The 220538-nt window shown below is 45.1% G+C and carries 268 protein-coding genes, 1 tRNA gene, 10 pseudogenes and 5 riboswitches (1 of these 284 running past the window's edge); of the genes and pseudogenes, 208 read left to right on the top strand and 71 right to left on the bottom strand.

Annotation, left to right across the window (positions count from 1 at the left end):
• The 8 genes from tenI to cotO all read left to right on the top strand — a co-directional run.
• Nucleotides 1-415: the 3' portion of a thiazole tautomerase TenI gene (gene tenI, locus AU387_RS16445; RefSeq protein ID WP_044156370.1), read on the top strand. The gene continues 203 nt to the left of window position 1, outside the view; only the last 415 of its 618 coding nucleotides appear in the window; its start codon lies off the left edge, out of view; it ends in the stop codon at nucleotides 413-415.
• Nucleotides 399-1508, top strand: coding sequence for a glycine oxidase ThiO (thiO, locus tag AU387_RS16440; protein ID WP_059336259.1), 1110 nt, complete (start codon nucleotides 399-401; stop codon nucleotides 1506-1508). The genes tenI and thiO overlap by 17 nt, the downstream gene beginning before the upstream one ends.
• Nucleotides 1508-1708 carry a sulfur carrier protein ThiS gene (gene thiS / locus AU387_RS16435; RefSeq protein ID WP_081638285.1) on the top strand — a complete coding sequence of 67 codons (201 nt, stop codon included), beginning with the start codon at nucleotides 1508-1510 and terminating at the stop codon, nucleotides 1706-1708. The genes thiO and thiS overlap by 1 nt, the downstream gene beginning before the upstream one ends.
• A complete protein-coding gene (gene thiG, locus AU387_RS16430; RefSeq protein WP_082687940.1) occupies nucleotides 1705-2475 on the top strand; it encodes a thiazole synthase in 771 nt (256 codons plus the stop codon). Before thiS ends, thiG begins: the two co-directional genes overlap by 4 nt.
• Nucleotides 2472-3482, top strand: coding sequence for a thiazole biosynthesis adenylyltransferase ThiF (gene thiF / locus AU387_RS16425; RefSeq protein ID WP_059336256.1), 1011 nt, complete (start codon nucleotides 2472-2474; stop codon nucleotides 3480-3482). The genes thiG and thiF overlap by 4 nt, the downstream gene beginning before the upstream one ends.
• 18 nt (nucleotides 3483-3500) lie before the next feature.
• Entirely contained in the window at nucleotides 3501-4316 is an 816-nt protein-coding gene (thiD, locus tag AU387_RS16420; protein ID WP_059336254.1) for a bifunctional hydroxymethylpyrimidine kinase/phosphomethylpyrimidine kinase, read from the top strand.
• Between the two features lie 136 nt (nucleotides 4317-4452).
• Complete coding sequence (gene fabI, locus AU387_RS16415) at nucleotides 4453-5229, top strand: enoyl-ACP reductase FabI (protein ID WP_059336253.1); 777 nt, start codon at nucleotides 4453-4455, stop codon at nucleotides 5227-5229.
• A 100-nt stretch (nucleotides 5230-5329) separates the two neighbouring features.
• Nucleotides 5330-6055, top strand: a complete 726-nt coding sequence (gene cotO, locus AU387_RS16410; protein ID WP_082687939.1) for a spore coat protein CotO — start codon at nucleotides 5330-5332, stop codon at nucleotides 6053-6055.
• A gap of 86 nt (nucleotides 6056-6141) precedes the next feature.
• Here cotO and cotZ read toward each other — a convergent pair whose 3' ends face one another.
• The 5 genes from cotZ to cotV all read right to left on the bottom strand — a co-directional run bounded on the left by cotZ (nucleotide 6142) and on the right by cotV (nucleotide 8713).
• Nucleotides 6142-6591: a spore coat protein CotZ gene (cotZ, locus tag AU387_RS16405; RefSeq protein WP_024120943.1), complete on the bottom strand. Its 450-nt coding sequence runs from the start codon at nucleotides 6589-6591 to the stop codon at nucleotides 6142-6144.
• A 129-nt stretch (nucleotides 6592-6720) separates the two neighbouring features.
• A complete protein-coding gene (gene cotY / locus AU387_RS16400; RefSeq protein WP_003239243.1) occupies nucleotides 6721-7209 on the bottom strand; it encodes a spore coat protein CotY in 489 nt (162 codons plus the stop codon).
• A 149-nt stretch (nucleotides 7210-7358) separates the two neighbouring features.
• Nucleotides 7359-7868, bottom strand: coding sequence for a spore coat protein CotX (gene cotX, locus AU387_RS16395; RefSeq protein ID WP_059293024.1), 510 nt, complete (start codon nucleotides 7866-7868; stop codon nucleotides 7359-7361).
• Nucleotides 7869-7956: 88 nt separating this feature from the next.
• Entirely contained in the window at nucleotides 7957-8286 is a 330-nt protein-coding gene (gene cotW / locus AU387_RS16390) for a spore coat protein CotW (RefSeq protein ID WP_059293023.1), read from the bottom strand.
• A gap of 40 nt (nucleotides 8287-8326) precedes the next feature.
• Nucleotides 8327-8713: a spore coat protein CotV gene (cotV, locus tag AU387_RS16385; protein WP_059293022.1), complete on the bottom strand. Its 387-nt coding sequence runs from the start codon at nucleotides 8711-8713 to the stop codon at nucleotides 8327-8329.
• 155 nt (nucleotides 8714-8868) lie between these two features.
• Here cotV and AU387_RS16380 point away from each other — a divergent pair, with 155 nt between their 5' ends.
• The 4 genes from AU387_RS16380 (at nucleotide 8869) to spoVIF (ending at nucleotide 10357) form a co-directional block, all read left to right on the top strand.
• Nucleotides 8869-9225: a DUF1360 domain-containing protein gene (locus tag AU387_RS16380; protein ID WP_010333781.1), complete on the top strand. Its 357-nt coding sequence runs from the start codon at nucleotides 8869-8871 to the stop codon at nucleotides 9223-9225.
• Between the two features lie 284 nt (nucleotides 9226-9509).
• Nucleotides 9510-9716, top strand: coding sequence for a hypothetical protein (locus AU387_RS16375; protein WP_059336249.1), 207 nt, complete (start codon nucleotides 9510-9512; stop codon nucleotides 9714-9716).
• A gap of 81 nt (nucleotides 9717-9797) precedes the next feature.
• Nucleotides 9798-9938, top strand: a complete 141-nt coding sequence (locus AU387_RS21340) for a YjcZ family sporulation protein (RefSeq protein ID WP_010333783.1) — start codon at nucleotides 9798-9800, stop codon at nucleotides 9936-9938.
• A gap of 164 nt (nucleotides 9939-10102) precedes the next feature.
• Entirely contained in the window at nucleotides 10103-10357 is a 255-nt protein-coding gene (spoVIF, locus tag AU387_RS16370) for a sporulation-specific transcription regulator SpoVIF (RefSeq protein ID WP_010333784.1), read from the top strand.
• A 65-nt stretch (nucleotides 10358-10422) separates the two neighbouring features.
• Here the strand turns inward: spoVIF and AU387_RS22315 are convergent, their stop codons facing one another.
• The 3 genes and pseudogenes from AU387_RS22315 to AU387_RS22305 all read right to left on the bottom strand — a co-directional run.
• Nucleotides 10423-10557 carry a hypothetical protein gene (locus AU387_RS22315; protein ID WP_332455481.1) on the bottom strand — a complete coding sequence of 45 codons (135 nt, stop codon included), beginning with the start codon at nucleotides 10555-10557 and terminating at the stop codon, nucleotides 10423-10425.
• A 12-nt stretch (nucleotides 10558-10569) separates the two neighbouring features.
• A pseudogene (locus tag AU387_RS22310) lies at nucleotides 10570-10881 on the bottom strand (3'-5' exonuclease); the annotation flags it as partial.
• A 215-nt stretch (nucleotides 10882-11096) separates the two neighbouring features.
• A pseudogene (locus AU387_RS22305) lies at nucleotides 11097-12320 on the bottom strand (ATP-dependent helicase); the annotation flags it as partial.
• A 496-nt stretch (nucleotides 12321-12816) separates the two neighbouring features.
• Between AU387_RS22305 and AU387_RS16360 the strand changes: the two are divergent.
• Nucleotides 12817-13071 carry a hypothetical protein gene (locus AU387_RS16360; RefSeq protein ID WP_024120952.1) on the top strand — a complete coding sequence of 85 codons (255 nt, stop codon included), beginning with the start codon at nucleotides 12817-12819 and terminating at the stop codon, nucleotides 13069-13071.
• A gap of 71 nt (nucleotides 13072-13142) precedes the next feature.
• Here AU387_RS16360 and AU387_RS16355 read toward each other — a convergent pair whose 3' ends face one another.
• The 3 genes from AU387_RS16355 to AU387_RS16345 are packed head-to-tail and all read right to left on the bottom strand — an operon-like array spanning nucleotide 13143 to nucleotide 14836.
• A complete protein-coding gene (locus AU387_RS16355; RefSeq protein ID WP_059336248.1) occupies nucleotides 13143-13565 on the bottom strand; it encodes a GNAT family N-acetyltransferase in 423 nt (140 codons plus the stop codon).
• Between the two features lie 4 nt (nucleotides 13566-13569).
• Nucleotides 13570-14085, bottom strand: a complete 516-nt coding sequence (locus AU387_RS16350; RefSeq protein ID WP_059336246.1) for a YjcG family protein — start codon at nucleotides 14083-14085, stop codon at nucleotides 13570-13572.
• Nucleotides 14086-14113: 28 nt separating this feature from the next.
• Complete coding sequence (locus AU387_RS16345; RefSeq protein ID WP_024120954.1) at nucleotides 14114-14836, bottom strand: esterase family protein; 723 nt, start codon at nucleotides 14834-14836, stop codon at nucleotides 14114-14116.
• A gap of 166 nt (nucleotides 14837-15002) precedes the next feature.
• A riboswitch (SAM riboswitch) is annotated at nucleotides 15003-15123 on the top strand.
• A 68-nt stretch (nucleotides 15124-15191) separates the two neighbouring features.
• Between AU387_RS16345 and metI the strand changes: the two genes are divergently transcribed.
• Both metI and metC read left to right on the top strand, forming a co-directional pair.
• Entirely contained in the window at nucleotides 15192-16313 is a 1122-nt protein-coding gene (gene metI, locus AU387_RS16340; protein WP_059336501.1) for a cystathionine gamma-synthase/O-acetylhomoserine thiolyase, read from the top strand.
• A complete protein-coding gene (metC, locus tag AU387_RS16335) occupies nucleotides 16306-17478 on the top strand; it encodes a cystathionine beta-lyase (protein ID WP_059293016.1) in 1173 nt (390 codons plus the stop codon). The genes metI and metC overlap by 8 nt, the downstream gene beginning before the upstream one ends.
• A gap of 31 nt (nucleotides 17479-17509) precedes the next feature.
• Here metC and AU387_RS16330 read toward each other — a convergent pair whose 3' ends face one another.
• Nucleotides 17510-18055, bottom strand: coding sequence for a GNAT family N-acetyltransferase (locus tag AU387_RS16330; protein WP_059336244.1), 546 nt, complete (start codon nucleotides 18053-18055; stop codon nucleotides 17510-17512).
• A gap of 72 nt (nucleotides 18056-18127) precedes the next feature.
• A complete protein-coding gene (locus AU387_RS16325; RefSeq protein ID WP_059336243.1) occupies nucleotides 18128-19318 on the bottom strand; it encodes a DUF819 family protein in 1191 nt (396 codons plus the stop codon).
• 172 nt (nucleotides 19319-19490) lie between these two features.
• On the opposite strand from AU387_RS16325, the gene AU387_RS16320 reads away from it, so the two are divergent.
• The 15 genes from AU387_RS16320 (at nucleotide 19491) to AU387_RS16250 (ending at nucleotide 28987) form a co-directional block, all read left to right on the top strand.
• Nucleotides 19491-19563: transfer RNA gene (locus AU387_RS16320), tRNA-Val, on the top strand.
• A gap of 158 nt (nucleotides 19564-19721) precedes the next feature.
• A complete protein-coding gene (locus AU387_RS16315) occupies nucleotides 19722-20768 on the top strand; it encodes a tyrosine-type recombinase/integrase (protein ID WP_059336241.1) in 1047 nt (348 codons plus the stop codon).
• 139 nt (nucleotides 20769-20907) lie between these two features.
• Complete coding sequence (locus AU387_RS16310; RefSeq protein ID WP_059336239.1) at nucleotides 20908-21855, top strand: hypothetical protein; 948 nt, start codon at nucleotides 20908-20910, stop codon at nucleotides 21853-21855.
• The gene (locus tag AU387_RS16305; protein WP_059336237.1) at nucleotides 21852-22229 is read left to right on the top strand and encodes a helix-turn-helix domain-containing protein; all 378 of its coding nucleotides are present in this window, start codon (nucleotides 21852-21854) and stop codon (nucleotides 22227-22229) included. The genes AU387_RS16310 and AU387_RS16305 overlap by 4 nt, the downstream gene beginning before the upstream one ends.
• Nucleotides 22230-22430: 201 nt before the next feature.
• A complete protein-coding gene (locus tag AU387_RS16300) occupies nucleotides 22431-22754 on the top strand; it encodes a hypothetical protein (RefSeq protein WP_059336235.1) in 324 nt (107 codons plus the stop codon).
• A 34-nt stretch (nucleotides 22755-22788) separates the two neighbouring features.
• Nucleotides 22789-22947 carry a hypothetical protein gene (locus tag AU387_RS16295; RefSeq protein ID WP_157722695.1) on the top strand — a complete coding sequence of 53 codons (159 nt, stop codon included), beginning with the start codon at nucleotides 22789-22791 and terminating at the stop codon, nucleotides 22945-22947.
• A gap of 115 nt (nucleotides 22948-23062) precedes the next feature.
• The gene (locus AU387_RS16290; protein ID WP_059336232.1) at nucleotides 23063-23419 is read left to right on the top strand and encodes a hypothetical protein; all 357 of its coding nucleotides are present in this window, start codon (nucleotides 23063-23065) and stop codon (nucleotides 23417-23419) included.
• Nucleotides 23400-23750, top strand: coding sequence for a hypothetical protein (locus AU387_RS16285; RefSeq protein ID WP_232460797.1), 351 nt, complete (start codon nucleotides 23400-23402; stop codon nucleotides 23748-23750). The genes AU387_RS16290 and AU387_RS16285 overlap by 20 nt, the downstream gene beginning before the upstream one ends.
• Nucleotides 23751-23777: 27 nt before the next feature.
• The gene (locus AU387_RS16280; RefSeq protein WP_059336228.1) at nucleotides 23778-24605 is read left to right on the top strand and encodes a hypothetical protein; all 828 of its coding nucleotides are present in this window, start codon (nucleotides 23778-23780) and stop codon (nucleotides 24603-24605) included.
• Entirely contained in the window at nucleotides 24602-24808 is a 207-nt protein-coding gene (locus AU387_RS16275) for a hypothetical protein (RefSeq protein WP_059336227.1), read from the top strand. Before AU387_RS16280 ends, AU387_RS16275 begins: the two co-directional genes overlap by 4 nt.
• Nucleotides 24809-24825: 17 nt before the next feature.
• Complete coding sequence (locus tag AU387_RS16270) at nucleotides 24826-25161, top strand: hypothetical protein (RefSeq protein ID WP_059336225.1); 336 nt, start codon at nucleotides 24826-24828, stop codon at nucleotides 25159-25161.
• Between the two features lie 19 nt (nucleotides 25162-25180).
• Nucleotides 25181-25963: a P-loop NTPase family protein gene (locus AU387_RS16265; protein WP_059336223.1), complete on the top strand. Its 783-nt coding sequence runs from the start codon at nucleotides 25181-25183 to the stop codon at nucleotides 25961-25963.
• Nucleotides 25960-26472, top strand: coding sequence for a hypothetical protein (locus AU387_RS16260; protein WP_059336221.1), 513 nt, complete (start codon nucleotides 25960-25962; stop codon nucleotides 26470-26472). Before AU387_RS16265 ends, AU387_RS16260 begins: the two co-directional genes overlap by 4 nt.
• Nucleotides 26469-27863, top strand: coding sequence for a DnaB-like helicase C-terminal domain-containing protein (locus AU387_RS16255; RefSeq protein ID WP_059336219.1), 1395 nt, complete (start codon nucleotides 26469-26471; stop codon nucleotides 27861-27863). The genes AU387_RS16260 and AU387_RS16255 overlap by 4 nt, the downstream gene beginning before the upstream one ends.
• A gap of 110 nt (nucleotides 27864-27973) precedes the next feature.
• A complete protein-coding gene (locus AU387_RS16250; protein ID WP_059336217.1) occupies nucleotides 27974-28987 on the top strand; it encodes a toprim domain-containing protein in 1014 nt (337 codons plus the stop codon).
• On the opposite strand, the gene AU387_RS16245 is transcribed toward AU387_RS16250, so the two are convergent.
• On the bottom strand, nucleotides 28984-29250 hold the full coding sequence (locus AU387_RS16245; protein WP_082687938.1) for a helix-turn-helix transcriptional regulator: 267 nt from the start codon (nucleotides 29248-29250) through the stop codon (nucleotides 28984-28986). The two genes, AU387_RS16250 and AU387_RS16245, sit on opposite strands and share 4 nt — an antisense overlap.
• A 31-nt stretch (nucleotides 29251-29281) precedes the next feature.
• Nucleotides 29282-29491: a helix-turn-helix domain-containing protein gene (locus tag AU387_RS16240; protein ID WP_059336215.1), complete on the bottom strand. Its 210-nt coding sequence runs from the start codon at nucleotides 29489-29491 to the stop codon at nucleotides 29282-29284.
• A gap of 114 nt (nucleotides 29492-29605) precedes the next feature.
• Here AU387_RS16240 and AU387_RS16235 point away from each other — a divergent pair, with 114 nt between their 5' ends.
• The 27 genes from AU387_RS16235 (at nucleotide 29606) to AU387_RS16105 (ending at nucleotide 48872) form a co-directional block, all read left to right on the top strand.
• The gene (locus AU387_RS16235) at nucleotides 29606-30844 is read left to right on the top strand and encodes an AimR family lysis-lysogeny pheromone receptor (protein ID WP_059336214.1); all 1239 of its coding nucleotides are present in this window, start codon (nucleotides 29606-29608) and stop codon (nucleotides 30842-30844) included.
• Between the two features lie 262 nt (nucleotides 30845-31106).
• Nucleotides 31107-31322: a hypothetical protein gene (locus AU387_RS16230; RefSeq protein WP_059336212.1), complete on the top strand. Its 216-nt coding sequence runs from the start codon at nucleotides 31107-31109 to the stop codon at nucleotides 31320-31322.
• 95 nt (nucleotides 31323-31417) lie between these two features.
• On the top strand, nucleotides 31418-31741 hold the full coding sequence (locus AU387_RS16225) for a hypothetical protein (protein ID WP_059336211.1): 324 nt from the start codon (nucleotides 31418-31420) through the stop codon (nucleotides 31739-31741).
• Between the two features lie 142 nt (nucleotides 31742-31883).
• Nucleotides 31884-32039 (top strand): hypothetical protein, encoded by a 156-nt coding sequence (locus tag AU387_RS21800; protein WP_169793537.1) that lies wholly within the window; start codon nucleotides 31884-31886, stop codon nucleotides 32037-32039.
• Nucleotides 32036-32602 (top strand): hypothetical protein, encoded by a 567-nt coding sequence (locus AU387_RS16220; RefSeq protein ID WP_059336210.1) that lies wholly within the window; start codon nucleotides 32036-32038, stop codon nucleotides 32600-32602. The genes AU387_RS21800 and AU387_RS16220 overlap by 4 nt, the downstream gene beginning before the upstream one ends.
• Nucleotides 32603-32849: 247 nt before the next feature.
• On the top strand, nucleotides 32850-33632 hold the full coding sequence (locus AU387_RS16215; protein ID WP_059336209.1) for a hypothetical protein: 783 nt from the start codon (nucleotides 32850-32852) through the stop codon (nucleotides 33630-33632).
• Nucleotides 33633-33671: 39 nt separating this feature from the next.
• Nucleotides 33672-34106, top strand: a complete 435-nt coding sequence (locus AU387_RS16210; protein ID WP_059336208.1) for a PDDEXK-like family protein — start codon at nucleotides 33672-33674, stop codon at nucleotides 34104-34106.
• Nucleotides 34106-35149, top strand: a complete 1044-nt coding sequence (locus AU387_RS16205; RefSeq protein ID WP_059336207.1) for a hypothetical protein — start codon at nucleotides 34106-34108, stop codon at nucleotides 35147-35149. The genes AU387_RS16210 and AU387_RS16205 overlap by 1 nt, the downstream gene beginning before the upstream one ends.
• 320 nt (nucleotides 35150-35469) lie before the next feature.
• Complete coding sequence (locus AU387_RS16200) at nucleotides 35470-37635, top strand: DNA polymerase (protein ID WP_059336206.1); 2166 nt, start codon at nucleotides 35470-35472, stop codon at nucleotides 37633-37635.
• Nucleotides 37636-37932 carry a hypothetical protein gene (locus tag AU387_RS16195; RefSeq protein WP_059336205.1) on the top strand — a complete coding sequence of 99 codons (297 nt, stop codon included), beginning with the start codon at nucleotides 37636-37638 and terminating at the stop codon, nucleotides 37930-37932. It abuts the gene before it with no gap.
• On the top strand, nucleotides 37929-38987 hold the full coding sequence (locus AU387_RS16190) for a hypothetical protein (protein WP_059336204.1): 1059 nt from the start codon (nucleotides 37929-37931) through the stop codon (nucleotides 38985-38987). Before AU387_RS16195 ends, AU387_RS16190 begins: the two co-directional genes overlap by 4 nt.
• Complete coding sequence (locus AU387_RS16185; RefSeq protein WP_059336203.1) at nucleotides 38987-39184, top strand: hypothetical protein; 198 nt, start codon at nucleotides 38987-38989, stop codon at nucleotides 39182-39184. The genes AU387_RS16190 and AU387_RS16185 overlap by 1 nt, the downstream gene beginning before the upstream one ends.
• A 389-nt stretch (nucleotides 39185-39573) precedes the next feature.
• Nucleotides 39574-39738, top strand: coding sequence for a RuvC family protein (locus AU387_RS22130; protein ID WP_232460796.1), 165 nt, complete (start codon nucleotides 39574-39576; stop codon nucleotides 39736-39738).
• A gap of 5 nt (nucleotides 39739-39743) precedes the next feature.
• The gene (locus tag AU387_RS16175; RefSeq protein ID WP_059336201.1) at nucleotides 39744-40025 is read left to right on the top strand and encodes a hypothetical protein; all 282 of its coding nucleotides are present in this window, start codon (nucleotides 39744-39746) and stop codon (nucleotides 40023-40025) included.
• Entirely contained in the window at nucleotides 40022-40207 is a 186-nt protein-coding gene (locus tag AU387_RS16170) for a hypothetical protein (protein WP_059336200.1), read from the top strand. The genes AU387_RS16175 and AU387_RS16170 overlap by 4 nt, the downstream gene beginning before the upstream one ends.
• Before the next feature lie 5 nt (nucleotides 40208-40212).
• Nucleotides 40213-40407 (top strand): hypothetical protein, encoded by a 195-nt coding sequence (locus tag AU387_RS16165; RefSeq protein ID WP_059336199.1) that lies wholly within the window; start codon nucleotides 40213-40215, stop codon nucleotides 40405-40407.
• Nucleotides 40401-40769 carry a class Ib ribonucleoside-diphosphate reductase assembly flavoprotein NrdI gene (gene nrdI, locus AU387_RS16160; protein WP_059336198.1) on the top strand — a complete coding sequence of 123 codons (369 nt, stop codon included), beginning with the start codon at nucleotides 40401-40403 and terminating at the stop codon, nucleotides 40767-40769. The genes AU387_RS16165 and nrdI overlap by 7 nt, the downstream gene beginning before the upstream one ends.
• Nucleotides 40741-42834 carry a class 1b ribonucleoside-diphosphate reductase subunit alpha gene (gene nrdE / locus AU387_RS16155; RefSeq protein WP_082687937.1) on the top strand — a complete coding sequence of 698 codons (2094 nt, stop codon included), beginning with the start codon at nucleotides 40741-40743 and terminating at the stop codon, nucleotides 42832-42834. The genes nrdI and nrdE overlap by 29 nt, the downstream gene beginning before the upstream one ends.
• A gap of 19 nt (nucleotides 42835-42853) precedes the next feature.
• A complete protein-coding gene (locus AU387_RS16150) occupies nucleotides 42854-43060 on the top strand; it encodes a hypothetical protein (protein ID WP_059336197.1) in 207 nt (68 codons plus the stop codon).
• A gap of 18 nt (nucleotides 43061-43078) precedes the next feature.
• Nucleotides 43079-44044: a class 1b ribonucleoside-diphosphate reductase subunit beta gene (gene nrdF, locus AU387_RS16145; RefSeq protein ID WP_082687954.1), complete on the top strand. Its 966-nt coding sequence runs from the start codon at nucleotides 43079-43081 to the stop codon at nucleotides 44042-44044.
• A 106-nt stretch (nucleotides 44045-44150) separates the two neighbouring features.
• Complete coding sequence (locus tag AU387_RS16140) at nucleotides 44151-44729, top strand: dUTP diphosphatase (RefSeq protein WP_082687936.1); 579 nt, start codon at nucleotides 44151-44153, stop codon at nucleotides 44727-44729.
• Nucleotides 44730-44951: a hypothetical protein gene (locus AU387_RS16135; RefSeq protein WP_059336196.1), complete on the top strand. Its 222-nt coding sequence runs from the start codon at nucleotides 44730-44732 to the stop codon at nucleotides 44949-44951. It abuts the gene before it with no gap.
• A 204-nt stretch (nucleotides 44952-45155) separates the two neighbouring features.
• A complete protein-coding gene (gene thyX / locus AU387_RS16125) occupies nucleotides 45156-45980 on the top strand; it encodes an FAD-dependent thymidylate synthase (RefSeq protein ID WP_082687935.1) in 825 nt (274 codons plus the stop codon).
• A 26-nt stretch (nucleotides 45981-46006) separates the two neighbouring features.
• Entirely contained in the window at nucleotides 46007-46573 is a 567-nt protein-coding gene (locus tag AU387_RS16120) for a 3D domain-containing protein (RefSeq protein WP_232460795.1), read from the top strand.
• Nucleotides 46574-46588: 15 nt separating this feature from the next.
• Entirely contained in the window at nucleotides 46589-47365 is a 777-nt protein-coding gene (locus AU387_RS22390) for a hypothetical protein (protein ID WP_059336193.1), read from the top strand.
• Nucleotides 47362-47928, top strand: a complete 567-nt coding sequence (locus AU387_RS16110; RefSeq protein WP_059336192.1) for a nucleoside/nucleotide kinase family protein — start codon at nucleotides 47362-47364, stop codon at nucleotides 47926-47928. Before AU387_RS22390 ends, AU387_RS16110 begins: the two co-directional genes overlap by 4 nt.
• Nucleotides 47925-48872 (top strand): DNA cytosine methyltransferase, encoded by a 948-nt coding sequence (locus AU387_RS16105; RefSeq protein ID WP_059336191.1) that lies wholly within the window; start codon nucleotides 47925-47927, stop codon nucleotides 48870-48872. The genes AU387_RS16110 and AU387_RS16105 overlap by 4 nt, the downstream gene beginning before the upstream one ends.
• Here AU387_RS16105 and AU387_RS16100 read toward each other — a convergent pair.
• Nucleotides 48848-49243, bottom strand: a complete 396-nt coding sequence (locus AU387_RS16100) for a hypothetical protein (protein WP_059336190.1) — start codon at nucleotides 49241-49243, stop codon at nucleotides 48848-48850. The genes AU387_RS16105 and AU387_RS16100 overlap by 25 nt on opposite strands.
• A 157-nt stretch (nucleotides 49244-49400) precedes the next feature.
• Between AU387_RS16100 and AU387_RS16095 the strand changes: the two genes are divergently transcribed.
• From AU387_RS16095 to AU387_RS16085, 3 genes are all read left to right on the top strand, one after another.
• Nucleotides 49401-49712 (top strand): RNA polymerase sigma factor, encoded by a 312-nt coding sequence (locus AU387_RS16095; RefSeq protein ID WP_232460794.1) that lies wholly within the window; start codon nucleotides 49401-49403, stop codon nucleotides 49710-49712.
• Complete coding sequence (locus AU387_RS16090; RefSeq protein ID WP_059336188.1) at nucleotides 49705-50193, top strand: hypothetical protein; 489 nt, start codon at nucleotides 49705-49707, stop codon at nucleotides 50191-50193. The genes AU387_RS16095 and AU387_RS16090 overlap by 8 nt, the downstream gene beginning before the upstream one ends.
• Before the next feature lie 64 nt (nucleotides 50194-50257).
• Nucleotides 50258-51061 (top strand): hypothetical protein, encoded by an 804-nt coding sequence (locus AU387_RS16085; protein ID WP_059336187.1) that lies wholly within the window; start codon nucleotides 50258-50260, stop codon nucleotides 51059-51061.
• Between the two features lie 244 nt (nucleotides 51062-51305).
• Here the strand turns inward: AU387_RS16085 and AU387_RS16075 are convergent, their stop codons facing one another.
• The 5 genes from AU387_RS16075 to AU387_RS16055 form a co-directional block, all read right to left on the bottom strand.
• The gene (locus tag AU387_RS16075; RefSeq protein ID WP_059336185.1) at nucleotides 51306-51488 is read right to left on the bottom strand and encodes a DUF8096 family protein; all 183 of its coding nucleotides are present in this window, start codon (nucleotides 51486-51488) and stop codon (nucleotides 51306-51308) included.
• Between the two features lie 179 nt (nucleotides 51489-51667).
• Nucleotides 51668-52105 (bottom strand): hypothetical protein, encoded by a 438-nt coding sequence (locus AU387_RS16070; RefSeq protein ID WP_059336184.1) that lies wholly within the window; start codon nucleotides 52103-52105, stop codon nucleotides 51668-51670.
• A 105-nt stretch (nucleotides 52106-52210) separates the two neighbouring features.
• Entirely contained in the window at nucleotides 52211-52414 is a 204-nt protein-coding gene (locus AU387_RS16065; protein WP_059336183.1) for a hypothetical protein, read from the bottom strand.
• 362 nt (nucleotides 52415-52776) lie between these two features.
• Complete coding sequence (locus tag AU387_RS16060) at nucleotides 52777-54540, bottom strand: right-handed parallel beta-helix repeat-containing protein (RefSeq protein WP_059336182.1); 1764 nt, start codon at nucleotides 54538-54540, stop codon at nucleotides 52777-52779.
• On the bottom strand, nucleotides 54540-55346 hold the full coding sequence (locus AU387_RS16055; protein ID WP_063623066.1) for a poly-gamma-glutamate hydrolase family protein: 807 nt from the start codon (nucleotides 55344-55346) through the stop codon (nucleotides 54540-54542). Before AU387_RS16055 ends, AU387_RS16060 begins: the two co-directional genes overlap by 1 nt.
• Nucleotides 55347-55478: 132 nt before the next feature.
• Between AU387_RS16055 and AU387_RS16050 the strand changes: the two genes are divergently transcribed.
• From AU387_RS16050 to AU387_RS16030, 5 genes are all read left to right on the top strand, one after another.
• A complete protein-coding gene (locus AU387_RS16050) occupies nucleotides 55479-55700 on the top strand; it encodes a helix-turn-helix domain-containing protein (protein ID WP_010334017.1) in 222 nt (73 codons plus the stop codon).
• A 98-nt stretch (nucleotides 55701-55798) separates the two neighbouring features.
• Nucleotides 55799-56824 (top strand): glycosyltransferase family 2 protein, encoded by a 1026-nt coding sequence (locus AU387_RS16045; protein ID WP_059336181.1) that lies wholly within the window; start codon nucleotides 55799-55801, stop codon nucleotides 56822-56824.
• Between the two features lie 449 nt (nucleotides 56825-57273).
• A complete protein-coding gene (locus AU387_RS16040) occupies nucleotides 57274-57660 on the top strand; it encodes a phBC6A51 family helix-turn-helix protein (RefSeq protein WP_059336180.1) in 387 nt (128 codons plus the stop codon).
• Between the two features lie 443 nt (nucleotides 57661-58103).
• The gene (locus AU387_RS16035) at nucleotides 58104-58382 is read left to right on the top strand and encodes a hypothetical protein (protein ID WP_059336179.1); all 279 of its coding nucleotides are present in this window, start codon (nucleotides 58104-58106) and stop codon (nucleotides 58380-58382) included.
• Nucleotides 58383-58496: 114 nt separating this feature from the next.
• Nucleotides 58497-58688 carry a hypothetical protein gene (locus AU387_RS16030; RefSeq protein WP_059336178.1) on the top strand — a complete coding sequence of 64 codons (192 nt, stop codon included), beginning with the start codon at nucleotides 58497-58499 and terminating at the stop codon, nucleotides 58686-58688.
• 140 nt (nucleotides 58689-58828) lie between these two features.
• On the opposite strand, the gene AU387_RS16025 is transcribed toward AU387_RS16030, so the two are convergent.
• The gene (locus tag AU387_RS16025) at nucleotides 58829-59380 is read right to left on the bottom strand and encodes a tyrosine-type recombinase/integrase (protein ID WP_059336177.1); all 552 of its coding nucleotides are present in this window, start codon (nucleotides 59378-59380) and stop codon (nucleotides 58829-58831) included.
• A 415-nt stretch (nucleotides 59381-59795) separates the two neighbouring features.
• Here AU387_RS16025 and terL point away from each other — a divergent pair, with 415 nt between their 5' ends.
• The 25 genes from terL (at nucleotide 59796) to AU387_RS21330 (ending at nucleotide 81394) form a co-directional block, all read left to right on the top strand.
• Nucleotides 59796-61232 (top strand): phage terminase large subunit, encoded by a 1437-nt coding sequence (terL, locus tag AU387_RS16020; RefSeq protein ID WP_059336176.1) that lies wholly within the window; start codon nucleotides 59796-59798, stop codon nucleotides 61230-61232.
• A gap of 70 nt (nucleotides 61233-61302) precedes the next feature.
• Nucleotides 61303-62832 carry a phage portal protein gene (locus AU387_RS16015; RefSeq protein WP_082687953.1) on the top strand — a complete coding sequence of 510 codons (1530 nt, stop codon included), beginning with the start codon at nucleotides 61303-61305 and terminating at the stop codon, nucleotides 62830-62832.
• Between the two features lie 87 nt (nucleotides 62833-62919).
• Nucleotides 62920-63651, top strand: coding sequence for a phage scaffolding protein (locus AU387_RS16010; RefSeq protein WP_082687933.1), 732 nt, complete (start codon nucleotides 62920-62922; stop codon nucleotides 63649-63651).
• Between the two features lie 59 nt (nucleotides 63652-63710).
• Nucleotides 63711-64832, top strand: coding sequence for an SU10 major capsid protein (locus tag AU387_RS16005; RefSeq protein WP_059336175.1), 1122 nt, complete (start codon nucleotides 63711-63713; stop codon nucleotides 64830-64832).
• Nucleotides 64833-64886: 54 nt separating this feature from the next.
• Nucleotides 64887-65225, top strand: a complete 339-nt coding sequence (locus AU387_RS16000) for a head fiber protein (RefSeq protein WP_059336174.1) — start codon at nucleotides 64887-64889, stop codon at nucleotides 65223-65225.
• Nucleotides 65225-65497 carry a hypothetical protein gene (locus tag AU387_RS15995; protein WP_059336173.1) on the top strand — a complete coding sequence of 91 codons (273 nt, stop codon included), beginning with the start codon at nucleotides 65225-65227 and terminating at the stop codon, nucleotides 65495-65497. Before AU387_RS16000 ends, AU387_RS15995 begins: the two co-directional genes overlap by 1 nt.
• 14 nt (nucleotides 65498-65511) lie before the next feature.
• Nucleotides 65512-65850: a hypothetical protein gene (locus tag AU387_RS15990; protein ID WP_059336172.1), complete on the top strand. Its 339-nt coding sequence runs from the start codon at nucleotides 65512-65514 to the stop codon at nucleotides 65848-65850.
• Nucleotides 65851-66062: 212 nt separating this feature from the next.
• Entirely contained in the window at nucleotides 66063-66656 is a 594-nt protein-coding gene (locus tag AU387_RS15985) for a structural protein (RefSeq protein ID WP_157722694.1), read from the top strand.
• An 11-nt stretch (nucleotides 66657-66667) separates the two neighbouring features.
• Nucleotides 66668-67063, top strand: a complete 396-nt coding sequence (locus AU387_RS15980) for a hypothetical protein (protein ID WP_059336170.1) — start codon at nucleotides 66668-66670, stop codon at nucleotides 67061-67063.
• Nucleotides 67064-67116: 53 nt separating this feature from the next.
• Nucleotides 67117-67416 carry a hypothetical protein gene (locus AU387_RS15975; protein ID WP_157722693.1) on the top strand — a complete coding sequence of 100 codons (300 nt, stop codon included), beginning with the start codon at nucleotides 67117-67119 and terminating at the stop codon, nucleotides 67414-67416.
• Nucleotides 67413-67841 (top strand): hypothetical protein, encoded by a 429-nt coding sequence (locus AU387_RS15970; protein WP_059336168.1) that lies wholly within the window; start codon nucleotides 67413-67415, stop codon nucleotides 67839-67841. The genes AU387_RS15975 and AU387_RS15970 overlap by 4 nt, the downstream gene beginning before the upstream one ends.
• Nucleotides 67842-67858: 17 nt before the next feature.
• Nucleotides 67859-68338 carry a phage major tail protein, TP901-1 family gene (locus tag AU387_RS15965; protein WP_059336167.1) on the top strand — a complete coding sequence of 160 codons (480 nt, stop codon included), beginning with the start codon at nucleotides 67859-67861 and terminating at the stop codon, nucleotides 68336-68338.
• Between the two features lie 64 nt (nucleotides 68339-68402).
• Nucleotides 68403-68768: a tail assembly chaperone gene (locus tag AU387_RS15960; RefSeq protein ID WP_059336166.1), complete on the top strand. Its 366-nt coding sequence runs from the start codon at nucleotides 68403-68405 to the stop codon at nucleotides 68766-68768.
• Between the two features lie 143 nt (nucleotides 68769-68911).
• Nucleotides 68912-69070: a hypothetical protein gene (locus AU387_RS22120; protein ID WP_232460792.1), complete on the top strand. Its 159-nt coding sequence runs from the start codon at nucleotides 68912-68914 to the stop codon at nucleotides 69068-69070.
• Between the two features lie 15 nt (nucleotides 69071-69085).
• On the top strand, nucleotides 69086-72217 hold the full coding sequence (locus tag AU387_RS15955; RefSeq protein ID WP_059336165.1) for a phage tail tape measure protein: 3132 nt from the start codon (nucleotides 69086-69088) through the stop codon (nucleotides 72215-72217).
• Complete coding sequence (locus AU387_RS15950; protein WP_059336164.1) at nucleotides 72217-73041, top strand: phage tail family protein; 825 nt, start codon at nucleotides 72217-72219, stop codon at nucleotides 73039-73041. The genes AU387_RS15955 and AU387_RS15950 overlap by 1 nt, the downstream gene beginning before the upstream one ends.
• A gap of 12 nt (nucleotides 73042-73053) precedes the next feature.
• Nucleotides 73054-74931, top strand: coding sequence for a phage tail protein (locus AU387_RS15945; RefSeq protein WP_232460791.1), 1878 nt, complete (start codon nucleotides 73054-73056; stop codon nucleotides 74929-74931).
• 14 nt (nucleotides 74932-74945) lie between these two features.
• On the top strand, nucleotides 74946-77510 hold the full coding sequence (locus AU387_RS15940; RefSeq protein WP_059336163.1) for a peptidase G2 autoproteolytic cleavage domain-containing protein: 2565 nt from the start codon (nucleotides 74946-74948) through the stop codon (nucleotides 77508-77510).
• Nucleotides 77511-77521: 11 nt separating this feature from the next.
• On the top strand, nucleotides 77522-78889 hold the full coding sequence (locus AU387_RS15935; protein ID WP_063623065.1) for a phage baseplate upper protein: 1368 nt from the start codon (nucleotides 77522-77524) through the stop codon (nucleotides 78887-78889).
• Between the two features lie 14 nt (nucleotides 78890-78903).
• A complete protein-coding gene (locus AU387_RS15930; protein ID WP_041056737.1) occupies nucleotides 78904-79188 on the top strand; it encodes a hypothetical protein in 285 nt (94 codons plus the stop codon).
• Between the two features lies 1 nt (nucleotide 79189).
• Nucleotides 79190-79387 carry an XkdX family protein gene (locus AU387_RS15925; protein ID WP_082687932.1) on the top strand — a complete coding sequence of 66 codons (198 nt, stop codon included), beginning with the start codon at nucleotides 79190-79192 and terminating at the stop codon, nucleotides 79385-79387.
• A gap of 22 nt (nucleotides 79388-79409) precedes the next feature.
• On the top strand, nucleotides 79410-79676 hold the full coding sequence (locus AU387_RS15920; RefSeq protein WP_059336162.1) for a hemolysin XhlA family protein: 267 nt from the start codon (nucleotides 79410-79412) through the stop codon (nucleotides 79674-79676).
• Nucleotides 79677-79744: 68 nt separating this feature from the next.
• A complete protein-coding gene (locus tag AU387_RS15915) occupies nucleotides 79745-80683 on the top strand; it encodes an N-acetylmuramoyl-L-alanine amidase (protein ID WP_059336161.1) in 939 nt (312 codons plus the stop codon).
• Nucleotides 80684-80703: 20 nt separating this feature from the next.
• Complete coding sequence (locus tag AU387_RS15910) at nucleotides 80704-80961, top strand: holin (protein WP_017695214.1); 258 nt, start codon at nucleotides 80704-80706, stop codon at nucleotides 80959-80961.
• Between the two features lie 208 nt (nucleotides 80962-81169).
• Nucleotides 81170-81394: a hypothetical protein gene (locus AU387_RS21330; RefSeq protein ID WP_241495295.1), complete on the top strand. Its 225-nt coding sequence runs from the start codon at nucleotides 81170-81172 to the stop codon at nucleotides 81392-81394.
• 17 nt (nucleotides 81395-81411) lie between these two features.
• Here AU387_RS21330 and AU387_RS15905 read toward each other — a convergent pair whose 3' ends face one another.
• Complete coding sequence (locus tag AU387_RS15905) at nucleotides 81412-81747, bottom strand: YolD-like family protein (RefSeq protein ID WP_059336160.1); 336 nt, start codon at nucleotides 81745-81747, stop codon at nucleotides 81412-81414.
• A 45-nt stretch (nucleotides 81748-81792) separates the two neighbouring features.
• Nucleotides 81793-82017 carry a helix-turn-helix domain-containing protein gene (locus AU387_RS15900; RefSeq protein WP_059336159.1) on the bottom strand — a complete coding sequence of 75 codons (225 nt, stop codon included), beginning with the start codon at nucleotides 82015-82017 and terminating at the stop codon, nucleotides 81793-81795.
• A 373-nt stretch (nucleotides 82018-82390) separates the two neighbouring features.
• Between AU387_RS15900 and AU387_RS15895 the strand changes: the two genes are divergently transcribed.
• Genes AU387_RS15895 through AU387_RS15885 form a run of 3 tightly spaced genes read left to right on the top strand, consistent with a single transcriptional unit; the run spans nucleotide 82391 to nucleotide 84355 of the window.
• Entirely contained in the window at nucleotides 82391-82585 is a 195-nt protein-coding gene (locus AU387_RS15895; RefSeq protein WP_232460790.1) for a hypothetical protein, read from the top strand.
• Nucleotides 82582-83736, top strand: a complete 1155-nt coding sequence (locus tag AU387_RS15890) for an FtsK/SpoIIIE domain-containing protein (protein WP_059336157.1) — start codon at nucleotides 82582-82584, stop codon at nucleotides 83734-83736. The genes AU387_RS15895 and AU387_RS15890 overlap by 4 nt, the downstream gene beginning before the upstream one ends.
• Nucleotides 83723-84355, top strand: coding sequence for a replication-relaxation family protein (locus AU387_RS15885; protein WP_059336156.1), 633 nt, complete (start codon nucleotides 83723-83725; stop codon nucleotides 84353-84355). Before AU387_RS15890 ends, AU387_RS15885 begins: the two co-directional genes overlap by 14 nt.
• 8 nt (nucleotides 84356-84363) lie before the next feature.
• Here the strand turns inward: AU387_RS15885 and AU387_RS15880 are convergent, their stop codons facing one another.
• On the bottom strand, nucleotides 84364-84570 hold the full coding sequence (locus AU387_RS15880; protein ID WP_059336155.1) for a helix-turn-helix domain-containing protein: 207 nt from the start codon (nucleotides 84568-84570) through the stop codon (nucleotides 84364-84366).
• Nucleotides 84571-84700: 130 nt separating this feature from the next.
• On the opposite strand from AU387_RS15880, the gene AU387_RS15875 reads away from it, so the two are divergent.
• Nucleotides 84701-85528, top strand: coding sequence for a helix-turn-helix domain-containing protein (locus tag AU387_RS15875; RefSeq protein ID WP_059336154.1), 828 nt, complete (start codon nucleotides 84701-84703; stop codon nucleotides 85526-85528).
• Between the two features lie 355 nt (nucleotides 85529-85883).
• Here AU387_RS15875 and AU387_RS15870 read toward each other — a convergent pair whose 3' ends face one another.
• The 4 genes and pseudogenes from AU387_RS15870 to AU387_RS22260 all read right to left on the bottom strand — a co-directional run bounded on the left by AU387_RS15870 (nucleotide 85884) and on the right by AU387_RS22260 (nucleotide 88774).
• On the bottom strand, nucleotides 85884-86183 hold the full coding sequence (locus AU387_RS15870; protein ID WP_059293009.1) for a contact-dependent growth inhibition system immunity protein: 300 nt from the start codon (nucleotides 86181-86183) through the stop codon (nucleotides 85884-85886).
• Between the two features lie 53 nt (nucleotides 86184-86236).
• Nucleotides 86237-86546 (bottom strand): annotated as a pseudogene (locus AU387_RS15865) (hypothetical protein).
• A gap of 33 nt (nucleotides 86547-86579) precedes the next feature.
• Complete coding sequence (locus AU387_RS15860) at nucleotides 86580-86972, bottom strand: CDI toxin immunity protein (RefSeq protein ID WP_059336153.1); 393 nt, start codon at nucleotides 86970-86972, stop codon at nucleotides 86580-86582.
• A gap of 11 nt (nucleotides 86973-86983) precedes the next feature.
• Nucleotides 86984-88774, bottom strand: a pseudogene (locus AU387_RS22260) (T7SS effector LXG polymorphic toxin).
• Between the two features lie 210 nt (nucleotides 88775-88984).
• Between AU387_RS22260 and AU387_RS15850 the strand changes: the two are divergent.
• The 4 genes and pseudogenes from AU387_RS15850 to AU387_RS15840 all read left to right on the top strand — a co-directional run bounded on the left by AU387_RS15850 (nucleotide 88985) and on the right by AU387_RS15840 (nucleotide 91278).
• Nucleotides 88985-90115 (top strand): Rap family tetratricopeptide repeat protein, encoded by a 1131-nt coding sequence (locus AU387_RS15850; RefSeq protein ID WP_059336152.1) that lies wholly within the window; start codon nucleotides 88985-88987, stop codon nucleotides 90113-90115.
• Complete coding sequence (locus tag AU387_RS22255) at nucleotides 90115-90246, top strand: hypothetical protein (protein ID WP_255004112.1); 132 nt, start codon at nucleotides 90115-90117, stop codon at nucleotides 90244-90246. The genes AU387_RS15850 and AU387_RS22255 overlap by 1 nt, the downstream gene beginning before the upstream one ends.
• A 317-nt stretch (nucleotides 90247-90563) precedes the next feature.
• Nucleotides 90564-90785 (top strand): hypothetical protein, encoded by a 222-nt coding sequence (locus tag AU387_RS15845; protein ID WP_059336151.1) that lies wholly within the window; start codon nucleotides 90564-90566, stop codon nucleotides 90783-90785.
• 173 nt (nucleotides 90786-90958) lie between these two features.
• A pseudogene (locus AU387_RS15840) lies at nucleotides 90959-91278 on the top strand (putative quinol monooxygenase).
• A gap of 363 nt (nucleotides 91279-91641) precedes the next feature.
• Here the strand turns inward: AU387_RS15840 and cotU are convergent.
• Together cotU and AU387_RS15825 are read right to left on the bottom strand one after the other, a co-directional pair.
• A complete protein-coding gene (cotU, locus tag AU387_RS15835; RefSeq protein WP_059336149.1) occupies nucleotides 91642-91914 on the bottom strand; it encodes a spore coat protein CotU in 273 nt (90 codons plus the stop codon).
• Between the two features lie 412 nt (nucleotides 91915-92326).
• Nucleotides 92327-92722 (bottom strand): hypothetical protein, encoded by a 396-nt coding sequence (locus AU387_RS15825; RefSeq protein WP_044156330.1) that lies wholly within the window; start codon nucleotides 92720-92722, stop codon nucleotides 92327-92329.
• A gap of 276 nt (nucleotides 92723-92998) precedes the next feature.
• On the opposite strand from AU387_RS15825, the gene AU387_RS15820 reads away from it, so the two are divergent.
• The 7 genes and pseudogenes from AU387_RS15820 to AU387_RS15795 all read left to right on the top strand — a co-directional run bounded on the left by AU387_RS15820 (nucleotide 92999) and on the right by AU387_RS15795 (nucleotide 97548).
• On the top strand, nucleotides 92999-93439 hold the full coding sequence (locus AU387_RS15820) for a DUF805 domain-containing protein (RefSeq protein WP_044156329.1): 441 nt from the start codon (nucleotides 92999-93001) through the stop codon (nucleotides 93437-93439).
• 345 nt (nucleotides 93440-93784) lie between these two features.
• Nucleotides 93785-94051, top strand: a complete 267-nt coding sequence (locus AU387_RS15815) for a hypothetical protein (RefSeq protein ID WP_024120997.1) — start codon at nucleotides 93785-93787, stop codon at nucleotides 94049-94051.
• A gap of 212 nt (nucleotides 94052-94263) precedes the next feature.
• Nucleotides 94264-94470 (top strand): annotated as a pseudogene (locus tag AU387_RS22300) (NPP1 family protein); the annotation flags it as partial.
• Between the two features lie 341 nt (nucleotides 94471-94811).
• Nucleotides 94812-95648, top strand: coding sequence for a chitosanase (gene csn, locus AU387_RS15810; RefSeq protein ID WP_059336147.1), 837 nt, complete (start codon nucleotides 94812-94814; stop codon nucleotides 95646-95648).
• A gap of 525 nt (nucleotides 95649-96173) precedes the next feature.
• Nucleotides 96174-96296 (top strand): hypothetical protein, encoded by a 123-nt coding sequence (locus AU387_RS15805; RefSeq protein ID WP_044156328.1) that lies wholly within the window; start codon nucleotides 96174-96176, stop codon nucleotides 96294-96296.
• An 89-nt stretch (nucleotides 96297-96385) separates the two neighbouring features.
• Entirely contained in the window at nucleotides 96386-96673 is a 288-nt protein-coding gene (locus tag AU387_RS15800) for a YozQ family protein (RefSeq protein WP_044156326.1), read from the top strand.
• Between the two features lie 461 nt (nucleotides 96674-97134).
• A pseudogene (locus AU387_RS15795) lies at nucleotides 97135-97548 on the top strand (YjdF family protein).
• A 51-nt stretch (nucleotides 97549-97599) separates the two neighbouring features.
• On the opposite strand, the gene AU387_RS15790 reads toward AU387_RS15795, so the two are convergent.
• Nucleotides 97600-98106 (bottom strand): GNAT family N-acetyltransferase, encoded by a 507-nt coding sequence (locus tag AU387_RS15790; RefSeq protein WP_059292993.1) that lies wholly within the window; start codon nucleotides 98104-98106, stop codon nucleotides 97600-97602.
• A 235-nt stretch (nucleotides 98107-98341) separates the two neighbouring features.
• Here AU387_RS15790 and AU387_RS21655 point away from each other — a divergent pair, with 235 nt between their 5' ends.
• Together AU387_RS21655 and AU387_RS15785 are read left to right on the top strand one after the other, a co-directional pair.
• Nucleotides 98342-98506: a YrzO family protein gene (locus tag AU387_RS21655; protein ID WP_232460788.1), complete on the top strand. Its 165-nt coding sequence runs from the start codon at nucleotides 98342-98344 to the stop codon at nucleotides 98504-98506.
• 125 nt (nucleotides 98507-98631) lie between these two features.
• A pseudogene (locus AU387_RS15785) lies at nucleotides 98632-99400 on the top strand (MerR family transcriptional regulator).
• Between the two features lie 182 nt (nucleotides 99401-99582).
• On the opposite strand, the gene AU387_RS15780 reads toward AU387_RS15785, so the two are convergent.
• The 4 genes from AU387_RS15780 to AU387_RS15760 all read right to left on the bottom strand — a co-directional run bounded on the left by AU387_RS15780 (nucleotide 99583) and on the right by AU387_RS15760 (nucleotide 102224).
• Nucleotides 99583-99777: a DUF4177 domain-containing protein gene (locus AU387_RS15780; protein ID WP_024121010.1), complete on the bottom strand. Its 195-nt coding sequence runs from the start codon at nucleotides 99775-99777 to the stop codon at nucleotides 99583-99585.
• A gap of 327 nt (nucleotides 99778-100104) precedes the next feature.
• The gene (locus tag AU387_RS15775) at nucleotides 100105-100413 is read right to left on the bottom strand and encodes a YjdJ family protein (protein ID WP_059336146.1); all 309 of its coding nucleotides are present in this window, start codon (nucleotides 100411-100413) and stop codon (nucleotides 100105-100107) included.
• 462 nt (nucleotides 100414-100875) lie between these two features.
• On the bottom strand, nucleotides 100876-101862 hold the full coding sequence (cyoE, locus tag AU387_RS15765; RefSeq protein ID WP_082687930.1) for a heme o synthase: 987 nt from the start codon (nucleotides 101860-101862) through the stop codon (nucleotides 100876-100878).
• 125 nt (nucleotides 101863-101987) lie between these two features.
• Complete coding sequence (locus AU387_RS15760) at nucleotides 101988-102224, bottom strand: hypothetical protein (protein ID WP_024121014.1); 237 nt, start codon at nucleotides 102222-102224, stop codon at nucleotides 101988-101990.
• A gap of 275 nt (nucleotides 102225-102499) precedes the next feature.
• On the opposite strand from AU387_RS15760, the gene AU387_RS15755 reads away from it, so the two are divergent.
• A complete protein-coding gene (locus AU387_RS15755; protein ID WP_044156312.1) occupies nucleotides 102500-103900 on the top strand; it encodes a polysaccharide deacetylase family protein in 1401 nt (466 codons plus the stop codon).
• A gap of 50 nt (nucleotides 103901-103950) precedes the next feature.
• On the opposite strand, the gene AU387_RS15750 is transcribed toward AU387_RS15755, so the two are convergent.
• Both AU387_RS15750 and AU387_RS20780 read right to left on the bottom strand, forming a co-directional pair.
• Nucleotides 103951-104424, bottom strand: coding sequence for a YjfA family protein (locus AU387_RS15750; protein WP_059336143.1), 474 nt, complete (start codon nucleotides 104422-104424; stop codon nucleotides 103951-103953).
• A gap of 125 nt (nucleotides 104425-104549) precedes the next feature.
• Nucleotides 104550-104717, bottom strand: a complete 168-nt coding sequence (locus AU387_RS20780) for a YjfB family protein (RefSeq protein ID WP_010333849.1) — start codon at nucleotides 104715-104717, stop codon at nucleotides 104550-104552.
• A gap of 125 nt (nucleotides 104718-104842) precedes the next feature.
• Between AU387_RS20780 and AU387_RS15745 the strand changes: the two genes are divergently transcribed.
• Nucleotides 104843-105742 (top strand): DUF2268 domain-containing putative Zn-dependent protease, encoded by a 900-nt coding sequence (locus tag AU387_RS15745; protein WP_059336142.1) that lies wholly within the window; start codon nucleotides 104843-104845, stop codon nucleotides 105740-105742.
• A 14-nt stretch (nucleotides 105743-105756) separates the two neighbouring features.
• On the opposite strand, the gene AU387_RS15740 is transcribed toward AU387_RS15745, so the two are convergent.
• On the bottom strand, nucleotides 105757-106149 hold the full coding sequence (locus AU387_RS15740) for a ribosomal maturation YjgA family protein (RefSeq protein ID WP_059336141.1): 393 nt from the start codon (nucleotides 106147-106149) through the stop codon (nucleotides 105757-105759).
• A 101-nt stretch (nucleotides 106150-106250) separates the two neighbouring features.
• Complete coding sequence (locus AU387_RS15735; RefSeq protein ID WP_059336140.1) at nucleotides 106251-106817, bottom strand: YjgB family protein; 567 nt, start codon at nucleotides 106815-106817, stop codon at nucleotides 106251-106253.
• Nucleotides 106818-106963: 146 nt separating this feature from the next.
• Between AU387_RS15735 and fdhF the strand changes: the two genes are divergently transcribed.
• The 4 genes from fdhF to AU387_RS15715 all read left to right on the top strand — a co-directional run bounded on the left by fdhF (nucleotide 106964) and on the right by AU387_RS15715 (nucleotide 112061).
• The gene (gene fdhF / locus AU387_RS15730) at nucleotides 106964-109921 is read left to right on the top strand and encodes a formate dehydrogenase subunit alpha (RefSeq protein WP_059336139.1); all 2958 of its coding nucleotides are present in this window, start codon (nucleotides 106964-106966) and stop codon (nucleotides 109919-109921) included.
• Nucleotides 109914-110474, top strand: a complete 561-nt coding sequence (locus tag AU387_RS15725; protein ID WP_044156302.1) for a helical membrane plugin domain-containing protein — start codon at nucleotides 109914-109916, stop codon at nucleotides 110472-110474. The genes fdhF and AU387_RS15725 overlap by 8 nt, the downstream gene beginning before the upstream one ends.
• Nucleotides 110475-110763: 289 nt before the next feature.
• Nucleotides 110764-111351, top strand: coding sequence for a DUF4352 domain-containing protein (locus AU387_RS15720; RefSeq protein ID WP_059336138.1), 588 nt, complete (start codon nucleotides 110764-110766; stop codon nucleotides 111349-111351).
• 92 nt (nucleotides 111352-111443) lie between these two features.
• A complete protein-coding gene (locus tag AU387_RS15715) occupies nucleotides 111444-112061 on the top strand; it encodes an NUDIX hydrolase (RefSeq protein WP_059336137.1) in 618 nt (205 codons plus the stop codon).
• A 31-nt stretch (nucleotides 112062-112092) separates the two neighbouring features.
• Here the strand turns inward: AU387_RS15715 and AU387_RS15710 are convergent, their stop codons facing one another.
• Nucleotides 112093-112371 carry a hypothetical protein gene (locus AU387_RS15710; RefSeq protein WP_059336136.1) on the bottom strand — a complete coding sequence of 93 codons (279 nt, stop codon included), beginning with the start codon at nucleotides 112369-112371 and terminating at the stop codon, nucleotides 112093-112095.
• A 388-nt stretch (nucleotides 112372-112759) separates the two neighbouring features.
• On the opposite strand from AU387_RS15710, the gene yjiB reads away from it, so the two are divergent.
• The 3 genes from yjiB (at nucleotide 112760) to AU387_RS15695 (ending at nucleotide 115755) form a co-directional block, all read left to right on the top strand.
• Nucleotides 112760-113950: a monooxygenase YjiB gene (yjiB, locus tag AU387_RS15705; protein WP_044156299.1), complete on the top strand. Its 1191-nt coding sequence runs from the start codon at nucleotides 112760-112762 to the stop codon at nucleotides 113948-113950.
• 23 nt (nucleotides 113951-113973) lie between these two features.
• Entirely contained in the window at nucleotides 113974-115152 is a 1179-nt protein-coding gene (locus AU387_RS15700; protein WP_059292980.1) for a macrolide family glycosyltransferase, read from the top strand.
• Between the two features lie 63 nt (nucleotides 115153-115215).
• Nucleotides 115216-115755, top strand: a complete 540-nt coding sequence (locus AU387_RS15695; RefSeq protein WP_059336135.1) for an AAA family ATPase — start codon at nucleotides 115216-115218, stop codon at nucleotides 115753-115755.
• A 67-nt stretch (nucleotides 115756-115822) separates the two neighbouring features.
• Here the strand turns inward: AU387_RS15695 and AU387_RS15690 are convergent, their stop codons facing one another.
• The gene (locus AU387_RS15690; protein WP_010333860.1) at nucleotides 115823-116008 is read right to left on the bottom strand and encodes a DUF8096 family protein; all 186 of its coding nucleotides are present in this window, start codon (nucleotides 116006-116008) and stop codon (nucleotides 115823-115825) included.
• A gap of 177 nt (nucleotides 116009-116185) precedes the next feature.
• On the opposite strand from AU387_RS15690, the gene AU387_RS15685 reads away from it, so the two are divergent.
• Nucleotides 116186-117004 carry a uroporphyrinogen-III synthase gene (locus AU387_RS15685; RefSeq protein WP_059336134.1) on the top strand — a complete coding sequence of 273 codons (819 nt, stop codon included), beginning with the start codon at nucleotides 116186-116188 and terminating at the stop codon, nucleotides 117002-117004.
• A 78-nt stretch (nucleotides 117005-117082) separates the two neighbouring features.
• Here the strand turns inward: AU387_RS15685 and AU387_RS15680 are convergent, their stop codons facing one another.
• From AU387_RS15680 to AU387_RS15670, 3 genes are all read right to left on the bottom strand, one after another.
• The gene (locus tag AU387_RS15680; protein ID WP_059292977.1) at nucleotides 117083-117835 is read right to left on the bottom strand and encodes an ABC transporter permease; all 753 of its coding nucleotides are present in this window, start codon (nucleotides 117833-117835) and stop codon (nucleotides 117083-117085) included.
• On the bottom strand, nucleotides 117835-118587 hold the full coding sequence (locus AU387_RS15675; protein WP_059336133.1) for an ABC transporter ATP-binding protein: 753 nt from the start codon (nucleotides 118585-118587) through the stop codon (nucleotides 117835-117837). The genes AU387_RS15680 and AU387_RS15675 overlap by 1 nt, the downstream gene beginning before the upstream one ends.
• A gap of 121 nt (nucleotides 118588-118708) precedes the next feature.
• Nucleotides 118709-119680: a DMT family transporter gene (locus AU387_RS15670; protein ID WP_059336132.1), complete on the bottom strand. Its 972-nt coding sequence runs from the start codon at nucleotides 119678-119680 to the stop codon at nucleotides 118709-118711.
• A gap of 129 nt (nucleotides 119681-119809) precedes the next feature.
• Here AU387_RS15670 and AU387_RS15665 point away from each other — a divergent pair, with 129 nt between their 5' ends.
• From AU387_RS15665 to AU387_RS15605, 13 genes are all read left to right on the top strand, one after another.
• Nucleotides 119810-120322 carry a cupin domain-containing protein gene (locus AU387_RS15665; RefSeq protein WP_411764231.1) on the top strand — a complete coding sequence of 171 codons (513 nt, stop codon included), beginning with the start codon at nucleotides 119810-119812 and terminating at the stop codon, nucleotides 120320-120322.
• Nucleotides 120323-120696: 374 nt separating this feature from the next.
• On the top strand, nucleotides 120697-121113 hold the full coding sequence (locus AU387_RS15660; protein ID WP_010333866.1) for a helical membrane plugin domain-containing protein: 417 nt from the start codon (nucleotides 120697-120699) through the stop codon (nucleotides 121111-121113).
• Between the two features lie 39 nt (nucleotides 121114-121152).
• Entirely contained in the window at nucleotides 121153-122331 is a 1179-nt protein-coding gene (locus AU387_RS15655) for an NAD(P)/FAD-dependent oxidoreductase (protein WP_059336130.1), read from the top strand.
• A 200-nt stretch (nucleotides 122332-122531) separates the two neighbouring features.
• Complete coding sequence (gene uxaC, locus AU387_RS15650; protein ID WP_059336129.1) at nucleotides 122532-123953, top strand: glucuronate isomerase; 1422 nt, start codon at nucleotides 122532-122534, stop codon at nucleotides 123951-123953.
• 73 nt (nucleotides 123954-124026) lie between these two features.
• Nucleotides 124027-125406 (top strand): MFS transporter, encoded by a 1380-nt coding sequence (locus AU387_RS15645; RefSeq protein WP_059336128.1) that lies wholly within the window; start codon nucleotides 124027-124029, stop codon nucleotides 125404-125406.
• 105 nt (nucleotides 125407-125511) lie between these two features.
• A complete protein-coding gene (allD, locus tag AU387_RS15640) occupies nucleotides 125512-126525 on the top strand; it encodes an ureidoglycolate dehydrogenase (RefSeq protein WP_059336127.1) in 1014 nt (337 codons plus the stop codon).
• 4 nt (nucleotides 126526-126529) lie between these two features.
• Complete coding sequence (locus AU387_RS15635; protein WP_059336126.1) at nucleotides 126530-127549, top strand: zinc-binding alcohol dehydrogenase family protein; 1020 nt, start codon at nucleotides 126530-126532, stop codon at nucleotides 127547-127549.
• Nucleotides 127550-127572: 23 nt separating this feature from the next.
• Nucleotides 127573-128679, top strand: a complete 1107-nt coding sequence (gene uxuA, locus AU387_RS15630; protein WP_059336125.1) for a mannonate dehydratase — start codon at nucleotides 127573-127575, stop codon at nucleotides 128677-128679.
• Complete coding sequence (locus AU387_RS15625) at nucleotides 128648-129484, top strand: SDR family oxidoreductase (protein ID WP_059336124.1); 837 nt, start codon at nucleotides 128648-128650, stop codon at nucleotides 129482-129484. The genes uxuA and AU387_RS15625 overlap by 32 nt, the downstream gene beginning before the upstream one ends.
• A 45-nt stretch (nucleotides 129485-129529) precedes the next feature.
• Complete coding sequence (locus AU387_RS15620) at nucleotides 129530-130798, top strand: MFS transporter (RefSeq protein ID WP_059292967.1); 1269 nt, start codon at nucleotides 129530-129532, stop codon at nucleotides 130796-130798.
• Between the two features lie 87 nt (nucleotides 130799-130885).
• The gene (locus AU387_RS15615) at nucleotides 130886-131887 is read left to right on the top strand and encodes a LacI family DNA-binding transcriptional regulator (RefSeq protein WP_059336123.1); all 1002 of its coding nucleotides are present in this window, start codon (nucleotides 130886-130888) and stop codon (nucleotides 131885-131887) included.
• Nucleotides 131888-131965: 78 nt separating this feature from the next.
• Nucleotides 131966-133405, top strand: a complete 1440-nt coding sequence (locus AU387_RS15610) for a tagaturonate reductase (RefSeq protein WP_059336122.1) — start codon at nucleotides 131966-131968, stop codon at nucleotides 133403-133405.
• On the top strand, nucleotides 133402-134895 hold the full coding sequence (locus tag AU387_RS15605; protein ID WP_059336121.1) for a UxaA family hydrolase: 1494 nt from the start codon (nucleotides 133402-133404) through the stop codon (nucleotides 134893-134895). Before AU387_RS15610 ends, AU387_RS15605 begins: the two co-directional genes overlap by 4 nt.
• 38 nt (nucleotides 134896-134933) lie before the next feature.
• On the opposite strand, the gene AU387_RS15600 is transcribed toward AU387_RS15605, so the two are convergent.
• Both AU387_RS15600 and AU387_RS15595 read right to left on the bottom strand, forming a co-directional pair.
• Nucleotides 134934-135698 carry a sulfite exporter TauE/SafE family protein gene (locus tag AU387_RS15600; RefSeq protein ID WP_044156273.1) on the bottom strand — a complete coding sequence of 255 codons (765 nt, stop codon included), beginning with the start codon at nucleotides 135696-135698 and terminating at the stop codon, nucleotides 134934-134936.
• Between the two features lie 337 nt (nucleotides 135699-136035).
• Nucleotides 136036-136500: a DinB family protein gene (locus AU387_RS15595; protein ID WP_059292963.1), complete on the bottom strand. Its 465-nt coding sequence runs from the start codon at nucleotides 136498-136500 to the stop codon at nucleotides 136036-136038.
• A 203-nt stretch (nucleotides 136501-136703) separates the two neighbouring features.
• Between AU387_RS15595 and rapA the strand changes: the two genes are divergently transcribed.
• A complete protein-coding gene (rapA, locus tag AU387_RS15590) occupies nucleotides 136704-137840 on the top strand; it encodes a response regulator aspartate phosphatase RapA (RefSeq protein ID WP_082687929.1) in 1137 nt (378 codons plus the stop codon).
• Nucleotides 137830-137964 (top strand): phosphatase RapA inhibitor PhrA, encoded by a 135-nt coding sequence (phrA, locus tag AU387_RS15585; protein ID WP_044156269.1) that lies wholly within the window; start codon nucleotides 137830-137832, stop codon nucleotides 137962-137964. Before rapA ends, phrA begins: the two co-directional genes overlap by 11 nt.
• 41 nt (nucleotides 137965-138005) lie before the next feature.
• Here phrA and AU387_RS15580 read toward each other — a convergent pair whose 3' ends face one another.
• The gene (locus AU387_RS15580) at nucleotides 138006-138260 is read right to left on the bottom strand and encodes a YciI family protein (RefSeq protein ID WP_059336120.1); all 255 of its coding nucleotides are present in this window, start codon (nucleotides 138258-138260) and stop codon (nucleotides 138006-138008) included.
• 109 nt (nucleotides 138261-138369) lie between these two features.
• Here AU387_RS15580 and AU387_RS15575 point away from each other — a divergent pair, with 109 nt between their 5' ends.
• Nucleotides 138370-139317: an N-acetylmuramoyl-L-alanine amidase gene (locus AU387_RS15575; RefSeq protein WP_059336119.1), complete on the top strand. Its 948-nt coding sequence runs from the start codon at nucleotides 138370-138372 to the stop codon at nucleotides 139315-139317.
• 248 nt (nucleotides 139318-139565) lie between these two features.
• On the opposite strand, the gene AU387_RS15570 is transcribed toward AU387_RS15575, so the two are convergent.
• Nucleotides 139566-139793 carry a hypothetical protein gene (locus AU387_RS15570; protein WP_024121050.1) on the bottom strand — a complete coding sequence of 76 codons (228 nt, stop codon included), beginning with the start codon at nucleotides 139791-139793 and terminating at the stop codon, nucleotides 139566-139568.
• Between the two features lie 409 nt (nucleotides 139794-140202).
• Between AU387_RS15570 and AU387_RS15565 the strand changes: the two genes are divergently transcribed.
• Together AU387_RS15565 and AU387_RS15560 are read left to right on the top strand one after the other, a co-directional pair.
• Entirely contained in the window at nucleotides 140203-140814 is a 612-nt protein-coding gene (locus tag AU387_RS15565; RefSeq protein ID WP_044156266.1) for a poly-gamma-glutamate hydrolase family protein, read from the top strand.
• A gap of 66 nt (nucleotides 140815-140880) precedes the next feature.
• Nucleotides 140881-141717 carry a manganese catalase gene (locus tag AU387_RS15560; protein ID WP_059336118.1) on the top strand — a complete coding sequence of 279 codons (837 nt, stop codon included), beginning with the start codon at nucleotides 140881-140883 and terminating at the stop codon, nucleotides 141715-141717.
• A gap of 44 nt (nucleotides 141718-141761) precedes the next feature.
• Here the strand turns inward: AU387_RS15560 and AU387_RS15555 are convergent, their stop codons facing one another.
• Nucleotides 141762-142358, bottom strand: coding sequence for an ImmA/IrrE family metallo-endopeptidase (locus AU387_RS15555; RefSeq protein ID WP_044156263.1), 597 nt, complete (start codon nucleotides 142356-142358; stop codon nucleotides 141762-141764).
• Nucleotides 142359-142519: 161 nt separating this feature from the next.
• The gene (xre, locus tag AU387_RS15550; protein WP_024121054.1) at nucleotides 142520-142861 is read right to left on the bottom strand and encodes an HTH-type transcriptional regulator Xre; all 342 of its coding nucleotides are present in this window, start codon (nucleotides 142859-142861) and stop codon (nucleotides 142520-142522) included.
• A gap of 178 nt (nucleotides 142862-143039) precedes the next feature.
• On the opposite strand from xre, the gene AU387_RS15545 reads away from it, so the two are divergent.
• The 35 genes and pseudogenes from AU387_RS15545 (at nucleotide 143040) to AU387_RS15385 (ending at nucleotide 168543) form a co-directional block, all read left to right on the top strand.
• Nucleotides 143040-143219, top strand: coding sequence for a hypothetical protein (locus AU387_RS15545; protein ID WP_044156262.1), 180 nt, complete (start codon nucleotides 143040-143042; stop codon nucleotides 143217-143219).
• On the top strand, nucleotides 143206-144042 hold the full coding sequence (locus tag AU387_RS15540) for a hypothetical protein (RefSeq protein WP_059336117.1): 837 nt from the start codon (nucleotides 143206-143208) through the stop codon (nucleotides 144040-144042). Before AU387_RS15545 ends, AU387_RS15540 begins: the two co-directional genes overlap by 14 nt.
• Nucleotides 143942-144742 carry an ATP-binding protein gene (locus tag AU387_RS15535; protein ID WP_082687928.1) on the top strand — a complete coding sequence of 267 codons (801 nt, stop codon included), beginning with the start codon at nucleotides 143942-143944 and terminating at the stop codon, nucleotides 144740-144742. The genes AU387_RS15540 and AU387_RS15535 overlap by 101 nt, the downstream gene beginning before the upstream one ends.
• Complete coding sequence (locus tag AU387_RS20770; protein ID WP_024121058.1) at nucleotides 144742-144909, top strand: hypothetical protein; 168 nt, start codon at nucleotides 144742-144744, stop codon at nucleotides 144907-144909. The genes AU387_RS15535 and AU387_RS20770 overlap by 1 nt, the downstream gene beginning before the upstream one ends.
• Nucleotides 144910-145002: 93 nt before the next feature.
• Nucleotides 145003-145353 carry a phage portal protein gene (locus tag AU387_RS15530; protein WP_415868807.1) on the top strand — a complete coding sequence of 117 codons (351 nt, stop codon included), beginning with the start codon at nucleotides 145003-145005 and terminating at the stop codon, nucleotides 145351-145353.
• Nucleotides 145340-145546 (top strand): XtrA/YqaO family protein, encoded by a 207-nt coding sequence (locus tag AU387_RS15525; RefSeq protein WP_024121060.1) that lies wholly within the window; start codon nucleotides 145340-145342, stop codon nucleotides 145544-145546. Before AU387_RS15530 ends, AU387_RS15525 begins: the two co-directional genes overlap by 14 nt.
• A 116-nt stretch (nucleotides 145547-145662) precedes the next feature.
• Nucleotides 145663-146172, top strand: coding sequence for a sigma-70 family RNA polymerase sigma factor (locus AU387_RS15520; RefSeq protein ID WP_059336115.1), 510 nt, complete (start codon nucleotides 145663-145665; stop codon nucleotides 146170-146172).
• Nucleotides 146173-146289: 117 nt separating this feature from the next.
• Nucleotides 146290-147081 carry a terminase small subunit gene (locus tag AU387_RS15515; RefSeq protein ID WP_024121062.1) on the top strand — a complete coding sequence of 264 codons (792 nt, stop codon included), beginning with the start codon at nucleotides 146290-146292 and terminating at the stop codon, nucleotides 147079-147081.
• The gene (locus tag AU387_RS15510; RefSeq protein ID WP_059292952.1) at nucleotides 147078-148379 is read left to right on the top strand and encodes a PBSX family phage terminase large subunit; all 1302 of its coding nucleotides are present in this window, start codon (nucleotides 147078-147080) and stop codon (nucleotides 148377-148379) included. Before AU387_RS15515 ends, AU387_RS15510 begins: the two co-directional genes overlap by 4 nt.
• Entirely contained in the window at nucleotides 148380-149870 is a 1491-nt protein-coding gene (locus AU387_RS15505; protein ID WP_059336114.1) for a phage portal protein, read from the top strand. It begins immediately after the preceding gene.
• Nucleotides 149871-149889: 19 nt separating this feature from the next.
• On the top strand, nucleotides 149890-150717 hold the full coding sequence (locus tag AU387_RS15500) for an XkdF-like putative serine protease domain-containing protein (protein WP_024121065.1): 828 nt from the start codon (nucleotides 149890-149892) through the stop codon (nucleotides 150715-150717).
• 24 nt (nucleotides 150718-150741) lie between these two features.
• Nucleotides 150742-151677, top strand: a complete 936-nt coding sequence (locus AU387_RS15495) for a phage major capsid family protein (protein WP_059336113.1) — start codon at nucleotides 150742-150744, stop codon at nucleotides 151675-151677.
• A 23-nt stretch (nucleotides 151678-151700) separates the two neighbouring features.
• Nucleotides 151701-152084 (top strand): protein YqbG, encoded by a 384-nt coding sequence (gene yqbG, locus AU387_RS15490; protein WP_059336112.1) that lies wholly within the window; start codon nucleotides 151701-151703, stop codon nucleotides 152082-152084.
• Entirely contained in the window at nucleotides 152081-152437 is a 357-nt protein-coding gene (locus AU387_RS15485; RefSeq protein WP_059336111.1) for a YqbH/XkdH family protein, read from the top strand. Before yqbG ends, AU387_RS15485 begins: the two co-directional genes overlap by 4 nt.
• The gene (locus tag AU387_RS15480; protein ID WP_059336110.1) at nucleotides 152434-152922 is read left to right on the top strand and encodes an HK97 gp10 family phage protein; all 489 of its coding nucleotides are present in this window, start codon (nucleotides 152434-152436) and stop codon (nucleotides 152920-152922) included. The genes AU387_RS15485 and AU387_RS15480 overlap by 4 nt, the downstream gene beginning before the upstream one ends.
• 12 nt (nucleotides 152923-152934) lie before the next feature.
• A complete protein-coding gene (locus AU387_RS15475) occupies nucleotides 152935-153375 on the top strand; it encodes a phage tail terminator family protein (RefSeq protein ID WP_059292947.1) in 441 nt (146 codons plus the stop codon).
• 2 nt (nucleotides 153376-153377) lie between these two features.
• Nucleotides 153378-153590, top strand: a complete 213-nt coding sequence (locus tag AU387_RS15470) for a YqzN/YkzM domain-containing protein (protein WP_059336109.1) — start codon at nucleotides 153378-153380, stop codon at nucleotides 153588-153590.
• Nucleotides 153590-154990, top strand: a complete 1401-nt coding sequence (locus AU387_RS15465) for a phage tail sheath family protein (protein ID WP_059336108.1) — start codon at nucleotides 153590-153592, stop codon at nucleotides 154988-154990. Before AU387_RS15470 ends, AU387_RS15465 begins: the two co-directional genes overlap by 1 nt.
• A 1-nt stretch (nucleotide 154991) precedes the next feature.
• A complete protein-coding gene (locus tag AU387_RS15460; RefSeq protein ID WP_003220592.1) occupies nucleotides 154992-155435 on the top strand; it encodes a phage tail tube protein in 444 nt (147 codons plus the stop codon).
• Nucleotides 155436-155524: 89 nt separating this feature from the next.
• Entirely contained in the window at nucleotides 155525-155971 is a 447-nt protein-coding gene (locus AU387_RS15455) for a phage tail assembly chaperone (RefSeq protein WP_003232676.1), read from the top strand.
• 41 nt (nucleotides 155972-156012) lie between these two features.
• Nucleotides 156013-156150 carry a hypothetical protein gene (locus AU387_RS20760; RefSeq protein ID WP_010788343.1) on the top strand — a complete coding sequence of 46 codons (138 nt, stop codon included), beginning with the start codon at nucleotides 156013-156015 and terminating at the stop codon, nucleotides 156148-156150.
• Nucleotide 156151: 1 nt separating this feature from the next.
• Nucleotides 156152-160176: pseudogene (locus AU387_RS15450) on the top strand (transglycosylase SLT domain-containing protein).
• Nucleotides 160169-160828 carry a LysM peptidoglycan-binding domain-containing protein gene (locus AU387_RS15445; protein ID WP_059336107.1) on the top strand — a complete coding sequence of 220 codons (660 nt, stop codon included), beginning with the start codon at nucleotides 160169-160171 and terminating at the stop codon, nucleotides 160826-160828. The pseudogene AU387_RS15450 and the gene AU387_RS15445 overlap by 8 nt, the downstream one beginning before the upstream one ends.
• A 15-nt stretch (nucleotides 160829-160843) precedes the next feature.
• The gene (locus AU387_RS15440) at nucleotides 160844-161821 is read left to right on the top strand and encodes an XkdQ/YqbQ family protein (protein WP_059336106.1); all 978 of its coding nucleotides are present in this window, start codon (nucleotides 160844-160846) and stop codon (nucleotides 161819-161821) included.
• Nucleotides 161821-162087 (top strand): DUF2577 family protein, encoded by a 267-nt coding sequence (locus tag AU387_RS15435; protein WP_059336105.1) that lies wholly within the window; start codon nucleotides 161821-161823, stop codon nucleotides 162085-162087. The genes AU387_RS15440 and AU387_RS15435 overlap by 1 nt, the downstream gene beginning before the upstream one ends.
• A 58-nt stretch (nucleotides 162088-162145) precedes the next feature.
• Nucleotides 162146-162571, top strand: a complete 426-nt coding sequence (locus AU387_RS15430) for a DUF2634 domain-containing protein (protein ID WP_024121077.1) — start codon at nucleotides 162146-162148, stop codon at nucleotides 162569-162571.
• Nucleotides 162564-163610, top strand: a complete 1047-nt coding sequence (locus AU387_RS15425; RefSeq protein WP_044156236.1) for a baseplate J/gp47 family protein — start codon at nucleotides 162564-162566, stop codon at nucleotides 163608-163610. Before AU387_RS15430 ends, AU387_RS15425 begins: the two co-directional genes overlap by 8 nt.
• A complete protein-coding gene (locus tag AU387_RS15420; protein ID WP_059292942.1) occupies nucleotides 163594-164172 on the top strand; it encodes a YmfQ family protein in 579 nt (192 codons plus the stop codon). Before AU387_RS15425 ends, AU387_RS15420 begins: the two co-directional genes overlap by 17 nt.
• The gene (locus AU387_RS15415; protein ID WP_059292941.1) at nucleotides 164169-164441 is read left to right on the top strand and encodes a hypothetical protein; all 273 of its coding nucleotides are present in this window, start codon (nucleotides 164169-164171) and stop codon (nucleotides 164439-164441) included. Before AU387_RS15420 ends, AU387_RS15415 begins: the two co-directional genes overlap by 4 nt.
• Before the next feature lie 2 nt (nucleotides 164442-164443).
• The gene (locus tag AU387_RS20755) at nucleotides 164444-166411 is read left to right on the top strand and encodes a pyocin knob domain-containing protein (protein WP_063623063.1); all 1968 of its coding nucleotides are present in this window, start codon (nucleotides 164444-164446) and stop codon (nucleotides 166409-166411) included.
• Nucleotides 166412-166424: 13 nt separating this feature from the next.
• A complete protein-coding gene (locus tag AU387_RS15405; RefSeq protein ID WP_059336104.1) occupies nucleotides 166425-166814 on the top strand; it encodes a hypothetical protein in 390 nt (129 codons plus the stop codon).
• Complete coding sequence (locus AU387_RS15400) at nucleotides 166815-166955, top strand: XkdX family protein (RefSeq protein ID WP_059336103.1); 141 nt, start codon at nucleotides 166815-166817, stop codon at nucleotides 166953-166955.
• A gap of 128 nt (nucleotides 166956-167083) precedes the next feature.
• The gene (locus AU387_RS15395; protein ID WP_059336102.1) at nucleotides 167084-167362 is read left to right on the top strand and encodes a hemolysin XhlA family protein; all 279 of its coding nucleotides are present in this window, start codon (nucleotides 167084-167086) and stop codon (nucleotides 167360-167362) included.
• Between the two features lie 11 nt (nucleotides 167363-167373).
• Entirely contained in the window at nucleotides 167374-167637 is a 264-nt protein-coding gene (locus AU387_RS15390) for a phage holin (protein WP_024121086.1), read from the top strand.
• A 12-nt stretch (nucleotides 167638-167649) separates the two neighbouring features.
• Nucleotides 167650-168543, top strand: a complete 894-nt coding sequence (locus AU387_RS15385; protein ID WP_059336101.1) for an N-acetylmuramoyl-L-alanine amidase — start codon at nucleotides 167650-167652, stop codon at nucleotides 168541-168543.
• A 36-nt stretch (nucleotides 168544-168579) separates the two neighbouring features.
• On the opposite strand, the gene spoIISC is transcribed toward AU387_RS15385, so the two are convergent.
• The 6 genes from spoIISC to steT all read right to left on the bottom strand — a co-directional run bounded on the left by spoIISC (nucleotide 168580) and on the right by steT (nucleotide 173050).
• Complete coding sequence (gene spoIISC, locus AU387_RS21650) at nucleotides 168580-168717, bottom strand: three component toxin-antitoxin-antitoxin system antitoxin SpoIISC (RefSeq protein WP_125825426.1); 138 nt, start codon at nucleotides 168715-168717, stop codon at nucleotides 168580-168582.
• Nucleotides 168718-168800: 83 nt separating this feature from the next.
• A complete protein-coding gene (locus AU387_RS15380; protein ID WP_024121090.1) occupies nucleotides 168801-168971 on the bottom strand; it encodes a type II toxin-antitoxin system SpoIISB family antitoxin in 171 nt (56 codons plus the stop codon).
• Nucleotides 168971-169717, bottom strand: a complete 747-nt coding sequence (spoIISA, locus tag AU387_RS15375) for a toxin-antitoxin-antitoxin system toxin SpoIISA (protein ID WP_024121091.1) — start codon at nucleotides 169715-169717, stop codon at nucleotides 168971-168973. The genes AU387_RS15380 and spoIISA overlap by 1 nt, the downstream gene beginning before the upstream one ends.
• A gap of 107 nt (nucleotides 169718-169824) precedes the next feature.
• Nucleotides 169825-170826 carry an inorganic phosphate transporter gene (locus AU387_RS15370; protein WP_044156221.1) on the bottom strand — a complete coding sequence of 334 codons (1002 nt, stop codon included), beginning with the start codon at nucleotides 170824-170826 and terminating at the stop codon, nucleotides 169825-169827.
• Between the two features lie 12 nt (nucleotides 170827-170838).
• Nucleotides 170839-171456 carry a DUF47 domain-containing protein gene (locus AU387_RS15365; RefSeq protein ID WP_044156219.1) on the bottom strand — a complete coding sequence of 206 codons (618 nt, stop codon included), beginning with the start codon at nucleotides 171454-171456 and terminating at the stop codon, nucleotides 170839-170841.
• 277 nt (nucleotides 171457-171733) lie between these two features.
• Nucleotides 171734-173050, bottom strand: coding sequence for a serine/threonine exchanger (gene steT, locus AU387_RS15360; RefSeq protein ID WP_059336100.1), 1317 nt, complete (start codon nucleotides 173048-173050; stop codon nucleotides 171734-171736).
• A gap of 394 nt (nucleotides 173051-173444) precedes the next feature.
• Here steT and AU387_RS15355 point away from each other — a divergent pair, with 394 nt between their 5' ends.
• From AU387_RS15355 to AU387_RS15345, 3 genes are all read left to right on the top strand, one after another.
• A complete protein-coding gene (locus AU387_RS15355) occupies nucleotides 173445-174395 on the top strand; it encodes a ring-cleaving dioxygenase (RefSeq protein WP_059336099.1) in 951 nt (316 codons plus the stop codon).
• 254 nt (nucleotides 174396-174649) lie between these two features.
• Entirely contained in the window at nucleotides 174650-176824 is a 2175-nt protein-coding gene (locus AU387_RS15350; protein ID WP_059336098.1) for a glycosyltransferase family 39 protein, read from the top strand.
• Between the two features lie 12 nt (nucleotides 176825-176836).
• Nucleotides 176837-177808: a glycosyltransferase family 2 protein gene (locus AU387_RS15345; RefSeq protein ID WP_044156214.1), complete on the top strand. Its 972-nt coding sequence runs from the start codon at nucleotides 176837-176839 to the stop codon at nucleotides 177806-177808.
• A gap of 173 nt (nucleotides 177809-177981) precedes the next feature.
• Here the strand turns inward: AU387_RS15345 and AU387_RS21790 are convergent, their stop codons facing one another.
• Together AU387_RS21790 and htrA are read right to left on the bottom strand one after the other, a co-directional pair.
• Nucleotides 177982-178158, bottom strand: coding sequence for a hypothetical protein (locus AU387_RS21790; protein ID WP_044156213.1), 177 nt, complete (start codon nucleotides 178156-178158; stop codon nucleotides 177982-177984).
• Between the two features lie 157 nt (nucleotides 178159-178315).
• The gene (htrA, locus tag AU387_RS15340) at nucleotides 178316-179677 is read right to left on the bottom strand and encodes a serine protease HtrA (RefSeq protein ID WP_059336097.1); all 1362 of its coding nucleotides are present in this window, start codon (nucleotides 179675-179677) and stop codon (nucleotides 178316-178318) included.
• Nucleotides 179678-179858: 181 nt separating this feature from the next.
• On the opposite strand from htrA, the gene proG reads away from it, so the two are divergent.
• The 10 genes from proG to AU387_RS15290 all read left to right on the top strand — a co-directional run bounded on the left by proG (nucleotide 179859) and on the right by AU387_RS15290 (nucleotide 190231).
• Nucleotides 179859-180677 (top strand): pyrroline-5-carboxylate reductase ProG, encoded by an 819-nt coding sequence (gene proG, locus AU387_RS15335; RefSeq protein WP_059336096.1) that lies wholly within the window; start codon nucleotides 179859-179861, stop codon nucleotides 180675-180677.
• Nucleotides 180678-180804: 127 nt separating this feature from the next.
• The gene (gene dppA / locus AU387_RS15330; RefSeq protein WP_044156209.1) at nucleotides 180805-181629 is read left to right on the top strand and encodes a D-aminopeptidase DppA; all 825 of its coding nucleotides are present in this window, start codon (nucleotides 180805-180807) and stop codon (nucleotides 181627-181629) included.
• 15 nt (nucleotides 181630-181644) lie between these two features.
• Complete coding sequence (gene dppB, locus AU387_RS15325) at nucleotides 181645-182571, top strand: dipeptide ABC transporter permease DppB (protein WP_044156207.1); 927 nt, start codon at nucleotides 181645-181647, stop codon at nucleotides 182569-182571.
• Between the two features lie 5 nt (nucleotides 182572-182576).
• Nucleotides 182577-183539: a dipeptide ABC transporter permease DppC gene (gene dppC, locus AU387_RS15320; protein ID WP_044156206.1), complete on the top strand. Its 963-nt coding sequence runs from the start codon at nucleotides 182577-182579 to the stop codon at nucleotides 183537-183539.
• A 4-nt stretch (nucleotides 183540-183543) separates the two neighbouring features.
• On the top strand, nucleotides 183544-184551 hold the full coding sequence (locus tag AU387_RS15315; RefSeq protein WP_059336095.1) for an ABC transporter ATP-binding protein: 1008 nt from the start codon (nucleotides 183544-183546) through the stop codon (nucleotides 184549-184551).
• An 18-nt stretch (nucleotides 184552-184569) separates the two neighbouring features.
• Entirely contained in the window at nucleotides 184570-186201 is a 1632-nt protein-coding gene (gene dppE, locus AU387_RS15310) for a dipeptide ABC transporter substrate-binding protein DppE (protein ID WP_059336094.1), read from the top strand.
• 108 nt (nucleotides 186202-186309) lie between these two features.
• Nucleotides 186310-187251 (top strand): S66 peptidase family protein, encoded by a 942-nt coding sequence (locus tag AU387_RS15305; RefSeq protein WP_059336093.1) that lies wholly within the window; start codon nucleotides 186310-186312, stop codon nucleotides 187249-187251.
• On the top strand, nucleotides 187248-188348 hold the full coding sequence (gene ykfB / locus AU387_RS15300) for an L-Ala-D/L-Glu epimerase (protein WP_059336092.1): 1101 nt from the start codon (nucleotides 187248-187250) through the stop codon (nucleotides 188346-188348). Before AU387_RS15305 ends, ykfB begins: the two co-directional genes overlap by 4 nt.
• The gene (eepC, locus tag AU387_RS15295; protein WP_059336091.1) at nucleotides 188345-189235 is read left to right on the top strand and encodes a gamma-D-glutamyl-L-lysine dipeptidyl-peptidase; all 891 of its coding nucleotides are present in this window, start codon (nucleotides 188345-188347) and stop codon (nucleotides 189233-189235) included. Before ykfB ends, eepC begins: the two co-directional genes overlap by 4 nt.
• 12 nt (nucleotides 189236-189247) lie before the next feature.
• Entirely contained in the window at nucleotides 189248-190231 is a 984-nt protein-coding gene (locus AU387_RS15290; protein WP_059336090.1) for an ABC transporter ATP-binding protein, read from the top strand.
• Between the two features lie 38 nt (nucleotides 190232-190269).
• Here the strand turns inward: AU387_RS15290 and AU387_RS15285 are convergent, their stop codons facing one another.
• Nucleotides 190270-191319 carry a lactonase family protein gene (locus AU387_RS15285; RefSeq protein ID WP_059336089.1) on the bottom strand — a complete coding sequence of 350 codons (1050 nt, stop codon included), beginning with the start codon at nucleotides 191317-191319 and terminating at the stop codon, nucleotides 190270-190272.
• Nucleotides 191320-191408: 89 nt separating this feature from the next.
• A complete protein-coding gene (locus tag AU387_RS15280) occupies nucleotides 191409-192269 on the bottom strand; it encodes a dimethylarginine dimethylaminohydrolase family protein (protein WP_059336088.1) in 861 nt (286 codons plus the stop codon).
• A gap of 188 nt (nucleotides 192270-192457) precedes the next feature.
• Here AU387_RS15280 and AU387_RS15275 point away from each other — a divergent pair, with 188 nt between their 5' ends.
• The gene (locus tag AU387_RS15275; RefSeq protein WP_024121110.1) at nucleotides 192458-192976 is read left to right on the top strand and encodes an acyl-CoA thioesterase; all 519 of its coding nucleotides are present in this window, start codon (nucleotides 192458-192460) and stop codon (nucleotides 192974-192976) included.
• A gap of 251 nt (nucleotides 192977-193227) precedes the next feature.
• Entirely contained in the window at nucleotides 193228-194430 is a 1203-nt protein-coding gene (gene hmpA / locus AU387_RS15270; protein WP_059336087.1) for an NO-inducible flavohemoprotein, read from the top strand.
• A 71-nt stretch (nucleotides 194431-194501) separates the two neighbouring features.
• On the opposite strand, the gene AU387_RS15265 is transcribed toward hmpA, so the two are convergent.
• Nucleotides 194502-194726, bottom strand: coding sequence for a hypothetical protein (locus AU387_RS15265; protein WP_044156193.1), 225 nt, complete (start codon nucleotides 194724-194726; stop codon nucleotides 194502-194504).
• A gap of 157 nt (nucleotides 194727-194883) precedes the next feature.
• Between AU387_RS15265 and AU387_RS15260 the strand changes: the two genes are divergently transcribed.
• The 9 genes from AU387_RS15260 (at nucleotide 194884) to AU387_RS15220 (ending at nucleotide 201885) form a co-directional block, all read left to right on the top strand.
• Nucleotides 194884-195615, top strand: a complete 732-nt coding sequence (locus AU387_RS15260; protein WP_044156192.1) for a DUF421 domain-containing protein — start codon at nucleotides 194884-194886, stop codon at nucleotides 195613-195615.
• Between the two features lie 112 nt (nucleotides 195616-195727).
• On the top strand, nucleotides 195728-196255 hold the full coding sequence (locus tag AU387_RS15255) for a DinB family protein (RefSeq protein ID WP_044156190.1): 528 nt from the start codon (nucleotides 195728-195730) through the stop codon (nucleotides 196253-196255).
• Nucleotides 196245-196760, top strand: a complete 516-nt coding sequence (locus AU387_RS15250; RefSeq protein WP_044156189.1) for a GNAT family N-acetyltransferase — start codon at nucleotides 196245-196247, stop codon at nucleotides 196758-196760. Before AU387_RS15255 ends, AU387_RS15250 begins: the two co-directional genes overlap by 11 nt.
• Before the next feature lie 32 nt (nucleotides 196761-196792).
• A riboswitch (guanidine-I (ykkC/yxkD leader) is annotated at nucleotides 196793-196905 on the top strand.
• Nucleotides 196906-196987: 82 nt separating this feature from the next.
• A complete protein-coding gene (locus AU387_RS15245; protein ID WP_059336086.1) occupies nucleotides 196988-197326 on the top strand; it encodes a DMT family transporter in 339 nt (112 codons plus the stop codon).
• Nucleotides 197326-197643, top strand: coding sequence for a DMT family transporter (locus tag AU387_RS15240; protein ID WP_024121116.1), 318 nt, complete (start codon nucleotides 197326-197328; stop codon nucleotides 197641-197643). The genes AU387_RS15245 and AU387_RS15240 overlap by 1 nt, the downstream gene beginning before the upstream one ends.
• A 70-nt stretch (nucleotides 197644-197713) precedes the next feature.
• Nucleotides 197714-198616, top strand: a complete 903-nt coding sequence (purU, locus tag AU387_RS15235; RefSeq protein WP_059336085.1) for a formyltetrahydrofolate deformylase — start codon at nucleotides 197714-197716, stop codon at nucleotides 198614-198616.
• Nucleotides 198617-198976: 360 nt separating this feature from the next.
• On the top strand, nucleotides 198977-200074 hold the full coding sequence (gene proB, locus AU387_RS15230) for a glutamate 5-kinase (protein ID WP_059292919.1): 1098 nt from the start codon (nucleotides 198977-198979) through the stop codon (nucleotides 200072-200074).
• An 11-nt stretch (nucleotides 200075-200085) separates the two neighbouring features.
• Nucleotides 200086-201333: a glutamate-5-semialdehyde dehydrogenase gene (proA, locus tag AU387_RS15225; RefSeq protein ID WP_044156182.1), complete on the top strand. Its 1248-nt coding sequence runs from the start codon at nucleotides 200086-200088 to the stop codon at nucleotides 201331-201333.
• Between the two features lie 126 nt (nucleotides 201334-201459).
• Nucleotides 201460-201885, top strand: a complete 426-nt coding sequence (locus AU387_RS15220; protein ID WP_059336084.1) for an organic hydroperoxide resistance protein — start codon at nucleotides 201460-201462, stop codon at nucleotides 201883-201885.
• A 29-nt stretch (nucleotides 201886-201914) separates the two neighbouring features.
• On the opposite strand, the gene ohrR is transcribed toward AU387_RS15220, so the two are convergent.
• Nucleotides 201915-202358 carry an organic hydroperoxide resistance transcriptional regulator OhrR gene (gene ohrR / locus AU387_RS15215; RefSeq protein WP_059336083.1) on the bottom strand — a complete coding sequence of 148 codons (444 nt, stop codon included), beginning with the start codon at nucleotides 202356-202358 and terminating at the stop codon, nucleotides 201915-201917.
• 143 nt (nucleotides 202359-202501) lie between these two features.
• Here ohrR and ohrB point away from each other — a divergent pair, with 143 nt between their 5' ends.
• The 3 genes from ohrB to AU387_RS22250 all read left to right on the top strand — a co-directional run bounded on the left by ohrB (nucleotide 202502) and on the right by AU387_RS22250 (nucleotide 204072).
• Nucleotides 202502-202912, top strand: a complete 411-nt coding sequence (gene ohrB / locus AU387_RS15210) for an organic hydroperoxide resistance protein OhrB (RefSeq protein ID WP_024121122.1) — start codon at nucleotides 202502-202504, stop codon at nucleotides 202910-202912.
• Between the two features lie 119 nt (nucleotides 202913-203031).
• The gene (locus AU387_RS15205; protein ID WP_232460787.1) at nucleotides 203032-203868 is read left to right on the top strand and encodes a glycosyltransferase family 2 protein; all 837 of its coding nucleotides are present in this window, start codon (nucleotides 203032-203034) and stop codon (nucleotides 203866-203868) included.
• Nucleotides 203869-203958: 90 nt separating this feature from the next.
• Nucleotides 203959-204072: a hypothetical protein gene (locus AU387_RS22250; RefSeq protein WP_255204641.1), complete on the top strand. Its 114-nt coding sequence runs from the start codon at nucleotides 203959-203961 to the stop codon at nucleotides 204070-204072.
• Nucleotides 204073-204103: 31 nt separating this feature from the next.
• Here AU387_RS22250 and guaD read toward each other — a convergent pair whose 3' ends face one another.
• Nucleotides 204104-204574, bottom strand: coding sequence for a guanine deaminase (gene guaD, locus AU387_RS15200; protein ID WP_059292917.1), 471 nt, complete (start codon nucleotides 204572-204574; stop codon nucleotides 204104-204106).
• A 129-nt stretch (nucleotides 204575-204703) separates the two neighbouring features.
• Here guaD and AU387_RS15195 point away from each other — a divergent pair, with 129 nt between their 5' ends.
• Complete coding sequence (locus tag AU387_RS15195) at nucleotides 204704-205330, top strand: histidine phosphatase family protein (protein ID WP_059336492.1); 627 nt, start codon at nucleotides 204704-204706, stop codon at nucleotides 205328-205330.
• A 36-nt stretch (nucleotides 205331-205366) separates the two neighbouring features.
• Here AU387_RS15195 and metE read toward each other — a convergent pair whose 3' ends face one another.
• Together metE and isp are read right to left on the bottom strand one after the other, a co-directional pair.
• Nucleotides 205367-207655: a 5-methyltetrahydropteroyltriglutamate--homocysteine S-methyltransferase gene (metE, locus tag AU387_RS15190; protein ID WP_059336082.1), complete on the bottom strand. Its 2289-nt coding sequence runs from the start codon at nucleotides 207653-207655 to the stop codon at nucleotides 205367-205369.
• A gap of 128 nt (nucleotides 207656-207783) precedes the next feature.
• Nucleotides 207784-207939, bottom strand: a riboswitch (SAM riboswitch).
• A 131-nt stretch (nucleotides 207940-208070) separates the two neighbouring features.
• A complete protein-coding gene (gene isp / locus AU387_RS15185; protein WP_024121126.1) occupies nucleotides 208071-209030 on the bottom strand; it encodes a serine protease Isp in 960 nt (319 codons plus the stop codon).
• 222 nt (nucleotides 209031-209252) lie between these two features.
• Between isp and rsbRB the strand changes: the two genes are divergently transcribed.
• The gene (gene rsbRB / locus AU387_RS15180) at nucleotides 209253-210086 is read left to right on the top strand and encodes an RsbT co-antagonist RsbRB (protein ID WP_059336081.1); all 834 of its coding nucleotides are present in this window, start codon (nucleotides 209253-209255) and stop codon (nucleotides 210084-210086) included.
• Nucleotides 210087-210160: 74 nt separating this feature from the next.
• Here rsbRB and AU387_RS15175 read toward each other — a convergent pair whose 3' ends face one another.
• From AU387_RS15175 to AU387_RS15160, 4 genes are read right to left on the bottom strand one after another with little or no spacing between them, the layout of a single operon-like run.
• Complete coding sequence (locus AU387_RS15175; RefSeq protein WP_059336080.1) at nucleotides 210161-210925, bottom strand: energy-coupling factor transporter transmembrane component T family protein; 765 nt, start codon at nucleotides 210923-210925, stop codon at nucleotides 210161-210163.
• Nucleotides 210900-212543 (bottom strand): ABC transporter ATP-binding protein, encoded by a 1644-nt coding sequence (locus tag AU387_RS15170; protein WP_059336079.1) that lies wholly within the window; start codon nucleotides 212541-212543, stop codon nucleotides 210900-210902. The genes AU387_RS15175 and AU387_RS15170 overlap by 26 nt, the downstream gene beginning before the upstream one ends.
• A complete protein-coding gene (locus AU387_RS15165) occupies nucleotides 212530-213129 on the bottom strand; it encodes an ECF transporter S component (protein ID WP_044156172.1) in 600 nt (199 codons plus the stop codon). Before AU387_RS15165 ends, AU387_RS15170 begins: the two co-directional genes overlap by 14 nt.
• Nucleotides 213126-213731, bottom strand: a complete 606-nt coding sequence (locus tag AU387_RS15160) for a YkoF family thiamine/hydroxymethylpyrimidine-binding protein (RefSeq protein ID WP_059292912.1) — start codon at nucleotides 213729-213731, stop codon at nucleotides 213126-213128. The genes AU387_RS15165 and AU387_RS15160 overlap by 4 nt, the downstream gene beginning before the upstream one ends.
• Before the next feature lie 96 nt (nucleotides 213732-213827).
• Nucleotides 213828-213939, bottom strand: a riboswitch (TPP riboswitch).
• Nucleotides 213940-214040: 101 nt separating this feature from the next.
• On the opposite strand from AU387_RS15160, the gene ykoG reads away from it, so the two are divergent.
• The 7 genes from ykoG (at nucleotide 214041) to mgtE (ending at nucleotide 219456) form a co-directional block, all read left to right on the top strand.
• Nucleotides 214041-214727: a two-component system response regulator YkoG gene (gene ykoG, locus AU387_RS15155; RefSeq protein ID WP_024121132.1), complete on the top strand. Its 687-nt coding sequence runs from the start codon at nucleotides 214041-214043 to the stop codon at nucleotides 214725-214727.
• Nucleotides 214728-214730: 3 nt separating this feature from the next.
• The gene (locus AU387_RS15150; RefSeq protein WP_059336078.1) at nucleotides 214731-216095 is read left to right on the top strand and encodes a sensor histidine kinase; all 1365 of its coding nucleotides are present in this window, start codon (nucleotides 214731-214733) and stop codon (nucleotides 216093-216095) included.
• Nucleotides 216092-216772 carry a PepSY domain-containing protein gene (locus AU387_RS15145; RefSeq protein ID WP_059336077.1) on the top strand — a complete coding sequence of 227 codons (681 nt, stop codon included), beginning with the start codon at nucleotides 216092-216094 and terminating at the stop codon, nucleotides 216770-216772. Before AU387_RS15150 ends, AU387_RS15145 begins: the two co-directional genes overlap by 4 nt.
• 91 nt (nucleotides 216773-216863) lie before the next feature.
• A complete protein-coding gene (locus tag AU387_RS15140) occupies nucleotides 216864-217376 on the top strand; it encodes a PepSY domain-containing protein (RefSeq protein ID WP_059336076.1) in 513 nt (170 codons plus the stop codon).
• A 76-nt stretch (nucleotides 217377-217452) separates the two neighbouring features.
• The gene (locus AU387_RS20745; protein WP_003218541.1) at nucleotides 217453-217590 is read left to right on the top strand and encodes a transcriptional regulator SplA domain-containing protein; all 138 of its coding nucleotides are present in this window, start codon (nucleotides 217453-217455) and stop codon (nucleotides 217588-217590) included.
• A 108-nt stretch (nucleotides 217591-217698) separates the two neighbouring features.
• A riboswitch (M-box (ykoK) riboswitch) is annotated at nucleotides 217699-217865 on the top strand.
• A gap of 95 nt (nucleotides 217866-217960) precedes the next feature.
• A complete protein-coding gene (locus AU387_RS22245; protein ID WP_010330178.1) occupies nucleotides 217961-218083 on the top strand; it encodes a hypothetical protein in 123 nt (40 codons plus the stop codon).
• Between the two features lie 17 nt (nucleotides 218084-218100).
• The gene (mgtE, locus tag AU387_RS15135; protein WP_024121136.1) at nucleotides 218101-219456 is read left to right on the top strand and encodes a magnesium transporter; all 1356 of its coding nucleotides are present in this window, start codon (nucleotides 218101-218103) and stop codon (nucleotides 219454-219456) included.
• Between the two features lie 43 nt (nucleotides 219457-219499).
• Here the strand turns inward: mgtE and AU387_RS15130 are convergent.
• Nucleotides 219500-219831 (bottom strand): annotated as a pseudogene (locus AU387_RS15130) (MerR family transcriptional regulator).
• 193 nt (nucleotides 219832-220024) lie between these two features.
• On the opposite strand from AU387_RS15130, the gene AU387_RS20735 reads away from it, so the two are divergent.
• Both AU387_RS20735 and AU387_RS15125 read left to right on the top strand, forming a co-directional pair.
• On the top strand, nucleotides 220025-220180 hold the full coding sequence (locus AU387_RS20735) for a hypothetical protein (RefSeq protein ID WP_010333974.1): 156 nt from the start codon (nucleotides 220025-220027) through the stop codon (nucleotides 220178-220180).
• Nucleotides 220181-220267: 87 nt separating this feature from the next.
• Nucleotides 220268-220450, top strand: a complete 183-nt coding sequence (locus tag AU387_RS15125; RefSeq protein ID WP_044156163.1) for a hypothetical protein — start codon at nucleotides 220268-220270, stop codon at nucleotides 220448-220450.
• Nucleotides 220451-220538: the final 88 nt, after the last annotated feature.

Raw genomic sequence — 220538 nt, 5'->3', positions numbered from 1 at the left:
GCTTTTTTCAAATATTCACCGCGTTCAGCTGCCGAGCAGCAGCTTTTCGCCGAAACAAGTAAGAGCCAGATTTCCTCACCTGCACATTGGGCGATCGGTGCATTCACTGGAGGAAGCGCTTCAGGCAGAAAAGGAAGACGCTGATTATGTTTTGTTCGGCCATGTGTTTGAAACGGATTGCAAACAAGGACTTGAGGGCAGAGGCGTGTCTTTGCTTTCAGAAATCAAACAGAGGATCTCGATTCCGGTTATTGCAATTGGCGGAATGACACCTGCCAGATTAAGAGAAGTGAAACAAGCAGGTTCAGACGGTATCGCTGTCATGTCTGGAATTTTTTCTTCCGATGATCCTTTGGAAGCTGCCAGACGATATTCCCGCAAGCTAAAGGAGATTCAGTATGAAAAGGCATTATGATGCAGTTGTCATTGGAGGCGGAATCATTGGTTCCGCGATAGCTTATCAGTTGGCAAAAGAAAAGAAAAACACCGCATTGCTTGAAAGCGGAACAATCGGCGGCAGAACAACAAGCGCCGCGGCAGGGATGCTTGGCGCCCATGCTGAGTGCGAGGAGCGGGATGCGTTTTTTGATTTCGCCATGCACAGTCAGCGTTTGTATCAGGGTCTTGGAGAGGAGCTGTTTGCCTTATCCGGCATTGATATCAGAAGGCATGATGGCGGTATGTTTAAGCTTGCATTCTCAGAAGAAGACGTGTCACGCCTGAGACGTATGGACGATTTGGATTCTGTCAGCTGGCATACAAAAGAAGAAGTGCTGGAAAAAGAGCCGTATACGGCCGGTGAGATTTACGGGGCGAGCTTTATTCAGGACGATGTTCATGTTGATCCTTATTTTGTATGCAAGGCATACGCTAAATCGGCTAAAGCGCTTGGTACGGAAATTTTTGAGCATACTCCTGTTCTCGATGTGACACGTGGCGGTGAATCCATTTTGGTCAAAACAGCGTCCGGTGACGTGCATGCAGACCATGTCGTGGTTGCCAGCGGGGTCTGGAGCGGGATGTTTTTTAAACAGCTCGGGTTGAACCAGTCATTTTTTCCTGTAAAAGGAGAGTGCTTGTCTGTTTGGAATGATGATATTCCGCTGACAAAAACACTTTATCATGATCATTGCTATATCGTACCGAGAAAAAGCGGCAGACTGGTTGTCGGCGCGACGATGAAGCCTGGTGATTGGAGCGATAAGCCGGATCTTGGCGGACTTCAGTCGGTTATGGAAAAAGCGAAAACGATGCTGCCGGCGATTCAGAATATGAAGGTTGATCGTTTTTGGGCGGGACTGCGTCCAGGGACAAAGGACGGAAAACCATACATTGGCAGACACCCTGAGGACAGCCGCATTTTATTTGCGGCGGGCCATTTCAGAAACGGGATTCTGCTTGCTCCTGCAACGGGTGCTTTCATCGGTGATCTCATGATGAATAAAGAGGTCAAGGCAGACTGGCTGCACGCCTTTCGAATTGATCGCAAGGAGGCGGTTCAGATATGATGCTTCAGCTGAACGGTAAACAAGTTGAGTGGGATAGAGACACAGGTACGATTCAGGATCTGCTTGCGTCTTATCAGCTTGAAAATAAAATCGTGATCGTTGAAAGAAATAAAGAAATTATCGGCAAAGAACAATATCACGAGGTAGAGCTTTCTGATCGTGATGTCATCGAAATTGTCCATTTTGTAGGAGGCGGATGAGAATGTTAACAATTGGCGGGAAACAGTTTCAATCAAGGTTGCTGCTGGGCACGGGAAAATATCCATCGTTTGACATTCAAAAGGAAGCGGTGGCTGTTTCAGAGTCTGATATTTTAACTTTTGCTGTGCGGAGAATGAATATCTTTGAAGCGTCTCAGCCTAATTTTCTGGAGCAGCTTGATTTATCCAAATATACGCTTCTGCCAAATACAGCAGGCGCCAGCACGGCGGAAGAAGCAGTTCGAATTGCACGGCTTGCGAAAGCATCCGGGCTTTGTGACATGATTAAAGTCGAAGTCATCGGGTGCAGCCGTTCCTTGCTGCCCGATCCTGTGGAAACGTTAAAAGCGTCTGAACAGCTTCTTGAAGAAGGATTCATTGTACTGCCGTACACCTCGGATGATGTGGTGCTGGCGAGAAAGCTTGAAGACCTTGGTGTTCATGCCATTATGCCGGGGGCTTCTCCGATTGGATCGGGACAGGGGATTTTAAATCCTCTGAATCTGTCATTTATCATTGAACAGGCGAAAGTGCCGGTCATCGTGGATGCCGGAATCGGATCGCCAAAAGATGCGGCATATGCAATGGAGCTTGGAGCGGACGGCGTACTGCTGAATACAGCCGTATCAGGCGCGAACGATCCGGTGAAAATGGCACACGCCATGAAGCTCGCAGTAGAAGCAGGACGTCTATCTTATGAAGCAGGCCGCATTCCAGCCAAGTCATATGGGACGGCAAGCAGTCCGGGAGAAGGTCTTCCTGTATGACGGACAGGTATTCCAGACAGGAGCTATTTGCTCCAATCGGCCGCGAAGGCCAGAAGAAACTGAGAGAGGCGCGCGTTGTGATCATCGGCGCCGGCGCACTGGGAACAGCCAGCGCAGAGATGCTGGTGAGAGCGGGAGTCGGATCGGTGAAAATCGCCGATAGAGATTACGTCGAATGGAGCAATCTGCAGCGCCAGCAGCTTTACACAGAAAATGATGTCAAAAAGGAACTGCCGAAAGCAGCAGCTGCTGAGCAGCGTCTTCGTTCCATTAACAGTGATGTGGATGTGACCGGACTTGTCATGGATGTCACAGCAGAAAACGTATCGGAGCTGATTCGCGGCGCATCAATCATTGTAGATGCCGCCGATAATTTTGAAACCCGGCTCATTGTTAACGATGCTGCGGTGAAAGAAGGCATTCCGTTTCTTTACGGCGCTTGTGTGGGGAGCTACGGTCTCGCGTTTACTGTATTGCCGGGAGTAACACCCTGCCTTCATTGTTTACTCGATACTCTTCCGATTGGCGGTGCGACATGCGACACAGCCGGCATTATCAGCCCGGCTGTTCTGCAGGTTGCTGTCCTTCAGGTGACAGACGCCCTGAAACTGCTGACGGGAGAGGAAGGCGAGCCCGTGCTGCGCTCCTTTGATCTGTGGAAAAATGAGCGGTCAGAGGTAAGAGCAGCGGGACTTAAAAATGACTCGTGTCCAAGCTGCGGGACAAAGGATTTTCCGTTTTTATCATACGAAAACCAAACGAAAGCAGCAGTATTGTGCGGCAGAAACACGGTGCAAATCAGATCCTCTTTCACAAAAGAAGCAGATCTTGACGTGATGGCGGGACAGCTGAGGCAGGCGGGGCTAGAAGTAGCAGCGAATCCGTATTTAATATCCTGCCGCTCGGATGACATGAAAATGGTGCTGTTTAGGGACGGCAGAGCATTGATCCATGGAACAAATGATATTGTCAGGGCAAAATCCATCTATCATAAATGGATCGGGTAATAAAAGGAGTGTAGTTTGATGAGTATATATAAAGCTTTGACGATCGCCGGCTCTGACTCAGGCGGCGGCGCGGGGATACAGGCAGATATTAAAACCTTTCAGGAGCTTGGTGTATTCGGAATGTCTGCCATTACGGCGGTAACTGCTCAAAATACACTTGGCGTCCACGGCGTGTATCCGCTGACTGCAGAGGCATTGAGAGAGCAAATTGACGCTGTGGCGGAGGATTTGAGACCGGACGCGGTAAAAACAGGAATGCTTTGGAATGCAGAAATGATTGAAGAAGTGGCAAGGAAAATTGATCAATACGAATTAAGCCGGGTGATCGTTGATCCGGTTATGATCGCAAAGGGAGGGGCGTCCTTGCTGCGCGATGAATCAATCGTTACGCTGAAGGAGCTGCTGATTCCAAGAAGCTATGCGATCACGCCGAATGTGCCGGAAGCAGAAGCGCTGACGGGTATGGCGATCCGTTCGCTTGATGACCGGAAGAAAGCTGCGGAACAGCTGGTGAAGATGGGTGCGCAGCATGTGATTATCAAAGGCGGGCACCAGCCTGAGGACCATCACATTACTGACCTTCTTTTTGATGGAAACATGTTTATGCAAATCAGCCATCCTTATATCGATACGAAGCATACGCATGGCACAGGCTGCACCTTTGCTGCGGCTTTAACAGCCCAAACCGCTAAAGGAGACAGCATCCATCAGGCATTCGAGATTGCTGCCAACTTTGTCCGCGAAGCTGTGGAAAATACGCTCGGCATCGGATCGGGCCACGGGCCGACAAATCATTTCGCTTTTATGCGAAACAGCTTAAAAATAAACCGATGAGACCACCTGCTTATGGTGGTCTCTTTCATGTTTGACTTTGGTATGCGCTTTTCATCTGGACAAGGTTATGATATGATAGGTATTAAGATCAGGTACTAATACTATGTCTTTAACAAATATAGGAGGCTTTATACATATGAATTTTTCACTTGAAGGCCGCAACATTGTTGTTATGGGAGTAGCCAACAAACGCAGTATCGCTTGGGGGATTGCGCGCTCTTTACATGAAGCGGGCGCACGATTGATTTTCACATATGCAGGTGAACGCCTGGAGAAATCTGTTCATGAACTCGCTGGAACTTTAGAGCGAAACGATTCCATTATCCTTCCTTGCGACGTGACAAACGACGCGGAAATCGAAACTTGTTTCGCAAGCATAAAGGAGCAGGTCGGTGTGATCCACGGTATCGCCCATTGTATCGCGTTTGCCAACAAAGAAGAGCTTGTCGGCGAATACTTAAACACAAATCGTGAGGGCTTCCTTCTAGCTCACAACATCAGCTCATACTCACTGACCGCTGTCACAAAAGCGGCGCGTCCGATGATGACTGAAGGCGGAAGCATCGTAACGCTGACTTATCTTGGCGGAGAGCTCGTTATGCCGAACTACAACGTGATGGGTGTAGCGAAAGCTTCTCTTGACGCAAGTGTGAAGTACTTAGCTGCTGACTTAGGAAAAGAAAATATCCGCGTTAACAGCATTTCTGCCGGTCCGATCAGAACATTGTCTGCTAAAGGCATCAGTGACTTCAACTCCATCTTAAAAGACATCGAAGAGCGTGCGCCGCTACGCCGCACGACTACACCTGAAGAGGTGGGAGATACAGCAGCATTTTTATTTAGCGATATGTCCCGAGGCATCACAGGTGAAAATCTTCATGTTGATTCAGGTTTCCATATCACTGCCCGCTAAGCAGATTCACCATCAAGCAGTCCCATATAGGGATTGCTTTTTTATTTCTTCTGATTTTCAGCATTCTGTCATATAGATAGAATATGACAGAATCGGAGGGATGAAGATGTCTAATAAGAAAAGAAACGCGGATAAAAAACCGCTCATGTATATTGTTCAGCCGGATTATATGGAAACACGCTCGTCCATGCAGGAGATCGTCATTAAAAGAAAAGCCAAATCGGCTCCGACAAAAGCAGAGGAACAGCCGGTTTATCATGAAAAAGAGCGGGAAGACATTCAGGTAAAAGGTGCCATTGAAACTGAGGAAAAAGAGCGGGAAGACATTCAGGCAAAAGATGCTCAGCAAACAGAGAAAAAACAGGCAGAGGAACAAGTGAGTCAGCAAAAACAAGAGGCGAGAGAGTCGGAGAACCAGAAAAAGCAGCAGGAACCGTTAGAAGAGCCGCAGGCAATTGAAGACACCGCCAAACAGCATCCTCAGGAAGCGGAAAAAAAGGAAGAGCCTGCACCTGAAGCCCGTAAGCCTGAAAAGGAACCGGAGGCCGTTCATAATGCAGCTAAAGCTGAAGAAAAGACACCGCCGGCCAGAAAAGTGAAAAAACCGATGAGCAAGATGTCCATCCATGAAAAAATCGACTTTTTAACAAAACTGCCGCATAACATGCCGAGAGCGCTTTGTCTGATTGAAGCCAATGGGAAAACGTACAGAGGCGTGATTGTCGGAAGAAGAAATGATTCTGTTCTGCTTCGGACGACCGGAAACGGCGCTCCGACTGAGCTGGCGATCGATGATATCACATCTTTGCACCCGTTAGGTTTTTAATGAAAGCAAAAAGCTGCCCGGCAGATCGTTCCGGCAGCTTTTTTACATAGAGAAAAGCCTGCAAATCTGCAAGCTTTTCCGCCTTATCATGAATGATGATGTGTACGATTGATTAAACGGGGATTTAAGCAATTGATCGCGCAGAAGCAGTCTAAATCCACTTCAATGCAGTAGTGCGTTTTTTCAAGTCGGAACACTTCACAAATCGTGTCTTTATCGGTGAAGTCCAAAATGTGTTTATGTTCGTCAAAAGCGATTAATAAGGATAGCGTTGCGCAGCTGCCATGAACTTTTTCCACTCTAAAAAATACTGTATTAAAGCAAGGTCCGTTATCCAGCTCGCCGACATTACCGAAGGCGACTAAAGGCTTTGATTTTGATGTAAATATTGCAAAAGGCACTGTATCGCCTAATGAATGGCTTACAGACAAAAGCTTGGAGTGGCAGCCGGCCGGGCAATCCTCTTCAACCGCATTTTGCAGATCTTCAATTTGTTCTACCGCTTCACGCACGCAGCTTGATGTTTTCTGGCTCATATATTATCCCTCCTGCCTTGTAATTTTGAGACTGGCGAAATGATGGAGAGTCAGCTGCCTCACTTTCGAAGCAGCTGAATGATTTGCACTTGTAATAGAGCTTGGAAGGGGATTCCTCTTTACAAGTGTTTATCCATTGTGATGATGCTTTTTATCCTTATGAGGCGAAGTTCTGTCAACTAATTCTGGTGACAGGCATTGAATCGCACAGAAGCATCCGAGATCCACTTCGATGCAAAAATCTGTTTTTTCGAGCCCGAAGAAATCTGGGTCACAAGGGTGGCAAACACTTAAGGTATCGCCTTTGACATCGACCGGGCGTAAAATAGAGAGTGTTGCACAGCAATCGCATAATTTTTCAACGCGGAAGAAAATGGACTCAAAGCATTGCATATCATCCACAAATCCCCCCACGTTTCCGAATGTGGAGAACAATCCGCCTTTTTTATCAAAAACGAGAAACGGAATTGTGTCTTTTCCAGCAATCGTCGGGTTTAAAAGGTTGGTATAGCAGCCAGTCGGACACTGTTCTTCAACTGCCTCCTGCTCTGCTAAAATCTTTTCCACTGCATCGCATACACAGTTCTCATGCCGGCCATGGGTTTTTCCGCAGCTCATTGATTTCAGCTCCTTCTTATAGGGTATTTGACTTTAGTCCTTAACAACATATGTACTCGTGCCTCACTTGGTGTGGGTGAACGTCTATATATTCATCATATGCTGGGAAAATAAGAAAAAGCAGAGCGTTTTAGCTCTGCTTTTAGGTCCTAGAGGACGAGTGTGATAACTAGGATGGCTACGAGAGTGTTTGTTGCTGTAGAGATAAGTGTTGCGATATCGGCATCTACTGTTGAGACGTTTACGCCGCGGGAGCATTCGATGAGAAGTTTTTGGCGGTTTACTTGCTTGTTGGCTGTAAGCTGCAATAAATCTTGTGCGACTAATTCGGCGATTACTCCGTCAGCAATGGATGTGAGAGTAGCTGTAACTACAGCTGCATTAAGCGCTGTTACAACTGATGTTACGGCTTGAACGTCTGTAGATGTAACGTTGATGTCACAAGAATCTCTGATAATAATTGTCTCATCGGAGACTTGTTTGTTAAGATTTGCCTGAGCTAGATCTTGGTCGATGAAAGCATTGTCGTTGCCAAAAAACCCATTGCCGTTACAGCAAATATCGCAATTGCATTTTCTTTCTTCTTTTTTATCTTTTTCGTCTAACGGATGGTCACAGTCAGGATCAAGTGCAACCCAAGAGTATGGTCTGCTTTCCATATCTATTCCTCCTTTTCTTTTACTGTTATTAAATGAGCGAGCCTCTTACTTTGACTGAGGCATATATCCTGATGAAGAACCCTATTTTTTATGATTGGTTTGAATTGTTATTGTTTTGCCGTCTTTGTCTGAGCTGTTCAATTAATTGCTCTCTGCGGCTTAGCGGTTTTTCGTTCTTTTGCTCTTGCGCCGTTCCTTCTTCTTTTTTCTTCTTTTGGTTTTCAATTAATGCTTCTGATTTAGCCTGCAAGTCTTTTACCAGATTCAAGAGCATTTCTTTTTCTTCATCTGATACTTTTTTCATTTTGTCTTTCGTGACGCCGTGTTTAAGAAAGATATTGTGGACCAGCATTTTCGTCATCGGATCAACTTCCGGAAGCTTTGCAAGCTCTTCTTTAATTTTATCGTTATCTGACATTTGTTTTCACCTCGACTTTTAAGTTTGTGAAAAGAAAGGGTTAAAGGACGTCAAGTTCATTGAGAATGCTGTTTAGCACCTGAAGCAAAATTTGTACAAAGGTTATTATTTCGTCGGCAGATAAAGTAATTTTGATATTCCGGCTATTGATAATTTTAATGATGGTTCTTTTTTTGATTTGGGAATTATCGAGAATGAGTATTTCGCTTGCTACTGCGTCAGCTAAATCCTCGTCGGCGATGACGAGCTGTGTTGCCAGGATAATCATTGTTGTGACCAAGGATTGTATAGAAAGGGCAGATGTTATATGTGACGTATCTATTGTGATATTTTCGCAATCAATGACTTCGATCTGCTGCTCGAATTCGCTTGATAATTGCTCAAATATTTCAGGATGCAGGGATTCAACTTCTTCTTCAAATGACATAACCTTCACTCCTTTCTTATCCATACTGTATATAATGCAGAACAAGTGCAGAGCGGAATAAGAAAAATAACCAATTTTCAACAGGACAAGATACAAATTCATGAAAGCTAGGGTTTCTGCATATATGTGAAGGGGATGATGAAAGGAGTGAACCAGTGGTTATCAATTGGCTGTCTCTTTTCCTTCTTTCGCTTGCGGTCTTCCGGCTCGCGCGTCTTTTCGTGTTTGACACGATTATGGCGCCGCTTCGCAGCCTTTTTCATGAAGAGAAGGAGGAAAAGGATGCGGACGGGAACATTGAAACGTATATTGTCATAAAGGGAACGGGTGTGAGGGCGTTTATCGGTGAATTGCTGAGCTGCTATTGGTGCACAGGCGTGTGGTGCGCCGGCTTTTTGATTTTATGCCAGGCCTTTATTCCAGAGGCGGCCCAGTGGCTGGTTTTACTGCTGGCGATCGCAGGGCTGGCCGGTATTATTGAAACCCTTGTATCAAAATGGCTGCAGGAATGAGGCATTCCCACCAGCAACTTTCCGTCAGTATCCGCATAAAGTAGCATATATGACATAAGGAAAGGAAGGGATCAAAGTGAATCAATTTAACAAACCTTCCCAAAAAACTCCATATACAGATTCATCGTATCAAACAAAAAAGATCAAAAAGAAAGGCTGCGGGTGCGGCAGTAAAAAGAAAAAACCTCAATAGCCTGACACTGACAAGAGACCGGAGATGTCCGGTTTTTTGTTTTTTTAACAATGCTGATTCGCTCAGCATATGTCATGAGAGGGGGGATCTCATGAACGAGTTTGAAAAATTCATAGAGGGCAGGTATGGACTGCACGATCAAAAGCAAAACAAACATGACAAGACGATCAAACATATTGAAAAGGAACTGGCTTTATTTGATGAAGCCGGCCTGTCGTTTGAACAAGAAATTGAAGAATTGGCTGAAAAGACGGAAGACTTACTGAAAAAACGGCAGGCTCAGCATGATCCATCATAAATCCGCAAACGCCCTATGCGGATATCCAAGCCGATCATGATGTCTCACATAGTGTATAGAGAGTAAAGGAGGTGCTTAGTTATGGGATTTGGTTACGGAGGCGGCTGCTACGGCGGCGGTTATGCTGGAGGATATTCAGGCGGTTACGGTTCAACATTCGTTCTTGTGGTCGTACTGTTCATTCTTCTCATCATCGTAGGTGCATCTTTTTTTAACTACTAAGAAATGAATGAAGGAGGAAGTACGGATGATTTCCGTGCTTCTTCCTTACATTGTGTACCCTTTGCTGCTTTTTAAATCAGTAACTTATTTTTGATTGCAAATCATCACATTATGCGTAAAGCGTTCATACAATACTGTATTACTCCGCCAAAAGGAGGCGTATCATGGATAATCAATTTTTTAAGAACATTGAAAAGAAAACAGGCGTGAACATGCAGGATGTCATGAATCTTGCAGGATCACTTCAAAACGCCAATTTTAAAGATGAAAACACAGTCCGCAGTGTCATTAAACGCGTGGCGCAGCTGGCAAACAGACGCGTGCCGAAAGAAATGGAAGATAAGATTGTCCAGTCCATTACAAGCGGAAAAGAAAAGCTTGATTTTGGAACGATTTCTAAAATGTTGGATAATAAATAAGCGGATGGCCTGGGCAGCGGGCCTTTTTTACAGTGAAAAACCCGGCAGGATCACTGCCGGGCTGTTTATTTGGGCAAAGGCTGTTTCGTTTGCTGCAAAAGAGGATACAAAAACCTTGAACGGTGGGCGGTTTTGCCGCGCCTGTTTGCGGGACAAGACAAATATAAATGCTGTTTGGCCCGTGTCATTGCAACGTACAGAAGGCGTCTTTCTTCCTCAAGCGGAGCTTCGTCTCCCTTTCTCGCTGTTTCTAGTGAGAAATCATGCGGGATGGAGCCGTCTACCGTGCCTAATACATAGACGGTTTTGAATTCGAGACCCTTTGACCGGTGAATGGTCATCAGCTGCACGCCGTTTTCATCCGTTTTGTTTTTTTCAGCAGCCCGCATGTGATCGACATGGGCGAGAAAGTCAGGGATGGTTTTGAATTTTTTGGCGACAACCTTGACGTCACGCAGGTCATCAGAACCTTTTTCCAGCTTATTTCCTTCGTTGCCCCGTTTTTTAAGTATTCGGAGAAGCCCATTTTTCCTTCGGCAAAGGTAATGGCTTCCACCGGCTTCATGGTGCGGATGCTTGCGAAAAAGGGCACGATTTTTTTGATTTTATCCAGCTGGAACGGCTTCAGATCCGGCAATTTGGCCAGCGCTTTGATCATGGAGCAGTCCTCGGTAATCGAGAGCGCCTTCAGCGTGTTTAAAGCAGACTGTTTTAGAAATAAGGCAGGCAGCAAGTGCTTAATCGCTTCAGTATCATCCTCGTTTTGGCTTGCGTACAAGTATGCGAGTATCTGGCGGACGATCCTTCTGCTGTAAAAGGACTGGACGCCGCGATCTGCGGTATACGGAATGGATGATTGATGAAGCCTTTCATAAATGGCGCGGCCGGCGCTGTTTGTGCGGTAGAGAACCGCAAAATCTTCAGGTTTTGCGCCATTTTCAATTTTTTCTTTCATATCGGAAACCACCATTGTCGCTTCTTCTTCTTCGTCATAAGGATAAAACAGCACAGGGACCTGCGCGTCGTCACGAGCGGCTTCCAGCATCTTGGCATACCTGTTTTTGTTCTTTTTCACGACAATATCAGCACTGGAAACGATCGGATGTGTTGAACGGTAGTTCGCTGTTAAATAGATTGTTTTGGCACCGGGATAATCCTTTTGAAAATCCAGAATAAAAGAAGGGCTGCTGCCGCGAAACGCATAGATTGACTGATCGTCGTCACCGACACAGCACAGGTTTTGTTCCGGACTCGCCAGCATTTGCATGATTTTATATTGAACCGGATTAATGTCCTGAAACTCATCGATTAAAATATACGTAAACCTAGATTGATATTGCTCCAGAAGGTCAGGCCGTTCTATAAACAGTTCATAGCAGGCTGACGCCATATCATCAAAATCAAATTGGCGGTGTTCTTTTTTCTGGCGCTCATAATATTCGTATAGGCGGTAGACTTGTTTTTCCCACTCATCCTTTAAAGGAATACGTTCATTCGGCAAATAAGTGTTCTTCCAGAAGCCGATTTGCTGCAAAGCCTGATCCACAGGGAACTCTTTCTCATCTACGCCTTCTTCATAGAGTGCTTTTTTCATATATTGTTCCTTTTGCCACTCCATTTTCAGCAAATGTTCGCCATTCCATTTGGCAGAATCATAGTGATACAGGATTTTATAAAACAAGCTGTGGAATGTTCCGGTGACAAGTCTTCTGACTTTTGACGGCTGTAATCCGTACTGCTTCGCCATGCGATCTTTCATTTCCGCGACGGCTTTTGTTGTAAAGGTGACAAGCAGCATATGTTCCGGCGGTATGTCTAAGTGTTCGATCATGTGGGCAGCGCGCGCGGTCAGCACACGTGTTTTTCCGCTTCCTGCACCGGCAAGCACCAATAAAGGGCCTTCCGTTTCCGTGACAGCTTTCAGCTGATCGGTGTTTAAGCCGACAGTCGGAAAAAGGCTCATATCAGGTGTTTCCGGTCTTTTTATAAAAGGTGTACCGGGTTTAATATGTCTTGGAGTCTGCCAATCCGTGACACCGGGTGCCGGATCAGCTGATATTGCTTTTCCTTTAGGCAAACGAAAGACGCCGGATTCCTGAAAGTCTTCTTTTCTCTCTTCTTTCGCCGGTTTCGGTTCGCAGGCTTCCTCACACGCCGGGAAATCACCAGGCTGCCGATGAATAAATGCAGGCGGTTCAGCGATGTTGAGCCTTAACAAAACAGGCTTTCCGCAATGAGAACAAAATAAATTCCCTTTTATTCCTTCTTCATAGAGGAATTGATAATGTTCTCTCGAATATGTATGTAAATGTATGGTTCGATCATTCAGTCGGGCGCATTTCAAAAAGGGGTCCTCCCAATAAAAAGGTGTTCATTACAGACAAAGACTATCATATCAAAAGAAACGTGTTTCAAAAAGTAAGTTTAAGGGAAAAGAACAGCAGAAGGGTGGGTATCGTATGATATATGCAGGTCAGATTCAGAACCAGCAATACGCTCAATATGCCAATCGCACAATAGGCCATAAACAGGATTATGCCGGAACAGAGAAGATCAGCTATGTCCCGTTTCAGCGGGTATACAAGGAACTTGAAAAGCAGCAGGAGAATCTAACGGCTGCTGAAAGGAAAGTAAACGAGGCAAAACGTAAGCGCTCTCTTTATAAAAGATTGCGAGAAAAAGGGATAGGCACATCTATTAATCGATATGTATAAAAAACCGTTCACATGAGAGAGCGGTTTTTTATATGCGAAAAAATCCGGATCTCAGAAGACCCGGATGGTGTTTAATCCTTAATCATTTGCAAATGGGGAATGCCGGCATCGAGAAATTCCTCTTCAGACAGCACCCGATATCCATGTTTTTTGTAAAATGGCACCGCTTGTGTTTGCGCATTTAACATAAAACCTGAAGCACCGCCGTCTGATGCCGCTTTTTCCAGCGCTTTCATAATGATGCCGCCGACACCGGCTGAGCGGTGGCTTTTTAAGACACAAATTCGCTCTAATTTGCCGTATCCGTTCTTTAGCCGCCATCTTCCGGCGCCGACCGGCTGATCTCCGTCATATACCACAATATGCTCTGATTCGTTTTCGAGCTCATCAATTTCTTCTTCAACAGGTACGTTCTGTTCTTTGACAAAGACTTCTTTTCTTACATAAAATGCATCTTTCATTTGTTTTTCATTTTTTGCGATAACTGCTTCCAATCGTTTATTCTCCTCCGCCTAACAGGAACGTTTCATATACCGTCCACGAACCGTTTTCCAATTGATACAGCAGATGAAAACGGTCAACAATTTCTTCATGAGATACTTCCTGCATTTTTAACTGTCCTAATACATCCGAATGCTCATCGTCGGAAAGGTTTTGGCCGACCGTCACATGCGGAACAAAATTGTATTCCTGATTACCGGCTAATACACCGGTGTAAAGTTTTTCATTCAGTGTTTTTAATTCTTCCGTCGGTTCTGCTTTAATGTAAATGACATTATTGACAGGCGCAAAAGAACTGTATTTGGTCATTTTGAGAACAATCGGATGAGATTCTTTAGCGATTTCTCTCAATTGTGTTACCAATTCACCGGCTTCCTCTTCCGTAAATTCAAATGATGATCTCAGCGTCAAATGAGGCGGGATCAGGGAATAGCTCGGATCATAGCGCTTTCTGTAAGAGTTCGCGAGATCTTGCAGTTTTTTTGATGGAAACAAAACAATTCCGTATTTCATAGTATGTCCCTCCTGAAAATAAAGTATGTTAGAGCATTTTTTTCAGAGCCGGCGTAATGAGCGGCTGCCAGTATGTCCACTTGTGGTCTCCGTCAAATGGCTCAAAATAATAATCGGAAAGCTTCTCCTCCAAGAGCTTTTTCAGCTCCTGATTCGGTTCTGTGAAGTCCAAAATATTGCCGTCTGTCGTATGGACGTCTGTTTCTTTTGTTCCGATTTGGTGATAAAGAGAGAGGTGTTTGATGTCGTCTGACTGTTTCACGGCTTCTAATACATGTTGATCTACATAGGGAGACTGCATGATGATGTTACCAAACATATTCGGATAATCAAGCGCTGTCATAAGAGAAACTGTCGCTCCGAGAGAATCACCGATCAGTGTCCGCCCGTAGCCGACTTGGTACGTCGGAAATTCATGGTCCGCAAAAGGAACTAGCTCGTGGGCAATAAATCGTTTATATGCCGAAAACTTAGAACCTTCCGGATGATAGGTTTTTCTGCGTTCTTTTACATCCTTGTAAGGAACACCGATAATAATGCATCGGTCTATTTCTCTTTTGGACAGCAATTCCTCCACTTGTCTGCCGATTCTCCCCAGCCTGAAATAATCGTGGCCGTCCTGCGCGATAATAAGATGATATTTATAAAGAGGGGAGTAGTTTGACGGCAGATAAACGAGTACTGTCATTTCCTCGTTAAGCTCTTTTGAAAAGAGCTTCTTTTCTTGAACTGTGCCGTTTTTCGGTGCCATAATACATTCCTCCAGGACATCACTAGACTTTCTTGCGTTTGAAATTATTGTACCATGAATTATTAGAAATTTCTCTCTTTAAACAGTTCGGTGCCCGAAGAAAAAAGTGTTGAAATAAACTGCAAATTGCGCTAATATAAAACAATCAGAAAATTGAAATCGATATTTCTTATCGTGAGAGGTGGAGGGACTGGCCCTTAGAAACCTCAGCAACCGGCTTGTTTTGCATACGTGCAAAGCGCCAAGGTGCTAAATCCAGCAAGCGTACTATGCTTGGAAGATAAGAAGAAGCGTTAAACCCCTTCTTCTTATGAAGAAGGGGTTTTTTATTATGAAAAGGGAAGGTGTCAGCTATATGTCACAGCACGTTGAAACGAAATTAGCCCAAATCGGAAACCGAAGCGACGATGTAACGGGAACAGTGAGTCCTCCTATTTATTTATCAACAGCATACCGCCACAGAGGGATCGGCGAATCGACCGGATTTGATTATGTTCGGACAAAAAACCCGACACGCCAGCTTGTTGAGGACGCGATTGCCAGTTTAGAAAATGGAGCGAGAGGGCTTGCCTTCAGTTCGGGAATGGCAGCGATTCAAACGATTATGGCGCTGTTTAAAAGCGGGGATGAACTGATCGTTTCATCGGATTTGTATGGCGGCACGTACCGTCTGTTTGAAAATGAATGGAAAAAATACGGCTTGACCTTTTATTATGATGATTTCAGCGATGAGGACTGTTTACGCTCCAAGATTACACCAAATACAAAAGCGGTGTTTGTGGAAACACCGACAAATCCGCTGATGCAGGAGGCGGACATTGAAAAGATCGCCCGGATCTCAAAAGAGCACGGTCTTCTGGTGATTGTTGATAACACATTTTATACACCGGTTTTGCAGCGTCCGCTTGAGCTCGGAGCTGACATTGTCATTCACAGCGCAACCAAATATTTAGGCGGCCATAATGATTTGCTCGCAGGCCTTGTTGTTGTAAAGGATGAACAGCTTGGAGAAGAAATGTTTCAGCATCAAAACGCCATCGGCGCGGTCCTGCCTCCGTTTGACTCATGGCTTTTGATGAGAGGAATGAAGACGCTCAGTCTCAGAATGCGCCAGCATCAGGCGAACGCGCAAGAGCTTGCGGCCTTTTTAGATGAGCAAGAAGAAATCAAGGATGTGCTTTACCCGGGAAAAGGAGGCATGCTGTCCTTCCGTCTGCAAAAAGAAGAGTGGGTGAATCCATTTCTAAGAGCACTGAAAACCATTTGTTTTGCTGAAAGCCTCGGCGGGGTGGAGAGCTTTATTACATACCCTGCCACACAGACGCACATGGATATTCCTGAAGAAATCCGTATCGCAAACGGGGTCTGTAACCGTCTTCTGCGTTTTTCAGTCGGAATTGAACATGCGGAAGATTTAAAAGAGGACCTAAAACAGGCGTTAAGTCAGGTCAAAGAGGGAGCTGTTTCATTTGAGTAATCACAATTGGACGCTGGAAACCCAGCTCGTGCACAATCCATTTAAAACAGACGGTGCAACCGGGGCGGTCAGTGTACCGATCCAGCACGCATCGACCTTCCATCAATCTTCATTTGAAGAGTTTGGCGCATATGATTACAGCCGCTCAGGCACGCCGACAAGAACGGCTCTCGAAGAAACAATTGCCGCACTGGAAGGCGGAACGAGAGGTTTTGCTTTCAGTTCAGGCATGGCTGCGATCTCAACAGCATTTTTACTTCTCTCACAGGGCGATCACGTTCTTGTGACAGAAGATGTATATGGCGGAACCTTCCGCATGGTGACAGAGGTTTTGACCCGTTTTGGCATTGAGCACACGTTTGTTGATATGACGGATATCAACGAAGTGGCGCGGAATATCCAGCCAAACACAAAGGTCATTTATATGGAGACACCGTCAAATCCGACACTTGGAATTACTGATATTAAAGCGGTTGTCCAGCTTGCAAAAGAAAACAGCTGTCTGACCTTTCTGGATAATACATTCATGACACCGGCACTGCAGCGTCCGCTTGATCTCGGCGTGGATATTGTGCTTCACAGCGCAACAAAATTCCTGAGCGGACACAGCGATGTGCTGTCAGGCCTGGCTGCTGTCAAGGATGAAGAGCTTGGGAAGCAGCTGTATAAGCTGCAAAACTCGTTCGGCGCCGTCCTTGGCGTGCAAGATTGCTGGCTCGTGCTGCGCGGCTTAAAAACGTTGCAGGTCCGTTTAGAAAAAGCGAGCCAAACAGCGCAGCGGCTTGCGGAATTTTTCCAGAAGCATCCGGCGGTGAAACGCGTGTATTATCCGGGGCTGTCTGATCATCCGGGAGCCGAAACCCATAAAAGTCAGTCGATGGGAGCGGGAGCCGTGCTTTCCTTTGAGCTAGAAAGCAAGGAGGCCGTTAAGAAATTAGTAGAGAATGTATCACTGCCGGTCTTTGCTGTGAGCCTTGGCGCCGTGGAATCGATTTTGTCTTATCCGGCAACGATGTCTCACGCAGCAATGCCTAAGGAAGAACGTGAAAAACGCGGCATCACAGACGGCCTGCTCCGTCTTAGTGTGGGAGTCGAACATGCAGACGATTTAGAACACGATTTCGAACAAGCGCTGAAAGAAATTGCGCCTGTAGCTGCACGTTAAAAAAGAAGCCGGACGATATCCCGGCTTCTTTTTATTTTTCATCATCAGGATTCAGAATCGCCAGTACTTGATGATCCTCCCATTTCCCGTTGATTTTCACGTTTTTTCGGGCAATGCCCTCTTTATGAAATCCCGCTTTTTCTAATACGCGCATGGACCCCAGATTGCGAGGCATGACACCGGCTTCAATACGATGCAGCTTCAGATCGTAAAACGCATAGTCAACAATCAGTCTGACCGCCTCTGTCATAAGGCCCTTTCCGTTATGGGCTTTATCTAAAAAGTATCCAATAAACGCGCATTGCAGCGCTCCGCGGATGATTTGGAAAAGGGAAACCGTCCCGATTAATGTATGGTCTTTATTTGTGAAGATGCCGAAGTGATACTCTTGATCATTGTCCAGCCTTTGCTGATATTGTTCGATCCTTTTTCTCTGTCCTTCAGCCGTATAGTAATCGTCTGCGCGAATCATGGAGAACTGTTCAAAAAATGCCCGGTTTTCGCTTTGCAGCCGAAGATTCTCTTCAGCATCTTCTGTTTCTAAAAGTCTTATATAAATGGTATGTCCCTTTAACATACAGTGATCTCTCCGTTCTCGCATCAGCAATTTCTCTTACATAGTATTCTGAGGTAAGTGTGAAAATCCTTTTTATAAAAAGGAAGAAAACCAATTTCCCATAAAGGTGCCAACATAATTGCCGATCAAGTAGCCGAGTGTGCCGACCAGCATAATCGGTGCAACAAGCTCCCGCCACCCTTTGGCAATCGCCATCGCAGCTGCTGTCGTAGGGCCGCCGACTGTGGCGTTTACGGCAAGCAGAATTTCCTCAAGGCGCACGCGGAACAATTTACCGACAGCTAACGAAATCGCTAAATTGCTGATGGCGATGATAAAGACAAATAAGAGAATAAGAGGCGCATTGGTGATGATTAACCGGAGATCTGCAGGAATGCCAATCACCACAAAAAACAAATAAATCAAGTAGGTGCCAAGCTCCTGAGATCCATTGAGCCTTTCAAAAAAACGAGGGAACAGAAAGATGATAAGAACGGTTAAAGACGTAAGCACAAGGTACTGATCGCCAAGCGTCCCGGTCAAAAGGGGATGAGAAAACGTAATTTTGAAATAGCCGGAAATCTTACCGCTTACCGCAACAAGGGCAAAAGCAGCTCCAGCGTTAAAGGCAATATCCTTTAATGAAATGTCCTTCCGCTTCCAATAGCTTTCCGCGCTGTTACCACTGTTTCCTTCCGCTTTTGCCTGATCTTCAAACGGCATCGCATAATGCCGGCGAAACCATTTGAGTGCGGGAATACTGATTAAAATAAAAAACAACAGCGCCATCATGAAGTTATCTGCCACAACCGTTGCCGACACATATTCGCCCGGTGCCTCAAATTTCGCAGCCATCGCCGCAAAATTAATTCCGCCGCCAATATAGGAGGCACTGATCATCCCGCCGATCTTATCTAGATAGGGAATATACTGTTTTAATAGAAAAAAAGCGATGATGCTGCCAACCACTGTCCCTAAGGAGCTTATAAGGAAAATAAACAGCAAACGCCTGCTTTCCTTAAAAATCTGCCGCACATTGATCTGAAACAGCAAAAGAGGAATCGCAAGCGGCACCACATATGACCATACAGTATCATACACAGGAGATTCAACAGGTAGCACTCCAATATTCGTAAACACCATTGCACCGGCGAGCGCCAGAATAGCGCCTGACACAGCGGAAGCCCACTTAAACCGCTGCTCCAGCGCGATGCTCACTGCCGCCCACACCGCAATAAATCCCCATAATACCCATACATCATCAGAAGAAATCAAAGAATGCAAAACCCCATCACTCCTATTGTTAGAAAATTAAGACATATTATAATAGCCGATGGACATAACAGCAAGTCCGAAAAAAGTTTTTCTAAAAAAGCAGTTGACGAATAGAAGGGAAGGTTATATAATAGAACTTGTCAGAAAGACAATGACATACCCAGCAACACATACATATCATGATTCCGTAGCTCAGCTGGGAGAGCGCTACCTTGACAGGGTAGAGGTCGCTGGTTCGAGCCCAGTCGGAATCATCCACGGCGGTTAGAGGCGTTATATCAACGTTTCTAGCCGTTTTTTATTGCGTTGACTTAGTCGATGACTTAGGCGTATTAAGGCGCAGGGTAGCGGTCCTACCAGCGACAAGGTAGCGGTTTTTATTTCGGTGACTTAACCGAATGGAGGCGGTAATATGTCCGCAAATAGAACAGGAAAACGCGTTAAAAAGGAACGTACGTTACGAAAGACAACGAGCAATCTCGATGTGCTTTTCGTCCAGTTTCGCGCAATCAAGAAATCGGAGGGACGGGCGGAATCTACCCTCGGCCAATACGAAGACAACTACGGCTTTTTTCTCGAGTTTCTAGACCGCAAAGGAATCGCGCGATCCATTCACGAAATGAACCGGGATGTGATTCGGAAATATATCGTCTATATGCAAGACGAATGGGTTAAATTCGAGGATCATTACTTTAAGAAGGACGAGCATATGACGAAAGGACTTGCGCCTGGCACGATTAACACGCGACTGAAAACATTACGCGTTTTCTTTAAGACGCTTTATGACGAAGGACTTATCGAACATAATCCGATGCACGGCATAAAGAACGTCAGAGAGCCCGAAGAGGAAATCGTGATCTTAGACGAGGACGAGCTTCGGATGTTATTTGCTGCGCCAAATCAACGTGAGTATGCCGATTTTAGGGACTACGTTTTAATGAACGTTTTATTAGACGGTATGATGCGTATTTCGGAAGCGCTCGGACTTAAGCAGGAAAACTTCGACTTTGCAGCGCGTACTCTTTATATTCCGGCTACTATTGCGAAAAACAGACGAGCTCGTACGGTTCCTATCGAGTTTGGTACAGCGAAAATGCTAAACGAATTAATAGTAGAAAATCGTGCGGATTTTGAGAGTGAATATATTTTTCTAGCTAACTACGGTGAACGTTTAACGCGCGATCATTTCCGTAAACGGCTCGTTGAATATGCGAAAGAGGTCGGTATAAAGAAGCGGGTGCATCCGCATTTATTCCGACATACGGCGGCCACTATGTATTTGGAAAGCGGCGGAGATATGCGCCATTTACAAATGTTATTGGGGCATAGTGATTTACGGATGGTGCAAAGGTATACGCACCTATCCGGAAGTTCACTTACGGCCCAACACGAAAAATATTCCGCAATAAATAAGGTGCGTGGAAAACTAAATAAGCAGCGTAAAATAAAACGAAGATGACTCGGCTTAACGGCCGGGTTATTTTTTTTGTCCATTTTTCGAAGTGCCTACGCATCTATTAGTGACAGAATAAATTTCGGTGAAAAGATGTGCCATTCTGGAAGTTAAACTCGCAGTTATATATGAGAGGTGAAAAAAGATGGTTCTTACACAAACACAAGAAAACGCATTACTTCTTATAGATGACTTAATAGATGATGGTATTGATGTAACTAACTTAAGGAAGGAGTTGATGGACTCCACAAAATACAATTACAACACTGTGAGAAAGCGTCTGGAGAGGGCTTTCGGCAGTACGAAAGACTCTCTAATTGCATACGGTCTCTACGAGCAAGTCGCAGAACCTTCTCATCTGGAAATTGAAAGATGTTTCTACATCGACGACGAGTATACAGTATCCGAGAACAAATTTATTTCCGAAGAAGTAAAAGAATTGTACAACATTTCGGATACAAAGTTTCGCGAATACAGAAAAGGGGTTCTTGAAAATCTCGAAAAAGAGGCGCTGGATGCCTACGTTAGAGCTACGTTTCCGCATGGTTTGAGACGTGAGTATATTTACGGAAATAAACTGTGGCACATCGAAAATTACTTACGGAAATATTACGACCATAGTGTTAGGAAATTATGCGAAGAATGGGGATTGTCATACGAACTTATCAACGAATCTTACGCATCTTTCTATATAACGAAGGGACGCGAATTTGAGTTGCTTGTTGGTGAAGTTCTCAAGGCGCTACATCCCGGATCGGTCGAGGAACAAAAGCGAATTTATGACTGCATCCCGGATTTCATTGTTGACGGAACTAAATGGATCGATGCTAAGTTAAGCGAGAATACCGCATTTAATCGCGCTAGTAAAACGTTCGACAAGTATTTGCGCCATACGGATCATCTTACGATCATTTACGCCAAAGAGTCCGAAGGTAGTTTCGCACATCCTAACGTTACTCTTACACACATCAGCGAGTTCATCCCAAATCTTTTGAAGAACGGAAATAGCGAACTAGTTTCTCGATTAAACTCGTTTTTGGCGGAACTAAAATCCGAGGAAATAAAAATGAAGAGAGGAGTCGATGTGGCATGACAAACGCAAAGCGTCCGATCGACTTTCACGACCACAGATTCGTACGTGTTACGAAGTCGGTTATCGCAGACGAAACGTATTTAGATAAGCCGGTGCAAAAGCTCGTATACGCCGTTCTGTGCTTCCACGCAGACAATACGAGTAAGAAGTCTCATCCCAGCGTCCAGACTATCGCGGATAAATGCCGATGCTCAACTAATACGGTGCGGTCAGCGTTGCGTAGGCTCAAGGAACTCGAACTCATTGACGTCAAAGAACGCAAAAATGGTAACGGTCAGACTTCGAATGAATACACGCTGTGGGAGCCTCCGGATTGGTTCGTGGCGGGCGGCACTTCAAAAAACGATAATAGCCCCCTGCAAGATTTGAAGTAAGGTACTTCACAGTTTGAAGACGAACTAAACTCATTTAACTAGACTTATTTAACTAAACTAATAATAGCGCTCAATTAAAAACCTTTCGCGCAGATATTTATTGATTAATAGAATCTTATCGCGATAAAGAATATCTGCAAGAGTGAGCGAAAGCGGACGATTGCTATGTCTTATTAAATAACGAAAGGAGTAACGATAACTATGACGATTAATATTCCGGTATCACCCGATTACAAACTCACGTCAGACGAACGCAATATCATCGTAAAGGAGCGCTACTTCAGTGACCCGACGAAAGCGCCGAACTGGGCGAAGCGCCTGGCGGAGAACCCGGACGCCGACCCAACGCCGCAGGAAAAGTGGCGCGAGGTAGCGTTTCACTTGACGGTCGAACGTGCGCTTATGGACGTAATGAACCGGCGGTTGAGGTCTTCGGATGCGCAATCGCTGGCGGAATTAGCACGATTAATACGGGAATTTCGCGACGAATTAGCGTCGTTACTGACGGTCGAGGGTATTCGGTAGGGTAGACGATAAAATGCGGAGAGGCGGCGAAAACGTGGAACTTTGGAGATCGGAGTTACTAACGAATTCTTTTGCGGAAAATGTTAAAACGGTTGAAGATTTACGCTGCACTATCGCCGGATTGATTGGCGAGAATGAGCGGTTAAAGGCGGAAAACGAACTGCTTATCGGTATAAAGGAGGCGCTAAAATGAGCCGGAAAGACGAACTTATTGAGGACATTCGGCAGATTAACGTGGAGATCAATGATCTACGCGAAGAGCTCCACGATTTAGAACGCGAATTAAACTCGTTAGAGGAGGACGAATGATGGGCGGAAAGCTGACAAATACGGGGCTCGCAGAAATTCGTAAAAGGGTCGAACGAATTACTGATGCGGAATGGACGTGGGAGTGGGAAGGATATTACGCAACGTGCCTTTCCGGAGTAGAAGGAGTCGCCATAGATGTCGTGGAAGGCGGAAAGTATATCGAGATCAGCGAACACGATGCGGAGTTCATCGAAGAGGCTCCTCGTAATATTGCGGGTTTACTCGGTCACATCGAAGCACTGGAAAAAGAGGCGGAGGTCCTGCGGGATCACTTAGAAAAATCCGAAGCGCGACTCCGTATTATTGCGAAATTCGCGGAGAAAGGGAGCGATGTCTATGTCCGAAAAAGTAGATAAGCCGGCCGCCAAGTGGAACACGCGCGATTTTATCGGCTACCTACACGCCAAGCACAAAGAAACTTACGGAATTCCTTACGTAACGAACAATCGCGGCATGGAGGCGAAGAACTTAAAACTGATGATCGACGAGCAAGGCGCCGAGGTAACGCGGAGGTTCATCGATAAATGTTTCGCGGAGAAAAAGCCGACGCTGAAGTATCCGGGCTGTAACTTTGCGTTCATGTTCTCGTATATGCGCGAAAGTGTTTTATCGCGTGTGCTTACGGAAGTCCAGGCCGAACAGCAGAGAGCCGAGCGCAATGAAGGCGTAGATAATACGTGGTTTTGACGTAAATTAACGAGGAGGGGTTGCGGAATGGAAACGAAGAAGTATGTACGGATTAAGAAGGCGACGTGTAAATCGGCTTGGTATGCAGATAAAATCGGTCAGGTATTCGAAGTAGAACGCGAGGGCCCTAACTATTTTACCCGAACAGGTCCGCATCATTTATCGGCAATCCGTAAAGAAGACGCCGAAGTCATCGTCAATAGCGAAGTTAAAAACGAGGAGGATGACGAAATGAAAAACGGAAAAACACGGTACGACCTAGCGGTAGAGAACGCGAGAGAAGCGATCGAGGAATTACGGTTGGCAGCGTATGAACAAGGCTACGAAGATGCTAGACGGCAGTTAAACGCGAAGGCTCCGACTGTAAGCGCCCAAGCCCACCGGGATGAAATCGTTGAGATAGCGAGGGCGGACGTTGAGAAACTGACTAATTACGGTGATGGAGTGCGATATGAGACCGATATGTGGTCCTTTGCAATGTGCGACGTGGAGTTCGTAATTAATCGAGATAAACGAACGGTTGTTACGCTATTACGAGGCGTTCGTACTGGGTTTGTATACGCAAAAGGAATCGCCAAAGCCGCCCCGTCCGACTGCTTCAACGTTCACATCGGTAAAGCAATCGCGCTAAGACGTGCGCTAGGCTTGGCGGTGCCGGACGAATACTTGAACGCGCCGCAGCCGACTGAGGTTCGTGTGGGGGACGTTGTTGAAGGCCATGCAGTTAAGGACACTGCGCTAGTTATTTCAGACGATGCATGGCCGCCTATATCCGGCGTGTGGGTACCGCTGAAATATGCGCGTCAATACGAATTTAGAATCATCGACGACTCACGCGAAGAGGTGGGCGAATGAAAATCGGACAGCTAACGTTTGGAACACCGGAATACGTTGAGGTTACGAAGTTAGCCGAAAGAGAAGGTCAGACGGATGCAGTAATCGATAAAATCGAAAATTTAACGGAAGAACTCTTTAGAGGCGGGAGATACAACATTGGAACGACCGAACAGCGAGGAAGAGTTGCGCGGATAACGCAGTTACTATCGGATTTGTTATAACGAAAGGAGGTCCGCAAATGACAAAGGCAAAAGCTAGTGTCGGGGATTTGATTCGGTTGAATATTCACGGAGGCAAGAATTATCCGGAGGGAAGCGTTCTACGTGTTCATAAAATTATTGATATGTCTCCGATTAGAGAAAAGATTGCGAACGGCGAGTATGATCGGGAATATGTAGAAATCAACTATCCGGAAGGGACTGCGGCGGATGAAGTTACTGCTTTTCCGACATGGGTTCGGATGGATGTAAACATTCACGAAGAATGCTTCGGAACGATGTTTTTCCTTGAGAACGATGATTACGAAGTCTTAACCGAAGAAGAGAAAGAGGCGTATTTAAGAAACGAGAACTAACGAAAGGAGGTCCCCGAATATGACTAACGAAAATAATTGCGTACTTGCTAACGGATGCAAAGCGGCGGGCTCCAGCGCCTGTACGCAACACTGTCCGTATTTCATCGCAATGCACGGCGTAAGCGGCAACGGCGGACGGTCGGCAGCGGCAGGGCTTCCGCGTGAATACCGGCTCGTGACGCTAGGCAATTCGCCGGCGCGAGGTGACCAACCGGAGGCTTATAAAGCGGTCGATGCTTACGCGTCTACATTCGATCGTCAATTCGATCAGCAAGACGGCACAATAACGCCTGCTGAACGCATTAAAGACTTGTATCTAGTCGGAGAGGAACCGGGTACTGGTAAAACAACGACAGCGGCGGCGCTCCTTAACGAATGGATGCGCGTCCATTACAGCGGCTCATTACGGAGAGGTTTAGGGCCGTCTCAGCGTCCGGCGTACTTTCTCGACGTGAATGCGTGGCAGAACGACTACAACGAATTCAACCGTCCGCGAGTTCCGGATTCAGTCGCAGAGCCAGCGGCGGCCCGTTATTATCGCGCGTTAGAAGCGGCTAAAACGGCGCCATTTGCGGTGCTAGACGATATAGGGGTTCGGGATGCAACGGACGGCTTTCGCGGCGATTTGCACGCTGTAATCAACGCGAGAGTAACGAATCAATTACCGACGATCTATACGAGTAACGTTGCGCTTGGATCGCTGGCGACCGTGTTCGGAGAAAAGCGGCTGGCCGACCGTATTGGCGACTTGTGCCGCGAGATTGAATTCGTAGGTGAATCGAAAAGGGGGATGCGTAGATGAAGCCGAAATTCGCAATCGGAGATATTGTCGCAGTAGACGGATACAAAGATCGGATTTTCTACGTCGAGTCTTGGAGCGAAATAAAGAGAACCGAGGAGTGGGGCGTAAGTGAATACGTCGAGTTCGAGTTGACTGACGTAATTAACGGTGAATTCCTTGACGCGTTCGAAACAGATCTAAAGTTGATATGTCGGGAACAATTCGCGGAAGATTACCTACTGGACTACGACATGACGAACTATCCAGAGCCGACGAGCACTGAGATTAATATTGCGGACATTTTTCCGTCATTGCCCAGCGTAGAAAGCGTCGCGGAGATAGGAAAAGGACTCAAAAAGGTGGCGAGTAATATGGCGAAAAAGAAAGCGAAGGAAGAGGCGAAACAAATCGACGGACTGCTAGACGAATATAACGATTACATGCGTCTGTACGCAACGTTTGAAGATGCGGAATATAAAACGAAGGCTGACGGTGTGATGACGAAATTGAGACGGGAGGCTGACGAATGAACTACGGAACTTTACTAATATCGAAAGCCATCGAAGCGAACGACCCGAACGCTCTATTGCGCTTTAATATCGCTGAAAACGACCTGCCAACGCAAGGTGAACGCAAAGCCTTCCGGTATGTCATGCAATACGCCGAGCAGCACCGAGGTCAGGCGCCGACTGCCGAAATGGTTACGAATGAAGTGCCGGACTTCCAGCCGGACTTTAACATCGAGGCGAGCTACGACTATTTAGCGAAAAACCTTAAGGAACAGGCGGCTGAACGCGAATTTATCGAGCTTGTTAACGGACGAATCGATCCGGAAACTAACCGGCAAGTCAAGGCGCCACAGCTTGCGGAAAAATTCGAAGCAGCGCAAAAAAGCGGCGACATGGGAAGTTTCTTCGAGTGGTTGACGGAGCAGGCCGAAAGTCTTAAAATGAGAACAAACGTTCGAAATTCGGTTGGAACGGACATCAAGCGCGACATCGATAAATTCAAAGCCGAATACGAAAACCGCAAGGCTGGCGAGTCTTTTCGGATATGGCGCAGTAAGTTCGACTTTATTAATCGTGCTATGGGCGGCTATGTATCGTCGAACGTCTACGTTATTTACGGAAAGTCGGGGCGCGGTAAGTCGGCCATTGCGCTAGAGGAAGTCGTTAACTGTGCGATGCAAGGCGCGAACGTTCTGATATGGTCGATGGAAATGGGATGGTACGAAGTCCTAGTGCGCTTATACGTTTCAATCTCCGGAAGCCTTGGCGTTACGACTGCGACTCTTAACGGCGTCAATATGGAGGCCGGATTTAATTCGCGCGACGTCCGCCAGGGAAACCTAAACGATGAGTTCGAAGCGGGCTTTATGGAATTCCTCGGAAAGCTTAACGATATATTGCCGGGTAACATTACGGTACGCGGCGTAGATGACGAAGACTTTGGTTCTCGTACATTGCGCGATCTGAAATCGGACATCATCGAAACGAAAGCCGACGTTGTGCTCGTAGATCCATTTTATTATTTAGACTACGAAGCCAATACGTCTAAGACGGCGGGCGGTGACGCGGCCAATACATCGCAAAAGCTACGTCGTTTAGCGGGCCATACAAAGGCGACTATCTTTGCGCTTACCCAGGCGGACGAGGAAGACGAAAAGGCAGGCGAAGATGGCGAGCGAGAACTTAAATTACCGCAGCGTAAAGACGTTAAGAAAACGAAAGCCTTGCTCGAAGATGCTGCGTTATTAATCGCGGTTGATACGAACGCAAAGGAAGGGCGCGGCATGATCGGCTTAAATAAAGGGCGTGACGGCGGCGAAGGAGAGTCCGCGGAGATTATCTACCTACCGCAAATCGGCGTCGTGAAGCAGCCAGAAGCCGGAGAAGCAGCGGCCGCACAGTTCGATTTCTAGATTGGAAAGAATTTCATATAAAATTCTGAATAGTTTCGACAAAAACCGACTGTATAAAATGTAACATTCGTGTAATATGTTTTACAAATACATCTTTAGGAGGTGTTCGCATGCCGACTTTAATACTAAATGGGCGTCACGTCGACGTAGATATCCGATACGAACTCGAACAATTCGAATGGACGCGACCCACATGGACGGAAGATCGGTTACTCGCAGCCAGTCCGTTCCGTTACGATCGAACGCCGAGCTTCTACGTTTATCTTGAAGACACAGCGTCCGCAAAAGCCGGATATTGGGGAGATTCAGGCGCGTATGATGCCGAGTTTGCGCGCGGTGGGTTCGTTAAATTGCTCGCTTTCCTGCGCGCTGAAACCGAAGACGAGACCGTTGAGTACTTATTGGAAACGTATGCACCGACGGATAAAGACGGGCGCCTAACGCTTCGCCTTCCGAAACTTAAGGCTGTCTCAAAACCGGAACCTTTGCCGGAATCTATTTTAGCGGACGTTCAGACCGGACCTAACGATTATCTGACCGGACGCGGCATAGCGGCTGAAGTACAGCGCGAGGCCGGCGTGGGTCTTGTAGGCAATGCGGTCGCGATTCCGTGGCGGCTTCCGAACGGGCGCCTCGCTAACGTGAAATATCGTTCAACGCGTGGCAAAGCGTTCTGGTACGTAAAAGGCGGCTGGCCTATTCGCGATTTAGTCTACGGAATGGACCTCGTTTATGGACAGCGGATAAGGCGCGCGGTCATTTGCGAGGCGGAAATCGATGCTATGGCGTGGCGTTCGGTAGGTATCCCGGCGATCGGAACCGGCGGAAGCGCATTTAATTTGAAAAAGGCGGACATAATTACGCAGTCACCTATCGAATATTTAACGGTAGTTACAGATAACGACAAAGCTGGCGATAAATTACGTGCGGCGATTGAGCGTTATTTAAACGGAAAGGTGCGCCTTGCGCACGGTTATATAACGGAGGTGAAAGACGCTAATGAACTATTGGTAAAGCGCGGTGCAGAGGCGTTGAGAAACGTTTATGATCGTGCGGAGGGTGTACGAACAGTATTACGTGTCGGTTCGGGAATTTCCGAACTTCAGGTCGGCCGGAGGTTCTAGCCCTCCGTTTCGTCGCCGGATACCTCTACCCATTCGTATAAGTCTTCGAGTCTACAGCCGAGTGCACGAGCGATATTATAGGCGAGCTCGATATTCGGTATATTGCGAAGACTGGCGTAATCGGAAATACGCGATTTATCTAGTCCGACCTTGGCTGCGAGTTGTGCGTGTTCAATTCCGATATCTTTGCATAATTCGGGTATCCGGCATTTGCCGACCTTAAACGTAATAAACACCTCCATTCGTAAAGGTGTCCGTAACATTTTAACTTATAGAAAGAACATTTACCAATATTTATTCCTTGACAATCCTAATGACTCTTTCCACAGGAACGTCTAATAATAAACATATTTTCTCAATAGTTCCTAGACGCATTTTAGAGTCAGACACTTTATGATTTTTCTTTATTTTAGCTTGAGTAGCTGAACTCATAACCTGACGTAAATCACTCAGATTCATTTCTTTTTCTTTTAAAGTCTCCATCAAAGGGGAAAAATCGATCATTTTTAAAAATCCTCCTAATAATATGTTTACGTATATAAACATATGAGATATAATTCAATTATACTTAAACGTGGTGGAAATGTCATTCATTTACTTAAAACTGGGGTGAACAACATGGACAAAGTTAGAAACTTTCTATTTGATCGTATTTCGGATAGAGATGATTTAAACGACTCATTAATCGCGTCATATTTAAAACTGTCTACAAAACAAGTAGGAAACCTTAGAGCTGGAAAGCGGAAACTGACATTAAGAAGCCTTCTTGTCCTTTCGCAATTAGCAGATCCTGAAAATTATAGATCCTTTATGAGAGACGTATGCCCTCAATTAACCGAGAGCTCCGATTGTATAAGAAAGACTTTTGAGTATGCTGCTATAACTAGAGATATCGAGCTTCTGGATAAACATATCGAGACTTATAAATGCGAAAAGCGGAATATTATCGAGAAGTACGTCAAGGTGTATTCTTTTATCAGTAAGTACATGCACGGAAAAGTTAAGTTCGATTCAATGAACGAAGAACTAGACAAACTATCAAACCTCAACGACCCAATCCTTAAAATTCTTGTAGACATCTACGGTTGTATCACTTTACTTCATAAAAGACAGTTCTCATATGTAATAAACAAAGCTTCAGAACTCGAAGTTCAAATAAATGGATTGAATGATAAATCTCATCTGTTTTTAAAGGAGTGTTATTTGTACAGGCTATCTGAGATTTTAGCATATGCACACCTTTTTTCAAACAACTTAGAAGAAGCTAGACGCTACTCAAATATTCTCCTCAATGCTAATATTAACAAGAGAGTGAATTCAGACGCTTTGTACATCATTGGTATGACTTACTTGCAAACAGATGAATCAATTTGTTTGAGCTACTTAAAAGACAGTGTTGAAGTAGCTAAAGAATTAAAAGACGAGCGATTAGAAGGGTACGCGGTTTATAATTATAACTTTGCTAGAATCCTCTTATCAAAGAAAGTTGAAGAAAGCGCACCTGATGTTTTGAAAAAGGTTGAGGGGTTTAGAAAAGGAAAAGTCTCCTATGAAGATGCACTAGATTGCGTTGGGAAAATAGGCGACCCTGACCTTACCGGATATTTCGAGGCGATTTCAGGAGATCGGAAAAGCCTTTATAAAAAGTTTTGTGATTTCGTGTCCGATTCTAATTTGTATTACGCATCTATAATTGTAAGGGATTTGATGGAGGCAGGCGAATGTACTGATTTCATCAAAAACCTGACAATAAACTTGAGGGGAACCTCATCGAAAAAAGGAGATGTTGTTTTTGAAGAAGACTTTATTAGTTGTTTTAACATTGGTGAGTGTGTTAACTCTAGGGTTGCTGTATAGTAACCAGGTATCAGATCCAGGTAAAGAAGTAGCAATCAACGCGATCGGAGGATAAGTTTTAAAGCCCATCTCACGGTAGGTGGGCTTTTTATTTTGTTTACATACCTGAACAAGTTTGCTAAATCAAAATATTGTTCCTATTTAGATAATTATAATGTTAGACATGCTAATATATGGACATGAAAGAAAATATTATTTCTTTTATGAAATGGTGTCCAAAAAGGAAAGTTTATACGCATCAATAAATGAGGAGGGATTTTAGTTGAAGAAACACGAAAAGTTAATACAGCTAATCAACGCCTATCAAATAACTAGGCAGGATGAGGACTTCAACCTACTATTTGAAGAATCAAGAGACTTAATTTCTAAGGTTTTATCTGATTTTTCTAAAACTAGACAAGTTATTCGCGAAGACATACTTAGTGCCTTACACGAAAAACTTTGGAAGTGGTCTTCATCAGTCGATACAAAAAAATAAAAAACGCGGAAAACGCGATAATCTACGAACTAAAGAAATCATCTATAGATATTATTCGCGGGAAGAATGGAACATATGTTAAACGACATAAATTAATGGATTCAACCGCAGAAGAGAATGCTGCAACATTCGAATCTGGCGCTGTTATCCATATAGAAGATAAGGTGATTTCTCAATTAGACGGAGAAATAAAAACGGACCAAGATAAGCTGCAACTTATCAAGGCCCTAACAGTAAATTCCGATGCCATAACGACTGCAATCGTTAATGAGCATCTTTCGAGTGAGCGACCTACATACGCTTCGATCGGCAGTAAGGTAGGCGTTCACTACAAAAAAGTAGAACGTGTGATCAAAGGTTTAGCGAAAAATTACGACGCTTCTCAACACGGCGAACTTAACGCTTTTCTAGCTGTATAACACGCTATACGTAACTAGGTCCGAGGACGTTCGTTACTCCTCTATAATACAATCTGTTGGCAACAGATTCAAGCGAACGATATGCGAACACGCCCTCGCGACCTAGTACGATAATCTCAATTTAAACGGAGGCTAACGTACTATGACTACTTCAAATTTACCCAATCCTAACGAAATCCAAACGTTAATCGCGCTAGATGAGCGCAAACTTACCGAATTTATTTACCAAGGCGCATGGCCGCACGACGAAGATCCGGCCGACTACTATCCGGCCATTAAGGCGGTGCGCGTCGGATGAAACATTACGAGGTCACAAAGCACGCTGTTGACCGCGCTGTAGAACGATTAGGCATCAGTCGCCCACAGGCCGCTGGACATATTCGGCAGCTAATGCAAACGGCTTTCTATGTAGGCGATCTTACCAACGAATATGGGAAACGAGTAAAAGCTTTCGATCATATTAAATCAAGAACACGATTGATCGTCGATGGTATTCGCGTAGTGACCCTTTACAAAATGGCCGATCCTTTGGCGCCAGTCGAAGATACGCCGACCGCAAGTACGCCGCCAATTACCGATCTTCCTGACGAACTTAAGGCGGTACTTAAACGCAAGTCTGACGCTTTGATTGTCCGTCGTAATCGCGAATTACGAACTCTTACGATTCAGCTTGCGGAAAAGAATCTCGAACTCGCCCAACTCGAATTGAATCGCGCTAGAGCAAGAGCACACAAGATTATCGCTGTTATCGACGCGAAAATAGACATTGCGAAGAAAGAATACGCAGATATTAACGAAAAAGTTAACGCAATTAAATCCGAAATCAAGTCGATTGAAAAAGGAGTTGCGGCATATGTCTGACGCAGTATGGATCGTTCCTATTGTCGCGGTTATCAGCGCGGTCATTATCGGCGGTATGGCGTGGGAAACGTACAAAAACGACGCGAAGAAAACGCAGTAAGGGCGCCAGGCCCTCGGAGAATGTCGGGGTGTCCGTTAAGTAATTCGGGTCGCGTCGCTACTGCCAAGCGCTGGCGGCGTTTCGGGCGCAGATACCGGCATTTTGCGAGGGCTTAACGCTCAATATTAAAACGTAGGGGGAAAACGAATGACACAATTTCAAAAAGGCGCAGCGGCACTAGGAGCTTTACAGTCAGGTGGAAGCGAGGGCGGTAACTTAAATACGATCGACTTCGCAAAGTTTAGCGTAGGTTCTTCTTATAAGGTGCGCGTGCTCGGTACGGAAGACCTCATGCAGTATTTCGGTTATGGCGTTTACAAGAAAGTAAATACGTTTGTTGCGAAGAATCCTTCTACGCGTAACGAAAAGGGCTTCGTAGTTAGCGATCACACGCCGTGGGATTTAGCCGAAAAGTATCACCGCGAACTCCAATTCGCAGCCAAAGACGCAGGCAACGAGAAAGAAGAGAAAGCGCAAAGCCAGGAGGCCAGCAAGTATCGCGGCAAGGAACGATTCGCTATGGGCTTCGTTGATCTAGCTACCGGAAAAGAAATCGTTGTAGATTTAACGCGCAACCAAGCGCTGGACGTATACGCAACAATTACGAAATACGAAAAGAAGCTCGGCAAGCTTGCGTTTGAATTAACGAAAACGAACGCAACAGGACAGGCGAAAGATACTAAGGTCGCGCTGACACCTCTGATCGACTTTGACGAAGATCTTAACGAAAAGGAACGCGAGAACTTCGCCAAGTTTGATGGCAAGGAATTTAACTCGGCGCTGTTTGACGGGTTGTTGTTCGAAGCGGACGAAAAAACGCAGACCGAAAACCTAGTCGCGGCGGGCTTCGATATTAGCTTGATCGGATTGTCGCTCGGAGCGGGTACGGAATCTAACGAAGCACCTGCCGAAGATTCATTCGATTTTTAATCGCGATCAAACCTAACCAAACGAAAAGGAGGCGCTTAGATGGCGCACTTAACCGAAGTTGTTGGCAAGTATTCGGAGGTTGTCGCAGAACTGGCATTACTTGCGAACGGGTTTGCGGTTTCCCGTCCGCAACTTGCTCAGCCATACGACTTTAAGGCGGAAGATCCTATTACCGGTAAAGAATATAAAGTTCAGGTGAAAACGTTCCGGCGCAGGCACGATCGCAATAACGAGCTCGTTCTCTATACGACTAACGGAAAGGGGCAGTGCTACGATCGGTCCGACGTTGATTATTTTGTTGGCGTATTGGGCGATCCTGGCGAACCACCTCGTGTCTGGATGTTTGAGAACGAACCGAATCAGCGCGAATATTGGGCGAAGTCTACGATACAGGCGAGTAAACGGTGGGTTGAACTGCCGTTGTCACTCAACCGAAACATGTACGAAGAAAAAACGGAAGCGGAGGCGGTATGATGGCGAAGTTAGAAGGCGTTAAGACACTCGATATGGTGAACGGTGAAATTACGAAGGTTGCGTATGGCGGTGCGGCTTACGAGCGCGTGGAAGGCGGGGCGAGAAAGGGCGATATCGTACGCCTAGCAGATAAAGCGGAATTCCAGTCAACTCCTGGCGGATTCTATGACGTAATTGCGGGCGGACGTAGCGCAGTTTGTGTTTTAGACGATTACGGGGCGCATCATAATTGGACGGAGGAGTGGTACGATCTCTTCCGCAAAATCGCCGACGCAACCAACCCGTCCGTAGAAGAACGCGTAGCAAAGGCGGAAGGCGAAATCGAATCGTTAAAATCCGACGTGGCTGCGCTGAAGGGTGAGGCGGAATATACGCGGATCGGCAAAAGCGAAGCGCGAGCGGGCGATTACGTAAAGTTTATCGAAACTAACGACTCTTCTATTACTGTCGGCAAAATGTACGAGATTGTGAATATAGATTACGAAGGATATTTGGACTTTATCGACGATGATGGCGACAAAAATTGTGGAGTCTCGCTCGAAGTGTTCGAAGTCTATCGCAAAGTCAACGCCGCAAGTGTAGAGGCCGAGCCGAAGCCTTATCGTCTGAAGGTCGGTGATTATGCGAAGGTGGTTAAACGCATCCGCGATCATTCCGCAGAAATCGGAGAAATTGTAATCGTGAAAATGGACGATAAAATCGAAATTCCTTACAAATGCGATAAATTAAATGGGGAGCGCAGCGGTTGGTTCTATGAAGATGAACTAGTACGTGCCACTGACAAAGAAGTTGCCGAAGCTAAACGCGTAGCCGCCGAAGCCGCCGAGCACAAGAAGTGGGCGGAAATCGGACGCGAGGTTGGCGAGTATAAGAAAGGCGATATCGCGCGAGTAGTAGACAATCAGTGTGCTGGACATGTATCAAACGGGGATATTATCGAAGTCCTCAGACAAGACTCTAGCGGGTCCGTCTTGGATACAGTGCATGAATACTATCTTAGAGTCGAACTCATCACGCCAGTCGAGGCTCGCTTTGACCGCTAAGCCGGCCGCCGTCTGCGCCAATTGCAACGCTAACCTCTACGAAGGGCGATCCGCCACTTACGATTCGCTCTTCGAGGTCTATGCGTGCGGGGCGGCGTGTTGGTCGGAGTGGTATGCGGACAATGAAGCGGAATATAAACGAAGATGGACGGAGGCGGTCGATTTATGAAACGGGATAAATTTAACGTCGATCATTTTCTGACTACGGTGTTATGCGTCCTCATCGCAATTTTCACAAGCATATTAATTATTTTCGGATTAGACAAAGTATTCGGCGTATAAATTTAACGAAATTACTTCGCGAGGAAGGAGGACGACGGATGGAAGGCTTACGGTTAAACTTGGACGCGCTGAAGCCGGCAGCACCGAAAACTGACGCGGTCCAGGCGACGGCCAAGCGGAAGGCGAAAGCCAAGACCGCCGAGCCGATCGAGGAAAGCTGGCGCAAGATATTCGCGATGAAACTATCGGATGCCGATCGCAAACGGCTCACAGAAGTCAAGGCGGCTATGGATGCGGGCAAGTTGGCGCGTGATCCGGCTGACTGCGTAAACAAGGCCGGAAACCCTAAAGCGTTCAGCAAGGCGGAGGCGCTGCGGTTATGGAAGACGCTACAGGAAGCACAGCGCGAAGAAACCTTGCGGCAGATGGTCGAGAACACGCCGGACAATTACTGGCTGATAACGACTGAAGCGCGCTTAGACGAATTCCTGGCGTTGCTGGATAACGAAGAAGAAATCGTATTTGACGTAGAGACGACGGGTACAGATGTATGGAACGACTATATTGTCGGCCATGTAATTACGGCCATTAAAGCGGACGTACATGCGTATATACCAACGAAGCATAAAACGGATCATCCGCAATTAGACAACGAATATGTGCTCGAAAAGTTGTGTCCGTACTATGAAGACGAGTCGATCGGTAAGCTCGCCCATAACGCCAAGTTCGATATACACATGCTGGATCGCGAAGGTATTAAGTTGCGTGGACTGACGTGGGACACTCAGGAAGCTATGCGGTTGCTTAACGAAAACGAGCCGTCCTTTGCTCTAAAGAATCTCGTTACTAAGTACCTGCGGATTAAATCAGATACCTACGGGGACTTATTCGGAAAGATCGGCTTTGACGAAATCAGCGACTTGAATATTGCGCTTGCCTACGCTGCTAAAGACGGAGATGTAACGCGTAAACTACGAGATTTCCAACGCTATCAGCTTACGAAATTCCCGGAGATCCTTCGTTATTACGAAACGGTGGAAGTTCCGTTGATCAGCGTCGTGCAAAAACTGGAGTCTACCGGCTTCAATATCGACCTAGGTTTCGCGAAGGAATACGGTAAGGAAATCAAAGCGCAGATTGACCGTTTATATGCGGAGATCATCGATGAATTAGGCGATATTAACATTAACTCGCCGGCGCAGCTTAAGCCAGCGTTAGAAAAAGCGACAGGAGAAAAGCTAGCGTCAACAGATGCGAAGAAAGTATTGAAACCACTCGCGAAAAAATATCCGATTATCAAGAAGCTTCTCGAATATAAAGAACTATTCAAACTTTACTCAACGTATATCAACGCTTTGCCGGAATTGATTGACCGTAAGACCCGAAAGCTTTACACGAACTTTAATCAAAACGGCGCAAAAACTGGGCGCTTTTCATCCGGAGGTACCGGCGTCAATCTTCAGAATCAGCCGAAAGAAGCACGTAAGTTATTCGTTGCTCCTAAAGGTTACGCAATACTTGGCGGAGACTGGAGCCAGCAAGAATACCGGTGCCTGGCGTACTTCTCGCAAGATCCGAAGCTAGTCGATAATTACTTGCAAGGAAACGACCTATACGCGTCCATTGCTTCGGAGGTTTTTAACAAGCCGATAGAAGACTGCGGAGACGGCTCGGTATATCGTAAACAAGCGAAAGTTATCATGCTCGCGGTTGCTTACGGTGGTGGCGCTAACATGCTCAAAGACGCGATTGGAATTACGAAGCAGGAAGCGCAAAAGTTCCTCGATAACTTCTTCGAAAGGTTTCCGGTGGTTAAGAAGTGGGTCGAATCGAATCAAGCTTTCGTTAAAAAACACGGATACGTATGGATGGATCATAGCCAGCGAAAGAGACGGCTGCCGGACGCAAAGGATCGGAATGCAAAAGGGTACTATTCGGCTGTCTATACGCAATCAACAAACGCCAGGGTTCAAGGCTCCGCAGCGATTCAAACTAAGGCGACTATGATTGCGCTTCAAGAGTTATGCGATCGTAAAACGGCAGAAGGACGAGGAGAATGGCGAATATGGTGCGTAGTACACGACGAAGCATTGCTTTTAGTTCCGGAAACACTTACGAAAGAGGACGTAAAAGATTTCGAAGACGTAATGGTTAATACGTACGTTTTCGGTAATATCCCGAATAAAACCGACATCGAAATAATGCGTCGTTGGGGCGATGGTATGTCGGTGGACGAATGGTTTAAAAACAAGGAGGCGGTTTAATTGGTTAAATTGACGATTGAACAACTGGAAGATATGACGTTTGAAGGCGGAATTGATATCGGCGATGTGACCTATACAGTCGTAGAGGAAAGCGAATGGAAGCACGAACACAAGTACCAAAGTAAAACCGTTATTTTCACCGATGGAAATAAGCACTATAGGGGAGAAATCGGCAGGTCGGGATCGGACTGGACTTACTGGACGTATGATAGCGAAATGTACGGAGCCGACGATCCGGCCGAAATTACCGAAGTAGAAAAACGCGAGATCGCAGTAACGAAGTGGGTGGCAGTTTGACGAACGCAAACGCACGATCAGCCGCAAACTCACTGCGCGCCCAATTAGCGCCGGCGCCCGAGCTGACCACATATGCGCAGCAGATTGCGGATGAACTCATCGAATATCTAAACGAATGGCACTCGCTGCCTGAGACGTGGGATAACGCTTTAGACGCGCAGATACACCGATGGTACGCAGACGCTCCGAAAGTATTTCCGAAGAAGCCGTATTTTTCACCGTCATCTGCAAACGCCTGCCCGCGCGAGCTCTATCACAAAGCGATCGGATCACCGAAAGACGAAACGCGAAAGCCTCCGTATCAAGGCCGTTGGACGCGTATCGGAACGGCGATTGGCGATATGATCCAGCGCGATATTCTCTTTATGGAAAAACACTTCGAAAAGAAAACCGGCCGGCCCTGCCCGTTCAGCTTCGAACGCAACGAAGACGGCACGCCAATGTTCGAGGACTTCGCAAAACGGAGCCATAAGATCGAGCGCGGCGGCAAGACGTTTCATCTATACGGAACATGCGACGGTATTATGCGTTATGTAACGGAAGACGGCGAGATTTTACGCGTCGGCCTCGAAATCAAGTCGAAGCAAACGTCGGCGGCCCGTACGTCGTTCCATTCGCTGAAGAAGCCGGACGAAAAACACGTTAAACAATGCGTTGCCTATGCGGAAATGTACGGCGTTGACCTGTACGTAATTCTCTACGTAAACGCGGCGAAGAAAGCGTGGGAATATCCAGAAGGCGAATTCGAAAAGAGCCCGGACATCCGAGCGTTCGGCATCGAAATTAGCCAGGCGGACATTGACGCACTGCTCGATAGATTCGTAGAAATACAGACGTCGGTAGATGAACGCAAGCCGATGACACTGGATCTTAACGGCTGGACGTTTAACGGATACAAAACGGCTATTGCGCAAACATTGACGGATGCTGAATTGGCGGCCATACGCGATAAAGTTTCGCAGGTAAGGCGGTCGAATGTGTACGAATCTACTAAGCGGCAGTACGCCGGTGCGCTAGAGTTTATCGAAAAAGTACGCAAAGGGGAGGCGGTTTGATGACGAAAGAAGACGTTCTTAAAACAGTCGAAAGGATTAGGGAATCGGCAGGAGATAACGAAATTGCTCACTCGCTGGAAGATTCGTTATATCTAAACGTTTTAATGGCGATCGCTACCGGCGCCGAGAACGCGTCAGAATTAGCAGAGGCGGCGTTGAATACTCAGGATATCGACTTCCAGCGGTGGTGTTCGTGAGTAGCGCCAAGCCTATCCGGTGCCTCGCGTTCGATACGTCGATGACCTGCCCTGGCGTCGCGATAATCGAGGTACGCAACCGAAAGCCTACGATCAAAGCGCTATCGCACGTTAAGCCAAACAGAGACCGCGATCATGCGCACAGAGCGGAAGTCATCGAAGGATGGGCGAAGGTCTTTCTCGATAAAAACTGCCCGCGAGACGGTTTCGACTATGTGGTGCGGGAGGACTTCGCCGGCAAAACGTCGACCTCGAATTATCCGGTGCTGGCGGCATGGAACGCGTGTGAACGGGCAACATCGCGCTTCGGGTTGACGTTCGATAGATACCGGAAAACTCCGACTACAAAGCAACCACAGCTCGGAATATCAGCAACGCGGGTTAAGTCGTTGGTAGCCGGATCGGGCAGCGCAGAAAAGGACGTAGTAGAGGCGGCAGTGCGGCGTATGACCGGGTATACTGGCGAGTTCGCTAATTTCGATGAAAGCGATGCGGCTGCGATTGGGCTTGCGTGGCTGATTCACGAAGGCGTAATAGATAAACCGAAGGAGTGATACGAATGTTTAAAGAGAGATTTACGATGGCTGTTACGTATCTAAGCGCAGCGCTACTCGGCGCAGTGACCGGAGTATTAATCGTCAGTTCCGTGTTTAATATGTACGCGCTTCTTGGCTTTCCGGTTATCGGCGCGATAATCAAGGTTGGTATCGTCGGCGCTTTCTTAATCGTTATCTGTGCGGTGGTCATCGAATTCATTAACTGGCTGATCGTCGAGCCTTATCGCAATCATAAACGCCTAGAGGCGGACGTTAAACGCGAAACGGAGGGACCGGCCGAATGATCTATACAGCAACCGACGGAGAACTACATGACATGCGGCGATGGCTTAACGAAAAACTTACCGATAGTGATTCCGCAATTAGGTTTCATGACCGGAAGATTATCGAAGCGAGAATCGAACGTGATCGGACACAAGCGCAGCTGGACGAATTAGAGGCGGAAATCGAGAGACGGAAGGGGTAGATCGGATGCATAAACGCGAAGAACTAGAAAGCGCACTATTAGCGTTGCAATTCGAACTCGATGCGCAGGAAGACAAGCTAGAAGACTTACGCGATGAGATACAGGACGTTCAAAACGATATTGACGATATCGAAGATCAAATCGCTGACATCGAAGACGAACTTGATTCGTTAGAAGACGAAGATGATTCCGAATGCTAATCGCTTACTATTCGCGGACTGGCAACGTACGCCGATTCGTCGCAAAGACCGGTTTACGCGCCGTTGAACTAGCGCCAGACCTAACGCTAACCGAGCCGTTCGTTTGCGTGACTGGAACGTACGGCTTCGGTCAGGTGGCGCGGCCGGTGGATGATTTCCTTGCGGTTAATAGCGCGTACTTGACGGGTGTGGCTGCGTCGGGCAACCGTAACTGGGGCGGAAACTACGCAAAGGCGGCGGACATAATCGCGGCGCAATACAGCGTGCCGGTGATCGGGCGCTTTGAATTAGCGGGAACGGACGCAGATGTACGACAATTTATCGAAAGGGTGAATGCGCTTGACGAATTACATCGAACTTAATAACGAAATTATGCTACAGAAGGACGGCCGGTTCCAATTCGAAAAGGATCTTGAAGCCGTCCGCGCTTATTTTATTGACTACGTAAATCAAAACACCGTATTTTTCCACGACCTTCGCGAAAAGCTCGACTACCTACGCGATAACGAATACTACGAAACCGAATTCCTGGACGCCTATACGTTCGAGGAAATCAAGGCGGTCTATAAAGCGGCCTATGCGCACAAGTTCCGATTCCCTTCGTTCATGAGCGCGTTCAAATTTTATAACGACTATGCGCTGAAGACGAATGATGGCAAGAAGATTCTCGAACGCTACGAAGACCGGGTCGCTTGCTGTGCGTTGTTTTTCGCGGAGGGAGACGCAACCAAGGCGCTTGAGTACGTCGATTTAATGATGCGCCAGGAATATCAGCCGTCCACGCCGACGTTCTTGAACGCGGGTCGGAAGCGTCGCGGCGAATTAGTTTCGTGTTTCCTGCTCGAAGTTAACGATTCCCTTAACGATATTAGTCGCGCTATTGACATTTCGATGCAGCTCTCGAAGCTTGGCGGCGGCGTCTCGCTTAATCTATCGAAGCTTAGAGCGAAGGGCGAAGCGATTAAAGACGTAGAGAACGCGACGAAGGGCGTAGTCGGCGTTATGAAGCTGCTCGATAATGCGTTCCGTTATGCGGATCAGATGGGTCAGCGGCAGGGTTCCGGCGTAGCGTACCTTAACGTATTCCATGCTGACATTAACGATTTCTTGGATACGAAGAAAATCTCGGCAGATGAAGACGTACGCGTTAAAACGTTATCAATCGGCGTTGTCATTCCGGATAAATTCATCGAACTGGCGCGAGAAGATCGGCCGGCTTACGTTTTCTATCCGCACACCGTATACAAAGCGTACGGCCAGTACCTAGACGAAATGGATATCGGAGAGATGTACGATCAGCTCGTCGATAATCCGGCCGTGCGTAAGGAAAAGATTAATCCGCGGAAGCTACTCGAAAAGCTCGCCGTACTGCGATCCGAATCGGGCTATCCGTACATCATGTTCGAAGGTAACGTTAACGCAGACCACACGAACAATCACATTTCGAAGGTTAAGTTTTCGAACCTCTGTAGCGAAGTGCTTCAAGCATCGCAGGTTTCGGAGTACACCGACTATGGCGAACCGGACGAAATCGGCCTCGATATTTCGTGTAACCTCGGCTCGCTAAACATTGCAAACGTAATGAAAAACGGCGACTTCGAAACGATCGTTAAGTTATCCGTTGATGCTCTAACACGAGTCTCGGAAACTTCGAATATCAAGAATGCGCCGGCTGTTGCGCGAGCTAACCGTGAGATGCGTTCGATTGGACTTGGCGCGATGAATTTACACGGCTATTTAGCGCAAAACGGTATCGCTTATGAATCGGAAGAAGCGAGGGATTTCGCTAATGTATTCTTCGCGTTGGTGAATTATTGGTCGCTTGTACGTTCGAATGAATTAGCGCAGCAGACTGGAACCGCGTACGAAGGGTTCGAGGGTTCTACGTATGCAGGCGGTAGTTACTTCGACAAGTACGTCGCAGGAGATTTCCGTCCTAAAACAGAGAAGGTTGCGCAGCTATTTGAAGGCGTTACAATTCCGGCGCCGATTGAATGGGAAGCGTTGCGGGATAACGTTGTGATGTACGGTCTTTACCATTCGTACAGACTTGCGATTGCGCCGACGGGTTCAATATCGTATGTGCAGTCGGCTACGGCGTCTGTCATGCCGATTATGGAGCGTATCGAGGAGCGTACGTACGGAAATTCGAAGACGTATTATCCGATGCCGGGGTTGTCGCCGCAGAATTGGTTCTTCTATAAGGAAGCGTACGACATGGATATGTTTAAAGTTGTTGATATGATCGCAACGATTCAGCAGCACGTCGATCAGGGCATTTCGTTTACGCTGTTCTTGAAAGATACGATGACGACGCGCGATCTGAACCGGATTGACTTATACGCGCATCATCGAGGTATTAAAACGCTGTATTATGCGCGAACAAAGGATACCGGCCAGGATTCGTGCTTGAGTTGCGTTGTTTAAACGAAGAGGAGGCGGAAAGATGATTAAGTTTCAAGTTATTATAACTAGCGAGTATGTGGATCGAGATACAATAACGCAAATGAACGAGAAAGGCTGGACATTTGTAACTACGCTCCCGGCAAAATCGGTGCATCCTTACGCAACGGATACGGATAGAGCAACGATATTTAGTCGATATGAAACGGCAGAGCTACCTATAGAGAGTACGCAGAAGGAGGACGAATAATTGACGAACGCAAACGCAATCCACACGGCGGCCGATTGGTCGCGCCACGAAGACGACTTTACGCAAATGTTCTACGCGCAGAACGTTAAGCAATTCTGGCTTCCGGAAGAGATTTCGCTAAACGGCGATCTCTTGACGTGGAAGGCGCTGAGTCCGACCGAGCAACTCGTATATATGCGCGATCTTGCGGGCCTAACGCTACTGGATACGGAGCAGGGAAACACCGGCATGCCTATCATCGCGCAGCACATCGACGGACACCAACGCAAAGCCGTCCTTAATTTCATGGCGATGATGGAGAACGCTGTTCATGCGAAGTCGTATTCGAATATTTTTATGACGCTCGCGCCTACCGAAACAATTAACGAAGTTTTCGAATGGGTTAAGACCAACCCGTATTTGCAACGGAAGGCGGAACGGATCGTCGGCCTGTATAACGCGATTGAGGCGGACGATGATATTTCGCTGTATAAGGCGCTGGTCGCTTCGGTATACCTCGAAAGCTTTTTGTTCTATAGCGGCTTTTATTATCCGTTATATTTCGCGGGCCAAGGCAAGCTTACGAACTCCGGTGAAATTATATCGCTTATTATTCGCGATGAAGCGATCCACGGCGTTTATACCGGCTTGGTCGCGCAGGAAATCTATAACCGTCAAGCTCATAGCGTTCAGTTAGAATTACGCGACTTTGCCATTGATTTATTGACGGAGCTCTACGAAAACGAGGTCGCCTATGCCGAGGACCTTTACGATGCGGTCGGTCTGACGCACGATGTCAAACGGTTCATGCGTTATAACGCGAATAAAGCGCTGCAAAACCTTGCGTTCGATCCGTACTTTGAAGACGAAACGCCGAATTCGATCGTGATGAACGGACTAAGTACGAAGACGAAATCGCATGACTTCTTTTCGCAGAAGGGTAACGGCTATAAGAAAGCGACGGTCGAGGCGCTTAGGGATTCGGATTTTTATTTCGGAGACTAAGTGTCCGTTATCCGAACTTTATACGCATCTATTTATGAGGAAAACGTGCCAATCCGATACCTAACCTCGCAGTTATATATGAGGACGTTACGAAGGAGGAAACGAAATGAACGTAAATATAAAACGCTTATCACCGGACGCTCAAACGCCAACCTACGCACACGCAACGGACGCTGGCTTCGATCTAGTCGCGGCGGAGGACGTAATTATCGAGCCGGGCGCCACCGCATGTGTGCCGACGGGCTTGGCGTTCGAGATTCCGGAGGGCTACGAAATGCAGATCCGACCACGGTCCGGTATTACGCTGAAGACGCCTTTGCGTGTGCAGCTCGGTACTGTAGATTGCGGATATACGGGCGAGGTTGGCGTGATTGTCGATAATATTGCGCAAGTTAGATACGCATCACAACCACGAATCATGCGCGGGATACTAGCAGGGGACGACGACTTTAATGGCGTCAAACCTACGGATTATAACGTTATAAAAATCCGCAAAGGCGATCGTATCGCGCAAGCCGTTATCAAGCCGGTCGAGCAGGCGGTGTTTACGGAAGTTGATGCGCTCGGCGATAGCGATCGAGGTGCGGGCGGCTTCGGGAGTAGCGGGGTTATTGCGGAGTCTTACGAAAAAGCTAACGATAGAAACGGCGGCGCGCTAGAGAGACTGGCGAAGGAAGACGCTTAGATGACGCAAATATATGCGTGTTTTCTAAACGGTAAGCTGTACGGATGCGGCGACATCGAGTATATGAACGACCTATTTCGCGATTACGTTGTTAACTGCGAAATGTACGGGAGAGACGATTGTACATTCCGAATAACTACGAAGGAGAAAGCTCGCAGATTATTAATTAACGAAACTATTTACGAAAACGGCGGAGCGTTAAAACGATTGGAGGACGAATAAATGCGGTTTTGGATTATATACGGGGCATGTGTTTTCTTTTTCGCATATTTGATCACACAGCTTATTACGTTTGAGTCGGATTACCTCATAGGCTCGGCAGTATTTTTGATTCCCCTTATAATGTCGGCGCTTATAACAACCTTAATTGTTTCAATCGGATTATTCGGAAGTAGTTCTCATAGTGGATACGGAGGAGGAGAATAAATGGCGGAAACCAAAATGAACGTACATCTAATCGCACATACACTGGTTTCAGAGAAATTTGCGAAAATGTTCACGCTTAACGAAACTGAGGACGCATTGACTGACGTTGGCGAATTATTTCGTGAGGGCGTAACTGACGGCCAAGCGGTCGCCCTAACCGCAATCAGAACATGCTACAGCGCCAATAAGCCGTCCGAAATCGTCGCAAAGGAAGGCGCCAAGTATTTCGGCTCCAAAGCGTCAGACGGCGGCGCAGGCACGGATGCCGATCGGCTTTTCCGACATATCTTCGCGTCCAAACACACGTCGACCCTCGAACACCTAACGTTCACCTTTTCGATTGAGGGCGTCAGTCGGGCGTTACTAGCGCAGCTTACGAGACACCGAGTCGGCTTCAGCTTCAGCGTTCAGTCACAGCGTTATGTACGGATGGGAAGCGATGATAAGATCGGCGGGTTCGATTACGTAGTTCCGGATAAAGTTACGAGCGATAAAACGGCGGATATGTACGACTTTGTGTACGGAGCGCCAATTACTGATCGTCCTGCTACGGAAATATTCGCGGAGGCTATGGAAATAGCGCAGCAAGCCTACGATCTTTTGCGCAGAGCCGGAGTGCCCGCCGAAGACGCCCGCGCCGTCCTACCGAACGCATCTGCAACGAATCTCGTAATGACTGCGAATCTTACCGCGTTGTTGTCGTTCTATTCTAAACGTAAAAAGGGACGCGGCGCACAGGCGGAAATCACCGAATTAGCCGAAGCGTTAAGGCGCGAAGTGGTCGACGTGGAACCGTGGACGGACCAGTTTTTCGAGGAGGTGTAAGCATCGGTATACTAACGAATCTAGCGATGTCAACGCAATTACTTACGAATCCAACCGCCAAGCCGCCGGAGCCACCACCGCCAGATCCGCCGCGCATCACGGAAGAAGATGCGGCGTTGCAGAAAGCGGAAGCTGAGGCGGAAAAGAAAGACGCGCGTATCCAGGCGCTTGAGGACGAAGTGGCGACGTTGAGGGCGGAAGTCAAAGCGAAGCCAAAGGCGCGACCAAAACCGAAGGAAAATAACGAAAATACTAACGAAAATAAACCCGCGAATCCAAACGCGTGGCAAACGTTTCAAGCGTCTGCGTATACCGCGCGATGTCCCGAAGGTTGCAGCGGAATTACCGCAACGGGCATAGACGTAACCGGAACGATCTATCACGCAGGCAAGCGCATTATAGCGGTCGATCCGTCAGTGATTGCGTTGGGTTCGGCGGTTGAAGTAAAGCAGGCGGACGGCACGACGTTTGAAGCCGTGGCGCTCGATACTGGGGGCGCGATTAAAGGCGCCAAGATTGACGTATTGGTTGCGGACGAAGCCGACGCTGTGCAGTTCGGACGGCAGTCGGTGCAGGTTCGCGTAATAAATTAATGGGAGGCGGAATAAATGACGAAAATCCACGTACTGGCTGACGAAACACTTGGCGGCATCAAGCGAGAATACGTAGAGGTCGATCGGAAGGCGGAGGTCATCGAGAAGATCGTATCTATTTTCGGAAACTGTCCGTACTATTCAGAAAAGGAATACGGAAAGGTTATTGACGTTGATATTGACGATGCTGAAGTCGAATTCGAAAGTAAATACGAGGACGAATCGTGGTATATCCTCCACGGAGCATACCGCGTACTCGAACCGACCGACATCGTACACATTGACGGTGGGCGCTACGAATTAACCGAGCGCAAGGCGGAAGTGGGCGAGAAGATTCTTACTACTCAAACGCAATTAGGTCGATTGCCAGTCGGAAAAGTCCTAACCGTGACCGATGTCTTCGTTGACGATAGCGTTGGTGAATGGGGCGTTGGGATTGTCGTGAAAACTAATTATCGCGTACTCGTCCCGGTAGAATCAGCCGAAGCCGACGAACCACAGCCAGCCGACCTAATCGACGTCGTATCTAATCTGGCAGCGCGTGTTGCGGACTTAGAGCGCGAGAATAAAAAACTACATGCGGCTTTGGACGAGGACATGAAAATCCGATCCGAAAACACTCGCAGGTACTTAGCGCTAAAAGACGAAATCGACACGCTGCACAAAGACAATCGGACGCTCGGCGAGGAATTGGAACGGTTAAAGGAAAGTGCGACCGGAGTTAAAGGCGAAAAGTTATTTACCGCGGACGAATTGGCGGCAATTATCGAAAGGTTGTTGATGCGCCCATGAAGATCGCCCTAACCGCACCGTTACGCGCAGGCAAGTCGGAAGCCGCCGGGTACTTGGCGCTGCATTACGATTTCCATCCGTTCGCATTCGGCGACGAACTCAAAGCCGCCTTTCATCGGGCTTTCCCGTCCGTGCCCGAAAAGCCGAAGCCACGCGCGCATTATCAAAAGTTCGGACAGTGGGCGCGAGAAGCTTTCGGCGAAGACGTTTGGGTTAACGCCACCATGACGAAAGTCGACGCTTACCTGGCGCGATATGCCTGCGACTGTGATTGCGGCCTAGCGCCAATGCTCAAAAACCGCGTGTTGGTCGAAGATTGCCGACAGCCAAACGAATACGCTCGACTGCGCGCCGAAGGGTTTACGCTAATACGCATCATGGCGCCGGAGGAACTACGGATTGAACGCGCAAGAAAAGCCGGCGATGATTTCGACTTGGTCGCGTTGAAGCATCCGACCGAGCTTGCGCTGCTGGATTTCGAAGTTGATTACGAAATTACAAACGACGGTACGATCGATGAATTATACGCGAAACTGGATGCGTTGATGGAGGCGATACTATGACGGAGTTTAACTTAACGCCGCAACAGCCGGCAACCGGACTTACGGTACTGGAACTTTTTTGCGGAGGCGGACTTGGAGCAATCGGCTTTAAAGCGGCTGGATACGATATTGTAAAGGCGCTGGACTTCGATAAGAATGCCGTTAAAGCCTACCGCCATAATTTCGGCGATCACGTTGAACAGGCGGATATTAACGCAGTAGATATCGATAGTTTACCGAACACAGACGTTATATTCGGAGGCCCTCCGTGTCAGGACTTCTCGGTCGCAGGCAAAGGCGCCGGCGCTGACGGAGAACGCGGAAAATTAGTATGGCGCTACCTCGAAATCATTGCGGCAAAGCAGCCGAAAGCCTTCGTGTTTGAAAACGTAAAAGGGTTGATAACGAAGCGCCACCGTCCTACATTTGATGCGCTTATCGAGAAATTTAACGAAATAGGTTACGAGATTAGTTGGCAGGTTATAAATGCGTGGCATTACGGTGTAGCACAGAAGCGCGAGCGGGTGTTTATCGTCGGTGTACGGAAAGACCTCGGCTTTACTTTCGAGTTTCCGAAGCCGTTAGAAGGCGATTATCGGACGCGAGTATTGCGGGATGTTATCGGCGATTTACCGGAACCCGAACGTCAAGACTGCGGAAAATATTGGACGCCAAAAAGCGAATACACATACGATCAAGCCAATCGCGTGCAATCGCTAGATAAGCCGTCTAATACGATTCCAGCACACCACAACAGCGGACAGCCGATCCACCCAACGGAAGCGCCGCGCCGTTTCACCGTTCGCGAATGTCTCCGAATCCAATCTGCGCCAGATACTTACGTCCTGCCAGACGATATTTCTTTATCGGCGCAATATCGGATTGTCGGTAACGGAATTGCTTCGCGCGTTGCGTGGTATATCGGAAGGGCGCTTGCGGATCAATTGGCGTCGGCGTCTAACTGAAACGCGTATGTATGTGAAGGATACGCTAAATACGGTTGCTTGGACGCCTCGCCATCGCCGATCAAATAATAGCGCTGCGGTAGGCTATCAAAATCAATGCCGACCTTACGCAAGAACGGAATGGCCGACACGTTGCCGCGCTTATCGAACTTGAACGGCTTGACGTCCGGTTGGTTTATTAACTCGGGCTTGCCGACTACGATACGCTTTTCATCCGCGTCATAGGCGACCGTCAAATAAAACGGACCGTCCGTAGGTAATCCGATAATACGACGCGCTCCTGCCGAGATGAACAGGCGGCGCTGCTTTTCGATAGTTATGTACGCTTTGAGGTTGCGCTCAAAGTCGTTAGATATCCACGTAAGAACCATAAACGAAACTCCTTTCGGAAGCGTTTACGTTAATCATAAACGAAATTAACGAAGGAGTCAACGAAAGGGGACGGTTAACATCGGTTCAGTAAAAGTTGATCTACACCGAAAGGAACGCGAATTCGACGCAACTTATGCGCTCGATAACGCAGAAGGCGTGAAACTATTACTCGCCGATTATCAGAAGTTCGTCAGCCGCAAGCGATGCGGAGATTACGACGCGGCGACGATTCTTATCGATATTCACAAGGCGATCGAATTAGCGAATCTAACGGACCGCCAGCGTCAGGCGATCGAGCTCGTTTACTTCGGAGAACTAACGCAAGCAGAGGCGGGCGAACGGATGGGCATCGCTAAACAAAATGTAGAGGCTTATATATCGAGGTCTGCCGAAAAGGTTGCGGACATTTACTACTACTGGGCGAGTCATAACGAAGGGTATACGACGGGAGGGCGAATCAATGGATAAACCTTTGCTGCACGAAACAATTAAGGAAATGTACCAACGTACTAAGGCCGGAAAGCTGGCGCGCCAGGAACGTATCAAAGAAACTATGGCGTTAGTAAACGCTTATTATGACTCTACCGGAGAACAGCCGGACGTTACCGCGCTTGACCGATTGGCTAATCTCATAATTTACGAGGAGCTTTCCGATTCACACCCGGATAAAGTTACGCGAAATGAATACCCGATTATGAGCGAGACACAGTTGGAGGAGCGTTATAAACGAGAAGCCTCCGATAAGTTGGCGGAAGAGTACGACCAAAACGGTGCGTACAAAGGTCTACCAATCCGCAGAACACGATCCAATTACGAAAATAAACTACTCGATAAGCGTGCCAAGGCTCGAAATTTAGAGCGCAGGAAATGTTACTCCGCGTTTGTTAACGGAAAGACGCCAGGGCAATTCACCGTAAATATCGCTACAGGCGAAAAAACCTACCACTAGTTGTCTATACGTTATGAGAGCGCTTATACAGCGCTTTTTATTTTATCGAAAAGGGGACGTTTATATGAGTAGAAGATTACGAGTTGTGAACACAGAAACCGGCGAGGATCTATCAGAAAGCTATACGCTGCGTCACCGAAACCAAGACGAAGCCTTCCGCCAGCAACAAGAAAAGACGGCCGATCGACGCGACTTCTCTAACGCGAATATGTCTAATATTCACGAAGTCTATAACGCTCTTACAACGGCACAGTGCGGTTATTTAATGCTTCTTCAGTGTTACGTTGACTATAACGGTGTTCTCGTTAAATCGAGCCGAAATAAAACGCCTATGTCAACTACGGATATGATGGACGTATTACAGCTCGGCAAGAAACGAATGACCTTCTATGATTTCTTATCCGCATGCATTGAACGTGACATTATCCGAGAGACCAACGATGGTTACAGCGTAAACGAGCACTACCACTTTAAAGGCAACTTCGGTAGCCAATACGTTGTTAAGCTGTATACTGCGAAAATTAAACGCGTATATAGCGAAGTGAAGGCGACGGACATCGGTCTTATTTATCGCATGTTGCCGTTCATACATTTCGAGACGAATGCACTTTGCGAAAATCCTTTCGAAAAGAATCCGAAACGCATCCGGTGGTTTAATAAGAAAGAGCTTGCGGAAGCTATCGGAGTAACGTCGGACACACTAGGTCGCCGCCTTAAGCAGATGAAGTTTGACGGTGAGTACGTTGTCGCGCGCATTAAAGTTGGTACAGAGCCGGAGCGATTTACGTTTAACCCTAACGTTTTCTATCGACAATCTAAGACGCCGGACAAAACGTTGATCGCGCTGTTTAACGTCAAGGAGGTATAAAACGAAAAAGGACGCCCGCTAAGGCGTCTTTATTTTTCTTTAATTGGAATCAACATTTAGAACGCGAACAGTAAAGCATTTAGGACACATGCCTAAGTAAGATTCCATATCGATTTCGGTTAAAAAGCTATCAGGGCTTGCTAGACGTTCAACAGCTCCGCCATTAACTACTCTTCTGAATTTTTCCTTTTCGGTCTCCTCAAATCCGCAGGCCTTACATATACCTCCCATTAATATTTCCCCCTCATATATTCTTTTTCATGCCGCATCTTCTACATTCGCGCAAAAACTTTCCGTTCTTTACCGAGCTCTTAAATAACGTATAGTCGCAGTTATCGCAACGCCCTGCGCGAACATCCGGCATTTCCTTATATTCGTACGTTATCGTCGTATTGTATCCCTTTGTTTCGTAATCCTTTTCCTCCATCCGCTAAACCTCCGTGTCTATTCGCGTTGTATAGGTAAATTATAACACGTTAGTATGCGGAAAAACCGACGAAACTGTGCGCCAGCCTCAAATTTCCCACGAAATCAAAGCGAAAGAGTCGCCATAACGCCGATCAGGTACGCTAGGGTACCCCGCAGCTTAAAACGGCTCACACACGCTTATTTCACGTTAAAACGCGCTGACTCAAAAGTCCCGATATAATGGCGCTTGCCTGAATCCGTATAACAATCGATCTGGATTACGTAGCTTCCGGAGCCAGTTTTACCACGGATCGACTTTACGCTAAATGACTTCAGCGGCGTTGCGGTCTTAAAGCTTCCGCGCTGTACCAAGCCAGTGTCAGTCAGCCCGCCACCTGAACGCTTTTTATAAACGCCGGCCGTATAATAAAGCGTGGCCGCGCCTTTCTTTTCGGCTTTCCAATCGACCGTCTTCGCGCTGCTAGTATACGTAGTCGCATCCGTATATACACGCGCTTTATGTCCGAACTTTTCCGTCTGCCAGCCCGACCATGCTGCGTCTGCTTGCGGTGCTAAGGCGATTGTACTCGTTAAAAGAGCCGCGGTGATTACGATTGATTTAAATAAACGTTTCATACGATTTCCTCCTCGACCTGTAGGCGCGCTCCACACGTAGGGCGGCACGCGTCAGGCTCTATTTTTACGTCAAGTCTTGCGTAATTACATTCGTTACAAGCGTATTCAACCATCGTTAGCGTCTCCGATCTCATTTTCGATCCGATAGCCGAAGTATTGTAACATCGAATTGATGCCAATTTGGTAAGCGCGCCCACATCGACCGAATTCGGCGGCGGGGCGCTCGTATAGGTCGAGGATCTGCGCTTCCTGCTGCGGTGTAAGTGCCGGTGTATCCGACCATATTTTGCGAATCATAAGCTGCTGCATACCGTTATCGCCTCCGTTTGAATGCGACGACCAGGCCCGCGATTGCAACGATCAGGGCCGCCGCCGTAATTACGATAGATAAAGCCGTTAACATGGCGCGCTCGCCTCCTTGTGTTTTCGTTTTTGATACGGTACTATAGGAGACACGGGGAGGACTCTCACATCTATCCCCGTATCAACGTTTCTGGCGCTAGTCGTTTTTGCGATTAGCGTTTTTTGCGTTAACGCAGGCGGTTGCCAAATTCGTTACCGCAATGACGAAGTTTACTATCGCCGTTATAATTAGTACCGTTTCCGCGTTTAATTCGTTTTTCCCTCCTTTCTATAATTAAATTATACGCTAGCGTATAGGTAAAGTCAAGCTAAATTGGAATATTATTCGTCTCTATGTCCGTTTGATTAAGCGAAAGGTTGCCGGATATTTTGTTTCCGATAACTCGCGAATTAATAGACTCGGAGGTCTTTATCGGATTATACAACGCGAAAGAACTAACGGAATAAACAACGTTTTCCTTTACTAACGCGCCGTCTGTGTTCTTCGTTTGAATGCCGTAACCACCGGAAGACGTCCGGTTAAACGTTATATCATTTCCTGATATCTCGGGTTTTTTACCGCCTATAACGTAAATCGGTATCAAACACTTCGCGTCAGTTATATCGTTGTCTTTGATGCGCACCGTTCGACCTTCAGCGCTTTCTCCGTATATAGCCATGTTTGTTGGCGATGGGATGTGAGTGTTTTTAATAAATACGTCACTGCCTTTATCGAAAGCTACCGAGTATCCCGCAGCGTTAGGATACTCGGTAAGATCGACGTCATTATCGAATACTTTCGCTGAGGACCTCGTAATTACGACGCCTTGTTTGCTTCGCTTTATATCATTCGACTTTGCTTTAACGTTGGTAGAATCGATGATCTCCATCGCGGTGATATCCGAGTCATTTAATTCGTTACCTTCGAACGTTATATCTCTAGAATTGCGCGCGCAACACAGCTTTCCTGGACAGTGGTTTACGGTATTATCCGAGAATTTAACGTTCTTGGCTTCGAATGTGGCTAAGGCAATACCGTCCACGCTTAATTCTGAAATCGTATTGTCTGAAACGGTAACGTCACCGCCGCGAACATCTATACCACTGCTGAAGCCTTTTATTGTATTACCGGAAATGGTTGCGTTATTTCCTATGAAACCTGCCGAAACACCGAGCCCCGCAATTGCAGTGTATTTTTTATCCTTACGAACAAATATATTATTTTCGATGTTTGTATCGGTTCCATATCCGTAAGAGATCGTATTGTCCGAATGGTTTTCGGATATAACGACCTCATAACCGCTGAAGTTACACACCGACTGTGCCACGTTGCCTACGAAAGTATTATTCGTTATTTTGACGTTGCGTGGCTCTTCGTAATCAATGTCGCCTTCACCATATCCTTCGATGTCAATGCCCAACATTGGCATACAGCCATCGTTTATGCCCGCGTTGGTAATTTCGTTATCATGAATCTTAACGTCCTCGCCGCCTGTAACCGATATGTTATTACGGCGTGCTCCGTCTAACTTGCAGTTTTTAATCGTTATATTGCGAGCGGGGCGGTAAGTCGTCCAGGAAACGTTAAGCATTCCTTGCGCGTTAACCATAATACAGTCGCCAGTAAAGTCCGCAATATCAACGCCTTCAATTACGACGTTTTTCGAGCCATGTACGTTTATGCCGTAACCCCATTCGTGCGTTTTCCTCTTTTCGAGGTCGCCGTGACCGGTAAAATCGTGCTGATAACGCTCGCCTCGGATCTTGCCGCCTTTTATCGTTACATCCTTGACCTCTCCAATATAGATGCATGAATAACCGTAAGAACTATTTGACTCAACGATGAATTCTGCTTTTGGATGCAATATTAGAGTTATGCACGATGGCACACGTATCCCGGCTCCTTCTTCCGGCTTAACAGAAAGTCGATTTACTGCGTCTATAAGATATTTACCTTTCGGTATATAAACCTCAGAATAACCGGCCTCAGCGGCTTCGAAAATTGCGCGATTGATTCCTTGCGTAGTTGCGGCCGCCTCAGTTCCATCGCAGTAAATACCGTACTTTTCGACTTCCAACGTATATCGCATCATTATTCGTTACCTCCAACGTTATAATTTTCGTTAATAAAGGCCGACAGCAACCCGGTAAATTTATAGAACGTCTCGGTTTCGGTTCCAGCGCGTCCAGTAAGCGAGAACGTACCGAACATGCTTTTCCGCAAACCGGTACTAAGTTCCAGCTGCAGACTTTCGCCGGTTACGCACTTATTCGCTATATTCGCAGCACTGGCGCCCGCAAATCGATGTCCTTCGCCTACGAGTTCGGCGCTAAAGCCGGCAGCATTCAAGCGGTCCACTAACGCCTGACCGCGTATTGGATCGGTGCCACCTACGATAATGTGTTCGGCGCTGTCGCTATAACCATGGAGCGATATAACGCGTTGGTGGCGCGTAACCAGGTCAAGCGCGGTCGGTTCGTCGAAGTGAGTGCTCGTGATGTGGAGGTCGAAGCCATTCGGCGTCTTAAGCGATTCGAAAAGATACGTTGAATAGTCGTTGCTGAGTTCGCGGGCAAGTTCGCTAGTTCCGCCTTCAATACTGCCGCCGTGTGGCGCGAGTATCAAAACGGGTGTGGCGTGATCGGTCGCGAATATGTTGTAATTCGTCTCGGGTTCGTTTGCTTGGAGTTCGGCAAAGTTGCGGTAAACATCGGTGGCTTGCGCGGTGACTGCGGTGACTGCTGTGAATGCGGATAACATTGCGCATAGAATAAACGCTGTGATATACTGGAAGTGCTTCGCTCGATTCGGACGGTGCAGCTTTGCTTTGGTCGGTGGGGCTGCGCCTCCGTTTCGTTCTAAAATCGCCTTATTCAGTTTTTGTGTTTCGTTAATCATTTCGTTAACCCCTCTCGGATTTTATTAACGAGGGCCCTTCGTTACAATAAACTATACGCTAGCGTATAAGAGGCGTCAAGAGGAATTGCGAAAAAATATTCTCTGGCGTATAATTGTCGCGAGGTGATCGAAATGAAACTTACGGTAAAGCCTCGTCTTGGTGCGGTTCTTTCGCAGCTAGATTGGTCGCAATCCGAATTATCGCGGAGATCCGGCGTTCCACAGGCGTCGATATCTCGGTTTGATAATTCCGAAAGACACTACGATTGGCATGTCGCATCGATTATGAAAGCAACCGGAGCCAAATACGAAGAATTATTCGAAGTAAAAGAAACGGAAGAGGACGCTGAATAAATCGGCGTCTTTTTTTCGTCTTGAAATTCGGATTCGAGTTGGTATAATTATCCTATCGATACAAGTTCGGGAATTCCCGAACCGAAAGGGTGGACGAAATGACTCCGAAAATGAGCGTTATTATACCGGTATACAACGGCGAAAAGTACCTGCGCGAATGCTTAGACAGCGTGCTCGGCCAGACGCTGAAGAATATCGAAGTTTTGATCGTAGATGACGGCTCGACCGATTCAACGCGCAATATTTTACGATACTACGAAGCCATTGACGAACGTGTCAAGCCGATCTACCAAGCGAATCAGGGACCGGCCACGGCGCGAAATAATGCGCTGGAGCAGGCGCGCGGCGAATTCGTCGCATTTATCGACGCCGACGATTGGATCGAACGAGAGACATACGCGACCATGTACGAAGCCGCCGTCGCAAATAACGCCGATATTGTATTTACGGATATCTGCTGGGATTACGAAGACCCTACGAAAAACTATACGAAAAGTTATCGCACAAAAGCAAATACGCCGTTAGGTCGGGACGAAATTAAAGCGGAAATATTAACGGACTTTTTATATAACGGCTCATATGGCGGCGTATGGAAGTTAATCCGAAAAAGTTTAATAGATACGTATGGTTTAGCGTTTCCTGACGGTAAGTATCTCGGCGAAGATTGGCTGTTTAATATGGACGCGTTTACGTATTGTCAGACGGCTTATTATATCGATAAACCGTTGTACCATTACCGGCAAATAAACGACGCCAGTTTAATGCGCAAATATAATCCTGAGCTATTCGATTCGTACATAAACGGAAACACGCTAGAAACGTATGCGAAACGATGGAGGTTATACGACGAAAAGGTTGCGGTAGACTTAGCTCGGCGGAAGTGTTATATCGCGGTAAACGGGTGTATACAGAACGAATTTAAGCCGGGCTGCGATAAAGGGATGCGCGAAAAATTAGCGTTGATTGAGCGCATAGTCGAGCATCCGAACGTAGGGAAGGCGGTAGAGATAGCGTTGCAGCACGAGGAGAGTTTGGCGCGGCGGATTTACCTGGCGATGCTAAAACGGAAGGCGGTATTCGGGTTATTTCTAGCGGGGAAAATACTGTCGTTGAGGTGGCGTTGAGTTGGCGTCATCTTTTTTCGTATAGTTCGATTCTCAATTACGGAAAACTAATTGATAATGAACACGACTTTATTCGTACAAATCGGCGAAAAACACGACTTTATTCGTACACCTGAAAAGTGGGTTCGCGCTTAGAGCCGCAAGGGATACAGCGATTTTAGGCCGCCAATCACTTCTTAGTCTTGTGAATCACAAGCCTCTGGAACTCCGTTTCACTTCGTCCAGTATTATCGCGATCAAGTACTTATTAATTAATATCTGCGCGTATGTAGGGAGCGAAGCGACCGGAATTAGCGCTATGTTTAAATACATACGGAAAGAATTGCGCTAATCTATCGAAATTTATTACGTTAATTTAACGGTAATATAGTGACTTTTACTTCGTTAGCTGTCTATACGTAATAGAAGGACGTAAAGCTACGTAAAACTTAACGGAAAGGAGGGCGGAAATGGCTCGGAAACTTAGCGAAAAACAAATCGCTGCTATCGAATTTTTATCGCAGCCGAACAGAGGCGGACTGACTTACGATCAGATTGCCGATGCAGTAGGCGTTACAAGACAGACGTTGCATAACTGGCGAAACAACGATGACTTTTACGAAGAATTAAAACGCAGAATTAAGAAGCAATCAGCGGAAAGAATGCCGGATATCATAGCGTCAATACCCGATCATATTATTAACGATGGAAATGCCGCGATGCTACGGACATATATGCAGTGGCACGATATGCTGACGGAGAGAACGGAAGTAGACGTTAAGAATGACGGTAATAACATAGCGGATATCAAGGCGGAAATAGAGCGTCTGAGGGCGCAACGTAAAACGGAAGAATAGGCGGACAGTAATATATGAAGCGTTCTGATAGCGGTAGGTTACGCCGTTTGACGGGCGCTTTTATTTTATCAGCCGAGGCTCATTGGCGCGCGACCCCTCGATCACTTTCGGAATAGGCCCCGCAATTATACAGTATCTTATACATATCGCGTTATCACTGCCGTATATATAAACGTTGATATATCACGGTTCATACGATGCATAAATAAAACGTAATACATAACGCAATACAAACACGAATGAATGCCGTTATATCAACGACCGGACCACCCCTCCACTGTAACTTAATCCGATAATGTTACACTCGATATACAAAACGGTGCATACCGTATGAAAAACGAAAAGGGGGCGGGGGAGGAAAAACGAAAAGCCCGGACGCCAGGCACATTTTAAACGCGTATTTCAAAAATTCACTTTGACCTAACGGAAAGGAGGCGTCCACTATGCCACGAGGAATCGAAAGTATTATCGCTGATTTAACGGAATTCAAAGGCGAAGAAGTAACGGTAAGCGATCGCCTGACAACTGACGGCTATTTTATCGCGGTTAAGTTTTCCGAAAAGCTTCCGGAATCTGAAATCGCAGTAGTCGGCGGCACCAGCCCGCCAAAAGAAGCGCTAGATGCGCTAGGGATTTCGCTAACAGACGCACCTTATTTCGGAGTGACGAGCGATTTCTTAATGGGAGCGGAGTGGGTTATCGAACAATTACGTAATAGATAACGATTCTACCACGAAATTAAAGCGCCACAGCCGTTTTAATCCAGCCGGAGGGTATTCGGTAGGGTAAACGTTAGAAACGCTAATTTCGTGTAATTTCAAAGGGAGGGCGAGAAGGTGGAGCGTATTCTTCGATTTGTTTACTCGGCGGCAGAACGTCACAACATAACAACGGATATGATTATCGACGCCTTTTTACAGGTAAAACAAATTGGAATCGACTTGACGGATGAAGAGATTATAGTCGCGCTTGCTGAATTAGGCGATAACGGGATACATGGGCGCCCAGCTGTCGAGAGATTAATTTAGACTTGCGTTCGACATTCGAAAGGGTTTAGAACCCGACGGTCGACTTAGCCTACGTGAGTCTAACGCAATCAGAACGAGGCTTCCGCACCCTACGGCGGCGGTCTTTTTGTGCTTGCGTAAATAAAAAAAGCACCGCAGGCTTAAACCTCGATGCTTTCGTAAGCTTCCGATATTTCGTCGGCCGTTATTCCGATGTATCTCAACGTTTCGCGCTCGCTTGAGTGTCCGAGTATAGACATAATGCGCGTAATATCAACGCCGTTTTCGTGCAGCCGATAGCCGAACGTCTTACGGAGCGAATGCGTTCCTATCGCGCCGATTTTATCCGCAATGCCGGCCCGTTCGGCAGCGTCGTTGAGTATCCGGTACGCTTGAACGCGACTAATCGGCTTGCCGCCACCTTGACGGCTGGCAAATACGTAGTCTTTATCGTCAGCGTCACTTAAATACGTCTTGATTTCGCGCAGCACGGACGAACTAAACGTAATCTTACGTTTTTTCTTACGTTTTTGTTCCGTAATGACTAGCGAATCTTGGCCGCGAAGATCCCCGACCTTAAGCGTTAATAAGTCGCTGATACGCAGCCCAAAAGCGGTGCCGAGCGTCAATAACAGACGGTTGCGACCGTTCAGGGCGTTCTTCAGTTTATTAAAATCGCGCTTAGATTTAATCGGGAATACTTCGTTAGCCATTTCGTTCACTCTCCGTAACTTAATTTATATTTTGTTACACTCATAGTAACGAAAATGATAACGAAAGTCAAACGAAATTAACGAAAAGGAGGCGATCTTTATCGCATGGGTTGACGGACGCTGGCTCAAACCGGCTGAACGCGCTGAATTAATCAACGTTCTAACTGAATACTTAGACGCGTTAGATGAAACGTACGGCGACGACATTCCTGCGTCAGAGATCGCCGATTATTACGAAAAAGCGACCGAGCTTGAGCGGCTTAAACGGATTCATCGATGCGAAGGTAATCTGCTCGAGTTCTCAATCGAATATTTCTCGGACGCACGAAACCCGGATAATGACGGAAACTGGGACGGATTCGATGTTACGGATGTGAGCGAAGCGCCCGATTTCCACGTAGAGATATGCGACATTATGAACGTCGTGTCTTCCGAAAAGGTTAACGAAAAGATAGCGGCAGCGGCGCCTCGTTCGCACGCAAAGTCGACTTACTTATCGAAAGCCTTTCCGGTTCACGAAATCGTTTATCGGCGACGGAAATACACGATCATCATTTCGGAAACGCCTTCGGTATCGAAAGCGAATATGGAATGGATTCGGAATCAGCTCAAGTTTAACAAGAAGCTGCGCGCCGACTTCGGCCCGTTATTGTCGCCGCAAGACCAAGCGAATATTATCGATAACTCCGAATCATTTATCGCGTGGCATCCAGACGGAGACAGTCGAAAGCAGCTCGCGCTAGTCCAAGCGGCATCTACCGGTCAAGCGTTGCGTGGTCGTAACTGGAACGGTACGCGTCCGGACCTTATTATTTGCGACGACTTAGAGGATGCGCGCCCAGGAGGAAACGCCAGCACGCCGGAACAGCGAAATAGTCTCCGGAACTGGTTCTCTCAAACGGTCATGCCGTTAGGTGATCCGAAAGGAAAGCGGACGGCCTTCGTTTACATGGGAACGACGGTTCACATGGACGCTCTCTTAATGCACGTTCTATATAAGCGGTCGGACTTCGTCACGAAAGTCTATCGCGCCATTATCAAACAACCGGAACGACTCGATCTTTGGGAAAAGTGCCGCCTAATTTATATTGATCGCGAAAATCCGAACCGATTAGCCGACGCAGAACGGTTTTATAAAGAAAATGAAGCCGAATTATTGCGCGGCAGCCGAGTTTTATGGCCGGAAGTCCAGCCGTTGTTTAAATTAATGCGCTGGAAATGGGATAACGGATCAAAAGCGTTCAATACCGAGTACATGAACCATCCAATCGACGAGGAATCGATGATTTTTAATCCGGAAAAGTTCACGTACCACAACGGTAATATAGATTACATGAAATATGACGTTTCCCTTGCGGTGGATTTTGCGATGGGGAAAGAGCGTGGAGACTATTCCGCAATAACGACAGTCGCTATCGATAAGATTAGCGGCTCTATTTATGTTATTGACGCGTTCGGACAGCGTTTGAAGCCGGACGAGTTTATGAAAGTCATCGTCGAGAAGGTCGTTAAGTTTCAGCCGACCGTAATTGCGGCAGAAGCACAGGCGGCGCAAGAGTTTTTCGTAGATGAGCTCAAGAAACAATTAACGAAAGCTGGCTATCCGGCAGATACTCGCGTTAAGAAAATAAAACACCGTAGCCGTAAAGAGCTCCGTATCGAAGCGTTATTGCCTTCAATCGAGAACGGAACAATCCAGTTTGATCGGAGGCATGCGCTATTACTTGAGCAATTCGAACAGTACGGAACCGGAGCCCACGATGACGTTATCGATGCTTTAGAAATGGCGGTTTCTGCTGCGGCTAAATCGCGCAGACGCAAAGGCGGTAATGTCGGTAATTACCGTTACTAAACGAAAGGAGGCGTTTTAAATCGTAATTGTTGATCGTAATTTTATTAACCCGTTTCAATTCGTGATACCTATCGAAGAAGCAATCGGTTCACGCGAATTCCAGCGTATTTGCGACGAAATTAAGCTTTATCGGCGCTATGAAGGCAGCCTAAACGTTTGGTCCGACTATATTAAGCCGGACAACATCGCATATGAGCCGACTACACTTTCGATGAACTACCCGCGAAAGTTGATCGATACGATGGCGGCTTGGCAATTCGAGAAAGAGCCGAAAGTATCAGTACCGCCTGATGTAATCGACGATCCAGCGCAAATGATGCAACCAGGTTACGAACCAAGCGCGGAGCAGCAAGCGGAAAATAGTCGGGCAAAGGCGAAAGAGCGGCTACTGAAGTGGGTTTGGGATGATAACCGGATGCACGAAAAGCTTCTCGCGGCGGCTAAAGATCGTGCCATCAGTCGTACGGGCGTGTACGCAAGACTCCACTACGACACTCGACGCGGCGAAATTAAAATCCTGTGGCACCCTTCGACGGAAGTTATCGCTGTTCATAACGAATGGGACGCCGACCAATTAGACGCTGTTCATTTTGTAGCGTGGCTTGACGAAGAGCAGACGCGCCTTTGGAAGCTTTCGTATTATCTCGTATGGAAAGGGGACGAAGAAACCGGAGCCTATGATTGCGAGATCGAGGAAGCCGTTTATGACGACGGACTGTCCTTGCGCGATCAGAGAGTCGAAAGAAAATCGATGGGGCTCGATTTTATCCCGGTTGTTCATATCCCAACGGACAAACTTACTGGACATAGCGAAGGTTACAGCGAGATCGAGAAACTGATCGACACGGCCGACGAAATAGACCGTAAAATATCGGACTACTCCGATGCCCTTCGGTTTGAAATGTTTGCGATTACGTTACTAACTGACGTAGATTATGATCCGAAAAATCCGTTTCAAGTTTCGCCTAGTGCGATTTGGGACCTCGGAGAATCGGGCCAAGAAGGCGGAGGGACGCCAGACGCGAAGAAGCTTGAAAGTGGATTTAAATTTAAAGAAGCGATCGAAGCGTACCTTGACCGGATGCAGAAACGGCTCCACGAAATCAGCGAAGTTCCGATGGTCAATACGGCTGATATGAATACCGGCGGTATTAACGACATGGCGCTAAAGCTGCTATACGGCTCGATCATTTCGAAAACGCAGCGGGCTTGGATCGTTTGGCAGTCCCGTTTACAAACGTTGAACGAATATATCTTGCGTTATATGAAAGCGCGCCAAGAACATCCGCGATTCAAATACGACCATAAGCTTCTATCGCAAGTCGATGAGTATTACGATAACAAAATTATCTTCGGACTTCCTTTACCGGAAGACCAAGCGGCGTTAATTACGCAGCTAGGCGAAGAAATTTCTAACGAAATGGAATCCGTAAAGGGCGCGATCGCTCGAAGCGGAAAAGAAAATCCGGAAGCTAAATTTATGGAGATTTTACAGGAGCGCAATCTTAAAATGCAGTCGCAAGACCCTTACGGTGAGTCTACAAACGGCGGATCGCCGGAAGATGAAACGGAAGAAGACGACAAAGACCCTAACGCATAACAACGCTTGACCTACGATATGTCGTTAAACTATCGGTTGTTGTTTTGCGTAATCCATAGCCGACGGGCTTTAAACGGAGGTATACAAATGGATGTACAACGAAAGTTATTGCGTTTAAACCTACAATTTTTCGCGGAACAGGAACCGGAAGAAACAAACGCTCAAACTACGGCTGGGGAGCCGGAACCAACACCGACAGAGCAAACACAACAGCCGGAAAAGACGTTCACGCAGGCCGAACTTGACGAGATTTTAAATAAACGGCTTGAACGCGAGAAAAAGAAGCAGGCGGAAGTAGAGGACCAGCTTAAACGATTAAAAGCGTATGAGGAAGCGGAAGAAGAGCGCAAAAAGGCGGAAATGTCCGAAGCTGAACGTTTAAGAGTCGAAAAAGAAGAAGCGGCCAAGAAAGCGGAAGAGGCTACAGAAGCTGCGAAAAAGGCACAAGAAGCTGCGAACCAGAGGATCATTAACACGGAGCTTCGCGCTATCGCTCGGTCACTTAACGCAAACGATCCGAATCAAGTTCTCGCGCTACTCGACAAGTCAGCGGTACAGATTGACGAAGAAGGAAACGTAGTTGGAGCCGAAGAAGCGGTCGCAGAATTTAAAGCGTCAAGTCCGTGGATGTTTAAACAGCCGATCGGAGCAGACGCTTTGGGCGGAAGCAATCCTTCGACAAACAACACTCAAACGGAGATTGTCGCGAAAGAAAAAGAACTCGAAGAGGCTAAACAAAAAGCTCTCAAGGATAGCAGGTACTCCGGAACAGTGACCAAGATATTCAATGAGCTTTTGAGTTTAAAAACCAAACGGTAATTCAGTCGCCTTCTTGGCGGCTTTTTTTTAATTACAAAAACTATTAGGGGGATTAACACATGGTAGCAACTAGCTATGATTTCCAGCAACAGGTTCGCCAAATGCAAGCGAACGTAGATTTAATTCTAACGAAGGCTCCGGTTCTTTTCGGGCTTATCGGCACAGGGGAGGGTCTCACGCAAACTAAATTCGAATGGCAGAACGATTATTTGAATAGTGACACTGGCGTCGCTAAAGCAGCGGCTACAGCGGACGCAACTGAAATCGAGTTGGCCGAAGGGGACGCACGTAAATTTACTGAAAATGCTCTTGTGCAAAACGGCCTTGAAGTATTACGCGTAACAGCAGTCGATGAAGCTGCCGACAAGATCACTGTTCAACGTGGTTATGATGCGACTACTCCTGAAGCAGTCGAAGCTGACGGAGAATTGAAGGTAATTTCTCGTCCACGTCCAGAAGGTGAGGACGTATTTAGAAAGAACGAGATTAACGATCGTATTGTGTCGTTCAACTACTCGCAAATTTTCTCTCGTTACGCTTCCGTATCCCGTACACAGCAGCAAGTTAATACGTACGGAGTTTCTGACGAACTCGATTATCAGGTTAACCTTCGTCTTCAAGAGATGGTTCGGGAAATGAACAACTCACTTATTTATGGACGAAAATACCAAGGATCAGCGGCCCAGCCTCGATCTACTGGCGGATTATTCGCTTTTGCCCAAGAGCAAGGAGCGAATAATCAAGACTTCGGCGGAAACGAAATCAAAGCCAAAGGCTTAAACGATGCTATCGAAGAGACTTTCAAGCGTGGTGGACGAGTTAATACAATCCTTTGCGCTCCAAACGTTTCTCGCCAGATCACAAAGCTTGCAGGTGACACTATTCGTACTACTCGCGGAGAAGGTCAAGTCGGTTATCAAATCATGTCATTCATGAGTGATCTACCTGGCGGCGCAGTTTCTCAAGTCGTTGTGGACCAAAATATGCCGAAGGACCGCGCTGTTTTACTTGATCTTGATAACATCAAAGCTCGTTATCTAACTCCTGTATACGACCAAGATGCTACACCAAACGGTGCAGATTATTTCTCTCGTGTAATCCGTGGCGAACTCGGCTTCGAGATCAAGAACGCGAAAGAATCAGTTGCAATCCTTTCTGGTATCTCTAAATCTGTTTCCTAATATGACGGGGCCTCTTATGGCCCCTACTATAATTTGAAAGGAGTGAGGCCGTAAATGGCTTTAAGTAAAGAGGATGTACAACGCCTTAACATGTCGATGCCGGTTGCGAATGACCTCAAACTCGGCGACCTATTAGCGAAATTAGAAGCAAGTTCGGGCGCAACTGTAGAGATCAAATGGGCGGATGTCACCGGAAAACCTTCGACTTTCCCTCCATCTGCTCATACACATACAATCGCTAATGTCACAGGTCTACAAACGGCATTAGACAGTAAATTAACCGCGTCAAAAGCGGCAACGCAAGCGAACAGCGCAGCGACAGACGTTGCCGGTCTTGTAACGGACTTTAATGCGTTGCTTGCTAAATTAAAAGCGGCTGGGTTGATGGCGTAGTGGCAGAATATAAGACGTTACCTAACTACGAATTTATGAGAGACGGTTTGCATCTCGTTTTTAATGGATACGGCGTATATAAAACGAATGTCGAGAAGGAAATCAAAGCGCTTGATGCGGCTTCACCATTTATTCAGCGCGTAGATGTTGAACCTTTACCGATCAAGGAAAATAAAGAGGAGAAAATCTCGGCTGAAGAAGTTGCGGAAGATTCTCCGACTCCTGACGAAGGAAAGCAAAAGCCAAAAGGTCCTTCTAAGAAGAAAAAATAACGGAGGTGAGTCATGTGGCGGTATCAAGTCGACTAGCAACGCGATTAAGTAGAGTGGAAGGCGTCACAGCGGACGATATTGCCGCATGGATCGCCGAAGCCGAAGCTGAGTCCGGTTTAACTGCGGAAGAAAACGAAAATGCAGTCCTATTTTTGGCGATGGCAATCGCATATGAAACTATCGCGAGTGATGCGGCGAGGTTCTTTAGTTTTCAAGACGGAGAAGAATCGGTAGACAAAACGAACATTTTCGCTAATTATATGCAACTCGGAAAAGACGCCCGAAAAGATTATCGTAAAGCTTATCGGAGAAGCGGCGGCCAGATGCATCCGAAACGAGCTGATGATCGATGAGTAACCAAACGGAATTAGATCGCCAGCTTAAAAAGGTTTCGATGCAATACCGCAAGCTAAACGCGAGTCAACAAGAGTACGCGATAAAGGAAATCGGACGAATCCGACTTGAGATCGTTGACTTACTTACGGAGTACAGCGGCAGCGATGGAAAAATTAAAAGGCAGCGCTTGAACAAACTACTTCGCGAGTTAGATACGATTGAAAAGCTCGTGCGAACTACCGGTATGAACGCCTTCGAGAAAATATTCGACGATACAGCCTCTACGACTTCAGACGCAATAAAAACGGCGTTTGTGGATTCGGTAGGCACCGCAGCTATATCCGGAGTTGCTTTCGATAAGATCAATAAAAACGTTGTTCGTTACGTTGTAAATCGGGTAGGCGACGATGGTTTAGTATTGTCCGACCGCGTATGGAGATTTGCTGGCGATCAACGCGATGAGCTTTCGAAAGCTATTCGGACGGGAATTATAACAGGTCAGTCAGTTAGTGAAATTAGCGCTAATGTACGTAAAGTATACGAAAACGACGCATGGAAAATCAGGCGGTTGGTCGTAACGGAAGGGAATACGGCGCATAGAGTAGCGGCGTCTTACACCGGGCAGCAAAGCCGAGTCGTTAAAGCAATGCGTGTTCATCGCGGTAAGGCTAACCGTCCAGATCACCGATGCACACAGCTTGAACTCGAAGACCGTTACGGAATGGGCGCCGGACTGTATAAGCCGGTCGATCCGGAAATTTATATGATGCACATAAATTGTACCGGCTATTTAACGTATGAACTATACGACAAATACAAATAGGAGGTGACTGCGTGATAACACCGGAAGATATCGCGTTTATGAAGCATGCGCGAAAAGAAGTCATTCAAGGACGTACTCATGACGTTGTTTTATTTTACGAAGAGGAAGTCGTAAGAGATCCGATAACAAACGAGCCCTTACCGCAAACAGAACCGCCAAAACGGATTGTTCCCTCCGTAGTCACCGAAATTAGTTCGCAGGTTAAGATCGATAGGTATCTGGCGGATGGAATCGAAGTTCAATCCGGCGATATTTGGTTCTCGATTGCTGTCGAACTGATCGAAGATATTTACGGGTCTCTTAAAAGCGTAATCTATGACGAAAAGACTTACGAGATATTATCCGTAGATAAAAAAGGAATCGGAGCAAGAAACCGCGCCGAGATCGTTGGGAGGCTGAGAAGATGAGTCGATCCAATATGCGCATCTCGGTCGAAGGACTTAGTCGAGTTATTCGGGGATTGGATTCTACACAATTCGTACAAGAAGTCGACGAGGTAACGGAGGCGCAAACGTTGTTGATGGCGAATGAATCGGCTGAACGGGCGCCTGTAGATACGGGAAAGCTACGAAATAGTATCGTAGCAAGTCCAGAAAAGGTTGCGCCTGCAATGTGGGAATACGGATCTGACGTAGATTATGCGAAGATCCAGGAATATACGCATAAAACACAAAGCGGATTTATCCGGGATGTTGTATGGAGCAACGAACGTGTTTATCGCGGAAAAATACTTCGTTTGGTTCAAGGTTTAGGCCGATGAGACAAATCGATGTTCAATATTCGATCATCCAACATCTCGCTAAGAAAACCGGATTTGAGGTCGTATGGGCTTATGATGGCGTTATATTACCGGAGACTAAGCCGTTTATTACGGTCCAGCAGAGGCAGAACACTCCGACAGTTGTTTCGAAACAACGGGAATCTGTGCGAATGGTTTACCGATTTCAAATCGGACTTCACACAAACACCGCAACAGAACGAGGAACCGTACAGGAGCAACTTAAACGGATATTCTTATTCGATAAAATAGCGCTTATTAACGCAAATGAACCGAGCCAAACGCTCGGTCTTTTTTATGTCAACTTAACGGCGGAGGTTCCTTTGCCTGCGGAAGAATTGGCGGATAAGACGAACTATCATCGCGTTTATTTTGACATCGAGATAGATACGACATTGAGCGCATAACAAAAGGGGGATTTAATTTGGCGGTAGAATATCGCGGAGAAGAGATTTTATATGCAGCGGTAATCGAAACGGATGCGGGCGAAAAGATGATCCGTCCGTTTAACCAAACGAGCGGAACAACTAGTATCGAAGCTGACTCGATCGACTTGGATACGAAAGATAAAACCGGAAGTGACTACGGAAAGGTAACGCAATCAGTCTCGCTTGAGGGCGTTATTACAGAAGGCGATCCGTTTATTAAGGCTATGAAAAAGAAAATCAGAAATAAAGAATTCGTCAAAATCTACGAGATTGATACACGGACTAAAGAAGCGGAAAGCGGTATGTATATGATTTCTTCGTTTGAACGCGAATTCGGAAACGGAGATTTCGCAACGTATTCACTTGAAGGATCATTGAACGGAGACGTTACGGAGGAAACTCTCACGGAAATTCCGGCAGGGGCACCGTCTTCATCTGCGCCAGCTAGTGGAGATACAGGTACGATAGCACCTTAAGGCATCGCTTAATCGCGGTGTCTTTTTTTACTTAACGAATAAAAAACGAGAAGGAGACGATTATATGGCACGTTTTGAAATTGAAGGAGAAGAGTACGAATTAAAGCTAACGTTCAAGAGCGTTAAACACCTTGATGGTTTATACAAAGGCGGCTCATTCGAATTAATCGGTAAAGCACTTGTCGGGGATTTGGAGACGTTTGTACACGTTGTGCATGCGGGGCTTTTTCACACCGAAAAGAATATTTCGATTTCTAAGGTTCGGTCAGCTATCGAAGAAGGAGTCGAGAAAGAAGTACTCGACATGGATACGATTCTTAAAATCACGAACGAGGTCGTATCGAACAGTTTTTTCTACAAGAAAACAGCGGAAAAGCTTCTGAAGAAAGATCCGAAAGCGGCGGAAATGCTGGCGGGGATTTTGGAATAGATCAAGTACTTGGCGAGGCCTGGCGGTACTTATCGTTAAAGCCTGACGAAGTCTACGCTCTAACACCGCGGGAGTATCACATCTTAATCCAAGCGCAGCAAGACAAGAAGTTCGATCAATATGACGACTTGGCTTCACTCGCGATGATGATCGGAAAAGTTCGTTCAGCTAAGAAAAGCATTAAGCAATCTGATTTATTCAAGCGGCCCAAGACTGCGGATGATGAGGTCGATATCCCGCAAGAAGTTATTGCAAAGCAGCAGCAGGCCTCCGAATGGCTATCGCAATTTGACATCAAATAAGGAAGGAGGGGCTATATGGCGGATCAATCGATTATCGTCCGGATTGGCGCCGATATTTCCAACCTAACTACGGAATTGCAACGATCGCAGAGCTCGCTTAGAGACTTCGGTTCGCAGCTTCAGAATATGGGCCAATCTATTGCGCTAGGATTCGGGGCAGTCGCGGCAGGCGTAGGTGCTGGGTTAGGATCGGCAGTTAATAAAGCGATGGACTTCGAGGCGCAGATGTCTAACGTTAAGGCGGTATCTGGCGCAACCGGTGATACGATGGAAAAACTTACGGACTTAGCAATCGATATGGGCGCGAAGACGAAATTCAGCTCGTTAGAAGCCGGACAGGGGATCGAGGAACTTATTAAAGCCGGCGTTTCGTTAGAGGATATCATGGGTGGCGGTCTTGCAGGAGCGCTCGACTTAGCGGTTGCCGGCGAATTAGATCTCGGAGAAGCGGCGGAAATCGCATCGACAGCGCTGAATGCATTTAAGAAAGACGGCCTTTCAGTTACGCAGGCGGCGAATATGCTTGCGGGTGCGGCTAACGCATCAGCGACGGACGTTCACGAATTAAAGTACGGCCTATCTATGGTATCGGCGGTTGCTTCAGGCGTCGGGTTGTCGTTCAAAGATACGTCTACAGCGCTTGCTATATTCGCGCAAAACGGACTTAAAGGTTCGGATGCCGGTACGTCGCTCAAAACGATGCTGTTAAATTTAACACCAAGTTCTGAAGCCGCATATAACACGATGGCGGATTTGGGGCTCATTACTGAAGACGGATCAAACGCATTCTATGACGCAGAAGGTAACGTTAAGTCTTTCGCTGAAATGTCGGAAGTTCTGCGTGAAAAACTTAAAGGACTTACGTCGCAACAACAACAGGCGGCACTTAAGACAATGTTCGGGACTGACGCTATCCGGGCGGCAAACATCATGATGAAAGAAGGCTCTAAAGGCGCCAAAGAAATGTGGAAGGAAATGTCGAAAGTCACTGCGGCAGAAGTTGCGGCGGAGAAGATGAACAACCTCAAGGGCCAGATCGAGGAGCTTAGCGGTGCGTTTGAAACGGCACAAATCTCCGTCGGTAATGCGTTACTGCCAGCGCTGTCTAAACTCGTTAGTATTGCGCAGTCTCTAGTCGATGGGTTTAATAAACTCTCGCCAGGGATGCAGAAGTTTGTAGCGTATGCTGGAGCGGCGATAGCGGTTATCGCTCTCTTTGGCACAGGGTTGGGCGTTGTTTTAATATTTATAGGTGCAGTAGTGTCCGCAGTCGGTACATTGGTAGCTGCCTTTGGCGGGGTTGCAGCGGCGTTGGGTGTTACAAGTTCGACGCTTCTTCTTATCATCGCGCATATCGGTCTAGTAGTAGGAGCCATCGTCGCGGCAGTCGCAGCCATCGCGTTGTTAATCAAAAACAACGAAGCCATCCGGACTAAGCTAGAAGCCTTGGCGAACACAATCGGTGCAAAGCTCGCTCCGGCTCTTGCGACACTGAAGACACTATTTAGCGGACTAGCAACGGTTCTGACGGGCGACTTCGCAAGCGGTGCCGATAAGTTGCGTCAGATTCTTCCGGAATCAGTCGTCCAGTTAATCATCGCAGGCGCAACGGCCGTGCAGAACGCGATTACGAATTTGATAAGCGCCGTCAATAAAGCGTTTCAGGGCGACTTCAGCTCCATCGCGCAATACATTCCGACAATCATCGGATTGTTAGTCGGCGGCATACCGGGCTTGATCATAACGGGCGCTAAATTTCTGCCGGCAATCGAACAGGGCTTACAGACGTACTTGCCGACGTTTCTAAACGGATTTGTTAACCTCGTAACTTCTGTCGTAAACGCGATAACTACGAATCTACCGATACTAGCGCAGGCTGGCGTTCAGATCATAACGGGCCTTCTAACGGGATTTACGCAGGCGCTTCCGAATATTCTAACGGCAATTACGCAAGTCATAACGACTTTGATCCAATCGATCACAACGTTGTTACCGATGCTTCTTGGCGCGGGAATTTTAATCATTACGTCGCTGATCCAGGGAATTGTTACGGCGCTTCCGGCAATCATTACGGCGGCAACGCAATTATTAACGATGTTGATTACGACAATCGTGACGTTACTACCGATGATCATTGAGGCCGGAATCCAGATTCTAAACGCATTGATTAACGGAATCATTCAGGTTCTTCCGCAACTAATCGAGGCAGCGCTCCAGCTTATTATGGCGCTCATTAACGCAATTGTGACGAATCTACCGTTAATACTCGAAGCGGGCATTCAGATACTGACGGCTTTGGTCGACGGAATTATTACGATGCTTCCGCAATTAATTGAAATGGCGCTTTTCTTAATCGTCAGCTTGGTCCAAGCGCTGATCGATAATTTACCGAAAATCATTGATGCGGGCGTCCGTTTAATCATTGCGCTAGTTAACGGTTTGATCCAGGCACTTCCGCAATTAGTTTCGGCAGCAATTACGTTACTTACGCGATTAGTTGATACGATCATCCGATTTATGCCGCAATTAATCGATCTCGGAATTAAGTTACTAGTTGCGCTTGTGAACGGATTGATCCAAGCTGCGCCTAAGCTCCTGCAAATGGGCGTAAAAATCGTTACTGATTTGGCAGGCGCGATCGGCGATAACGTAAGCAAAGTATTCGACGCCGGGGTCGATTTGATCAAGGGTCTCTGGAACGGAATCAACTCCGTAAAGGACTGGATTCTCGGAAAAATCGGTGACTTTGCCGGCAGCATTACGGACGGAATCAAAAGCTTCTTCGGCATTCATTCGCCTTCTCGCGTATTCCGTGACGAAGTCGGTAAGTTCTTACCGTTAGGCTTAGCGGTAGGTATTGAACGTAATATCGGAGCGGTTCAGTCGGCGGCGGATGCAATGGCAAGTGCGGCCATGATTGACGCACAGGATTATGCGTACAATCCGTCGATGGCGTTGACAGGCGGCAAAATGGCGAAGGTTAAGCACGCATTCGAAGCTTCGGTTGCGGAGCCGAACGTTGGGCAGCCGATGCACATCGAGCTTGTGACGGTAATGGATAGCGAAGAGATCGGTCGTAGGACAGAGCGCGTTGTAAGTGCGGAACAAGGACGGAAAATTTCGATTAAAAATCTGATGCAGGGGTGATGGAGCGGTTGTTAAATCTGACAATAACGAAATTAAACGGCACTACTTACGATCTGGAATCGTTGGGTATAACGCTTAAAGAATTTAAACCAAGGTCTCCATCGCCTATCCACTCATCGGAAAGTATAGAGGGCGCGCAAGGCGAAGTAGATTTAGGAACAGTTTATGGTCCTCGTATCATCGACTGTTCCTTTTATATGAAAGCGGCGGATCTCACCGATTATCATCTAATGCGAGATGAAGTGTTTGCGTTATTCGATTCGAGACAAGCGTTTTATATTACTGATGGTTACAATCCGGGCAAGCGCTGGTTTGTAAAAACGAACCAAGAATACTCCATCGATCAGAATCGAATATACGGATTTTTCGATGTATCATTCATATCGTTTAAACCGTTTTCTGAATCGATAGGGACTACGCAAAGCCCTTTTATCTTCGATTCCGATCTCTGGCAAATAGGCGAAGGATTAACCGATGAAGATTACAAGTACTCGTTCAAAACTAATACTTTCCGAATCTTTAATGCGGGTACTGAAGAAATAGACCCGAGGGAGCTGCCGTTGATTATTACGTATAAAGGAGCGTCTAGCAAACTAACGATTACAAACAGTACGATGGGAGACGTTTTTCAGTACAGCGGAACGACTGGCGCCAAGGACGTTCTATCATTAAATAGAGTCCAAGTTAAAAAGAATAACGTAAGTGTTTTCGGACAGACGAATCGAAAAGTAATTCGACTAGCTCCCGGATGGAACGATTTTAAGATGACAGGAACAAGCGGAAGCTTCGAAATAAAATTCGACTTCCGTTTTTATTATTTATAAAGGAGGTCCGATATGAGTAGCGTCAGCTTTATTAAGGAAATCGCCCCGGACGCGCAGAAGATTTTCGTTAAATATAAAATACTTGCGAGCCTCATTATTGCGCAGGGATGCCTTGAAAGTGCCTACGGAACTAGCGGCCTCGCAGTTAACGGGAAAAACCTTTTCGGCGTAAAAGGAGAATATAACGGTCAGTACGTAATTATGAAGACGTGGGAAGTTATCGACGGCAGAAACGTGCAAGTGGACGCAAAGTTTCGGAAGTACCCTTCGTGGTATGAATCGATGCAGGACCTCGCCAAGCTTTACGTTAACGGAACGAGCTGGGACCCGAATCATTACAAAGCCGTCGTTGGTGAGACCGACTATAAAAAAGCCACATCCGCATTAGTAAAAGCCGGTTACGCAACCGATCCATCATACGCGACTAAGCTAAACAGCATTATATCAACGTATAAACTAACGCAGTATGATACGGCATCTAGTGATACTAGTCCGGTAATTCCTGCGACCCCGACAACGTTACCGTATGAGGAAGAAGCGAGCACGGATCTGTTCGTACACTCTCTTACAGGTGCGGTTGAATTGCTCGCTGGATTTAGCGTAACTCGAAACAGCGGTATAAACAACGAAAAAACGATAAGCGTTTCGGGTGTAAGGACTAACGTAAACGAACATGCAGTTGCTTTAGTTAAGACCGACAATATATTCGAATACAAGTCGGAACTTTACGTTATAAAGAAGCTTAATACTAAGCCCATCGGCGAATCTATTAAAATCGAAGCTACTGCGGTTCATAAGATGTTTATAGATTTGCGCGATAACTATATCTACGATACACAAAAAGGCGAAAAGGCATATCGTCCAGAGGCTGCGTTAGAGATCGCATTATCCGGTACCGCTTACGCCTATAGCGTTGATACGACCGGGCTTCCGACGTCGGTAACTATCGAGAATTTCGGCGATGATAATTCGCTCTCACTGCTGGAAGATATCGTCGAGAAATTCGGAGCAGAATTCGAATGCGTACAAAACGTGATATTTGTCGCGAAAGAAATCGCACGCGTTACCGATAATCAAATTCGGTATAAATTTAACGTTCAAGATCCGCAACAGGAAATCGATACGAGCGACATAAAAACCTATATCCGGGGTTTCGGTAAGGGAATAGAAGCGGAGTATACAAGTCCACTAGCGTCTGTTCTCGGTATAAGGCACGCTGATCCGGTGCGGGATGATCGTTACACTATTAAAGCGGATCTACTTGAGCGAATAAAAAGCGAATTATACGATCGTATAGATATCTCTATTACGTTAACTTACGTTGAGCTCCTCGAAATGGGTATTCAGGACATCCGCAAAGGAGACTACGTTTGGTGTATTCTCGATCCTTTCGGTATAGACGTTCAGCTTCGCGTGACCGAAAAAGAGGATTATTCGGACCCTAGTAAGTCTCCGAAATATACACTCGGAACGCTCACGAAAAGCTCAACCGACATCGTTTCCGAGTTTAACCGAACTAAAAAGGTAATCGGAAAGGTTATCGATGGTACCACCGGAAAGATAAAAAGCAGCGCTGTAACGATTGGTCAATATACGCAATTCGAGACCGGATATGATCCGTCTCAGATACCGCGATATTCGCTTGCGAGCGCAACGACTGACGGATTAATGAGTTCGGCGGACTTTACGAAACTAGCCAGCATCGTTTTAGGTCCAGACGGCCAGGTATCTATTGCGCTGGCTTCTGAAACAAATAATGGCCTCATGAGCGCAGCGGACTTTACGAAATTAAAACACATAAATGTCGGTACCGAAACCGTTGATATCTCCACATTACCGCAACAACTGGAATCCATAAACCAACGGCTAACAGCGCTAGAAAATAAATAACGAGGAGGAATAGAATGCCGAAATATCCGTACAGAAAAGCGGGATCGGGATGGGATCGTGTTTTTCGTAATAACCACAACCAAAACCTCGATGATATTGCGGATGATATTAAAGGCTCATACAACGAGATTACCGCACATAAGAACGCAGAAACCGCCCACACGTCGGATCAAATCGACCATGGCGGTTTTTCTTTGCGCACATACGTAGATAGTCTTTATAACCGCATGAAAAATTTGATTCTTAACGCGGATGGAACTAACGTAAAAGAAGTCGTAGATTCGCGCGTAGGAACTGACGGTGAAGTATTTCCGTTATTAAAAGAACGACTTGACCGGGAGTACCTTAAGCTTCTGCAGAAAATCAAACGGACGGTTAACGTTGATGACTTCGGAGCAGATCCGACTGGCGTTAACGATAGTACAGAAGCGTTTCAGAGGGCGATCGGTACTGGTAAAGTCCGTGTTAATTTATCTGCGGGCACGTATATCGTAAAGGGCGTTAAATTGCCGTCGTGGACTTATATGGTCGGCCAAGGAATCGGAGTTACAACGTTGAAGCTCCACGAAGACACGCCGGCTAGCGAATGGGTGGTCACTAACGCGGACCATGCCGGCGGCAACCGAAATATTACCGTTGAAGGCATGACGTTGGACTGGAACCCGAATCGTCAAGGTGGCGTCGGGGCAACGGGTGGCTTACACTCGAGCGGTTTAACACTCGCACAGGTTAAGTTCGGCATCGTGCGCGAAGTGGAAAGTATTAATCCGGGGCTTCATAGTTTCGATGCTTCAGCGCCAACTTACGATATCAGCGCAACGGATTATACGCAACAAGGCTGCCGATACATTTGGTTCGATCGTTGCGTTGGCTCTGGATACGGAGATGACGGGATCTCTACGCATTATAGCGAGTACATTTTTATTTCGAATTGTATTATGACGAATCCTAGCGGTAAGGCGCACGCGACAGGGAAATCAAACTCTAACGGCATCGAAATAGATGACGGATCTAAAAACGTATGGGTTGTCGATTGTTATACCGAAGGAAACGTAAGGGGCGTCGAGGTGAAAGCACACGCAGCTTGGCCGGCTTCTCAAAACGTCCATATTCGCGGACACGAATCTTACCACGACATTCGGGCGTTCGACTTGCGGCACATCGGCCACCACTTAGCGGCAGAACCGTGGAGTGAGACGGCGAGAGACGTTACTCTAGTTGATTGCACAGCGCGCGAACCGATTTACAACAATTTGTATGCCGGTCTAGCGCCGAAAGCCCTTGTAATCTCAGCCTACCAACGCGTTATGATTTCAAATTTCCGGGCAATTGGCGATCCGACATATGATTATAAAGGTACGGATATAATCGCGTTTCAGTATAAGAGCCGGAAGATAAATGTCAACGGCTTGCAGATGTACGGATTCGCGACAGCAGGGTCAGACGTTCATATTTACGGCGGGGATCAGCGAACAGACGATATATACATTTCGAACTTTACGATTCATGATTCTGCGCCTATAGGTATTGGAATCGGAGGCGGCGTCTATTACGTTACGTTGAGTAACGGTATTGTTCATACTAGAGGCGGAACAGCCGGGATCACTTCTCCGAACAACCAAGCCACTATTATTGCGGTTCGTGCGGTGGGTTATACAGACGCAGCAGTATTAGCCGGACAAAAGTACAAGGTGGTTCCGAACAACCTGAAAGGCGGATTTAGAGCGGCGGCTTCCTCCGGTTCTCCTCTAACGGACACAAGCGCTATCATCGCCGGATCAGGGACGATCATCGCAAAAGGTGAACGGAACTTTATCGCGGGTGTCGCAGGCGGCGCAACAACGGAAGGCTCACGGAACGGCGTTTTGTATTCGTGGAATTCACATACGAAAGGCGAGAGCGGTTCTTCGGCAGTGATCGCGTCTAAAAACGTAGTAAACACGAAAGAATACACTGTCGGTTTAGGTCACGGAGACGGAGATCCGTCGGAGGCGAACAAGAAAATCGAGCTTGACGCGATGGGCGGAAGAGTTCGAGCTACGGGCGCAATCGAAAGTGCTTCGAATCTACAAGACTTCGGAGAATATTTCGAATCAAACGACGGACAAAAAATCGATGCTTCGTATCTCGTAACGTTGGAAGGCGATAAGATTCGTAAAGCTAATACGGGCGATAAAATTCTCGGCGTCGTATCAAAAACGGCCGGGCTTGTTCTCGGTGGGGCTGCGTTTTATTGGAACGACCGTTATTTGCGAGATGAATTTGGCGAGCTTATTTATCGTGAAATTTACGAAGATGAACGTCTCGTTACGGTGCCGGCAGAAAATCCGGACTACGATCCGACGGTTGAGTATACGCCTCGCGAAGAAAGAGACGAATGGCACGTGATCGGACTAATCGGTCAGGTACTCGTTCGTATCGACTCTACGGTTTCGGTAGGCGATAGCGTGACTGCTATCGATGGAATCGCAACTAAAGCGGAATCAAACGGATATGGAACGGTCATGAAAATAAAAACGCCTTATGACGCAGAAAAAGGCTATGGCGTAGCGCAAATGATCGTTACGCCGCAGCACTAGGAGGTTCGATAATGATTTATAACGATGCGGAACAGTCGTTTGAAATTACCGCCTCAACCAAACGGAAAATAACTACTGGTATTCAATACAGCACACAGGATATCGGGACGGCAAAAATAACGTTTAAGCTGAAGAAGGACGGCGAACCTTTGCCGATCTCAAACGCAACACACGGTAAGCTATTCATGCGGATGGCGGACGGCAGCGAGTTTTACGTTAATACGGAAGTCGAGGACGCTTTTGAGGGCGTTCTTTTTTACGTCCTTACCGACGATCAAATTAAGCACGCCGGAACGGTAACGGCAGAGCTTTACGTTAATTATGACAACGGACAGAGTCTAAGCGTTCATAAATTTTCGTTCGAGATCGATAAGGCTCTCATCGATGCCAATATCGCTCCACTTGCGGAATACTATATTGAAGATTTCGAAGACCTGAAGACGGACATCCACAAAACTACGGATGAGATCAACCAGACTCTCAACGAAATAAAAACGAAGTTTGATGAATTCGAGAACATCGAAACAAAGACCGGTGCCCAAGAGAAGGCGTCCACCGCGGAAGCCAACGCGAAAGCTTATACGGACCTGCACGCAGTTAAAACGGACAATCCGCATAAGGTTACGAAAGCGCAAGTCGGCCTAGGTAACGTTGATAACGTAAAACAGGCGGCAAAGACGGATTTTGATACTCATGTTGGAGATAACGTGCGGCATATTACGGCTGATGAGCGAACAAAGTGGAACGGTAGTCAGTTACTTAAAATAACGAATGATGTCGGAAACGTTCTTGTCTCGGCGGGTGACACTGACGATTTTTATACGAAGATTACTCAGAGCGGGAGACGGTTCGGCACTTTTTATTCCACAGGTAAGGCAACAAACGCACCTTCTGCCAACTCTACACGAGGATTTTTTCATATGACTGCAACCGATAGTAATGGGTTAGGTACGTTTGGCTACGTTATAGCGGTTGATTGGCAAAATAACATGTTTACGAATTATTTAAATATGGACACAGGATGGCAAGGGTGGCGTCGCGTTTTAACTTCGTCTGACTTATCGCCGATATGGAATAACGTAACCCTTATAAACGGAGCGAAACAGGATTCGGTTTATCCGTTCAAATTCTCCGTCAGCAATAACGTTCTATGGTTACGGGGGTCATTTGGAACACTTCCTGCTGTCGGAACATCTGTCGCGAAATTCACGAATAAACCGACGCAGTTGGTCGACTTTGTTGTACCGACGATCGGATCTTACGGAACTGCTCGATTCTCCCTAACGACTGATGGCGATTTAAGATACGATGGTATGACGGCAAACGATAACTCAAGCGTGTCGCGAGTCTCATTTAACATCGGAATTCCACTATGGTAATGGAGGCGATGAATATGCACGTCCTTTTCTATGATGATAATTTCAAATATGACGGTGAAGCCGATATCGAAATAAATACGGAGGAAGGCGAGGAACTGCCGCCTAATTGTACAACAGCTTTAATTCCCGCTGGGCTTTACGATCCGAAGTATGATCCGAAAAAAGGCGTTTGGATTGAGTCGGCAACGCAAGAATATATCGACAGTGTGAAACCGCCTGCGCCGAAGCCGAGCGAAATAGAAGTCCTGTCTCAACAGGTCGCAGATCTATACTATCTAATTGCGATGGGAGGGGCGTAATGTGATAGATTGGTTCACGTACATCAAGGGGTTTTATGAAACAGGTCGTTGGACGAAAAAACAAGTTTATGATGTTGTTGCGGTCGGTCGCATCACACCGGAACAATACGAAGAAATTACCGGAGAACCGTATGATCCCAACACGCCTCCCAGCGAAGAGCCTTCTGAGGCTACTGACGGATCTGCTGGGGCTGAGTAAATAACGAAAAGGAGGCGGCCCGATGCCGGAGCCGAGTAACAACGAGCTCAACGATAGGATTGCGGACATTCGCGAATGGCTTGTACGCATAGATACGAAAGTCGATTTCTTTAACGAAGTCAAAACGAAAGCTGAGCGGGCTGACGAAAAATCTGACGAAGCTTTAGCGATGGCGAAAGAGAATCGCGCAGATATAGCGGATATGAAAGCAAATACGAAATGGGTATGGGGCGTGATGCTGACCGTAGTAGGGATGTTACTTACGGTAGGTATCGCGCTTTTTACGTAAATAAACGAAGTACGCCCGTCAGGTGAGAGTCCCGGCGGGCTTTTTTAATTTCGAAAGGAGACGATAAAATGGCGATTTCAGTACGTAAGAATTTGGTGGCGGAAAGTAAGGTCGAATTAAAATGTCCGTATTCCATGAACGCGAAGTACATTACGTTCCATAATACGTGGAATGACGCACCGGCAGCGAATGAGGTTTCGTATATGATCGGAAACACAAGTGCAACAAGCTTTCATTTCGCGGTGGACGATAAGGAAGTCGTACAAGGGATTCCGACGAACCGTAACGCATTCCATTGCGGAGACGGTAGCGGTGTAAATTCCGGAAACCGTACGTCCATCGGCGTAGAGGTTTGCTATTCGAAGTCCGGCGGTGCCAAGTATAAAGCGGCCGAAAAGCTTGCGATTAAATTTATCGCGCAATTACTAAAAGAGCGCGGCTGGGGCGTTGATCGCGTCCGTAAGCATCAGGATTGGTCCGGTAAGTATTGTCCGCACCGTGTCCTTGCTGAAGGACGTTGGGAATCGGTAAAAGCGGCCATCGCGGCGGAACTTAAAGCGCTCGGCGGTAAAACGTCTAAACCGTCATCTTCAGCGCCTAAGACTTCCGGCTCGACATATACCGTTAAGAAAGGCGACACACTGTCCGAAATCGCGCAAAAAACAGGCGTAAGTATGGAGAAGCTTCAATCGTATAACGGCATCAAAAACGCGAATAAAATCTCCGTCGGTCAGGTGCTGAAGCTTAAAGGCGGCTCTTCTAAGCGGTCATCCAGCGGTAAGAAATACGTATATCTTCCGGCTTCTGCCGATTCATGGCGCATCTATCCGACCAATAAAGCGCCGGTTAAAGGGAACGAATGCGGCTCATTGCGTCCTAAGAAGTTCGGCGGTCTGAAGTACGAAGTCCTTGCGAACCCACAAACTGATGTATATACGATCAAGACGGATCAGTTCGGAAAGGTAAACATCTATGCTGCGAAATCAACGGGTGCTACGGTAAAGTAAACGATAAAGGAGACGATACTATGCAAGACGTATTAATTTTCGCGACTGTACTGGCGCCAATCCTAACGGCGCTTGTTCAACTCGTAAAGAAAACGGTTAAGCTTCCGACTAATGTAATCCCGGCGTTAAGTTTCGTAATCGGCATCGGTCTGGGCGCGGTTGCCTATCCGTTTACCGACCTCGACTTGGTGTTGCGGTTATGGGCTGGCGGTTTTGCGGGATTAGCTGCGACAGGTCTTTTTGAACTCGGAGCAAAACGCGAAGGTACAACGAAATAATAACGAAACCTTTAGCGAGTGCTTACGTATGATAACGTAGGTGCTCGCGTACATAAAAACTCATTGCGGATAAGTTTGGCGCCGTAGTATAATTTTACTAACTCATTTAAAGGACGGGTGAATTAACGTGGAATATAAAACGGTGACTGTGGCGAAGAAAAAGTTCGGCTTTGGTAGGATTATCAGTTTGTGCGTTGGATCGTTTATAATGTTGATTTCGGTACTCTTATGTCTCACAATTATCGGTATCCTCCCGGGCTTAGGACTCGCCTTCTTCAGTCTTCCGTTTTTCGCAATCACGTTAGGAGGCGCACGGTATTCTTGCCCGAATTGCGGCCACGATAAAAACTTCGTAACGAGCGGAAAGATTAACGATAGCTGCCGACGCTGCAAACAGAATATAGCGGTCGACTGGGTAAAAAACGTCGGCTAACGAAACCAGCCCCGTCCTTAACCGGATGGGGCGTTTTTTACGTTTATGATATCCGCAAACCTCACGAAATTAGTATCGCCTCGTTCGTCCTTCACACGAAATTCCTTCCGTATGTGGTCCACGTAATGTACTGCGCCAATTACTTCTCGTATGTACCCATCGTCGTAAAGCTCGAATGCAAGCGGCGCACCGAACTCCATCGACTCAGCGACCGTTATTTCCATATCCTCAATCTGCTGCGCATCTATCTGCGGCTTCTCAACCTTCCGTTTCTCTTCGGCTTGGCGCGCTAGGTCGGCTCTGTGCTCCGGTAATATAATGCGCATCGCCCACCGTTTATCCTCGATCTCCATGGCGAACACCTCCGCATTTATTATATGCGAATGTTTGTTCGGTTATCAACAGTCAAAATAATCCTCTCGATCGACTTCGTAACCCAGCGACCTTAAAGCACGCTGTACTTTTACCCACGTTGAAATACGCGGCGCATAATCGCGATCATTACACATGTTCGTCATTGTGCCGTGACCTATGCCGGCCTTTTGGCGAACTTCTTCCTGCGCGATTCCTTCTCGATCTAAAAAACGGCCGAATCGGCTGCGTCGTTTACCTAGTCCAAACATCGGACAACACCTCCTAAAATCAGCGTGTCCAAAAAATCGGAAAGTTAAACGCGGGCAAAAAACTGTGATATTGGACGATCCGTATCGCGTAACGTTTATTAAACGGCAACTACACGGCAGCTAAACGGTAGGGTGCGGGTAGGTTCGGTAGAGTTGCAAAAAGGTTACCGCACTTAGCGACGACTTCCGTAACGGTTATTACCGTGTTAACCTACCGCACTTTATCGCGTTTAATGCCAGTAACGAATCCGTTTACGAAATTTGTTAAGGAGTGAGAGAGATGAGCGAAGCGAGACGAAGGAACGACAGGGAGGGACTCACGCGAGCATTTTCGTTCGTGCCCGGCGGATTCACAGCAGCAGGATTTTTCGATATGTCTCCGGAGGTAGTCGGCTTGTACGCGTTAGTAGGTGGCGCAGGCTTGGTCTGTATCGGAGCGGCTTGGCTAGAAGGACGCTTGTTCGGCGGCAAATTTGCGTATATAGGGGACGCAGTAAGCGGGCTCCTACGGTTCATTTTGCCTGCGGGGTATGCCGTGTTGCTACTGCGTTTTTTGAATGCGATATGAAACGGTTCTTACGTAACTTACACGCCAAAAACACGCTGAAGTACGCCTTTGATGCCGCCAGCTTGTACGTAGCCAAACGCTTGTCTAACGGAAAAGAAGCGCGCCGATATCCGAAAATTCATGACGTTGATATTAACGAAGAAAGAACGCGATATGTCTTTACGCTTTTAAACGGAATGGATCCGAAAGAAATCGCGAAAAAGGAATTTGTGTTCCGACAAGTATTCGGACGTAACGTTGAGCTAAGCGGCGACCTAAAGCGGTATGTGCTCACGGTTTACAGCGCTGAGATGCCGGCCGTATTGCGTTATGACTTTGCGGAGATCCAGCCGGTCATAGAACGCCACAAGCTCGGTATTATAGCGGGAAAAGATCGTCATGGCCGATACGTTAGCTTCGATTTATTGACGCAGCCGCATATTCTTATTGCGGGCGAAACGGGAAGCGGAAAGTCAACGCAACTACGGTCGATCCTTACAACGCTGATAAAACAGAACCGGCCCGACCGGCTACAGTTATACCTGGCGGACTGTAAAAAATCGGAGTTCCACGTATTCCGGAAAGTAGAACACGTACAGTGCGTTTTAACGAGCGCGGAAGACATACGAAGAATGTTACGAAGCATAAAACGCGAACTAGATGAGCGCAGTAATCTAACGGAGCAATTCGAAATAAGCCATATCGATGAGCTCCCGGATGACCAACGCCGACCGTATATAGTCGTTTGCATTGACGAGTTTCTTCTATTAAGAAAAGACGCCGAGATCATGGACGTATTAGCTGAGCTCGTTGCGATAGGCCGGACGCTTGGAGTATTTGCGATTCTTTCGATGCAGCGGCCGAATGCCAAAACGCTTGATACGACTATCCGCGCGAATCTAACAGTAAGCATGGGCTTTAAGCTGCGTGATATAACGGAGGCCCGAATCGTCAATACGCCGGGCGCCGAGAAGCTGGACGTAAGCGGGCGGTTCATAATGGCGGCCGACAAAACCTACGAACTACAGGCGCCGTATCTCGAAATGAACGAAGCGAAGGCGCTGCTTAATCCATATTGCGTAATGAAATCACCGATCAAAGACGTAACGCCACCGGCAGCCGAGCCGGAAACCTTAACGGAAAAGGACGTGTTTATCGATGGCCCTTACTAACCGAGATAAAGCGATAATTGCGGATCTTAATAAATTTCGCGTAATGGATCGCGATACGATTGCCGAATTACATTTCGGAAATTTGCGCAGACCAAAATACGCAGCCAATAACGTTCTGCTACGTTTACTTAGGGACGGACATATTCAGCGATCGACGGCGCGCCAGCCTTACGTTTACTTTGGCGGCGAAACGACGATGAAAAAGAACAGCGCCAAGATCGATCATTTTCTTGCGATAGGTAACGTTTATAAAGAGATGCGAGGCCAGTCGTTGGAGTCGTTCTTGGTGGAGCCGAAGTACGGCGAAAAGGGAACGGTCGAGCCGGACATATTTGCGCTATATCGGCGAACGCCTTTCTTTATCGAGGTGCAGCGGTCGGTCTATTCGGAAAAGCAGATGCGCGAAAAGCTAGAACGATACGAAGCGTTCTTCCAGTCGGGTATTATCGCGCTGGAACCGTGGCAGAATCCCGAGCGGATATTGTTTCCGCACGTACTGATCCTATCGGATACGCGATACGGGCTACCTTCGTTTCCGTTTAAGGTATTCCAGGCGCCGACCTTTACCGCGTTTATTCAGTCGATAACAAAGCCGAAAGAGAAAACGCCCGCGAATTAATCGTGGGCTTAATCGCGAAACTCAAACAATTCGTTCATATCCGTAATGCCGAGAACTTTCGCAATCCGTCCGATATGCTCACGATTATAGGTTGTGCGCTGGTGGTTGCAGATTTCGCTGATAACGTTCGGCCTAAGCTGCGTTTCTTCTGCGAGCTTCTTGCGGGTCCATCCGCAGGCTTCTAATATCTCGTCCAATTTAACGTAGAGTTCCAATCGAATCGCCTCCGTTTTCTGATACGTTAATTATAACGAAATATCGCTATCGTGTAAATAAAAATATTGACATACCGTTATAACAATATCTATAATCAAAATAACGACATAACGATATGGGGGTAGCGATATGCATTACTTAGCGGAACACCAAACGTTCGACTCGACGGCTCAACTTAACGAAGCTGTTTACGAACATATCAAGCGCAATACATACGAGCTTAACGATACGGAACGCCAGGCGCTTAAGATGATCGCAAGGTACGCGGTTAAGTTTAGCGGGGCAGCGCATCTTAAAGCGGAAACGTTGGCGGGGCTCATCGATAAATCCATTAAGACGGCGCGGCGGGCACTGAATAAATTAGCGGGGCTCGGCATCGTAAAGAAGGTCGCCACGACGCGGAAGATAAACGGAGGCAAAGGCGCGAACATAATCGTGATCCTGCCGGTTGGAAGCGGAGAAGAAAACCCGAAGGACGCGCTTTTGTCCGAGAATGACCAGTCGACAATGTCCAATCGCGGACAAGCCGAAAAGCCTACGGAATCAACGGTTGAGGCACCGAAAACGAAAAACGAACCATCGGATTTAATTAAGCGTTCTAAAAACCAAAATAACGTATTAGATACGGCGGCTGTACCGGCTGAAGCGTTAAAAGGCGCGTTGCCTAACGAAATCTACAACGCAATGTCTCGTTACTTTGACGCCGAAAAGATTTATAAATACTACGGAATTTTACTTCGCGCTAAGGCAAGCGTAGACAGAACGATACGACTCGAAGATCATGCGGCGCCTTTCGTTGAAGCGTGGCACGCAACGATTATGAAAGCGAAATCGCACGAAATTAAGCGTTTCGACGATTACCTATACGCTGGGTTTAGGAAGGCGGCTTGGACGGTTAAGGCGCGCTTAAATCGTGGCGGATCGCTTATGGAGCGTTTCAGAAAGGCGTTTGAATAATATTGCGGGTTACGGTGCGGATACTTGCGCGGTGGCGGTGCTATACGTTATAATTCGTAATATCGAAATAAAAACCGTTTGACTTACCGATGACTTAACGCTGATATACCAACGTTTGACTTACCGATTGACTTATCGGATCACTTGCGGATACCTTGACAGGGTAGAGGTCGCTGGTTCGAGCCCAGTCGGAATCATATCTTAAACCCTTGCGCAGCAAGGGTTTTTTACTTTGTATTTAGTTATATTTGTTAGCTTTGTTCCTACATGGGGACGAATTGAGGACGAAATTTCTTTGGGGCTGATTAAGAAGTGAAGTCAAAATCAGCCCTGTTTCTATGCTAGGTTTAATGGATTATAAGGTTTCAATATTCTTTTCGATTTTTTGAATAACTTGTTCGAGCCATATGATTGGAGATACGTCGTAACTAAGAATGTCCACTCCGTCAGCAGCTTCATCGATAAAATCATTCTTTTCTTCATCCGAGTAATCGCTGTTAATAAAATCTTTTAATGCTACTATATCAGTTTTTTGCTCTTCTTTTGGTATCTCTTCTAAGTATTCGGCCAGTGCTGATTCTGGAGTTTCTATATCTTGATGAAAAATACCTCCTAGAAATTGAAATACAGGTTCATAAATTTCGATTTCGATCATTACTTATCACCACCAAGAAATGTTAACTTCAAATCTGAGAAATGGTACGTATCTTATTCTAAATAACTTTCTGCTATATCAATATCATTTGTCATTTCTAAGTCAGGGTATTTTTCATCTAATTTTCTTAAACAATTAATAAGTTCTTTACTTTGGTAAACTTTCAGCTAAGTCTTCAAATACTTCACTGATCCAATATAAATCTTCTTTATTACAATTTTCTAGATAGCTAATTGTATTTTCCTCATTTTCTGAGAGTACTTCAATTATTTCATCCCAACTTTTTTGAATTCCATAGTCATCATTAGGATTAAGTTTTTTTCTTTTAATTAATATAGCTTCCATTTTTTTCTCTAAGTTCATATTGATCCTCTTTACTAAGAAGGGCTATTATTTTCAAATTGCCTTTCCTATTGTTACATCTCCATCATGGAAAAATTCAATAACATAACCAGATTCGCTGAACATGAAAGTATCTGAACCTACAGCAGTTACATCATCAATTACGTTTAAGGCGTTGTCTAAGCTGGTTTTTACAGCTGGATAATCACCGTAAGCCCAAAGGAGAATAACAGTTTTATCATCTATTTTATTCTCAATTAACCATTCGTCGATATCTTCAGCATAATCAATAGATCTGTGAGTAGTTACTTCATCCCATTTAATTCTACCCCATGATGTGAAGGGGAAACTTTCGCCAAGTTGTTCATGATATTTGCGTGTCTCAGAAATAGTGAGGACTTCTTTGTTATCTCCAAGAGCTTCTAGACATTCTTCGTATAAAGTCATATTAACACTTCCTATTTATTTAAATGTTTTAAAAGGGATTTATAAGTATCTTCGTTTCCGTTAAAAGGTATATATATTTCTTTGCTTTATCTCCTTTTCCATTTCTATAATCCTCAACATTTATATGAGGTCCCTTTTCGGGGTCATAATCTAATCTCCAAAGGACTTTATTATCTCCAGACATTCGGCCAGTAACTTTACCAAAGCCTGCGCTTTTAGATAAAGTACCTATAAAAGGCTTTGAATCTATTCCTAAATCACCAATTAGATTTAGCGCCTCATTTCTAGCTTGTTCATATGTATCTACCTTTGGAAGCGCAACTTCTCTTGATTTTTTGGAAAGGCCCTTTTTAACTGTCTTGTTTTTTGATGACTTACCATTGATTGATTTAAAGAGTACACTATCTTTAGTGGAATCGGCTATTCTTTTTAGGAGTGGCGTATTTTTCACGTTAATGGTTTTCTCAGCATCTTGAAGGATTCCTTCTAATGCTGGAGTATACCGATTTACAGGAGATTTGACAAACTGTTTTACAGACTTTCCGCCTTTCTTAATTGGGCCACTAGCTGCTTTCCCAACTTTAGCAAGATCTTTCGATCCTGTTGAGACAGAGGACTTTCCACCTTTCAACAACAGAAGACTTCCGCCCAAATAAGTAACATAGTGCAGCCGTGTGTATGCATCCCCGTGAATCATTTTTGTATCCCAATTATCCTTCAATGTGTCAACCATACTTTGAAAAGCAGCTTGATAGTCGTATTCCAGAACTGTATCCAGCACTTTTTGAGGATCCTTGTTTAAGTTGTCAATTGTCCAACCGATATTCCATCCGAATTGAATGGCTCCTTCACCGGTATCCTTGGCAAGATCGTATACACCAACAATCGCACCTTTGGCGCCATCACTTATGATTTGCAACACTTATTTTTCCGTTATCCATGAAAGCTTTACGCTGTTCAAGAAATGAAACAAATTCAAGCTGTTCAGGGGTAAGATTCTCATAGCCGACCTTCTTGGCAATTTCTAAGTATTCATCCGGATCCGTCACTCCGCCAGTTAGCTTCTTCTTTAAATCTATGATTTCTCGTTTTTTCGCTTCATCTTTCTTGATCTTCAAATAAGCTTCAGCCTGTTTCTCAATATCGCCTTTTTTCTTATGTATATCACTTTCTCGATAAGCTTTGGCATTGTAATTGATTGGCGTAGCGTTTTTGCCTTCGCCTGTTGATTCCTCAAGCTTTTGGAAGTCCTTCTTGATGAATTGCTCGTTTGGCTCTGACTGGGCATATTCAGTAACAAGTGCTTCGTCCACATTTCCTAATTTATCAACTGTTTTTTTACGTTTGTCCTCCGCATCAGCGAGTTCGTCTTTGAAGTTTTCTGTCGAGAACAAATCAAGCGGAAGAATATCATCGATATCATGTAAGATATCTTTCATCGCTTTCTTTTGTTCAGACATTATGGATTTTGATTTTGTGTAGGCGTTAGCCAGCTCATGTTCTAAGAAGGATTCTTCTATATATGCATCAGATAAGCTGGCGTCCTCTAAAGTGCCTGAAATGCTCGTCAAGAAAGCAATTTTCATATCAAGTAGGTCAATCCAATTGTCAGCTACACCGGCGTGGTCTTGATAAAATGCTTTAATGTTGTCGGCGCCTTTGCCGGAAAACTCACTGTCATCTAAATCAGCTACAGCTTTAAAAGCCTTTTTTAGATTGACCATCTGACTTCTTAATTCTTTGTATTCCTTTGCACGGTTTTCAGCTTCGGAAAGCAGTGATTTAGCTTCAAATACCTTCATGATCATATCCTTTCTTATTAAGCTTCGTGTTTCAACGATTAACAAAATTTCACCATATAATGATATTGAGTAATACAAAAAACCTTCTATCTGGAAAATGAATCCTCCACGAAACTAACCGAAGAAAAAGTTTGCGGTTTTTTTGCGGTATAAACACTTTTTGAAAATGTTACAATATTACAAAAATAGATATAAGAGGGAGGGGTATGTATGGACCAAGTTTTACCGTCATCCCGAGTGGGAGTCAAGATCAATGAATGGTATAAAATGATTCGTCAATTCAGTGTTCCAGATGCAGAAATCTTAAAGGCGGAAGTGGAGCAAGAAATAGAGGAAATGGAAGAGGATCAGGATTTACTTGTTTATTATTCATTGATGTGTTTCCGTCATCAATTGATGTTAGATTCATTGGAGCCAGAAGACAGATATCGGGATCGTCCCACAGTTGATGAACTACTTGAAAAAATAGAAAAACCACAAAAAAGACTTACAGGCCTTTTAAAATATTACTCATTATTTTTCCGAGGGATGTATGAATTTGATCATAAAGAATACGTGGAAGCGATAAGTTATTATCGTAAAGCTGAGGAAGAATTGACTGCAGTTTCAGATGAAATGGAACAAGCTGAATTTCATTATAAAATAGCAGATGCCTACTATCAAATTGATCAGCATTTTGTTTCCCTGAATCATTTAAAAAAAGCTAAGCATTTGTTTGAAAAAAATCAATTGTATAAGGTGAAAGTGATCGGATGCAATATGATGTTTGGAGCTAATATGTACGATATGTACCGGCTGACAGAGGCGGAATCATATTACCGAGAAGCTTTAAGTGTCGCTGAGGGAATGAGTGAGAAAAAGGCAAAAAGGATCATTGGGGTGATCTTTCATAATTTAGGCTTGGTTTATTTAAGGACCCAAAACCTAAGTGCAGCTGAAGAGCATTTCAAAAAAGCAATAGACATGAAAGAACATCTTGATACAGTGTATGGAGTAAGATCATTATATATGATGGCAAATGTACTTTACCAAAGCAACAAACCTAAGGAAGCGCGTTTCTTTTATGAAACAGCTTTAAAACGGGCTGAAGATTCTAATGAAGAAGAATACATGGCGAAATTAAAGATCATTAATTCAATATATGAAGAATATAATGAAACAGAAGTAAATCGAAGCTTAGACTATTTGGAAAAGAAACGCCTGTGGTCTGATTTTGCAGAATTAACAGAAAAATTGGGTGACTTTCATTATGAGCAAAGAAACTATGCAGAGGGAAGAAACTTCTTAAAGAGAACTATACATGCACAAACACAAATACTTAAGGTTACGGAGGCTATATAATGAAAAAATTTTTAATCAGCTCCGCTTTAATCGGTATTCTTTTTGCAGGTTTATTAAATGTGGAAAATGTATATGCTGCTATGAATGATTCTGGAACTTTCCATGTAGCCGAAAAAGCTATTAATATCTAAGCGATATTACCCTGTTAAACCCCATCTTTTAAGGTGGGGTTTTTAAACAATCCATTTATTCTTTTTCTTATCCCATTTTAACAAACGCTGCCTCATAAGATTCTTAACGGCTTCCCGTATAGCTCGTTCATTCTTCCCGGTTTTTATCTTCAACTGATCCAACGAAGGATTTTTCCTAAATGGGTCACACTTTTTGTTCAAAATCATTCAATTCAGTTGCCTCCTTGAGTAAATAATACCAGAACGAACATTCGTTTTTTTACTTGGAATAGAACTAATGTTCGTATAAAATAATGGTAGAGAAGGAGGAGGAAAGCATGGAATCGATTTTAAAACGTTCATTAATTGAGAAAACAGCATTAGATATGATTTATATGAGAAATGACGGTCTTATCACGAAGAGATCAATTATTGTTCGGCAAATTAATCAGAGCTATATAAGGGCATTTTGTTTTAATAGCCGTCAAACAGCTGTTTCTTCTTTACATATATTTAATATTATACCACTATGGACACCCTCTAATAGAATTATTTTTTGAAAAGTCCATCTATTTAGATTACAAAAAGGTCGGAATAAACATAAATAAGGACCATATCGTCTGATATCGACCCTTTAGCTTGCTTTAGAATTTATAGAAAATTGGTCTAAAAGGCTATCGATGTCGTTTAATGATGTTTAAATGACATCTGCATTTTTCAAGAAAATGTTATAATGAAAAGCCATGAAATAATGTAAAGAGGGGGATTACGATGCATTACATAACTGCATGCTTAAAAATCATCAGTGATAAAGACCTTAATGAAATAATGAAGGAATTTAAAAAACTTGAGGAAGAAACAAACAAAGAAGAAGGGTGTATTCAATTCCATGCTTATCCGCTTGAACCATCAGAACGCAAAATAATGCTTTGGGAGATTTGGGAAAACGAAGAAGCTGTTAAAGAACATTTCACGAAAAAACACACAAAAGACGTTCAAAAACAAGAATTAACGGAAGTAGAGTGGTTAATGAAAAGCAATGTGAATGAGTAATAGATTCCTTAAAAAAGAGACATTCAATGGCTAAGAATCAACCACCTGTAATTAAGTAGTAAAATGTTGGCGGATTGTTGTCCAACTCTGCCAACAATCATCAATTTTCATTCAGAAGTCATCAGATGTACAATTAATAGGCTTTGAAATAAAAGGGGAAACTTGATTTTTCAGCTTAGAAATTCAATGATCCTGTCTCTTTTTAGGGTCAAAATCATTGAAAAGTTCAGCGGTGTTTAATTTGGAACAAAAATCTCAATTTTCTAAGAAAAGCTCCCACATAATAGGGAGCTTTTCTATTTTCACATCACTTGATATAAAGCGTATTAAATATAAGAAACTTTTAAAGATGCTTAAGAGATTTTAGTGATGTTTTTTATACGATTCGACAAAATCATAATAATGATCATCGTCATCATAATACTTTTTATCGTAATGATAATCGTGATCATCATCATCATACTTCTTGTCATGATCACAATCATAATACTTTTTGTCGCAATCATAGTGCTTCTTATCGCAGTCATGATACTTTTTGTCACGATCATAATGCTTCTTATCGTGGTCATAATACTTTTTGTAATAAGTTTTTTTCCAAGTGTAATACTCTTCTTTATATTTTTTATAATAACCCAATTTAAGCCCTCCTATTATTTTAATCAATATTAATATATGAAGTTTATATGATATGGTATGGCCACATTTACTAATAATTTAGTAATAGGGCTGTTTCTGATAGCCAAATGATAAACTGTTTATGAAGATAGGTTAGGTGAAAGGATTCGATCACAGTGAATAGACGAAGTATGTTGTAATGCCATTTGGGAACAGATGGGGACGAATAGGGGGCAAACTTTTAGTCAAAACAAAAGGTTTTTTATCAGAAATTCTTGTCAGAAAACCCTATAAAATAAAACGTCAGTTCGTAATGGCATATAGTCCCTACCTTGACAAGGCAGAGGCCACTGGTTCGAACCCAGGCGGAATCACACACGAAAAAAACGGCAGGAAACGCTGATAAAGGCGTTCCTGCCGTTTTTGTTTTGTGTTATCTTTTCGCAATGAGATAAAGTGATATGGCTCTTTGGGTTTGAAGAGGATTATGAAGCGTAATTACCCACTGGTTTCTTCTCCTTGGAAAGCTGCCTATTGCATACATTGGAGCATAATCACGTGGAGTAAACCCGCCATTGATTACCTTTATATCTCTTCCTTCAAGATAACAAACAAGGTATTCACCGGGATCTATGACCTGTTGGTTAGTCCATGCGTAAGAATAAAAGCCGTCTCCGAGATCCTCGGTGGAAGATGGCGGTATAAAGCCATCTACATTCAATGTGATTTCTCTTCTTCGCTGTCTTTCTGAAAAGTCTTGATTTCTTTGCGTGTGATGAGCAGGTGGTAAGTGAGGAATTAACACAGGAACATAAAAGTAATGATACAAAGTAACCACTCCTTCGTTTACATTCATACAAAGTGTATGTTGGCGTATTTCGTTAATTCCTGTTTTATTGTCAGTTGACTAAGAATGGAACTAAAGGAGTGAGGACAATCAGCTTGTCCATATTTGTTTTACGACTGCCTTCATTTTTTGTATAGCAAGTTCTATGAGGTCTTTTTGCCATTGACTAGTTTTATAGCCCTCCTATTTTTAATCATATTTATGATATAATGGATATGTTTTGCAGTAATCTATAGTGTTGGTAATGGAGGAAACTATATGAAATGGTATTGGAATGGCTTAAAGAACTATGTCAATTTTGAAGGGAGAGCTCGGCGAAAGGAATATTGGATGTTTCATCTCTTTAATGGCATCATTTGTTTTATTTTATTACTGCTATCATTAATACTAGTTGGATTATTTACATCAGGCCCATTGGCGGCAGAAGGATATGCCAGTTCTCAAGTAGGATATGTAATTGGATATGGCGGGGGATTACTGGCATATATTCTGATCTTTCTTTATCAGTTAGCTGTTTTTCTTCCGTCTCTTGCTCTCAGTATCCGCAGATTGCATGATATCGGCAAAAGTGGCTGGTGGATATTTATAGGCTTTATTCCGGTGGTCGGTCCTATTATGATGCTGATCTTTAACTGCCAAGATAGTGAAACAATAGAGAATCAATATGGAGCAAATCCTAAGATTATAAATGAATCGTAAATTGCGCCCCAATTGTTAGACAATGAGTTTAGCGATTGGGGTGTTTTTTATAGCCTGAAGAACTCATAAGGTAACTACATATTCAAGATAGAGAACAACTTTTAAAGAATTTTGTGCTGCAGGATAATGGCATGAATAATCTTACATTATTTGGTTTAAAATGATTAACTGCATTTTGAATAGTTAATTCTTTTTCTTCTTAACCACTTTCTAAGCACCTTTGTTTATAGTTTTCGCAAAGGATTAAATTAATATGCTGATCAAGAAGTCATTTAGAATGGAACGAATCAAAGTGAACTTAATGGACAAACTTATATGGATTAAAAAGAAGAGAGGAGGGTGGAAATGAGTAAAAAATGGTTGCAAATAATAACTGCGTTATGTCTATCCACTTTTATATTAATGGGCTGTAATAATGATCAAAATAATAATGATCAAGATAACAATACTCCAGATGTTGAGGAGAACGATCAGGATAATAACGGTAACAATGCGCCGGGTGTTGATGAGGACGATACGATCAATAAAGATGATGAAAAAGATAATGAGACTGATCCCGAAGATCCGGTTGAGGATAATGAAGATGCCGATAAAGATAAAAAAGATGAGTAAGGAAACAGCACATCATCATTGTTTGCAGAAGAACCGACACTTCATGCAGAGAAGTTTTAGTATTCTTTTCTGATGCTTTCTGCTGGCGGTGCTACAGACGAAAAACGTGCTTGAAAGGCTCTAAAATGACAAAAAGCTCTGTCCTTAGTGGATGGGGCTTATTGTGTGTTTGTGACACGTTTTTGAAATGAATACTATATGCAGTTTTATCCATTGCATATGACAGCACTTGGCCGTGAACCATGAATTACTTATGAGCGATGATGTAGTAGGCGGAACTCAACCGTTAATCGGATGGGATGATTTAACTCCTGCCGCAAGGAATGCATTACATACAACAGATTTCGGTAAAGCAAATGTTCCTTTCTTTTAATGATAATAACTTTACCAGCAATTTAAAGAAAGCATGGTTTAAATAAAAACATCTTGGTATTGGGAAGATCCTTACAAAGAAGGATTCTTTTTTTGACTTACATGAATTTCCTATTAGTTACAGTTTCTACGATAGCTGATTGGCAATGATTACTTTTAAAAATGGAACGAATGATAATAAGAGAAGTCCTTGTCGGAAAGCTTTTCTCTCAAGAATCTCTCTGTGGTGTAAATGATGTCTGTCTTTTACATGAGACCGCAATCTATTACCATTAAGAGTAGTAATTAAGATTCAAAATATTGACAAATCAATGTATTTTCAACAAAAGGTCAGCCCCTTCATGTATACTGAGTCCGTAAATTACAATATGTAGAAAGGGGTAATAGAATGAAAATCAGTTTGGAGAAAAAAGCAGGTTTCTGGAAGAAGGCAGCGATTTCAACATTTATTTTCACCATGTTTTTTACCCTGATGATGAGTGATACGGTTTTTGCGGCCGGACTGAACAAGGATCAGAAGCGCCGGGCGGAACAGCTGACCAGTATCTTTGAAAACGGCACGACGGAAATCCAATACGGATATGTGGAACCCTTGGGTGATGGAAGAGGCTATACATGCGGACGGGCAGGCTTTACAACGGCTACCGGGGATGCATTGGAAGTAGTTGAAGTATACACAAAGGCAGTACCGAATAACAAACTGAAAAAGTATCTGCCTGAATTGCGCCGTCTGGCCGAAGAAGAAAGCGATGACATAAGCAACCTCAAGGGATTTGCTTCTGCCTGGCGTTCGCTTGGAAATGATAAAGATTTCCGTGCTGCCCAAGACAAGGTAAATGATCGCTTGTATTATCAGCCTGCCATGAAACGATCAGAGAATGCCGGCTTGAAAACGGCACTGGCAAAAGCTGTGATGTACGATACAGTTATTCAGCATGGCGATGGTGATGACCCTGACTCTTTTTATGCCTTGATCAAACGCACGAACAAAAAGGCAGGCGGCTCACCTAAAGACGGAATAGATGAGAAGAAATGGTTAAATAAATTTCTGGACGTGCGCTATGACGACCTGATGAATCCAGCAGATCCGGATACCCGTGATGAGTGGAGAGAATCGGTTGCCCGTGTGGACGTGCTTCGCTCTGTCGCCAAGTCGAACAACTACAATCTGAACGGACCGATCAATATCCATTCAGCAGAATACGGTGATTTCGTAATCAAATAAGCAGCAAGTGTAAAGAAACCGACTGCACCCTTTGCGAATACACCCGCTGCCCTCATTAATATGGCGCGGTTTAAGGTATGAACCGATTGTGTAAATGTCATTACGATTACTTAGACCTTCTCAGAGAGAAGGGCTTTTTTCAATCTAATCTGCTTTTCCGATTCAATGAAAAAAACCAGATTCACTAGCATGAATGTATCCGATCCAACGGCAGTCACTTCAGCAATTAGGCTTAATACATAACTACATAATTCTAGACTTGTTTTTATACTGGGTGATCCTCTAAATAAAGAGTGTTTTTCTTACAGTAAACGGAACAGTTTCTGTCATATGACATTCTTTAAACTTATTGTGTTTGCTGAAAGATAAATTATGCTTTGGCAGATACAGAACTAGTACTCATGACGAATGGCCCCTCTTAAGAGTTTTTTTGTTATTGGTCAAAAGGGGTGAATGAATGCCTGCACAAAAGACAGAATAAGGGTGAAGCTGATATTCCAATGTTTTCAGAAAAGAGGTGAAAGCATGGCTAAAAAAGGGATTCAAAATTCAAGTATTGAACAAATAAGAAATGATCATGAGACTGAAACAGCATTCAAAGCAGATGACCCTAAAAAACATGGCACAGGTTCAAAGAGGACCAAATAAGTTTTGTTTCAATGAAAGCCTAATATCAAGATCTGGGCCAATTGTTTTTGGCCTGTCATATTGATTGATAAGGAAAGGGAGTGGATGATGTGACTCAAAAAAATGGAGCAGACAGACCTGATGATTATAAAAGATTTTCTGAAATCGACAAGGACTTTGATTTTAATCAAAATGGCGATCCTAAGTCAGAGACATTAGGCAAGAACGAACAAACCAATAACAAAGAAGAAGCAAATGAAAATATGGATGTCGCAGGAAAATATTTTGAACCGTCAGATTACAAAGGAACCACTCAATTGGAACAGGGTTTGGCTGAAACGCATGAACAAGTCAGTGATGACTATTTTGAGGGAACCATCGACCAAAACTTGGACTAAATAATCAAGCGGAGCTGACTCGAATGAACTTGAGTTAGTTCCGTTTTTCGTACAAAGATGAAACTGGTTCGGCAGAGGCTGCTTTCATAAAGGGGCATGAAAATAATGGGATCCACGCTTTTGTGAACGCCTGACAGCTGCCGGCTTTTGCGAAACAAAAGGAAACCGTAGCTTGATATTCTATTGAAAGAAGAGAATGCAATTCTATTTAATTTTTTCAGTCTTCTTTGGATTCCTTGATTTTGAATAGAGAAAAAAAGGGTCAAGCTGATGCATGACTTATTCCTTGAAGTATGCTCTCAATATCTTTTCTCTAAAGAGAAAAATTGATAAAATTTAAGCAAAAGAATGAAAAAACACGATTCGGTTGGTAGTCCGAATGCATTTTTATTATGTCAGTAACCTTCCCCTCCTCGGGATGTCCATCATTCTTTCATCATTTAAAAGAGGGGGGAATCGTTATGAAATTAACGATTTACTACAATGGTCAGTTTTGGGTAGGAGTTATTGAGGTTGTGAAAAACGGAAAACTAAAGGCCTCTCAGCATTTGTTTGGAAAAGAGCCGAAGGATTCTGAAGTATTAGATTTTGTTAATAGACAACTCTTAAAGACTCTGTCCCAGTCTGAGCAGGAAGGAGTTAGTGTAAAAGCCCAAGATCAGAAAAAGATAAATCCGAAAAGATTGCAACGTCAGGTTTCGAAGGAATTGAAACGTGCCGGAGCATCCTTAAAGGGACAGGATGCGATGAAATAAGAGTTGGAAGCGAAGAAGCAAAAGAAAAAACAAATAACGAAAGAACAAAGAGAAAAAATAAAAGAACAAAAGTATCTCATCAGAAAGCAAAAAGCTAAAAAAAAGCATAGAGGAAAATAGCTTGAAAAAGCAGGCATAGAGCCTGCTTTCTTATAAGTGAAGAATATGTTTTTACACTTTAGCGTATCTCCAATGGATAAAGTCTTTTTCTTCACGGTCCAGTTTAAACCCTAACTTCTTCAAAATATGCTGTGAACCCATATTGCCATGTTCACATCTTGCCGCAATACAGTTAACATTCTCTTTGCTTAATGCCCAGTTTATTAACTTTTGAGCAGCCTCAAAACAATAACCTTTACGGCGGTGACTTTTATTTGTTGCAAAACCGATTTCAACCATGCCATCCGTATCAGGGTCGCCTAAAAACCCAGTTCCTCCGACAATTTCATAATCATTCTTCTTTAAAATGATCCATGAATCAAATCCTCTTGTTCCTTTATTTTTGATTAAAATCTCGCGGAAATAAGGAATTGCTTCAAAAAAATCTGAGTTTGGCCATTCCCCATTTGTTTTATAACCCAGGTCTATAATAGCCTGATGATCCAGTTTAGATGCAGCGTCTAGAAGATTAACATCAATCGTTTTTAATAGTAACCGATCCGTTTCAAGGAGAACCATCTCTTTAGCCCCTCTTCTATTTGATATCTATACATGTGATTCTTTTATGTTCATTTATCTCATGAATCGAGAATTAATTGTTTCCTCTATAACAAGTTTGTTACAATGCATATTCATTATTTTCTCTCTCTATAACGTATCCGTAATATGTAACGCACCAGAAAAATTCATGAATGGTAAGAATAACCATCTGGAGCAAAAGAAACGGATGATAAGGAGTAAAGGGGGAGCAGAGATGGTGCCTGCTCTTTATTATGAAAAGATATTTGCAGCTAACAGGAATATGCATCAGTCTGGCGGTGAGAACAAAGCAGTAGCAGACTCCCTTCGCAAAAGTATAAAACAGCAGGAGGAGTTCAATCAACTTTTAAAAGAACTTCTTAATAGAGACATCAAATAAGTTTCGGTATATGACATGTTGCAGATAAATCATCTCCTTGAAAATTCAAGGAGATCTTTTTTAAAAAAGCTTTGACATTCACGTTACGTCAAAGTGTACGGTTAATGTATAAGGAGGGAGAAGAAATGGAATATACCGTTCAGAAGTTAGCCAAATTAGCGGGAGTCAGCACAAGAACGCTTAGGTATTATGATGAGATTAACCTTTTAAAGCCAGCACGGATTAATTCATCAGGATACCGAATTTATGGGGAAAAAGAAATCAACGAATTACAGCACATTTTATTTTATCGAGAGTTAGGTTTCCAATTAGAGGAGATAAAAAAATTAATCTTTTCCCCATCTTTTAATCGTTATAAAGCATTAAAGGATCATCATGCAGAGCTTCTAGAAGAAAGAGCCCGGATTGATAGTCTTATACAAAATGTAGAGAAAACAATTCATGCAGAGGAGAGAAACGAAAAGATGAGAGATGAAGAGAAATTTAAAGGATTTAAAAAAGAGCTTGTGGAAGAAAACGAGCGGAAATACGGAGCCGAAATACGCCAAAAGTATGGAGAAGAAGCGGTGGAAGAAACTAACCAAAAAGTATTGAATATGACAAAGGAGCAATATGAAGAGCTGACCGCTACAGAAAAAGAATTGTTTGAAAAACTTAAAAAAGCATTTGAAGAAGGAGATCCAAAAAGTGAAGATGCCTTGAAAGCGGCGGAATTACACAAAAAAATGGCTTCTTTATCATTGGAGCGACTACAGCAAAGAAGCTCATGCAGGTCTAGGGGAGATGTATGTATCAGATGAGCGCTTTAAGCGATATTACGATCAACATGGTGAGGGATTAGCTGAATTTCTAAGACAGGTGATCTATGCGTATACTGGGAAAGTTAATGATTAAGCATTGAACTGATGCATGGACTTTATCGAGCGAAAACGAAAGCGAAGTTTGAAGCACGATTGAAAAAACTAGAGTATTTCTTTGTCATGAAGGGTCAAAAAAGCTTACTCATTGTAAGCTTTTTATGATTTGTCATTTATAAATATAAGTTACTCAATGGTAAGAATGCTTAGCCATAAAGACTAAGCATCTTCCACATCTCTTTCAAATATCATTTCAAAATAAGCAGCTGCTCCATACCCGTCTATACTAGGGGCGAAAATCTGAATAAACTTCCATCCTCTTTGAGCATAGTCACGAATGATTTGTTGGTAGTCTTCTTTGGGTCTTCTTCTCATGGTACTGAGTTCGACTCTAACGAATTCATACTCTTTCATCATGTGATACCTCCTGTAAGGTTATACGAAAGAGCGAGAGGAAAGTTCCGAAAGATGGAAAAACAAAAGGTGAAACCGAAAATAACCAATGAGGCAAGAACATTCAAGATCGGATCATATAAACGCAGGTCTGATTGACCATACGAATATAGAGAAGATGTAAATCGCGCACCTAATCGTGGAATGCTTAGAAATCAAGTACGCGGAGCGAGCTGTGCCTTGCCATATCCTTTAGATGAACTGGCGATGAAAGAAAAAAGAGGGGGAGGATCATAACGGTGCTCCTTATATGGTATTTCAATGGGGCATGTGGAAATGACATATTCTTTATCGAGCCGTGCGGCAATCGCGAATCAGCAGAAAAAGTGATAATAACACATATAAAAACGAACAGATCATCACTATACTTATGACCGGATAGTGTTTCGCAGAGTATATGAAAAAGTCCAGCTGTGAAATTTGTTTGGGGCTGGTGATGGTGTCAATGCCGTTAAGAAGCTTTGAAAATGTGGCTGTGTAATTCCAATCGAATTGATCTGAAACAAGCTCGCTTCCTTGATACCAATTGACAGCGGCTAAAAACAGAAAAGCCATGAATGAAAATCCAAGCTGAACAACTAAAACAATCCCTTTCATCGTACGCCTCCAAATCAATGAACATGAGAAAAGCAAATTATATATTACCATAATGTAGGCGGTTGGGCAATTTTTCTATATTTCCTGATATATTCATATCTTAGAATGGAGAGCCATTATGTATTTGGTTGGAAATTTAGTTCAGCCTGGGCCGGTACTTTTTTGCTCTTTCGGCTTTTGCCGCTCTCAGCTATGTGTTATTTTGGATATTGGTGATCATATCCAGAAAGTGATGGTGTCCATGAACAAAGAAATCCTAAAATACATACTCACTATTTTTTCAATATGTGCAGTCCTCCAGGAAACCGATGATATAAGTATTGCCCATAGCTGGATTTTGACTGAAATCGTCCGATTTTTGATTTGCGCGGCTGTGTTTATTATCCTGACATTTCTATTAGAGACTGTTTTTCCAAACAAAAAAGAGTCACATTAATGTGTGGCTCTTTTTGCATAAAATTATCAGATTAATAACATTACAAATGAATCAATCATCATGACAAAAAACAGCAAGCAAAAATAAATGAGTGAGTAGACAAACATATCCTTTGCCCACTTTACGTCATCGTCTGTTTTGAATCCTTGCATGCTTTTTTTGATCCATATACCTCCGAGAACCAAGGCAGTTAAAAAATAAAATGGGCTTATATGGCCGGTGCCGAGAGAAAAAGGAAATAATAGCGTAATCGGCACCAGGACCGCAATATATTGAATCATTTTTACTTTCGTTACATGATTTCCTTTTACAACAGGCAAGAGCGGGACACCAGCCGCCCGATATTCCTCTTTGCGTCTTATCCCAATCGCCCAAAAATGCGGGGGCTGCCACAGAAACATAATGGCATATAACATGACGGCGGTTACACTGATGTCTCCTGTGACGGAACAATAACCCATCAGCGGCGGAGCAGCTCCCGGAAAGCTTCCGACAAACGTGCTCCATACTGAGGCCCGTTTCACCCATACTGTATAGATGATGGCATAAAAAATAAAGGCGGCCAGTCCGAGAATTGCAGTTAAAGGGTTGAGGGAATACAGCATGGCAAGACCTGCTATTCCTAAAACAGAGCCATACGTTAAGATCAAAGCCGGCGGCATTTTTCCTGTGACTGAGGCCCTGCTGCGGGTGCGTTCCATTTTTGCATCCATATGCCGATCAAAATAGTTGTTGTAGACAGTGCCGGAGGCCATGACGAACGCGGTTCCAAGCATTGCCGTTATCATTGTCATGAAAAAAGCGAGTCCTGTTATTGGTATTTCTGAGCTCACAAATGCGATCCAAAATCCGCCGAAGGCTGCTATCGAGTTTGATATGATAATGCCGGGTTTTGCAAGCTTTATAAAATCGTAAACGGATACCCGGTTCGAGGCTTTTATGTATTTTGTTTCAGAAATCGGAGCAGAAACTCTTGAATTCTCCAAAAATAGACGCCTCCCCCAAAACTGCATGCTTTAGTTATCGTACCAAGAGGCCAGCCAGATCACAATTATTTCCTGTATTTGTCATGATATTGTCAATTTTTATACAAAAAAAGGGGAGCTGGACTGCCCCCATTCTCGGTAAACACGGCCTGCTATCTGTTGTATCCTCCATATCCGCCGCCGTATCCGCCGCCGTACCCGTACCAAGGGTAGTAAGGTGGGCGCGGGTAGTAGTAAGGCGGACGCGGATAAAACGGATAAAACGGTCTTGGGTAATAATAAGGCGGATAAAATGGCGGTCTAGGGCGCGGACGCGGGTAGTAATATGGCTGTCTTTCATCAAAAGGTGAAACTTGCTCAAACTGATCGTAATTAACAGGAAATTCCAAGAGGGTTACCTCCCTAGCATTTTTTATTCTGTTTACTTTATTCCTGATATGAGAAATGGGTGTATGTCCATCGACCAAATTGTTTTTTTAATTGAGTAAATCCTCAGAAAGGGATTGACAAGAACTTCTAAATCTCCTATTATTACAAAAGTGAAATAAATGTTACTTTAATGTTACAAAAATATTTCTAATTGAGTACGAATGAGCATAAAGAACATCATCTGAATCTTTTGATGGGATATAAATCGAAGTGATTACGAAAGAAGGAGTTTGTGTTGTTGGCGAGAAGAATCAAATGGTTTCAAGTATTATTAGCAGTTGTTTGTGCGGCAGGGCTTATAGGCTTTTGCCATAATACATCAAAAAAAGAAACGGTCATGAATCAGGTAAAAACCGATTCTCAGTATGGAGATGTGGAGATCGCAACACTTGTGAATGACGGGAAAACCTTCAATTACGCGGTCAACTACCCTGTTTTTAAAAATAAAAAAATGGATGCGGCATTAAAGAGTTTCGCAGAGAAAGAGGTTCGCCAATTTCAGAAGGAAACGAAAGATGCTGACCAAGAGCATACAAAAAAGCGCAATGAACTCAACATCGATTATGAAATTGTTCATTATGCCAAGCAGACAGCGGCAGTGGTCTTTAATGAATATAAATACATAGGCGGCGCGCATGGACAAACCGTAAAAAAAACATTTAACTTTGATTTTAGCAAGGAAGCCTTTCTTTCTATTGATGATATTTTCAAAAAGGACTCTGATTATTTACAAAAGCTTTCGCTGATCGCTTATCATGAGCTTAAAAAGAATAAGGACATTGCAGCGGACGACGAATTGTTAAAAGAAGGAACTGCACCGGCAAAAGAAAATTTCAGCCGTTTTGCCGTCAAGGAAGATTATATCGAGTTTTATTTTGATACATATCAAGTCGCTGCGGGCTATCTTGGAGAGCAGTCGATTGCGATTAAGAAACATCTTTTAAAAGATATATTGAAAGAACAATATATTGATAAAGCGAAAAACAAAAATAAAATCAAAGAACAAAAACCGAAGCACGAAGTCATTTCATTACCCAAAGAAGAAACAGTTGATCCGAATAAAAAAGTCATTGCGCTTACTTTCGACGACGGTCCGAATCCTGCGACAACAAATCAGATTCTGGACTCCTTGAAGAAATATGAAGGGCATGCAACGTTTTTTGTGCTGGGCAGCAGGGTTCAATATTATCCGGAAACGTTAAAAAGAATGCTGAAAGAAGGAAATGAAGTGGGGAACCACTCATGGAGCCACCCGCTTCTCACAAGGCTTTCAGTGAAAGAGGCTGTAAAGCAGATCAATGACACGCAGGACATGATTGAAAAAATAAGCGGGTATCGTCCGACGCTTGTGCGTCCTCCATATGGCGGCATTAATGATGAACTGCGCAGCAAGCTGAAAATGGATGTCGCGTTATGGGACATTGATCCGGAAGATTGGAAAGACCGAAATAAAAATACAATTGTCAACCGAGTCATGAGCCACGCGGCTGACGGAAAGACGATTTTAATTCATGATATTTACGGCACTTCTGCTGATGCGGCCGATGAGATTATCAAAAGACTGACCGATCAAGGCTATCAATTGGTGACGGTCACTCAGCTGGAAGAGGTAAAAAAACAAAGGGAAGCTAAATAAATGTGGAAAGGCTGTCGCGGGAAATGCCCGTTGGACAGCCTTTTTTCTTTTTAATAAGAGCCTGTGGTTGCCCATACATTCAGGTTGGGGCCTGAATATTTACCGAAAGCGTAGGAGGTTCTCGGGTCTAAGTCATAGACCATAGGCGTATAACAAGATTTTTGGCCTGCCACCGCTTTGCCATTGCCGCCTGCAGAGTCACAGTTATATCTCTTTTTATCTGTGTTCCGGGTTATTTCCGCATTTGCTTCATAGCCTGTTGTCAAGGTGTTGTTCATCGTTATTTTTGCCCATGCCGTTTTGCATGTACTGCTGAACTTGAGCTCGACGACTCCGATGACTTGATTGTTAGCGTTCACTAAGTTAGAAGATTTTTTTGTGGCGGCGCTGGACGCACAATCATTGTAATAAGGGCTTTTTCCATCGTAGGCATGCGTTTCCGCATGAGCGGGTGCTCCCTTGATGGCAAAAATAAATACGAATGCGAATAACACCAAAGACACCTTTTTAACCATTCTTTTCATTTCTTCCTGACCTCCTTAAAATGACAAACAATAAATCATACGGAGGAAAGGCCAAAACATGCATGCTTTTTTTTTGAAAAATAAAGGCGGCCGGGAGGGAGTACTTGGCCGCCTGGGGTGTGAAGCTAAGCTTTCAGGTCAATTTTTTGTCCGAGCGTCGGATGCTGAATCAGCTTAAGGGTTTGATCAGCATTTTGCTGGGCAGTGTCCAGCATCTTTTTCGTTAAAGCGATATCAACATTTTGGGCCAGATTTGCTTGATGCATGGCAACTGATAATGCAGGAATATCCATTGCTACACCTCCTATGCCTTACCTATCGGCGGGCGGCTTTGATTTTATAGGGCAGAAAGGCTTAATTTTTTATGTTGACCCTTACGCTGCGGCATACCGTATATTTTTTGTAAGGAGGGATTAGGATGAATATCGTAATAGAACAGACCTTTCAGCAATATGAAAAGCTGTTTTCGATGGAAGAACACGAAAGAGCGGACGAATTTCGGTATACGATGATGGGACCGTTTGAAAAAATGTGGAGCGCCATACAGGTTCCCCTAAAAGCGAAGACACCGAATGGATATGATGTAATCATGGCTGTAAAGATGCTTGGTTATTTGGATGTGTGTGATGCTGAAACCGGACAGAAAGCATTAAGAAAACTGCAGCAGTTGCATATTGCGGAGACTGCTGAATCTGCGCTGCAGCAGTGTATACATTTTGCCGAGCGTGAAAAGCTGCGAGTAAATGCGGAAGAAATGAGGTTCGGGCTTTACATTGCTGATCCAAGCAAGCTGAAGCTGCAAAAAGGGTATTGCGGGTTTGGGGGAATTCCAGGCTTTATTCACGTTTGGATGTATCCGAACAGCTATAACCTTCTTAGGATTTCATCGATTATTGCCCGTGAATTTCACCATAATCTGCGGTTTTCGTATTTTGATTTTCACCGAGGTTCTGTGTCAGTCGGGGATTATCTTGTCATTGAAGGGCTGGCTGAGTCATTTGCGCGGGAGCTCTTTGGCGAAGAACAATTAGGCCCTTGGGTTACTCGCTTTGATCGGGACGATTTGCAATATTCCATTGAAGTTATAAAAGAGGTGATTGACGAAAAAGGCTTTTCGGAGGTGAGCCGTTACATGTTTGGAGATCAAATAGCGAAAGCGCAAGGCTTCGAGCCGGCGGGATTATCTGCTTTTGCCGGATATGCGGTTGGATATCACGCTGTTCAGTCTTTTATGAATAAACACCGTGTCGATATAAAGGAGGCCACACTCTTGGATACAGAGACGATTCTGTCTCAGTGCGGGCTGTTCTCGACATAAGAAAAAGCGTCACGTCAGCGGCGCTTTTTAATGTTTTGATGGATCAGCTCTATGAGTGTGCAGGTGACAATTCCCATCGTATAAGCTATGATATCGCTCCATAAAAATCCGTACCCCAGCACGAGGCCGCCGAGCGAAGTGTCCCTGATCCGGTCGATCCACTCAGCATGGTACAGCTGGCTGCATTCGATAATAACGCAAAATGAAAGGCTGATAATGCCTGTTGTGATGGTTTTCATCGTATGAAACAGAAAGCCGCAGCCCGTAAAAATCATTGCGGCCCACAGTGCATCTCCGAGATAGGCATTGACGATATCCGGGAGAAAACTGGAGAATGCTCTTGACCCCAGTCCCAACCCAATGATGAGGATTGTAAAGGCCGCATATATGAACCGGTTCCTTCTCATGAATGATTGATACCTCTTCCAGCATTTTCCCTCCCATGTATTGTAAGGAATCCATCCTCACTTTGTCCATAAAAAAAGCGGCTGAACAGCCGCAGGTACTTTTATCTTGCTCTTAGATTGACATGGTCGGCTGTCTGATCTTTTCCAATGACGAAATGGAGCTCATAACGGCCTGTATCATAGATATAGTCGATTTCATCCGTGAATGGGACGGTTAAAATTCGGTCGGCGGGGCCAATTTGATCGCTCAGCACATCCGGTGTAACCCCTCCTAGATTCAGACGGCGTTCTACTCCGGTTCCAAAGTAACGGATTTCTGAAATGGTCATGTCCTTGTTATAGGAAAAGCCGTAGCCGGGATTTCCCATATTCCAGCTGTATAGATCAAACATATTGTTTTCTCCAGCCGGTCTTTCAGGTTCTCCCATCTTGGCATGGACATCCCCTTTTGTGCTTTTGTTAATCGTAAGACCTTCTACCTGCTGCGGCATTTCACCTGTAAAAGCGGTGTTATAAAGATTTTTTACAAGCTCAGCGGATGATGAGGTTGTTTCTTCAGCAGGAGGATTTGTCTGAGCGGCAGCTTTTGCCGGAATTGCCGTCCCAAAGCCAAAAACAGTGCCTGACAGTGCTGCCGCTGCTGTTAATGCGGAAATGGTTTTCTTCATGGTTATCCCTCCCTTTATGTCTATCATGACGTTTCCCGGTGTTTGTGCATTAAAACATTTGTATGCGCTCTGTATGTTTTAATCAGCACGTGTAAGGGAACTGAAATGGGTAATTCGGTATATAAACGCAAGAAAGGGGAATGGAGATGGCGGACACAAAAAAAGTAACAATCAACGGCGTTGAGATGGAGACAGCCGGAGACCAGACGGTGCTGCAGCTTTTGAATAACAGTTCAATCGAAGTGCCGCAAGTATGCTATCATCCGAGCCTTGGGCCGATAGAAACATGTGATACGTGTATCGTCAGCATCAATGGTGAGCTGAAGAGATCGTGCTCAGCTGAAATAAAGGATGGCGATGTCATTGATACGCTTGCGTCTGACGTGAAAAAGGCACAGGTCATCGGGATGGATAAAATCTTATATAATCATGAGCTTTACTGTACAGTTTGCGATTACAACAATGGAGGATGCGAAATACATAATACGGTGAAGGAAATGAAAATCAATCACCAAAGCATCCCGTTTGATCAAAAGCCTTATCATAAGGATGAATCCCATCCGTTTTACCGGTATGATCCTGATCAATGTATTTTGTGCGGCCGCTGTGTCGAAGCATGCCAAGACGTACAGGTGACAGAAACACTGACGATTGACTGGGAGCGGGAACGCCCGCGCGTCATTTGGGATAATGACGTGCCGATTAACGAGTCGTCATGTGTGTCGTGCGGCCATTGCTCAACCGTATGTCCGTGCAACGCGATGATGGAAAAAGGAATGGAAGGGGAAGCCGGATATTTAACAGGCATCAATAACGAATCACTGCGCCCGATGATCGAGATCACGAAAGGCGTAGAGACAGGATACGGCTCGATTCTCGCCATTTCTGACATGGAATCTGCCATGCGTGATGAACGAATCAAAAAAACAAAAACCGTCTGCACCTATTGCGGTGTCGGCTGCAGTTTTGATGTTTGGACTAAGGGCAGAGATATTCTGAAAGTGGAGCCTCAGGAGGAGGCGCCTGCCAATGGCATTTCCACTTGTGTAAAAGGCAAGTTCGGCTGGGATTTTGTAAACAGCGAGGAGCGTCTGACAAAACCGCTCATCCGCGAAGGCGACCATTTCCGGGAAGCAGAGTGGGAGGAAGCCTTAACACTGATCGCAAGCAAGTTCACTGAATTGAAAGAAGAATGTGGCCCTGACTCACTTGCTTTTATCACGTCGTCTAAATGTACGAATGAAGAATCCTACCTGATGCAAAAGCTGGCCAGAGGGGTTATCGGCACAAATAATGTGGATAACTGCTCGCGCTATTGCCAGTCTCCGGCTACTGCCGGCCTGTTCCGAACAGTCGGATACGGCGGTGACTCAGGATCGATTACAGATATCGCCCAGGCAGATCTTGTTTTAATTATCGGTTCGAACACATCAGAGTCGCATCCGGTCTTGTCTACCCGCATTAAACGGGCTCACAAGCTGAGAGGGCAGAAGGTCATCGTGGCTGATATCAGAAAACACGAAATGGCTGAGCGTTCTGATCTATTTGTTCAGCCGCGTGCCGGATCAGATATCGTCTGGCTGAATGCCATCGCCAAATATCTGATTGAAAACGGCAAGGCCGATGAACGCTTTTTGCAGGAAAGGGTCAACGGCCGGTATAAATACGTGAAAAGCCTGGCGCCGTACACACTTGAATATGCAGAGGAGAAAACCGGAATTGATAAACAAACCCTGATTCAGATGGCTGAAATGATTCATGAGGCTGACAGTGTGTGCGCGTTGTGGGCCATGGGCGTGACACAGCACATTGGAGGCAGCGATACAAGCACTGCGATTTCAAATTTGCTGCTTGTCACAGGAAACTACGGAAAACCGGGTGCGGGTTCTTATCCATTACGCGGCCATAACAACGTGCAGGGAGCAAGTGACTTCGGAAGCATGCCAGACAGCCTGCCGGGCTATGAAAAAGTGAAGGATGAACAAGTCCGCAAGAAATACGAACAAGCCTGGGGTGTACAGCTGCCGAAGGAGCCGGGCATGACCAACCATGAAATGATTGAAAAAATCCATTCTGGCCAGCTGAAAGCGATGTATGTAAAAGGGGAAGAAATGGGCCTTGTCGATTCTAATATCAATCATGTACACGCTGCATATGAAAAACTTGATTTCTTTGTTGTGCAGGACATTTTCCTATCTCGGACGGCAGAATTTGCAGATGTTGTTCTTCCTGCGAGCCCGAGCCTTGAAAAAGAAGGAACCTTTACAAACACTGAACGCCGTATTCAGCGTTTATACCAGGTATTTGAACCTATGGGTGAATCAAAGCCGGACTGGCAGATTATTATGGAGGTAGCGAATAAGCTTGGGGCTAATTGGAATTATGAGCATCCTTCCGACATTATGGAAGAAGCTGCAATGCTGTCACCAATTTATGCAGGAGTAACTTATGAACGTCTTGAGGGCTACAACTCCCTGCAATGGCCTGTAAGTGCTGATGGGAAGGATTCACCTTTACTCTTTACAGAACGCTTTCCTTTTCCGGACGGCAAAGCGATTCTTTATCCGGTTCAATGGACTGAGCCTGAGGAGTTCGGTGAGGAATATGACATCCATGTAAATAACGGCAGACTCTTGGAGCACTTCCATGAAGGAAACCTGACGTATAAATCAAAAGGTATTTCTGAAAAAACGCCGCATGTATTCTTAGAAATTTCTCCAGAGCTTGCGGCAGAACGGGGGATCCAAGACGGGACCCTTGTCAGACTCACGTCGCCTTTTGGAAATGTGAAGGTGAAATGCCTGATCACTGATCGTGTCAAAGGGAAGGAAGTGTATCTGCCAATGAACGATTCTGGGGAAGCGGCGATCAACCTGTTAACAGGCAGCCACGCAGACAAGGATACTGACACGCCTGCGTACAAAGAAACATCAGCGAAGATGGAAATCTTGAAGCAGGATGGAATCAATCCGCTGCCTAAAATCAATCACCGCAACGGAAATCCGCAGCCGCAAATCGGTGTGCAGGTTCATAAAAAATGGGCGCGGAAGGATTACATCTTCCCTGGCGATGCTGTGAAAAGGGGGATTGGGCACAATGGCTAAAGCGATTAAACGCATTCAGAAAGTACAGGTGACCGAAGAAGATCAGCGCAAACGTGATTTGGAAGAAATCGAAGATGCCTTAGTCGACAACAAAGAAGCCATTCTGGAGACGCTGCATATGCTTGGGCACATGAACGATCGGGGCGTACTGCCTTTGCTCCGCGGCCTTTTTGGCCAAGGTGATAAAGTCCTTGACATCTTAGTGAAAAAGGCAGATACAGAGGAAACGGCCAATATGCTTAAAAACCTGCTTCTCCTGTTTGGAACACTCGGCATGCTGGATGTCAAACAGCTGGAGCCGCTCATTTTGAAAGTGAATGCCGGTGTGGCGAACGCGGTAGAACAGAAGAACAGTGAAGAGAAAACAGGTTATTTTGATATCATCCGTTCGCTTAAAGACCCGGAAATCAACAAAGCGGTTACGCTGCTGTTCTCCTTTTTAAAAGGAATGGGACAAGATACAAAGGAGCTGGAACGCACAACTCAGCCTCCGGAACATCAAAAACATCATCAGGAACCCCGAGAGAAAAGGGGAATGGATAAGCGAGATTAACACCCGCCCGAGCCGGCTAATGCCAGCTCGGGTTTTTTGTGAGATGAGTCTTGGGAACTAGGAGAAAATATCTAAAATAGAAACAAGACAAAGAAGCTTTTGTTTTGGAAGAGGATAAGCCATCATCGGCCTGTCCAGTATTTTTTCCAGTAAAGGATAAATATCTATGTCATTGGCTGACCTATACTATGAATGAATATGATAGAGTAATTTGTTACTTTGTTCCCTGTTAAGAAAAGGAAAAGCGTGATTATAATAGAAAACGATTACTTTAGATGGAGGAACAGCAATGAAAAAAGCATTATTCATTTTGTTTGTGCTAACGATTGGATCTGCGCTTTCTGCGTGCAGCCAGTCCAGTGATGCGTCAGCTGAGCAAAAGACAGAAAAGAAAGAAGTAACAGCAACGGAAAAGAAAACAGAGGAAAAAGAAACCAAAACGGATGAAAAGGTGCATAAAGTAGGCGAAACTTTTAAAGCTTCCAGCACAAATTTCTCGGTCAATAAAGTATATACGACGGCAGAACAAGGCGAGTATAAGACAAAAATTGGAGAGAAAGAAAAAACAATAAATAATAATGAAGAATTTTTAATAGCTGAGGTAACGATCGAAAATACAAGCGACAAGTCTTTCAATTATACGAGTGGCGGTTTTGAATTGAAAGATGGCAAAGATCAATCAATCAGAGCAAACATAGTATCTACTGCTGACCTGAAAACAAGCCTTAAATCAGGAAAGTTAGCCTCGGGTAAAAAGGTAACAGGCACAGTCAGTTTCGTGATTCCAAAAGGAGAAAAAAACCTTAATTTGTCATATAGTCCATCGTTTTTAAATTTTGAAACAGAGGATATTACATATTTCGTAAAACTGAATTAAGGTATCTTTTGAGCATGTCACCGGAAAATCGGAGCATGCTTTTTTAATTTAAAAGAGATTGATAGTATAAAATAGTAGTGAGGTGATCAATTATGCAAACCAAATGGCTGGAACGGGCACAGCGAATTCAGGCGATCGCACAGGCGGGGCTTGCTTTTTCCAAGGATGTGTATGACAGGGAAAGGTACGAAGAGCTGATGAAGCTCAGCGCAGAGATGATGGCCGATTACTCGGAGAAGGACATTGAAGTCATCACTGATTTATGGAAAGGCGAGAAAGGCTATCCGACACCGAAGGCGGATGTTCGCGGAGCGGTATTTCGAGAGAATCGCATATTGCTTGTCCGGGAGAAGCATGACGAGCTGTGGTCACTCCCAGGCGGGTTTTGTGAAATTGGTTTATCACCCGCTGAAAATGTGATCAAGGAAATCAAAGAAGAGTCGGGGTACGATACAGTGCCTTCCCGATTACTGGCCGTGCTGGACAGCCATAAGCATCCTCACCCCCCTCAGCCTTATCATTACTATAAGATCTTCATTGAATGCAGCATAACGGGCGGGCAGCAGAAAACCGGGATTGAGACGAACCATGCTGCTTTTTTTCCGGAAGACAGGCTCCCTCCGCTTTCTCCAAAACGAAACACACAGTCACAGCTCAGCATGCTTTTTGATTTTCAGCGTCATACGGATAAAAAAACTGTATTGGATTAAACAAAAAAGAGCCGGGGGCTCTTTTTTGTTTTTACAGGGCAATATGTTTTTCGCTGGCTAGCTTCAAAAGGGTTAGTACCGAATCGGCTTGTTTATGGCCGAGCTTTTGTTTTAGTTTGTTTTCTTCAACTAAACGGCTTCCATATATGTCGACAGAGGCTTTGTCGACGACAGTATGCCAGTTTTCCTGTTTTTTTCCCTCAACGAGCGGTTTTGAATGTCTCTCAGAAAAAGAGAACACAAACAATACAAATGCAAGTGAAAGTACGATGCCGACAACTAATTTTTTACGGTTGATCTGTGCTGTCATTTGTTCTCTCCTTCACCATTTTACTTTCTATTTAATCATATCTTCAGCTTACTTTACATAATGGAAAAGTCATCTTTTAGAGTAGTGCTTACGTTGCGGATGAGGGCGACGTGTGAGATTTTTATAAGCTATTGATTGCGTTTCTAAAATCGATGAGCATGCCTAAGGTCACGTTGTGAACCAAATCGGGTGTGCGTAATAGAAAAAATTGAAAGATTATGGTAAGATGAACAACATTCGAGGGGGATTATATGATGCCTGCACCGGCATCTTGAAGACCTGCCTGCTGTTTCAGACGACAAAATGGATGTCCCTCTCTTTTTCGATAGCAGGAGGTGGTGAAGTTCGTCAATTGCTGAATCTTTTCTTTCATGGGGAGGGGAAAAGCATGAATGTGGTAAATCGGCGACAAGCTTTGCAGCGTGCACTGATGAACGGAAAAAATAAACAGGATGCTTATCATCCGTTTCCGTGGTACGAATCGATGAGAAAGGAAGCTCCTGTTACCTATGATGAAGACAATCAAGTATGGAGTGTTTTTCTTTATGATGATGTCAAAAAAGTGATTGGGGATAAAGAGCTTTTCTCCAGTTATATGCCGGAGCAGACAAGTTCTATCGGGAATTCGATCATTAATATGGACCCGCCAAGACACACGCAAATCCGTTCTGTTGTCAATAGAGCGTTTACACCGCGTGTCATGAAGCAGTGGGAACCAAGAATTCAAGACATCGCAGATGATCTGATACATCGTTTTCATGGACGAAGCGAGTTTGATTTGGTTCAGGATTTCTCATATCCGCTTCCTGTCATTGTGATATCTGAGCTTTTAGGCGTTCCTTCAGAGCATATGGATGCGTTTAAGACATGGTCTGATATTTTGGTGAGCACACCAAGAGATGGAAGTGAGGAAGCGGAGAAAGCCTTTCTGAAAGAGCGGAACAAGTGCGAGGAAGAGCTAGCCGCGTTTTTTGCCGGCATCATAGAAGAAAAACGGAAGAAACCGGAACAGGACATCATCTCCATTTTAATTAAAGCAGAAGAAACCGGCGAGAAGCTTTCCGGAGAAGAGCTGATTCCGTTTTGTACATTGCTGCTGGTGGCGGGAAACGAAACGACAACGAACTTAATTTCAAACGCGATGTACAGCATTTTAGACACGCCGGGCGCTTATGACGAATTGCAGCGGAATCCAGAGCTGGTGCCTCAGGCGGTGGAAGAAGCTCTGCGTTTCAGGGCGCCTGCACCTGTTTTGCGGCGAATTGCCAAACGGGATACAGAGATTGGTGGCCATCAGATAAAAGAAGGCGACATGGTGTTGGCGTTTGTGGCGTCAGCAAATCGTGATGAAGCGAAGTTTGACAGGGCGCACAAGTTTGATATTCACCGCCACCCCAATCCGCATATTGCGTTTGGCCACGGCATTCATTTTTGTCTTGGGGCTCCCCTTGCACGGCTTGAAGCAGCCATCGCGTTAACGGCATTGACTCAAACGTTTTCTCATATGGAGCCAGTCAGTATTACCCCGATTGAAAATAGCGTGATATACGGACTAAAGAGTTTTCGCGTCAACATATAATATGAAAATTGGAGGCTGAAATGATGAGACAGCATCATATCTCAATTATTAATATCCCGGCATACGGACATGTGAATCCAACTCTTGCGTTAGTGGAGAAGCTTTGTGAAAAAGGGTATCGTGTCACTTATGCGACGACTGAGGAATTCGCGCCTGCGGTAAAGCAAGCCGGGGCAAGCCCGCTTTTATATCAAACTACGATTAACGTGGAACCGGAACGCATTAGGGAAATGATAGAGAAAAATGAAACACCGATTAGCATTTTAAAAGAATCGTTCGAAATCTTGCCTCAGCTTGAAGATTTATATCAAAATGACCAGCCTGATCTTATCGTTTATGATTTTATCGCATTTGCGGGAAAATTGTTTGCTGATAAGCTGAATGTGCCGGCCATCAGGCTTTGTTCTTCCTATGCGCAAAATGAATCCTTTCAGCTTGGAAGTGAAGAGATGCTCAAGCAACTCAAACAAGCGGAGGCCGATTTTCAGGTTTACCTTGAGAAAGAAAACTTACCGGCTGTCTCATTTGAACACTTAGCTATACCGGAAGCGTTAAATATTGTCTTTATGCCGCGGTCTTTTCAGATTAAAAACGAAACCTTTGATGAGCGATTCTGCTTTGTCGGTCCTTCACTTGGAAAACGAGGTGAACAAGAGAGCCTGCTGCCAGAAACAGGCAATCGTCCGCTCATGCTGATTTCATTGGGAACCGCTTTTAACGCATGGCCGGAATTTTATCGCATGTGCATAGATGCATTTCGGAATTCCGACTGGCATGTTGTGATGTCAACAGGGATATCAATTGAACCTGACAGTCTAGGTGACATTCCTGACAACTTTACGGTTCGCCAGCGCGTTCCGCAGTTGGATATCTTAGCGAAAGCCGATCTGTTTGTTTCTCACGGGGGAATGAACAGTACGATGGAGGCAATGAATGCGGGGGTACCGCTTGTTGTGATTCCGCAAATGTATGAGCAGGAGCTCACTGCCCGGCGTGTTGATGAATTAGGCCTCGGCGTCTATTTGCCGAAAGAAGAGGTCAGCGTCTCCCGTTTGCAGAAGGCGGTTCAGGACGTATCCCGAGATAAAGAAATGCTCAACCGCGTAAAAGATATGCAGAAAGACGTAAAAGAAGCAGGCGGAGCGGAGAAGGCAGCCGCGGAAATTGAAGCCTTCATAAAAAAGTCTGTCGTTCCGCAATAACACATTTGCACCCGAAATCTGCTGAGATTTCGGTTTTTCTTCTTTTAAAAAGGATGGGATGCAATGAGTAAAGAAAACGCCGTCTATCTGATTACAGGGGTGATGGCAGCGGGGAAGTCCACAGTTGCCCAGCTTCTTTCTGAGCGTTTCGACAAGAGCGTTCATGTCAGGGGAGATGTATTTAGAAAAATGATCGTAAACGGCGAAATGCAAATGTCAGGCACTCTTTCAGCTGAGGCGCTGGAACAGTTGCGTCTTCGCTACCGGCTGGCGGCTAACGTATCGGATATGTATGCTGAAGCGGGGTTTCATACGGTGGTGCAGGATGTGATCATCGGACCTATGTTAGAAGAAATGGTGAAGTTGATCAGTTATCGTCCATTGTATGTGATCGTATTGGCACCCCGAGTAGACATAATAGCCGCAAGGGAATCAGCACGCAAGAAAAAAGGATATGGGGATATCAGCATTGAATCTCTCGATGCCGTCTTGCAGTCAGAAACACCGCGTCTAGGCCTGTGGCTGGATTCGTCAGAGATGACGCCGGAAGAGACGGTGGGAATGATATACAAAGGGCTGGAGACTGCAGCGAAAATAAAATAATGAATCCCGCTTTCTCCAGCTTGTTCTAGGGTGCAGAGGCTAACCCCCGCCCCGCGAACATCTTCTATTAAATATTCTTTTTCATCCCGCATCTCCGGCATTCTCTCAAAAACTTTCCGCCTTTTACGGAGCTTTTAAAAAGCGTATAGTCACAATTATCACAGCGTCCGCTATGAACGTCAGGATATTCGTTGAATTCATAAATAACCGATGTGTCATAGCCTTTTGTTTCGTATTCTTCTTTTGTTTCCATGATCGATCCTCCGTTAAAGCGTGTCTGTTGTTTATATTACAGCATGCAACCGGTGTATTCAACGGTAATGAGAGGCATTTGGTTCATCTTGATTTCTCCCTTGGTTTGCGACACAATAGCTTTATTAAAGGTTATATACATATAAAGCCTAAGCTGGCAAAGAGGAGAGGAACGGATATGGGTAAAGGTTTACATGGAAAACGCGTCGCGATCGGCGGTTCTCGGAAAACGGAAGAAATCAGCACAATCATTGAAAAACAGGGCGGAATTCCTGTCGTTCGGCCTCTCCAAGGAACGGTGTACTTGGCAGAGGAGCAGGTGGAGCCGGAGCTGCGCAAATTTGCGGAAGAAAAAGCCGACTGGGTGATCTTTACGACAGGCATCGGTACGGAGACGCTTGTGAAGATGGCAGAGAAAATCGGCGTAAAGGACGAGTTTCTGCTGGCGATTCGCCAGGCTAAAGCGGCGTGCCGAGGGTACAAAACATTGTCTGCGTTAAAAAAGCTTGGAATCACTGCAGAGGCTTCTGATGAAGATGGGACAACCAGCGGATTGATTCGGTCCTTGGAGCCTTACGACTTTTCAGGAAAAAAAGTAATGGTGCAGCTTCACGGAGAAAATGCACCTGCCCTCATAGCATTTTTGGAGGAAAAAGGAGCTTCAGTTTTGCCGATTCTCCCTTATCAGCATATCCCGCCAGAGGAGGAAACGGTGGAACAGTTATGCCGGGAACTGCTGAATGGTGAATTGGATGCCGTTTGTTTTACCACGGCCATTCAGGTTCGTTCTCTGTTTCATTTTGCCAAGGAGCGCGGCTTTATCAATGAAGTGAAGGCTGTATTCGAAGAGCGTGCCATCGCAGCGGCTGTCGGAAAAGTGACTGCTGAAGCGCTGCGGGAAGAAGGCATCACAAGGCTGCTTGCTCCGGAGATTGAGCGGATGGGCGCGATGATTATTGAACTTTCACGGTATTATGAAGAAATGGCTGGGGAATAACCAGCACAAAAGCCGCTTTTCTGTTGAGAAGCGGCTTTTTTTTGTAATCTGCAAATCCTCGAAATCGCTGTCATCATGTTAACCATTTTGCTTCAGCTGCTGATGCGCGGTAAATAATGACGGGTATGTCAGCACGCTGAGTATGACACAAGTCAGCGCGGCGGACGCCATCGTTGTAAAAACAATCAAAAGCTGAAAGCGAACCGCCTGAATCGGATCGGCGCCCGCTAAGATCTGGCCGGTCATCATGCCGGGAAGCTGGACGAGCCCCAATGTCTTCTGGCTTTCTAGCGTTGGGATCATACTCATTTTCATGGCGGAAGTCAGGATATGCTGTATGGATTGTTTTGGTGTGCCGCCAAGCGACAAAATCAATTGAATTTCTTCCTTGCGCACCCCGACCTCGGAGCTGAGCCGGTTTAAAAACAGGCTCGCGAGCACCATTGAATTTCCGATGACCATTCCGCTGATCGGGATGACATACCGTGCGGTAAGCGGGATGATGTGAAGCGCCAGAAGAATGCCTTGGGTGATGATTTCTACAATCGCTAACGCCACAAACACCCTCCAAAAAGAACCGATTTTCATTTTCTTTCGTTTGACGACGTTTTGCGCCGCCACCGCCAGCATTAACAGCACCATCAGCAGGATAAACACAGGGTGATCCCCATGAAATATCAGCGATAGCACATAACCGATCACAAGCAGCTGTAACGCGGCCCGAATGGTGGCAATGATCATATCTTTTTCAACGCCGGCTTTAAAGGATTTTGATAAAAACAAGGCGATCAGCACAAAGATCATGGTGAATGAGAGAGAAAGGTAATCCATTACCGTGTGCCCCCCTTCAAAAATTCACGGACTGCTTCATGCTGAGGACGCGAGAAAAATGTTTCTGTCTCCGCGATTTCCAACAGCCGGCCATCAGCCATAAACCAAATGGTATCGGCTACGCGTTTCGCCTGTTCCATGTTATGGGTCACCCACATCACCGTCAGTTCTTTCTCTTGATGATGCCTTTTGATCAGTTCTTCAATCTCCAGAGCAGAAACAGGGTCCAGCGCAGATGTAATTTCGTCCAATAATAGGATGGAGGAAGGGTTTGCGAGTGTTCTGGCAAGTGAAAGCCTTTGCCGCTGTCCGCCTGATAAATCCTTGGCGCTTCTGTCTAACAGCTCTGGAGACAGGCCTGTCAGTGAAGCGAGCTCTTCAGGAGAATAAAGCTGGGTTTGGTGGAGCTTTTGTACCAGATTCAGATTGTCACGCACCGTTCCGTCAAGGACGGGGGCGGATTGAAAAGCAAGGGAGGCCGTCCGCCTCAGTTCATTCACATTCCAGTCTCTGACTTCCTTTCCGTAAATCTTCACTTCACCGTGATCCGGTGTTTTCATCAAATTACACATTGACAGCAGTGTGCTTTTTCCTGAACCGGAAGGGCCCAAAACGGCCGCGATTGCTCCCTGTTTAATGTCTCCGGTGACATCCTTTAATACATCATAGGTTTGTCCCTCTTGTTCATAGCTTTTTCGCACAGATGTGAATGAGATTGCTGGTATATCGACTTTTTGATTGTTTGCTTCCATTAAAATATCACCTTTCAGTTAAGTGGGCTTAGACTATACATAAATATAACGTGAAACAGGTCTCTTTTGGAAGGAGTTAAAAAGAAAGGAGAACGGGCTTTCGCCCATTCTCCAGAAGCTGCTAAGCAGTCAGATTTGACTGAGTTTTCTCTTTGGGTTTTTGTTGGGAAGCGAAGGTATGTAACACCATTCCGGCAATAATGATCATTAAGCCTGCAAACGATAAAATGGAAGGGAAAACACCTGACAGCAGGATTATTTCACCAAGCAAAGCGAATATCACTTCCCCGGATTGTGTTGCTTCAACAGCAGCAAGCTTTTGCGGATGATCTCTTACCATATCCGTTGCCCAGAAAAATAAAACGGTCGCAATGATGCCTGAGCTGACGGCAACGATAAAGGATTGAACGGTTTGCCCCGCGGTCGGAAGGCCATCTGACCACCAGCCGTAAGCTGCCAATACAAGCCAGAATGGAAGGCTTGCAAGGGTCATTCCCAGCACACGCTGGAACGTATCAAGCCTGCCTCCGTATTGCTCAAGCATTCTCCGGTTTCCCAGCGGATAGGCGAAAGCAGCAATGACAACCGGCAGCACGCTGAAGAGCAGTATTTTTCCGGAAAGCGATTCTGCATGCTGGAGCTGAATCAGCGCTGCCCCAATCAGAATGACGACGGAAGTGCCCAGCGAAACAAGGGGAATCTTTTGCCGAACGAGTAAAGTGCCTCCAGGCGTGTTTTTTTTCTCATAGAAAAATGGAGACAGCAGCACACCGGCTACAATGGTAATTTGCCATGTTCCGGCTACGAGCCAGCCCGGCCCGAATGCGGCGGCAAACGTGATCGGCGCATAAAAAAGAACAAAGCCGACGAAGCTCCACTTTATCCAAAAAAACGGCTTTTTCCGCATCTCTTGTAAAAGAGGAACGAACTTCCCTTTCATTATGACAATCAGACATAAAAACGGAACCATAAAAATAAAGCGTAACGAGGCGCTCCAAAGCCAGCTGCCTCCGGATAATTCCATCGCCCTGTTTAAAATAAAGGTAACGGCGAAAAAGAGAGAAGCCAATATTCCGATTACAATCGCTTTCATCAAATCCCTCATTCTGGCATTATTTTTTTATACTATACTACCCGGGATGATACAGATCAACGGAATTGTGAGAAAATAATGATGTTTTACGGATCAATATAAGTGGAAGACAGAAATAGGGAGGTGAAAATGATGGAAACAGAAACGTACTTTTTTCAGGATGACGGCAGGATTCCAAATCACCCTGATTTTCCGCTCGTTATCTATAAAAAAGTTTTTATGGGACGTGCTGAACAGGCAGAGCGGATCGTCAACCGGCATGGCTGGCTAAACAGCTGGTCGGGCAGTGTTTTTCCGTACCATCATTATCACAGCAACACGCATGAAGTCCTAATCGCAGTCCGAGGGGAGGCTGTTATTCAATTTGGGGGAGAAAAAGGAGCTGCTGTTCCTATCAAAACGGGCGACGCAGCGGTCATTCCAGCCGGTGTCGGCCATAAAAAGCTAAGCGCGAGTCCCGATTTTACCGTGATTGGCGCTTATCCAGATGGTTCTCGGTATGATATGAAGACGGGAAAGCCGGATGAAAGAGCGGCTGCGCTAGAGAATATAGAGCAAGCAGTACTTCCGGCATTGGATCCAGTTACAGGAAAAAGAGAACCTCTATTGGACATATGGGTAACGCGTAGGGGAGAAAATTGATGGATTGTCAATAACTAGTGCTGAAGAAATGTTATGACACGGGCACCATATAAATTAATTTCATAATCGAAGCAATTCACGTTCAAATTTTGTTCAAAAAGTGTTATCATATAGAAGGTAATCAAATTGGAGTTTTTTATGTTTGCTATTTTCAGAGAGAGTAAAGGATTTTGACTTATTCAATGGTTTATTTTTGAGATAAAAATAATACTGAATATGGCAAGATGAAAAACTGGGTAGTAAACATTTATTTTTGCGAATGATTGTGCACGAATTCACAATCCTTCTTCTCATGCTTTCAAACATGAGATCAGGGAGAGGCACTACCCTTTCCAAAAAATCAGCATACTGCTTATAGTAAAGGAGAATTGGATATGCCAGAAACAATCGATCAAACAAATGCGTCTGTCAGCCAAAGCCAGCAAGATCTTATTGATCAGCTGTTAAAGCCAGAAGTTCAAGAATCACTGACTGTTTTAGTTGACCAGCTTCCAAAGCTGACTGAGTTAGTGAATATTTTAACGAAGTCTTATGATTTCGCTCAGTCTGTTGCGACTGACGAAGTATTGAAAAGCGATACAGTCGGTGCAATCACTGAAATTCTCGAACCTGTAAAAGAAACAGCAAAAGAAGTGGCTGCGACTGCAATCGAAGCGAAAGACCGCGCGGATGCTAGCAACGAAACGATTGGACTTTTCGGCCTGTTGCGCATGCTGAAAGATCCTCAAGCTCAAAAGCTGTTCCGTTTTGCTAACAGCTACCTTGAAATCATGAACGAAAAACAAAAATAATCTCAGATTCAAATTGATATAAAGGACGGAGGATATACGATGTCAAAACATATTGTCATTTTAGGCGCTGGTTATGGCGGTGTTCTTTCTGCTTTAACAGTTCGCAAACATTACACAAAAGAACAAGCACGCGTGACAGTGGTAAACAAATACCCAACTCACCAAATCATTACGGAATTACACCGTCTTGCAGCAGGCAACGTGTCTGAAAAAGCGGTTGCAATGCCGTTAGAAAAACTTTTCAAAGGCAAAGACATTGATCTTAAAATCGCGGAAGTCAGCTCTTTCTCTGTTGATAAAAAAGAGATTGCGCTTGCTGACGGTTCTGCATTAACTTACGATGCGCTAGTAGTAGGCCTTGGTTCTGTCACTGCTTACTTCGGCATCCCAGGACTTGAAGAAAACAGCATGGTTCTTAAATCTGCTGCTGATGCTAACAAAGTTTTCAACCACGTTGAAGACCGTGTGCGCGAGTACTCTAAAACGAAAAACGAAGCGGATGCAACAATCCTTATCGGCGGTGGCGGCTTAACAGGCGTTGAGCTTGTCGGTGAGCTTGCTGACATCATGCCGAATCTTGCGAAAAAATACGGCGTAGACCACAAAGAAATCAAATTAAAATTGGTTGAAGCAGGTCCGAAAATCCTTCCTGTTCTTCCGGATGATCTTATCGAACGCGCGACTAAAAGCCTTGAAAAACGCGGCGTTGAGTTCTTAACAGGCCTTCCTGTTACAAATGTAGAAGGAAACGTGATTGATCTGAAAGACGGATCAAAAGTTGTTGCCAACACATTTGTTTGGACTGGCGGCGTACAAGGAAATCCTTTAGTCGGCGAATCAGGTCTTGAAGTGAACCGCGGCCGTGCGACAGTTAACGATTTCCTTCAATCTACATCTCATGAAGATGTATTTGTTGCCGGTGACAGCGCTGTTTACTTTGCGGCAGACGGCCGTCCATACCCGCCAACTGCACAAATCGCATGGCAAATGGGTGAGCTGATCGGTTACAACCTATTCGCTTACTTAGAAGGAAAAACACTTGAAACATTCCAGCCAGTAAACTCTGGTACACTTGCAAGTCTTGGACGCAAAGATGCGGTAGCCATCATTGGTGCTAATTCTACACCGCTTAAAGGTCTTCCTGCTTCCTTGATGAAAGAAGCAAGTAACGTACGCTACTTAACACACATTAAAGGACTATTCAGCCTGGCTTACTAATCCTTTCTTGTAAAATCGGACATTGCCAAAAAGAGGTCTTTTCAGACAGCTTTACGGCAATGTCTTTTTTGCGCTTATTTGCTAACGTTAACATTTAAATTTTAAAAAGAGATTGATCCCAGAGGAATATAAAGGTAAAATAAAAACAAATCAAAATGTTAACGTTAACATTTTGAAATAGAATGAAAGACGGTGAGGACATGGAACCCTTTATGGGAGAAAACTTTTTGCTGAAAAATGAAACCGCTGTCAACCTCTATCACAATTATGCGAAAGACATGCCGATTATTGATTATCACTGCCATTTGAGTCCGAAAGAAATCTATGAAAATAAGAGATTTCAAAACATGACAGAAGCCTGGCTGTATGGAGACCATTACAAATGGCGCATCATGAGAGCCAATGGAATTGAAGAAACATACATTACAGGCGATGCAGCTGATGAGGAGAAGTTCATGGCATGGGCGAGAACAGTGCCGATGGCGATTGGCAATCCGCTCTACAATTGGACCCATTTAGAGCTGCAGCGATTTTTTGGGATTTACGAGATATTAAATGAGCAATCGGCGCCAAATATTTGGAAACGGACGAATGAACTGCTGCAAGGAGAAGGCTTCGGGGCAAGGGATTTCATTGTGAAATCAAATGTAAGAGTAGTATGCACAACCGATGACCCTGTCGATTCCCTTGAGTACCACCTATTATTAAAAGAGGACAAAGATTTTCCTGTCAGTGTGCTGCCGGGATTTCGGCCGGATAAAGGGCTGGAAATCAATCGCGAAGGCTTCCCGGATTGGGTGCAGGCGCTTGAAAAGGCTGCGTCACTTTCGATTACAACCTATGATGAGTTTTTGAAAGCTCTTGAAGAACGAGTGCGTTTCTTCCATTCAGTCGGCGGCAGAGTATCTGATCATGCGATTGATTCAATGGTGTTTGCCGAAACGGACAAAGAGGAAGCGGGCCTCATTTTTACCGCAAGATTAAACGGAGAACAGGTTTCTTACGAAGACGAGAAGAAATTCAAGACATATACGCTTCAATTTCTTTGCGGATTGTATGCTGAGCTTGACTGGGCGATGCAGTTTCATATCAATGCACTCAGAAATACGAATACGAAAATGATGAAGAAATTGGGGCCGGATACAGGCTATGATTCTATGAATGACGAAGAAATTGCGAAGCCTTTGTACAGACTGCTGAATTCAGTCGAAATGAAAAACCAGCTGCCGAAAACGATTTTATATTCGCTCAACCCAAATGATAACTATATCATTGCCAGCATGATAAATAGCTTTCAAGACGGCATCACGCCTGGGAAAATACAATTTGGCACAGCATGGTGGTTTAACGATTCCAAGGATGGGATGCTCAATCAAATGAAAGCGTTATCAAATGTCGGGCTTTTCAGCCGTTTTATCGGCATGCTGACTGATTCCAGAAGCTTTTTGTCGTATACACGCCATGAATACTTCAGACGGATTGTTTGCAATCTGATCGGCGAATGGGCTGAAAACGGCGAAGTGCCGAAAGATATGGAGCTTCTTGGCGGCATCGTACAAGGCATTTGCTATCACAATGCGAAACAATATTTTCGATTTCAAGAAGAAAAGGCAAACGTATAAAATAAGTTCCGGCTCAGATACGTCATACTGAGCGGACATCTCATCGAAAATTCTTAAGACACAGAGGTGGAAGATGCGAGCAGAACTGGAAAATAAGGTTGTGTCGATTGAAACGGAGAAGAGGCTTTCACTGAAAGAGAAAATGTCCTATGGCTTTGGTGATTTTGGGAACGGTTTTATGTTTGATTTAGGCCAAATCTATTTATTAAAGTATTTTACTGATGTGGCGGGAATCCCGGCTGCGATGGCGGGAAGTATTTTTTTAGTCAGCAAGCTCTTTGCGGCGGTAACAGACCCCATTGTCGGCTCATCAATTGATTATCGCAAAAACATCGGCAGGCGGGGGAAATTCAGGCCTTATTTATTAATCGGCAGCATTGTTCTTGCGGTGCTTACTGTTCTTATTTTTCTGTCCCCGAATGTATCAACGACAGGCAAGCTGATTTATGCGTATGCATCCTATATGCTGTGGGGCGTGGGCTATTCATTTGTAAACATTCCGTACGGCTCATTAGGAGCGTCGATGACTCAAAATACCGAAGATCGGACTTCTATCTCTACTTTTCGCCAAATCGGCTCACTCGGGGCTTTGTTTATCACGAGCGTGGCCGTCATGCCGCTGCTCGTCAAGTTTGATAACCCGAAGGTAGGCTATCCGGTGGTCATGGGATTGTTTGCTGTTCTCGGTGTGCTTTGGTTTTATATTTGCTATCGCAACTGCAAGGAACGTATTGTTATTGCGGAAGCGCCAAAAGAGAAATTAACATTTTCATCTGTCGTCAAAACGTTTATAACGAACAAACCGCTGTTAACCCTTGTCCTGATGACCATTTTTTCGATTTCCGCATACAACATTAAATCCGCAATGCTCGTATACTTCGCACAATATAACCTAGGCAATGTCGAACTGATGGCTTATATGAACTTTATCATTATTGGATCTTCCTTTTTGGGCGTCGTGTTTCTGCCAAAGCTCGTTAAGATGTTTGGAAAGAAACAAACCGCAATGTTCGGTTTCGGCATCAGCGTTGCCGCGGACCTGATCAACTTTATGCTTCCTTCAAATGTATATGTGTTTACCATCCTTGCAAGCATCGCGTTTATTGGGATCAGTATTCCCAATGGCATTACGTGGGCGCTTGTCTCAGATATCATTGACTACGGCGAGTGGAAATCCGGTGAGCGGAAAGAAGCAACGACATATTCCCTCTTTAACTTCTCGCGGAAGCTTGCTCAGTCATTGTCTGGATTTCTCTCGGGGATCGGATTGGGGCTTGTCGGATATATGCCGAACGTAGCCCAGACGGCACAGGCGCTGCTCGGCATTAAAGCGCTTCTTCTTCTGTATCCCGCTATTGCTTTGGCATTAGCTATGGTCATTATCGGTTTTCTTTATAAACTGACAGATCAGCAGCATGCACAGATTGTCGAAGAGCTTCAGCATAGAAACTGATCAAACAATCATATAAAGAATATTTTGAACAGTTCGCAAGTAATAATAATTTGTAAGGGTTTTCACTAAGTGATGAAACTGAAAGAAAGGAGGCTCTTTATTGAATTGAATACGGTAACGATTTCCGCTGAAGAAGCGAAGGAACTGGTTCAGCAAAAGCTGATCGGCGCCAATTTGAATGAACGAGATGCCGAAAAAGTAGCAGACGTGCTCATACACGCCGATTTACGCAATGTGAATTCTCATGGTGTTTTGCGAACAGAACATTATGTGAACAGGCTGAGGGCTGGAGGCATCAATCCAAAAGCGTGTCCCATTTTTAAAGAAACGGGGCCGGTGACAGGAGTGCTGGACGGTGATGACGGGTTCGGCCATGTGATTGCCGATAAGGCGATGGATCACGCCATTGAAATGGCAAAGAAAAATGGTGTTGGCATGGTCGCCGCGACAAACAGCAGCCATTGCGGAGCGTTAAGTTATTTTGTGCAAAAAGCGGCTGAGGAAAAACTGATCGGAATCGCTATGTCTCATACTGACAGTATTGTAGTCCCGTTTGGCGGGAGGTCTCCTTTTTTAGGCACGAATCCAATTGCTTACGGTGTGCCGGCAAAGCATAAAAAACCGTTTATCCTAGATATGGCAACGTCAAAAGTGGCATTTGGAAAGATACTGCAGGCGCGTGAAGAGGGCACAGAAATACCAGAAGGATGGGGAGTCGATGAAAACGGTGAGACGGTAACAGACCCTCACAAGGTCGTCTCACTTTCGACGTTCGGGGGTCCTAAAGGCTACGGGCTATCTGTTGTGGTGGATGTGTTTTCAGGTTTGCTGGCTGGGGCGGCTTTTGGGCCGCATATCGTTAAAATGTACGGCGATCTTGATCAAAATAGGAAGCTTGGACATTATGTTTGCGCGATCCATCCGTCCTATTTTACCGGACAAGATATGTTTTTAGAGCAGATGGACGCCATGCTTGATGAACTGCAGCAATCACCTCCGGCTAGAGGAGTCGAGCGAGTGTATGTGCCTGGCGAATTGGAGCAGCTGCACGAGGAAAGAAACAGGAAACACGGAATTTCAATTGCTCGGAGCGTGTATGAATTTTTAAAAAGCAGGTGAGGAAATGAAAGCGGTTCAAGTGCGAAAAGCGTATGATTTGGTGACAGCAGACATGGAAAAGCCTGTTCTTTCAAAGGCTGATGAAGTGCTCGTCAAAGTAAAACGAGTCGGAATTTGCGGTTCTGACATGCATATTTATCATGGCACGAATCCGCTTGCGACCCTTCCGAGAGTAATCGGACACGAGGTAACGGGAGAAGTGGAGGAGGTTGGTGCGAATGTTAAAGGCCTGAAAGCCGGAGACCATGTTGTGATTGAACCGATTTCTTATTGCGGAAACTGTTATGCCTGCCGTAAAGGCCGGCCGAATGTTTGTGCGAAGCTTTCTGTGTTTGGCGTTCATGAAGACGGCGGGATGCGGGAATATGTTGTGCTTCCTGAAAAGCAGCTTCACGCGGTTTCAAAAGAGCTGCCTTGGGAGGAGGCAGTTATGGCCGAGCCTTATACAATAGGTGCCCAGGCCGTTTGGCGGGGACAGGTGGAAAAGGGTGATCGCGTTCTGATTCAGGGAGCGGGGCCTATCGGCATCTGTGTGTTAAAAATGGCAAAGCTTGCGGGTGCTTCCGTCATGATAACCGACTTAAATCATGAGCGGCTGGCATTTGCTGCAGAAAACGGTGCCGACGCTGTTGTGAATGTTCAAACAGAACATGCGGCTGAGCGGGTTCGGGAATGGACGGGCAATGAAGGAGCCAATGTAGCCATTGATGCTGTCTGTCTCCCTGCGACTTTTGAGCTTTCCGTTGATGTTGTTTCTCCGGCAGGGCGTGTGGTGGTGCTTGGATTTGATGAGAGAGCGTCACAAATTCCTCAGCTCCCCATTACAAAAAAAGAAGTCACGATTACCGGCTCAAGACTCCAGACAAATCAGTTTCCGAAGGTTGTAAAGCTGCTGAATGAAGGCCGGTTAGCGCATAACGGGCTCGTCACCCATACGTTTTCAGTTGATGATGTCCATCACGCGTTTCAATTTATCAAGGAGCATCCCGATCAGGTGCGGAAGGCAGTGATCACATTTGATTAAAAGGCTCAATCCGGAGGTGCAGGATGAATATTACATTTCGATGGTATGGACGAGGCAACGATACAGTCACACTTGAACACGTGAAACAAATTCCCGGGGTGAAAGGCATCGTCTGGGCTCTTCATCACAAACCTGCCGGGGAAGTGTGGGAAATAGAGGAAATCAAAGCTGAGACGGAATATATACAATCCCATGGTTTTCATGCGGAGGTTGTCGAGAGCGTAAACGTTCATGAAGCGATTAAACTGGGCAGCGAAGAACGCGGCCGGTACATTGAACATTATAAGCAGACCATCCGCAATCTGTCTGCTTTTGGCGTGAAAGTGATTTGCTACAATTTTATGCCGATTTTCGACTGGACACGCACCGACATGTTCCGTCCGCTGGAAGACGGCTCAACCGCTCTGTTTTTTGAAAAAGCCAAAGTGGAGAGCCTGGAGCCTCAAGAGCTGATCCGGACGGTGGAAGACGCGTCTGACCTGACACTCCCAGGGTGGGAGCCTGAGAAATTGGCTCGGATCAAAGAACTGTTTGAGGCCTACAGGCCGGTCGATGAAGAACAGCTGTGGAACAATTTATCATTTTTTTTGAAGGAAATTCTGCCGGTTGCTGAAGCGCATGGCATTCAAATGGCCATTCATCCGGATGACCCGCCTTGGCCGATTTTTGGATTGCCGCGTATTATCACAGGAGAGGCAAGCTATGAGAAGCTGCGGGCCATATCAGACTCACCTTCTAACTGCATCACCTTATGTATCGGTTCCATGGGGGCCAATCCCGCCAATGACATGGTGGAAATTGCTAAAACATATGCAGGGCTTGCTCCATTTTCACACATCCGCAATGTGAAGATCTTTGAAAATGGGGATTTTATTGAAACGTCTCATCTGACAAAGGACGGTTCGATTAATATTCAAGGGGTCATGGCAGAACTGCACAAGCAGGATTACAACGGATATGTCAGGCCGGATCACGGTCGCCATATTTGGGGAGAGCAGTGCCGTCCGGGCTACGGCTTATACGATCGCGCTTTAGGCATCATGTATTTGAGCGGACTGTGGGACGCGTACGAATCAATGGCGAAAAAGAGGTGGAATGATGATTCCTCTTCATCATCGACTGGCAGGTAAAGTTGCTGTTATCACAGGGGGCAGCGGTGTGCTTTGCTCGGCCATGGCCCGGGAGCTTGCCCGCCATGGCATGAAGGTGGCGATACTGAACCGATCAGCTGAAACAGGACAAGAGGTTGTGAGGGAAATTACGAAAGCTGGCGGCACGGCATATTCCGTTTCTGCTGATGTGCTGGACAGGACGTCGCTAGAGAAGGCGAAGACTGATATCCTTGACCGATTTGGCGCTGTTCATCTCCTAATCAATGGAGCAGGAGGAAATCATCCCGCTGCGATTACTGATGTGGAGACATATGAAGAAGGAGGAGAAGGGCAATCATTCTTTGACATGGATGAAAACGGATTTTCAACTGTTTTTTCAACCAACTTCACTGGGGCATTTCTGGCTACCCAAGTATTTGGAAGGGAATTGCTGAAGGCAGACTCACCAGCCATTGTGAATATCTCATCAATGAGTGCTTATTCACCTATGACGAAGGTTCCGGCGTACAGTGCGGCCAAAGCATCAATCAATAATTTTACAATGTGGCTGGCTGTGCATTTTGCGGAAACCGGACTGAGGGTTAACGCAATCGCACCAGGCTTTTTTCTGACGAAACAAAACCACGATCTGCTGATCAATAAGGATGGAAGCTTTACAGACCGCTCTAAAAAGATTATTGCGGGAACACCGATGAAGCGATTTGGAAAACCGGAGGACCTGCTCGGTACGCTTCTTTGGCTGGCGGATGATTCCTATTCAGGCTTTGTCACCGGTATCACCGTTCCTGTCGATGGAGGTTTTATGGCTTATTCAGGAGTGTGACGAAAGCAGATACAGATACTGAACCAACATAGGGGTGAGGTTGAGATGTTTTCAAAAGATAAGCTTCCAGTCATCCTTTTTTTGTTCCTGGCTGGTGTGATTAACTATCTGGACCGTTCGGCATTGTCCATTGCAGCTCCATTCATTCAGGATGATCTCACACTGTCCGCTACACAAATGGGCTTGATTTTCAGCAGTTTTTCGATTGGATATGCCGTTTTCAATTTTCTTGGCGGTGTGGCATCCGACCGCTATGGAGCAAAACTGACCTTATTTGTGGCCATGGTCGTTTGGTCGCTGTTCAGCGGAGCAGTTGCATTGGCTTTTGGCTTTGTCAGCCTGCTGATCATACGAATTTTGTTTGGAATGGGGGAAGGGCCGCTTTCGGCGACTATCAATAAAATGGTCAATAACTGGTTTCCGCCGACTCAGCGGGCGTCAGCTGTCGGAGTCACAAATAGCGGAACGCCCCTTGGCGGAGCCATTTCCGGCCCAATTGTCGGCATGATCGCCGTTGCATTCAGCTGGAAGGTTTCCTTCGTTCTCATCATGATCATCGGATTGATTTGGGCATTTCTCTGGTTAAAATGCGTAAAAGAAAAGCCGGCTGAGCCAATGGGCAATGCACCTGCGATGAAAGTTGAAGCCGCTCCCGAGGAGAAAATTCCGCTGACCTTTTATCTGAAACAAAAAACAGTCTTGTTCACGGCGTTTGCTTTTTTCGCTTACAACTACATCCTCTTCTTCTTTTTGACGTGGTTTCCGAGCTATCTTGTCGAGGAGCGGGGATTAAGTGTTGGGTCAATGAGTGTCATCACAGTCATTCCGTGGATTTTAGGATTTATCGGCCTGGCAGCCGGGGGATTTGTTTCGGACTATGTATACAAAAAAACAGTCCGGAAAGGCGTGCTGTTTTCGCGTAAAGTCGTGCTCGTCACGTGTTTGTTTTCTTCCGCGGTATTGATTGGTTTAGCTGGGCTTGTCACCACAACTGTAAGCGCTGTTACACTCGTGGCTCTGTCTGTCTTCTTTTTATATTTGACGGGCGCGATCTACTGGGCTGTTATTCAGGATGTAGTCGACCAAAAGAATGTCGGTTCTGTTGGCGGATTCATGCATTTTCTCGCCAACACCGCAGGCATCATCGGTCCCGCTTTAACCGGCTTTATTGTCGACCGGACAGGTACTTTTTCTGGCGCATTTTTACTTGCCGGAGGGCTGGCCGTCTTCGCTTCACTGGCTGTCATCCGTTTTGTGCGGCCAATCATCGGCAGCGCAGCAGGAACACATGCTGATGATACGGTTTCTTATTAATCTGGAAATATCGTGGGAGAGGGGGTGTGTTTGATGATACAATATGTAATAACGAATCGCAGCCGGTATGATAAGGAAGGGAAATAGATGGTAACCATTAAAGATATCGCAAAACTTGCAAACGTATCCCACACAACCGTATCCAGAGCACTCAATAACAGCCCTTATATTAAAGAACACACGAAGAAAAAAATATTGGAGCTTGCTTCACAGCTCAACTATACACCGAATGTGAATGCAAAAAGCCTTGCAATGCAAAAATCTCATACGATCGGGCTTTTCTTTACAAGCATCACAAACGGAACCTCACACAGTTTTTTCGCTGATACCATAAAAGGCGTAAACCAGGCAATCAGCGAGGAGTACAATCTGTATGTGCGCGGCATTGATGATCTGAAAAGCTATGACTCTGTAACACCAATGAGATATGACGGCATTATTTTAATGAGCCAAAGTGATATTGATAATTCTTTTATTTATCATATTCGGGAAAAAAAGATCCCGCTCGTCGTGCTGAACCGGGATGTCGATGACAGGGGCATTACCAACATATTGTCCAATGACAAGGAAGGTTCTCAGGAAGCTGTAGAATACTTGATTAAAAACGGACATCAAGACATCGCCATCATTGAGGGAATCGAAGGATTTAAATCCTCTCAGCAGCGAAAGGAAGGCTACTTAGCGGCGCTGATTCGCCATCATATACCAATCAAACATGAATACAGTGTAAAAGGGCAATACGATATGGAGAGCGGCTTTCAGGCGATGGAACGCCTGCTGGCGCTTCCGAACACTCCAACCGCTGTCTTTTGTTCGAATGATGACATGGCGATCGGAGCAATGAATGCCATATTTGCCAAGGGGATGCGCGTGCCTGGTGATATATCTGTCATCGGATTTGATGATATTGGTTTTTCGCAATATATCACGCCAAGGCTTTCTACAGTGAAACGTCCTGTTGAAAAAATCAGTGTGCTCGGGGCAAAAAAATTATTGGCGCTGATCAGCACACCGGATACGAAAGCAGAAAAAATCTTTGAAAATACAGAGTTTATGGTGCGTGATTCAGTAAAAAATGTCACGACATGATGCCCCGTTTTTCCAGCGGGCATTCTTTATACTGAAAAATGTTAACGTGTGCATACATCTGAAAGGGAGGCAATGACGGTGCAAAAGCTGAATAAAAAATTGTACGAAAGCTATACACAGTATCCGGAAAAGATTCTCCAATTTGGGGAAGGAAATTTTCTGCGGGCGTTTGTCGATTGGCAAATTGAACAATTGAATCGACATACTGATTTCAATGGAAGTGTCGCCGTTGTACAGCCGAGAGGTTCAGAGAAAATCAAAAGATTAAATGACCAGGATGGCTTGTATACTCTTTTTTTACAGGGAATGAAGGATGGAGAAGCGGTAAACGAAAAGATGATTATCAATTCAATCAGCCGCGGGATTGATCTGTTTTCCGACTATGACGAGTTCAAAAAGTTGGCTTCAAACGAAGCACTGCGTTTTATCATTTCTAATACGACCGAAGCCGGTATTGTTTGTGAGAAAGAAGACCGCTTAGAGGATAGGCCGCAAAAAACATTTCCAGGGAAATTAACAGCTTTTCTGTACTTTCGCTACCAGGCTTTTGCCGGAGACGAGACAAAAGGGTGTGTCTTGATTCCGTGTGAGCTGATTGAGAATAACGGGCAAAAGCTGAAGGAAGCGATTCTGCATTATGCTGATCTATGGGAGCTGGAAGAGGGGTTTACGCAATGGATTCAGAACGCCAACACGTTTTGTAATAGTTTAGTAGACCGTATTGTTCCCGGTTTTCCTGTAGACAGCATGAATGAGATCACTGCGGAATTAGGCTATCAAGATGAACTGGTTGTTGTGGGAGAACAGTATTATTTATGGGTGATTGAAGGGCCGAATTGGATTGGAAAAGAATTGCCCTTTGCGGCAGCCGGTCTTCATACAAAGATTGTCAGCGATCTGACCCCATATCGGACGAAAAAAGTGAGAATTTTAAATGGCGCGCATACGGCAATGACGCCAGTTTCTTCTTTATACGGTTTGAAAACGGTGCGTGATTCAGTTGAACATCCGGCAGTGGGGCGCTTTGTTGAGGAGCTGATTCATGATGAAATACTTCCTGTTTTGAAATTGGAAGGGCTTACTCAATATGCGGAGGATGTGCTGAATCGCTTTAAAAACCCGTACATCAAACATTATGTGGAAAGCATTGGACTAAATTCAGTGTCAAAATTCAAAACGAGAAACCTGCCGACCCTCCAGGAATATGTTGAACAAAAGGGACAGCTTCCTGCACGTTTAGTGTTTTCATTCAGCGCGCTTCTGTATGTTTATCGAAAGAAGGAAATGCAGGATGACCCGGCTGTTCTTCAATTTTTCCAAGAGGTTTGGAATCAGGAGACCGGAGATATGCTCCGTATCGCTTCAGCCTTATTAGGAGAACAATGGCTGTGGGGAGCAAATCTGAATGAAATTCCGAAGCTGACTGAGAGAGTCGCTGATTACTTGAATCATATTCAAGAACTGGGAATGGAGCGGGCTCTTGAACAATGCTGTCTGCAAAGGGGGAAAGTGCTGTGAAATCATTTATAAAAATTCATAGACAGGATAATGTCTTGCTTGCTCTGCGTGATATTCGGAAGGGAGAGCTGCTGAACGCGGACGGCATATCGATTGAAGTAAAAGATGATATGAAAAGAGGCCATAAGATTGCACTGCAGCATATAAAGGAAAACGACAGCATCATCAAATACGGGTTTCCGATCGGGCATGCGTTAAAAGATATTTGTATTGGGGAGCATGTTCATGTTCATAATACAAAAACAAATTTATCTGATATCCAAACGTACAGTTATACACCGAGATTTGAACAAAATCCATACACACATGAGGACCGGACATTTAAAGGATATAGAAGAGAAAACGGCAATGCCGGTGTTCGCAATGAATTATGGATCGTGCCAACCGTCGGCTGTGTCAATGGAATAGCCGAAAAAATGCTCCAGCGGTTTGTCAGAGAAACGGGGGATATTGCCCCGTTTGACAACGTATTAGTGCTAAAACATCAATACGGATGCTCACAGCTTGGCGATGATCACGAAAATACTAGGCAAATCCTGCTGAACGCCATTCGCCATCCAAATGCCGGCGGTGTCTTGGTGCTGGGGCTCGGCTGTGAAAATAACGAGCTGGCAGCAATGAAAAAAGCGCTTCAGGATGTCAACAAGGATCGGGTGAAGTTTCTCGAATCCCAGTCGGTGACAGACGAAATGGAGGCAGGTGTCGCATTGCTGAAGGACATCCATGAAGCGGCCAAAGGGGATAAACGGGAAGACATCCCGCTTTCTGAACTGAAAATAGGGTTGAAATGCGGGGGATCTGACGGTTTTTCCGGCATCACAGCGAACCCATTGCTCGGACGATTTTCTGATTATATCATTGCGCAGGGAGGCAGCACGGTGCTGACGGAGGTGCCGGAGATGTTCGGGGCGGAAACGCTGCTGATGCAGCGGGCTGCCAATGAAGAGGTATTCCATAAGATTGTCGATTTAATCATTGATTTTAAACAATATTTTATACAGCATGATCAGCCGGTGTACGAAAACCCTTCGCCAGGCAACAAAGCAGGCGGCATTTCTACCCTTGAGGATAAATCGCTGGGCTGCACGCAAAAGGCGGGGATTTCTCCTGTCTCAGATGTATTAAAATACGGTGAAGTGCTTCAGACAAACGGACTGACACTATTGAGCGCGCCAGGCAATGATTTAATCGCCTCCTCCGCATTGGCTGCGGCCGGCTGTCACATTGTTTTGTTTACAACGGGGCGTGGCACGCCGTTCGGCACCTTTGTTCCAACTGTAAAGGTGGCGACGAATACACAGCTGTACGAGACGAAGCCGCACTGGATTGATTTTAACGCAGGCCTCTTAGCAGAGGATGATGTTCGTGAGGAATTTGTGCTTCGTGAGTTTATCGATTATATCACGAAGGTTGCAAGCGGAGAGCTTGTGAATCACGAAAAAAATGACTTCAGAGAGCTTGCCATTTTTAAATCGGGTGTGACGTTATAAACCAAGAAAGGCTATCCTGTACAGGATAGCCTTCTTGATTAAATCAGCTTCAAGCCGCTGATTAAGATAATGGATGCCATAATAAATTGCAGCGGACGGGGTGAAAATCTAGGTGAGAGATGACTGCCAACCAGCACCCCCGGTATGGAACCGATAAGCAAATTGGCCGCTAACAAATAATCAACGCTCCCGAAGCTTGCATTTAAAATACCTGCCGCAGTAACGAGCAGAAAAGCATGCGCAATATCTGTTCCGACAATGTCGGATGTTTTCATTTTAAATAAGTACAGCATAGCAATCGCAAACAACGAGCCGGAACCGATCGACGTTAAGCCGACGATAAATCCAAACACGACACCGATAAGAATCGTAAGCATCCGCTTATCTTCTAGCGGCATCAGCTGCCAGCGGTTCGGGCGAAGTTTTTTGTCCAGAAACAGGCGGACGATAATCGAAATGGCAACTAGGGTCAACACATAACCAAGAGCGTGTTTAATAATCTCTTCCTGATGCTGGTGGAAGGCGGGGAACAAATGAAGTATGCCAATGGCTATAGAAGCACTCGGAATACTGCCGATGGCTAAGTATTTTACCAATTTAAAATTGATTGTTTTCTGCCGCCAATGGGACGCAACACCAAACAGCTTGGTGATCGAGTTATAGACAAGGTCCGTACCGACCGCAATGGAAGGATTGATTCCAAGCACTATTAAAAGAGGAGTTAAAAGCGCAGCTCCGCCTACACCTGTCAATCCGACTAAGACACCGACTAACAAACCCATCAAAATGATGCTAACACTCATGATAAAGGCCTCCTGAAAAACCCGACTATTTTTATCAGATTATATATGATTAGGTCGCTTTAATCAATTAAATTTTTTGAATATTTGTACGTGTGTTTCTTTGATTTTTGTATGCTCAATATCTTTATTCATTTGCCCTATAATGAGTGTCAGGACGAGATGGGGTTGAGTTTGACCGGTTAAAACAGGTCATTCGGGGCGGTATTTGGCTGAATGAGGTCAGCCAGTCAGCTATATGCAAATACCGGCTGTCACTGGGAATCGCGGTGTATTGGATACGGTTGTGAACTGAAGGCAATAAAAAAAGATACCTTTAGATCAGGTATCTTTTTTTAGGTTACATACGCTGCTGATAAAACGGCAGCTCCGTATGACCCATTTCTCTTACATAAACAAACAGGTTGCCTTTATGGTGAATTTCATGCTCCATCGCAAGCTGAAGCAATGCGCTGCCAGTGACTTTTCTTCCGAAAGAGGCTGTCAGGTCAATTTCTCTGTCAAGGTGTTCCTCAGTCAGCTGCTCAAGGATGGCAGCCGTTTTTTCTGTATACGTTTTAGCCAAAACATTGAGATCTGTTTCTGTTTCTTCCTGCTGGTTTTGAAAAGGTGAGGCATTGCCTTCTTTAATGACATTTGCGAACAGATGGAAAGACGTCAGGATGTGCTTGACAAGCTCCTCTGCTGACATTGATGTTTCCGTCGGTTTGTAGCTGTAATGATTTTTGCTGATTTTTTCTGTCAGCTCAATCGTCACATTGCGATGTGACAAAAAGTGACTCACAATTTGAGTGGATTGGCTCAATAGAATCTCCTCCATATGTAAAAATAAATGGTGCAATGAAATCCTATATCAATGGGCATAAATTAACAAGCAATATGCTGAGAAGTGATTGTATTTTTTTGCGGTTAGCCGAAATTCGACAATTGCGGTCTTTTTGCGTTCTTCTTTTTCTTGTAAATATGATAAAATATGACATATCTCGGGTATATAAAAGGGGGGATTAATTGAGGATGAAGCAGACTATTCCGTCCTCTTATGTCGGGCTTAAAATTAATGAATGGTATACCCATATCCGGCAGTTTCACATAGCTGAAGCCGAACGGGTCAAGCTCGAAGTAGAAAGAGAAATCGAGGATATGGAAGAAGATCAAGATTTGCTGCTGTATTATTCTTTAATGGAATTTAGGCACCGTGTTATGCTGGATTACATTAAGCCTTTGGGAGAGGACACCTCGCAGCTAGAGTTTTCAGAATTATTAGAAGACATCGAGGGGAATCAGTACAAGCTGACAGGACTGCTCGAATACTACTTTAACTTTTTTCGCGGGATGTATGAATTTAAGCAGAAAATGTTTGTCAGTGCCATGATGTACTATAAGAGGGCAGAAAAGAACCTTGCCCTTGTGTCAGACGACATTGAAAAAGCTGAATTTGCTTTTAAAATGGCTGAGATCTTTTACAATTTAAAGCAGACTTATGTCTCTATGAGCTATGCCGTTCAGGCGTTAGAAACGTATCAGATGTATGAAACGTACACTGTCCGCAGAATCCAATGTGAATTCGTTATTGCAGGTAATTATGATGATATGCAGTATCCAGAAAGAGCATTGCCCCATTTAGAACTGGCTTTAGATCTTGCAAAGAAAGAAGGCAATCCCCGCCTGATCAGTTCGGCCCTTTACAATCTCGGAAACTGTTACGAGAAAATGGGTGAACTGCAAAAGGCAGCCGAATACTTTGAGAAATCTGTTTCTATTTGCAAGTCGGAAAAGTTCGATAATCTTCCGCATTCTATCTACTCATTAACACAAGTTCTGTATAAACAAAAAAATGATGCCGAAGCGCAAAAGCAATATTGTCAAGGATTGGAAATCGCCCGTCAGTATAGTGATGAATTATTCGTGGAGCTTTTTCAATTTTTACATGCGTTATACGGAAAAAACATTGACACAGAATCAGTCTCACACACCTTTCAATTTCTTGAAGAACATATGCTGTATCCTTACATTGAAGAGCTGGCGCATGATGCTGCCCAATACTATATAGAGAACGGACAGCCTGAAAAAGCACTTTCCTTTTATGAGAAAATGGTGCACGCACAAAAACAAATCCAGAGAGGAGATTGTTTATATGAAATCTAAATGGATGACAGGTTTGTTGCTCGTTGCGGTCGGGTTCAGCTTTACTCAGGTGATGGTCCATGCAGGAGAAACAGCAGATGCAGAGGGAAAAACATTTCATATTGCGGCACGCAATCAAACATGATGATGACGAGAAAAGACCCTCCGGTTGCGGAAGGGTCTTTTTTATTTCAGCTTCCATTCCTTAATGGTCAGCGCAGAGGACCCGCTGAACACCAATGGATCAGCGGGTCCGATTTCGCGCGCCTCTTCCAGTGAACCCGCTTTGATGACGTATGCTCCGCCTGTGGCGTCGCTGAAAGGCCCGAACATTTTTAAGCGTTTTTCTGCCTGCAAACGGTCCAAAAATTCATAGTGACCGGCTGCATGCTTCTGATTGAATTGATCTGTTCTCGTAGTCAGCATTAAGTACGTATTCAAGAATGTCTCCCCCTTTTGAACTCTAGGTTAGCACAATTATCCATATAGCGGTGCTTTTCGTCCTACGAATGCCACCTATTGATGAAAAAAGAAAAAGGAGAGATGATAGGTGAGCATTCAAGTGAAGAAAAATTTGGTTTCTGAGGCAAAGTACGCCCTGAAATGCCCGAATGCGATGTCCGCTGAATATATTACCATTCACAACACGGCAAACGACGCGTCCGCTGCCAACGAAATCAGCTACATGATCGGGAACACCAGCTCGACAAGCTTTCATTTCGCGGTTGATGATAAAGAGGTGATTCAAGGATTGCCGCTTAACCGTATCGCTTGGCATACTGGTGACGGCACAAACGGTACAGGCAACCGCAAGTCGATTGGCGTTGAAATTTGCTACAGCAAATCGGGAGGCCCAAAGTACGAGGCAGCAGAGGCATTGGCGATCTCTTTTGTGGCACAGCTTTTGAAGGAGCGGGGCTGGGGAATTGATCGAGTCAGAAAGCACCAAGACTGGAACGGAAAATACTGCCCGCACCGCATTTTATCAGAGGGGCGCTGGGAGCAAGTCAAGGCGGCAATTGAAGCGGAATTAAACGGCAGCGTTTCAGCGAAAAAGGCTTCTCCTTCTGCGCAAGTGTATCATGTGAAAAAAGGAGACACGCTATCCGGCATCGCAGCATCACACGGTGTCAGTGTGAAAACGCTGCAAAGCTTAAATCACATCACTGATCCAAATTACATTAAAGTCGGACAGGAGATCAAGCTTTCCGGGACTGCCTCTTCCTCTAAAAGCCATGCCGCATCCTCTTACCCGCTGCCATCGGGGGTAATCAAAGTAACGAGCCCGCTGACAAAAGGCACAAAAGTAAAGCAGGTTCAGACTGCGCTGGCAGCTCTTTATTTTTATCCTGATAAAGGGGCGAAGAATCATGGGGTGGACGGTGTATATGGGCCAAAAACAGCAAATGCTGTCAAACGCTTTCAATCTGTCAGCGGATTAACGGCAGACGGCATTTACGGGCCGAAAACGAAAGCTAAAATGGAACAAAAACTATAATGATAAAAAGGAAGCTTCACTTGAATGGAGTTTCCTTTTTTCCCTTACATACAAACGGCAGCGAGAACCTTTTGACTGATTTGGCACAGCAGGAGAGCGCCGCGTCATAATAGGATGTTAAGAGTTATGAACAATTTGCTAGGCATAAAGTTAACAAGAAATCTAGAAAAGCAAAAACCTTCGAGCAATCAAATAGAAAATAAAAAGACCCGGTGATCACCGGGGAAAAGAAATAGAAAGTTACAGGTTTAGTAATACTTTTTATATTCTACTTTGTAATCATAGTCATGCTTGTCATGATCATAACACTTTTTGCCGTGGTCATAATATTTTTTGTCATGGTCATAGTACTTTTTGTCGCAATCATAATCTTTCTCATGATCATCATAATACTTTTTATCGTGGTCGTAATACTTCTTGTAGTACTTCTTTTTGTAAGTGTAATACTCTTCTTTATATTTTTTATAATAACCCATACTAACCCCTCCTTTAATGTTTGATCAGTTTTATTATATGGATTAAAAAAGAGATGGTATGGTCAAATGTATTCGTCATCAAAAAAAGGCTGTTTTCAAAAACAAACTGATAAAAATGGATAGCGTGCCAGCTTACATAAGCCTTTTAAAAGAATGATTTATAACATTTATACTTCATCCACCTGTAGATCGACCGCATAACGCCCCCATTTAAACGCCCCAGTTTTTCTTTCTAGTAAAATAAGTGCTTACTTTTCTATCGCTTCAGCTGTTGAAAGAGTTGACACATTTCAGCAATATATCGATAAATCCCTTCATGTATCTCCTGATATGGAAATACGATAAAAAGGTTTTCATTCATAGATGAGTAGAGTAAACTGGTGCTGACTGATAAAGGAGAGCGCTTAACATGAAAGATATGTATGACAGTTTTTTATCTCTTTCTGCGTCTGAATCGGAGTACCGGATTATTTATGAAGAGAACAGCGGGAGCGAGCATATTGTCCTCGGCCCTCACGGCGGAAGAATTGAGCCGGGCGTCAGCGAACTGGTGCGGGCATTTGCTGATCAAAGTTCCATTTATATTTTTGAAGGATTGAAGCAGCACAACAACCGTTCGCTCCACCTGACAAGCACTCGTTTTGATGAACCGCTTGCCATAGAAAAAGTTAACGCCCACCGATTCGCGCTGGCATTTCACGGCTATCGTGATCTGAAAAAGCCGCATACATTGGTCGGGGGCGCGGATCGGATAAAAGCAGCAGCCATTTGCGAGTTGCTGAATGAGGCAGGTTTCAGTGCGGAACTGGTCAGTGAAAAAGACCGGCTGGCAGGTGTTCATCCGCAAAATATCGTCAATCGGACGAAAAGGGAGATGGGGCTGCAGCTGGAACTGAGTACGGCGCAGCGGAGCGCGCTGTTTCACAATTTTGGCTGCCGTAAGGGACAATACATAGAAAACAATCTTTTTTCTCGATATGTGAATGCCGTTAAGCTTGGTTTTTATGAAAGAAGCAAGTAGGACCTGCAATAACTGCCTATTCCTTCATATGCTGTGATTGTTTGAATGCGCAGGGAGGAATAAACGATGTTTTATCATATTAAAGAGCTTCAATATCAGGCAAAGCCTTCCCGTCCGGATCCTGTTTATGCGAAAAAGCTCCAAGAGGTGCTGGGCGGCCAATTTGGTGAAATTAGTGTGATGATGCAATATTTGTTTCAGGGTTTTAACTGCAGGGCGGATGCCAAGTATAAAGATTTGCTATGTGATGTGGGGACGGAAGAGATCGGACATGTGGAAATGTTGGCTACGATGATTTCCAGGCTTCTGGATGATTCTCCTGCTGATGTACAGGAGAATGCTTATAAAAGCAACCCCGCTATTGCAGCAGTGATGTCAGGGATGAATCCTCAGCACGCTATTGTGTCCGGCTTGGGTGCGATGGCATCAGATAGTGAGGGTTATCCGTGGAATGCAAAATACATTATCTCAAGCGGAAATCTGCTGGCGGATTTCCGTGCAAACTTAAATGCGGAAGCCCAGGGGCGCCTTCAGGTGACACGGCTTTACGCCATGACTGATGACCCCGGTGTAAGGGATATGCTGTCATTTTTGATTGCAAGGGATACTTATCATCAAAATATGTGGTATGCAGCGATTAAAGAGCTGGAAGAAAGAGAACGGGATATTGTCGTTCCCACGACATTTCCGCGTGAGCTAGAAAAGCAGGAAGTATCCTATGACCTGTTTAACTTTTCCAGAGGGGATGAAAGCTCACAGGGAAGATGGGCTCATGGCGAAGCCTTTGACGGCCGGGGCGAGTTCAGGTATATCCCGGCTCCGATTGCGTTCGCATCTGCGCCTCATCTTAAACCGGCGCCAATGTGGCTGCAGAATACCATGCCTCCGATGTCGAAATATTAATATCTATGCCGGGCTGAGGGCAAATGTCCTCAGCCTGTTTTTGATCAGCTGTATTTGCCGATTTGATACAACGCTTTTTCTTCAGCGACCTGCAAGTGCTGCTGATCGCCTTCCTCGTACGCATTTGGCCGCTTATGTGATAATAAGTAAGCAAGCCGCTTCTGAAATTGAATACCTGCTTTACGCCGTTCAAACATTTCAAGTCTTTTCTCAGCAAAGTCCTTTGTTACCCGGAATACCGTCGCAATGGTTGCAAGAGCCTGACTTCTCCATTGCGGCAGTTCCATCTGCAACAGCATAAAGGTTGGCACACAGAAGTGGTACATAAATTGGTTCGCCTGAAATTCCTGCAGCTCCCTGAAGAGCTTGTTCATCTGAAAATGATTGCCTGCATGCTTTAATACGTGGCACAGTTCATGACCAAAATCCTCCCATTGCTCTTCCTGGGACTTTCTTTGGTTCAATATGATACTGTACATGCCGTCGTATTTCACCATCATGCTTCCCATATCCTCGAAATGAACCCATATATCAAGATCGTTTGCGATTTTCAGCATGTCAATGTGATGGGGAGAGGTGATGCCCAGCCGGCTGTATAAATTTTTTACGTATTCCTCCAGATGTGATAAGTAATCGCCCAATTGAATACTCCCTTTCGAACATACGTTCTGTTTATAGCGAGAAAGAAAAGCCCGTTTAGGGCTAAAATGTGTGTTGAAATCTTTCCCTTTTCTTTAAAAAATAAACACTTTTTTCTTTATATCGGTCTATTTTTTATATGTTTTAGAGAACAGAGAAAGATTTATTTGTTTTTCGGTTTCCGATTTTTCTCTTTTTCTTTTAAATAGTTGATAAATTCGATGGCCTGCTGCTTGCTTTCCGGGGAAAAATCCTGCATATCCCGGTATGCGAGCTGCAAGTCCGGATCAGAAAACATATCATCATCAGATTTTTTTTCTTTTCCTGTTAATAAGTAATCCGTTGTCACTTGGAAGTAATCAGCCAGCTTTTGCAGTGTGTCGTAATCAGGTTCGCTTCGCCCGTTTTCATAATGAGAATATCGTGCGCGCGATACACCGATGTGAGATGCGATTTCTTCCTGTGTCCTTTTTCCTCTGAGACTCTTCAATCTGCCGCCTATCATACTATGACCTCTCTTTTTTTAACTCCCTAAGTTACTTATGATTATAGATACAATCTGTATCAAAATAAAGTTATGATAAAAAAAGTATCAAAAATAACTTGATGATACAGAATGTATCGTTTATACTTGGTAACAGTTGATACGAATTGTATCGAAAACAAATCGGGGGAGTGATTACATGCATCCGATTCAAATGGTTTTTAGTGAACATCCGATAGATCAGCGCCATCTCGCACAATCCGGCGGCTCCATTTCTTTTACGGCATGCGGCCTTCCGGTATTCCATTTTGAAAATCGAGAACAATTTCAAGCGTACTTGCTGTTAAAAGAAGAGGTGAAACGCAATGAAAATGGATAAAAGCTATCCTTTTCCCATGTATTCAGGGCTGTTGAATTCAGAACATTACGACAAAATAGGCTCGGCCCTGTGGCTGTTTCTCTGGTTTATCAGCTCAACGACAAAAGAAATTGAAAAGGAAGGCGTGAGCTGGGGAATTGTGCTCGGCCATAAGCCATTAAAAGCAAGAGAGATGGCGGCCGTATTCGGTGTAAGTGAAAAAACAGTCAGAAGATGGCTGGAGCTTCTTGAAAGCCATGGATACATAAAGGCTGCCCGCGCGCCATACGGACTCATGATTTCTGTGAAGCATTCTAAAAAATTCAGCTTCAGATCGGACAAAACTGCGCACCGCAGCGATAATGAGCGGTCATTTTCGCCGCTGGCACAGGACAAAGAAGACCGCTCTAATATAGATAAAACAAAAACATATACTGCTGCTGATGATGCAGTGGATCACATTGCGAAGCGGTTTACACAATTACGGTCGGCTCAAGAAGGACGCACCGTGTATCCTTCCTCCAGAGATTATCAAGCCATCGCCCGTATTGTCGCCATCGGCGTTCCTGTAACGCAAACAATCAAATGGCTTGAGGAATGTTTTCAAGCTTTTGAAAACCGGCGAACCGCTGCTTCAGAAACGATAAAGGCCTTTCGCTACTGTTCGAAATTCATCGAAGACCGATTTTTCGCGCAGCAAGCCAAAAAGACCGCCGCAATACAACATGAGAGGAATGAAAGTAATGACAAAACATACAATCGAGCAGATTTTAGACGAGTTGAGAAAAGGGAGACGTCCATTACTGGCGGACAAACCGGCCGAATCAGACGCAAGCCGGTATGATTGTCCGCGCTGCAAGGATCAGGGAGGATATCTCAGCCGGCAAGACGGTCTGGAAGTGTGGACAATGTGCAGCTGTATGGCAGAACGAAAAGTGAAACGGCTGCTTGGCGCAAGTGAAATTACACCTGCTTTCAGACAGCTTGGCTTCCATGAATTCCGCACCCAAGGGAAGCCACAGGCCGTCAAGGACGCGTTTGAATGCGCCAAAGAGTTTGTGGCGGATTATGAACAAATCAAGGACAGCCGGAAAAACAGCATCGCTCTTTTGGGTCAGCCCGGTTCCGGGAAAACACATCTTCTTACCGCTGCGGCCAATGACCTGATGAGAAAGCGCCATGTGCCGGTCATTTATTTTCCGTTCGTTGAAGGCTTTACTGATTTAAAAAATGATTTTGATCTTTTGGAAGCCAAGCTGAACCGAATAAAGCAGGCAGACGTGCTGTTCATTGATGATCTCTTTAAACCGGTAAACGGCAAACCGCGCGCCACTGATTGGCAGCTGGAACAAATGTATTCCGTTTTGAACTACCGCTACTTAAATCATAAACCGATTCTGCTTTCAAGCGAGCTTACGATTGAAACGCTCGTCCGGGTTGATGAAGCGATCGGCACGAGAATCTATGAAATGTGCAGTGATTACTTAGTGATTATCAAAGGAACAGCGTATGACCTGAATCATAGATTGGAGGGCATCAGATAATGTGCAAGCTCTGTAAGACAAAGAAAGTAATTGTTGAACATACCGGGATCGGAGCGGTTTTTCATCCATGTCCTAACTGCCGGTCCGGCAATGATTTAACGCCGGTTATTCAAAAGCTGGAACAAATGCTGACAGCCGGAAAAGCGGGGCTGAATGCCCGTGATTAAACAGCTGGCTGCTCTGTTCGCGTTGCTGTTTCGGGCGAAGCGGACAGAAAAAAACATCGAACAATGGTACAAGGATGACGGGAAGTGAAGCAGATGCCGGAAACAAAACAATTTGAAATGAGTCCTGCGCCGTGGCGTGCTGTCGCAAGCGGAGATACGAAGCCAATTTATATCTATTCTGCTTACAGTGAAGAAGAAAAAGAGAGATTCCCTTATTCAAACGGCCGGCTGATCGCCGCTGTATTTGACCTCAGCTCTTTTTCGCAAATAAGCAATGCCAACTTGATGGCAGCCGCACCTGAGCTGAAGGAAGCGGCTAAAGCGGCGCTGGATTTTCTAAACGGGAATTCCGCTCACTCCAAGGAGCACATCATAAAGGTATTAGAAGAAGCCAACAAAAGCGCTCAACCCGAAAGGAAGGAAATGACACATGATCAACCCTAAAAAACTCGTAAATATTGATTCCATCACGCTCGACAGCCAGCTTGAGGATGGGAAAATCCGCGTTATTATAGTCGACGGCATAAAGCAAGAAGCCTGGATCACAGAAGCTCCGGAGCACGGGAAAACGCTTGTTGAAACGAGAAAGGGAGACCTTGCCCGCGTAGAATTTGAAATCGGCTACAAATTAAACTAAAGCGAAAAAAGAATACGTCCAAGACGGAAAGCCTGCGGACACTGATCAACATGCACAGCATTTGTGCGTTGATTGGTGTCCGCTTTTTTATTGCACAAATGAGGAGGAATCATAGAATGCTAGACTTATTATTTGAATATAAACGCACATTAAAACAAACAAGAACACAATATAAACCGCTAGCTGAAGCAGATGAATCAGTGCTCTCAGCTGAGGACATGAAGGATAAAAAGATTATCAGAAACATCATCACAGACCTTGAATATGTAACAGAATGGCTTGAAAAAGGAAGACAGCCCGGCATCAGACGGGCGATTGACCGGCGTGATGCGTATCAGCGGCTGATGGTCAAAGATCCAAGAATCATAGAATCATTTTCTTGCGATATGATGTTTGAGCCGGACGGACAGGTATCTGAGGAAGACAGGGAGAGAATCCGAGAAGCTTTATCCCTTTTAACGGACAGGGAGAAAGAAATGTTTTTGCTGCACAAGGTGGAATGCTTTTCTTATGAACGCATTGCCGATCTTCTTGGCGTCAAAAAATCAACTGTGCAGACAACAATCAAACGGGCTTTATTAAAGATGCAAAGACAGCAGGAGGAAATGAACCGATCGCTTGCCTGAATGCTTGTCATACGTTTGCCACCTATAAGTGAAAAGAGCATGACACATAAGCGGCCGGCATAACCGGCCGCTTTTATGAATAGAAATCCATGCTGGAGGTGGCGGTGATGCCGTAGCATGAAAACACAACAGAGAGAACAAGCATTAGCAATCTATCAGCACCATCAAGGAAATATCACAAACCGGGCCATTGCAGACACAATCGGCGTTTCGGCGAAAACAATCGGCATCTGGAAAAAACAGGACGGATGGAAAGAAGCCTTGTTTTCTGAAAACGGACATAAGCAGCGCCGCATAGAAAATGATGAATTAAATGAACGGCAGCGGCTGTTCTGCCTGTACTACGTAAAAAGCTTCAATGCGACACAGTCAGCGATCAAGGCGGGCTATTCTCCGGACAGCGCCCATGTGACGGGCTGCCGGCTGTTAAAGAATGAAAAGGTTGCCGCTGAAATCAGACGGATAAAAAAAGAAATGGTGAATGAAGTGTTTATTGAAGCGATGGACGTTTTGCAGGTATATGTCAAAATCGCGTTCGCCGATATCACGGATTATGTGACCTTTGGCAAAAAAGAGGTGCAGGCCGTCGGAAAGTCGGGACCGCTGTTTGATGAAGATGATAACCCGATCATGAAGGAAATCAGCTTTGTCGACGTCAAAGACTCCGGTCTCGTTGACGGCACGATTGTCACGGAGGCAAAGCTCGGCAAGGAAGGCATCGCCATTAAGCTTGCCGATAAGATGAAAGCACTTGAAAAGCTGTCATTATACTTTGATTTGTTTCCGGATCAATTTAAACAAAAAATAGAAAATGAGAAGTTAAAGCTCGCGAAACAAAAAGCGGAAAAAACTGATGACGGCCGCGAGCCAATTGAAATCATGATCAAACGAAAAGAGGACAAGGCATGATTGTAAAAGAAATCAATCCTCATTTTGAAGATTACGTGTTCAATTGGGAGCAGACGTACCAGTTTCTCGTCGGCGGCTACGGCTCATCAAAAAGCTATCATACGGCGCTGAAAATCGTGTTAAAGCTGTTGAAGGAAAAGCGGACGGCGCTCGTCATACGCGAGGTGTTCGATACCCACCGGGATTCGACCTTCGCTTTATTTGAAGAGGTGATTGAAGAGCTTGGTCTCACGAAGGCAGCCGCAGCACTTTCTTCCCCGCTTCAGCTGCGGTTTCAAAACGGCAGCCGGATCATGTTCAAAGGGATGGACAACCCGGCGAAGCTGAAATCTGTACACAACATTTCATTAATATGGATTGAAGAGTGCTCTGAGGTGAAGTATGAAGGCTTTAAGGAATTAATCGGCCGTCTTCGCCACCCTGAGCTGAAGCTGCACATGATTTGCACCACCAATCCCGTCGGCACCTCCAATTGGACGTACCGGCATTTTTTTCGGGATGAACGCAATCAGCGGTTTGTGCTGGATGACAGCGAGCTTTACGAAAAGCGGACACTTGTCAGGAGAGATACGTATTACCATCATTCCACGGCAAACGACAACCTCTTCCTCCCCGAAAGCTATATCAAGCAGCTTGACGGACTGAAGGAATATGATCCTGACTTATACCGAATTGCCCGTAAAGGCAGGTTCGGCGTCAATGGAATCAGGGTGCTGCCGCAATTTGAGGTGCTTCCGCACGACCGTATCGAAGAACGTATTGCGGCCATCAGCCAGCCGATCCTTCGCACAGGCATGGATTTTGGTTTTGAAGAATCCTACAATGCTGTCGTCCGTCTCGCCGTCGATCCTGATAAGAAATATCTCTACATTTATTGGGAGTATTATAAAAACAAAATGACAGATGACAAGACGGCTGAGGAGCTGCGGGAATTGGTTGAAACACAGGAAATGATCAAAGCCGACTCCGCTGAGCCGAAGAGCATTCAATATTTCCGCCAGCAGGGTTTTCGGATGGTCGGAGCCAGGAAGTTTCCCGGCTCCAGGCTTCAATACACCAAAAAGGTCAAACGCTTCAAAAAAATTTTCTGTTCGGACCGCTGTGAAAATGTCATCTATGAGCTCAAGACACTGACGTATGCCAAAGATAAAAACGGTGCGCTGATTGAGGATGAATTCACGATCGATCCGCATACGCTTTCTGCTATTTGGTATGCGCTTGATGATTATGAGGTCGCAGATGTGAAGGAAACAGCGCAAAAACGAATCCGTCCGAACCGAGAAAGGAGGAGGTCATAAATGCCGCACAATCAAACAGTCAGAGCAACGGTTTTAAAAGCCAATGCATCTGCTCCTCAGACAAAGCAAATTTATGAAGACGAGTTTTCTGATTTGTACGGAGAGGATATCATCGCTCCGCCCTACAATATCACCGAGCTCAAAACAATTGCTGAATACTCAACCATTCTTCAGCAATGCATTGATGCGTACAGAGTGAATATTACTGGTTTTGGTTTTGATGTGGAGTACACGTTTGATGTCAACGCCACTGATGTCGACCAGGCGAAAAAGAAAAAAGCGGAAAAAGACTGGGCCAGACTTGAAGCCTTTTACAAATGCCTTCACTTTGATGAATCTGCTGAAATGATTTTAGGCTATGCCATTGAAGACAGGGAAAAAACCGGAAACGGCTTTATGGAAGTGCTTCGCGACGGGATGGGAAAACCGGCCGGCATTGAATATTTGGATGTGAAATATATGCGCGTATGCGGAGCCGGCGAGCCTGTCGAAGTATCTTTTATGTATGAAGAAAACGGAAAAGTGAAGAGAATCAAAAGGCAAAAACGGTTTCGGAAATTTGTGCAGATGATCAATGGAAAAAAAGTATTTTTCAAAGAATACGGCGATCCTCGAAAACTGGACATGCGCACGGGCGAATATGTCAGCACACTGGCTGAAAAGCACCAAGCAAACGAAGTGATCCATCTTAAAATCGGAAGCGGCGTATACGGCGTGCCCCGCTGGGTAGGCAATATCGTCAATTTATACGGCGCCCGGAAAGCGGAAGAGCTCAATTTTATGTACTTTAAGCAGGGGCGTCACGTACCCGCAGCGATTACGGTGGAAAACGGGATGCTGTCTGAAGCTTCTTACCGGGAACTGCAGGAGTATATGAATGACCTTGAAGGTGTGGAAAACGCCCATAAATTTCTTCTGATTGAGGCGGAAGGCATCGCGAAGGAGAAGGACCTTCACGGCGGTGAAGATATCACGCCGGTTTCTGTGGAAATCAAATCCCTTGCGGAAATCCTGCAAAACGACGCCTTGTTTCTTGAATATGATGAAAAAAGCAGAAATAAGCTGCGCTCTGCTTTCCGTCTGCCGCCGCTTTATACGGGAGAAGCTCAGGAATACAACCGGGCTACGGCTGATACAGCGAGAAAAATTACGGAGGAGCAGGTGTTTCAGCCAGAGCGGAAAACGCTTGTCAACAAATTGAACACACTGCTTTTGCCGGAGCTGAATCTTCATGATGTGAGGCTGACATTAAAAGGACCGGACTTTCGTGATCCGCTTGAGATTGCGAAAGTGCTCGGTCCTTTTATTACAGCTGGAGCCGTTTCTCCAAATGATTTACGAGACCTTGCCGGACGGGTGCTCGGCAAAACGCTTGAGGAGTGGCCGGAGGACATTTACAAACGCCCTGCCGGACAGGATGCTGAAAAGACGAATCTGACAGCACTTCTGCAGGAGCTGAAGGACAGCATCGAAGCTATCAAAACGTCCTGAAGGGAGGTGAATCAAGCAGGTGGCGCGGGAATTGAAAAATGCCAAAATCAGCTTTGTCAGCTATGTGGACAAGGCGGCAAACCAGACAGAATTTTTCTTTACAAAGTCAGCCGAACCTCCGTCATTTGAAAAAAAGGTTCGGCTGTTTACGAAAAGCGAGCAGGATGAACAAAAGCTCGTATACGGAATTGTGTATGAGCCTGATGTTCCAGATGCCCACGGCGACTATATGACCGCAGAAGAAATTGAAAAAGCAGCGCATGGCTTTCTTGCAGACGCGCGGGAGATTGATATCAATCACAGCTTTGAAGGCGGCACAGGCGTGGTCGTTGAATCCTATGTGGCGCCCGATGATTTTATCATCGGAACAAAACGGATTACAAAGGGCTCGTGGGTGCTTGTGACAAGAGCGTCAGATGAGGTGTGGGAACAAATCAAAGCCGGCATCATCACCGGCTACAGCATGGCGGGCACTGCTGATGTATATGAAGAAGAACCGGTTGAAAAAGCCGGGTTCCTAAGTGTGTTTAAACAGCTGCTGGCCGACAAAACAGGAAAGGAGACTGAAGAAATGAGGAAAGAAGACATGAGGGAATCAATCGAGCATGCGCTGTATCCGTTGCTCAAACGGCTGGAGACAATTGAAAAAAACACAGAAACAGAGGAAAAACCGGAGCAGACGGGAGATGACGAGCGCCTGAAGAAGCTCGTTGAGGACATGATTGCCCCGCTGATCGAACGCATTGAGGCTCTGGAAAAAGCTCGGGGAGCCTCTAAACAAACGGCGGACGATGCGGCCGGCAATACAGAGCAAGTCAAAAAATCAATCTGGAGCGGACTGCTGTAAACCAGTCAAAGAGGAGGAAATCAATTGAGAAATCAAGAGATCATTCGGAAAGCGGAAATGTCGCTTTCTGCTTTAAAAAGCGGCGGGCTCATGAACCCTGCACAAGCATCAGCTTTTATCCGCATGGTGCAAAACACGCCGACGATTTTCAGTGAATCCCGCGTGATTCAAATGGAAAACGATTCGCAAAAATTTGAGAAAATCGGCTTCGGCCAGCGTATTTTGCGCGCGGCTCAAGAAGGAAAGGCGCTGACAACAGACGAGCTGGCGGTTCCGACGACAAGCACTGTCCAGCTGAACACAAAGGAAGTCATTGCGGAAATTAACATTACGTACGACACGCTCGAAAACAATATTGAAAAAGGCGGACTGCAGCAAACGATCATGCAAATTTTAGCAGAGCGCGCGGCAGTTGATATTGAAGAGCTGATCGTAAACGGAGATACTGCATCAGCAGATCCATACCTGGCGCAGCTGGACGGCATCCGTAAACAAGCAGTGTCCCACATCGTCGATATGAACGGTGAAGAACTGTCGAGAGCGACATTTAAAAAAGGTTTAAAGGCTGTTCCGCCGAAATATTTGCGCATCCCTCAGGAATTCAGATTCTATACGTCGCACGGCTTAGAAGTTGAATGGAAGGACCGCGTGGCGGACCGTCAGACAAATCTTGGGGACCAGGCTGTTCAGGGCGGCTTGTCCACAGCATTCGGCGTACCGGTAAAAGGGGTATCCAATATTCAGCCGTACGCAGTCGGAGAGGGAGACGCGCAATATGATGCGTCCGATATCATTCTGACACATCCGAAAAATATCATTCTCGGCTTCTCACGCAATATTCGAATTGAAGTCGACAAGGATATCCGCTCCCGTAAGTTCATCATTGTCTTAACGGCGAAGCTGGACAGCAAGTTCGAGGAAGAGGATGCCTGCGCTAAATTAATTAACGTAAAAGAATAATTGAAATGGGGTGGCCAGCTTATATGCTCATCGAACCGACGGACGTTGCCGCCTATTCGGTCTATGACCAGGTGAAAAACAGGCCGGAAGAACTGCTGGCGCAGGATATCATCGAGGCGGAATCGGAAGCGGCCCTCATTACAGGGCACAGCTTTACAGACAGCATCTACGACCCGCTCCCTGAAAAGGCGAGATTAGCTTTGCTGAAGCTCGCCCAATACTTTGCGCTAGTAAACAGCGACGAATCAGCCGCATCAAGCTATCAGTCTGAGAAAATGGGGGATTACTCCTACACGGTTTCAGGTGAAGCCGGCATTCAAAAGCCCGATGTATATCATTTGCTGGAAGAGTTTATCGCACCGGACTATGTTCCGGAGTCCGCCAGATTGAAGGTGCGGTCGTTATGAGTTATCAGCAGATGCTGATTCATCGCTGTAATATTTATCATGAAAAAGCGCAGCCGCCGCCGGCGGGACGATTCGGAATTCCGGCGGACAAGCTTCAGCCGGTATTTTCATATCCGAATACACCCGATGAAGAAAATGTCCCTTGCTACTTTACAGAAAAAACGCAGCAGCTGATTCAGGAGGAGCCTGATCAAACCGTGTATCACAGCTTTCTTGTCCATTTTCCAGGCTCTGCGGATATCCGGATGAACGACAAAATCATTTGGCAACACAACAGCTATATTCTGAAGCTGCCAAAAAAGATCAGACACCATCATTGGGAAGTCATCGCTGTCAGAGATGAAAGTCTATGAAGATAGCGGGACTTAAACAGCTGAACGCATCGTTAAAAGGAGCGGCATCCGGCGGTTTTTCCCGCGAGGCGTCCCGGTGGCTTGAAGAGTGCGGGCAAGATTTTCTGGAGATCGTACAATCTGAACTCATCAGCACGCAATCGATAGATACAGAAAAACTGCTCAGCTCCTTTCAGAAAGGCTCAGAGGACAACCTCTGGAAGATACAAAGCGGCGGACTCTCACTTGAGGTCGGGACCCAGCTTGAATATGCTTCTTTTCTCAATGACGGCCACTGGACGTCGAAAGCGGACGATGTGAGATGGGTGCCGGGGCATTTTCAAGGCTCACGGTTTATCTATGATCCGGCTTCTTCCACAGGCATGGCACTCAAGAAAAAATGGATACCCGGCACGAGCTATTGGGAGCATGCACTGCTTCTATATGAACAGCTGTTTGCAAAATCAATGGAACATAAATTGCGCCAGTGGCTGAAAAAGATGTAAAGGAGGAGCGAGATGAACAGCGAAACAGGATCGATCATGGCTTTTTTGTACAGCCAGTGGTCTGTTCCCATTTATGAAAGCGAGCTGCCTGATCATTTTCAAGTGCCGTCTTTATATGTCCCTGCGCCATCTGTTTTTGAAGAAACAGATACAGTCTCCACGTTTAAAAAAACCTACAGTCTCAATGTGAAGCTGTTTCATCTTGACTCCGTGCAGGCGCTGGATGAAGCGGACAGGCTCGCGGATGCCATCAGAGAAGCGAGAAATATAGTTCCGCTGCTTAGTGAATCCGGTGAGAAGACAGGGGATATGCTTCGCATCACCCGAATTGAGACAAGGGTGGGAGACAGGGGCGAGGCGGTCATGGTGATCAGGTGGAGCAGCCGATATTATTATCACAAAACAGAACAGCCTGTCTTACAGGATATCGATATGAACAGCGGGGTGAAATAGCGGTGGCAAAGCAGAAACAAGCGAAGGCTGTACATACAGAGAGCCGGGAAGCTCTTTTTGATACAGCGGATTTGATCAAGCACGCAAAGGAACTGTTCGGCGTTAAGCCGGAGATCCTTCAGGGGGCTTTATTTGGCGTGGACAAAACACGCCTGACGAAATCAGAGGCTAGTCAATTGATCCAAACATTTTTAACTAAGGAGGTCATGCAATAATGAATGGCGGAACATTTACAGCAGGAAAAGAAAAGGACCGTGCAGGCATTTATTTCAATTTTAAAACGACGGCACAGGAACGGGTGTCACTTGGTGAACGGGGGACGGTCGCACTTCCGGTCGCATCAAGCTGGGGCGAAGCGAAAACATTCGTCTCCATTTCAAGCGTGGAGGATTTAAACAAAAAAGTGGGTCTCAGCATCGACGATCCATCTTTATTACTGTTGTGTGAAGCGAAGAAAAACGCGAAAACGGTATTGATGTACCGCCTCACTGAAGGCGTCAGAGCATCTGCCGATATTGCCGAAGGCGTTAAAGCGACTGCTCTATACGGCGGATCAAAAGGGAATGACATCATCATCCGCATTAATGAAAATGTACTGGATGCAGCGTCATTTGATGTCACAACGTATATGGATGAATCAGAAGTGGATAAACAGACTGTCAAAAAAGCTGAAGAATTAACAGCAAACGGCTATGTGACATTTACCGGAACAGGAGATCTTTCCTCTTCAATTCCGCTGACTGGATCAGAGGGAGACGCGGCTGCCGAGACGCTGAACGCATCTGCGGGAATCCGTTTATCCGGCGGTACGGATAAAGCGCCGGTCAACTCAGACTATACTGATTTCTTGGCTGCGGCTGAAACGGAGAGCTTTGATGTCATCGCTTTGCCGGTTGCAGAAGGAGATCAGCTGAAGGCGACCTTTGCCGCATTCATTAAGCGTCTGCGTGACGGACAAGGGCAAAAAGTCCAAGGGGTAACAGCCAATTACAGCGGTGACTATGAAGGCATCATCAACGTGACAGAAGGTGTGCTGCTGGAAGATGGAACAGAAGTGACACCGGACAAAGCGACGGCGTGGGTAGCCGGCGCAAGTGCGGGAGCAACCTTTAACCAATCGCTGACATTTGTGGAGTATGAAGGCGCCGTTGATGTCTTAAACCGCCTTGACCACGACGCGATTGTGGAACGCTTAGGCAAAGGCGAATTTTTATTCACATTTGACGCCCGCGATAAATCGGTAAGCGTAGAAAAAGACATTAACTCACTTGTCACGTTTACGGCTGAGAAAAACAAGAAGTTTGCGAAAAACAAAATCGTCCGTGTACTCGACGCCGTCAATAACGATTTAACACGCGAGCTGAAAGCATTAATCAAATCAAGAAAGGGAAGCGGAAGCGACATCCCGGCCTCTGAAGACGGGCTTCAGTATGTGAAAACGATGATTACGCAATACATGACAACACTTCAGGATGCGGGCGGCATTACCGGTTTTGATTCTGATCAAGATATCACCATTTCAATGAATGAAGACCGTGACGGCTTCTTGATTGACCTCGCTGTACAGCCTGTCGACGCAGCAGAAAAATTCTACTTTAATGTGGAGGTAAACTAATATGGCATTAAAAGCACAAAACACGATTTCAGGTAAAGAAGGACGCTTATTTCTCGATGGAGAAGAAATGGCGCATATCAAAACATTTGAAGCAAATGTGGAGAAAAACAAGTCTGAAGTAAATATTATGGGCCGCCGCATGACAGGCCATAAAACAACAGGGGCAAACGGAACAGGCACAGCGACGTTCTACAAAGTCACATCAAAATTTGTAATCCTTATGATGGACTACGTCAAAAAAGGCAGCGATCCTTATTTCACCCTGCAGGCTGTGTTAGATGATAAATCTTCCGGAAGAGGAACAGAAAGAGTCACGCTTTACGACGTAAACTTCGACTCCGCAAAAATCGCCAGCCTCGATGTCGATTCAGAAGCATTAGAGGAAGAAGTTCCGTTTACATTTGAAGACTTCGACGTGCCTGAAAAGCTTTCTGACACGTTTTAATCAAAACTGAACAAGCCATAAGCAGACCTTTCTCAGAAAGGTCTGTTTTTAAATGATGAAATCAATTTAAAGATAAGGGAGTTTTTTACATGAGCGAGAAGAACGAAAACGTATATGATCTTTCCTTTTTTATGCCGGGAAAAACAATCGAAGCCGAAGAAATCAAAGTGCCGATCTCTAAACGTTTTGTTGATAAAAAAGGGAATGTCATACCGTTTATTTTAAAACCAATTACCACCGAACGAATTGATGAACTGGAGAAAGAAAATACAACATTTAAAAATGTGAAAGGCCGCGGACGCGTTAAAGATTTAGACTCCCAGCGTTTTTATGCGAGAATTGCCATCGAATCCACTATTTATCCGGATTTTCGTTCAAAAGATTTAAGAGAGGCATACAAAACAGCAGACCCGGTGGAAGTCGCCAAACGTGTACTATCGGTGGGAGGAGAATATGCAAACTGGCTGAATAAAGCAATTGAAATCAATGGTTTTGAAGATGATCTTGAAGATCTAGAAGAAGAAGCAAAAAACTAGTAAAGGATGGCGATAAAGAAGCTGTGTATTTATATTATGCAATGCATGAACTTCATTATTCGCCATCCCAGCTTCTTGAATTATATGAAGCACCAAAGCACTTTAAAGCTCTTTTATTTGGGTTGATTGGATATAAGTTAGATCTATTAGAAAAAGAATCAAGGAGAGGAGGGAATTAAAATCGCAAAATTAACAGCCCGTTTTGATCTCGAAGACAAGGTATCTAAAAAACTAAAACGGATACATAAAGGATTCCAAGAGGTCGAAAAAAAAGTAAAGACCATTAATCGGCAAATCAAAATCAGTATCAGAGCAGAAGATCAGGCATTTTACCGGCTGAGAAAAATAAATGACTACATTATTTTGAAATTCGCGAAATCACTTGAAATCAAAGTTGTACTTGATGACCAAGCCACTTCAAAGCTGGAAGCGATTGAACGAAAACTTAAGCGGCTGCCGAAAGAGACGAAGCTGACTGTATCTTTAGTAGACAGGACAGCAGCTGCGTACAAAAAAATAAAAAAGATGCTATCTAATCAAAAGCTATCATTCCTTTTGGTTCCAGATGACAAGGTTACTTCAGCCGTAAAAAAGATTATTGGTTATATCAAGAAAAATTTGAAAAACGGATATACAGTCAAATTAAAAGTTATCGATGAAATTACAAAAACAGTGAATCGATTAACAGCACTTTTGAAGAAATTTGAAAAAACCTATTATGTAAAGGTCGTTGTTAAGACAAAAATATCAGACAAAATCAATAAAAAAGAAAGCCCGATTAATAAAGACAAATCTAAGAAAGAATCAGACAAAGCTTCGGATAAAGGCGCTGACAAAAGTTCTGATCAAAAACCTGGCTGGGTCGGGAAAATCAAAGGATGGCTGAAGGATTGGTGGACAAAGTCAGCTTGGCCTTGGATTAAGGATACGCTCAACCAAATAGGCAAAGCTTTTTTGGATCGTTTCAAAGAAAGATTGATAGAAAAGCTGAAAAATGATGTGTTTGATAAGATCATTGATAAAATTCTAGGACCTCAAAAAAAGGACGATTCTGGTGAAAATTCTGAAACGGATAATAAAGTCCTTAACCGGAATACAGGAGGAAATTGTTGCTGTTGCTGCTGTGAAGACGGAGGTAACAGTCCGGGCAGTAAAAATAGAAAAACCTATAAAAAAAGAAAAGCCCGACAAAGGCTCCAAACAGAACACTTAGGGTTCCTGGAGAGGTAATAAGAAGACGCCAGAGCGGCACATCCGGTGAAAGTGCGCCACGGTCCTCTGGTTCGAAGTTCAAGAACTGGTTCGGAAGCTTAAAATCGCTAGGGAAGGATTCATCCAAACTAGGAAAAGCGTTTAGAGGAATGGGTAAGGCTGTTCCATACGTAGGATCTGCTTTAGCAATGTTCGATCTAGCTGGAATCAATAAAGATAATGCTGGTGAAAAGGTTGGTTCAATCGGAGGACGCATTGCCGGCGCAGAAGCAGGAGCAACTGCCGGAGCAGAGGCTGGTGCGACAATCGGATCCTTTGTGGGTCCGGAAGGTACAGTAGTCGGGGGAGCTATCGGCGGAGTCGGCGGCGGTTTAGTAGGCGGAATAGGCGGCGAAGAAGCAGGTAAGAACATTGGTAAGATGTTTGATACTTCTAAGTTAAAGGAGAACATAAGCAATTCACTATTTAACAAAGAGTGGTGGAGTGGAAAATGGAATTCTATTTCTGATACTGCCAATGGGGCTATTACTTGGATTGAAGATACATGGAGTAAAGTTTCAACTTGGTTTGACCAGTATGTGTTTACGCCTATTTATAATGTAGCTGTACCCGTAATTAATTTTATAGTAGGTTTGTTTGCTTATGCATGGGATGGCATTTTGGCAGTATGGAACATTGTCTACCCATGGTTTAAGGATAATGTGTGGGATCCAATAAGCGGAGCAGTTACTAAAGTTGCTACAACGATATGGACTGGATTGTGTAACGCTTGGACAGTTATTTCAGGCATATGGTCTACTGTTTCAACGTGGTTCATGGACAATGTGTGGAACCCTGTGAGTGAAGCAGTAACAACTGCAGCAACATGGATTTGGAGTAAAATCAATGGTGCATGGACTACTATTTCTGATATTTGGTCCAGTGTATCGAATTGGTTTTATGATAATGTGTGGAACCCGATTGTCACAAAAGTAGAAGATATTAAAACTTCAATAAAAGAAAAATTTGATGATGCAAGGAAATTCTTTGAGGATGCATGGGATGGAATTGAAACTTGGTTTAATAAACATGTGAAAGAACCATTGGTTAAAGTAGCAGAGAAAATTGCTGAGAAATTTCAATGGGTAATTGATTTGAAAGATGCTGCTAGTTCAGGTATAGGATATGTTAAAGATGCAGTCGGTGGTTTCTTTACAAAAGTAACAAACAGAGGACAGGAAATTACTCATCTAGAGAAAAAAACAAGTGAAAAGAGTTCGAAAGGTAAAGCTAGTTCTAAAACAACTACTAATAACATTTTTTCTCAGTCTCCAACAAATATGACTGTTCTTCAACAATCTCTGAATCGGAACGCCACAGGCGGCTACATCACCAAACCAACCATCTCATGGATCGGTGAAGCCGGCAAGGAATTCGTTATCCCAGTTGATAACAACCGAGGCCGTGGGAAGATGCTTCTTTCACAAGCGGCGTCTAAGCTAGGTATGCAAGTCGTAGACGATACGGGAACCGCTTCGTCTTCTGCTGGAAGCCCGGTATCTGTTTCAAGAGGAGCAGCTGCCAGTCCGTTATCAGGATCAGCCTCCCCATCAATGGACACTGCAAATCTTACAGGCCAAGCGTCCACACTCGGACAGCAATTTTCAGAAGGCTTTGGTAAAGGCATCAGCAATCAGCCGGTTAAAATGGAAGATTGGAAAAAGAAAAACATCAATATGCCATTTACACAAATGATTTCTTCTTCACCAAATTACGGAAAACAGATGGTAAGCGGCTATGCTAAGGGGCAAAACAGCACAGCAACTGGCACAGATGGCTTCCTGCAGACGAAAGTCAAAACACCATTCCAGAACACCGTGAATAAATCCTCCTCATGGGGAAGCGGTACAATCAAAGGGTTTGCTTCCGGACAAAATAGTTCCCAAACCGGTACTGATCAATATGTAAATACACATGTGAATAAGCCGTTTTTGAGATCTAAAGAATCATCAAACGGCTGGGGAAGCGGTATGATCGGGAATTTTGTTTCAGGTATGACTTCAAAGGCAAGTGAAGTCCATGAAGCTGCCAAGGAACTCGCGAAAAAAGTTGAGACGGCTTTCCGTGAAGAATTAGATATCCATTCGCCTTCTCGAGTTATGATGAGTCTCGGTCGCTTTGCATCTGTTGGTGTAGTAAAAGGATTGGATTCTGTCGATGTGAAAAAATACGCTGAAAAGCAAGCCGGTTCACTTGCAGCTGCTTATTCCGGAATGGGTGCAGTAGGGGGAAATGTGAAGCAGTGGCTTATGGCTGCAATGATGGCCACAAAGACACCATTAAGCTGGCTTCCAGGATTGATGACGATTGCTCAGTATGAATCAGGAGGCAACCCGAACTCTATTAACCTGTGGGATAGCAACGCGAAGGCGGGAAATCCATCACAAGGACTCATGCAGACAGTCCCGACTACATTTAATGCTCATAAAGCACCGGGCATGGGTAACATCAAAAATCCGATTCACAACGCTGCTGCAGCGATCGGCTATATCAAAAGCAGATACGGCTCAATTGATAATGTACCTGGCATTAAAAGCCTGAAACGTGGCGGTCCCTATGTCGGTTATGCCAACGGCGGACTGATCACAAAAGAACAAATCGCCCGTGTCGGTGAAGGAAACAAGCGGGAATGGATCATTCCGGAGGAGCGAGGCATACGCGGCCGCTACCTCCTTCAGAGAGCAGCGCAAGCTCTGGGTATGGAAGTGACAGATCCGTCTCAATCCCAGCAGTCTGAGCTTTCTTCAGGCCAAGTCTCCGCTGTTACTTCGGCAAGCCGGCCAACGACAGCGGTATCCGGATCAAAAGAAATTTATATTCAATTTAATGGTGACCAGCACTTCCATAATGGACAAGACGTCGAAAGTCTTGCAGCGAAAATCAAGCAGGCGCTTATAGACGAACTGCAAAAGGATATCAATATTGGAACGAAGGGAGTCGTTGCATTTGACTAAATCCGTATATGAATTTTGGATTTCACAAGGGAAGGACAAGCTGCGGCTCCCCGTACTTCCCGACCAGCTGAATATTTCAAATACGGTTCAGAATGAGACGGTTAAAGTAGCTAAGTTCGGTGACCTTACATTTATTGACGAACAGGGAGCGAAAGAAATTTCGTTCTCTTCGTTTTTTCCGAAGAAATACAGCCCGATAGCTGAATATCAAAACGTCCCGTCGCCGGAAAACGCGATAACAAAAATTGAAAAATGGATGAAGGCCAAAAAACCGGTCCAGTTTTTGATTACGGGAACTAAAGTGAACCTGACTTGCAGTGTTGAAGGTTTTTCCTATAGCGAAGGCCAGCAGGATATCGGTGATCGCTCGTTTGATATTCAATTAAAAGAATACAAAACCGCTTCCCCCCGAAAAATCAAGCAAAAGAAAAAAACAAAGGCAAAACGTCCGTCAAAGGCCTCTCCGAAAACCTATACAGTGAAAAAGGGAGACACGCTATGGGACATTGCCGGCAGATTTTACGGGAACAGTACGCAATGGCGCAAAATTTGGAACGCCAATAAAACAGCAATGATTAAACGAAGCAAACGAAATATCAGGCAGCCGGGCCACTGGATTTTTCCCGGTCAAAAATTAAAGATACCGCAATGAAGCAGGTGATGTATGATGATAGAATTGTTCGTCATTAAAGATACAGAATGGCTTGAGCTGGTAGCGGAAAGCGTGTCGCTGGAGGGGCACCGATATCAAGCGCCGTGGTCCATAGAAGCGACCATCGTCATTAAACAGGGCGACCAGAAATATTACAGCGTCACAGAAGGAGATACCGTTTTGTTTAAGTGGAAGGGAAAAGAGCTTTTCCGCGGGATCGTCTTCGCCCGAACGCCTGATGAACATACGCTTGCCTTCAGTGCGTACGATATGCTGCAATATCTGGTCAAAAATCAGGATGTGTACGTGTTTTCCAATCAGCGTGCTGACCAGATGATCAGGAGGATCGCCAATGATTTTCAAATTCCGACAACCTCTATTGCGAACACAAGTCATACGATCAAAAGCCTTGTGATTAAAAATGATACGAGCCTGTACGACATCATATTGAAGGCTTTAAAACAGACAAAGAGCCAGACGGGCCGGAATTATCAGCTGTATTCGGAAAAAGGAAAGCTGGGTCTGCGCGCTTGGCCAGAACCGTCAGAGGTATGGGTGCTGGAAACAGGTGTCAATATTACGGGCTACCAATACAGCACGTCTATAAATGATACCGCTACACGAGTCGTGCTGCGCCGCCAGAAGGATAATAAGACGTATAAAGCGTCTGCGAAGGACAGTTCAGGCTTAAACAAATACGGCGTGCTTCAATATACGGAGACCGTAACAGACGAAATTAACCAGGCGCAGCTTCAGCAGAGGGCCGACGTACGCCTTGCTGAAAAAAAGGGCGTAAAAAAAGAACTGAAAAATATTCAGGCCATCGGCATTCCAGAAGTGCAGAGCGGCTTGCCTATCTATATATCCATTCCGGAGGCAGGGATTAAGAAAATCTACTGGGTAGATACAGACCGGCATGAGTTTAAAGGAACGAAACATACGATGACCATTGATGTTGTCGAAAAGAATACGATGCCGGAAGGGGTTTCCTGATGAGACTGAGTGAAGCCATCAAACATTTGGCCGTCGGTGCGGTTGATGCTGAATCTCCGGTGGAGCTGCTCCCAGCTGAGGTGGTTTCGGTTTCTCCTGTTGAAATCAAATTAAAAGAAAACAGCAAACTGATTATCCCGGCTGACGCCCTCATCATTCCAAAACGGATGCAGTCTGGAGGAGATGGTGCACTCGAGCTGGGGGATCGCGTCATGACTGCAGCTCTGACAGGCGGACAATCGTTTTTTATTTTAGATAAACTGTAAACAAAACCGCTTCGGACGAAGTGGTTTTTTATTTAGCATGTATAAAGGAGTGGGCATCATGGCCCTGACACCAGAAGTGGAGTTTGAGGATATTGAAGATGACGGCGAAGTCATTGAAACCTCGCAAACCTACAAAATAGATTTTGAAAACGGAAGAATTACAAATGAGCTGATTACCGGGCTTGAAGCAATCAGACAGTTTGTGTATATCGCCTTACAAACTGAACGATATGCGTATTCAGTTTATAGCCATAATGTCGGAAATGAGCTTCAGGACGTGCTTACAGATCATGAGACGACTGATGCCTACAAAAAAATGGAGATTCCTAGGCTCATAGAGGAGGCACTTGTTTATGATGACCGGATTTCCGCTGTAACAGACTTTGAGATAGAAAAACAAGGCGATGCATTTCATGTTTCCTTTGTAGTCGAGACAGATGAAGGATCGCTTGAGATTGAGGAGGTGATTGGCGAAGATGTTTGAGGACCAGACCTTTGAAGATATTATGGAGCGTATGCTGAACAGCATCTCTGCAGATATTGACACGAGAGAAGGCAGTGTTATTTATAACGCATTAGCCCCGGCGGCAGCCGAGCTTGCGAAGTCGTATATATGGCTTGATACCGTGCTTGAGCTTGTGTTTTCTGATACTGCGCAAGGAGAGTTTTTGGACCGGCGCGCTGCGGAAGCGGGGATTGAACGGACAGCTGCCACAAAGGCCGTGAGAGCAGGGGAGTTCACAGCTGGCGTCAGAATTCCTGAAGGCTCCCGCTTCTATGTGGACAATCTTTATTTTCAATATACAGGAGACGGGACACTTGTCTGTGAAACGCCGGGAGAAGCAGGAAACGCCAATCTGACCGGACGCAATCTGTTGTCACTGGATACCATCCCGGGATTGGAAAAAGCGATTGTCAAAGAGATTCTGATTCCGGGGCGTGAAGAAGAAGGAGATGACAGCTTAAGAGAACGGTATTTTACGAGGGTTCGGCGTGAGGCTGTCAGCGCTAATAAAATGCATTATAAAGAGTGGGCTGAAGAAGTGGACGGTGTTGGAAAGGCAAAGATCTTCCCGCTTTGGAACGGAGACGGGACGGTTAAAATTGTCGTCACGAATGCTAACCTTGAACCGGCTTCTGAAATCTTAATTCAAAAAGTGAAAGACTATATTGATCCTGAGCCCGGTCAGGGCGAGGGGCAGGCGCCAATCGGAGCCGTTGTCACAGTGGAAAGCGCGGTCTGGAAGGAAGTTGAGATTTCTGCCGAAGTGCTTCCGGAAGTCAATCACTCGATTGATGAAGTAAAGACAGAAATTCAAGAAGGCGTTTTAAATCTCTTTAAGAAAATGGCATTCGAAGATAACATTATCCGCCTTTCTCAAATTAATAACATCGTCTATAATTCGCCGTCTGTCAGTGACTATTCAAATATTAAAATCAACGGCACTTCCGAAAATTTAGTGCTGAGCGACGTAGAAATTCCTAAGCTTGGGCAGGTGAATATCATTGAGCAAACAAGATGACATGATTTCATATCTGCCGCCGTTTCTCACCAGCTTAAAAGAAATGTCGGAGCTGCTGAAAGCGGAAGCACCTGAGTTTGATCAGCAAAACAACAGCATATTTGATCTGACAGACCAGTTATTTGTGCCAACAGCAACATGGGGGCTTAGCCGCTGGGAAAAGATTTTAAACGTGCCGCGGGAATCTGGAGATACCGATGAAATCAGGCGATTACGGCTCATTTCGAAGATGTCGAACATCCCGCCGATCACCTACAGGGCCATTGAGCAGGCGGTGAACCGTTTCTTAAAAAAACCGTCGGCACAAGTCCGCCTGCTGCCCGGTGAATACCGATTTAATGTAGACATCAATATTGATGATCTCCAGCACATGAATGAGCTGATCGAAGCATTGGAAAACATGAAGCCGGCACATCTGGCCTATACGCTCAGAGGCGGATTGAATGAGACGCTCCAAATAAAGGACAGAGTCATCCTGAATCACCGAAGATACCGAACAGCCAGTGAGCTGAAGGTCGGTTATTCTGTCACTCTTAACAATAATGAGGTGGTCTTAACTTGATTTCAACCATATACAGAGAACGTACAGCTGCCGATCTCAAAAGCAGGATTCATCACGTGCTGCTTAACGGCCAAGAAACAGAAATAGTGGAGCTCACCATTGAAGGAGCAACAGTGACCGTTCTGACAAAACGTGAGGAAGACATCAAACATATAGAAACGGTACAAATTTTTGACGAACTGGGCAACATCATTACAGAAAGAAAAACAGACCTGGACGTCAGTGAAAACAGAACACTCGATTTCAGATTTACCTTTGAGGTGGTGTAAACATGGCATACGATGAAAAAACAGACTGGCTTCCGGATGATCCAATTAACGAGGACGACGTCAACCGCTGGGAAAAAGGCATAAAAGACGCCCACACAGACCTGGCTGCCCACAAAAACGACATGAACAACCCCCACAACACAACAAAGGCGCAAGTCGGGCTGGGGAATGTTGATAATGTGCAGCAAGCGGCGAAGAAGGATTTTGATGAACATGAGCAAGATCAGGTGCGGCATATTACGCATGAAGAACGGGTTAGATGGAATGGTGCGCAGCTTTCGAAAATTACGAAAGACGATGGATCGATCCTTATTAACATCAGTAAAAGTTATGACTTTCATAGTGTTGCCTTAGGGCAGAACAAGACTTTTACTTTTTATATTTCGAGTGATGCGAAAAATGCGCCTTCTCAATCGGTTCATGGTATTTACTTGCATTCCTCTTCGACGGCTGGAGAAGCAATGGCCATGGCTGAAGATGGTGGCTTTTGGAGAAAGTCTTTAGTTAACGGAATCTGGTCTGACTGGATAAAATATGAAACGGAAGAAGACTCAATAAAAAGAGTGGCTGCTCATTCTGATAATAAAGATATACATGTAACAAAAGGCGATAAAGACAAATGGGATGCAGGACAGTTCTATAAAATAACGCAAGACAACGGCAAGGTATTTTATAAAAGTAGCAGTGAGACAACGGATTATAATGAACTGACTGCTACTGGAATGTATCTGATATACAATGCTGGATTGAATGGACCAGGCTTGATCCAATGCTTTCTTCTAGTAATGAGCTATGGGAATACGCTCGTTCAAACTGCGTACGATGCTTCAAATGGTTTGAAAACTTTCTATCGAATCCGAAAAAATGATTCTATCACATGGACATCTTGGATTGATATAGAAACTACAGAGGGAGCTCAAAGGAAAGTCGATGCTCACGCCAAACTTACTGATATACATGTAACTAAGACTGAAAAAGAAAAATGGAATGCCAGTCAACTTTTCAAAATAACCGCCGATAATGGTACACAAAAAATAAATCTAACTTCTGGCTCATTTTATGATTCCCTAAAAGATGTTGGTTCCGTTTCTTTCTATGGAACAAATGCTGTAATAGATAGCCCTTCAAAGACAAGCTTGCGCGGTATGCAGTTAGTAGGACAGCCGGGAATAGGCATTGGGTACGCTGTAGACGTAGAAGGTAATGCATGGTGGTTTTACTATAATGCTAACAACACTGCAATCAATTGGTATCCTATCGAATCTACAGCAGGAGCGCAATCTAAGGTAGATGCACATGCAAATCAAACAGATATCCACGTAATAAAATCTGATAAAGACAAATGGAATAATGCACAACTATATCCATTAACAACAGAGAATGGTCAACGAATTAAGATTGATAATGGAAAGAATCTTTTTGATTACCCAACTGGCTTATATTTCGGTGCAGGGGTTGTGAATCATCCAGGTGATGATGAAGCAGCTTGGTACTATTATGATATTACAGATGTTCAAGCTGACCTCGCTCCGCCTCAAGGGTTAAGGAAAATTGTCGCTACTAGATCTTACGATAATCAAACATGGATTGGAATTTTTCATAAAGAGGGCAATTTTTTAGGATGGAAGCGCCTTATTACTAATGAGGATTTTGAATCGGTAACATGGCAAAACGTCACACTAAAAAATGGCGCTGCTACTGGAGACAGACCGTTTCAATACGCAAAGTGGGGGAATCTGCTTCTATTACGTGGCCATATCACAGCAAATCGTGAAGTTGTATGTGGAACAATTCCGTCTGAGAGATTGCCAGAAAACGGTGCAGTTGTAAATGTCCCTGTTTCAGGAACGACTGGTTATTCTAAGTTATTTATCCATACAAGTGGAGATATGAAATTGTCAGGTATTCATTCGAATAATAACAGCAATGTAACTGGTTACTACATGGATAATGTAATTGCATTAAATTAGGGAGGTTGAAAACTTGATACAAGTCTTTAGATATGATGAAGATTTTATGTTTGTTGAGCCTGTCTTGGTGATTGAAGTTGACGAGAAAGGCAATTATATCATTCCTGCTGATTGCACTACCGTTGCGCTGCCGGATTCTCCTTCTCTGTTCAAACCAAAGTTTGATGCAGATAAACAGGAATGGACTGAGGCAGCTACACAGGAAGAGATTGATGCGGTTTTAAGTTCAGTGGGAGAAGAAGTCTCTGTAGTTGAACTTTTGAAGCAGCAAAATGCGGCGCTTTCTTTGCAGATTGCTAAGACAGAGAAGGAAAATGAAGAAAGACGTATGAGGGAAGCAGAGCAGGCTTTTGTCATTGCCCAGATGCAAAAACAAATACAAGAATTGAAGGGAGCAAATTAAATGGCTAGGTATCCAGAAGTAGCTGACATAAAGCAATTTTATATGTGGAAATGCTATACGGATGAAAAAGTTCAAGAATACGTTAGGATTGAATGGATCACAAAAGAGCAATATAAAGAAATTACCGGAAAGGATTACTAATTCCCAGCAATCCCGAGGAGACGAACGAACTTATTGTGACTTAATAAGGAAGGATAAACGCTTAATAGGCGTTTTTTTATTTTGCCTCAAAGGAGGTGAACAAGATGAAGTAAAAGGAGGGCGTACCGGTGTCACAACCGACGGAGGTACCTGATGTTAATGTCTTTCAGCAGGATTTAGCAGACATAAAAGGTGAACAAAAAGCGCTCGAACAGAGAGTTTCCGCATTGGAACGCGTGTCTGACCGGCAGGATCAGCAAATCATGACGCTGAACGAAAAATTAAACAAAATTGAAGAAAATACAACATGGATTAAGCGCACCATCACTGGTGCCATCATTACAGCAGTGTGCACAGGGATCATTGGCGGAGCGATCGCCATTATGTACAACCTGCTGCAGCATTAAGGGGGATTATCATGAAAACGTATGATAAAGGCACGGTCACTAGGACGGTGCTTCTTTTGCTTGCGCTCATCAACCAGAGCATGCTGATGTTTGGCAAATCACCATTGGACATACAGGAAGAGCAGGTGAATCAGCTTGCAGATGCTCTGTATTCAGCAGGATCAGTGATCTTCACAATTGGGACAACACTAGCAGCTTGGTTTAAAAACAACTATGTAACAGAAAAAGGGAAAAAGCAACGCGACTTGTTAAAGGAAAATAATCTGACGAAATAAGGAGAGATGAAAATGGTTAACATTATTCAAGATTTTATTCCGGTCGGTGCAAATAACCGTCCAGGCTACGCGATGACACCTCTTTATATTACCGTGCACAATACAGCGAACACGGCAGCAGGCGCCGATGCCCAAGCGCATGCCCGCTATTTGAAAAACCCTGATACGACAACAAGCTGGCATTTTACAGTTGATGATACAGAGATTTATCAGCATCTGCCGTTAAATGAAAACGGCTGGCATGCAGGAGACGGGAATGGAAGCGGCAATCGGGCTTCTATTGGGATTGAAATTTGTGAAAATGCGGATGGTGACTTTGCACAAGCAACAGCTAATGCCCAGTGGCTGATCAAAACATTGATGGATGAACACGGTATCAGCCTCGCTAACGTCGTGCCTCACAAATATTGGTCAGGGAAGGAATGCCCTCGCAAACTGTTGGATACGTGGGACTCGTTTAAAGCGGGAATTGGCGGTGGCGGAAGCCAAACTTACGTCGTAAAAAAAGGTGACACACTTACATCCATAGCGAGAGCGTTCGGTGTCACTGTTGCTCAGCTGCAAGAGTGGAACAACATCGAAGATCCGAATCTCATTCAGGTTGGTCAAGTGTTAATTGTAAGTGCTCCTTCGTCCGCTGCAGAGCCAGAACTCTATCCGCTTCCTGACGGTATCATTCAGCTGACAACACCATATACCTCAGGCGAACACGTCTTTCAGGTGCAACGAGCGCTGGCGGCTCTCTACTTTTATCCTGATAAAGGAGCTGTGAACAACGGAATCGACGGCATTTACGGGCCGAAAACAGCAGACGCGGTTGCGCGTTTTCAGTCTGTTAACGGTCTACCCGCTGACGGTATCTACGGACCTGCGACAAAAGCGAAGATCGCAGCTCAAGTTAGCTGATGAAAGAACCTAAATATCCCGGAGTTGCTCCGGGATTTATTTTTTCTTCTTCAATTTTTTTAAAATTCCTGCACTCCGCTCCCTCACCCGAAGCGAATACCCGGAAAAGCCAAACCTCCCGTAATCAATAACCTTCACACGCCGCACCAATTTTTTCACTGTATCACCTGACATTATCCTCTGTTTGTTTTATTATATGTAGCCCCTTAAGAAAAGGAATAAGGACAAGAGCTGTTTCTCTTGTCCTTTTAGTGTGATCATGCTTTTTTACGTTTATACTCATCAATCAGCCGTTCGTTTTCTTTGAAGATTCTTGCTGTGTGCGGACTGACTTGATAGCTTGCGACACTGGTGGTTGAACGTTTTTTCAGGATTTTAAACGGTTTCTTTGCCCGCGGATGGCATCCGTTTTGAAACGCGTTTTCCATTATCCTTCACCTTCCTCCTCAATTGGCAGCACCAAATCATATATGCTCGTTAATGATGTGAATAGCAAATAATCAAATTCCGTTACAATACTGTCAGACGTCAGTTTGATGACATAGCTCTGTGTCTCGATTGTAAAGGGAATGAGCACTACTTTTCCATACTGGTCGTAATAGACATCCTTTCGATCCAGCCTCGTTTGCACGTCAGCGGGATCCTCCATGTGCTCGGTTAACCGGTCTTTATCAGACTGTGTCGAATAGTGACAAAGGCTGGCCGTCAGATTCATTTTATCAGCATAGGTTTTCAGCAGTTTATCAATTCCTTCAGCATATGCTTCTATACTTCCATAATAAACATGAATCGGTTCGTTTTTCAATAGATATTGGTATGTTTTCAGCCGATCGAGATACATGTGGAGCATTTCGTTGTTTTCTTCGAGAATTTCTCTTGTGTCTGTTTCCAGTTCACTGCCGGCCAGTTTTTTCACATAAGCGCTCAAAAAGATAAAAGCGTCAATTAAAGCAAAGCTGACAGCGACAATGACATACCGTTCCCAGTTTGTGAACAGGGAAGAGGGATCATATGTCCAGTATATCATGGCGCCCAAAACAAACAGCAAATACCATGTTTTTCGGATGGCGGACATTTTTTCTTTGACCTTCGCTTCGAACCGCCATGTGGCGTATACGTATAAGCCTAAAGCGGCCATAGTGCACCAGACCATGATTTGAAAGAATAAAAGCATACATCAATCCCTCGCATCTGAAATAGGTTCTGATTATTGTATTCTAGAGATGCGGCTGGTTTTCCTGTTCCATCAAAAAACCGCTTCTGTTAAGAAGCGGTTCCACATTAAAAAATCATATTTAAAATAAAGTAGGCGATAGCACCAAGTGTTCCTGAAATCGGAAGCGTGATAACCCATGTAATCAGCATGCGTTTTGCCGTGCCCCAGTTTACGCCTTTTACCCGGTGTGATGCACCGACGCCAAGGATTGATGAAGAAATGACGTGCGTTGTACTGACTGGCAAATGAATAAATGTGGCACCGAAAATAATGGCTGCTCCGGTTAAGTCAGCGGATACCCCGTTTACCGGACGGATTTTCATGATCTTTCCGCCGACGGTTTTGATGATTTTCCAGCCGCCTATTGATGTACCGAGACCCATGGCTGTCGCACAGGCGAATTGCACCCAGGTCGGAATGTCATTAGCAGAAGTATGTAAATTCGCCGTGATCAGCGCCATTGTGATAATTCCCATTGCTTTTTGCGCATCATTTGTTCCGTGTGTATAGGATTGCAGGGCAGCTGTTATAATCTGCACTCTGCGGAATTGTTTGTTCGTTTTCGCCAAATTGCTGTCTTTGAAAATCAGCTTGACGATGCTGTAAAGGATAAAACCAAGAACAAAGGCAATGATCGGTGATAAGATCAGCGCTTCAATGATTTTAATGAATCCCTTATAATTTAAAGCTCCAAATCCAGCTGCCGCAATTGCAGCACCGGCAATCGCCCCGATGATCGCATGGGATGAGCTGCTTGGAATGCCGTAATACCAAGTGAGCAGGTTCCAGATTATTGCTGCGACTAAAGCAGCTAAAATAACAACAGAGCCATTTTCCAAAGTATAAGGGTCAACAATATCTTTTGTAATGGTTTTGGCAACGCCTGTAAAGGTCATCGCTCCGATAAAGTTCATCACAGCCGCCATTATAATAGCATGGCGCGGTTTCAGCGCTTTTGTCGATACTGAGGTCGCAATTGCGTTCGCTGTATCATGAAACCCGTTGATGAAATCAAACGCCAAAGCAAAAATCACAATTAGTATCGTTAATATTAAGAGAATATCCATTATAACCCCTCGTTACGCGTTTTTCATAATGATGGTTTCAAGATTATTGGCAACACTTTGGCAAGAGTCAGCAATTTCCTCAAGCGTTTCGTAAATTTCACGATATTGAATCACTTTAATCGGATCTTTTTCTGTTCCGAAAAGATTTTTTAATGATTTTCTGTGCAGGTTGTCACAGCTGTGCTCATACTCTTTAATTTTAATTGCGTGAGGCTGGATATCTTTTAAGCGGTTTTCAGCCAGCAGCTCAATTGTAATCAAAATTTCTTTCGCGCATTCTCTGATGTATCCGCTGAATTTATCGATATGCTCGTCTGATGAAGTAATTGAGAAAATCTCCATCATGGCAGAAAAATGTTCGATTCCGTCCAGCACATCATCCAGGCTGTTTGTCAGCTGAAGAATATCTTCGCGCTCAATAGGAGTGATAAAAGCTTTGTTAAGCTCTTTGATCATGACATGAACATGATTGTCACCTTTTGTTTCAAATTCCTTTAACGTATCTGCAAACTCTTTAAGCGTCGTTTGGTTTGTGACTTTAAAGTTTACAAAATATTCTGCAGTTTCGTCTATATTTTTTGCAATTTCTGTTAAAAGGAGTGAAAACTTATCTTTTTTTCTTCTTATCATTAAAAAACCCTCCATTGTTTGAATGAGACAATGCACACATCAAATTATTATATAGCCTTTTGTCGAAAAAAAACAGGAAAAGTCGAAAAAAACGCGGCTTGACTTTTTCGATAAAACGTGTCTCCTTATTTTGGCCTACTTCACCTCAAAAAAACGAACCAAGTTTGCAAAATCTTTCTGGTTAACGTAAAAAGTATATCAAAAGTTGTGTTTTTTTTGTCAACATTTATCTTCTGATTCACCAAAAAACGGTTCCCTAAACAAGGGAACCGTTTTTTTAGCGGGCTTTTCGTTTTTGCATCCAATAATACACAGGGAGTCCGGCCAGACCGATGAGAATTGATAGTCCGCAGCTTAATGTGTCTGTAATGAGTGTGCTTCCCAATACAAAGAATGAACCTGCGATCGCCAATATCGGCATGAACGGGTAAAGCGGAACACTGTAAGCACGCGTTTTTCCCTTTGTTTGTTTACGAAGAATAAATACTGCAAAAAAGGCCATCACATAAAAGATATAGATCATAAAAATAGAGATTTCAGAGAGCTTATCAGGATTACTGATGAGCATCAGGATGATCGCCACAGCGATTTGGAAAGAAATCGCAATCCACGGTGTGCGGAATGTCGGGTGCACGCGGGACAATTTCTCAGCAAAAGGCAGCTGTTTTCGTTCTGCCATCGCAAAGGTCACACGCGGGAAAGAAAGAACCTTTCCGTTTAAACAACCGAAGATGCTGACAATAATTCCGATACTGACCAGCTTTCCGCCGATTGAACCGAACAGCATGCTGGCAGCAGTGCTTGTCGCATTTTCTCCAAGTGTCACAATTTCGTTTGCGGACAGGATATGCAGCAGCGCAAAATTAATGAAGATATAAATGGCTGTTACGATTAACAGTCCGCCAGTCATTGCGCGAGGCAGAAGCCTTTCAGGATTTTTCATTTCTCCGCCGAGAGCCGCAAGCAGGATCCATCCGTCATAAGCAAACAATGTGGCCAAAATGGCTGCTCCGAAATTCATATCAGAAATGCTTTCGTTTACTGCCGTAAAGATATGCTGATCGCCTTTCCAAAGGCCGAAAATAATGATACAAGCAATCGGAATCAGCTTTCCGACCGTAGTCAGCGTCTGAACAAAACCGCCGTATTTTGTACCGATAATATTAATGACACATAAAAAGATAACTGCGATAATACCGATTACCTTTGATAGGCCTGAACCCCAGCCGAAAAGATTCGCCATTAAAGATCCAAAATATAAACCGAGTGCCCCGATAATCGCCGGGCCGTAAATAATGATCTGCACCCAGCCGCATAAAAATCCCCAAAACTCGCCGTATACTTCTTCAAGGTACGTATAAAGTCCGCCTGTTTTCGGAATCTGCGTACCGATTTCAGCAATCGTCAGTCCGCCTGCCAGCGTTAATATACCGCCTAACAGCCACGCAAATAGCGCCGTTTTTGAGTCTCCTGAATAAGCGAGCACAGCACCGGGCTTCATAAAAACGCCGGAACCGATAATGGTTCCAATAACAAGAGTAAGGGCAAACAAGAGGCCTATCTCTTTTTTTAAACCGTTTTCTTCAGTATGCATGTCCTTAACCTCCTATGATGAAGCTTCGTGATGAAGAATCTATTTTTCATATTGTAAACCCTATTTTAGAAAAGTGAAATAAAATAAATTTTCTGATTTTCGATATTTGCTCTATTTACATTCGTAAAATCTATGAAATCGTCTATTTTCTATCTCTTGAAACGAATAAAATTGTTTGTAATCTTATATAAAGTTCGTGTTTTGCGAAAGGTATTCAAGTAGAGAATGAACACAATAAATGGCTGACGGCGGGACTTAGCAGGATCCCGGACCCAGATGAAGCTGATATGTTGACTTTCGTATGTGAATAAAATACCTTGTAATTAGGAAAATAAATATACATCTTTAATATAATATCTCGAAATCGAGATAAACTGACCTGGAGGGACAGCATATGAAAGTCAACGGCATTCACCACGTGTCCGCATTAACAGCTGACGCGCAAAAAAACTTAGATTTCTATAGTAAAGTATTAGGATTAAAACTCGTCAAAAAATCCGTAAACCAAGATGAACCGACGATGTACCATCTATTCTACGGAGATGAAGTGGCAAATCCGGGAACGGAACTGACGTTTTTTGAGATTCCCCGCATTGCGCCGTTTCATGCGGGAACAAACAGTATTTCTTCTATTGGATTACGTGTTCCAAGCTCAGAAGCGCTGCATTACTGGAAAGAGCGTTTTGAAGAGCATCAGGTGGCGCATAGCGGCATCGCCCAAAGAGCCGGACGTGACATATTGGCATTCGAGGATCATGAAGGACAGCGACTTGTGCTGACTGCTGATGAGAAAGGCAAAGGCTATGGTCTGCCTGTTAAACAAAGCGGCATTCCGGAAGAATTTTCATTTCGCGGGTTAGGGCCTGTTGAATTGACAGTTCCGTACGCTGAACCAACATTACATGTATTAACCAATATTCTTGGGTTTACAGAGATCAGTCGAGAGCCGGTTGAAGGACAGGGGACAGCGGTCATTTTAGAATCTGGAGAAGGCGGTGCGGCCACAGAAATCCATTTAATTGAAAGAAATGATCTTCCGCGCGAACGTCAAGGAAAAGGAAGTGTCCATCATGTCGCATTTCGCGTGAGAGACGAAGAAGAGCTTGCCGGATGGCACCGCATCATCAGCCGGGAAGGCTTTAGCAACTCAGGCATTGTTGAGCGCTACTATTTCAAGGCGCTGTATTTCAGAGAACCGAACGGCATTCTGTTTGAATTATCTACAGACGGTCCGGGCTTTATGGTTGATGAAGAAATTGATGAGCTTGGCCAAACCATCGCTCTTCCGCCATATCTTGAGCATAGAAGAGAGGAAATTGAAGCAAGACTGAAGCCGATTCAATAACGATATATTGTGATTCTTTGCCTTCCGGCGTCACCGGAAGGCTTTTTTGTTCAAAAACGGCTTACATAAATAGCGTGGATGATTAGGTACAAAATATCAGATTTAGATCAGGGTAAAGACCCAAAAGCTTTTGCTTTTATGGACTGATCGTATGAATTGATTATGGCAAAAATATTGCCTTTGTTTATTAATAGTTTTTTCACATTTGCTTGTTACACTATTTCAAAGTTAGACGAAAAGGAGTGAAGACAAACGTGGAAAAGAAAAAACGCGAGCTGGACATCTTCCTGATTCTCATTTTGCTCGCATCTGCATTTTTAAATATCTATAACATCTGGAATGATGATACGGTGAATCCTTATTACACCGCTGCAGTCACAAGTATGATGCAAAGCTTTCATAATTTTTTCTATGCCTCATTCGACGCGGCGGGGTTTATAACGGTTGATAAACCGCCTATTACGTTCCAGATACAAACCATCAGCGCACTTATATTCGGTATGCACGGCTGGAGCGTCATCCTGCCTCAGGCACTTGCTGGTGTAGGTTCTGTCCTTTTAATGTATCTGTTAATAAAACCGACATTCGGTAAGACGGCAGCAAGAATTGCCTCTTTCATCATGGCATGTACACCGATTGCGGTGGCTGTGGCCCGGACAAACAATGTTGATGCATTACTGGTATTTTTCTTATTGCTGGCTACATGGCTTCTCTTTAAAGCCATCAGAAAAGGAAAGCTGATCTGGCTGTTAGCAGCATTTTTCGTCGTTGGTGCAGGTTTCAACACAAAAATGCTTCAAGCTTATATGATTTTGCCGGCTTTCTTATTGTTCTACCTGATTGCGGCAAATGCCACAATCAAGAAAAAAATCATTTCATTAGGAAGCGCATTAGTCATATTAGCGGCAGTTTCGTTATCATGGCCGCTCATTGTTGACAATATCCCTGCCAGCAAACGCCCTTATGTCGGAAGCAGCCAGACCAACTCTGTTTTGGAATTGGCTTTCGGATACAACGGAATTCAGCGGCTGACAGGACAAAATTCCGGCGGCGGTCAGGGCGGGTCAAGCGGAGACGCACCAAAAGAAATGCCTTCTGCGGAGAACAGTTCATCTGACGCTCAGGCACCGCCTAATCAGTCATCAAGCAGCAGCTCATCAAACGATGGCAAATCTGCAAATGGCAATATGACGGCACCGCCATCCAATGGGGAAATGCCAAGCGGCGGTCAAGGAGGCCCTCCGAGCGGCGGAGATGGCGGCCAAGGCGGACCCGGCGGAGACGGAGGGAAAGGCGGTACAGGAACCGGCTCAAAAATGCAATCAGGTACAGGAATGTTCGGAACGGGAACACCTGGCCCGCTTCGGCTCTTCCAACAAGAACTATCTGATCAAATCAGCTGGCTGCTGCCATTTGCGATATTTGGAATCGCAGGCTTACTGATCGCTGGCGCGAGAGAAAGAAGAAGATTATCAGTTGAGCAGAAGGAGACGGTGTTCTGGGTTGCATGGCTTGTGCCGATTGCCGGATTCTTCAGTGTAGCAGAATTTTTCCATCATTATTATCTCATTATGCTGGCGCCGCCGATTGCTGCACTTGTCGGAGCTGGATGGGTTGCGCTCGTTCAGTTATACCGAAACCATACAGGCTGGAAGTCTTGGCTTTTGCCGGCGGCGATGATTGCCACAACAGGATTTGAATTGTTTATTCTGAGAAACTACAACGATCAAATCGGTGTTGGATGGAGTATCGGCGTAGGGGTTATCGGTGCGTTATCTGCCATTGCTCTTTTGATTTTTAAACAGCGTGAAAAACCGCTCACATATTATATATCACTTGCAGGTCTTCTCGTATTGCTTGTGATGCCGATTTATTGGGCAAGCACACCTCTCCTGTACGGAGGAAACAGTTCTCTTCCTGAAACAGGGCCGCAGCTCGCTTCAAGCAGCGGAAAAGGCATGGGAATGAACGAGTCGAGTGTAAATGAAAAATTGATTGAGTATTTAGAAGAAAACAATTCCGGAGCGGAATATTTATTCGCCACAACTGATTCAAACACAGCGGCTCCGTATATTATCAAAACGAAAAAGGCCGTCATGACGATCGGCGGATTCAGCGGTTCTGACCCGGCCATCACGCTGACTCAATTTAAAAAGCTCGTAAAAGAAGGAAAAGTGAAATACTTCTTGGCTTCAGGAATGGGGAAAGGCGGAAACAATGAAATTGTCGAATGGGTTCAAGAAAACGGCAAGAAAGTTTCTTCTGATAAATGGCAGTCAAGCGCTGATCAGCAGACATCACCTGATCAGACTGATTCATCAGGTACGTCAAGCGAGAGCAACGCACCAGGCCAAACCGGCAAAATGGGCGGCGGGCCTGGCGGAATGAACCAGTCAGCTGCATTATACGAACTACATGCTGATGAATAGGAGGAAAAAAACATGAGCAGACATATTCAATATTCAATTGTGGTACCTGTGTATAATGAAGAGCTTGTCATTCATGAAACCTATCAGCGCTTAAAAGAGGTCATGGATCAAACGAAGGAAAACTATGAACTGCTATTTGTCAATGACGGCAGCAAAGATCGCAGTATTGAGATTTTAAGAGAACACAGTCTGATTGATCCGAGAGTGAAAATCATTGATTTTTCAAGGAACTTTGGGCACCAGATCGCGATTACTGCGGGTATGGATTATGCACAGGGGAATGCAATCGCCGTCATTGACGCCGATCTGCAGGACCCTCCTGAGTTAATTTTAGACATGATTGAAAAGTGGAAGGAAGGCTATGAGGTCGTATACGCCGTACGTACAAAACGAAAAGGGGAAACCTTTTTCAAAAAACAGACAGCGGCCATGTTTTACCGGCTTCTCAGCAGCATGACAGATATTGATATCCCGATTGATACCGGGGATTTCCGTCTCATGGACAGAAAAGTCTGTGATGAAATGAAAAAATTAAAGGAAAAAAACCCTTTTGTCCGAGGACTCGTCAGCTGGGTAGGCTTCAAACAAACGGCAGTTGAGTATGTACGTGATGAAAGGCTTGCCGGAGAAACGAAATACCCGCTTAAGAAAATGCTGAAGCTTTCAATGGACGGCATTACGACATTTTCACATAAACCGCTGAAGCTGGCAAGCTATGCCGGGGTCTTCATGTCAAGCGCAGGATTTCTGTATATGTTTATCGTACTGTATTTGAAGCTGTTCACCGACAGCACCATTACCGGCTGGTCATCGCTTATCGTCATCCAGCTCCTGTTCAGCGGCATCGTGCTTCTGATACTGGGCATGATTGGTGAATATATCGGCAGAATCTATGATGAAGCCAAAGACCGGCCGCTTTACATCGTACAGAAATCGTATGGGATTGAAAATAAAAGACTCTATAGAGACCAGCATATGTCCTAACCTGAACCTCCTGTCCATTACGGACAGGGGTTTTTTATGTAATGATCAAAGTAAAAGGTGCTGATATGGAAGGAAGAAGGAGAGGAGAAGGGATTGTGAACTTGCACTGCGGTCAGGCAAGCTGAAATAAAAACGGCAACGCCTAAAAGCTTTCGTCTTAGGCGTTGCTTGAATCAGCTGTTAGGTTGAGGGTTTTTTAAGAAACGCATAATCACAGCAGTGCCTGTTATGTTTAATAGAATACTGGCCCCCAGTGTAACTCCTCGTGCCAATGTTGATGCAGGAAGGAGAAAGCTCAGCATCAGAAAAGCCAATCCTGCGCAAATTATGCTCAATCCCACGGTTTTCATGTTATTCCTCCTTTTTTAAACAATGCTTCAAGCATCTGATTAGAATGATGTCAGCCTGTATCATATACGGGTGTCTTGGCAGAAAGTTTCATAGAGTATAAAGGTCTTTTGTCTAATAAAAAGCCTCAGGCAGCTTTTGCGGCCTGAGGCTTTTTTCTTAAGAAGGTGTTTCTTCTTTTTGATCGAGTTTGATTTTTTTCGTCAATTCTTTTCCGTTTCTGAGAATTTTCACTTCGACGGTGTCGCCGATATTTGCGTCTTTATATAGGATATTGCGCAATTCGCTGCCTGTATTGATTTTTTTTCCTTTTAAACCGATGATAATATCTTCAGCTTTCAGCCCGGCCTTTGCAGCAGGGGAGCCTGAAGCGACTTCACGGATGTATACGCCCTTATTCAGCTGGCTGCCGAATAAGCCGAGTGTGCCTTCCTGATAGTTTTGCGGCACTTGTTCCAAATCAAGCATGCTGACACCGATATACGGACGTTCAATTTGCCCTTTAGAAAGCAATTCTTCAGCTATCGGTTTTACATCATTGCTTGGAATGGCAAATCCGATGCCCTCAACATCATCTTCACTGATTTTCATACTGTTAATGCCGACAATTTTGCCGTCTGTATTTAACAATGGACCGCCGCTGTTACCCGGGTTAATCGCGGCATCAGTTTGAATCACGTTAATGCTTGTTTGACCGGCTGAAGTTGACATTGAAACTGTTCTATCCACGCCGCTTACAATTCCTTGTGTTACTGTGCGAGACAGGTCTTTTCCGAGCGGATCTCCAATCGCAATGACGGTTTCGCCTGTTCTGAGATCTGATGAATCACCGAAGTTTGCTACCTTTGTTACGTGGTCATCACTGATTTGAAGAACGGCTAAATCTGTTAAAGAGTCATTGCCTACGAGCTTAGCTGTCACATCGGTGCCGTCGTATAAAGACACCTTAAGTGAAGTTGCGCCTTCTACAACGTGGTTATTCGTAATGATATAAGCCTTGCCGTTCTCTTTTTTGAAAATGACACCCGATCCTGAGCCGCTTTCTGTATCTTCGCTTGAATCAGAGCTCGAACCGGAAGAGCCAGAGCCAAACAAAGAGCTGTTTGACTGAGCCTGAAGGTTTGTGATGCCGACAATCGCCGGTGAAAGATCTTCCACCATATCTGAGATTTTAGAAGAATCCTCACTTTTAAATGCAGATGAGCTTGTCGAGCTTTTGCTTGATTCAGAGGATGTGCTTTTAGCTGTAACAGATTGAGTTTGCTGCTGGCTGGACGTCTGTTTCGCTGCGTCCTGAGAATCGTGGTCGCCAAGCGGTGTGAACGTATAAATGCCAAGGGCGAGACTTCCGCCGATGACTCCGCCGAGCAGCGGCCTGAACCATCCGAATCCGCGTTTTTTCTTCTCTTGATCATGAATCACATTGCGGGCTGAGTAAGACGGGTTTTGATCATTCTCTTTCGTTAAAAAAACCTCATTCTCTTGTCCTTCTGTTCTATTTTCGTCACGATAGTTATCCATCATGTTCACTCCGTTTCTCTCTATTTTCAACAAATTACATTTTATTTATGGCAGTTTTATGACTTGAGTTTATCATAAACAAAAACTGTGGGATAAAAATGAAAACATTATGGGAAATTGTGAAAAAGTGCGAAAAACGGTACACTTTATAAGGAATATTGTACATGAAAGGGCTGAAACGATGGAGTCAATCGGATTGATCGGATATGGCAGCATGGCGGATATGATCGCCAGGCAGCTGTTGAAGCATAAACAAATAGAGGAAAATGAGCTGTTTGTTGAGACAAGAACTAAGGGGGAGCGGCTTCAGGCTTTGCTCGCTGATTATCCAGACGTTTCGGCAAAACCGCTTGAGATATGGGCGGAAAAGTGCGCCTTGATCTTTATATGTGTCCCGCCGCTCCATGTCATTGAAACAGTGCGCCGGCTTCACCCGTATGTGAACCGGAACACTCATATTGTATCCATTGCGGCTGGTGTGCCTCTGCGGCTTTTAGAGGCTGAAACGGCAGCTGGAATATCACGGGTGATTCCGGCCATTACATCTGAAGCGGAAGCCGGTATCTCACTGGTTGTTCACAGTGAAGCACTGGCGGCACAGAAGAAAGAACGTTTGGATGCACTGTTATCGGCTTTCAGCAGTGTGCGAGAAATAAAAGAATCCAATTTAGATGCCGCCAGTAATCTGACGAGCTCTGCTCCGGGCTTCATCGCCGCAGTGTTTGAAGAATTAGCGCTGTCGGCTGTGAGAAACAGCGGCCTGACAAAAGAAGAAGCCTTTGATTTCCTGATACACTCACTGTATGGGACAGGCAAGCTGCTGATCGAAAAAAAGATGTCCTTTGAGGAGACGCTGAACCGTGTTGCAACGAAAGGCGGAATTACAGGAGAGGGAGCGGCGGTGATACGTGCCTCCGTGCCGCATGTTTTTGATCAAGTATTTGAAAAAACACTCGAAAAATATGAGCAGCTGACAGAACAGGCAGCAAAAGAAACATGAATCCTTGAAAGAGGATTCTTTTTTATCTCTGAACGTTAGTGATTTTTCCCAGCTATATTGCATTTTTCCTCTTTTTTTAATATAATCTGTTAGAATATTCATAATTTAGTAAAAAAGGAGGAGCGTTATGAAACTGTACATGTCAGTAGATATGGAGGGTATTTCAGGTCTTCCGGATGATACCTTTGTTGATTCCGGCAAGCGTAATTATGAACGCGGACGGCTGATCATGACCGAAGAAGCAAACTACTGTATTACCGAAGCGTTTAACAGCGGGTGTACGGAGGTGCTGGTGAATGACAGCCATTCGAAAATGAATAATCTGCTGGTTGAAAAGCTTCATCCGGAGGCGGATTTGATCTCCGGCGATGTTAAACCATTTTCAATGGTGCAGGGGCTGGATGATACTTTCACGGGCGCGTTGTTTCTCGGTTATCACGCGAGAGCCTCAACTCCCGGTGTCATGTCCCATAGCATGATTTTCGGTGTCCGTCATTTTTACATAAATGATCAGCCTGTCGGTGAGCTTGGATTAAATGCTTACATTGCCGGTTATTACGATGTTCCGGTATTAATGGTAGCCGGTGATGACCGGGCGGCCAAAGAAGCTGAAGAGCTCATCCCGAATGTCACGACAGCTGCTGTTAAACAAACGATTTCAAGGTCTGCAGTCAAATGTCTGTCGCCTGCGAAAGCCGGCCGGCTGCTGACAGAAAAAACCGCATATGCCTTGCAGAACAAAGATAAAGTTAAACCGCTTACACCGCCTGACAGGCCTGTATTAAGCATTGAATTTGCCAATTACGGCCAAGCTGAATGGGCTCATCTAATGCCGGGTACAGAAATTAAACCGGGAACCACAACCGTTCAATTTCAGGCGAAGGATATGCTTGAAGCCTATCAGGCAATGCTTGTCATGACTGAACTGGCAATGCGAACATCATTCTGCTAAAGGGGTGTTAAGGCTTTGGCAAGATATATAATGAAGCGTTTTTGGGCAATGGCAGCTACGATTTTGGTCATTACCACCCTGACTTTCGTTCTGATGAAGGTCATTCCCGGATCTCCTTTTAATGAGGAGAGGGGCACAAATGAAGCGGTTCAAAGAAATCTCGAAGCCTACTATCACTTAGACGATCCTCTCATTATCCAATACATCATCTATCTAAAATCCATCATTACATTCGATTTTGGCCCTTCTATTAAAAAACCTTCAGACAGCGTAAATGATATGCTGGAACGCGGATTTCCCGTTTCCTTCGAACTTGGGATGGCAGCGATTGTCATTGCTGTGATCTCAGGGCTGATACTTGGCGTAACTGCCGCGCTGCGCCGCAATGGCTTTTTGGACTACGCTGCGATGAGCCTCGCGGTACTCGGCATTTCCATCCCGAATTTCATTATGGCGACGTTGCTTATTCAGCAGTTTGCCGTCAATTTTAAACTATTTCCCGCCGCTACGTGGACGAGCCCGATCCATATGGTGCTTCCGACCGCAGCGCTTGCAGTTGGACCGATGGCGATTATCGCCAGGCTGACAAGATCAAGCATGGTCGAAGTCTTGACACAGGATTATATCCGCACAGCGAAAGCGAAAGGGCTGTCTCCGCTCAAAATTATCGTAAAACACGCACTCAGAAACGCGCTCATGCCCGTCATTACCGTACTGGGAACTCTCGTTGCCAGCATTTTAACAGGAAGTTTTGTGATTGAAAAAATCTTTGCCATTCCCGGAATGGGAAAATATTTTGTCGAAAGCATTAATCAGCGGGACTATCCCGTGATTATGGGAACGACCGTTTTTTACAGCGTCATTTTGATCGTAATGCTGTTTTTGGTCGACTTGGCCTACGGTCTGCTGGACCCGCGCATTAAACTGCATAAGAAAGGGTGAAGCGTATGAATCTCCCTGTACAAACAGATGAACGCCAGCCGCAGCAGCACGCTCAGGTGCCGGACGAATGGTTTGTTTCGAATCAGGGAAAGACCCAAGAGACCGATTCAGTCAAACGGCCGAGTTTGTCCTATGCGCAGGATGCCTGGAGGAGGCTGAAGAAAAATAAACTAGCGATGGCCGGGCTTTTTATTCTTTTATTTCTATTTGTGATGGCAGCAATCGGCCCTTTTTTATCTCCTCATAGTGTCGAGCGCCAATCGCTGACAGAACAAAATCTTCCGCCTTCTGCAGATCATTGGTTCGGTACCGATGAGCTTGGCCGGGACGTGTTTACACGAACATGGTACGGAGCGAGGATTTCGTTATTTGTCGGAGTGATGGCTGCACTGATTGATTTTTTGATCGGTGTCATTTACGGAGGCATTGCCGGCTATAAAGGCGGCAGAACAGACAGTGTCATGATGCGGATTATTGAAGTGCTGTACGGGCTGCCGTATCTTCTTGTTGTCATTTTGCTGATGGTCTTGATGGGTCCGGGGCTCGGCACCATTATCGTAGCGCTGACTGTTACGGGATGGGTCGGCATGGCGAGAATTGTAAGAGGCCAAGTGCTGCAAATAAAAAATTACGAGTATGTGCTCGCCTCGAAAACCTTTGGTGCAAAAACCTTTCGCATCATCCGCAAAAATTTGCTGCCGAATACAATGGGCGCGATCATCGTACAAATGACTTTAACTGTACCTACCGCCATATTCGCAGAATCATTTTTGAGCTTTCTCGGTCTCGGCATTCAAGCGCCGTTTGCCAGCTGGGGTGTGATGGCGAATGACGGCCTGCCGACCATTTTGTCCGGGCATTGGTGGCGCCTGTTCTTTCCTGCCTTTTTCATCTCGTTAACGATGTACGCGTTTAATGTGCTGGGGGACGGATTGCAGGATGCACTGGACCCTAAGCTAAGGAGGTAGCTGTATGGAGAAAGTTCTGTCAGTCAATGATCTGCACGTTTCTTTTACGACTTACGGCGGGACGGTTCAGGCTGTCAGAGGCGTGAACTTCGATTTGTACAAAGGCGAAACATTTGCCATTGTCGGTGAATCGGGATGCGGCAAGAGCGTCACCTCTCAAAGCATTATGGGACTGCTCCCGCCTTATTCAGCGAAGGTGACAGACGGCAGCATTTTATTTAAAAACAAAGACCTTTGCCGTCTCTCTGACAGAGAAATGAGGAGCATAAGGGGCGCGGATATTTCAATGATTTTTCAAGACCCGATGACGGCGCTAAACCCGACGCTGACTGTCGACGACCAGCTGGCTGAAGCGCTTCTTCGTCACAAAAGGATGACGAAAAAGGCGGCTGAGAAAGAGGTTCTTTCCATGCTGGAATTGGTCGGCATTCCGGATCCTGAAGCACGCCTGAAGCAGTACCCCCATCAATTCAGCGGCGGCATGAGACAGCGGATTGTCATTGCGATGGCGCTGATCTGCGAGCCTGATATTTTAATAGCGGATGAACCGACAACTGCCCTTGACGTCACCATACAGGCGCAAATACTGGAACTGTTTAAAGAGATTCAGAGAAAAACAAAGGTTTCTGTCATTTTGATCACACACGATTTAGGCGTGGTTGCCCAGGTTGCTGACAGAGTGGCTGTTATGTATGCCGGAAAAATAGCGGAAGTTGGCACAAGAAAAGATATATTTTACAAGCCGCAGCACCCTTATACAAAAGGGCTGCTGAATTCTGTCCCGCGGCTGGATCTTGATGGCGCGGAGCTGATTCCGATTGACGGCACGCCGCCGGATTTATTTTCACCGCCGCCGGGCTGCCCATTTGCCGCCCGCTGTCCGAGCAGAATGATCGTGTGTGACAGGGTATACCCTGATCAAACTGTTCGATCCGGCACGCACGCTGTACACTGCTGGCTTCAGGATAAACGGGCTGAGCATGCGGTGCTGCCGGGAGCGAAGAATGAATAACAAAAAAGGGGGAAGAGGATGAAGAGAGTGAAGAAGCTATGGGGAATGGGCCTTGCACTGGGACTTTCATTTGCGCTGATGGGATGTACAGCAAATGAGCAGGCTGGAAAAGAAAGCGGAGAAGATAAGGCAAAGACAAGCGGAGAAAAGGTACTGTACTTAAATAATGAAAATGAACCGACCTCGTTTGATCCGCCGATCGGTTTTAATAACGTGTCTTGGCAGCCGTTAAATAACATCATGGAAGGGTTAACGCGCCTCGGCAAAGACAATGAACCGGAGCCGGCGATGGCAGAGAAGTGGTCTGTGTCGAAAGACAAGAAAACGTACACATTTACGATTCGGGAAAATGCGAAATGGACGAACGGAGACCCTGTGACAGCCGGAGATTTTGAATACGCTTGGAAACGGATGCTTGACCCGAAAACAGGAGCTTCTTCCGCGTTTCTCGGCTATTTTATTGAAGGCGGCGAAGCCTATAACAGCGGAAAAGGGAAAAGAGACGATGTGAAGGTGACGGCGAAGGATGATCACACCCTTGAAGTGACGCTTGCCGCACCGCAAAAATATTTCCTGAGCGTGGTGTCAAACCCGGCGTATTTTCCGGTTAACGAAAAAGTCGACAAAGAAAATCCAAAGTGGTTTGCTGAAGCCGATACATTTGTCGGCAACGGTCCGTTTAAACTGACGGAATGGAAGCATGATGACAGCATCACAATGGAAAAAAGCGATACGTACTGGGATAAAGAAACCGTGAAGCTTGACAAAGTGAAATGGGCAATGGTGAGTGACAGAAATACAGATTACCAAATGTTCCAGTCCGGTGAATTGGACACCGCATACGTACCGGCTGAGCTAAGTGACCAGCTGCTGGATCAAGACAATGTGCACATCGTTGATCAGGCGGGTTTATACTTTTACCGCTTTAATGTCAATATGGAGCCGTTCCAAAATGAAAACATCAGAAAAGCCTTCGCAATGGCTGTTGATCAGAAGGAAATCGTAAAATATGTCACGAAAAACAATGAAAAACCGGCACACGCTTTTGTTTCGCCAGGGTTTACACAGCCTGACGGCAAGGACTTCCGTGAAGCGGGCGGAGACCTGATCACACCAAATGAAAACAAAGCGAAGCAGCTGCTGGAAAAAGGAATGAAGGAAGAGAAGTATGACAAGCTGCCTGCGGTCACGCTTACTTACAGTACGAAACCGGAGCATAAAAAGATTGCTGAAGCCATCCAGCAAAAATTGAAAAACACCCTTGGCGTCGATGTGAAGCTGGCCAATATGGAGTGGAACGTGTTTTTAGAAGAGCAAAAAGCGCTTAAGTTCCAATTCTCACAAAGCTCATTTCTGCCTGACTATGCGGACCCTATCAGTTTTCTGGAAGCCTTCCAAACAGGAAATTCGATGAACCGTACAGGCTGGACCAACAAAGAATATGATCAGCTGATGAAGCAGGCAAAAAATGAAGCGGATGAAAAAACGCGTTTTTCACTCATGCATAAGGCGGAAAAGCTTCTCATCAATGAAGCGCCGATCATTCCGGTTTATTTCTATAATCAGGTCAATCTGCAAAACGAACATGTAAAGGACATCGTCCGGCACCCTGTCGGCTACATCGATTTAAAATGGGCCGATAAAAACTAACGCTGGGATTGAGAAAATACTGCTCTCTTTTATGTGAAGGAGCGGTATTTTTTCTCTTATTTTCACGTATACGTAGGGTGCAGAGCAAATGAAGGGAGCTGATCGGAGTTGAATCACAAGCCGAACGCACTGAAAAAAGGCGATACAGTCGGTGTCATCGCACCTGCAAGCCCGCCTGATCCGAAAAAGCTTGAAACGGCGCTTTTATTTTTAGAGGAGCTCGGTCTTCAGGTAAAGCTGGGCAAGGCGCTGAAAAACCAGCACGGCTATTTAGCGGGACAGGATGATGAGCGGCTGGCTGATCTGCACGAGATGTTCAAAGACCAGGAGGTGAAAGCGGTGCTGTGCGCATGCGGAGGCTTTGGCACGGGACGGATCGCTTCAGGCATTGATTACAGCTTGCTCCGCAAACATCCTAAAATCTTTTGGGGATACAGTGATATTACGTTTTTACATACCGCCATCCATCAAAACACAGGCCTCGTCACTTTTCACGGGCCGATGCTCAGCTCAGATATTGGCCTGGAAGACGTTCATCCCCTGACAAAAGCGTCGTATAAGCAGCTGTTTCAAGAGACAGTATTCACCTATACAGAAAAGCTTTCTCCGCTAACGGTGCTTTTTCCGGGAAAAGCGGAAGGAGAGCTTGTCGGCGGCAATCTTTCCTTGCTGTCATCGACACTCGGCACGCCGTTTGAAATTGATACGAGGGGAAAGCTCCTGTTTATTGAAGATATTGATGAAGAGCCGTATCAAATTGACCGGATGCTGAATCAGCTGAAAATGGCAGGGAAGCTGGCGGACGCAGCCGGTATTCTTGTTTGTGATTTTCATAACTGCATCCCGGTGAAGCGGGAGAAATCTTTGACGCTTGAGCAGGTGCTCGAAGACTATATTGTGTCCGCCGGAAGGCCTGCTCTTAGAGGGTTTAAGATCGGCCACTGTTCGCCGAGTATTGCCGTTCCGATCGGTGCGCACGCTGCCATGGATACAGCCGAAAAAACGGTCGTCATTGAGGCGGGCGTTTCTGAAGGGGCGCTTTCAGTATGAAGATCACAAAAATAGACACGAAACGGGTCGCCGTGCCGCTGACAAAGCCGTTTAAAACGGCGCTTCGCACAGTGTATACGGCTGAATCTGTTATCGTAACGATCACTTATGATAATGGCGCAATCGGATGGGGAGAAGCGCCTCCGACAATTGTGATTACCGGAGACAGCATGGACAGTATTGAAAGTGCGATTCACAACGTCTTAAAGCCGGCACTGCTTGGAAGAAGACTGTCCGGCTGCGAGGCCATTCTGCATGACATCCAGCATCTTCTGCAAGGGAATCAAAGCGCAAAAGCAGCTGTAGAAATGGCTGTATACGACGGCTGGGCGCAGGTGAGCGGACAGCCGCTTTACCACATGCTCGGCGGATATCGAAGCACACTTGAAACGGACTACACCGTCAGTGTGAACTCGCCTGAAGAAATGGCGGCGGATGCAGAGAGCTTTCTTAAACAAGGCTTTCAAATGCTAAAAATAAAGGTTGGCAGAGATGACATTGAGACAGATATCGCCCGTATTCAAGAAATCAGAAAGCGTGTCGGGCCTGGGGTAAAGCTGCGTTTGGATGCCAATCAGGGATGGGTGCCGAAAGAAGCGGTAACGGCCATTCGGAAAATGGAGGATGCAGGCCTGGACATTGAGCTTGTCGAGCAGCCTGTCCATAAGGATGATCTTGCCGGGCTCAAGAAAGTTACGGATGCAACGGACACCCTAATCATGGCTGATGAAAGTGTATTTACTCCGCGACAGGCATTCGAAGTCCTTCAAACCCGCAGCGCCGACCTGATCAATATTAAATTGATGAAGGCAGGAGGAATCAGCGGTGCAGAGAAAATCAATGCCATGGCTGAGATTTGCGGGGTGGAGTGCATGGTCGGCAGCATGATCGAAACAAAGCTTGGCATAACAGCTGCGGCGCATTTCGCGGCAAGCAAAAAAAACATTACCCGCTTTGATTTCGACGCCCCGCTCATGCTGAAAACGGATTTGATCAAGGGCGGGATTATTTACAGCGGCAGCACGATTACGATGCCTGACAAACCTGGTCTTGGCATTACCGGAGTCGCGTATCAGAAAGGAGGGATGGAAACATGAACCATACTGTTATATCAGCAGTTGCCAACATATGGACAGCACCTGATACTCCTCGTCCATTTGATCACACCATGCTCGATCCGACCGTGTCGATCAGAGAATGGCTGAAGAGCATGACCTATGATCAGCGGCTTGGGTTATGTACAGATAATGTGATTCAGACGCAGGTTCTCTTTGGTGAGGAGGTGCTGGTCACGGCAGAACAGGATGAATGGGTGTCTGTCGTTGTGCCCGGCCAGTCATCCCGCAAGGATAAACGCGGTTATCCGGGCTGGATGAAAAAGAACCAGCTGAAAAACACAAATCTCCCACAATCGAATCACACCGTGGCGATCAGCAAACCAACAGCTTTTTTATATGGGGATACCGGAGATAAGGAAATTGAACTGAGCTTCTTAACTGCTCTGCCGCTGATTGAAGAAGAGAATGGCTTTTTCAAGGTAGCGACTCCTTTTGGAGATAGGCTCCTGCGACAAACTGATGCGGCGCTTGTTCAGAATAAGAAAGGAACGGCGGAAGACATCATTCAGACAGGGGCAAGTTTTCTCGGGCTTCCTTATTTATGGGGAGGTATAAGCGGGTTTGGATTTGACTGCTCTGGTTTTATGTACAGCGTATTTAAAGCAAATGGATACAGGATTCCCCGAGATGCGGGAGACCAGGCGAAAACAGGGAAGGAAGTGCCGCTTCACGACATCGGTGCCGGTGATCTGCTGTTTTTTGCATATGAGGAAGGAAAAGGAGCAATTCATCACGTTGGTCTGTCCATAGGAGACGGAAAAATGCTCCATTCTCCTAAAACAGGGAAATCGATCGAAATCATCACGCTGAAAGATACAGAATATGAAAAAGAGCTTTGTGCGGCACGCCGCTGTTTTTCAGAATGAGGAGGGAGACACATGACACCACTGCTAGAGGTCAGTCAGCTGAAAATGCATTTTGACGCAGGGAAAAAGCGAACAGTCAAAGCGGTCGACGGGGTAACCTTCCAGATTCATGAGGGGGAGACGTTCGGGCTTGTCGGAGAATCCGGCTGCGGGAAATCAACCTTGGGAAGAGTGCTGATGCGTCTTTACCATCCCACAGAAGGAAGCGTCAAATACCGCGGAACAAATCTTCACGCCCTCAGTGAGAAAGAGCAGTTTGCCTCTAACCGCAAACTGCAGATGATTTTTCAGGACCCTTATGCATCGCTCAATCCGCGGATGACCGTTCGAGAAATCATTCTAGAGCCGATGGAAATTCATAATCTTTACAATACCCATAAAGCGCGGCTTCTCGTTGTGGACGAGCTGCTTGAGGCAGTGGGGCTTCACCCGGATTTCGGCAGCCGTTACCCGCATGAATTCAGCGGCGGTCAAAGGCAGAGAATTGGGATTGCCAGAGCGCTTTCATTGAATCCGGAGTTTATCGTAGCGGACGAACCGATTTCTGCGCTTGATGTGTCGGTTCAGGCGCAAGTGGTCAACCTGCTGAAGCGGCTTCAAAAAGAAAAAGGGCTCACATTTCTGTTTATTGCCCATGATTTATCGATGGTAAAGCATATCAGCGACAGGATCGGCGTTATGTACTTAGGCCACATGATGGAAATTACAGATAGCGGCACATTGTATCGTGAACCGCTGCACCCGTATACGAAGGCGCTGCTGTCGTCGATTCCGATTCCGGACCCCGAATTAGAGGACAAGCGTGAGCGCATCATTTTAAAAGGGGAGCTGCCGAGTCCGGTCCATCCGCCGAGCGGCTGTGTGTTTCGGACGCGCTGCCCGGAGGCGATGCCTGACTGCGGAGAATCACGCCCTTTGCTTCAAGAAATCGAAGCCGGCCGTTTCGTTGCCTGCCATTTATATCGAAATGCTGAAACGAAAGAAAAGGTGAGATAAACAAAAAGCTGGCTCCGTTGTTGGGAGCCAGCTTTCTTTTATGATTGCTGTAAAAATTTCACGCACACCGGATAAGGGACAGAAACGATTGAAGGAAGCAGCGTCAGCCGGCCTGTCTCTGTGTCTCTTTCAAACAATACGAGATTGCCCGTTTCTTCATTTGAAGCAACGAGGAAGGTCTCCGTTGGATCCAGCACAAAGTCACGAGGCCAGTTTCCTTCAGTCGATACTCTTTCCACAAATGCCAGCTCGCCTGAATATTGATTCACTTCAAACACAGCGATGCTGTCATGGCCGCGGTTTGCAACGTAAACAAAACGCCCATCCTGAGTGACGTGAATGGCGCTTCCCTGGCTGTTATCTGTAAAATCATCAGGGATGGCAGAGACGACTTGAAGTTCTCTGAATTCGCCGGCTGTCGGATTGTATTCAAGCGCAATCACTTCATTGCTTAATTCTGTCATGACATATGCGTATTTTTCTTTCGGGTGAAAAGCGATATGACGAGGGCCTGCACCGGGAGCGAAGGAATGGCTTCCGGATTCAGTTAATTCACCGTCTTTCAGCTTATAGGTGTACAGCTTGTCTGTCCCTAAGTCAACCGCTACGACATAATTATGTTCAGGTGTAAAGCCCGCATAGTGTGTATGCGGCTTTTCCTGTCTTTCATGCGGACCCTTTCCTGTATGGGCGGCTTCTGAAGCGGGAGATTGCAGACCTCCGTCTTGTTGAACCGGAAAAGCGTGCACCTTCCCGCTGTGATAGTTGGCTGTCAATACGAATTGCTGATGATCATCGACGCTCACGTGGCATGGCGATGGGCCATCGATTAACTGATGATTCAGAAATGTTAATTCACCGCTGTTTTTATCGATTTTATAGGCAGCAATACCGCCTTTACCGTCTGCTTTTTCAATTGAATAAAGAATCGTGTTGTCTTTATTCGGCGTCACATATGTGGGGTTTCCCAGCTTTGCGGCAAGCTTTGGCTCGCTGAGTGTTTTTTTCTCAGTATCCAGCTCGAATGAATAAATGCCTTCACTTCCGCCTTTTGTATATGTTCCGACATATCCTATGTACTTTGTCATGCGATTTCCCCCTTAAAAATGATGTCATCTCTATATTAACGTATCTTAAAGAAATACGCTGTTCAAAACATGAAAAAGGGGAATATTCTTCATTCGCCTCGAATGAGCGGCATCGTACAGCATCTGAAGGAACCGCCTGATTTGATAATTTCTGACAAGTCAATTTCGATGATGTGATAGCCTCTTTTGGATAATTCACGATTCACATGACGATTGCCCGGCAGGCTGATGATGGTCTTTCTGCCGATAGACAGGACGTTTGTGCCAAGTGTAAATTGTTCGTTTTCGGGTACCTCAATGAGATTGTAACGCTCTGCCAGCATATCAACTTCCTGCTGCGGAAGGGCTTCAGGGTAGATTAATGCTTCGCTTTCAGAAATGATATTAAATACGCAGTCCAGATGCAGAAATTTTTCATGGAGCGGAACTGGGATGATGGTATATTCAGGAAGCTCTTCTTGCAGCTGGCCGACCGCTGAGATGTCCGTGCGCTGGCTGATTCCGACATAAACGGTATCGCCATCTATGACGACATCCCCGCCTTCAATGCTAGTATCCAGCATCCGGGTATAAGGAATCCCTTGATTGTGGAAAAATTCTTTTATCACAGCTTCTTCCCCTTGGCGAATGGGCTCAGTCATGCTGGAAAGAAAGGCTTTTTCCCCGATGACAAAACCGATATCCCGGGTAAATACCTGCTCAGGCAGTCCGTGCTGAACAGGCAAAAGGATGACCTCAATGCTGTGTGAACTGAGCTCTTCTACTAAGCGTTTGTGCTGCTCTTTGGCGGTTTTGACCTGAATATTGTCTTCTTCAAAATGTTTTTGGGTTTCATTAATAACGTCCTTAATTGTCATATGCTCGGGTTTGCATAAAATAACTTTCTTCAAGGTGTCATATTCAGTTTGGCATACCGTTTTGTGCTGATGTTTTGGAACAGATACATCCATTTGTTTCTCCTCCTGACCGTGTGAAGAATACGTATATTATTCCCTCGTCAGCCAAATCATTAAACATTTAAGAAAGAAAACCTGACAGACAAATCATTTTAAATTTTAGACAAATGGATGAGAATATTGTTTAATAGGAGAATATGAGTGCATTTACTAATCGATCAGACATCAAAGGGGAGAAAGGTATGGAAGCACAGGAAACAAAATATTGTAAAGAGTCAAAGGTTGTGAAAACCAGCAGGGTATTCCCTCTCGATACGAACAATCATAATACGCTGTTTGGCGGAAAACTGATGAGTTATATCGATGATATTGCCTCTATTTCCGCAGCGCGCCATTGCAGACGTGATACGGTAACGGCTTCGATGGACTCTGTCGATTTTCTGAAACCGATCGGGCAAAGGGAGTCTGTCTGCTTGGAATCATATGTGACTTGGGTCGGCACATCTTCCATGGAGGTGTTTGTGAAAGTCATCAAAGAGCATCTGATGACTGGTGAACGGGAGCTCGCCGCGACATCCTTTTTGACCTTTGTCGCATTAGACTCAAACGGCAAGCCGGTGCCTGTGCCGAGAGTTGTACCGGAAACAGAAGAGGAAATCATGCTGCATAACACAGCGGTTCAGCGTGCCAGTGAACGGAAAAACCGAAAAAAACACAGTCAGGCGCTGGCAAATGCGCTTGGAACAGACAAGCCTTGGTAAACATGAAACCCAAAACATACGTTGTTTTGGGTTTTTTTGTCCCTTCCATTATTTCACTGTTAATGGTGATCATTACAGAGGTTAGTCCGTTTTTGCTAGGGGATTCTATAAAAAAGCAACAATTGTCACGTTAAATTGATAATTTTGTGACAACTTTATTAAAGATTCATTTTAAATATATCTTTTAAAGGCAGGATCATGTATTTTAAAGATATATTTTAAATACATCTTTTCGGAAGGGTTGTTAAACGATGTTAGATAACAAAACAATCGAAATCATAAAAAGCACTGTACCAGTATTACAGCAGCACGGAGAATCCATTACAGGACGTTTTTACGACCTCATGTTCCAAGATCATCCTGAGCTTTTAAACATTTTTAATCAAACAAACCAAAAGAAAAAAACACAGCGTACCGCCCTGGCGAATGCCGTTATTGCAGCTGCAGCTAATATTGACCAGCTTGGCAATATCATTCCGGTCGTCAAACAAATCGGGCATAAACACCGCAGTATCGGTATTAAGCCTGAACATTATCCGATTGTCGGCAAATATTTGCTGATTGCGATTAAAGATGTTTTGGGAGATGCAGCGACTCCTGACATTATGCAGGCGTGGGAGAAAGCGTATGGAGTTATAGCTGACGCTTTTATCGGAATTGAAGAAGAAATGTATGAACAAGCGGAACACCAAACTGGCGGATGGAAGGAGTATAAGCCTTTCATCGTTGCGAAAAAAGTGCGTGAAAGCAAAGAAATAACATCCTTCTATTTGAAACCGGAAGACGGCAAGCCGTTACCTGAATTTCAAGCAGGGCAGTATATCAGCATCAAAGTCCGGATTCCTGATTCTGAATATACGCATATCCGTCAATACAGCTTGTCTGATATGCCGGGAAAAGACTACTATCGAATTTCAGTTAAGAAAGACGGTGCTGTGTCTTCTTATTTACACGAAGGGCTGCATGAGGGGGATTCATTAGAAATCAGCGCACCGGCAGGAGATTTTGTTTTAGATTCTTCATCCCGCAAAGATCTCGTTCTGCTTAGTGCCGGAGTTGGCATCACACCGATGATCAGCATGCTAAAAACGTCTGTTTCCAAACAGCCTGAGCGGCAGATTCTCTTTATCCATGCCGCGAAAAATAGTGAATACCACGCGCTGCGCGATGAAGCAGAAGAGGCATCAGAGCATTCTTCTGTTAAAACGGCATTTGTGTATCGCGAGCCGACAGAAGAGGACCGCGCGGGTGACATTCAATTTCATGAAGGCCAAATTAACCAGCAGTTTCTCAAAAGCCTGATCGCCAATACAGATGCGGATTATTATATTTGCGGTTCACCGTCATTTATCACTCAAATGCATAAGCTTGTATCGGAGCTCGGATCAGCGCCAGAGTCTATTCATTACGAACTGTTCGGTCCTCAATTAAGCATCGCACAGTCCATTTCTTAATACACACAGCTCTTCTCCTATATGAGAAGGGCTTTTTTTAGGTAAATAGAAGAAGGCGGACGCGCCTTCTTCTACATCCGCACAATGACTGATCCGCCTCCATTTGTGCATACGCGATTTTGCTGCTCTTGAATCGTTCTCAGCAATTCATTGTTCACCTCGATGGCTCTGATCAAATGCTCCATTTTAAGCTCTAAACCGGCCAGCCTGTCAGCTGTATGGTATGGCTGATAGGATGCGGATTTTGACTGTATGCTTTCATATTGCCAATTGGCACTCTTATGCTGATGTTTCATGCTGTCCCTCCAATAACATGACTTTCTACTATGTTATGTGCCTGCATTCTGCACGTTCGCCTATTTGGATGCTGGATGAAGAGGTAGGATATGCATAGCGTTTCAGTTACAGGGAACAATATATTCATTATGACTAGCGGATGGAGGGCAATGATCAGTGTTATGGATGGTATGGGCATTTTTATTCAAGCCTGTTATCGTGTTTTCGATTGCATATATTTTGTTTCGGCTTGCCGGAAAAAAAGCCGTGTCACAAATGAACAATTTTGATTTGCTTTTGACCTTCGCAATCGGAACCATTATCAGTGAGCCAATCCTCACATCCAAGCTGCCGATGTCTATTTATTACGCAGGCGCCTTTTTATTGCTTTATCTTCTGATGAGCAAGCTTGCTCTTTCTAATAAGTGGAGATGGCTGCTGGTGGTCAGTCCGACAGTGTTAATCCGGAACGGGGATATCGATGAGCGTGGACTCAAAAAAGAGAGGCTGACCGTCAATGAGCTGCTCGGAAAACTGAGAGAAAAGGGCTATGCTGATCCGGCTGATATTGATCTTGCCATCATTGAAGAAACGGGAGAAGTAAGCGTGATCCCGACAGAAGAAGCGAGAGCAGTGCAGGTGCGGGATTTGAATATAGAGGCTGAACGGAACTTTATCCCGATACCCCTCATATTGGACGGCGAGATCCTTGATCACAATTTGAAGTACCTTCAAAAAAACCGAAGCTGGCTGTTTGAAAAGCTTAAGGAAAAAGGACACAGCCCAAAACAGCTGTCTTTGGTCACGCTCGGCACGTTAAATGACCGCGGTGACATCTCACTCGATTTGAATACATCCAACGATGCGCACCATGATCCGTATTTGTACAAGCCTGGAAATAACAATTAAATGTGCTGCCGACATTCTTTGGCGCTTTTTTGATAGATTAGATTGTGCCTTCTGCAAAGGAAATGTCCCCCCTTACGTCAAAATGTACACATAGGTAAGGAGGGAATGGAACATGAGGGACTTATTCATTAGAAAAGACATGGCGCCGACAGTCAGTCTGCTGTATTCCGCAGTGGAAGAAAACAGCCTCCGTCTGGCATCCATTGTGAGCCGCATGACTCACAGAGAGCTATATTATAAGGGGTGCTGTCAAACAAAAAACAGCACGGCACAGCTGCTGCAGCATATCGCAAATGTTGATATCAGATGGGTGTGGCGCATAAAGGAGAATCGGGTCCCTGAACATATTGAAGACATTTACGGCCCGATGACAGATGAAAGCGGACGATTGCCTGAACCAAAGAATCAGCCGGGGTTAGAAGAACTTTTGACAAGACATCAACATGTCGTAAACGAGCTGAAATCGGTATGTAAGACCTTGACCGAGAGCGATTTGCATCAAACACTTTCTTACGAGGGTGACAAGGCAACAGTAAGATGGGGGATATGGCATATGGCGGACCATAATCGCTATCATCAAGCCCATATTGAAGCCCTTAAAAAAGAATGGAAGCAGGATATGATCAAAAATGGACGCTGAAACGAAGCTTGTGACCGAACGGATTCGTTTGCGCTGTATGGAGGACCGGGATCAAGAATCTTTACTTGAGCTTTTCAGCGACCCTGAAGTGATGAAATATTATTCCGGTTTAAAAGATAAACGGCAAACCCGCGAGTGGATCGCTTGGAACAAAAGAAATGAAAAAGGGTACCGGGTCAGTCTCTGGATCGCCGAAGACATACAGACGGGGGATTTTTTAGGCCAATGCGGAATCGTGCCTCAGCAAACCGAAAATGAAACGGCAATGGAAATCGGCTATATGTTTGCCCGCCGGCACTGGGGAAACGGCTATGCGCAAGAAGCGGCCAAAGCCTGCCTGGACTATGGTTTCAAGGAGCGGCAGTACGGCAAAATTGCAGCTTTGATTGACCCGGATAACAAAGCGTCTTTACGGGTGGCAGAGAAAATCGGCATGCTTTACAGCCGGATGATCAGAAAATGGAATAAACCGATCGCTGTGTATGAAAGAAAATCTTACAATTGAAGACAGCGTCGAGGTGTAGTATCATAAGACCAGATAAAGTTTTCTAGGGTTCCGCATGTTCATTGACATGGACTGGTCCGAGAGAAAACACATATGCGCATCATAACAGCGCATATGCACACGGAGGGAAAAAAGCCCGGGAGAGTCAAGCTCATTATGAGTCGACTGTCCGGGGTTTTTTTGTTTTCGGAGAATTTTATTGCATAGATAGAAAGGAATGATGTGATATGAAATGGGGATTGGTTGTGTTAGCCGCCGTATTTGAGGTTGTTTGGGTTGTGGGCTTAAAGCATGCTGACTCAGTCTTAACATGGAGCGGCACTGCCGTCGGTATCATAGTTAGCTTTTATTTGTTAATGAAGGCGACAGCCAGCCTGCCGGTCGGTACCGTATACGCCGTCTTTACAGGTCTTGGCACAGCAGGAACGGTGATGAGTGAAATGTTTCTGTTTCACGAACCGGTCGGATTGCCGAAGCTTTTGTTAATCGGCGTGCTCTTAATCGGTGTGATCGGATTGAAGCTTGTAACACAGGATGAGGCTGAAGAAAAAGGAGGCGAGGCATAATGCTTCATTGGATCAGTTTATTAGGCGCGGGATTTTTGGAAATGGCAGGCGTCGCACTTATGAATCAATTTGCGAAAGAAAAAAGCCCCAAATGGGTAGTGCTGATCATTATCGGTTTTGCCGCCTCATTTTCCTTATTATCATTTGCTATGGAAACCATTCCGATGGGCACCGCTTACGCCGTTTGGACAGGAATCGGCACCGCGGGCGGGGCGCTTATCGGCATTCTCTTTTACAATGAGCCGAAAGACGCCAAACGGATCTTCTTTATCGCTTTAATCTTGTGCTCGGCCGTCGGTTTAAAAATTCTGTCATAAATTGATTTTTATCAAATCTTCAGTATAATGGATAATTAGTTTAGACTTACAAAGATAAGAGGGATTATTCATGAAATCATATATGACCCAGCGGTTAAATGAATACCGTGACGGAAATGAAGATAAAGGGCGCCTCTTGGTCAGCTGTCCTGATCAGCCGGGTATTGTTGCTGCCGTTTCTGCGTTTTTATTAGAACATGGCGCCAATATTATTGAATCCAATCAATATACGACAGATCCTGAAGGCGGGCGTTTTTTCCTGAGAATTGACTTCGACTGTGAGGGCATTCAGGAGAAAAAAGAAAAACTCCAGGACGCGTTTTCGTCTATTGCGAATACATTCGACATGACGTGGAGCTTAACGATGGCCAGCGAGCTGAAGCGTGTCGCTATTTTTGTATCAAAGGAGCTTCATTGTCTGCATGAGCTCATTTGGGAATGGCAAACAGGCAATCTCATGGCGGAAATCGCGGTTGTCATCAGCAACCATGAAGATGCGAGAGACCTTGTTGAACCGCTGAACATTCCATTCCACTATTTAAAAGCGAACAAAGATATCAGAGCGGAAGTTGAGAAACAGCAGCTTGAACTGCTGGAGCAATATGATATTGATGTGATCGTTCTTGCTCGCTACATGCAGATCTTAACGCCTGATTTTGTGTCGGCTCATCCGAATCGAATCATCAATATCCACCATTCCTTCCTGCCTGCTTTTATCGGTGCCAATCCGTATAAACGGGCTTATGAGCGGGGGGTCAAATTGATTGGCGCAACTTCTCACTATGTCACAAATGACCTTGATGAAGGGCCGATCATTGAACAGGACATTGAGCGTGTTGACCACCGCGACAATGCCGACGCGCTGAAAAATATCGGCAGAACGATTGAACGCAGCGTTCTTGCCCGCGCTGTGAAATGGCACCTGGAAGACCGCGTCATCGTTCACGAAAATAAAACCATTGTCTTTAACTAGACTGCCAGACGCCCGCGCAATGCGGGTTTTTTGATGTGGAAAAAACCTTGACAAGAGGCTTTTTTCTTTGCATAATATAAAAAAATCATTGAGCGTTGAAGAGGATTAGTAAGCAGACCTTTCTGTGACAGAGAGCAAAATGAGTGGCTGAAACATTTTGCCGCATGAAACCTGCCGAACCTGCCTTGGAGTCTTAGGGGGAAAACCTAGGCGCATAACCTGGCGTTACAGGGAAGCGGAACGTGCTGAAGTGCGTTCAAACAAGGTGGTACCACGGAAACCCATTTCGTCCTTATTAATGAGGATGAAATGGGTTTTTTTATTGTAAGTTGGCTGGCGAAGAGCCGCGGAGGAGAATAAATGAAAAAACAAAGAATAGTAGTGAAGATAGGAAGCAGTTCGCTTACAAATAGCAAAGGAAGCATTGATGAGGTAAAAATCAGAGAACACGTTCAGGCAATTTCTCTTTTGAAAAAAGCGGGGCATGAAATGATTTTGATTACCTCGGGAGCGGTAGCGGCGGGGTTTTCCAGTCTCGGTTATCCGTCCCGTCCTGTTACCCTCAAGGGAAAGCAGGCGGCAGCCGCGGTCGGACAAACACTGTTAATGCAGCAATACATGAATCAATTTAAACAATACTCACTTACCCCGGGTCAAATCCTTTTGACGAGAAATGATTTTTCGAAGAGAGAGCGGTATCGAAACGCGTATGCAACGATTATGGAATTGCTGGAGCGCGGTGTTATCCCGGTTATTAATGAAAATGATTCTACGTCTGTTGAAGAATTGACTTTTGGCGACAATGATATGCTCTCTGCTTTGGTCAGCGGATTAATTCATGCAGACCAGCTCATGATCCTGACTGACATTAACGGGCTGTATGATGCCAATCCAAATGAAAATCCCGATGCGAAACGATTTGATTATTTGCCGGAGATCACCCCTGAATTGCTGGGATACGCGGGTTCAGCCGGATCAAAGGTCGGCACGGGCGGTATGAAATCAAAGCTGTTAGCTGCACAAACCGCACTGTCTCTTGGGGTCAAAGTGTTCATCGGAACAGGCAGCGGCGAACAAAAGCTGGCGGATATTTTAGACGGCAGGGGAGATGGGACTTATATCGGCAACAAGGAGCTATCCTCAGTCAACAATACGAGACAATGGATTCAATTCCACTCGCCGATATCAGGGGAAATCGTCATTGACGCGGGTGCCGAAGAGGCGATGGTTCATAACGGAAGCAGTCTTTTACCGGCTGGCGTAGTGGGCGTGAACGGGAGCTTTCCAAAAGGGGCTGTCGTGGAAGTCCGGGGACCGGGCGGTGTGATCGGCAAAGGCCAGACCCATTATTCATCTGAGGAGATTATGGAGGCAAAAGGCAAACGAAGCAATGAGCTTGATTTTGACAAAACGTTTGAGGTCATTCACAGGAATGACTGGGTCAACTTAAAAGACTAGGGGGCGGAAAAATGAGTGAAGTTTCTGTAAAAGCGAAGCTGGCAAAAGAAGCAGCAGCTGAAATGATGATGAAAACAACGGCTGAAAAAAATGAGGCGCTCAGTCTTATTGCAAATGGACTCCGTAAAGAATTGGATTTTCTCTTATCGGAAAATGCAAAAGACATTGAGAACGGAAAAGCAAATGGGTTAACACCCGATGTCATTGACCGTCTCACGCTGGATGAGAAACGCATACGCGACATCGCGGACGCGGTAGAGCTATTGATTGATCTGGCTGACCCAGTCGGCGAATCTCTTGAAACAATTGAAAAAGAGAACGGCCTGTTTATTGAAAAAATCCGTGTGCCGCTCGGTGTTGCCGGAATGATTTACGAGGCGAGGCCAAACGTCACAGTTGATGCGGCTACCCTTTGCCTGAAAACAGGAAATGCGGTTGTCCTGCGGGGGAGCTCCTCGGCCATTCACAGCAACAAAGCACTCGTCAGTGTTATTCACAGAGCGCTTGAGCAATCAGCGCTTCCAATCAACGCTGTGCAGCTGATTGAGGATACGAGCAGAGAGACAGCAAAAGAACTCTTTACGTTAAATGACGGATTGGATGTATTGATTCCGCGCGGAGGAAAAAAACTGATCGATCTCGTTGTAAGAGAATCAACAGTCCCGGTATTAGAAACCGGAGCCGGCAACTGTCATATTTTCATAGATGAAACGGCAAATCAGCAAATGGCTGAAAAGATTGTCATAAACGCCAAAACGCAGCGCCCTTCCGTGTGCAACGCGATTGAATCACTGCTGATCCACAAAGCATGGGCAGAGCAGCACGGAAAAGAATTGCTGACGCAGCTGGAAAAAGCGGGAGTCGAAATCCGCGGCGATGAATTCGTATGCGGGCTTCATTCTTCAAGCAAACAGGCGTCAGAAGAAGATTGGGGAACGGAATACTTAGGGCCTGTCATCAGTGTAAAGACGGTTGAAAGTGTACAGGAAGCCGTGCAGCATATCCAGAAATACGGCACTAATCATTCTGAAGCCATTTTAACTGAAAACGATCTGCATGCGGCTTACTTTCAAACGGCTGTAGACGCCGCCGCGGTCTATCATAACGCGTCGACCCGTTTTACCGATGGCTTTGAATTTGGCTACGGAGCAGAAATCGGCATCAGTACACAAAAGCTTCATGCAAGAGGACCGATGGGGCTTCCTGCATTAACTTCTACAAAATATATCATTAAAGGAACAGGACAAATTCGCGAATAGCACGATGTATTCTCTAAAAAGCTTATCTCTAAAAGGAGGTAAGCTTTTTTTATGAATAAAAAATTGACACGGTAAATTTAATTGTGTACAATTTAATTGTGTAAAACAAAAGAGGAGGAATACAATATGAGTCAGCCATTATTTACAGCATCCGTTTCAGCGATAGGAGGAAGAGAAGGTAAAATTATTTCCTCAGACCGCGTTCTCGAGCTCGATGTCGCAATGCCGGGAACACCGAGAGCTAAGAAATTAGAAAAAGCGACAAATCCGGAGCAGCTGTTTGCCGCAGGTTACGCAGCTTGCTTTGACAGCGCACTTCAGCTTGTAGCAAGAACAGAACGAGTGAAAGTGGAGACCGAGGTTACAGCGCATGTCAGCCTGCTAAAGGATGAAGCAGATCAAGGCTACAAACTGGATGTGACGCTGCAGGTGAAAGGAAAAGGGGTCAGTGCATCAGAATTACAGGCACTTGTGCAAAAAGCGCACGGTGTCTGCCCTTATTCAAAAGCAACCTCCGGAAATATCGATGTCACATTGGAAGTCGCTGAATAAAAAATGAGGGTGCCTCACATAGGGCATCCTCATTTTTTTTGGTGCAGCGTTTCAAGCAATGTATATAGAGCCGATTTTAAGTGTTTCAATTCCTCATCGGACTGGCCTGAGAGTGCCAGAATCGTTCCCGGAATATCAGCCGCTTTTTCTTTTAATAACGTTCCGCTCTCTGTCAGGCTGATCATCACCAACCGCTCATCCTCTTCAGATCTTTTTCTTATAATCAATTCCTGCTGCTCCATCCGTTTCAGCATCGGTGTCAGCGTTCCGGAATCCAAATACAGAAGCTCACCCATTGTTTTGACGGAAAGTGTTTCGTGTTCCCACAATAAAAGCAAAGCCAAATATTGAGGGTATGTCACATTCAGCTTTTCAAGCAGCGGCTTGTACTGCTTTGTCATCTCCCGCGAACTCGCATAAAGCAAAAAACAAAGCTGATTCTCCAATTTCATATGGTCAAATTCATTTTCCATCTGTGTTCACCAACTCTTTCTGACATTACATACTATTGTAGCTGAAAAACATCACTTTTCCTATTCTCGGCAAACAAAACATGTTTAAAAAGATTTGTATGGGAAATATAACAACTAAAGACAAATAAGGAGGCTGAAAACAAATGGCACTATTTACAGCAAAAGCCACCGCTCGCGGCGGACGTGCAGGACATATTCAATCAGATGACGGGGTACTCGATTTTGACATTGTCATGCCCAATGCAAAAAAAGAAGGACAAACCGGAACAAACCCGGAACAGCTCTTTGCTGCAGGCTATGCAGCATGCTTTGGCGGCGCGCTTGAACACGTGGCCAAAGAACAAAATATTGACATTGATTCAGAAATAGAAGGACAGGTCAGCCTCATGAAGGATGAAAGTGACGGCGGCTTTAAAATCGGAGTCACACTTGTCGTCAATACAAAGGGATTGGATCGGGATAAAGCCCAAGAGCTTGTCGAGGCTGCTCATGAATTTTGTCCTTATTCAAAAGCAACAAGAGGAAATGTTGATGTGAAATTAGAATTAAAATAATTTGCAGCATCCTGAGAGTTCTCAGGATGTTTTTTTGATATGAACGGATTGGTTATGATCTTTTCGGAGTGTGAATACATGTAGTATAGGTGGATTCAGACTAGAGAAAAGGTGAGCGAATGAAAAGACCGAAGCTGTCAGTTTGTATGATTGTCAAAAATGAAGAACGTCATATTGTCCGCTGTTTAGAAAGCGTGCAGCATATTGCTGATGAAATCATTGTCGTTGATACCGGATCAAACGATCAAACAGTAGAAATTTGCAGAAGTTTTCATGCTCAGGTCTATCATCATCAATGGACACAGGATTATTCGCAGGCAAGAAACATCAGTTTACAGCATGCCAAGGGTGAGTGGATTTTGATTTTGGATGCAGATGAAGAGTTAGACGTGGATACGGGAAGCTTGCTGCGTTCACTGCTGAATGACTGCAGGCAGCCCCTTGGTTATGTAAAGGTTATAAACTACACGGGAAAGCAATGGGATGAAAACGAAGCATTTGAACAAATGCAGATCAGACTGATACGGAATCAGCGGAAGATAACGTTTAAGGGAAGAATTTGCGAAAAGCCCGTGGGTGAGGAGGCAAGCAGCGCCTTCTCTCTCCCTTGTGTTATTCACCATTACGGCTATCTGGAGCAGGAGGCAAAGTGTAAGCATAAACGTAATTTAAGCATATTGAATACAGAATTATTGACGTCATATGACGACCCGCTTCTCATTTATCAGAAAGCAGCTGAGTACGACAGAGGCGGCGAACAGAGCAAAGCCATCCGCCTGGCAATGAAGTGCATAAATGAATGTAACAGCAAAAAGCAAATTCCTCCAGCGGTTTTATATTATATCAAGTTTAAACTCTTCATTGATTCTGAACGGTATGAAGAAGCTGAGCGGGATATTGATGAAGCACTGCGGCATTATCCGGATTACAGCCCCTTTACTACTACAAAGGAATAATGATGTATCAGCTTAAAAAAGTCAGAGAAGCGATTACACATTTGAATCCTGTCTGCAAACGCAAGGTGAAATTTTCGACCCCTTTGCTGGCTGGGCGTCTGCCACGCTGAATTGCATCAATATATGACAGCAGTTTTATATTTGCAAAAAGCGCTGAAAGCAAACCCGAGGTGTACTCAGGCACAGCAGCTGCTCAGTGAATGAACAAAGGATCAGGCCGCACATGCCTGATCCTTTAATATTCTTTTTTATGGTCAACATCCCGCCATGCTTGAAACGGAGATAAATGCTCCGCGAGAGTCACGTGATAAAAGGGGATCGTTCTTTCTTCAGCAGGTTTATCAATTTCTTCATAAATGAATGAATCATCAAAACCGGCTTCAGCAGCATCTGTATGCTCAGCAGCATAGTAAACGGCTTTCGGCCGAGCCCAGTAGATGGCGCCTAAGCACATGGGGCAAGGCTCGCAGCTCGTATACAACATGCAGTCATCCAGCTGGTATGTCCCAAGCGCTTTACAGGCGTTTCGAATAGCAGTTACTTCCGCATGGGCAGTCGGATCATTGTTTGTAGTAACGTTGTTCTGTCCTTCGGCTATAATGGCCCCGTCCTTCACGATAACGGCTCCGAAAGGCCCGCCAATTCCAGCATTCACTCCTTCACGAGCAAGCTCGACAGCCCGCTTTAAAAACGCTTCATGATTCATCCCATACCCTCCCAGTCGATCGAATGATATAAGTATAGCCGAAAAGAAGTGCAAAAAACATTCTCAAAAAAATGAAAGATAAACAAAATATTTGGGGGATTTGCTAAGATGAAAAAAGGGGGGGAGCATATGCTGCATTTGTATATTGCCAGGCATGGACAGACACATTGGAACGTAGAAAAAAGGATGCAGGGCTGGCTGGATTCTGGTGTAACAGAACTTGGGCTGTACAATGCCCGCGCTCTTGGAGAACGGCTGAAGGATATTGAATTCAATCAGGTTTACATCAGCCCGAGTAAGCGGACAGAAGAGACGGCAAAAGCTATATTGGGATCGCGCCGCCTGCCGCTGGTGAAAGATCGTATATTCAGAGAAATGTCGCTGGGGCCATGGGAAGGGAAAAAACAAGAGGATATTGAAAGAGACGAACCTGATCTTTTTCATGCTTATTTTCATCATCCTGAAGCATATCGCCAGCCGGGATGTGAAACGTTTTTTGACCTCGAAAGCAGGGCACGGCTGGCTCTCCAATCGATTTTAGACAGCCATTCTTCCGGGAATATTCTTCTGGTTACCCATTCTGTCTTTATATTAATGCTGTTAAATATCATAAAGGGAAGAGGCATTCATGACATATGGAATTCTGCTTACATACATGATACGTCTTTGAGCCTTTTGGCATTTGATAAAAACGGAACAGCCAAAATACTAAAAGAAGGGGATGGGGAGCATCGAAAACCGATTTCTGTTTTCTAAAAGAAAAACCATCTGCATTTGCAGATGGTTTTCGTATTATACAAGCTGTGTCTGCTTAGCTCTTGCCTGTTTCGCCGCTTCAACCATATTTTTTAAGGCTGCGACTGTTTCTTCCTGCTGTCTTGTTTTTAAACCGCAGTCAGGATTTACCCAGAAACGGTCAGTCGGACATACGGCAAGCGCATCAACGATAATGTTGTACATTTCTTCAGTTGACGGAACACGTGGACTGTGAATGTCATAAACACCAAGCCCAAGCCCTTTCAAATACGGATGCTCTTTTAAGTAATCCAAAAATCCTCCGTGGCTTCTGCTGTGTTCGATCGTAATGACATCAGCGTCAAGATCATTGATCGTATCGACGATGTCTTCAAAGTTGCTGTAGCACATATGTGTATGAATTTGTGTTTCATTTTTCACGGAAGAGGTTGTTAATCTGAATGCTTCGGCAGCCCAAGTCAAATACTCATCCCAATCACGGTTTTTTAACGGAAGGCCTTCACGCAGAGCTGGCTCATCGACTTGAATGATTTGAATGCCCGCCTCTTCAAGCGCTTTTACTTCTTTGCGGAGGGCGAGTCCGATTTGGAACGCGATTTCTTTTCTCGAGATATCGTTCCGAGGGAAAGACCAATTTAAAATCGTAACAGGACCTGTCAGCATTCCTTTTACATGCTTGGATGTTAACGATTGAGCGTATACAGTATCTTTCACTGTCATCGGTTCAATAAACTCTACATCTCCATAAATGACCGGCGGGCGTACACAGCGTGAACCGTATGATTGAACCCAGGCGTACTTCGTAAAGGCGAAGCCGGCCAGCTTTTCACCAAAGTATTCAACCATGTCTGTCCGTTCGAATTCACCGTGAACAAGAACATCAAGATCCAATTCCTCCTGAATATCAATCCATCTTTTCGTTTCCGCATTGATAAAGTTTTGGTATTGTTCATCAGACCACTCGTTTTTCCGCCATTTTTGGCGTGCACTGCGTACTTCAGCAGACTGCGGGAAGCTTCCGATTGTTGTTGTCGGCAAAAGCGGGAGTCCGAGAGATTCATTTTGCAGGGTTAAGCGTTCTTCAAACGGAATGGGGCGCTTGAAGTCTTTATCGCTTAATTGTTCCAGCTCTTGCTTTTGTTCAGAATTGGCTCCTGTTGCAAATTGTTTGAGCGCTTTGATGTCCGCTTTCGCTTGCTGAATTTGCTCACTGATGGCGGCTTTGCCTGATACTAAGCCTTCTTTTAAAGCTGTTAGCTCTGCCAGTTTTTCTTTCGCGTAGGACAATCCGTTCAGCAGATCCTGTTCCAAATGCTCATCTGGGTGTTTCGCTACCGGAACATGAAGCAGGCTGCTGGAAGGCTGAATCCACAATTCATCAACCTGTGCAATGCTGAGGATATGAAGCACGGCATCCAGGCGTTCTTCAAGATCCGCTTTCCAAATGTTGCGTCCGTCTATGACACCGGCTGCCAGCACTTTATCTTTCGGAAAGCCGTGTGTCTTAAGCTGTTCCAGGTTTCTGCCTTTATCATGAACGAAATCAAGCCCGATGCCCTGTACAGGATAAGAAATGAGCTCCTCATAAGCATCAACAGAATCGAAGTACGTTTGCAAAAGCACATTCAAGGAAGAAAGCTCATTTGTGATGCTCTCGAATAACTCTTTTACGCCGCGTACATCCTCAGCTGAAGCGGTGACAAGCGCAGGTTCATCAATTTGCACCCATTTTACGCCTTCTTCTTCAAGCTCTTTTAAAAGCTGTACATATAACGGCACGAGACGCTTTTGAATTGCTTCAGCTTCAGATGGCTCGTAGCCTTTTGCAAGCGTGACGAACGTATAAGGGCCGACGATAACAGGTTTTGTTTCAACGCCGTACTCCTGTTTGATTCGGCGATAATCTTCAAGCTGTTTGTTTCTTGTCAGGCGGAACTCTAGGCTCTCGTCATATTCAGGCACGATGTAATGGTAGTTTGTATTAAACCATTTTGTCATTTCACTTGATACGGCGTCTTTTATTCCGCGGGCGATGGCGAAGTATGTATCTGTACTGTCAGTCAGGTGTCTGAAGCGTTGCGGGATCCAGTTGAAACTGACCGCAGTGTCAAGAACATGATCATACTGTGTGAAATCAGAAACAGGCACAACATCAATCTGCTGGTCAATTTGCGTTTTCACTGCGGATAAGAATAATTCATCGATTTGCTTCAAAAACGTATCTTTATCGCTGTTTCCTTTCCAATACGCTTCAAGCGATTTTTTCCATTCTCTGTTCAGTCCGATTCTTGGAAATCCTAAATTCGATGTTTTGATTGTTGTCATTGTTTCTCCTCCTTTATATGTAAAACACTCTTGTTGACCCGCGGATACAGGCTGTTAAGAGGTTTTCTCACAACTAAAAAGCCTCTTTCCCATGAGAGAAAGAGGCTTTTTTGCAAAACACACAGCCTCTCTCATCTCTCAGAAATAATCTGATGGAATTAGCACCGTGCCTTAAGAGATATAAATCTCGGCGCGAAAATCAGTGCGCCCCATTTCACAATGGAATTACGGTCGGTTGCTGTTGGGGTCAAAAGGCCAATCCCTCGCCCAACTCTCGATAAGAGAAAATGTTATTAATTTTTTGAAAAGTTGAATCATTTGTTGGTAATCTTAACAGCAATTCAAATTCATTGTCAACAAAGATTTTGAAATTTTTTTTACAAATTACGGTATATATTATATGAGAAAAATAATATTATAGGGTCAGTAAATGTGATTGCTCTGCTTTCTCTGACAGCTCATCAGGAGCGGTTAAATACAGGAATCCATTCCCCGCCAATGTTTTTGCGATATCGAGCGGAAGTGTCCTGCGGATCAGCTGCGCATAAAGCTCAGATTCAGAAAGCTCTCTTTGAAAAGATTCTTCTTCAAAGCTTTTAATTAAAGCAAGCGCTCCGCTGACATGAGGGGCAGCCATTGAAGTGCCGGTAAGCTTCCCGTATTTCTTGTTGGGAAGAGTGGATAAAATGTTTTCACCAGGTGCAACAAGATCAATCTCTTTATTTGCGTTTGAAAATTCTGACGATTCACGCGCTACTGAAACAGATCCAACCGCAATTACATCATTATACGCAGCAGGATAGGAAAGCTCCTCTGTGCGTTCGTCGCCGTCACCTTCATTTCCCGCGGCACAAACGACTAGCACTCCGTTTTTGACGGCGTTTTTGACCGCTTCCTCCAGTTCAGGCACATCGCTCGGTCCGCCAAGGGACATTGAGATGATATCAGCCTTTTGCTCAACAGCATAGTTAATGCCGTTAATAATCCATTCGTACTTTCCGCTGCCGTTTTCACCGCCAAGCACCTTTACAATTAAAAGGCTTGCCTCAGGCGCAACCCCGGCGATGCCGCCGTTTGAATCGTTAGCCGCAATCGTTCCGGCAACGTGTGTGCCGTGTCCGTTGTAGTCGGAAATGGCATCTTCCTTGCCGCCGTCATCATCTGTGAAATTCTTTCCGCCGATGATTTGGTTTTTTAAATCGGGATGGCTCGTATCGCAGCCGGTGTCCAATACAGCAATTTTTACGTCTTTGCCTTTAACCCCTTTTGCCCACACTTCTGGCGCCTTAATCACTTTAATACCCTCAGGAAGCTCGTTCACATCCATGATCTGCTCATTCGTCACATACGGGATCAAGCGGATTTCACCATTCATAAAAAAGCCCTCCTTTTTTATGCTTGCAAGTGGATACAAGGGTGTTATCTCACATTATATGAAAAAAGCAGCCGCTCGGACAGAGTCGTTTGAAGCATTTTGAAAAAATAGGATACAATCCAATGGATTAGTAATTTTCAAAATAATGGATGTCTCTAGCGTGTATGGCTGGGATTCAGCTGTCAGTCAAGTTATAATAGAAGGTGGGAAAGGAGCAGTGTGATGAAACTGAATGAAAAAATATTTGCGTTTTTTTCTGAGCATGTAGAACAAATGGCCGAGGAATGGATTGACACAATGGAGGAAAGTGATCCGAATTCGATTTATGCCTTACATAATGCAACTGTAACCGAGGAGCTGAAAGAGCAGGACAGAGAGTTCTACCGGCATCTGAATTACATGTATGTTTTACCGGAAAAACAATTTCTCGATGAATTTCAACAATGGGTTATTGAGCTGACGAATGATCAAAAACATCTCGATACCCCGGTGCAATACGTCATCCGTGAGTTTATGAGAAACCGAAGATTATATACGAAATATTATGAGAAGTTCGCAGAAGAAAACGAGTCGGCATTTGGACCGGGAGAGAAACAAAAATGGGCCGATTTGATTGTGAAAGTTTTTGATTTTACCATTTATACATTCGTCGATCACGCTGAATCGAATGCAAAACAGCAATTAAATGCCCAGAGAGAAATGATACTGGAATTAAGCTCGCCTGTCATTACTCTGAGCAAAGCGACAGCTCTGCTGCCGCTTGTCGGTGATATTGATACTGAACGGGCAAAGTTTATTCTTGAGAACACGCTTAATGCATGTGCGAAAAGACGCGTTGAGCATCTGTTGATCGATCTTTCAGGTGTCGTCGTTGTTGATACAATGGTGGCGCATCAAATCTTTAAATTGATTGAGGCGCTTACTTTAATCGGTGTCAGATCCACATTGTCTGGAATCAGACCAGAAATTGCGCAAACCGCTGTACAGCTTGGAATTGATTTTACGAACATTAATATTAAAACCAATCTTGCCCAAGCATTGAACTATCATCAATAATAAAAAAGCCGCTATTCAACGGGACTGGCCCCTGTCTCAAAAACAGGGGTCAGACCCAAACATAGCGGCTTTTTTTACGAGGTAAAATATAAAGACACAAGAAAAGATCCTGCGAATAGCAAGAGAACGAGGAAAAAGAACAGCCAGTCGCGCGGGCTGACGGTAAGCGACCGGTAATACGTCCGGTTTCGGCTGCCTGTAAATCCTTTTGATTCCATCGCAAGAGCTGTTCGTTCCGCTTTTCTGATCGCGCTTGCTAATAGCGGGATGGTATAGCGCTTTAACGCGCTTATGTTTTCTTTTAAGCCATTTTCCGCCGCTCCGCCTCGGATTTTATGTGCCTGCTGGATCAGCTGGACCTCCTCTTTTAACAGAGGGAGAAAACGAAATCCGGCAATGACACCGTATGCGAGCTTCGGGGACAGCTTGCACTGCTGTACGAGACTCAGCATAAATAAAATCGGATCGGTTGTAAAAACAAACATCATCGATAAGGCGGAAAAGCACAAAATCCGAAACCCGAGTGAGATGCCGACAGCCACATTTTCACTGTTGATCGAAAAAGGGCCGGCTTGGAACAGAAAATTATCTGCGGTCGTCGGAATCTTGCCGAAAACAGCGGCTGTCCATACGCAGCCGAATGCTAAAATCAAAAACGGAATCGTGAACAAAAGCCATTTTTTCAGCGGTATTCTGGCCGCCAACAGGACACCCGCAACAATCATGATATAAAAACACGCCGGGGTGTAAGGATTGTAAATAAACGACAGCATGACGACACAGCAAAAAACCGCCGCTGCTTTTACTGCCGGGTTAATGAGATGTAACGGCTGCTTCATCACGCACCTCCTGCTGGTATGTCATCCATTCATATCGAAGGGGGAGGGTGAGCTTTGCTTTTTGGACGAGCTCGGCTTCCCTAGAAAATAATTGTTCCGGTGTTCCGTCAAAGGCCAAATGTGTGCCGTGAAGCACAAGCACGCTGTCAGCATATGAAGATACAAGCTCCATATCGTGTGTGATCATGAGGACAGCGGTGCCTTCTGTCTGGATATGCTGAATCATCTCCATGCATTCAGCGGCTGTTTTGGCGTCTTGGCCAAAGGTCGGTTCGTCTAAAAGCAAAACCTTTACATCGTGCATCAGCATGGTGGCGACACTCAGCCGCCGTTTTTGCCCTTGGCTGATCGCAAACGGATGGTGGTCCGCCAAATGTGCAATGCCGAAACGCCGCAGCAGATTCTGCGCTTTTTTCTCGGTTTCGGCATTTGCCGCATGGCCGAACAGCAGCTCATCATATACTGTGTCAGTCACAAACTGGTGCTCTGGATTTTGGAAAACCAATCCCATTTGTTTGCGAAGCTCTTTTTCTTTGTAAGACTCCAGCGGCTTATCATGCAGAAGAATCTTGCCGCTTTTCGGTTTGAGCAAACGGGCGAGAACAGACAACAGCGTAGATTTTCCTGTGCCGTTTGGTCCGACAAGTGCCGTCAAAGAGCCTGCACGCAATGAAAAACTGATGTCTTTGAAAATGGTCTGCTGTCCTCTTGAAAACGATAAGTTCTGGACCTGCACTGCGTGTTCAGCAGAAAGAACCGCCGCTTCTTCAGCAGGCCCAGCAGGGAAGGGTTCCTTGAACAGCGTTTCTTTTGACAATGTAAATGGTATGCTCACATTTTCTTGTAAGCCGCAAATTTTTGGCACAGCGATTCCCATTGTTCTTAACATGTTTGAGTGATGCTGAAACATAGCCTTAGTCGGCCCGTCTAAGGCTTTCTTGCCTGCTCCATCCAGTACGATTGTTCTTTCAACCCAAGGCGCCCACTCATCAAGCTGGTGTTCGATCACGAGAAGGCCGAAGCCTTTTTCCTGCTGAAGCTCTTTGATCATTTGAACGAATTCCCGTGCTGAATAAGGGTCTAAAAGGGAAGTCGGTTCATCCAGAATAATGAGCTCAGGCTCCATTGCCAAAATACAGGCGAGCGCGACTTTTTGCTTCAGTCCCCCTGACAGAGTAGAAATCGTTTTTTCCTTTACATGAGTGATGTGTAATTTTTCCAGAACGTCATCAATTTTCTTCACCATTTCTTCTTGGGGGACTTGCAGATTTTCCAATCCAAAGGCGATTTCATCCTCTACTGTCAGCATACAAAACTGCTGCTCAGGGTCCTGAAAGACGACTCCGACATGCTGAGCGATTGTTTCAGAGGTTTCAGCGTCAGTGATCGGTTTTTGAAATAAGAATACATGCCCAGACAGCATCCCGTCGCAAGCTTCAGGGTAAAGCCCGTTTAAACAGAGGGCAAGCGAGCTTTTTCCGCATCCGCTCGGCCCTAACAATAAAGCGCATTCTCCTTTTTGGAGCTCAAACGTTATATCCTGAAAAATCGGTTTCTCGTTTTCTTCAAATGAAAAGCTAAGCCGATCAACCGAAAGCAACTTGTTATAGGCTTGCATGATTTGATACCCGTTTCCGTTTCTTTTTCAGTTCCTTTCCGAGTGCCATTCCGTTTAAGACACCCGTATATGCGAGAGAATCGCTGACAGCTTTTCCGAGAAGGCCGGCCAGGACCGCACCTGAAACGAGACGGATCAGAAGCATAATGAGCAGATAGCCCGGTGAGTACGCCGCATAACCTGAAACAAAGAAATCATAAATAAAGCTGGCCACCGAAGACCCCATACCCGCCAGAAGCAGCACAGGAAGGGAATATGCTTTCCAGCGTGTCGCAAGAAATACAGCTTCTGCTCCGAGACCTTGAACAATGCCGATCACGATAACCATCGGGCCTGAAGGATTTCCCAGCAAACATTCAACGAGAGCTGCGATGATTTCTGAAACAAGGGCCGCGCCCGGTTTACGAATGATGTACGCGGCAATCACCGACACGATAAACCAAATGCCGTAAATCGGTTCATAAGCGATGGGCCCGAACATCCCTGCAAGTACGTTTCCGAAATGGGTGAATACTAAATAAACAATGCCAAAAACAATACTGATAACAGACATGATGACAATTTCTTTTACTTTCCAGCTTTTCATTTTATCCCTGCTTTCTGTTTTCTTGATGGACTGTTTGCCGAGAAGTTCACGGTCATGGTGACATGGGCTGTTTGCTGATTTGCCATGCGGAAAGCGGCTTCCAGTGTCCGGAACACGTCGTGTGCATCTCCGTCTACCTCACTTGCGTAATGAACACCCTGTACAAAGGTGCCGTCAGCCTTAGCGATTTCAACAGCTTTCATGATGATGTCCATATAGTTCGGCTCATTCATCGGATAAAGTGCAAATTGGCATGGAGCCTCTACATTCAGGTCGTGAACAGATTCTTCATTGACTCGCTTTTCATCTGCTGTCAGATATGTATCTCCTTGTGTATCGCCGGGGCAGCCGATGGAAAACGTCCCGTTCATGACAATGTGCTTTTCGCTGTTCGCCGCATAAAGATAAATGGCTTTGGCGGCGTCGAATACATGAGCGATCGATCCGCGCAAAACTGTGCTGATATGATCGGTTTTTGTCCAAACCTTTGACGTATCCGTTTTTTTCAGCGCAGACTTGATCACACTGATAAAATCATCTGTCATCGGGTATAAAGAGAACCGAAATCCGGCGATTCTGCTTGTGCCGCATAAGTTGTCCATTTCTCTGACCTCCTGTTTTTTTGGTAAAATAAAAAACTGCATATCCTTAGGGAATATGCAGTCATAGATCGAGTAAGCGCACGAAAAAATACACCTTTCGGTCAACCTGCACTTCCCCACGCTGGTATTATCCAGATCGGGTCATAAGGGATCAAAGCGCGTTTTTTCGCGCTTTATCTCAGCCATAACAGCACCCCTAGTGCTTTCCGTATACAATTTTTTATTTTGACATCATAATAGATGATAAGAATCATTTTGTAAACAATGAAATCATTTTTTTCATATAGGAACATGAGAGGATGATCGGAATTGGAAAAAGGGCACATATTAATTGTGGAAGATGAAGAAAAAATCGCGAGGGTCCTTCAGCTTGAATTGGAATATGAAGGATACAGCGTCACCATCAAACATAATGGCTCTGAAGGACTTAACGCGGCCACGGAAGGTTCGTATTCCCTATTGCTGCTCGATGTCATGCTGCCAGGGTTGAGCGGGCTTGAAGTGCTGCGCCGGCTGAGGAAAACGGATCAAGAGACACCGGTTATTTTATTAACAGCCCGCGACAGCGTTCCAGATAAGGTAACGGGGCTTGACATCGGTGCGAATGACTATGTCACCAAGCCGTTTGAAATTGAAGAATTGCTTGCCAGAATCAGAGCGGCGCTCCGCCAAACCGGAAGCAAAACAGAGGATATCGGCACATTTTTGACATATGACGATTTGCAGGTGAACGAGAAAACACGTGAAGTCAGACGGGGAGACAAAGAGGTTGAATTAACGCCCCGGGAATTTGATTTGCTCGTCTATATGCTGAAGCATCCGCAGCAAGTGCTGACGAGAGAGCAAATTCTCAGTTCTGTATGGGGGTTTGATTATATCGGTGATACAAATGTCGTCGACGTGTACATAAGATATATCAGAAAAAAATTGGACTATCCTTACGAAAAACAGCTGATTCATACCGTACGCGGGGTCGGCTATACCATTAAGGGGTAAATGATGAAGCTGAAGACAAAGATTCATCTTTATACATCCATTTGGCTGTTGATTTTATTAGTGTTGGTTCATACTGCGGTCTATCTCATTTTTTCATCGGCACTCACCTCAAGGGATGCGGCCCGTCTTGCCGATGAAACGGACAATATCGCCGAAGCTCTTCACACCGCCGAAACACAAGGAGTGGCTTTGCAGGATATGCTGCAGGCCTATCTTCCGGCAAATGGAATGGTGCGGGTAGTGAGTGCGGATCGGAAAGCCGTGATGACCATCACAAAGGAAAAAGCATATAAAGACTTCCCTCTTTCTTTTCACAGCGGGGAAACGACAGACGTGACAAAGCATGAAGGCAAACTGTTTGCAGCAGCAGCTGTCCCGGTCATTTGGACAGACGGACAAGTCGTATCTCTTCAGCTCGTGGAAAGGCTGGAGCATACAGAAGAGAGTCTTTTTCTGCTAAGAATCATCTTAATTGCGGCCAGCGCTGCGGTCTGTATCGCTTCCTTCTTTGCCGGCAGCTTACTCGCCCGCCATATCATCAATCCAATCAGACAATTGGTGACAACGATGAAAGACATACAGAGAGAAAAAGCATTCAAAACAATTTCTCTGGAAGGACAGTCGCATGACGAACTGTATCAAATGGGGCTGACCTTTAATGAGATGGCGAGCATGCTGAAAGAGCACTACGACAAACAGCAGCAATTCGTCCAAGACGCTTCACACGAGCTGAAAACCCCGCTTACCATTATTGAAAGCTACAGCAATCTGATGAAACGCTGGGGGGCAAAAAAGCCTGAAGTGCTTGAGGAATCCATTGAAGCTATTCATTCAGAAGCGGTCCATATGAAAAAACTGACCAATCAGCTGCTTACGCTGGCCAAGACCCATAAAGAACTGGAGCTTGATCTGAAAACGGTTGACCTGATCGAAGTGTCGCGCTCCGTCATACAAACACTCCAGCCGGTTTATAAACGCGACATCTTTCTCGAGACGGACAAGGAGAATTTGCTTGTAACGGCAGATGAAGAACGCATAAAGCAGCTGCTGACGATTTTGCTTGATAATGCCATAAAGTATAGTGACAAGGCCATTGTGATTTCCGCCGGAACCAATAACAGACGTCCGTTTTTGTCTGTAAGGGATGAAGGAATCGGCATACCTGAAGAGCATATCCCGCGCCTGTTTGAACGTTTTTACCGGGCGGATGAGGCGCGTAACCGCAAAACAGGCGGAACGGGTTTAGGTCTATCCATTGCCAAACATATTGCCGACGAGCATGGTATTGACCTGTCTGTAAAAAGCAAACCGGGACAGGGAACAAATGTCACGATGCAATTTAGAGAACAGAATGGGGGAGCGCTATGACAAAACGAATGAAAACAGGAGCTGCTGCGGCGGCAGCTGTTTTAGCCATTGTCATCTGCGCGGTTCTTATCATTCAGCAAACCCATGAGGACGTGCTGTCAAAGGAGGCAGTCATAAAAAAAGTAGAAATCTCCTATGAAGGCGACATTACAAAAGTGACGCAATCCAATGATAAAAAAACGTATGATATGACTCTGGAAAATCCAAAAGGAATTTATTTTCTAAAAGCTGATGCTAAATCGGGCGACATATTGTCAATGAACAGAGTGAAAAAGACGAACACATCTGGCATGACAGAAAAAGAAGCTGAGCAGCTCGCTCTGGTGCGGGTGCCGGGCACCGTTAAAAAACACACGCGAAAACACGGAGTTGCGTCGTATACCATTCAAAAAAATAATGGGGAAACATACGAAGTGAAGGTAGATATGAAGACAAAAGCGGTGGTGTCCGCTGATAAAATCAGCAGCAAGGACAAACAAAAGACAACAATTTCCGAAAAAGAGGCAAAAGCCATTGCAGAGCGTGAGGCTGGAGGAAAAGCGGATGACGCCGATTTGGAAGAAAGCGAGGGCACTCTCCTGTTTGAAGTAGATGTTGATCTCCCGAATGACAAGGAAGCTACGGTGAAAATAAACGCCTATACCGGCAAAGTTTCTAATATTATCTATGAAGACTAGTGGTTTTCTCATCAAATTCTCATCTTTCTCTCGTGTTCCTTTCATGTTGAGTGTGTAAACTGAACTCATAACGAACAAGGAGGAATCACACATGCTGAAGAAAAGATGGATGATTGGCTTATTAGCAGGGTGTTTAGCGGCCGGAGGGTTCAGCTACAACGCGTTTGCGAAAGAAAATAATGAACAAACACAGTCTGTTTCTGAAATTGGCGGACTTACTGAACAAGAAGCGGAGTCTATTGCCAAAACAGTTGTTGACGGAGCAGTGGATGACATCGACAGAGACATCTATAATGGCAAAGAAGCTTATGAAGTTGAAATCGAAAAAGACGGTGAAGACTATGATGTTTATGTGGATATCAAGACCAAACAAGCGCTCAATGACCCGTTAAAAGAGAAAAAAGAGCAAGTTGTTTTGACAAAAGAAGAAGCAGAACAGATTGCTCTAAAGCAAACAGCTGGAACCGTCACAGAAAGCAAGCTGGATGAAGACGACGGTGCTTATATCTACGAAATTGAGGTCCAAACGAAACAAGGGACTGAAGCAGAATTTGACATCTCTGCAAAGGACGGACGTATTATGAAACAGGAATTAGACGACTAACCCCGCATCCGCGGGGTTTTTTTCATGATAACGAGCCGCTTTTTGGACAATCTAATAAGAAAAGGAGGCGAAGCGCTTGGAAAAGAAAGAAGAACAATACATCAATCAGGCTGAGTATGTTCCACATCCGACGAAGGAAGGGGAATACGCCTTATTTCTTCATGAAACCTATCATTTGCTTTCTGAAGATGATGAGACGCAAACCACAGAATAAGGGCTAAGGCCCTTATTTTATTTCATCTGATGAGATGTAAACGCATAAATAACTTTTTTAAGTTGACACAGCTTGTTTTTTTCTGTAATCTCAGTGTGTCAATTCAATTACGAACTTCGTTAGGTGAGGCTCCTGTATGGAGATACGCTGCTGCCCAAAAATGTCCAAAGACGCCAATGGGTCAACAGAAATCATCGACATAAGGTGATTTTTAATGCAGCTGGATGATTGCTCCTATGCCATACAGTGCTAAAGCTCTACGATTGAAGGCGCCCGCACGCTTTTTTTGCCGTGCTTCTTTCACCTTCAATCCAGAAGGCTTTTTTTATGCCTTGAAAACGAAATGTTGAACAAAAAGGAGGTGCGGAGTATGGATTCTCCCCATTCGAGTCAATCTGAAGAAGTACCCATATACTATGACAGCAAGACAATTGATTACACGATGAGGAGACGATCTGCCGCACCTTCTGGCGAGGCCGGCACGTCTCCGTAGAGGAGGTACGAGTCCCGATGGTTCAAAACATGACCTATGACGAACTCATTTTACGCATCATTATCTTATTGCGAGACGGAAAAATCAGGGATTTCAGAAGTGTTATTGATGAGCTTCAGCCCTATGATATGGCGTTTATTTTTAAAGAAATGCCGGAAAAACACCGCGCCCGCTATTTATCTTATTTAACTGTTGACGATATTACTGATATGATCGGCGAACTGGAACGGGAATTTCAGCTAGCCGTCTTAAATAAAGTCGGAAAAACAAAAGCAACACTCGCCATGAACAAAATGGACAACGATGACCTCGCTCAATTGCTTGAGGAAATGGATGAAGAACTGAAGGAACAGCTCTTATCCAGCATGGAAGCCTCAGAGTCAAAAGCCGTTCAGCTCCTTATGAATTACCCGGCTGATTCAGCGGGGCGCATGATGACCAACCGTTATGTGTGGATTCCTCAGCATTACACGGTAAAAGACGCGGTCGTCAAACTAAAAAGTTTCGCGGAAATCGCAGAGTCTATCAACTACTTATATGTCATAAATGACAGTAAGCAGCTTGTCGGCGTTCTGTCATATCGCGATTTGATTCTCGGGGAACCGGAAGAAAAGGTACAAGACTTGATGTTTACCCGTGTCATTGCAGCAGACGCGCTTCAAGATCAGGAGGAAGTGGCGCGGCTGATTGAACGTTACGATTTCTTAGCGATTCCGATTGTGGAAGAAAACAATGTGCTTGTCGGGATCGTGACGGTCGATGATATCATTGACGTCGTTATTCGGGAAGCCGATGAGGACTACGAAAAATTCGCCGCATCAGGTAAAGCCATTACCTTCGATACAAAAGCATATGTTGCAGCATACCGCCGCCTTCCATGGCTGATCCTGCTTTTGTTCATCGGGCTGATTTCAGGCAGCATCATGAGCTATTTTGAAGATACGCTGAAGCAGGTCGTGGCGCTGGCATTCTTTATGCCGATGGTGTCAGGGATGACAGGGAATACAGGAACACAGTCTCTCGCGGTTGTCATCAGAGGTTTATCTAAAGAAGAAATGAATAAAACAACGATTGTGAAACTGATTTTTCGGGAGCTCAGAACGAGTATTTATATCGGTGCCGTCTGTTCTGTCTTAATTACGGTGATCGCCATTATATGGCAGGGGAATGTGCTTTTAGGATTTGTTGTCGGCTCTTCACTGCTGCTGACCTTAATTATCGGCACGATGTCCGGAACAATCATCCCCATTATTCTGCATAGACTGAATGTAGACCCGGCCATTGCGTCAGGCCCGCTCATTACGACGTTAAATGATATTTTGTCATTATTAATTTACTTTGGTATTGCCACTGCATTCATTCACTCATTATAAACGATAAAAGTCCGTCTCAGATTGCGAGGCGGACTTTTATCGTTTAACGGTTTTTGTACCTAAAGTGAGCATTAAGCTGCCCCTCCAGCATTTTTTTCTGACTTGCGGATCGTTTTTTACCATTTGTTCCTTTTTGCGCATATCTTTTAAAATTTCAGCTGTCTGCACGCCGTCTTCGCGTTTGTTGGCGATATCCATCAGCCGCTCGACGTCGGCAAAAGAATATTTCCTCGTTCCCCTTGAAGAACGCTGCGGATAAATCAGCTTACGCTCCTCATAATACCTGATCTGTCTTACGGACAATCCTGTCAATTCACTGACAATCCCGATTGAAATCACTTTTTTGTCTTTATAAGAATGATCTTCTGTGGTCATTTTTCCACCCCTGGATGTCTTTTGATAATAGTATATAAAAAACATAGAGAAAAAACCTGACGCTTGTTATATTTTCTAACATGAAATAGCAGATTTTTGAAAAAATACGGCAGAAAAATTAACAAGAATGATGCGTAACCTATAAGCGCGTTTTATCCTTTATGTAACGATTAAATGAGGAGGAAGGATAATCATGGAGGAAGAAAAAGCGGTCTCACTGGCAAAGGAAATAATCGAGTTGGATATGAAACGGGATGAAATGCTTGAAACGTTTATGCAGCTTGCCGGAGAACATGCTTTTCAGCTTTTAAGATCAGTTCAAAACGGACTTTACCGAAAATCTTCGTAAACATAAATTCTTTACATTAGATTCACACCACATTCATTTAAAAAGAGTATCTTATTTAGAGGATACCTTAAAATGAAGGAGGACGCTATGAGTAATTTATTGAAAACAGCATTAGAAAAAGAACGAAGCCATTATTCAGAAAAACTCTTTCAAATCGGAGTTTATAATAAAGAAGTAATGAACAAAATGACACTTTCTGAACTGCGGAAGGAATACGCATATTTCTTTCGCAGCATCCCATATCACCAAAAAAATCCTTATGCAAAATAATGGGTATAAGGATTTTTTTTGTTTCCTGAAAAGGAATTTCTCGAATTATAGCGAATAAAAATAATAAGGGCATTAAACTCTTATTATA

Origin of the sequence: Bacillus halotolerans (assembly GCF_001517105.1) — a bacterium.
Classification (GTDB): Bacteria; Bacillota; Bacilli; order Bacillales; family Bacillaceae; genus Bacillus; species Bacillus halotolerans.
The sequence above is the reverse complement of the archived record's forward strand: the minus strand, read 5'-3'. Positions and strand labels throughout refer to the sequence as shown.

What these genes read in the sequence shown, in the direction of transcription:
- AU387_RS15645 (WP_059336128.1), top strand. Translation starts at nt 124,027, where the DNA reads ATGCGAGCAGAACTGGAAAATAAGGTTGTGTCGATTGAAACGGAGAAG.
- AU387_RS15435 (WP_059336105.1), top strand. Translation starts at nt 161,821, where the DNA reads ATGAGACTGAGTGAAGCCATCAAACATTTGGCCGTCGGTGCGGTTGAT.
- hmpA (WP_059336087.1), top strand. Translation starts at nt 193,228, where the DNA reads ATGTTAGATAACAAAACAATCGAAATCATAAAAAGCACTGTACCAGTA.
- purU (WP_059336085.1), top strand. Translation starts at nt 197,714, where the DNA reads ATGAAATCATATATGACCCAGCGGTTAAATGAATACCGTGACGGAAAT.
- AU387_RS15520 (WP_059336115.1), top strand. Translation starts at nt 145,663, where the DNA reads ATGCTAGACTTATTATTTGAATATAAACGCACATTAAAACAAACAAGA.
- AU387_RS15685 (WP_059336134.1), top strand. Translation starts at nt 116,186, where the DNA reads ATGGGTAAAGGTTTACATGGAAAACGCGTCGCGATCGGCGGTTCTCGG.
- AU387_RS15935 (WP_063623065.1), top strand. Translation starts at nt 77,522, where the DNA reads ATGATTTATAACGATGCGGAACAGTCGTTTGAAATTACCGCCTCAACC.
- AU387_RS16200 (WP_059336206.1), top strand. Translation starts at nt 35,470, where the DNA reads ATGGAAGGCTTACGGTTAAACTTGGACGCGCTGAAGCCGGCAGCACCG.
- AU387_RS15465 (WP_059336108.1), top strand. Translation starts at nt 153,590, where the DNA reads ATGAATGGCGGAACATTTACAGCAGGAAAAGAAAAGGACCGTGCAGGC.
- AU387_RS15510 (WP_059292952.1), top strand. Translation starts at nt 147,078, where the DNA reads ATGATTGTAAAAGAAATCAATCCTCATTTTGAAGATTACGTGTTCAAT.
- mgtE (WP_024121136.1), top strand. Translation starts at nt 218,101, where the DNA reads ATGGTTCAAAACATGACCTATGACGAACTCATTTTACGCATCATTATC.
- AU387_RS16090 (WP_059336188.1), top strand. Translation starts at nt 49,705, where the DNA reads ATGGATAAACCTTTGCTGCACGAAACAATTAAGGAAATGTACCAACGT.
- uxuA (WP_059336125.1), top strand. Translation starts at nt 127,573, where the DNA reads ATGAATATTACATTTCGATGGTATGGACGAGGCAACGATACAGTCACA.
- ohrB (WP_024121122.1), top strand. Translation starts at nt 202,502, where the DNA reads ATGGCACTATTTACAGCAAAAGCCACCGCTCGCGGCGGACGTGCAGGA.
- AU387_RS16240 (WP_059336215.1), bottom strand. Translation starts at nt 29,491, where the DNA reads ATGATCGATTTTTCCCCTTTGATGGAGACTTTAAAAGAAAAAGAAATG.
- AU387_RS21340 (WP_010333783.1), top strand. Translation starts at nt 9,798, where the DNA reads ATGGGATTTGGTTACGGAGGCGGCTGCTACGGCGGCGGTTATGCTGGA.
- AU387_RS15245 (WP_059336086.1), top strand. Translation starts at nt 196,988, where the DNA reads ATGAAATGGGGATTGGTTGTGTTAGCCGCCGTATTTGAGGTTGTTTGG.
- AU387_RS15710 (WP_059336136.1), bottom strand. Translation starts at nt 112,371, where the DNA reads ATGACAGCACAGATCAACCGTAAAAAATTAGTTGTCGGCATCGTACTT.
- yqbG (WP_059336112.1), top strand. Translation starts at nt 151,701, where the DNA reads ATGCTCATCGAACCGACGGACGTTGCCGCCTATTCGGTCTATGACCAG.
- AU387_RS15425 (WP_044156236.1), top strand. Translation starts at nt 162,564, where the DNA reads ATGTTTGAGGACCAGACCTTTGAAGATATTATGGAGCGTATGCTGAAC.
- AU387_RS15870 (WP_059293009.1), bottom strand. Translation starts at nt 86,183, where the DNA reads ATGATCGAAATCGAAATTTATGAACCTGTATTTCAATTTCTAGGAGGT.
- AU387_RS22390 (WP_059336193.1), top strand. Translation starts at nt 46,589, where the DNA reads ATGACGAAAATCCACGTACTGGCTGACGAAACACTTGGCGGCATCAAG.
- AU387_RS16135 (WP_059336196.1), top strand. Translation starts at nt 44,730, where the DNA reads ATGACGCAAATATATGCGTGTTTTCTAAACGGTAAGCTGTACGGATGC.
- AU387_RS20735 (WP_010333974.1), top strand. Translation starts at nt 220,025, where the DNA reads ATGGAGGAAGAAAAAGCGGTCTCACTGGCAAAGGAAATAATCGAGTTG.
- AU387_RS15345 (WP_044156214.1), top strand. Translation starts at nt 176,837, where the DNA reads ATGAGCAGACATATTCAATATTCAATTGTGGTACCTGTGTATAATGAA.
- AU387_RS15845 (WP_059336151.1), top strand. Translation starts at nt 90,564, where the DNA reads ATGGAATCGATTTTAAAACGTTCATTAATTGAGAAAACAGCATTAGAT.
- AU387_RS15175 (WP_059336080.1), bottom strand. Translation starts at nt 210,925, where the DNA reads ATGAAGCAGCCGTTACATCTCATTAACCCGGCAGTAAAAGCAGCGGCG.
- thiD (WP_059336254.1), top strand. Translation starts at nt 3,501, where the DNA reads ATGAGTATATATAAAGCTTTGACGATCGCCGGCTCTGACTCAGGCGGC.
- AU387_RS15265 (WP_044156193.1), bottom strand. Translation starts at nt 194,726, where the DNA reads ATGAAACATCAGCATAAGAGTGCCAATTGGCAATATGAAAGCATACAG.
- AU387_RS16315 (WP_059336241.1), top strand. Translation starts at nt 19,722, where the DNA reads ATGTCCGCAAATAGAACAGGAAAACGCGTTAAAAAGGAACGTACGTTA.
- AU387_RS15290 (WP_059336090.1), top strand. Translation starts at nt 189,248, where the DNA reads ATGACACCACTGCTAGAGGTCAGTCAGCTGAAAATGCATTTTGACGCA.
- AU387_RS20780 (WP_010333849.1), bottom strand. Translation starts at nt 104,717, where the DNA reads ATGGATATTCCTGCATTATCAGTTGCCATGCATCAAGCAAATCTGGCC.
- AU387_RS15280 (WP_059336088.1), bottom strand. Translation starts at nt 192,269, where the DNA reads ATGGATGTATCTGTTCCAAAACATCAGCACAAAACGGTATGCCAAACT.
- AU387_RS15530 (WP_415868807.1), top strand. Translation starts at nt 145,003, where the DNA reads ATGCCGGAAACAAAACAATTTGAAATGAGTCCTGCGCCGTGGCGTGCT.
- AU387_RS15560 (WP_059336118.1), top strand. Translation starts at nt 140,881, where the DNA reads ATGTTTTATCATATTAAAGAGCTTCAATATCAGGCAAAGCCTTCCCGT.
- cotX (WP_059293024.1), bottom strand. Translation starts at nt 7,868, where the DNA reads ATGGAAAGCAGACCATACTCTTGGGTTGCACTTGATCCTGACTGTGAC.
- AU387_RS15915 (WP_059336161.1), top strand. Translation starts at nt 79,745, where the DNA reads ATGGCGATTTCAGTACGTAAGAATTTGGTGGCGGAAAGTAAGGTCGAA.
- AU387_RS16310 (WP_059336239.1), top strand. Translation starts at nt 20,908, where the DNA reads ATGGTTCTTACACAAACACAAGAAAACGCATTACTTCTTATAGATGAC.
- AU387_RS16175 (WP_059336201.1), top strand. Translation starts at nt 39,744, where the DNA reads ATGTTTAAAGAGAGATTTACGATGGCTGTTACGTATCTAAGCGCAGCG.
- AU387_RS15655 (WP_059336130.1), top strand. Translation starts at nt 121,153, where the DNA reads ATGTCAAAACATATTGTCATTTTAGGCGCTGGTTATGGCGGTGTTCTT.
- AU387_RS15775 (WP_059336146.1), bottom strand. Translation starts at nt 100,413, where the DNA reads ATGAAAGGGATTGTTTTAGTTGTTCAGCTTGGATTTTCATTCATGGCT.
- AU387_RS15365 (WP_044156219.1), bottom strand. Translation starts at nt 171,456, where the DNA reads ATGATAAGAAGAAAAAAAGATAAGTTTTCACTCCTTTTAACAGAAATT.
- AU387_RS16375 (WP_059336249.1), top strand. Translation starts at nt 9,510, where the DNA reads ATGAACGAGTTTGAAAAATTCATAGAGGGCAGGTATGGACTGCACGAT.
- AU387_RS15540 (WP_059336117.1), top strand. Translation starts at nt 143,206, where the DNA reads ATGAAAATGGATAAAAGCTATCCTTTTCCCATGTATTCAGGGCTGTTG.
- AU387_RS15895 (WP_232460790.1), top strand. Translation starts at nt 82,391, where the DNA reads ATGTCTCCGGAGGTAGTCGGCTTGTACGCGTTAGTAGGTGGCGCAGGC.
- AU387_RS15720 (WP_059336138.1), top strand. Translation starts at nt 110,764, where the DNA reads ATGAAAAAAGCATTATTCATTTTGTTTGTGCTAACGATTGGATCTGCG.
- AU387_RS16140 (WP_082687936.1), top strand. Translation starts at nt 44,151, where the DNA reads ATGAACGTAAATATAAAACGCTTATCACCGGACGCTCAAACGCCAACC.
- spoIISA (WP_024121091.1), bottom strand. Translation starts at nt 169,717, where the DNA reads ATGCTTTTATTCTTTCAAATCATGGTCTGGTGCACTATGGCCGCTTTA.
- AU387_RS22245 (WP_010330178.1), top strand. Translation starts at nt 217,961, where the DNA reads ATGGATTCTCCCCATTCGAGTCAATCTGAAGAAGTACCCATATACTAT.
- AU387_RS16075 (WP_059336185.1), bottom strand. Translation starts at nt 51,488, where the DNA reads ATGGAGGAAAAGGATTACGAAACAAAGGGATACAATACGACGATAACG.
- AU387_RS15620 (WP_059292967.1), top strand. Translation starts at nt 129,530, where the DNA reads ATGTTTTCAAAAGATAAGCTTCCAGTCATCCTTTTTTTGTTCCTGGCT.
- AU387_RS15700 (WP_059292980.1), top strand. Translation starts at nt 113,974, where the DNA reads ATGAGACAGCATCATATCTCAATTATTAATATCCCGGCATACGGACAT.
- AU387_RS16210 (WP_059336208.1), top strand. Translation starts at nt 33,672, where the DNA reads ATGGCGCACTTAACCGAAGTTGTTGGCAAGTATTCGGAGGTTGTCGCA.
- nrdI (WP_059336198.1), top strand. Translation starts at nt 40,401, where the DNA reads ATGCTAATCGCTTACTATTCGCGGACTGGCAACGTACGCCGATTCGTC.
- AU387_RS15150 (WP_059336078.1), top strand. Translation starts at nt 214,731, where the DNA reads ATGAAGCTGAAGACAAAGATTCATCTTTATACATCCATTTGGCTGTTG.
- AU387_RS16285 (WP_232460797.1), top strand. Translation starts at nt 23,400, where the DNA reads ATGTCCGAAAAAGTAGATAAGCCGGCCGCCAAGTGGAACACGCGCGAT.
- rsbRB (WP_059336081.1), top strand. Translation starts at nt 209,253, where the DNA reads ATGAAACTGAATGAAAAAATATTTGCGTTTTTTTCTGAGCATGTAGAA.
- AU387_RS16170 (WP_059336200.1), top strand. Translation starts at nt 40,022, where the DNA reads ATGATCTATACAGCAACCGACGGAGAACTACATGACATGCGGCGATGG.
- AU387_RS15525 (WP_024121060.1), top strand. Translation starts at nt 145,340, where the DNA reads ATGATCAACCCTAAAAAACTCGTAAATATTGATTCCATCACGCTCGAC.
- AU387_RS16290 (WP_059336232.1), top strand. Translation starts at nt 23,063, where the DNA reads ATGGGCGGAAAGCTGACAAATACGGGGCTCGCAGAAATTCGTAAAAGG.
- AU387_RS15780 (WP_024121010.1), bottom strand. Translation starts at nt 99,777, where the DNA reads ATGAAAGAGTATGAATTCGTTAGAGTCGAACTCAGTACCATGAGAAGA.
- AU387_RS15885 (WP_059336156.1), top strand. Translation starts at nt 83,723, where the DNA reads ATGGCCCTTACTAACCGAGATAAAGCGATAATTGCGGATCTTAATAAA.
- AU387_RS15890 (WP_059336157.1), top strand. Translation starts at nt 82,582, where the DNA reads ATGAAACGGTTCTTACGTAACTTACACGCCAAAAACACGCTGAAGTAC.
- cotV (WP_059293022.1), bottom strand. Translation starts at nt 8,713, where the DNA reads ATGTCATTTGAAGAAGAAGTTGAATCCCTGCATCCTGAAATATTTGAG.
- AU387_RS15515 (WP_024121062.1), top strand. Translation starts at nt 146,290, where the DNA reads ATGAAAACACAACAGAGAGAACAAGCATTAGCAATCTATCAGCACCAT.
- AU387_RS15430 (WP_024121077.1), top strand. Translation starts at nt 162,146, where the DNA reads ATGGCCCTGACACCAGAAGTGGAGTTTGAGGATATTGAAGATGACGGC.
- cotZ (WP_024120943.1), bottom strand. Translation starts at nt 6,591, where the DNA reads ATGAGCCAGAAAACATCAAGCTGCGTGCGTGAAGCGGTAGAACAAATT.
- AU387_RS15505 (WP_059336114.1), top strand. Translation starts at nt 148,380, where the DNA reads ATGCCGCACAATCAAACAGTCAGAGCAACGGTTTTAAAAGCCAATGCA.
- AU387_RS15285 (WP_059336089.1), bottom strand. Translation starts at nt 191,319, where the DNA reads ATGACAAAGTACATAGGATATGTCGGAACATATACAAAAGGCGGAAGT.
- AU387_RS21790 (WP_044156213.1), bottom strand. Translation starts at nt 178,158, where the DNA reads ATGAAAACCGTGGGATTGAGCATAATTTGCGCAGGATTGGCTTTTCTG.
- AU387_RS16265 (WP_059336223.1), top strand. Translation starts at nt 25,181, where the DNA reads ATGACTAACGAAAATAATTGCGTACTTGCTAACGGATGCAAAGCGGCG.
- spoVIF (WP_010333784.1), top strand. Translation starts at nt 10,103, where the DNA reads ATGGATAATCAATTTTTTAAGAACATTGAAAAGAAAACAGGCGTGAAC.
- cyoE (WP_082687930.1), bottom strand. Translation starts at nt 101,862, where the DNA reads ATGCAGTTTTGGGGGAGGCGTCTATTTTTGGAGAATTCAAGAGTTTCT.
- AU387_RS16010 (WP_082687933.1), top strand. Translation starts at nt 62,920, where the DNA reads ATGGATGTACAACGAAAGTTATTGCGTTTAAACCTACAATTTTTCGCG.
- AU387_RS16185 (WP_059336203.1), top strand. Translation starts at nt 38,987, where the DNA reads ATGACGAAAGAAGACGTTCTTAAAACAGTCGAAAGGATTAGGGAATCG.
- fdhF (WP_059336139.1), top strand. Translation starts at nt 106,964, where the DNA reads ATGGCGGACACAAAAAAAGTAACAATCAACGGCGTTGAGATGGAGACA.
- fabI (WP_059336253.1), top strand. Translation starts at nt 4,453, where the DNA reads ATGAATTTTTCACTTGAAGGCCGCAACATTGTTGTTATGGGAGTAGCC.
- AU387_RS15750 (WP_059336143.1), bottom strand. Translation starts at nt 104,424, where the DNA reads ATGAAAAGAATGGTTAAAAAGGTGTCTTTGGTGTTATTCGCATTCGTA.
- AU387_RS20760 (WP_010788343.1), top strand. Translation starts at nt 156,013, where the DNA reads ATGCATGAACTTCATTATTCGCCATCCCAGCTTCTTGAATTATATGAA.
- AU387_RS16345 (WP_024120954.1), bottom strand. Translation starts at nt 14,836, where the DNA reads ATGGCACCGAAAAACGGCACAGTTCAAGAAAAGAAGCTCTTTTCAAAA.
- AU387_RS15220 (WP_059336084.1), top strand. Translation starts at nt 201,460, where the DNA reads ATGAGTCAGCCATTATTTACAGCATCCGTTTCAGCGATAGGAGGAAGA.
- AU387_RS15385 (WP_059336101.1), top strand. Translation starts at nt 167,650, where the DNA reads ATGGTTAACATTATTCAAGATTTTATTCCGGTCGGTGCAAATAACCGT.
- AU387_RS16270 (WP_059336225.1), top strand. Translation starts at nt 24,826, where the DNA reads ATGACAAAGGCAAAAGCTAGTGTCGGGGATTTGATTCGGTTGAATATT.
- metE (WP_059336082.1), bottom strand. Translation starts at nt 207,655, where the DNA reads ATGACAACAATCAAAACATCGAATTTAGGATTTCCAAGAATCGGACTG.
- proG (WP_059336096.1), top strand. Translation starts at nt 179,859, where the DNA reads ATGGAGTCAATCGGATTGATCGGATATGGCAGCATGGCGGATATGATC.
- AU387_RS16060 (WP_059336182.1), bottom strand. Translation starts at nt 54,540, where the DNA reads ATGATGCGATATACGTTGGAAGTCGAAAAGTACGGTATTTACTGCGAT.
- thiS (WP_081638285.1), top strand. Translation starts at nt 1,508, where the DNA reads ATGCTTCAGCTGAACGGTAAACAAGTTGAGTGGGATAGAGACACAGGT.
- AU387_RS15625 (WP_059336124.1), top strand. Translation starts at nt 128,648, where the DNA reads ATGATTCCTCTTCATCATCGACTGGCAGGTAAAGTTGCTGTTATCACA.
- isp (WP_024121126.1), bottom strand. Translation starts at nt 209,030, where the DNA reads ATGAATGGTGAAATCCGCTTGATCCCGTATGTGACGAATGAGCAGATC.
- AU387_RS15820 (WP_044156329.1), top strand. Translation starts at nt 92,999, where the DNA reads ATGAAATGGTATTGGAATGGCTTAAAGAACTATGTCAATTTTGAAGGG.
- htrA (WP_059336097.1), bottom strand. Translation starts at nt 179,677, where the DNA reads ATGGATAACTATCGTGACGAAAATAGAACAGAAGGACAAGAGAATGAG.
- AU387_RS15715 (WP_059336137.1), top strand. Translation starts at nt 111,444, where the DNA reads ATGCAAACCAAATGGCTGGAACGGGCACAGCGAATTCAGGCGATCGCA.
- AU387_RS16000 (WP_059336174.1), top strand. Translation starts at nt 64,887, where the DNA reads ATGGCTTTAAGTAAAGAGGATGTACAACGCCTTAACATGTCGATGCCG.
- AU387_RS21800 (WP_169793537.1), top strand. Translation starts at nt 31,884, where the DNA reads ATGACTACTTCAAATTTACCCAATCCTAACGAAATCCAAACGTTAATC.
- AU387_RS15125 (WP_044156163.1), top strand. Translation starts at nt 220,268, where the DNA reads ATGAGTAATTTATTGAAAACAGCATTAGAAAAAGAACGAAGCCATTAT.
- AU387_RS22120 (WP_232460792.1), top strand. Translation starts at nt 68,912, where the DNA reads ATGATGATCGGAAAAGTTCGTTCAGCTAAGAAAAGCATTAAGCAATCT.
- AU387_RS16110 (WP_059336192.1), top strand. Translation starts at nt 47,362, where the DNA reads ATGAAGATCGCCCTAACCGCACCGTTACGCGCAGGCAAGTCGGAAGCC.
- AU387_RS16100 (WP_059336190.1), bottom strand. Translation starts at nt 49,243, where the DNA reads ATGGTTCTTACGTGGATATCTAACGACTTTGAGCGCAACCTCAAAGCG.
- AU387_RS15675 (WP_059336133.1), bottom strand. Translation starts at nt 118,587, where the DNA reads ATGGAAGCAAACAATCAAAAAGTCGATATACCAGCAATCTCATTCACA.
- eepC (WP_059336091.1), top strand. Translation starts at nt 188,345, where the DNA reads ATGAACCATACTGTTATATCAGCAGTTGCCAACATATGGACAGCACCT.
- AU387_RS15735 (WP_059336140.1), bottom strand. Translation starts at nt 106,817, where the DNA reads ATGAAGAAAACCATTTCCGCATTAACAGCAGCGGCAGCACTGTCAGGC.
- thiF (WP_059336256.1), top strand. Translation starts at nt 2,472, where the DNA reads ATGACGGACAGGTATTCCAGACAGGAGCTATTTGCTCCAATCGGCCGC.
- proA (WP_044156182.1), top strand. Translation starts at nt 200,086, where the DNA reads ATGAGTGAAGTTTCTGTAAAAGCGAAGCTGGCAAAAGAAGCAGCAGCT.
- cotW (WP_059293023.1), bottom strand. Translation starts at nt 8,286, where the DNA reads ATGTCAGATAACGATAAAATTAAAGAAGAGCTTGCAAAGCTTCCGGAA.
- AU387_RS16120 (WP_232460795.1), top strand. Translation starts at nt 46,007, where the DNA reads ATGTCAACGCAATTACTTACGAATCCAACCGCCAAGCCGCCGGAGCCA.
- AU387_RS15195 (WP_059336492.1), top strand. Translation starts at nt 204,704, where the DNA reads ATGCTGCATTTGTATATTGCCAGGCATGGACAGACACATTGGAACGTA.
- AU387_RS16260 (WP_059336221.1), top strand. Translation starts at nt 25,960, where the DNA reads ATGAAGCCGAAATTCGCAATCGGAGATATTGTCGCAGTAGACGGATAC.
- AU387_RS15670 (WP_059336132.1), bottom strand. Translation starts at nt 119,680, where the DNA reads ATGAAAGCGATTGTAATCGGAATATTGGCTTCTCTCTTTTTCGCCGTT.
- AU387_RS15205 (WP_232460787.1), top strand. Translation starts at nt 203,032, where the DNA reads ATGAAAAGACCGAAGCTGTCAGTTTGTATGATTGTCAAAAATGAAGAA.
- terL (WP_059336176.1), top strand. Translation starts at nt 59,796, where the DNA reads ATGAACGTCGTGTCTTCCGAAAAGGTTAACGAAAAGATAGCGGCAGCG.
- AU387_RS15945 (WP_232460791.1), top strand. Translation starts at nt 73,054, where the DNA reads ATGAGTAGCGTCAGCTTTATTAAGGAAATCGCCCCGGACGCGCAGAAG.
- dppA (WP_044156209.1), top strand. Translation starts at nt 180,805, where the DNA reads ATGAAACTGTACATGTCAGTAGATATGGAGGGTATTTCAGGTCTTCCG.
- AU387_RS16065 (WP_059336183.1), bottom strand. Translation starts at nt 52,414, where the DNA reads ATGCAGCAGCTTATGATTCGCAAAATATGGTCGGATACACCGGCACTT.
- AU387_RS16305 (WP_059336237.1), top strand. Translation starts at nt 21,852, where the DNA reads ATGACAAACGCAAAGCGTCCGATCGACTTTCACGACCACAGATTCGTA.
- steT (WP_059336100.1), bottom strand. Translation starts at nt 173,050, where the DNA reads ATGCATACTGAAGAAAACGGTTTAAAAAAAGAGATAGGCCTCTTGTTT.
- AU387_RS16005 (WP_059336175.1), top strand. Translation starts at nt 63,711, where the DNA reads ATGGTAGCAACTAGCTATGATTTCCAGCAACAGGTTCGCCAAATGCAA.
- AU387_RS15275 (WP_024121110.1), top strand. Translation starts at nt 192,458, where the DNA reads ATGGAAGCACAGGAAACAAAATATTGTAAAGAGTCAAAGGTTGTGAAA.
- AU387_RS16220 (WP_059336210.1), top strand. Translation starts at nt 32,036, where the DNA reads ATGAAACATTACGAGGTCACAAAGCACGCTGTTGACCGCGCTGTAGAA.
- AU387_RS16300 (WP_059336235.1), top strand. Translation starts at nt 22,431, where the DNA reads ATGACGATTAATATTCCGGTATCACCCGATTACAAACTCACGTCAGAC.
- AU387_RS15565 (WP_044156266.1), top strand. Translation starts at nt 140,203, where the DNA reads ATGAAAGATATGTATGACAGTTTTTTATCTCTTTCTGCGTCTGAATCG.
- metI (WP_059336501.1), top strand. Translation starts at nt 15,192, where the DNA reads ATGTCACAGCACGTTGAAACGAAATTAGCCCAAATCGGAAACCGAAGC.
- AU387_RS16050 (WP_010334017.1), top strand. Translation starts at nt 55,479, where the DNA reads ATGAAACTTACGGTAAAGCCTCGTCTTGGTGCGGTTCTTTCGCAGCTA.
- AU387_RS15545 (WP_044156262.1), top strand. Translation starts at nt 143,040, where the DNA reads ATGCATCCGATTCAAATGGTTTTTAGTGAACATCCGATAGATCAGCGC.
- AU387_RS16235 (WP_059336214.1), top strand. Translation starts at nt 29,606, where the DNA reads ATGGACAAAGTTAGAAACTTTCTATTTGATCGTATTTCGGATAGAGAT.
- AU387_RS15910 (WP_017695214.1), top strand. Translation starts at nt 80,704, where the DNA reads ATGCAAGACGTATTAATTTTCGCGACTGTACTGGCGCCAATCCTAACG.
- AU387_RS15815 (WP_024120997.1), top strand. Translation starts at nt 93,785, where the DNA reads ATGAGTAAAAAATGGTTGCAAATAATAACTGCGTTATGTCTATCCACT.
- AU387_RS15940 (WP_059336163.1), top strand. Translation starts at nt 74,946, where the DNA reads ATGCCGAAATATCCGTACAGAAAAGCGGGATCGGGATGGGATCGTGTT.
- uxaC (WP_059336129.1), top strand. Translation starts at nt 122,532, where the DNA reads ATGGAACCCTTTATGGGAGAAAACTTTTTGCTGAAAAATGAAACCGCT.
- AU387_RS15725 (WP_044156302.1), top strand. Translation starts at nt 109,914, where the DNA reads ATGGCTAAAGCGATTAAACGCATTCAGAAAGTACAGGTGACCGAAGAA.
- AU387_RS15460 (WP_003220592.1), top strand. Translation starts at nt 154,992, where the DNA reads ATGGCATTAAAAGCACAAAACACGATTTCAGGTAAAGAAGGACGCTTA.
- AU387_RS16330 (WP_059336244.1), bottom strand. Translation starts at nt 18,055, where the DNA reads ATGTTAAAGGGACATACCATTTATATAAGACTTTTAGAAACAGAAGAT.
- thiG (WP_082687940.1), top strand. Translation starts at nt 1,705, where the DNA reads ATGAGAATGTTAACAATTGGCGGGAAACAGTTTCAATCAAGGTTGCTG.
- AU387_RS21330 (WP_241495295.1), top strand. Translation starts at nt 81,170, where the DNA reads ATGTTGATTTCGGTACTCTTATGTCTCACAATTATCGGTATCCTCCCG.
- AU387_RS16245 (WP_082687938.1), bottom strand. Translation starts at nt 29,250, where the DNA reads ATGTTACGGACACCTTTACGAATGGAGGTGTTTATTACGTTTAAGGTC.
- AU387_RS15165 (WP_044156172.1), bottom strand. Translation starts at nt 213,129, where the DNA reads ATGAAAAGCTGGAAAGTAAAAGAAATTGTCATCATGTCTGTTATCAGT.
- AU387_RS16280 (WP_059336228.1), top strand. Translation starts at nt 23,778, where the DNA reads ATGGAAACGAAGAAGTATGTACGGATTAAGAAGGCGACGTGTAAATCG.
- AU387_RS15370 (WP_044156221.1), bottom strand. Translation starts at nt 170,826, where the DNA reads ATGGATATTCTCTTAATATTAACGATACTAATTGTGATTTTTGCTTTG.
- spoIISC (WP_125825426.1), bottom strand. Translation starts at nt 168,717, where the DNA reads ATGTCAGGTGATACAGTGAAAAAATTGGTGCGGCGTGTGAAGGTTATT.
- AU387_RS16205 (WP_059336207.1), top strand. Translation starts at nt 34,106, where the DNA reads ATGGCGAAGTTAGAAGGCGTTAAGACACTCGATATGGTGAACGGTGAA.
- AU387_RS15635 (WP_059336126.1), top strand. Translation starts at nt 126,530, where the DNA reads ATGAAAGCGGTTCAAGTGCGAAAAGCGTATGATTTGGTGACAGCAGAC.
- AU387_RS15145 (WP_059336077.1), top strand. Translation starts at nt 216,092, where the DNA reads ATGACAAAACGAATGAAAACAGGAGCTGCTGCGGCGGCAGCTGTTTTA.
- guaD (WP_059292917.1), bottom strand. Translation starts at nt 204,574, where the DNA reads ATGAATCATGAAGCGTTTTTAAAGCGGGCTGTCGAGCTTGCTCGTGAA.
- AU387_RS16035 (WP_059336179.1), top strand. Translation starts at nt 58,104, where the DNA reads ATGCCACGAGGAATCGAAAGTATTATCGCTGATTTAACGGAATTCAAA.
- AU387_RS15485 (WP_059336111.1), top strand. Translation starts at nt 152,081, where the DNA reads ATGAGTTATCAGCAGATGCTGATTCATCGCTGTAATATTTATCATGAA.
- AU387_RS15600 (WP_044156273.1), bottom strand. Translation starts at nt 135,698, where the DNA reads ATGAGTGTTAGCATCATTTTGATGGGTTTGTTAGTCGGTGTCTTAGTC.
- AU387_RS20755 (WP_063623063.1), top strand. Translation starts at nt 164,444, where the DNA reads ATGGCATACGATGAAAAAACAGACTGGCTTCCGGATGATCCAATTAAC.
- AU387_RS15240 (WP_024121116.1), top strand. Translation starts at nt 197,326, where the DNA reads ATGCTTCATTGGATCAGTTTATTAGGCGCGGGATTTTTGGAAATGGCA.
- AU387_RS16040 (WP_059336180.1), top strand. Translation starts at nt 57,274, where the DNA reads ATGGCTCGGAAACTTAGCGAAAAACAAATCGCTGCTATCGAATTTTTA.
- dppE (WP_059336094.1), top strand. Translation starts at nt 184,570, where the DNA reads ATGAAGAGAGTGAAGAAGCTATGGGGAATGGGCCTTGCACTGGGACTT.
- AU387_RS15170 (WP_059336079.1), bottom strand. Translation starts at nt 212,543, where the DNA reads ATGCAAGCCTATAACAAGTTGCTTTCGGTTGATCGGCTTAGCTTTTCA.
- AU387_RS15535 (WP_082687928.1), top strand. Translation starts at nt 143,942, where the DNA reads ATGACAAAACATACAATCGAGCAGATTTTAGACGAGTTGAGAAAAGGG.
- AU387_RS15455 (WP_003232676.1), top strand. Translation starts at nt 155,525, where the DNA reads ATGAGCGAGAAGAACGAAAACGTATATGATCTTTCCTTTTTTATGCCG.
- yjiB (WP_044156299.1), top strand. Translation starts at nt 112,760, where the DNA reads ATGAATGTGGTAAATCGGCGACAAGCTTTGCAGCGTGCACTGATGAAC.
- AU387_RS16105 (WP_059336191.1), top strand. Translation starts at nt 47,925, where the DNA reads ATGACGGAGTTTAACTTAACGCCGCAACAGCCGGCAACCGGACTTACG.
- AU387_RS15380 (WP_024121090.1), bottom strand. Translation starts at nt 168,971, where the DNA reads ATGGAAAACGCGTTTCAAAACGGATGCCATCCGCGGGCAAAGAAACCG.
- AU387_RS15805 (WP_044156328.1), top strand. Translation starts at nt 96,174, where the DNA reads ATGGCTAAAAAAGGGATTCAAAATTCAAGTATTGAACAAATAAGAAAT.
- AU387_RS16150 (WP_059336197.1), top strand. Translation starts at nt 42,854, where the DNA reads ATGATTAAGTTTCAAGTTATTATAACTAGCGAGTATGTGGATCGAGAT.
- nrdE (WP_082687937.1), top strand. Translation starts at nt 40,741, where the DNA reads ATGCGCTTGACGAATTACATCGAACTTAATAACGAAATTATGCTACAG.
- AU387_RS16045 (WP_059336181.1), top strand. Translation starts at nt 55,799, where the DNA reads ATGACTCCGAAAATGAGCGTTATTATACCGGTATACAACGGCGAAAAG.
- AU387_RS15695 (WP_059336135.1), top strand. Translation starts at nt 115,216, where the DNA reads ATGAGTAAAGAAAACGCCGTCTATCTGATTACAGGGGTGATGGCAGCG.
- AU387_RS15905 (WP_059336160.1), bottom strand. Translation starts at nt 81,747, where the DNA reads ATGGAGATCGAGGATAAACGGTGGGCGATGCGCATTATATTACCGGAG.
- cotY (WP_003239243.1), bottom strand. Translation starts at nt 7,209, where the DNA reads ATGAGCTGCGGAAAAACCCATGGCCGGCATGAGAACTGTGTATGCGAT.
- AU387_RS16275 (WP_059336227.1), top strand. Translation starts at nt 24,602, where the DNA reads ATGAAAATCGGACAGCTAACGTTTGGAACACCGGAATACGTTGAGGTT.
- AU387_RS15850 (WP_059336152.1), top strand. Translation starts at nt 88,985, where the DNA reads ATGGACCAAGTTTTACCGTCATCCCGAGTGGGAGTCAAGATCAATGAA.
- AU387_RS15950 (WP_059336164.1), top strand. Translation starts at nt 72,217, where the DNA reads ATGGAGCGGTTGTTAAATCTGACAATAACGAAATTAAACGGCACTACT.
- AU387_RS22255 (WP_255004112.1), top strand. Translation starts at nt 90,115, where the DNA reads ATGAAAAAATTTTTAATCAGCTCCGCTTTAATCGGTATTCTTTTTGCA.
- AU387_RS15390 (WP_024121086.1), top strand. Translation starts at nt 167,374, where the DNA reads ATGAAAACGTATGATAAAGGCACGGTCACTAGGACGGTGCTTCTTTTG.
- ykfB (WP_059336092.1), top strand. Translation starts at nt 187,248, where the DNA reads ATGAAGATCACAAAAATAGACACGAAACGGGTCGCCGTGCCGCTGACA.
- AU387_RS16025 (WP_059336177.1), bottom strand. Translation starts at nt 59,380, where the DNA reads ATGGCTAACGAAGTATTCCCGATTAAATCTAAGCGCGATTTTAATAAA.
- AU387_RS15960 (WP_059336166.1), top strand. Translation starts at nt 68,403, where the DNA reads ATGGCACGTTTTGAAATTGAAGGAGAAGAGTACGAATTAAAGCTAACG.
- AU387_RS15860 (WP_059336153.1), bottom strand. Translation starts at nt 86,972, where the DNA reads ATGACTTTATACGAAGAATGTCTAGAAGCTCTTGGAGATAACAAAGAA.
- thyX (WP_082687935.1), top strand. Translation starts at nt 45,156, where the DNA reads ATGGCGGAAACCAAAATGAACGTACATCTAATCGCACATACACTGGTT.
- AU387_RS15400 (WP_059336103.1), top strand. Translation starts at nt 166,815, where the DNA reads ATGGCTAGGTATCCAGAAGTAGCTGACATAAAGCAATTTTATATGTGG.
- AU387_RS15355 (WP_059336099.1), top strand. Translation starts at nt 173,445, where the DNA reads ATGAAAGTCAACGGCATTCACCACGTGTCCGCATTAACAGCTGACGCG.
- AU387_RS15440 (WP_059336106.1), top strand. Translation starts at nt 160,844, where the DNA reads ATGATAGAATTGTTCGTCATTAAAGATACAGAATGGCTTGAGCTGGTA.
- AU387_RS15475 (WP_059292947.1), top strand. Translation starts at nt 152,935, where the DNA reads ATGAACAGCGAAACAGGATCGATCATGGCTTTTTTGTACAGCCAGTGG.
- AU387_RS15255 (WP_044156190.1), top strand. Translation starts at nt 195,728, where the DNA reads ATGAGGGACTTATTCATTAGAAAAGACATGGCGCCGACAGTCAGTCTG.
- AU387_RS15875 (WP_059336154.1), top strand. Translation starts at nt 84,701, where the DNA reads ATGCATTACTTAGCGGAACACCAAACGTTCGACTCGACGGCTCAACTT.
- AU387_RS15790 (WP_059292993.1), bottom strand. Translation starts at nt 98,106, where the DNA reads ATGGTTCTCCTTGAAACGGATCGGTTACTATTAAAAACGATTGATGTT.
- AU387_RS21655 (WP_232460788.1), top strand. Translation starts at nt 98,342, where the DNA reads ATGGTGCCTGCTCTTTATTATGAAAAGATATTTGCAGCTAACAGGAAT.
- AU387_RS15970 (WP_059336168.1), top strand. Translation starts at nt 67,413, where the DNA reads ATGAGACAAATCGATGTTCAATATTCGATCATCCAACATCTCGCTAAG.
- ohrR (WP_059336083.1), bottom strand. Translation starts at nt 202,358, where the DNA reads ATGGAAAATGAATTTGACCATATGAAATTGGAGAATCAGCTTTGTTTT.
- AU387_RS16255 (WP_059336219.1), top strand. Translation starts at nt 26,469, where the DNA reads ATGAACTACGGAACTTTACTAATATCGAAAGCCATCGAAGCGAACGAC.
- AU387_RS15480 (WP_059336110.1), top strand. Translation starts at nt 152,434, where the DNA reads ATGAAGATAGCGGGACTTAAACAGCTGAACGCATCGTTAAAAGGAGCG.
- phrA (WP_044156269.1), top strand. Translation starts at nt 137,830, where the DNA reads ATGAAATCTAAATGGATGACAGGTTTGTTGCTCGTTGCGGTCGGGTTC.
- AU387_RS16165 (WP_059336199.1), top strand. Translation starts at nt 40,213, where the DNA reads ATGCATAAACGCGAAGAACTAGAAAGCGCACTATTAGCGTTGCAATTC.
- AU387_RS15140 (WP_059336076.1), top strand. Translation starts at nt 216,864, where the DNA reads ATGCTGAAGAAAAGATGGATGATTGGCTTATTAGCAGGGTGTTTAGCG.
- AU387_RS15740 (WP_059336141.1), bottom strand. Translation starts at nt 106,149, where the DNA reads ATGAGAAGGAACCGGTTCATATATGCGGCCTTTACAATCCTCATCATT.
- AU387_RS15570 (WP_024121050.1), bottom strand. Translation starts at nt 139,793, where the DNA reads ATGGGTTATTATAAAAAATATAAAGAAGAGTATTACACTTACAAAAAG.
- AU387_RS15665 (WP_411764231.1), top strand. Translation starts at nt 119,810, where the DNA reads ATGATGGAAACAGAAACGTACTTTTTTCAGGATGACGGCAGGATTCCA.
- AU387_RS15680 (WP_059292977.1), bottom strand. Translation starts at nt 117,835, where the DNA reads ATGGATTACCTTTCTCTCTCATTCACCATGATCTTTGTGCTGATCGCC.
- AU387_RS15920 (WP_059336162.1), top strand. Translation starts at nt 79,410, where the DNA reads ATGCCGGAGCCGAGTAACAACGAGCTCAACGATAGGATTGCGGACATT.
- AU387_RS15660 (WP_010333866.1), top strand. Translation starts at nt 120,697, where the DNA reads ATGCCAGAAACAATCGATCAAACAAATGCGTCTGTCAGCCAAAGCCAG.
- AU387_RS15690 (WP_010333860.1), bottom strand. Translation starts at nt 116,008, where the DNA reads ATGGAAACAAAAGAAGAATACGAAACAAAAGGCTATGACACATCGGTT.
- AU387_RS15160 (WP_059292912.1), bottom strand. Translation starts at nt 213,731, where the DNA reads ATGGACAACTTATGCGGCACAAGCAGAATCGCCGGATTTCGGTTCTCT.
- AU387_RS16350 (WP_059336246.1), bottom strand. Translation starts at nt 14,085, where the DNA reads ATGAAATACGGAATTGTTTTGTTTCCATCAAAAAAACTGCAAGATCTC.
- AU387_RS16070 (WP_059336184.1), bottom strand. Translation starts at nt 52,105, where the DNA reads ATGAAACGTTTATTTAAATCAATCGTAATCACCGCGGCTCTTTTAACG.
- AU387_RS15955 (WP_059336165.1), top strand. Translation starts at nt 69,086, where the DNA reads ATGGCGGATCAATCGATTATCGTCCGGATTGGCGCCGATATTTCCAAC.
- AU387_RS16215 (WP_059336209.1), top strand. Translation starts at nt 32,850, where the DNA reads ATGACACAATTTCAAAAAGGCGCAGCGGCACTAGGAGCTTTACAGTCA.
- csn (WP_059336147.1), top strand. Translation starts at nt 94,812, where the DNA reads ATGAAAATCAGTTTGGAGAAAAAAGCAGGTTTCTGGAAGAAGGCAGCG.
- AU387_RS15745 (WP_059336142.1), top strand. Translation starts at nt 104,843, where the DNA reads ATGAATATCGTAATAGAACAGACCTTTCAGCAATATGAAAAGCTGTTT.
- AU387_RS15615 (WP_059336123.1), top strand. Translation starts at nt 130,886, where the DNA reads ATGGTAACCATTAAAGATATCGCAAAACTTGCAAACGTATCCCACACA.
- AU387_RS16250 (WP_059336217.1), top strand. Translation starts at nt 27,974, where the DNA reads ATGCCGACTTTAATACTAAATGGGCGTCACGTCGACGTAGATATCCGA.
- xre (WP_024121054.1), bottom strand. Translation starts at nt 142,861, where the DNA reads ATGATAGGCGGCAGATTGAAGAGTCTCAGAGGAAAAAGGACACAGGAA.
- proB (WP_059292919.1), top strand. Translation starts at nt 198,977, where the DNA reads ATGAAAAAACAAAGAATAGTAGTGAAGATAGGAAGCAGTTCGCTTACA.
- AU387_RS16225 (WP_059336211.1), top strand. Translation starts at nt 31,418, where the DNA reads ATGGATTCAACCGCAGAAGAGAATGCTGCAACATTCGAATCTGGCGCT.
- AU387_RS15250 (WP_044156189.1), top strand. Translation starts at nt 196,245, where the DNA reads ATGGACGCTGAAACGAAGCTTGTGACCGAACGGATTCGTTTGCGCTGT.
- cotO (WP_082687939.1), top strand. Translation starts at nt 5,330, where the DNA reads ATGAAGATGTCTAATAAGAAAAGAAACGCGGATAAAAAACCGCTCATG.
- AU387_RS20770 (WP_024121058.1), top strand. Translation starts at nt 144,742, where the DNA reads ATGTGCAAGCTCTGTAAGACAAAGAAAGTAATTGTTGAACATACCGGG.
- dppC (WP_044156206.1), top strand. Translation starts at nt 182,577, where the DNA reads ATGAATCTCCCTGTACAAACAGATGAACGCCAGCCGCAGCAGCACGCT.
- AU387_RS16360 (WP_024120952.1), top strand. Translation starts at nt 12,817, where the DNA reads ATGATATATGCAGGTCAGATTCAGAACCAGCAATACGCTCAATATGCC.
- AU387_RS15900 (WP_059336159.1), bottom strand. Translation starts at nt 82,017, where the DNA reads ATGTTTGGACTAGGTAAACGACGCAGCCGATTCGGCCGTTTTTTAGAT.
- AU387_RS15315 (WP_059336095.1), top strand. Translation starts at nt 183,544, where the DNA reads ATGGAGAAAGTTCTGTCAGTCAATGATCTGCACGTTTCTTTTACGACT.
- AU387_RS15930 (WP_041056737.1), top strand. Translation starts at nt 78,904, where the DNA reads ATGCACGTCCTTTTCTATGATGATAATTTCAAATATGACGGTGAAGCC.
- thiO (WP_059336259.1), top strand. Translation starts at nt 399, where the DNA reads ATGAAAAGGCATTATGATGCAGTTGTCATTGGAGGCGGAATCATTGGT.
- AU387_RS16085 (WP_059336187.1), top strand. Translation starts at nt 50,258, where the DNA reads ATGAGTAGAAGATTACGAGTTGTGAACACAGAAACCGGCGAGGATCTA.
- AU387_RS16055 (WP_063623066.1), bottom strand. Translation starts at nt 55,346, where the DNA reads ATGATTAACGAAACACAAAAACTGAATAAGGCGATTTTAGAACGAAAC.